Annotated in this window: 218 protein-coding genes, 1 tRNA gene and 7 pseudogenes (2 of these 226 running past the window's edge); 126 read left to right on the forward strand and 100 right to left on the reverse strand. The window is 62.6% G+C overall.

The window, feature by feature from the left end:
- On the forward strand, nucleotides 1–13 hold the 3' end of the coding sequence (rplI, locus tag BIO17B3_RS16125; protein ID WP_156054792.1) for a 50S ribosomal protein L9. 440 nt of this gene lie to the left of the window's left edge; 13 of the gene's 453 nt are visible here — the last part of the coding sequence; its start codon lies off the left edge, out of view; the stop codon is at nucleotides 11–13.
- Nucleotides 14–151: 138 nt separating this feature from the next.
- Nucleotides 152–1510, forward strand: coding sequence for a replicative DNA helicase (gene dnaB / locus BIO17B3_RS16130; protein ID WP_041608999.1), 1359 nt, complete (start codon nucleotides 152–154; stop codon nucleotides 1508–1510).
- 23 nt (nucleotides 1511–1533) lie between these two features.
- Here dnaB and BIO17B3_RS16135 read toward each other — a convergent pair whose 3' ends face one another.
- From BIO17B3_RS16135 to BIO17B3_RS16145, 3 genes are all read right to left on the reverse strand, one after another.
- Nucleotides 1534–3210, reverse strand: a complete 1677-nt coding sequence (locus BIO17B3_RS16135) for a PhoH family protein (protein ID WP_156054793.1) — start codon at nucleotides 3208–3210, stop codon at nucleotides 1534–1536.
- A gap of 257 nt (nucleotides 3211–3467) precedes the next feature.
- Entirely contained in the window at nucleotides 3468–3932 is a 465-nt protein-coding gene (locus BIO17B3_RS16140; RefSeq protein ID WP_013106365.1) for a peroxiredoxin, read from the reverse strand.
- 153 nt (nucleotides 3933–4085) lie between these two features.
- Nucleotides 4086–4460, reverse strand: a complete 375-nt coding sequence (locus tag BIO17B3_RS16145) for an Mth938-like domain-containing protein (RefSeq protein ID WP_156054794.1) — start codon at nucleotides 4458–4460, stop codon at nucleotides 4086–4088.
- 254 nt (nucleotides 4461–4714) lie between these two features.
- Between BIO17B3_RS16145 and BIO17B3_RS16150 the strand changes: the two genes are divergently transcribed.
- From BIO17B3_RS16150 to BIO17B3_RS16205, 12 genes are all read left to right on the forward strand, one after another.
- Entirely contained in the window at nucleotides 4715–5947 is a 1233-nt protein-coding gene (locus BIO17B3_RS16150) for a pyridoxal phosphate-dependent aminotransferase (RefSeq protein ID WP_013123680.1), read from the forward strand.
- Nucleotides 5948–5973: 26 nt separating this feature from the next.
- The gene (locus BIO17B3_RS16155) at nucleotides 5974–7284 is read left to right on the forward strand and encodes a homoserine dehydrogenase (RefSeq protein ID WP_156054795.1); all 1311 of its coding nucleotides are present in this window, start codon (nucleotides 5974–5976) and stop codon (nucleotides 7282–7284) included.
- On the forward strand, nucleotides 7284–8726 hold the full coding sequence (gene thrC, locus BIO17B3_RS16160) for a threonine synthase (RefSeq protein WP_156054796.1): 1443 nt from the start codon (nucleotides 7284–7286) through the stop codon (nucleotides 8724–8726). Before BIO17B3_RS16155 ends, thrC begins: the two co-directional genes overlap by 1 nt.
- A complete protein-coding gene (gene mobB, locus BIO17B3_RS16165) occupies nucleotides 8726–9247 on the forward strand; it encodes a molybdopterin-guanine dinucleotide biosynthesis protein B (protein ID WP_156054797.1) in 522 nt (173 codons plus the stop codon). The genes thrC and mobB overlap by 1 nt, the downstream gene beginning before the upstream one ends.
- On the forward strand, nucleotides 9244–10479 hold the full coding sequence (gene glp / locus BIO17B3_RS16170; RefSeq protein WP_156054798.1) for a gephyrin-like molybdotransferase Glp: 1236 nt from the start codon (nucleotides 9244–9246) through the stop codon (nucleotides 10477–10479). Before mobB ends, glp begins: the two co-directional genes overlap by 4 nt.
- Nucleotides 10480–10482: 3 nt before the next feature.
- Nucleotides 10483–10740, forward strand: coding sequence for a molybdopterin converting factor subunit 1 (gene moaD / locus BIO17B3_RS16175; protein WP_156054799.1), 258 nt, complete (start codon nucleotides 10483–10485; stop codon nucleotides 10738–10740).
- A 4-nt stretch (nucleotides 10741–10744) separates the two neighbouring features.
- A complete protein-coding gene (gene moaE, locus BIO17B3_RS16180; protein ID WP_156054800.1) occupies nucleotides 10745–11236 on the forward strand; it encodes a molybdopterin synthase catalytic subunit MoaE in 492 nt (163 codons plus the stop codon).
- 90 nt (nucleotides 11237–11326) lie between these two features.
- The gene (locus BIO17B3_RS16185) at nucleotides 11327–11845 is read left to right on the forward strand and encodes a DsrE family protein (RefSeq protein WP_156054801.1); all 519 of its coding nucleotides are present in this window, start codon (nucleotides 11327–11329) and stop codon (nucleotides 11843–11845) included.
- Between the two features lie 197 nt (nucleotides 11846–12042).
- Nucleotides 12043–12255, forward strand: coding sequence for a DUF3311 domain-containing protein (locus BIO17B3_RS16190; RefSeq protein WP_013106355.1), 213 nt, complete (start codon nucleotides 12043–12045; stop codon nucleotides 12253–12255).
- Between the two features lie 4 nt (nucleotides 12256–12259).
- Nucleotides 12260–13798 (forward strand): monocarboxylate uptake permease MctP, encoded by a 1539-nt coding sequence (gene mctP, locus BIO17B3_RS16195; RefSeq protein WP_156054802.1) that lies wholly within the window; start codon nucleotides 12260–12262, stop codon nucleotides 13796–13798.
- Nucleotides 13799–13936: 138 nt separating this feature from the next.
- Nucleotides 13937–14335 (forward strand): MAPEG family protein, encoded by a 399-nt coding sequence (locus BIO17B3_RS16200; RefSeq protein WP_156054803.1) that lies wholly within the window; start codon nucleotides 13937–13939, stop codon nucleotides 14333–14335.
- A complete protein-coding gene (locus BIO17B3_RS16205) occupies nucleotides 14328–15587 on the forward strand; it encodes a CaiB/BaiF CoA-transferase family protein (RefSeq protein ID WP_156054804.1) in 1260 nt (419 codons plus the stop codon). Before BIO17B3_RS16200 ends, BIO17B3_RS16205 begins: the two co-directional genes overlap by 8 nt.
- Nucleotides 15588–15601: 14 nt before the next feature.
- Here the strand turns inward: BIO17B3_RS16205 and BIO17B3_RS16210 are convergent, their stop codons facing one another.
- The gene (locus tag BIO17B3_RS16210; RefSeq protein WP_232054319.1) at nucleotides 15602–17224 is read right to left on the reverse strand and encodes a transglycosylase SLT domain-containing protein; all 1623 of its coding nucleotides are present in this window, start codon (nucleotides 17222–17224) and stop codon (nucleotides 15602–15604) included.
- Nucleotides 17225–17281: 57 nt separating this feature from the next.
- A complete protein-coding gene (gene gloB, locus BIO17B3_RS16215) occupies nucleotides 17282–18100 on the reverse strand; it encodes a hydroxyacylglutathione hydrolase (RefSeq protein WP_156054806.1) in 819 nt (272 codons plus the stop codon).
- A gap of 24 nt (nucleotides 18101–18124) precedes the next feature.
- On the opposite strand from gloB, the gene BIO17B3_RS16220 reads away from it, so the two are divergent.
- Together BIO17B3_RS16220 and rnhA are read left to right on the forward strand one after the other, a co-directional pair.
- Nucleotides 18125–19015, forward strand: a complete 891-nt coding sequence (locus BIO17B3_RS16220) for a class I SAM-dependent methyltransferase (RefSeq protein ID WP_156055316.1) — start codon at nucleotides 18125–18127, stop codon at nucleotides 19013–19015.
- A 5-nt stretch (nucleotides 19016–19020) separates the two neighbouring features.
- Nucleotides 19021–19476 (forward strand): ribonuclease HI, encoded by a 456-nt coding sequence (gene rnhA / locus BIO17B3_RS16225; RefSeq protein ID WP_156054807.1) that lies wholly within the window; start codon nucleotides 19021–19023, stop codon nucleotides 19474–19476.
- Nucleotides 19477–19498: 22 nt separating this feature from the next.
- Here rnhA and BIO17B3_RS16230 read toward each other — a convergent pair whose 3' ends face one another.
- The 12 genes from BIO17B3_RS16230 to BIO17B3_RS16285 form a co-directional block, all read right to left on the reverse strand.
- Entirely contained in the window at nucleotides 19499–20542 is a 1044-nt protein-coding gene (locus tag BIO17B3_RS16230; RefSeq protein ID WP_156054808.1) for a cupin-like domain-containing protein, read from the reverse strand.
- Between the two features lie 50 nt (nucleotides 20543–20592).
- Nucleotides 20593–25545 (reverse strand): non-ribosomal peptide synthetase, encoded by a 4953-nt coding sequence (locus tag BIO17B3_RS16235; RefSeq protein WP_156054809.1) that lies wholly within the window; start codon nucleotides 25543–25545, stop codon nucleotides 20593–20595.
- A 7-nt stretch (nucleotides 25546–25552) separates the two neighbouring features.
- Nucleotides 25553–32392: a polyketide synthase gene (locus BIO17B3_RS16240; protein WP_156054810.1), complete on the reverse strand. Its 6840-nt coding sequence runs from the start codon at nucleotides 32390–32392 to the stop codon at nucleotides 25553–25555.
- Nucleotides 32393–32441: 49 nt separating this feature from the next.
- Nucleotides 32442–33494: an acyltransferase gene (locus BIO17B3_RS16245; protein ID WP_156054811.1), complete on the reverse strand. Its 1053-nt coding sequence runs from the start codon at nucleotides 33492–33494 to the stop codon at nucleotides 32442–32444.
- A 15-nt stretch (nucleotides 33495–33509) separates the two neighbouring features.
- Nucleotides 33510–34349: a cupin-like domain-containing protein gene (locus BIO17B3_RS16250; RefSeq protein ID WP_172978999.1), complete on the reverse strand. Its 840-nt coding sequence runs from the start codon at nucleotides 34347–34349 to the stop codon at nucleotides 33510–33512.
- A gap of 56 nt (nucleotides 34350–34405) precedes the next feature.
- Nucleotides 34406–35356: an XrtA-associated tyrosine autokinase gene (locus BIO17B3_RS16255; RefSeq protein WP_156054813.1), complete on the reverse strand. Its 951-nt coding sequence runs from the start codon at nucleotides 35354–35356 to the stop codon at nucleotides 34406–34408.
- Between the two features lie 9 nt (nucleotides 35357–35365).
- Nucleotides 35366–36973 (reverse strand): XrtA system polysaccharide chain length determinant, encoded by a 1608-nt coding sequence (locus BIO17B3_RS16260; protein ID WP_156054814.1) that lies wholly within the window; start codon nucleotides 36971–36973, stop codon nucleotides 35366–35368.
- Nucleotides 36974–37025: 52 nt separating this feature from the next.
- Nucleotides 37026–39173 (reverse strand): XrtA/PEP-CTERM system-associated ATPase, encoded by a 2148-nt coding sequence (locus tag BIO17B3_RS16265; RefSeq protein ID WP_156054815.1) that lies wholly within the window; start codon nucleotides 39171–39173, stop codon nucleotides 37026–37028.
- A gap of 9 nt (nucleotides 39174–39182) precedes the next feature.
- The gene (locus tag BIO17B3_RS16270; protein WP_156054816.1) at nucleotides 39183–40841 is read right to left on the reverse strand and encodes a TIGR03016 family PEP-CTERM system-associated outer membrane protein; all 1659 of its coding nucleotides are present in this window, start codon (nucleotides 40839–40841) and stop codon (nucleotides 39183–39185) included.
- A 41-nt stretch (nucleotides 40842–40882) separates the two neighbouring features.
- Nucleotides 40883–41500, reverse strand: a complete 618-nt coding sequence (locus tag BIO17B3_RS16275) for an XrtA/PEP-CTERM system exopolysaccharide export protein (protein WP_013106340.1) — start codon at nucleotides 41498–41500, stop codon at nucleotides 40883–40885.
- 294 nt (nucleotides 41501–41794) lie between these two features.
- Nucleotides 41795–42781: a sulfurtransferase gene (locus tag BIO17B3_RS16280; protein WP_013123659.1), complete on the reverse strand. Its 987-nt coding sequence runs from the start codon at nucleotides 42779–42781 to the stop codon at nucleotides 41795–41797.
- A gap of 65 nt (nucleotides 42782–42846) precedes the next feature.
- Nucleotides 42847–43566, reverse strand: coding sequence for a hypothetical protein (locus tag BIO17B3_RS16285; protein ID WP_156054817.1), 720 nt, complete (start codon nucleotides 43564–43566; stop codon nucleotides 42847–42849).
- On the opposite strand from BIO17B3_RS16285, the gene BIO17B3_RS16290 reads away from it, so the two are divergent.
- The gene (locus tag BIO17B3_RS16290; protein WP_172978998.1) at nucleotides 43565–43876 is read left to right on the forward strand and encodes a hypothetical protein; all 312 of its coding nucleotides are present in this window, start codon (nucleotides 43565–43567) and stop codon (nucleotides 43874–43876) included. The two genes, BIO17B3_RS16285 and BIO17B3_RS16290, sit on opposite strands and share 2 nt — an antisense overlap.
- 90 nt (nucleotides 43877–43966) lie before the next feature.
- Here BIO17B3_RS16290 and BIO17B3_RS16295 read toward each other — a convergent pair whose 3' ends face one another.
- Nucleotides 43967–44572, reverse strand: a complete 606-nt coding sequence (locus BIO17B3_RS16295) for a YeeE/YedE thiosulfate transporter family protein (RefSeq protein ID WP_013123657.1) — start codon at nucleotides 44570–44572, stop codon at nucleotides 43967–43969.
- Entirely contained in the window at nucleotides 44569–45078 is a 510-nt protein-coding gene (locus BIO17B3_RS16300; RefSeq protein ID WP_013123656.1) for a YeeE/YedE thiosulfate transporter family protein, read from the reverse strand. Before BIO17B3_RS16300 ends, BIO17B3_RS16295 begins: the two co-directional genes overlap by 4 nt.
- Before the next feature lie 425 nt (nucleotides 45079–45503).
- Between BIO17B3_RS16300 and BIO17B3_RS16305 the strand changes: the two genes are divergently transcribed.
- The 4 genes from BIO17B3_RS16305 (at nucleotide 45504) to BIO17B3_RS16320 (ending at nucleotide 49226) form a co-directional block, all read left to right on the forward strand.
- Nucleotides 45504–46793 carry an NAD(P)/FAD-dependent oxidoreductase gene (locus tag BIO17B3_RS16305; protein ID WP_013106334.1) on the forward strand — a complete coding sequence of 430 codons (1290 nt, stop codon included), beginning with the start codon at nucleotides 45504–45506 and terminating at the stop codon, nucleotides 46791–46793.
- A 138-nt stretch (nucleotides 46794–46931) separates the two neighbouring features.
- Nucleotides 46932–47738, forward strand: a complete 807-nt coding sequence (locus tag BIO17B3_RS16310) for a sulfite exporter TauE/SafE family protein (RefSeq protein WP_156054819.1) — start codon at nucleotides 46932–46934, stop codon at nucleotides 47736–47738.
- 95 nt (nucleotides 47739–47833) lie between these two features.
- Nucleotides 47834–48211 (forward strand): PA2779 family protein, encoded by a 378-nt coding sequence (locus BIO17B3_RS16315; RefSeq protein ID WP_156054820.1) that lies wholly within the window; start codon nucleotides 47834–47836, stop codon nucleotides 48209–48211.
- Between the two features lie 10 nt (nucleotides 48212–48221).
- Nucleotides 48222–49226, forward strand: coding sequence for a PA2778 family cysteine peptidase (locus BIO17B3_RS16320; protein WP_156054821.1), 1005 nt, complete (start codon nucleotides 48222–48224; stop codon nucleotides 49224–49226).
- Between the two features lie 42 nt (nucleotides 49227–49268).
- Here BIO17B3_RS16320 and BIO17B3_RS16325 read toward each other — a convergent pair whose 3' ends face one another.
- The 10 genes from BIO17B3_RS16325 to BIO17B3_RS16370 form a co-directional block, all read right to left on the reverse strand.
- Complete coding sequence (locus BIO17B3_RS16325) at nucleotides 49269–50027, reverse strand: c-type cytochrome (RefSeq protein WP_156054822.1); 759 nt, start codon at nucleotides 50025–50027, stop codon at nucleotides 49269–49271.
- Nucleotides 50024–51361 carry an FCSD flavin-binding domain-containing protein gene (locus BIO17B3_RS16330; RefSeq protein WP_156054823.1) on the reverse strand — a complete coding sequence of 446 codons (1338 nt, stop codon included), beginning with the start codon at nucleotides 51359–51361 and terminating at the stop codon, nucleotides 50024–50026. Before BIO17B3_RS16330 ends, BIO17B3_RS16325 begins: the two co-directional genes overlap by 4 nt.
- Before the next feature lie 10 nt (nucleotides 51362–51371).
- A complete protein-coding gene (locus BIO17B3_RS16335) occupies nucleotides 51372–51761 on the reverse strand; it encodes a c-type cytochrome (RefSeq protein WP_156054824.1) in 390 nt (129 codons plus the stop codon).
- 9 nt (nucleotides 51762–51770) lie between these two features.
- Nucleotides 51771–53006 carry a hypothetical protein gene (locus BIO17B3_RS16340; protein WP_156054825.1) on the reverse strand — a complete coding sequence of 412 codons (1236 nt, stop codon included), beginning with the start codon at nucleotides 53004–53006 and terminating at the stop codon, nucleotides 51771–51773.
- 1 nt (nucleotide 53007) lies between these two features.
- Nucleotides 53008–54441: a cytochrome c gene (locus tag BIO17B3_RS16345; protein WP_156054826.1), complete on the reverse strand. Its 1434-nt coding sequence runs from the start codon at nucleotides 54439–54441 to the stop codon at nucleotides 53008–53010.
- A gap of 317 nt (nucleotides 54442–54758) precedes the next feature.
- On the reverse strand, nucleotides 54759–55874 hold the full coding sequence (locus BIO17B3_RS16350) for an NADH:flavin oxidoreductase/NADH oxidase (protein ID WP_156054827.1): 1116 nt from the start codon (nucleotides 55872–55874) through the stop codon (nucleotides 54759–54761).
- A gap of 114 nt (nucleotides 55875–55988) precedes the next feature.
- A complete protein-coding gene (murI, locus tag BIO17B3_RS16355) occupies nucleotides 55989–56780 on the reverse strand; it encodes a glutamate racemase (RefSeq protein ID WP_156054828.1) in 792 nt (263 codons plus the stop codon).
- Entirely contained in the window at nucleotides 56777–57001 is a 225-nt protein-coding gene (locus tag BIO17B3_RS16360) for a cysteine-rich CWC family protein (RefSeq protein WP_156054829.1), read from the reverse strand. The genes murI and BIO17B3_RS16360 overlap by 4 nt, the downstream gene beginning before the upstream one ends.
- Before the next feature lie 9 nt (nucleotides 57002–57010).
- A complete protein-coding gene (locus tag BIO17B3_RS16365; RefSeq protein WP_156054830.1) occupies nucleotides 57011–58546 on the reverse strand; it encodes a fumarate hydratase in 1536 nt (511 codons plus the stop codon).
- A gap of 58 nt (nucleotides 58547–58604) precedes the next feature.
- On the reverse strand, nucleotides 58605–59255 hold the full coding sequence (locus tag BIO17B3_RS16370) for a YqhA family protein (protein ID WP_013106321.1): 651 nt from the start codon (nucleotides 59253–59255) through the stop codon (nucleotides 58605–58607).
- A gap of 202 nt (nucleotides 59256–59457) precedes the next feature.
- On the opposite strand from BIO17B3_RS16370, the gene acs reads away from it, so the two are divergent.
- Nucleotides 59458–61437: an acetate--CoA ligase gene (gene acs / locus BIO17B3_RS16375; RefSeq protein ID WP_156054831.1), complete on the forward strand. Its 1980-nt coding sequence runs from the start codon at nucleotides 59458–59460 to the stop codon at nucleotides 61435–61437.
- A 51-nt stretch (nucleotides 61438–61488) separates the two neighbouring features.
- A tRNA-Ser gene (locus BIO17B3_RS16380) sits at nucleotides 61489–61579 on the forward strand.
- Nucleotides 61580–61705: 126 nt separating this feature from the next.
- Here BIO17B3_RS16380 and BIO17B3_RS16385 read toward each other — a convergent pair.
- The 9 genes from BIO17B3_RS16385 to BIO17B3_RS16425 form a co-directional block, all read right to left on the reverse strand.
- A complete protein-coding gene (locus tag BIO17B3_RS16385) occupies nucleotides 61706–62395 on the reverse strand; it encodes a hypothetical protein (protein WP_156054832.1) in 690 nt (229 codons plus the stop codon).
- 97 nt (nucleotides 62396–62492) lie between these two features.
- Nucleotides 62493–62735 carry a hypothetical protein gene (locus BIO17B3_RS16390; protein ID WP_156054833.1) on the reverse strand — a complete coding sequence of 81 codons (243 nt, stop codon included), beginning with the start codon at nucleotides 62733–62735 and terminating at the stop codon, nucleotides 62493–62495.
- Between the two features lie 372 nt (nucleotides 62736–63107).
- Nucleotides 63108–65861, reverse strand: coding sequence for a DUF927 domain-containing protein (locus tag BIO17B3_RS16395; protein WP_172978997.1), 2754 nt, complete (start codon nucleotides 65859–65861; stop codon nucleotides 63108–63110).
- 11 nt (nucleotides 65862–65872) lie between these two features.
- A complete protein-coding gene (locus tag BIO17B3_RS16400) occupies nucleotides 65873–66181 on the reverse strand; it encodes a hypothetical protein (RefSeq protein WP_156054835.1) in 309 nt (102 codons plus the stop codon).
- Entirely contained in the window at nucleotides 66178–66453 is a 276-nt protein-coding gene (locus tag BIO17B3_RS16405; RefSeq protein ID WP_232054321.1) for an AlpA family transcriptional regulator, read from the reverse strand. The genes BIO17B3_RS16400 and BIO17B3_RS16405 overlap by 4 nt, the downstream gene beginning before the upstream one ends.
- A gap of 43 nt (nucleotides 66454–66496) precedes the next feature.
- Entirely contained in the window at nucleotides 66497–67033 is a 537-nt protein-coding gene (locus BIO17B3_RS16410; protein WP_156054836.1) for a hypothetical protein, read from the reverse strand.
- A 94-nt stretch (nucleotides 67034–67127) separates the two neighbouring features.
- Entirely contained in the window at nucleotides 67128–67292 is a 165-nt protein-coding gene (locus BIO17B3_RS16415) for a hypothetical protein (protein WP_156054837.1), read from the reverse strand.
- 15 nt (nucleotides 67293–67307) lie between these two features.
- A complete protein-coding gene (locus BIO17B3_RS16420) occupies nucleotides 67308–67505 on the reverse strand; it encodes a hypothetical protein (RefSeq protein WP_156054838.1) in 198 nt (65 codons plus the stop codon).
- A 262-nt stretch (nucleotides 67506–67767) separates the two neighbouring features.
- A complete protein-coding gene (locus tag BIO17B3_RS16425; RefSeq protein WP_156054839.1) occupies nucleotides 67768–68979 on the reverse strand; it encodes a site-specific integrase in 1212 nt (403 codons plus the stop codon).
- Between the two features lie 339 nt (nucleotides 68980–69318).
- Here BIO17B3_RS16425 and BIO17B3_RS16430 point away from each other — a divergent pair, with 339 nt between their 5' ends.
- The gene (locus BIO17B3_RS16430) at nucleotides 69319–70488 is read left to right on the forward strand and encodes an integrase arm-type DNA-binding domain-containing protein (protein WP_156054840.1); all 1170 of its coding nucleotides are present in this window, start codon (nucleotides 69319–69321) and stop codon (nucleotides 70486–70488) included.
- A 57-nt stretch (nucleotides 70489–70545) separates the two neighbouring features.
- Here BIO17B3_RS16430 and BIO17B3_RS16435 read toward each other — a convergent pair whose 3' ends face one another.
- From BIO17B3_RS16435 to BIO17B3_RS16480, 10 genes are all read right to left on the reverse strand, one after another.
- Nucleotides 70546–71076, reverse strand: a complete 531-nt coding sequence (locus BIO17B3_RS16435) for a nucleoside 2-deoxyribosyltransferase (RefSeq protein ID WP_156054841.1) — start codon at nucleotides 71074–71076, stop codon at nucleotides 70546–70548.
- Complete coding sequence (locus BIO17B3_RS16440; RefSeq protein WP_156055613.1) at nucleotides 71073–71246, reverse strand: hypothetical protein; 174 nt, start codon at nucleotides 71244–71246, stop codon at nucleotides 71073–71075. Before BIO17B3_RS16440 ends, BIO17B3_RS16435 begins: the two co-directional genes overlap by 4 nt.
- Nucleotides 71246–71524, reverse strand: coding sequence for a hypothetical protein (locus tag BIO17B3_RS16445; RefSeq protein WP_013106297.1), 279 nt, complete (start codon nucleotides 71522–71524; stop codon nucleotides 71246–71248). Before BIO17B3_RS16445 ends, BIO17B3_RS16440 begins: the two co-directional genes overlap by 1 nt.
- Before the next feature lie 19 nt (nucleotides 71525–71543).
- Nucleotides 71544–71750, reverse strand: a complete 207-nt coding sequence (locus BIO17B3_RS16450) for a hypothetical protein (protein ID WP_156054843.1) — start codon at nucleotides 71748–71750, stop codon at nucleotides 71544–71546.
- A gap of 17 nt (nucleotides 71751–71767) precedes the next feature.
- Nucleotides 71768–72058 carry a hypothetical protein gene (locus tag BIO17B3_RS16455; RefSeq protein WP_232054322.1) on the reverse strand — a complete coding sequence of 97 codons (291 nt, stop codon included), beginning with the start codon at nucleotides 72056–72058 and terminating at the stop codon, nucleotides 71768–71770.
- A 30-nt stretch (nucleotides 72059–72088) separates the two neighbouring features.
- Nucleotides 72089–72901 carry a hypothetical protein gene (locus BIO17B3_RS16460; protein WP_156054845.1) on the reverse strand — a complete coding sequence of 271 codons (813 nt, stop codon included), beginning with the start codon at nucleotides 72899–72901 and terminating at the stop codon, nucleotides 72089–72091.
- A complete protein-coding gene (locus BIO17B3_RS16465; RefSeq protein WP_156054846.1) occupies nucleotides 72898–73104 on the reverse strand; it encodes a hypothetical protein in 207 nt (68 codons plus the stop codon). Before BIO17B3_RS16465 ends, BIO17B3_RS16460 begins: the two co-directional genes overlap by 4 nt.
- Nucleotides 73101–73526, reverse strand: coding sequence for a single-stranded DNA-binding protein (locus BIO17B3_RS16470; protein ID WP_156054847.1), 426 nt, complete (start codon nucleotides 73524–73526; stop codon nucleotides 73101–73103). The genes BIO17B3_RS16465 and BIO17B3_RS16470 overlap by 4 nt, the downstream gene beginning before the upstream one ends.
- A 476-nt stretch (nucleotides 73527–74002) precedes the next feature.
- Nucleotides 74003–75442: an ATP-binding protein gene (locus tag BIO17B3_RS16475; RefSeq protein ID WP_156053738.1), complete on the reverse strand. Its 1440-nt coding sequence runs from the start codon at nucleotides 75440–75442 to the stop codon at nucleotides 74003–74005.
- Entirely contained in the window at nucleotides 75439–76161 is a 723-nt protein-coding gene (locus tag BIO17B3_RS16480) for a response regulator (RefSeq protein ID WP_013104782.1), read from the reverse strand. The genes BIO17B3_RS16475 and BIO17B3_RS16480 overlap by 4 nt, the downstream gene beginning before the upstream one ends.
- A 219-nt stretch (nucleotides 76162–76380) precedes the next feature.
- Between BIO17B3_RS16480 and BIO17B3_RS16485 the strand changes: the two genes are divergently transcribed.
- The 5 genes from BIO17B3_RS16485 (at nucleotide 76381) to BIO17B3_RS16505 (ending at nucleotide 79789) form a co-directional block, all read left to right on the forward strand.
- Nucleotides 76381–76902, forward strand: coding sequence for a Spy/CpxP family protein refolding chaperone (locus BIO17B3_RS16485; protein WP_156053737.1), 522 nt, complete (start codon nucleotides 76381–76383; stop codon nucleotides 76900–76902).
- A 105-nt stretch (nucleotides 76903–77007) separates the two neighbouring features.
- Nucleotides 77008–77241 (forward strand): SHOCT domain-containing protein, encoded by a 234-nt coding sequence (locus tag BIO17B3_RS16490; RefSeq protein WP_013104784.1) that lies wholly within the window; start codon nucleotides 77008–77010, stop codon nucleotides 77239–77241.
- Nucleotides 77238–78968, forward strand: coding sequence for a multicopper oxidase family protein (locus BIO17B3_RS16495; protein ID WP_156054848.1), 1731 nt, complete (start codon nucleotides 77238–77240; stop codon nucleotides 78966–78968). The genes BIO17B3_RS16490 and BIO17B3_RS16495 overlap by 4 nt, the downstream gene beginning before the upstream one ends.
- Nucleotides 78969–79205: 237 nt before the next feature.
- Complete coding sequence (locus BIO17B3_RS16500; protein ID WP_156054849.1) at nucleotides 79206–79478, forward strand: YlcI/YnfO family protein; 273 nt, start codon at nucleotides 79206–79208, stop codon at nucleotides 79476–79478.
- Complete coding sequence (locus tag BIO17B3_RS16505; RefSeq protein WP_156054850.1) at nucleotides 79475–79789, forward strand: type II toxin-antitoxin system RelE/ParE family toxin; 315 nt, start codon at nucleotides 79475–79477, stop codon at nucleotides 79787–79789. Before BIO17B3_RS16500 ends, BIO17B3_RS16505 begins: the two co-directional genes overlap by 4 nt.
- 107 nt (nucleotides 79790–79896) lie before the next feature.
- On the opposite strand, the gene BIO17B3_RS16510 is transcribed toward BIO17B3_RS16505, so the two are convergent.
- On the reverse strand, nucleotides 79897–80523 hold the full coding sequence (locus BIO17B3_RS16510; RefSeq protein ID WP_156054851.1) for a tyrosine-type recombinase/integrase: 627 nt from the start codon (nucleotides 80521–80523) through the stop codon (nucleotides 79897–79899).
- 558 nt (nucleotides 80524–81081) lie between these two features.
- Between BIO17B3_RS16510 and merR the strand changes: the two genes are divergently transcribed.
- The 4 genes from merR (at nucleotide 81082) to merA (ending at nucleotide 84059) form a co-directional block, all read left to right on the forward strand.
- Entirely contained in the window at nucleotides 81082–81501 is a 420-nt protein-coding gene (gene merR, locus BIO17B3_RS16515; protein ID WP_156054228.1) for an Hg(II)-responsive transcriptional regulator, read from the forward strand.
- Between the two features lie 139 nt (nucleotides 81502–81640).
- Nucleotides 81641–82006: a mercuric ion transporter MerT gene (gene merT / locus BIO17B3_RS16520; RefSeq protein ID WP_156054229.1), complete on the forward strand. Its 366-nt coding sequence runs from the start codon at nucleotides 81641–81643 to the stop codon at nucleotides 82004–82006.
- 16 nt (nucleotides 82007–82022) lie between these two features.
- Entirely contained in the window at nucleotides 82023–82301 is a 279-nt protein-coding gene (gene merP, locus BIO17B3_RS16525) for a mercury resistance system periplasmic binding protein MerP (protein WP_156054230.1), read from the forward strand.
- 120 nt (nucleotides 82302–82421) lie between these two features.
- Nucleotides 82422–84059: a mercury(II) reductase gene (merA, locus tag BIO17B3_RS16530; RefSeq protein WP_370512647.1), complete on the forward strand. Its 1638-nt coding sequence runs from the start codon at nucleotides 82422–82424 to the stop codon at nucleotides 84057–84059.
- A 21-nt stretch (nucleotides 84060–84080) separates the two neighbouring features.
- Here merA and BIO17B3_RS16535 read toward each other — a convergent pair whose 3' ends face one another.
- Entirely contained in the window at nucleotides 84081–84275 is a 195-nt protein-coding gene (locus tag BIO17B3_RS16535; protein ID WP_156054232.1) for a DUF2892 domain-containing protein, read from the reverse strand.
- A 173-nt stretch (nucleotides 84276–84448) separates the two neighbouring features.
- On the opposite strand from BIO17B3_RS16535, the gene BIO17B3_RS16540 reads away from it, so the two are divergent.
- The 6 genes and pseudogenes from BIO17B3_RS16540 (at nucleotide 84449) to BIO17B3_RS16565 (ending at nucleotide 93951) form a co-directional block, all read left to right on the forward strand.
- Entirely contained in the window at nucleotides 84449–85465 is a 1017-nt protein-coding gene (locus BIO17B3_RS16540) for a trans-aconitate 2-methyltransferase (protein ID WP_156054233.1), read from the forward strand.
- A gap of 317 nt (nucleotides 85466–85782) precedes the next feature.
- Nucleotides 85783–85926 (forward strand): annotated as a pseudogene (locus BIO17B3_RS16545) (IS5/IS1182 family transposase); the annotation flags it as partial.
- Between the two features lie 255 nt (nucleotides 85927–86181).
- Complete coding sequence (locus BIO17B3_RS16550; RefSeq protein ID WP_156054234.1) at nucleotides 86182–86982, forward strand: hypothetical protein; 801 nt, start codon at nucleotides 86182–86184, stop codon at nucleotides 86980–86982.
- Between the two features lie 935 nt (nucleotides 86983–87917).
- Nucleotides 87918–89225 (forward strand): TolC family protein, encoded by a 1308-nt coding sequence (locus BIO17B3_RS16555; protein ID WP_156054235.1) that lies wholly within the window; start codon nucleotides 87918–87920, stop codon nucleotides 89223–89225.
- Nucleotides 89222–90817, forward strand: coding sequence for an efflux RND transporter periplasmic adaptor subunit (locus tag BIO17B3_RS16560; protein ID WP_156054236.1), 1596 nt, complete (start codon nucleotides 89222–89224; stop codon nucleotides 90815–90817). The genes BIO17B3_RS16555 and BIO17B3_RS16560 overlap by 4 nt, the downstream gene beginning before the upstream one ends.
- Nucleotides 90814–93951 carry an efflux RND transporter permease subunit gene (locus BIO17B3_RS16565; protein ID WP_156054237.1) on the forward strand — a complete coding sequence of 1046 codons (3138 nt, stop codon included), beginning with the start codon at nucleotides 90814–90816 and terminating at the stop codon, nucleotides 93949–93951. The genes BIO17B3_RS16560 and BIO17B3_RS16565 overlap by 4 nt, the downstream gene beginning before the upstream one ends.
- 184 nt (nucleotides 93952–94135) lie before the next feature.
- Here the strand turns inward: BIO17B3_RS16565 and BIO17B3_RS19375 are convergent, their stop codons facing one another.
- The gene (locus tag BIO17B3_RS19375) at nucleotides 94136–94267 is read right to left on the reverse strand and encodes a hypothetical protein (protein ID WP_255421402.1); all 132 of its coding nucleotides are present in this window, start codon (nucleotides 94265–94267) and stop codon (nucleotides 94136–94138) included.
- Between the two features lie 53 nt (nucleotides 94268–94320).
- Here BIO17B3_RS19375 and BIO17B3_RS16570 point away from each other — a divergent pair, with 53 nt between their 5' ends.
- Nucleotides 94321–94863, forward strand: a complete 543-nt coding sequence (locus tag BIO17B3_RS16570) for a hypothetical protein (RefSeq protein WP_156054238.1) — start codon at nucleotides 94321–94323, stop codon at nucleotides 94861–94863.
- Nucleotides 94864–94981: 118 nt separating this feature from the next.
- Here BIO17B3_RS16570 and BIO17B3_RS16575 read toward each other — a convergent pair whose 3' ends face one another.
- Nucleotides 94982–95119 carry a hypothetical protein gene (locus tag BIO17B3_RS16575; RefSeq protein ID WP_156054239.1) on the reverse strand — a complete coding sequence of 46 codons (138 nt, stop codon included), beginning with the start codon at nucleotides 95117–95119 and terminating at the stop codon, nucleotides 94982–94984.
- A gap of 536 nt (nucleotides 95120–95655) precedes the next feature.
- Here BIO17B3_RS16575 and BIO17B3_RS16580 point away from each other — a divergent pair.
- Nucleotides 95656–95895, forward strand: a complete 240-nt coding sequence (locus tag BIO17B3_RS16580; RefSeq protein WP_156054240.1) for a hypothetical protein — start codon at nucleotides 95656–95658, stop codon at nucleotides 95893–95895.
- Complete coding sequence (gene trbB, locus BIO17B3_RS16585) at nucleotides 95892–96845, forward strand: P-type conjugative transfer ATPase TrbB (protein ID WP_156054241.1); 954 nt, start codon at nucleotides 95892–95894, stop codon at nucleotides 96843–96845. Before BIO17B3_RS16580 ends, trbB (BIO17B3_RS16585) begins: the two co-directional genes overlap by 4 nt.
- A 12-nt stretch (nucleotides 96846–96857) precedes the next feature.
- Here trbB (BIO17B3_RS16585) and BIO17B3_RS16590 read toward each other — a convergent pair whose 3' ends face one another.
- Together BIO17B3_RS16590 and BIO17B3_RS16595 are read right to left on the reverse strand one after the other, a co-directional pair.
- The gene (locus BIO17B3_RS16590) at nucleotides 96858–97169 is read right to left on the reverse strand and encodes an addiction module antidote protein (protein ID WP_156054242.1); all 312 of its coding nucleotides are present in this window, start codon (nucleotides 97167–97169) and stop codon (nucleotides 96858–96860) included.
- Nucleotides 97166–97489: a type II toxin-antitoxin system RelE/ParE family toxin gene (locus tag BIO17B3_RS16595; protein ID WP_156054243.1), complete on the reverse strand. Its 324-nt coding sequence runs from the start codon at nucleotides 97487–97489 to the stop codon at nucleotides 97166–97168. Before BIO17B3_RS16595 ends, BIO17B3_RS16590 begins: the two co-directional genes overlap by 4 nt.
- 725 nt (nucleotides 97490–98214) lie before the next feature.
- On the opposite strand from BIO17B3_RS16595, the pseudogene BIO17B3_RS19270 reads away from it, so the two are divergent.
- Nucleotides 98215–98505, forward strand: a pseudogene (locus tag BIO17B3_RS19270) (toprim domain-containing protein); the annotation flags it as partial.
- Nucleotides 98506–99252: 747 nt separating this feature from the next.
- On the opposite strand, the pseudogene BIO17B3_RS16605 reads toward BIO17B3_RS19270, so the two are convergent.
- Nucleotides 99253–100302 (reverse strand): annotated as a pseudogene (locus BIO17B3_RS16605) (IS1182 family transposase); the annotation flags it as partial.
- A gap of 128 nt (nucleotides 100303–100430) precedes the next feature.
- Here BIO17B3_RS16605 and BIO17B3_RS16610 point away from each other — a divergent pair.
- Genes BIO17B3_RS16610 through BIO17B3_RS16630 form a run of 5 tightly spaced genes read left to right on the forward strand, consistent with a single transcriptional unit; the run spans nucleotide 100431 to nucleotide 103979 of the window.
- A complete protein-coding gene (locus tag BIO17B3_RS16610; RefSeq protein WP_232054323.1) occupies nucleotides 100431–101660 on the forward strand; it encodes a DUF1376 domain-containing protein in 1230 nt (409 codons plus the stop codon).
- Between the two features lie 35 nt (nucleotides 101661–101695).
- A complete protein-coding gene (locus BIO17B3_RS16615; RefSeq protein WP_156054852.1) occupies nucleotides 101696–102631 on the forward strand; it encodes a ParB N-terminal domain-containing protein in 936 nt (311 codons plus the stop codon).
- Nucleotides 102624–103187, forward strand: a complete 564-nt coding sequence (locus tag BIO17B3_RS16620; protein ID WP_156054853.1) for a hypothetical protein — start codon at nucleotides 102624–102626, stop codon at nucleotides 103185–103187. The genes BIO17B3_RS16615 and BIO17B3_RS16620 overlap by 8 nt, the downstream gene beginning before the upstream one ends.
- Before the next feature lie 8 nt (nucleotides 103188–103195).
- Complete coding sequence (locus tag BIO17B3_RS16625) at nucleotides 103196–103423, forward strand: hypothetical protein (RefSeq protein ID WP_156054854.1); 228 nt, start codon at nucleotides 103196–103198, stop codon at nucleotides 103421–103423.
- A complete protein-coding gene (locus tag BIO17B3_RS16630; RefSeq protein ID WP_156054855.1) occupies nucleotides 103413–103979 on the forward strand; it encodes a hypothetical protein in 567 nt (188 codons plus the stop codon). The genes BIO17B3_RS16625 and BIO17B3_RS16630 overlap by 11 nt, the downstream gene beginning before the upstream one ends.
- 2 nt (nucleotides 103980–103981) lie before the next feature.
- Here the strand turns inward: BIO17B3_RS16630 and BIO17B3_RS16635 are convergent, their stop codons facing one another.
- Nucleotides 103982–104548: a lytic transglycosylase domain-containing protein gene (locus BIO17B3_RS16635; protein ID WP_156054856.1), complete on the reverse strand. Its 567-nt coding sequence runs from the start codon at nucleotides 104546–104548 to the stop codon at nucleotides 103982–103984.
- Nucleotides 104549–104680: 132 nt separating this feature from the next.
- On the opposite strand from BIO17B3_RS16635, the gene BIO17B3_RS16640 reads away from it, so the two are divergent.
- Nucleotides 104681–106837, forward strand: a complete 2157-nt coding sequence (locus BIO17B3_RS16640; protein WP_156054857.1) for a DNA topoisomerase 3 — start codon at nucleotides 104681–104683, stop codon at nucleotides 106835–106837.
- A 119-nt stretch (nucleotides 106838–106956) separates the two neighbouring features.
- Here BIO17B3_RS16640 and BIO17B3_RS16645 read toward each other — a convergent pair whose 3' ends face one another.
- The 11 genes from BIO17B3_RS16645 to BIO17B3_RS16695 form a co-directional block, all read right to left on the reverse strand.
- Nucleotides 106957–108426 carry an ATP-dependent endonuclease gene (locus BIO17B3_RS16645; RefSeq protein WP_156054858.1) on the reverse strand — a complete coding sequence of 490 codons (1470 nt, stop codon included), beginning with the start codon at nucleotides 108424–108426 and terminating at the stop codon, nucleotides 106957–106959.
- Between the two features lie 127 nt (nucleotides 108427–108553).
- Complete coding sequence (locus tag BIO17B3_RS16650) at nucleotides 108554–108967, reverse strand: GFA family protein (RefSeq protein ID WP_156054859.1); 414 nt, start codon at nucleotides 108965–108967, stop codon at nucleotides 108554–108556.
- Between the two features lie 422 nt (nucleotides 108968–109389).
- The gene (locus tag BIO17B3_RS16655; protein ID WP_156054860.1) at nucleotides 109390–110574 is read right to left on the reverse strand and encodes a GIY-YIG nuclease family protein; all 1185 of its coding nucleotides are present in this window, start codon (nucleotides 110572–110574) and stop codon (nucleotides 109390–109392) included.
- Entirely contained in the window at nucleotides 110567–112645 is a 2079-nt protein-coding gene (locus tag BIO17B3_RS16660; RefSeq protein ID WP_156054861.1) for a DEAD/DEAH box helicase, read from the reverse strand. Before BIO17B3_RS16660 ends, BIO17B3_RS16655 begins: the two co-directional genes overlap by 8 nt.
- Nucleotides 112646–113044, reverse strand: coding sequence for a type II toxin-antitoxin system VapC family toxin (locus BIO17B3_RS16665; protein ID WP_156054862.1), 399 nt, complete (start codon nucleotides 113042–113044; stop codon nucleotides 112646–112648).
- Complete coding sequence (locus BIO17B3_RS16670) at nucleotides 113044–113256, reverse strand: AbrB/MazE/SpoVT family DNA-binding domain-containing protein (RefSeq protein WP_156054863.1); 213 nt, start codon at nucleotides 113254–113256, stop codon at nucleotides 113044–113046. Before BIO17B3_RS16670 ends, BIO17B3_RS16665 begins: the two co-directional genes overlap by 1 nt.
- A gap of 71 nt (nucleotides 113257–113327) precedes the next feature.
- A complete protein-coding gene (locus BIO17B3_RS16675; protein ID WP_156054864.1) occupies nucleotides 113328–116141 on the reverse strand; it encodes a DNA methyltransferase in 2814 nt (937 codons plus the stop codon).
- Between the two features lie 208 nt (nucleotides 116142–116349).
- Nucleotides 116350–117573 (reverse strand): conjugal transfer protein TraB, encoded by a 1224-nt coding sequence (locus BIO17B3_RS16680; protein WP_197737910.1) that lies wholly within the window; start codon nucleotides 117571–117573, stop codon nucleotides 116350–116352.
- A complete protein-coding gene (locus BIO17B3_RS16685) occupies nucleotides 117551–118084 on the reverse strand; it encodes a hypothetical protein (RefSeq protein WP_156054865.1) in 534 nt (177 codons plus the stop codon). The genes BIO17B3_RS16680 and BIO17B3_RS16685 overlap by 23 nt, the downstream gene beginning before the upstream one ends.
- On the reverse strand, nucleotides 118084–118842 hold the full coding sequence (locus tag BIO17B3_RS16690) for a hypothetical protein (protein WP_156054866.1): 759 nt from the start codon (nucleotides 118840–118842) through the stop codon (nucleotides 118084–118086). The genes BIO17B3_RS16685 and BIO17B3_RS16690 overlap by 1 nt, the downstream gene beginning before the upstream one ends.
- Before the next feature lie 74 nt (nucleotides 118843–118916).
- Nucleotides 118917–119540: a hypothetical protein gene (locus tag BIO17B3_RS16695; RefSeq protein ID WP_156054867.1), complete on the reverse strand. Its 624-nt coding sequence runs from the start codon at nucleotides 119538–119540 to the stop codon at nucleotides 118917–118919.
- A gap of 363 nt (nucleotides 119541–119903) precedes the next feature.
- Here BIO17B3_RS16695 and BIO17B3_RS16700 point away from each other — a divergent pair, with 363 nt between their 5' ends.
- From BIO17B3_RS16700 to trbB (BIO17B3_RS16725), 5 genes are all read left to right on the forward strand, one after another.
- On the forward strand, nucleotides 119904–120215 hold the full coding sequence (locus BIO17B3_RS16700) for a Mobilization protein mobB (RefSeq protein WP_156054868.1): 312 nt from the start codon (nucleotides 119904–119906) through the stop codon (nucleotides 120213–120215).
- On the forward strand, nucleotides 120215–122359 hold the full coding sequence (traI, locus tag BIO17B3_RS16705) for a TraI/MobA(P) family conjugative relaxase (RefSeq protein ID WP_156054869.1): 2145 nt from the start codon (nucleotides 120215–120217) through the stop codon (nucleotides 122357–122359). The genes BIO17B3_RS16700 and traI overlap by 1 nt, the downstream gene beginning before the upstream one ends.
- A gap of 505 nt (nucleotides 122360–122864) precedes the next feature.
- Entirely contained in the window at nucleotides 122865–123512 is a 648-nt protein-coding gene (locus tag BIO17B3_RS16715) for a DUF6036 family nucleotidyltransferase (protein WP_156054870.1), read from the forward strand.
- Nucleotides 123513–123647: 135 nt separating this feature from the next.
- A complete protein-coding gene (locus tag BIO17B3_RS16720) occupies nucleotides 123648–123887 on the forward strand; it encodes a hypothetical protein (protein WP_156054871.1) in 240 nt (79 codons plus the stop codon).
- Nucleotides 123884–124831, forward strand: coding sequence for a P-type conjugative transfer ATPase TrbB (trbB, locus tag BIO17B3_RS16725; protein WP_156054872.1), 948 nt, complete (start codon nucleotides 123884–123886; stop codon nucleotides 124829–124831). Before BIO17B3_RS16720 ends, trbB (BIO17B3_RS16725) begins: the two co-directional genes overlap by 4 nt.
- A 170-nt stretch (nucleotides 124832–125001) precedes the next feature.
- On the opposite strand, the gene panD is transcribed toward trbB (BIO17B3_RS16725), so the two are convergent.
- Entirely contained in the window at nucleotides 125002–125349 is a 348-nt protein-coding gene (gene panD / locus BIO17B3_RS16730) for an aspartate 1-decarboxylase (protein WP_013106289.1), read from the reverse strand.
- Nucleotides 125350–125464: 115 nt separating this feature from the next.
- Complete coding sequence (locus BIO17B3_RS16735; protein ID WP_232054325.1) at nucleotides 125465–126256, reverse strand: hypothetical protein; 792 nt, start codon at nucleotides 126254–126256, stop codon at nucleotides 125465–125467.
- A 190-nt stretch (nucleotides 126257–126446) separates the two neighbouring features.
- Between BIO17B3_RS16735 and BIO17B3_RS16740 the strand changes: the two are divergent.
- From BIO17B3_RS16740 to BIO17B3_RS16770, 7 genes and pseudogenes are all read left to right on the forward strand, one after another.
- Nucleotides 126447–126845, forward strand: a pseudogene (locus tag BIO17B3_RS16740) (IS5/IS1182 family transposase); the annotation flags it as partial.
- Between the two features lie 155 nt (nucleotides 126846–127000).
- Entirely contained in the window at nucleotides 127001–128383 is a 1383-nt protein-coding gene (bioA, locus tag BIO17B3_RS16745) for an adenosylmethionine--8-amino-7-oxononanoate transaminase (RefSeq protein ID WP_156054874.1), read from the forward strand.
- A complete protein-coding gene (gene bioF / locus BIO17B3_RS16750) occupies nucleotides 128349–129578 on the forward strand; it encodes an 8-amino-7-oxononanoate synthase (protein WP_156054875.1) in 1230 nt (409 codons plus the stop codon). The genes bioA and bioF overlap by 35 nt, the downstream gene beginning before the upstream one ends.
- Complete coding sequence (gene bioD / locus BIO17B3_RS16755; protein WP_156054876.1) at nucleotides 129575–130294, forward strand: dethiobiotin synthase; 720 nt, start codon at nucleotides 129575–129577, stop codon at nucleotides 130292–130294. Before bioF ends, bioD begins: the two co-directional genes overlap by 4 nt.
- 31 nt (nucleotides 130295–130325) lie before the next feature.
- Nucleotides 130326–131363 (forward strand): biotin synthase BioB, encoded by a 1038-nt coding sequence (gene bioB, locus BIO17B3_RS16760; RefSeq protein ID WP_156054877.1) that lies wholly within the window; start codon nucleotides 130326–130328, stop codon nucleotides 131361–131363.
- Nucleotides 131356–132597, forward strand: coding sequence for a cytochrome P450 (locus tag BIO17B3_RS16765; RefSeq protein WP_156054878.1), 1242 nt, complete (start codon nucleotides 131356–131358; stop codon nucleotides 132595–132597). Before bioB ends, BIO17B3_RS16765 begins: the two co-directional genes overlap by 8 nt.
- A gap of 238 nt (nucleotides 132598–132835) precedes the next feature.
- Nucleotides 132836–133021: pseudogene (locus BIO17B3_RS16770) on the forward strand (IS21 family transposase); the annotation flags it as partial.
- A gap of 242 nt (nucleotides 133022–133263) precedes the next feature.
- On the opposite strand, the pseudogene istB (BIO17B3_RS16775) reads toward BIO17B3_RS16770, so the two are convergent.
- Nucleotides 133264–133806, reverse strand: a pseudogene (gene istB, locus BIO17B3_RS16775) (IS21-like element helper ATPase IstB); the annotation flags it as partial.
- 402 nt (nucleotides 133807–134208) lie between these two features.
- The gene (locus BIO17B3_RS16780) at nucleotides 134209–134412 is read right to left on the reverse strand and encodes a hypothetical protein (protein ID WP_013106281.1); all 204 of its coding nucleotides are present in this window, start codon (nucleotides 134410–134412) and stop codon (nucleotides 134209–134211) included.
- A gap of 131 nt (nucleotides 134413–134543) precedes the next feature.
- On the opposite strand from BIO17B3_RS16780, the gene BIO17B3_RS16785 reads away from it, so the two are divergent.
- From BIO17B3_RS16785 to BIO17B3_RS16815, 8 genes and pseudogenes are all read left to right on the forward strand, one after another.
- Nucleotides 134544–136472, forward strand: coding sequence for a bifunctional diguanylate cyclase/phosphodiesterase (locus tag BIO17B3_RS16785; protein ID WP_172978995.1), 1929 nt, complete (start codon nucleotides 134544–134546; stop codon nucleotides 136470–136472).
- Nucleotides 136473–136503: 31 nt separating this feature from the next.
- On the forward strand, nucleotides 136504–136947 hold the full coding sequence (locus BIO17B3_RS16790) for a YeeE/YedE family protein (RefSeq protein WP_156054880.1): 444 nt from the start codon (nucleotides 136504–136506) through the stop codon (nucleotides 136945–136947).
- A gap of 10 nt (nucleotides 136948–136957) precedes the next feature.
- Nucleotides 136958–137734 (forward strand): YeeE/YedE family protein, encoded by a 777-nt coding sequence (locus tag BIO17B3_RS19380; RefSeq protein WP_013106278.1) that lies wholly within the window; start codon nucleotides 136958–136960, stop codon nucleotides 137732–137734.
- A 563-nt stretch (nucleotides 137735–138297) separates the two neighbouring features.
- Nucleotides 138298–138504 (forward strand): annotated as a pseudogene (locus BIO17B3_RS19500) (methyl-accepting chemotaxis protein); the annotation flags it as partial.
- 66 nt (nucleotides 138505–138570) lie between these two features.
- On the forward strand, nucleotides 138571–138948 hold the full coding sequence (locus BIO17B3_RS19505; protein ID WP_232054367.1) for a CZB domain-containing protein: 378 nt from the start codon (nucleotides 138571–138573) through the stop codon (nucleotides 138946–138948).
- Nucleotides 138949–139124: 176 nt separating this feature from the next.
- Nucleotides 139125–139532 (forward strand): chemotaxis protein CheW, encoded by a 408-nt coding sequence (locus tag BIO17B3_RS16805; RefSeq protein ID WP_156054882.1) that lies wholly within the window; start codon nucleotides 139125–139127, stop codon nucleotides 139530–139532.
- A 228-nt stretch (nucleotides 139533–139760) separates the two neighbouring features.
- Complete coding sequence (locus BIO17B3_RS16810; protein WP_156054883.1) at nucleotides 139761–141155, forward strand: HDOD domain-containing protein; 1395 nt, start codon at nucleotides 139761–139763, stop codon at nucleotides 141153–141155.
- Between the two features lie 261 nt (nucleotides 141156–141416).
- Nucleotides 141417–145757, forward strand: a complete 4341-nt coding sequence (locus BIO17B3_RS16815) for an EAL domain-containing protein (RefSeq protein WP_156054884.1) — start codon at nucleotides 141417–141419, stop codon at nucleotides 145755–145757.
- Between the two features lie 408 nt (nucleotides 145758–146165).
- On the opposite strand, the gene BIO17B3_RS16820 is transcribed toward BIO17B3_RS16815, so the two are convergent.
- A complete protein-coding gene (locus BIO17B3_RS16820) occupies nucleotides 146166–146738 on the reverse strand; it encodes a TMEM165/GDT1 family protein (RefSeq protein ID WP_013106274.1) in 573 nt (190 codons plus the stop codon).
- A gap of 43 nt (nucleotides 146739–146781) precedes the next feature.
- On the opposite strand from BIO17B3_RS16820, the gene BIO17B3_RS16825 reads away from it, so the two are divergent.
- From BIO17B3_RS16825 to BIO17B3_RS16835, 3 genes are all read left to right on the forward strand, one after another.
- The gene (locus tag BIO17B3_RS16825) at nucleotides 146782–147060 is read left to right on the forward strand and encodes a metal/formaldehyde-sensitive transcriptional repressor (RefSeq protein ID WP_041608988.1); all 279 of its coding nucleotides are present in this window, start codon (nucleotides 146782–146784) and stop codon (nucleotides 147058–147060) included.
- The gene (gene dmeF / locus BIO17B3_RS16830) at nucleotides 147057–148325 is read left to right on the forward strand and encodes a CDF family Co(II)/Ni(II) efflux transporter DmeF (RefSeq protein WP_156054885.1); all 1269 of its coding nucleotides are present in this window, start codon (nucleotides 147057–147059) and stop codon (nucleotides 148323–148325) included. Before BIO17B3_RS16825 ends, dmeF begins: the two co-directional genes overlap by 4 nt.
- A 421-nt stretch (nucleotides 148326–148746) precedes the next feature.
- On the forward strand, nucleotides 148747–150195 hold the full coding sequence (locus BIO17B3_RS16835) for a toprim domain-containing protein (RefSeq protein ID WP_232054326.1): 1449 nt from the start codon (nucleotides 148747–148749) through the stop codon (nucleotides 150193–150195).
- Here the strand turns inward: BIO17B3_RS16835 and istB (BIO17B3_RS16840) are convergent, their stop codons facing one another.
- Nucleotides 150196–150963 carry an IS21-like element helper ATPase IstB gene (gene istB, locus BIO17B3_RS16840; protein ID WP_156053323.1) on the reverse strand — a complete coding sequence of 256 codons (768 nt, stop codon included), beginning with the start codon at nucleotides 150961–150963 and terminating at the stop codon, nucleotides 150196–150198. It lies immediately after the preceding gene.
- Nucleotides 150950–152542 (reverse strand): IS21 family transposase, encoded by a 1593-nt coding sequence (gene istA / locus BIO17B3_RS16845; RefSeq protein WP_156053322.1) that lies wholly within the window; start codon nucleotides 152540–152542, stop codon nucleotides 150950–150952. The genes istB (BIO17B3_RS16840) and istA overlap by 14 nt, the downstream gene beginning before the upstream one ends.
- Nucleotides 152543–152682: 140 nt before the next feature.
- On the opposite strand from istA, the gene BIO17B3_RS16850 reads away from it, so the two are divergent.
- From BIO17B3_RS16850 to BIO17B3_RS16910, 13 genes are all read left to right on the forward strand, one after another.
- Nucleotides 152683–153840 carry an LPD7 domain-containing protein gene (locus tag BIO17B3_RS16850; protein ID WP_232054327.1) on the forward strand — a complete coding sequence of 386 codons (1158 nt, stop codon included), beginning with the start codon at nucleotides 152683–152685 and terminating at the stop codon, nucleotides 153838–153840.
- 73 nt (nucleotides 153841–153913) lie between these two features.
- Entirely contained in the window at nucleotides 153914–154057 is a 144-nt protein-coding gene (locus BIO17B3_RS16855; protein WP_156054887.1) for a hypothetical protein, read from the forward strand.
- Entirely contained in the window at nucleotides 154050–156428 is a 2379-nt protein-coding gene (locus tag BIO17B3_RS16860) for an ArdC family protein (protein ID WP_156054888.1), read from the forward strand. Before BIO17B3_RS16855 ends, BIO17B3_RS16860 begins: the two co-directional genes overlap by 8 nt.
- Nucleotides 156429–156572: 144 nt before the next feature.
- Nucleotides 156573–158507 (forward strand): type IV secretory system conjugative DNA transfer family protein, encoded by a 1935-nt coding sequence (locus BIO17B3_RS16865; RefSeq protein WP_156054889.1) that lies wholly within the window; start codon nucleotides 156573–156575, stop codon nucleotides 158505–158507.
- Nucleotides 158504–159085 carry a S26 family signal peptidase gene (locus BIO17B3_RS16870; RefSeq protein ID WP_156054890.1) on the forward strand — a complete coding sequence of 194 codons (582 nt, stop codon included), beginning with the start codon at nucleotides 158504–158506 and terminating at the stop codon, nucleotides 159083–159085. The genes BIO17B3_RS16865 and BIO17B3_RS16870 overlap by 4 nt, the downstream gene beginning before the upstream one ends.
- A gap of 79 nt (nucleotides 159086–159164) precedes the next feature.
- Nucleotides 159165–159518 (forward strand): TrbC/VirB2 family protein, encoded by a 354-nt coding sequence (locus tag BIO17B3_RS16875; protein WP_156054891.1) that lies wholly within the window; start codon nucleotides 159165–159167, stop codon nucleotides 159516–159518.
- Between the two features lie 5 nt (nucleotides 159519–159523).
- Entirely contained in the window at nucleotides 159524–159718 is a 195-nt protein-coding gene (locus tag BIO17B3_RS16880) for a hypothetical protein (protein WP_156054892.1), read from the forward strand.
- Entirely contained in the window at nucleotides 159715–160014 is a 300-nt protein-coding gene (trbD, locus tag BIO17B3_RS16885) for a conjugal transfer protein TrbD (RefSeq protein ID WP_156054893.1), read from the forward strand. Before BIO17B3_RS16880 ends, trbD begins: the two co-directional genes overlap by 4 nt.
- Nucleotides 160011–162461: a helicase HerA domain-containing protein gene (locus tag BIO17B3_RS16890; protein WP_156054894.1), complete on the forward strand. Its 2451-nt coding sequence runs from the start codon at nucleotides 160011–160013 to the stop codon at nucleotides 162459–162461. Before trbD ends, BIO17B3_RS16890 begins: the two co-directional genes overlap by 4 nt.
- Nucleotides 162458–163972 carry a hypothetical protein gene (locus BIO17B3_RS16895; RefSeq protein WP_156054895.1) on the forward strand — a complete coding sequence of 505 codons (1515 nt, stop codon included), beginning with the start codon at nucleotides 162458–162460 and terminating at the stop codon, nucleotides 163970–163972. Before BIO17B3_RS16890 ends, BIO17B3_RS16895 begins: the two co-directional genes overlap by 4 nt.
- Before the next feature lie 11 nt (nucleotides 163973–163983).
- On the forward strand, nucleotides 163984–164691 hold the full coding sequence (gene trbJ / locus BIO17B3_RS16900) for a P-type conjugative transfer protein TrbJ (protein WP_156054896.1): 708 nt from the start codon (nucleotides 163984–163986) through the stop codon (nucleotides 164689–164691).
- Between the two features lie 9 nt (nucleotides 164692–164700).
- Nucleotides 164701–166353 carry a P-type conjugative transfer protein TrbL gene (gene trbL, locus BIO17B3_RS16905; protein ID WP_172978994.1) on the forward strand — a complete coding sequence of 551 codons (1653 nt, stop codon included), beginning with the start codon at nucleotides 164701–164703 and terminating at the stop codon, nucleotides 166351–166353.
- Nucleotide 166354: 1 nt separating this feature from the next.
- The gene (locus BIO17B3_RS16910) at nucleotides 166355–166597 is read left to right on the forward strand and encodes a hypothetical protein (RefSeq protein WP_156054898.1); all 243 of its coding nucleotides are present in this window, start codon (nucleotides 166355–166357) and stop codon (nucleotides 166595–166597) included.
- A 48-nt stretch (nucleotides 166598–166645) separates the two neighbouring features.
- Here BIO17B3_RS16910 and BIO17B3_RS16915 read toward each other — a convergent pair whose 3' ends face one another.
- Both BIO17B3_RS16915 and BIO17B3_RS16920 read right to left on the reverse strand, forming a co-directional pair.
- Nucleotides 166646–167014, reverse strand: a complete 369-nt coding sequence (locus BIO17B3_RS16915) for a helix-turn-helix domain-containing protein (RefSeq protein ID WP_156054899.1) — start codon at nucleotides 167012–167014, stop codon at nucleotides 166646–166648.
- On the reverse strand, nucleotides 167011–167268 hold the full coding sequence (locus tag BIO17B3_RS16920) for a type II toxin-antitoxin system RelE/ParE family toxin (RefSeq protein WP_156054900.1): 258 nt from the start codon (nucleotides 167266–167268) through the stop codon (nucleotides 167011–167013). Before BIO17B3_RS16920 ends, BIO17B3_RS16915 begins: the two co-directional genes overlap by 4 nt.
- A gap of 216 nt (nucleotides 167269–167484) precedes the next feature.
- Here BIO17B3_RS16920 and BIO17B3_RS16925 point away from each other — a divergent pair, with 216 nt between their 5' ends.
- The 14 genes from BIO17B3_RS16925 (at nucleotide 167485) to BIO17B3_RS16990 (ending at nucleotide 177629) form a co-directional block, all read left to right on the forward strand.
- Nucleotides 167485–168135 (forward strand): VirB8/TrbF family protein, encoded by a 651-nt coding sequence (locus BIO17B3_RS16925; RefSeq protein ID WP_156054901.1) that lies wholly within the window; start codon nucleotides 167485–167487, stop codon nucleotides 168133–168135.
- Nucleotides 168132–168425, forward strand: coding sequence for a hypothetical protein (locus BIO17B3_RS16930; protein WP_156054902.1), 294 nt, complete (start codon nucleotides 168132–168134; stop codon nucleotides 168423–168425). The genes BIO17B3_RS16925 and BIO17B3_RS16930 overlap by 4 nt, the downstream gene beginning before the upstream one ends.
- Entirely contained in the window at nucleotides 168422–169405 is a 984-nt protein-coding gene (locus tag BIO17B3_RS16935; protein ID WP_156054903.1) for a TrbG/VirB9 family P-type conjugative transfer protein, read from the forward strand. Before BIO17B3_RS16930 ends, BIO17B3_RS16935 begins: the two co-directional genes overlap by 4 nt.
- Nucleotides 169406–169417: 12 nt before the next feature.
- A complete protein-coding gene (locus BIO17B3_RS16940) occupies nucleotides 169418–170800 on the forward strand; it encodes a TrbI/VirB10 family protein (protein ID WP_156054904.1) in 1383 nt (460 codons plus the stop codon).
- Nucleotides 170801–170840: 40 nt separating this feature from the next.
- A complete protein-coding gene (locus BIO17B3_RS16945; protein ID WP_232054368.1) occupies nucleotides 170841–171629 on the forward strand; it encodes a DUF5131 family protein in 789 nt (262 codons plus the stop codon).
- Nucleotides 171630–171637: 8 nt separating this feature from the next.
- Nucleotides 171638–172912: a three-Cys-motif partner protein TcmP gene (locus tag BIO17B3_RS16950; RefSeq protein WP_156054906.1), complete on the forward strand. Its 1275-nt coding sequence runs from the start codon at nucleotides 171638–171640 to the stop codon at nucleotides 172910–172912.
- Complete coding sequence (locus BIO17B3_RS16955; RefSeq protein ID WP_156054907.1) at nucleotides 172913–173422, forward strand: hypothetical protein; 510 nt, start codon at nucleotides 172913–172915, stop codon at nucleotides 173420–173422.
- Between the two features lie 586 nt (nucleotides 173423–174008).
- Nucleotides 174009–174203 (forward strand): helix-turn-helix domain-containing protein, encoded by a 195-nt coding sequence (locus tag BIO17B3_RS16960; RefSeq protein WP_156054908.1) that lies wholly within the window; start codon nucleotides 174009–174011, stop codon nucleotides 174201–174203.
- Nucleotides 174200–174643 carry a hypothetical protein gene (locus BIO17B3_RS16965; RefSeq protein ID WP_156054909.1) on the forward strand — a complete coding sequence of 148 codons (444 nt, stop codon included), beginning with the start codon at nucleotides 174200–174202 and terminating at the stop codon, nucleotides 174641–174643. Before BIO17B3_RS16960 ends, BIO17B3_RS16965 begins: the two co-directional genes overlap by 4 nt.
- Nucleotides 174640–175359, forward strand: a complete 720-nt coding sequence (locus tag BIO17B3_RS16970) for a hypothetical protein (RefSeq protein ID WP_156054910.1) — start codon at nucleotides 174640–174642, stop codon at nucleotides 175357–175359. The genes BIO17B3_RS16965 and BIO17B3_RS16970 overlap by 4 nt, the downstream gene beginning before the upstream one ends.
- Nucleotides 175347–175847: a hypothetical protein gene (locus BIO17B3_RS16975; protein WP_156054911.1), complete on the forward strand. Its 501-nt coding sequence runs from the start codon at nucleotides 175347–175349 to the stop codon at nucleotides 175845–175847. The genes BIO17B3_RS16970 and BIO17B3_RS16975 overlap by 13 nt, the downstream gene beginning before the upstream one ends.
- 338 nt (nucleotides 175848–176185) lie before the next feature.
- Nucleotides 176186–176389, forward strand: coding sequence for a hypothetical protein (locus BIO17B3_RS16980; protein WP_156054912.1), 204 nt, complete (start codon nucleotides 176186–176188; stop codon nucleotides 176387–176389).
- Nucleotides 176386–176742 (forward strand): hypothetical protein, encoded by a 357-nt coding sequence (locus tag BIO17B3_RS16985; RefSeq protein WP_156054913.1) that lies wholly within the window; start codon nucleotides 176386–176388, stop codon nucleotides 176740–176742. The genes BIO17B3_RS16980 and BIO17B3_RS16985 overlap by 4 nt, the downstream gene beginning before the upstream one ends.
- Nucleotides 176739–177629 (forward strand): hypothetical protein, encoded by an 891-nt coding sequence (locus tag BIO17B3_RS16990; RefSeq protein ID WP_156054914.1) that lies wholly within the window; start codon nucleotides 176739–176741, stop codon nucleotides 177627–177629. Before BIO17B3_RS16985 ends, BIO17B3_RS16990 begins: the two co-directional genes overlap by 4 nt.
- Here the strand turns inward: BIO17B3_RS16990 and BIO17B3_RS16995 are convergent.
- Nucleotides 177622–177777: a hypothetical protein gene (locus tag BIO17B3_RS16995; protein WP_156054915.1), complete on the reverse strand. Its 156-nt coding sequence runs from the start codon at nucleotides 177775–177777 to the stop codon at nucleotides 177622–177624. The genes BIO17B3_RS16990 and BIO17B3_RS16995 overlap by 8 nt on opposite strands.
- Here BIO17B3_RS16995 and BIO17B3_RS17000 point away from each other — a divergent pair.
- The 14 genes from BIO17B3_RS17000 to BIO17B3_RS17060 all read left to right on the forward strand — a co-directional run bounded on the left by BIO17B3_RS17000 (nucleotide 177776) and on the right by BIO17B3_RS17060 (nucleotide 188223).
- Nucleotides 177776–178342 (forward strand): hypothetical protein, encoded by a 567-nt coding sequence (locus BIO17B3_RS17000; protein ID WP_156054916.1) that lies wholly within the window; start codon nucleotides 177776–177778, stop codon nucleotides 178340–178342. The two genes, BIO17B3_RS16995 and BIO17B3_RS17000, sit on opposite strands and share 2 nt — an antisense overlap.
- Complete coding sequence (locus BIO17B3_RS17005; RefSeq protein ID WP_156054917.1) at nucleotides 178339–178548, forward strand: hypothetical protein; 210 nt, start codon at nucleotides 178339–178341, stop codon at nucleotides 178546–178548. The genes BIO17B3_RS17000 and BIO17B3_RS17005 overlap by 4 nt, the downstream gene beginning before the upstream one ends.
- 31 nt (nucleotides 178549–178579) lie before the next feature.
- The gene (locus BIO17B3_RS17010) at nucleotides 178580–178729 is read left to right on the forward strand and encodes a hypothetical protein (protein ID WP_156054918.1); all 150 of its coding nucleotides are present in this window, start codon (nucleotides 178580–178582) and stop codon (nucleotides 178727–178729) included.
- Between the two features lie 114 nt (nucleotides 178730–178843).
- Nucleotides 178844–179059: a hypothetical protein gene (locus tag BIO17B3_RS17015; RefSeq protein WP_156054919.1), complete on the forward strand. Its 216-nt coding sequence runs from the start codon at nucleotides 178844–178846 to the stop codon at nucleotides 179057–179059.
- Entirely contained in the window at nucleotides 179056–179793 is a 738-nt protein-coding gene (locus BIO17B3_RS17020; RefSeq protein WP_156054920.1) for a hypothetical protein, read from the forward strand. Before BIO17B3_RS17015 ends, BIO17B3_RS17020 begins: the two co-directional genes overlap by 4 nt.
- A complete protein-coding gene (locus BIO17B3_RS17025; protein WP_156054921.1) occupies nucleotides 179790–180062 on the forward strand; it encodes a hypothetical protein in 273 nt (90 codons plus the stop codon). The genes BIO17B3_RS17020 and BIO17B3_RS17025 overlap by 4 nt, the downstream gene beginning before the upstream one ends.
- 941 nt (nucleotides 180063–181003) lie before the next feature.
- Nucleotides 181004–182749 carry a type IV secretory system conjugative DNA transfer family protein gene (locus BIO17B3_RS17030; protein ID WP_172981007.1) on the forward strand — a complete coding sequence of 582 codons (1746 nt, stop codon included), beginning with the start codon at nucleotides 181004–181006 and terminating at the stop codon, nucleotides 182747–182749.
- Between the two features lie 520 nt (nucleotides 182750–183269).
- Nucleotides 183270–183791 carry a DUF6573 family protein gene (locus tag BIO17B3_RS17035; RefSeq protein WP_232054328.1) on the forward strand — a complete coding sequence of 174 codons (522 nt, stop codon included), beginning with the start codon at nucleotides 183270–183272 and terminating at the stop codon, nucleotides 183789–183791.
- Nucleotides 183792–183871: 80 nt separating this feature from the next.
- On the forward strand, nucleotides 183872–184285 hold the full coding sequence (locus BIO17B3_RS17040) for a hypothetical protein (protein WP_156054923.1): 414 nt from the start codon (nucleotides 183872–183874) through the stop codon (nucleotides 184283–184285).
- The gene (locus tag BIO17B3_RS19290; protein WP_156055355.1) at nucleotides 184282–184605 is read left to right on the forward strand and encodes a hypothetical protein; all 324 of its coding nucleotides are present in this window, start codon (nucleotides 184282–184284) and stop codon (nucleotides 184603–184605) included. Before BIO17B3_RS17040 ends, BIO17B3_RS19290 begins: the two co-directional genes overlap by 4 nt.
- Entirely contained in the window at nucleotides 184602–185636 is a 1035-nt protein-coding gene (locus BIO17B3_RS17045) for a hypothetical protein (RefSeq protein ID WP_156054924.1), read from the forward strand. Before BIO17B3_RS19290 ends, BIO17B3_RS17045 begins: the two co-directional genes overlap by 4 nt.
- The gene (locus tag BIO17B3_RS17050; protein WP_156054925.1) at nucleotides 185597–186265 is read left to right on the forward strand and encodes a hypothetical protein; all 669 of its coding nucleotides are present in this window, start codon (nucleotides 185597–185599) and stop codon (nucleotides 186263–186265) included. The genes BIO17B3_RS17045 and BIO17B3_RS17050 overlap by 40 nt, the downstream gene beginning before the upstream one ends.
- A 251-nt stretch (nucleotides 186266–186516) precedes the next feature.
- Nucleotides 186517–187230 (forward strand): hypothetical protein, encoded by a 714-nt coding sequence (locus BIO17B3_RS17055; protein WP_156054926.1) that lies wholly within the window; start codon nucleotides 186517–186519, stop codon nucleotides 187228–187230.
- Nucleotides 187231–187245: 15 nt separating this feature from the next.
- Entirely contained in the window at nucleotides 187246–188223 is a 978-nt protein-coding gene (locus tag BIO17B3_RS17060) for a hypothetical protein (RefSeq protein WP_156054927.1), read from the forward strand.
- A 34-nt stretch (nucleotides 188224–188257) separates the two neighbouring features.
- Here BIO17B3_RS17060 and BIO17B3_RS17065 read toward each other — a convergent pair whose 3' ends face one another.
- Complete coding sequence (locus BIO17B3_RS17065) at nucleotides 188258–189481, reverse strand: site-specific integrase (protein ID WP_156054928.1); 1224 nt, start codon at nucleotides 189479–189481, stop codon at nucleotides 188258–188260.
- A 336-nt stretch (nucleotides 189482–189817) separates the two neighbouring features.
- On the opposite strand from BIO17B3_RS17065, the gene BIO17B3_RS17070 reads away from it, so the two are divergent.
- The 4 genes from BIO17B3_RS17070 to BIO17B3_RS17085 all read left to right on the forward strand — a co-directional run bounded on the left by BIO17B3_RS17070 (nucleotide 189818) and on the right by BIO17B3_RS17085 (nucleotide 195152).
- Nucleotides 189818–190996: an integrase arm-type DNA-binding domain-containing protein gene (locus BIO17B3_RS17070; protein WP_156054929.1), complete on the forward strand. Its 1179-nt coding sequence runs from the start codon at nucleotides 189818–189820 to the stop codon at nucleotides 190994–190996.
- A 412-nt stretch (nucleotides 190997–191408) separates the two neighbouring features.
- Nucleotides 191409–193448 carry a hypothetical protein gene (locus BIO17B3_RS17075; RefSeq protein WP_156054930.1) on the forward strand — a complete coding sequence of 680 codons (2040 nt, stop codon included), beginning with the start codon at nucleotides 191409–191411 and terminating at the stop codon, nucleotides 193446–193448.
- Nucleotides 193435–194085, forward strand: a complete 651-nt coding sequence (locus BIO17B3_RS17080; RefSeq protein ID WP_156054931.1) for a hypothetical protein — start codon at nucleotides 193435–193437, stop codon at nucleotides 194083–194085. Before BIO17B3_RS17075 ends, BIO17B3_RS17080 begins: the two co-directional genes overlap by 14 nt.
- A gap of 74 nt (nucleotides 194086–194159) precedes the next feature.
- Entirely contained in the window at nucleotides 194160–195152 is a 993-nt protein-coding gene (locus BIO17B3_RS17085) for a hypothetical protein (protein WP_156054932.1), read from the forward strand.
- 2 nt (nucleotides 195153–195154) lie between these two features.
- Here BIO17B3_RS17085 and BIO17B3_RS17090 read toward each other — a convergent pair whose 3' ends face one another.
- The 12 genes from BIO17B3_RS17090 to BIO17B3_RS17140 all read right to left on the reverse strand — a co-directional run bounded on the left by BIO17B3_RS17090 (nucleotide 195155) and on the right by BIO17B3_RS17140 (nucleotide 203801).
- Nucleotides 195155–196405, reverse strand: coding sequence for a hypothetical protein (locus tag BIO17B3_RS17090; protein ID WP_156054933.1), 1251 nt, complete (start codon nucleotides 196403–196405; stop codon nucleotides 195155–195157).
- A 502-nt stretch (nucleotides 196406–196907) separates the two neighbouring features.
- On the reverse strand, nucleotides 196908–197147 hold the full coding sequence (locus BIO17B3_RS17095; protein ID WP_172978992.1) for a nicotinamide mononucleotide transporter: 240 nt from the start codon (nucleotides 197145–197147) through the stop codon (nucleotides 196908–196910).
- 1 nt (nucleotide 197148) lies between these two features.
- The gene (locus BIO17B3_RS17100; protein ID WP_156055320.1) at nucleotides 197149–197850 is read right to left on the reverse strand and encodes a hypothetical protein; all 702 of its coding nucleotides are present in this window, start codon (nucleotides 197848–197850) and stop codon (nucleotides 197149–197151) included.
- Between the two features lie 20 nt (nucleotides 197851–197870).
- Nucleotides 197871–198158: a hypothetical protein gene (locus BIO17B3_RS17105; protein WP_156054935.1), complete on the reverse strand. Its 288-nt coding sequence runs from the start codon at nucleotides 198156–198158 to the stop codon at nucleotides 197871–197873.
- Complete coding sequence (locus tag BIO17B3_RS17110) at nucleotides 198158–198358, reverse strand: YqaE/Pmp3 family membrane protein (protein ID WP_156054936.1); 201 nt, start codon at nucleotides 198356–198358, stop codon at nucleotides 198158–198160. Before BIO17B3_RS17110 ends, BIO17B3_RS17105 begins: the two co-directional genes overlap by 1 nt.
- 47 nt (nucleotides 198359–198405) lie before the next feature.
- Nucleotides 198406–198888 (reverse strand): hypothetical protein, encoded by a 483-nt coding sequence (locus tag BIO17B3_RS17115; RefSeq protein ID WP_156054937.1) that lies wholly within the window; start codon nucleotides 198886–198888, stop codon nucleotides 198406–198408.
- Nucleotides 198889–198945: 57 nt separating this feature from the next.
- Complete coding sequence (locus BIO17B3_RS17120; RefSeq protein WP_156054938.1) at nucleotides 198946–199545, reverse strand: HD domain-containing protein; 600 nt, start codon at nucleotides 199543–199545, stop codon at nucleotides 198946–198948.
- Complete coding sequence (locus tag BIO17B3_RS17125; RefSeq protein WP_156054939.1) at nucleotides 199542–199751, reverse strand: hypothetical protein; 210 nt, start codon at nucleotides 199749–199751, stop codon at nucleotides 199542–199544. Before BIO17B3_RS17125 ends, BIO17B3_RS17120 begins: the two co-directional genes overlap by 4 nt.
- Before the next feature lie 9 nt (nucleotides 199752–199760).
- Entirely contained in the window at nucleotides 199761–200222 is a 462-nt protein-coding gene (locus BIO17B3_RS17130) for a single-stranded DNA-binding protein (RefSeq protein WP_156054940.1), read from the reverse strand.
- 74 nt (nucleotides 200223–200296) lie between these two features.
- On the reverse strand, nucleotides 200297–200419 hold the full coding sequence (locus BIO17B3_RS19385) for a hypothetical protein (protein WP_255421406.1): 123 nt from the start codon (nucleotides 200417–200419) through the stop codon (nucleotides 200297–200299).
- Between the two features lie 219 nt (nucleotides 200420–200638).
- Nucleotides 200639–202792 carry an endonuclease gene (locus BIO17B3_RS17135; RefSeq protein ID WP_156054941.1) on the reverse strand — a complete coding sequence of 718 codons (2154 nt, stop codon included), beginning with the start codon at nucleotides 202790–202792 and terminating at the stop codon, nucleotides 200639–200641.
- Between the two features lie 334 nt (nucleotides 202793–203126).
- Entirely contained in the window at nucleotides 203127–203801 is a 675-nt protein-coding gene (locus BIO17B3_RS17140; RefSeq protein ID WP_156054942.1) for a S24 family peptidase, read from the reverse strand.
- A 74-nt stretch (nucleotides 203802–203875) separates the two neighbouring features.
- On the opposite strand from BIO17B3_RS17140, the gene BIO17B3_RS17145 reads away from it, so the two are divergent.
- From BIO17B3_RS17145 to BIO17B3_RS17170, 6 genes are all read left to right on the forward strand, one after another.
- Nucleotides 203876–204157 carry a YdaS family helix-turn-helix protein gene (locus BIO17B3_RS17145; RefSeq protein ID WP_156054943.1) on the forward strand — a complete coding sequence of 94 codons (282 nt, stop codon included), beginning with the start codon at nucleotides 203876–203878 and terminating at the stop codon, nucleotides 204155–204157.
- Nucleotides 204154–204528, forward strand: a complete 375-nt coding sequence (locus BIO17B3_RS17150; protein ID WP_197737911.1) for a single-stranded DNA-binding protein — start codon at nucleotides 204154–204156, stop codon at nucleotides 204526–204528. Before BIO17B3_RS17145 ends, BIO17B3_RS17150 begins: the two co-directional genes overlap by 4 nt.
- A complete protein-coding gene (locus BIO17B3_RS17155) occupies nucleotides 204528–204743 on the forward strand; it encodes an AlpA family transcriptional regulator (RefSeq protein WP_232054329.1) in 216 nt (71 codons plus the stop codon). Before BIO17B3_RS17150 ends, BIO17B3_RS17155 begins: the two co-directional genes overlap by 1 nt.
- Before the next feature lie 135 nt (nucleotides 204744–204878).
- On the forward strand, nucleotides 204879–206162 hold the full coding sequence (locus BIO17B3_RS17160) for a DUF1376 domain-containing protein (protein WP_156054944.1): 1284 nt from the start codon (nucleotides 204879–204881) through the stop codon (nucleotides 206160–206162).
- Nucleotides 206159–207196, forward strand: coding sequence for a ParB/RepB/Spo0J family partition protein (locus BIO17B3_RS17165; protein WP_156054945.1), 1038 nt, complete (start codon nucleotides 206159–206161; stop codon nucleotides 207194–207196). Before BIO17B3_RS17160 ends, BIO17B3_RS17165 begins: the two co-directional genes overlap by 4 nt.
- Nucleotides 207193–207741: a hypothetical protein gene (locus BIO17B3_RS17170; RefSeq protein WP_156054946.1), complete on the forward strand. Its 549-nt coding sequence runs from the start codon at nucleotides 207193–207195 to the stop codon at nucleotides 207739–207741. The genes BIO17B3_RS17165 and BIO17B3_RS17170 overlap by 4 nt, the downstream gene beginning before the upstream one ends.
- 47 nt (nucleotides 207742–207788) lie before the next feature.
- Here the strand turns inward: BIO17B3_RS17170 and BIO17B3_RS17175 are convergent, their stop codons facing one another.
- From BIO17B3_RS17175 to BIO17B3_RS17200, 6 genes are all read right to left on the reverse strand, one after another.
- Nucleotides 207789–211136 carry a VPA1262 family protein gene (locus BIO17B3_RS17175; protein WP_232054330.1) on the reverse strand — a complete coding sequence of 1116 codons (3348 nt, stop codon included), beginning with the start codon at nucleotides 211134–211136 and terminating at the stop codon, nucleotides 207789–207791.
- 147 nt (nucleotides 211137–211283) lie between these two features.
- Complete coding sequence (locus BIO17B3_RS17180) at nucleotides 211284–212333, reverse strand: hypothetical protein (RefSeq protein ID WP_156054948.1); 1050 nt, start codon at nucleotides 212331–212333, stop codon at nucleotides 211284–211286.
- A 527-nt stretch (nucleotides 212334–212860) separates the two neighbouring features.
- On the reverse strand, nucleotides 212861–213187 hold the full coding sequence (locus tag BIO17B3_RS17185; protein ID WP_013107026.1) for a hypothetical protein: 327 nt from the start codon (nucleotides 213185–213187) through the stop codon (nucleotides 212861–212863).
- 286 nt (nucleotides 213188–213473) lie between these two features.
- Nucleotides 213474–214829 (reverse strand): IS1182 family transposase, encoded by a 1356-nt coding sequence (locus BIO17B3_RS17190; RefSeq protein ID WP_094161998.1) that lies wholly within the window; start codon nucleotides 214827–214829, stop codon nucleotides 213474–213476.
- 823 nt (nucleotides 214830–215652) lie between these two features.
- The gene (locus tag BIO17B3_RS17195; protein ID WP_156054949.1) at nucleotides 215653–216696 is read right to left on the reverse strand and encodes a ParM/StbA family protein; all 1044 of its coding nucleotides are present in this window, start codon (nucleotides 216694–216696) and stop codon (nucleotides 215653–215655) included.
- Nucleotides 216697–216738: 42 nt separating this feature from the next.
- Nucleotides 216739–217014 (reverse strand): hypothetical protein, encoded by a 276-nt coding sequence (locus BIO17B3_RS17200; protein WP_094161275.1) that lies wholly within the window; start codon nucleotides 217012–217014, stop codon nucleotides 216739–216741.
- Between the two features lie 95 nt (nucleotides 217015–217109).
- On the opposite strand from BIO17B3_RS17200, the gene BIO17B3_RS17205 reads away from it, so the two are divergent.
- Both BIO17B3_RS17205 and BIO17B3_RS17210 read left to right on the forward strand, forming a co-directional pair.
- Nucleotides 217110–217256, forward strand: coding sequence for a hypothetical protein (locus BIO17B3_RS17205; protein WP_156054950.1), 147 nt, complete (start codon nucleotides 217110–217112; stop codon nucleotides 217254–217256).
- 848 nt (nucleotides 217257–218104) lie between these two features.
- Nucleotides 218105–219346 (forward strand): Bro-N domain-containing protein, encoded by a 1242-nt coding sequence (locus BIO17B3_RS17210; protein WP_094161276.1) that lies wholly within the window; start codon nucleotides 218105–218107, stop codon nucleotides 219344–219346.
- Here BIO17B3_RS17210 and BIO17B3_RS17215 read toward each other — a convergent pair.
- From BIO17B3_RS17215 to BIO17B3_RS17230, 4 genes are all read right to left on the reverse strand, one after another.
- Entirely contained in the window at nucleotides 219301–219561 is a 261-nt protein-coding gene (locus BIO17B3_RS17215; RefSeq protein ID WP_141130618.1) for a hypothetical protein, read from the reverse strand. The genes BIO17B3_RS17210 and BIO17B3_RS17215 overlap by 46 nt on opposite strands.
- A 5-nt stretch (nucleotides 219562–219566) precedes the next feature.
- On the reverse strand, nucleotides 219567–220907 hold the full coding sequence (locus BIO17B3_RS17220) for a sigma-54 dependent transcriptional regulator (RefSeq protein WP_013107020.1): 1341 nt from the start codon (nucleotides 220905–220907) through the stop codon (nucleotides 219567–219569).
- Between the two features lie 71 nt (nucleotides 220908–220978).
- Nucleotides 220979–222475 carry a HAMP domain-containing sensor histidine kinase gene (locus BIO17B3_RS17225; protein ID WP_013107019.1) on the reverse strand — a complete coding sequence of 499 codons (1497 nt, stop codon included), beginning with the start codon at nucleotides 222473–222475 and terminating at the stop codon, nucleotides 220979–220981.
- Nucleotides 222472–223362 (reverse strand): PhnD/SsuA/transferrin family substrate-binding protein, encoded by an 891-nt coding sequence (locus BIO17B3_RS17230; protein ID WP_013107018.1) that lies wholly within the window; start codon nucleotides 223360–223362, stop codon nucleotides 222472–222474. Before BIO17B3_RS17230 ends, BIO17B3_RS17225 begins: the two co-directional genes overlap by 4 nt.
- A gap of 203 nt (nucleotides 223363–223565) precedes the next feature.
- Between BIO17B3_RS17230 and BIO17B3_RS17235 the strand changes: the two genes are divergently transcribed.
- Nucleotides 223566–223654 carry the 5' end (the start) of an arsenate reductase (azurin) small subunit gene (locus BIO17B3_RS17235; protein ID WP_013107017.1) on the forward strand. Its footprint extends 451 nt past the window's final position, so the window shows 89 of its 540 coding nt (coding positions 1–89); it begins with the start codon at nucleotides 223566–223568; its stop codon lies off the right edge, out of view.

Genomic DNA, 223654 nt, shown 5'->3' on the forward strand with positions numbered 1-223654 from the left:
CGAAGCGATGTAATCGCGGGGTTTTCGCGCTGGACACAAGGGCCGCGAATGCGGCCCTTGTTGTCTCTGCTTCGTTTCTGGTTTGTGCCGCTGCGTGCGGCACAATGCCAAGTCGCTTTTTATTTTTGGATGGCATTTGCCGCCCACCGCCATGCAAGACCAAGCCCTAGACGCCATTCGCACGCCGCCGCACTCCATCGAGGCAGAGCAGTCGGTGCTGGGCGGGCTGTTGCTCGACAACCAGGCCTTCGACAAGGTCGCCGATCTGCTGGTGGCGGCGCAGTTTTATCGGTTCGAGCACCGGGCGATTTTCCAGGCCATCGCCGACCTGATCAATCTGAGCAAACCGGCTGACGTGATCACCGTGCTGGAGGCGCTGCAATCCATCGGCAAGCACGAGGAATGCGGCGGGCTGCCCTACCTGAATTCGCTGGCGCAGTGCGTGCCCAGCGCTGCGAACATTCGCCGATATGCCGAGATCGTGCGCGAGCGCGCGGTGCTGCGCCAACTGGTGACCATCAGCGACGAGATTGCACAGAACGCGCTCAACCCGCAAGGGCGGGGCGTGCAGCAAATTCTCGACGAGGCCGAGTCGCGTATTTTCGCCATCTCGGAGGAGGGGGCCAAATCCGCCGCGGGCTTCCAGTCGATGAAGGGCCTGCTGGGTGAGTTGCTCAAGCGGGTGAGCGAGTTGGCCGAGCGCGGCGGCGCTGATACCACCGGGGTGCCCACGGGTTTTGCCGATCTGGACCGGATGACCGCGGGTTTGCAGCCTGGTGATCTGGTCATCGTTGCCGGCCGTCCTTCCATGGGCAAGACGGCGTTTTCGCTGAACATTGCCGAACATGTGGCGATCAATGAGCAACTGCCGGTGGCGGTGTTCAGTATGGAAATGGGCGCGTCGCAGCTGGTGTTGCGCGTGGTGGGTTCGATGGGGCGGATCGACCAGAGCCATCTGCGTACCGGCCAACTCTCCGAAGACGAGTGGACGCGTTTGCCCGAAACCATTGAGCGCTTGCAAGACGTGCACATGCACATCGACGAAACCCCGGCGCTCAATCCGCTGGAACTGCGGGCGCGTTCGCGACGTCTGGCCCGTCAGTTCGGCGGGCGGCTGGGCTTGATCGTGGTCGATTACCTGCAGCTCATGTCGTCGTCGCGAGACGGCGAGAACCGCGCCACTGAAATCTCCGAGATTTCACGCTCGCTCAAGGCTCTGGCCAAGGAACTGCATTGCCCGGTGATCGCGCTGTCGCAGCTCAATCGCGACCTCGAAAAGCGCACCGACAAACGCCCGGTGATGAGCGATCTGCGTGAATCGGGCGCCATCGAGCAGGATGCCGACGTGATCCTGTTCATCTACCGCGACGAGGTCTACAACAAAGACTCGAAAGACGCCGGGGTGGCTGAAGTCATTATCGGCAAACAGCGTAACGGGCCGATCGGCGTGGTGCATCTCGCCTTCCTCAAGCCGCTGACGCGGTTTGAAAATCTGACGCGCGAATTCTGATCGCGCGCCAGCTTCTCCCGCGCTTACAGCACTTCGCTGGCGTAGTCGGCCAGGCGGCTGCGTTCGCCTCTGGCCAGAGTGACGTGACCACTGTGGCCCCAGCCCTTGAAACGGTCCACCACAAAAGTCATGCCTGAGCTGCCTTCGGTGAGGTAGGGCGTGTCGATCTGCGCGATATTGCCCATGCATACCAGTTTGGTGCCGGGGCCCGCGCGGGTGATCAGGGTTTTCATTTGCTTGGGCGTGAGGTTCTGAGCTTCGTCGATGATGACGTATTTGTTGAGAAACGTGCGGCCCCGCATGAAGTTCATGCTCTTGATCTTGATCTTGGAGCGGATGAGGTCTTGCGTGGCGGCCCGGCCCCACTCGCCGCCGGTGTTGCCCCCTTCGCTCTGATTGAGCACTTCGAGGTTGTCGTCGAGCGCGCCCATCCAAGGGCCCATCTTTTCTTCTTCGGTGCCCGGTAAGTAGCCGATGTCTTCGCCCACGGGAACGGTCACGCGGGTCACGATGATTTCGTTGTACCGCCGGGCGTCCAGCACCTGAGACAGGCCCGCGGCGAGCGCGAGCAGGGTCTTGCCGGTACCGGCCTGTCCCGCCAATGTGACGAAATCCACATCCGGGTCCATCAGCAGGTTGAGGGCGAAGTTCTGTTCGCGGTTGCGCGCCGTGACGCCCCAGATGGCGTTTTTCTGGTGCGTGTGGTCGCGCATGACCTGCAGCACGGCGGTGTTCGAGCGGATTTCCTTCACCCGCGCGTAGAGCGGCGGGGCGCTGCCGCTCTCCCAATAAACGGCCTGATTGACCAGCATCTGTGCGACGAACTTGCCCTGCACCCGGTAAAAGGTGTTGCCGCCCTGCTGCCAGCTTTCCACCGACTTGGCCTGCCGATCCCAGAAATCGGGCGGTAGCACCATCATGCCGGTGTAGAGCAGATCGGCGTCGTCTAGCGTCTTGTCGTTGGCGTAATCCTCGGCATGCAGCCCCAGGGCGCGGGCTTTCACGCGCATATTGATGTCCTTGGACACCAGCACCACAGGCCGCTCGGTATGAATGTGCGTGAGATCCTGCAGCACCGCCAGGATCTGGTTGTCTGCCTTGCCCTGAGGCAGTGCGATGGGCAGTTCGACATCGTGCGCGCGGGTCTGGAAGAACAGGCGTCCCTTGGCCTCCGCATGGCCGGTGCGATTCAGTGCGATGCCCTGGTCGATGCCGCTGCCGGTATCGGCCACCAAAGCATCAAGCTCGCGGCTGACCTGGCGGCCATTGCGCGCCACTTCCGACAGGCCCTTTTTGTGCGCGTCCAGTTCTTCCAGCGTGACCATCGGCAGATAGATGTCGTGCTCTTCAAAGCGGTAGAGCGACATCGGGTCGTGCAGCAGCACATTGGTGTCGAGGACGAACAGCTTGGCGGGTTGCTGGGCAATGGGCGCCCGCTTGGGCTGCACCGCCTTCTGGGCGGGACGATCAGCCGCAGTGGGGTCAGCCTCACGCGATATCGGCTGGCGTGTTTGGCGCGTAGATGCCGCGGGCTGCGTCGCCGCCGACACAACTGCGACCGCTGGCGCGGTCTCCTGAGGTATTGGGCCGGCCTTGTCGAGCGCCGTGGTTTTTCGCGAAGCGGAGGGCGTCTGTGTGATCGACGGAGCAGCTTGGGTCAGCAGGCTGCCCATGGACTTGGGTGGGGGAGGCAGGGGCATGAGGCGTATGGATAGGCTTGCAGACGTGGGAAGGGGATGGAGTAGGAGATGCTGATTCAGGGGCGGCTAGACCAGCAAACCGCAACAAAAAACCGCTGACCATCGCAAGACGGTACAGCGGCTTTCACATAGTTGGCCACCTCAGGATGAGATGGGCGCCTGCTGTCGATGCAGAGCATGCGCAACCCGCGATGAGTGCCCAGGGTGCTGCGGAGTCTGAGGTTCAAAACAAAGCGCCGCGTCGGGGTGATTGGGGCTCAGAGTTTCTGGATGACGTCGAGTACTTCGTCAACGTGTCCAGCGACTTTGATCCCGCGCCATTCCTGCCGCAGGACGCCATCAGCATCGATGACGAAGGTGCTGCGCTCGATGCCCTTGACCTTCTTGCCGTACATGATCTTGTTCTTCACCACGCCGAACATGTGGCAGAGCTTTTCTTCCGTATCAGCGATCAGGTCGAACGGCAGTTCGAGGTGCTCCTTGAACTTTTCGTGCGACAGCAGGTTGTCGCGCGAGATGCCGAAAATCACGGCATTGGCCTGCTCAAATGCTTCGAAGTTGTCGCGAAAGTGCATGGACTCGGTGGTGCAACCGGGCGTCATGTCCTTGGGGTAGAAGTAGAGAACAATTTTTTTGCCCAGATAGTTTTTCGGGCTGAACTGCACGCCACTGGTGGCGGCGGCTTCGAAATCGGGAACCACTTTATTCAAGACCAAAGCCATGAAGTCTCCTGCTGGGCTGCTGCATCGTTTCTCCTCGTTCTGATCAGTTATGAATACTGCTGAGGGAAACGGAAGGACGTAAAACCTTATTTTATCTTGCCGCGCGAACCAGAGCCGGTTCACGCTGTTTTGCCTCGGTTCGCGCCGGTCCGATCATTCGATCATCAGCGCGGCCAGCACATGACGGCCTTCGCCCGCCAGAATGTTGTAGGTGCGACAGGCGGCGGCGGTGTCCATGACTTCCCAGCCGATGCGGCGCGAGATGAGCTGGCGCATCAAGGCGGCGGGCAGCAGATGCTGCTCGCGGCCCGTGCCAATCAGCACCACCTCGGGCAGCGGATCGAGCAGCAGGGCGTCGATGTGCGCGGGCAACAGCGCGCCGACGTGCTCGGCACCCCAGGGCTTAGGCGACTGCTGCGGGGCGAACACGCAGGCGCTGGTGTGGCGCACGCCATTGACTTCGACATAACCCGGCCCGTAGGCGGAGACCATCTGCGTATCGGGGGAGAAGTCGGGCTGGAGTTTCATGACTGGACGGGTGCTGGCCGCTACATCTGGCTCGCGCAGGGGCGGGCGTGGGGGAAAGACGGCGCAAACCGAGGGAAATGCAGGGGTTGAAGGTGCAGATCAAGGTAAATTATAGGGTTCGCCTTCCGTATGGCGGGCGCGGATCTGAATCCCCTACCCTGAAGAGATGCGCTCAGGATGGGGATGAGTGGCCAGGGTGGCAGCACGCACGGTGTTTGTGCGGACGTTTTTTGTAGGCAGAGAGTGAGGTGGTTGTGCGCGAATTCCGGAAGTCCGACAAATTGGCCGATGTCTGCTATGACATCCGAGGTCCCGTGCTCGACAAGGCGCGGCAGATGGAAGAGGAGGGGCAGCGGATCATCAAGCTCAACATCGGCAATCTGGCTGTGTTCGGCTTCGAGCCGCCCGATGAGATCGTGCAGGACATGATCCACAACCTGCCCAGTGCGGCGGGTTACACCGATTCCAAGGGCCTGTTCGCGCCGCGCAAGTCCATCGTGCATTACACGCAGGAAAAGGGCATTGCGGGGGTGAGCATCGACGATGTGTTCATCGGCAACGGCGCCTCCGAGCTCATCAATATGAGCATGAACGCGCTGCTCAACAATGGCGACGAGGTGCTGATTCCCGCGCCGGATTACCCGCTCTACACCGCGTCGGTGGCACTTTCGGGCGGCAAGCCGGTGCACTACATCTGCGACGAACAGTCGGACTGGTATCCGGACATTGCCGACATCCGTAGCAAGATCACGCCCAACACCCGGGCCATCGTGGTGATCAACCCCAACAACCCGACCGGGGCGCTGTACCCGCGCGAGTTGCTCGAAGAGATCGTGCAAGTGGCGCGTGAGCACGAACTCATCGTGTTCGCCGACGAGATTTACGACAAGACGCTGTACGACGGCAACACCCACACCAGCATCGCCTCGCTGGCCGACGATGTGCTGTTCATCACCTTCAACGGCCTGTCGAAAAACTACCGCTCCTGCGGCTACCGCTCGGGCTGGATGGTGGTGTCGGGCAACAAACGGTGTGCGCGCGACTACATCGAGGGGCTGACCATGCTGGCCTCGATGCGCCTGTGCGCCAATACGCCGGGGCAGTTGGCGATTCAGACCGCGCTGGGCGGTTATCAGAGCATCAAGGATCTGGTCGCGCCGCAGGGGCGCCTGACCAAGCAGCGCGATCTGGCTTACGACCTGCTCACGCAGATTCCGGGCGTCAGCGTGGTGAAACCGAAGGCGGCGCTGTATATGTTCCCGCGGCTCGATCCCGAGATTTACCCCATCGCCGACGATCAACAGTTCGCCTACGACCTGCTGGCGCAGGAAAAAGTGCTGATCGTGCAGGGTACCGGCTTCAACTGGCCGCAGCCCGACCATTTCCGGCTCGTTTTTCTGCCCAATGCCGACGATCTGACGGAAGCCATCGGCCGCATCGCGCGCTTTCTTGAAACCCTCCGCAAGCGCAGCCGCGCGGCGGCCTGACTGCCTGACTTCCACTCCCGTCCTCTATGAAACCTTTACAGATTGCCCTTCTCGGCGCGGGCACCGTTGCCAGCGGCGTGGTCAAGGTGCTGGCGCGCAACCAGGAAGAGCTGCAGCGCCGCGCCGGGCGTGGCATTGCCCTCGCGGCGATTGCCGCGCGCAACCCCGACAAGGCGCGCGCCGCTTTAGGGGACGCTCTGCCCATCACCACGGATTTCATGGCGTTGGCGACCCGGCCCGACATCGACATCGTGGTCGAACTCATGGGGGGCATCAGCCCGGCGCGCGAGTTGGTGCTGGCGGCCATCGCTGCGGGCAAGCATGTGGTCACCGCGAACAAGGCCTTGCTGGCCATGCACGGCAACGAAATCTTCGCCGCGGCACAGGCCAAGGGCGTGATCGTGGCCTTCGAGGCGGCTGTGGCCGGCGGAATTCCCATCATCAAGGCGGTGCGCGAAGGGCTGGCGGGCAACCGCATCGAATGGATCGCGGGCATCATTAACGGCACCACCAATTTCATCCTGTCCGAGATGCGCGACAAGGGGCTGGATTTCGCCACCGTGCTCAAGCAGGCGCAGGCGCTGGGCTATGCCGAGGCCGATCCGACCTTCGACATCGAGGGCGTGGACGCGGCGCATAAAGCGACCATTCTCTGCGCCATCGCGTTCGGCGTGCCGGTGCAATTCGACAAAGCCTATGTCGAAGGCATTACCGCGCTGCAGGCCGCCGACATTCGTTACGCCGAGCAACTCGGCTACCGCATCAAGCTGCTGGGCATCACCAAAAACACCGGTGAGGGCATCGAGTTGCGCGTGCATCCCACTCTGATACCGGCCACACGTCTGATCGCCAATGTCGAAGGCGCGATGAATGCGGTGGTGGTGCAGGGCGACGCGGTCGGCCCGACGCTGTATTACGGCAAGGGCGCGGGCTCCGAGCCCACGGCCTCCGCCGTCATCGCCGACCTGGTGGACGTGACCCGGCTGCACACCGCCGATCCCGAGCACCGCGTACCGCATCTGGCCTTCCAGCCCGATGCGATGAGCGACTTGCCCATCCTGCCGATGGATCGGGTGGTCACCGCCTACTACCTGCGCCTGCGCGTGGCCGATCAGACCGGGGTGCTGGCCGATCTCACGCGCATCCTGGCCGATGAGGGTATTTCCATCGACGGTCTCATTCAGCGCGAGGCCGGGGAGGGCGAGCATCAGACCGATCTCATCATTCTCACGCATGACACCGTCGAGGCGCGCATGAATGCGGCCATCGGCCGCATGCAGACCCTGCCCAGCGTGCACGCGCCCATCGTGCGCATTCGTAAAGAGGAGTTGCGCTGATGCGTTATCTGAGCACCCGCGGCGAGTCCGCGACCCGAGGTTTTTCCGACATCCTGCTCGAAGGGCTGGCGCCCGATGGCGGGCTCTATCTGCCCGAACACTACCCGCAGATCGATCGCGCCACGCTGGCGCAATGGCGCGGGCTGTCTTACGCCGATCTGGCTTTTGAGATTCTGTCGCGTTTTATCACCGACATGCCGGCGGACGATCTGCGCGCGCTGATCGCCAAGACCTACACGCCCGAGGTGTTCGGCGGCCATGCCGAGATCGTGCCGCTCAAACCGCTGAAAGGCGATCCGGGTATGGCGCTGCTGGGCTTGTCCGAAGGGCCCACGCTGGCGTTCAAGGACATGGCCATGCAGTTGCTCGGTAATCTGTTCGAGTACGCGCTGGCCCGCCAGCACAGCGAACTCAATATTTTCGGCGCGACCTCGGGCGATACCGGCAGCGCGGCCGAATATGCCATGCGCGGCAAGCGCGGTATTCGCGTGTTCATGCTTTCGCCCTTCGGCAAGATGAGCGCGTTCCAGACCGCGCAGATGTATTCGCTGGCCGACGCCAACATCCACAACATTGCGGTGCAGGGCGTGTTCGACGATGCGCAGGACATGGTCAAGGCCGTGTCCAACGACCTCGACTTCAAGCGCCGCTGGCGCATCGGCACGGTCAACTCCATCAACTGGGCGCGGCTTGCGGCGCAGGTCGTCTATTACTTTGCCGGTTACTTCCAGGCCACGCGCAGCAACGACGAGCAGGTGAGCTTCACCGTCCCGTCGGGCAACTTCGGCAACATCTGCGCCGGGCATGTGGCGCGCATGATGGGTCTGCCGATCCGCAAGCTGGTGCTGGCCACGAACGAAAACAACGTGCTCGACGAGTTCTTCCGCACCGGCGTCTATCGTCCGCGCAAATCGGCGGAAACACACCACACCTCCAGCCCGTCGATGGACATCTCCAAGGCCTCGAACTTCGAGCGCTTCATCTTCGATCTGCTCGGGCGCGACGCCTCGCGCGTCCATTCGCTGTTCGCAGGCGAACTGCCGAGCAAGGGCTTTTTCGACCTCTCGGCCGATCCGGCGTTTGCCAGGATTGCGGCCGACTACGGTTTCGCCTCGGGCGGCAGCACCCATGCCGACCGGCTCGCCACCATCCGCAGCGTGTGGCAGGGCAGCGAACGGCTGATCGACACCCATACCGCCGACGGCGTGAAGGTGGCGCGCGAGCACCTGGAGCCGGGCGTGCCCATGCTGGTGCTCGAAACGGCGCTGGCCGCCAAGTTCCCCGAAACGATTCAGGAAGCCGTGGGTACCTGCCCGCAGCGCCCGGCCGGACTCGAAGACCTCGAACGCCGCCCGCAGCGTTTTGCCGTCATGCCGGTCGAGGTGGAGGCGGTGAAGTCCTATATTGCGATGCACTGCGGCGCGGGGCTGGCGGGCTCCTGATGAAGGTCGTCGGATTTGCCGGGTTTTCCGGCAGCGGCAAGACCACTTTGGTCGAGGCGCTGGTCAAGCGGTTCGTGCAACAGGGGTTGCGGGTGTCGGTGCTCAAACACGCGCATCACCGCTTCGAGTTCGATCATCCGGGTAAAGACACCTGGCGGCACCGCGAGGCCGGCGCGTTTGAGGTGCTGGCCGCGTCCGACCGCCTGATCACGCTGCAGCGCCGTCTGCCAGAGCCGCGAGAGCTTGGGGCGCCCGAGCTTTTGCCCATGCTCGATCCAGCCGCTGACTGGGTGTTTGTCGAAGGCTTCAAGCAGGCCCGGCTTCCCAAGGTTGAAGTGTGGCGCGCCAGCACCGGGCGCCCTCTGTGCTACCCCGAGGATGCGCAGGTTCTCGCTATCGCCACCGACTCGTCGCAGCAACTCCCGCAGCCCGCCCCTGCCGCCGTCCTCGACATCAACGCCCCGGCTGCCGTGGCCGACTGGTTGACGGACAATGCCCCCAAATTCGAGTACCTGCCATGACTTCGCCAGCTTCACCTCTGATCGATCCCGATGTCGCTTTGCAGCGTCTGCTGGCCGCTGCGAGCCCGATTAGCGAGACCGAGACGCTGCCGCTCTCATCCGCTCTTGGTCGGGTGTTGGCGCAAGAGGTGCGTTCCACCATCGACGTGCCCCCCGCTGACAACACCGCGATGGACGGCTACGCCTTGCGCAGCGCCGATGTGTCTGCCGCGGGCACCTGCCTGCCGGTGAGCCAGCGCATTCCGGCCGGCGCCGTGCCGCAGCCCCTGCAGCCGGGAACGGCGGCGCGCATTTTTACTGGCGGGCTCATTCCACCGGGCGCGGACGCCGTGGTGATGCAGGAACAATGCGCCGCCGAGGGTGATGCGGTGCGCATCAACGCGCAGCCCAAGGTCGGCGATTGGGTAAGGCGGCGCGGCCTGGATGTGGCGGCTGGCAGCGTGGTGCTCGCAGCCGGTCAACGCCTGCGACCGCAGGGTCTCGGGCTGGCCGCTTCCGTGGGAGTGGCCTCGCTACGAGTGCGTCGCAAGCCGCGTGTGGCGATTTTGTTCACCGGCGACGAACTTGCCATGCCCGGCGAGCCGCTACGCCCCGGCGCCATTTACAACTCCAACCGCTTTGTCATCCGCGCCCTGCTGGAAACCGCGGGATGCGAGGTGACCGATTTCGGCATCGTGCCCGATCAGCTCGAGGCTACCCGCGCCGTGCTGCGCCAAGCCGCGCTGGGCCACGACCTCGTGGTGTCCACCGGGGGCATGTCGGTGGGCGAGGAAGACCACGTCAAACCCGCGGTGCAGGCCGAAGGCGCGCTCGATCTGTGGCAGATCGCCATGAAGCCTGGCAAGCCGCTGGCCTTCGGCCATCTGCGCCGCAGCGAAGAACAGGGCGAAGCCGCCTTCATCGGTCTGCCCGGCAATCCGGTGTCGAGCTTCGTGACCTTTCTCCTTTTTGTGCGGCCCTTTTTGCTCGCCTTGCAGGGCGCAGGGCAAACCGCCGTGCAGACGCTGCCGGTGCGCGCCGCGTTCGATTGGCCCAAGCCGGACAGGCGCCGCGAATATCTGCGCGTTCGGCTCAACGCGCAAGGCGAGGCCGAGCTGTTTGCCTCGCAGAATTCCGCGGTGCTCACCTCGACCGTCTGGGCCGACGGCCTGGTGGACAACCCGCCGCAGCAGCCCATCGCCCGTGGCGATGTGCTGCGCTACCTTCCGTTTTCATCCTTGCTGCAGGGCTGACCCATGCTCGTTCAGATTCGGTATTTCGCCAGCGTGCGCGAAATCGTCGGTGTGCCTCAAGAAACGCACGACCTGCCCGAAGCGGTGCTCACCGTGGGGCAGGCGCGCGACTGGCTGCGGGCGCAGGGCGGGCGCTACGCCCTGGCGCTGGCGGCTGAAAAACCGCTGCGCATGGCGTGCAATCAGCTCATGTGCGACGGCGACACAGCGCTGCAGCCCGGCTGCGAAGTCGCGTTTTTTCCGCCCGTCACCGGGGGCTGAACGCATGGAGCCGATCACCATTCGCATCCAGACCGAGCCGTTCGACCTGGGTGCAGAAATGCAGGCGCTGCGGGCTGGGCGGCTGGATGTGGGCGCGATCGCCAGTTTTGTCGGGCTTTGCCGCGATCATCATCCGGGCGTTTGCGACCCCGGCCATGTGCAGGCGATGGAACTGGAGCATTACCCTGGCATGACCGAGCGCGCCATTGCCGACATGGTGCACGAGGCACAGGCGCGCTGGCCCTTGCTGGGTGTCACGGTGATTCACCGCGTGGGCCGCCTGCTGCCGGGCGACGACATCGTGCTGGTGCTGGTGGCCAGCGCCCACCGCGCCGCGGCCTTTGCCGCCTGCGAATTTTTGATGGATTACCTCAAAACCCAGGCGCCGTTCTGGAAGAAGGAAACCACGCCCGAGGGCGGTCAGTGGGTCGATGCCCGCGAATCCGACGACGCCGCTCTGCGCCGTTGGGGCGTCGAGTCCGGCAACGCCGGCTAAGCATCCCTGGGTTGCCCTCGGGTTGACCCGCTAGGCGCTCGATGTCCCATCGATTACACCCGGATACATCTGGGTTCGCGAGGGGATGTCATGCAAGCCACAAGACGACAGGTATTGATCGCAGCGCTCTGCGCGGTGTCCAGCAGCGCAGCAAACGCCGCTGCACAGCTGGTGCAAACGCCCTACAAGGCGCCGATGAAAGTGGTGTTCGAGTTTTACCTCGACGACCCCGCAACCCTTTCCAATGCGCTGTTCTGGGTGCGCTCGGTGTTCAACACGGTGCAGGCCTCGCCCTATGACTTCTCGCCCGAAGATGTGCAGGCCGTCGTGGTGTTGCACGGCACCGAGATTGCCGCCACCGTTATCCGCAATCAGGACCGTTATCGTGAAGCCGTCGAGCGCATGCGCTATTACGCGCAGATGGGCGTGAAGTTCAAGGTGTGCGGACAGGCGGCGCACGATTTCGGCTACACCCCGGCGGATTTTCTGGACTTCATCGAAATAGTGCCCAACGCCATGACCGAGTTGATCTATTGGCAGCAGCAGGGTTATGCCCTGATCATTCCGCGCATCCTGATCAAGCGGGAATCGACCGATCACATCCGCTGATTTTTTGCGCTCTCTCAGTAAAAACCCCTACGAACGCTCGTTCGTTTTCTCCTGCTTGCGAATGACACATTCGGATACCCGAATTTGTAAACGGCTGGGCTAATCTCCGACACGTCAGCGCACCGGCGATGGATGCCGGTGAAAAAACCGAAGGTTGGCCGCCCCTGGCGCGTCAGCCGAGCCTGGAGACCCGTTCCATGTCCACACCCAAAAAACTGGGGCCGCTGCAGTTCATTCTGCTGGCGATTCCCTGCGTTGCCGTGCTCGCCATTCCCTACTTCAACAAGCTGGAACCCAGCGTGTTCGGCATTCCCTTCTTCTACTGGTGGCAACTCGTCTGGGTGCCGCTGTCCGGGGTGTTCATCGCCATCGTCTACAAGATGGTCGTGCCGTCTGGAAGCGGAGACTGACGCCATGAATGTCGTTGCCACCGTTGTTTTTGTCGCGTTGTTTGTCGGTATCGCGGTTCTGGGATTCGCCTCGGCGCATTGGCGCAAGGGGGATATGAATCATCTGCATGAGTGGGGTCTGGGCGGGCGACGCTTCGGCACTTGGATCACCTGGTTCCTCATCGGGGGTGACCTTTACACCGCTTACACCTTCGTGGCCGTGCCCGCGCTGGTGTTCGGTGCCGGGGCGCTGGGTTTCTTTGCGCTGCCTTACACCGTGCTGGTGTATCCCATGGTGTTCGCCATCTTGCCGCGTCTGTGGATCGTCGCGAAAAAGCACAACTACATCACCGCGTCCGATTTCGTCGCCGGACGCTACGGCAGCCCGGCGCTGGCGCTGGCGATCGCGGTGACCGGCATCGTCGCCACCATGCCCTATATCGCGCTGCAGCTCGTGGGCATTCAGGTGGTGATCGGCGGGCTGGGTTTTTCCACACAGGGGCTGATGGGGGATGTGCCTCTGGTCATCGCCTTTGTCATTCTGGCTGCGTTCACCTATACCAGCGGGCTGCGCGCCCCAGCGTCCATTGCGGTGGTCAAGGATCTGCTGGTCTACATCACGGTGATCGCGCTCATCATCGTGGTGCCGTACAAGCTCGGCGGCTTCGGCAACATTTTCGCCGCCATTCCGAAGGGGCATCTGCTGCTGCCGCCGGTGAAAGACGGCAACCTGGGCCTGCAGACGTTCTATCCGACTTTGGCTTTTGGTTCGGCGCTGGCGCTGATGCTGTATCCGCACGCCACCACGGCCGTGCTCTCGGCCAAGGGGCCCAACACCCTGCGCCGCAACTGGGTGTTCCTGCCCGCATACTCCTTCATGCTCGGCCTCATCGCGCTGCTCGGTTATATGGCCTATGCCTCGGGCATTGCCAAGCTGCCTGATCTGGCGCCTTACTTCAAGCAGTACGGCCCGCAGTTCGCCATGCCGGGTCTGCTGCTGCACTACTTCCCGAGCTGGTTTGTCGGGGTGGGTTTTGCGGCGGTGGCGATTGGTGCGCTGGTGCCCGCGGCCATCATGTCGATCGCAGCGGCCAACCTGTTCACCCGCAATATCTACAAGCCCTATATCAATCCGAACTGCAGCACGCGCAAGGAAACCGAGATGGCCAAGCTGGTATCGTTGCTGGTCAAGTTCGGTGCGCTGCTGTTTATCGTGTTCCTGCCGCTGACCTACGCCATTCAGCTCCAACTGCTGGGCGGTATTCTGATTTTGCAGACCCTGCCGGCCATCGTCTCAGGCATCTACACCCGCTGGTTCGACGCCAAGGCGCTGCTGCTGGGTTGGGCGGCGGGTCTGGTCTGGGGCGTCTGGGCGGCGTCGCTCAGCGGCTTCAAGGCCTCGGGCTATGGGCTGCACATTGCGGGCATGGTGATTCCGGCTTACATCGGCTTGTACGCGCTGGTGATCAACTTCGTGGTCGCCATCGTCGCCACCCTGGTCATCGGTGCCTTGGGCATGGCCAACAAGCAGGATGCAACCGTGGCCGCAGACTACGCGGGCTAACGACATAAGACAAGTTTCTGCTCCCTGAAGATCGCGCGCCGGAGGTTTGACTCCGGCCGAACGCGACGGTAGTGCCAAGGGCCGACAGCAGTCGGCCCTTGGTTTTTGTATGCTGCGCACTCACCCCGGAGATCCCCCATGCTGCTCACCGCCATCCTGCTGCTCATTGCCTCGCAACTGCCCATCGTCGCGGCGGGCAAGGCCAAGTCGGGCACGTTTCGCTCCAAGGAAAACCGCTACGACAACAACGAGCCCCGGCTCTGGATGGAGCGGCAGACCGACCCACGCAGACGCCGTGCCAACGCGGCGCAGGCCAACAGCTTCGAGGCCTTGCCGTTTCTGTTTGCGGCGGCCTTGTTTGCCCTGTATCTGAAAGCGCCGCTGGAACTGATCAACGGCCTGCTGGTCGCTTGGCTGGTGTTGCGTGCGGTTTATCTCTGGTGCTACCTCAACGACCGCGCCTCGTTGCGCTCGGCGGTGTGGGGGCTTGCGCTGCTGGTCAACATCGCCCTGTTGTTTGCCCCGTTCTATGGATAAGCAGGTCGCTTCAACACAGCCTGCGCGCAGTGCGCTCGACGGCCTGCGCGTGCTCGAACTCGGCAGCCTGATTGCCGGGCCGTTTGCCACCCGGCTGATGGCCGAGTTCGGCGCGGACGTGATCAAGATCGAGTCGCCCGCACGCGGCGATGATCCGGGCGGCGATCCGCTGCGCAGTTGGCGCAAGCTGCACAAAGGCGAGTCGCTGTGGTGGACCGCGCAGGCGCGCAACAAACGCTGCATCACAGTCAATCTCAAACACCCGCAGGGTCGCGACATCGTGCTGCGGCTCGCGGCGCGGGCCGATGTGGTGGTGGAGAACATGCGTCCCGGCGCACTCGAAAAGCTCGGCCTGGGTTGGGACGACCTGCGTGCCGTCAACCCCAGTCTGGTGATGGTGCGCATTTCCGGCTTCGGCCAGACCGGGCCGATGCGCCTGCAGCCGGGTTTTGGCGCCATTGCCGAGGCCATGGGCGGCATGCGCTATGTCACCGGCGACCCGGATCGCCCGCCCATGCGCGCCAATCTGTCGCTGGGCGACTCCATCGCGGCGTTGCACGCCACCATGGGCGCGCTCATGGCGCTGCGCCACCGCGACGCCACCGGCGGGCGGTGGAACGGGGAGCAGGGCGGCGAAGGGCAGTTGGTCGATGTGGCGCTGACCGAGAGCGTGTTCAATCTGCTGGAAAGCACGCTGATGGAATACAGCTACGACGGCACGGTGCGGCAGCGCACGGGAACGAGCATTCCGGGCATCACGCCGTCCAACGTCTATCGCAGCAAGGGCGGCGAGTGGGTGCAGATTTCGGGCAATGGCGATGCGATTTTCAAGCGGCTGATGCTGGCCATCGGCCGCGCCGATATGGCCGAGGATGCCGGGCTGGCGCGCAATCCAGGCCGCATGGCGCGCGCCGACGAGATCGACGCGGCCATACAGCAATGGGCTGCGGGACAAGAGCCCGAAGCCATCGTGCAGGCCATGCGTGCGGCCGAGGTGCCCGCCACCCGCATCTACAGCATTGCCGATGTGGCGGCCGATGCCCAGTTTCGCTCGCGCGGCATGATCGAGCCGCACGCTCTGGCCGACGGCACGCCGGTCGATTTGCCCGCGCCCGCGCCCCGCTTGTCAGCCACGCCAGGAGCCACGCGCTGGCTCGGCCCGGCGCTGGGGGCGCACACCGATGAGGTGTTGGCCGAACTGGGTCTGGACGCCGGGCAGATCGCCGCGTTGCAGCAAGACGGCGCGGTCTGAACGCGTGATCGCGCTTACTGCTGCGCGACGTCGATCAGTTTTTTGTCCCGCGTCTGCACGCTGTAGTGCAGTTCTTTGCGCTGACGCTCGGCAACCTTGACAGGCTGGCGCACGATGTTGCGGCGCTTGACCTGCGGTTTGCGTTCGGCCACTACGCGCCGTTTGACCACCTTACGCTCGGCCACGATGCGCCGCTCGTCCGCCTGGCGCTCAGCCACGAAAATGCGCGGGGTGTGCGTGACGTAAATGGTCACGAACTGACCCTTACGGAAAATGCCGCGCTCGGTCGTGCGGTTCCACTGCGCCACTTGCAACGGGCTGAGGTGATAGCGGTGCGCTACGCCCTGCACCGAGTCGCCATATCGGCCGACGCGCAGCACCATGCGACGCCCCGGCGGGGCTTCGGGCGCAAAGGCCAGCACCGCGTTTTCGGCGACGGCTGCGCTGACGTTTTTATTGCTGCCGTCATCCGCCTTGGGAATCAGCACGGTCGAACCGGCCCGGATGAGCTGCCGCGCCGGAATGTCATTGGTCTCGCGCAGCACGGCTTCGCTGACCTTGAGGTCGCTCGCCAGTTGCATCGGCGACTGAGTAGCTTTGACGGTGTAGGCCGTCCAGGTGGACAGCGGGCCGTTGTAAGCCTGCAGCGCTTGCGCAAAGTGCGTGGCGTTGTCGTAGGGCAAGAGAATGCGCGGGTTCGTCGCCCCCAGGATCACCGGCTTGGTGTAGGAGGGGTTGAGCGAGCGGAACTCGTCGGGCGTCAGGCCGGCCAGTTTGGCAGCCAGCGACACGTCGATATCGCGCGTGATGGTGACCGCCTTGAAGTAGGGATGATCGGGAATGTCGGGCAGGGTGATGCCGTACTTGCTCGGATCGGAAATGATGTCTTTCACCGCCTGCAGCTTGGGGTAGTAGTTGCGGGTTTCGTTGGGCATGCGCAGGTCTTGGTAATCGACCGGCAGGTTGTGCGCCTTGTTGTAGGCAATGGCGCGTTGCACACTGCCTTCGCCCCAGTTGTAGGCCGCCAGGGCGAGCTGCCAGTTGCCGAACATGTTGTAGAGGTTCTGCAGATAGTCGAGCGCGGCGTTGGTCGAGGCCAGCACGCTGCGGCGATCATCCTGGAACATGTTCTGCTTGAGGTTGTAGTGCTTGCCGGTGGACGGAATGAACTGCCACATGCCCACAGCGTGGGCCACCGAGCGCGCGTCGGGGTTGTAGGCGCTCTCGATAAAAGGCAGTAGCGCCAGCTCGGTGGGCATGCCGCGCTTTTGCACTTCCTGCACGGTGTAGTAGAGGTATTTGCGCGCGCGCTCGGTCATGCGGGCGACATAGTCGGGCCGGGTGGTGTACCACTGCGCGGCCTGCGCCACCAGCGGGCTGTCCATATTGGGAATGGCGAAACCGGCGCGGATGCGTTGCCAGATGTCGTTGTACTGAGGGGTGATGTCCTTGGTGTCGTCTTGCAGCGCCGTTTGCTCCGCGGGAGTGATGGCGCTGTTGCCGACCACCTCGGCCTTGAGCGGTGTGCCGGGTTCAGCGGCTGCGGAAGCGGCGGCGGTAGAACTGCTGGGCGGTGGGGTTAGAGATGAGGCGGCGGTTTTTTCGGAGGGAGGGACGGCGGCGCATCCGGCGGCCATTGCGACCATTGCACCCAAAGCCCAAAATCGCAGTCGTCTCAGTTGCCGCATCGGTTCTCACCCCTTGAAATCGTTTTTCCACTCTCGCAGCCAGGCCAGCGCCTGCACCGCGTCCCCGGGCTTTTGGCCCTTGTGCTGCTCCAGCGCCTGCAGCACGCCGGGCTGGTCGGTGCGCAGGAACGGGTTGATCTGCTTCTCCAGGCCGATATGGCTCGGCAAGGTGGGCAGCCCTTTGGCGCGCAAGGCCAGGCACCGTTTCTGGTGCGCCACCACCGCCTCGTTCAGGGGATCTGCAGCCCGTGCGAATTGTAGATTAGAGAGGGTGTACTCGTGGGCACAATTTACTGTCGTATTTTCAGGGAGTTGCGACAGTTTGTTTAAAGAATGGTGCATCTGGGCCGGAGTTCCTTCAAACAGACGACCGCAGCCTGCGGAAAACAGCGTGTCGCCGCAGAACAGCGAAGGCGGCTCCTCGCCCTGCAGCGCGGTGGCCACATAGGCGATATGCCCCAGGGTGTGGCCCGGCACTTCCAGCACCTCCAAACGCAGGGGCCAGCCCGTCGGCGAGAACTCATCGCCCTGGCGCATGGCCTGCGTGCGTGCGGGAATGGCCTCGGCGGCTGGCCCCCAGACGGGCGGCTCATCGGCGGGGTGCTTCGCCTGCCACCACTGCAGCAACTCGCGAATGCCGCCCACATGGTCGCTGTGATGGTGGGTGACTAGAATGCCGCGCAGTTCCAGGCCGCCCCGTTCCAGGGCGCCAATCACCGACGCGGCGTCGCCCGGGTCGACCACCAAAGTGCGCGGATCGTTCGCGTCGGGCCTAATCAACCAGATGTAGTTATCGCGAAAGGCAGCAAGCGCTTCTGTATGCATGGTGACTCCGATCTGTGGCCGTTGATGAGCCTGCAGCACTGGTTGCAGACACCTCCTGGTCGCTACGCCCTGGCTTGGGAACAGAGCCAGATCGACCGCGTGGTGACCGACATTTTCGGCTATCACGCGCTGCAACTCGGCAATCCGGCTTTGCAGGGGCTGGCGCACAACCGCATGCCGCATCGCTGGCTGGCGCTCGACGGCGCCGAGTCGGCCCAGCCCGATCTGCCCGGCGTGCGCCCAGCCTGCCTGCTGCCCGAGCATTACGGCGGCGAGCCGGTCTATGCCGAGCCCGGCCTGGTGGACGCCGTGGGCGTGGCGGCGGAAAACGCACAGCTTCCCCCCGAGCCGCAGCCTGCCGACGCCCACGCCATTCATACCGAGCATCTGCAATGCGACTTCACCGCGCTGCCGTTTCCCGCCCAATCGCTTGATCTGGTCGTGCTGCCGCACACCCTGGAGTGGGTGGACGATCCGCACGCCTGCCTGCGCGAAGTGGACCGCGTGCTGGTGCCCGGCGGGCAGATCGTCATCAGCGGCTTCAACACCTGGAGCCTGTGGGGCGTGCGACAACTGGTCGGGCGCGTGGGCGGCGGCTGGTATCTGCCACAGCACGGCGAATTTCTCGCCCCCCGCCGCGTGCGCGACTGGCTGCGGCTGCTCAGCTTTGAAGTCACCCAAGGCCGCTTCGGCTGCTACCGCCCCGCGCTGTGCTCGCCGCTGTGGCTGCACCGCTGGCGCTTTATGGACCAGGCGGGAGACCGCTGGTGGCCCGTGTTCGGCGCGGTGTATTTTCTTGCGGCGATCAAGCGCGTGCCCGCCATGCGTCTGGTCGGCAAGGTGGAAATGCGCACCCAGCGTCGCGCCGTGGCGCTGCGACCCATCGCGCAGCGCCAGGCGAAAACAAAAATCTGAACCCTATGACCAGCGAATCCGACAACGAGATCATTATCTACACCGACGGCGCCTGCAAAGGCAACCCCGGCCCCGGCGGCTGGGGCGTGGTGCTGCGCAGCGGCGCCCATGAAAAAACCCTGCACGGTGGCGAGCCGCAAACCACCAACAACCGCATGGAACTGATGGCCGCCATCATGGCGCTCGAAGCCCTCAAGCGCCCCAGCGTCGTGCTGCTGCACACCGATTCGCAATACGTGCTCAAGGGTATGACGGAATGGATCGTCGGCTGGAAGCGGCGCGGATGGACCACCGCCGACAAAAAGCCGGTGAAAAACGTCGATCTGTGGCAACGCCTGGAAAAAGCCGCCGCGCCCCATACCCTGCGCTGGGTGTGGGTGCGAGGCCACACCGGCGACCCCGGTAACGAACAGGCCGACGCCCTGGCGAACCAGGGCGTGGAGGCGGCGGGACGGGGGTAGGTCACTGCGCCGCAACGCCCATTCACTCGACTGAAAGTCGGAACTTCATCGGCGTCTCTGAGGGGTCTTTGGTGAAGTCCGGGGATGCCGGTGAAAGGGCCGACGGGAATTTGAGGCGCTTTGCCAGTAGCGGTGTTGCCGTCTGCAGGTTCTCCATGACTTGCATGACGCTGCCCGCACCTGTGAGATAGAAACGCTTGAGCGCCGTCTTGGCCGCCGAGTTCTTGGATCGGTCGCAGACGTCCTCCACAAAACCGGGCCAGTTGGAGCGATCCATCAAGACCGTACAGACCGAGATGGAAATGGACAATGGCCGGGCTGCATGCCACCACAGCATGGGAATGAAAATAGTCTGCCCGGGCTTGAGCACCGCGCGGTAGGCCGTGGCTTCGGCCATGCGCGGAAAGCGGCTCAGATCCGGCGTGGCCGGGTTGTCCACCTGTGACCAGTTTTTCTGGCCGGGGCGTGGGTAGAGCTTGTCGCCGTCCTCGGGTGGAAAGAGATAGAACTCCTTGTCGCCGTAGATTTCGGTGATCTGCGCGTGGGCGTGCTCCAAATCGTAATGCATCACCGGAAACTTGCTGCCCACACCCCCCATGAGCAGTTTGAGAAAGCCGTCGGGACGGCGCCAGCGCTCGGGCATCAGCGGGCTCGCATGGCGACCCGCAAAGGCGTAGGCATTTTGCGGACGGAGATCGGCCAGCAGTTGCGGCAGGTGATCGTGGATGAACAGGCGATAGAGGTAAGGTCCCGGCGCATCGACGGTCGATGCCTCGACGGCATCGACGAAGTCGCGCATCGCCATGCGTTTGGTGTAGGACACCTGCACGGTTTGGTCGCCGAACTTGTCGCGGAAATATCCGGGCGTCCATCGGCTCAGCGCCGGCCACTCACGCACCGAGGCGTCAATGACCACGGGCCGATTCTTGCGAACGTACTCGTGCAGGAACTCGTTGTAGGGCAGGTCCTGTGCCCGCACCACGTCGATGGCGAGGGGCGGGCGGGTTTGCAGTGGCTGGGCGCGTGCGCGATCAGGTCCACCTCCAATCGGTGTGGCTTGCTGCATGGTTTGAACTCCAGGAAATGTGCATGATGGGCAGCCTTCTTTGGGCGGCGTCAGTTTGCTGAGTGTGTCGAACTGCTGGTCACTTTCCCGAACAGGCGCTGGAAGAGACTCTTTTTGCCACTGGGTGCGGCTTGTTCTGTTTTGTCGTATTCGAGGGCGATCTGCCGCAATGAATCGAATACGTAATGACGGGGGCCGAGGCGTTTTCCCGTTAATTTCTCCATGCGCGAGACGGCCTGCATGACCAGCAGCGAGTGGCCGCCCAGATCAAAGAAGTTGTCGTCGGGCTCGATATGCGGGGTGGCGAGTAGCTCGGCCCAGAGGGCGGCGAGCTGTCGCTCCGTCTCGGTTTGCAGGCGGTCTGCAGCAGGTGCGGCTGCGGCGGGCGCCCTTGGCGAAGCGACGGGCGATGCGGTCGAAGCCGGGCTGCTGACACTCACCGTGCCCCGCAAGGCGGGCAAATCCGCGAGCGCGGTCTCGGGGTGCGCCATGGCGTCGACGAGCAACTGGCTGTACTGCGCCATCCACGCCGCCACGCGAAGGGCCTCGAACACGTCGGTGTTGTAGGTCAACCCACCCATCACGCCGCTGGGGGTGTTGAGGAACCACAGGCGAACGTCCTCGGCTGCGGCAGGTTGATAGACCTTGAGATTCTCCTGCTCCAGGGTTCCCCAGTGGGTGTTTCGCTGTCGCACATCCTGATACGAGAAGAAGGCCTGATAGATCGGTGTGCGACTGTCGTCTCGCGGCGGACTAACTAAGCGCAATAGCTGCTCGAACGGTACGTCAGGAGCAGCATAGGAGCTCAGCATCACCTCGCGCACTTGCCGTACCAAGGAAGCAAACGATTGCGTCGGATCTGGGCGTATCCGCAGCGGCAAGGCGTTGACGAAAAAGCCCATGACCCTCTCCAGATCCACCGTGGGCCGCCCGCGTACCGGCGTGCCGATGACCAGATCGGTCTGGCCCGATTGCCGCCACAGCAGCGCCGCGAAGGCGCTGAGCAACACCATGTAGGGCGTGGCGTTTTGCTGCAATGCGAATTGGCGCAGGCTGGCAAACCAATCGGCCGGGTGGCTGAACCAGAAGGTGTCGCCGCCACCGGTCATGCGCTTGGGGCGGGGGCGGTCTGCGGGCAGATTCAGCGGCGCGGGCAACGGGGTGAGTTGATCGCGCCAGTAGCCGAGCTGGCGCTGAAGATCGGGCGTTTCGAGCCATCGCCGTTGCCAGGCGGCGTAGTCGCCATAGGTGACGGGAAGCGGCGCCAGATCGGGCGCGCGGCCTTCTGCAAAGGCGGGGTAGAGCGCCGCCATTTCGTCGTAAATGAGATCGAACGACCAACCGTCCCAGATGATGTGGTGCGGCATGAAAAACAGCACATGGTCGTCTTCCGCCAGACGGTAGAGCCCCAGTTTGAACAGCGGCAGTTCGCTCAGATCGAAGACCTCGGCGCTGCGGGCCTGCAGCCTTTTCATCAATTCGACCTCGCGGTCGGCAGGGGGCAGGGCGGAGAGGTCGTGAATCTCGCCCAGTTGCACGGTCAGTTCGGGAGCGACGATCTGCAGCGGCGCGCCGTCTTGCTCCACGATCACTGTGCGTAGGCTGGCTTGGCGTGCCACCATGGCGTTGAGCGCGCGTTCGAGTGCGACGATATCCAACGCCCCACGCAGGCGATGCGCGGAAGGGGTGTTGTAGGTTGGCAGCCCAGGGTCGAGCTGTTCGAGGAACCAGATGCGCCCCTGCTGCAGCGAGGCGGGCGCGACGGTCTGCTCGCTGCGGTGCGCAATGGCTTCGACCTTGGCGCTATCGTCCTGGGCGTGGGTGTCGATCCAGCGCGACAGACCGTCGATGCTGGGCGCATCGAAGACGGTGCGCATTTGCACATCCAGACCGGTTTGCTCACGCAGTCGTGCGGCGAGCTGCGCCGCCAGCAGCGAATGCCCGCCAAGGGAGAAAAAGTCGTCGTCGAGTGCCATGCCGGGCAGGCGCAGCACCTGCTCCATCACTTCGGCCACCCGCTTTTGCGTGGGCGTCTGCGGAAGTCTGCGCTCGGCCTTGACCGGCCCGCCGCCGCTGATAGGCGATGGCAGGCGCTTACGGTCGATCTTGCCGTTGGGCAAGAGTGGAAGCGTCTGCAGCGCAACGATGTGCTGCGGAATCATGTAGGCGGGCAGGTCTTGCTGCAGATGCTTGCGCAACTGCGCGGGGTCCAACTCCACCTGTGCGGATCGCGGAACCACATAGGCCACCAGCCGGGCATCGCCCGGGGTGTCTTCGCGCACCATCGCCACCGCCTGCGCGACTTCGGGGTGATGGGTGAGGTGGGTTTCAATGTCGCCCAGCTCGATGCGAAAGCCGCGCAGCTTCACCTGGAAGTCGAGCCGCCCGAGGTGTTCGAGCTGGCCGTCGTTGCGCCAGCGGCCACGGTCGCCAGTGCGGTATAGGCGGGTGCCGGGTTCGGTGGAAAACGGGTCGGACACGAAACGATCCGCCGTGAGCGCCTCACGTTGCCAATAGCCCAGGGCGACGCTGGCCCCGCCGATGTGGATTTCGCCGGGCACGCCAATCGGGCAAAGATTGCCGCGAGGGTCGAGCACCCACACCTGGGTGTTGGCCAGCGGCGTGCCGATGGCGATGCCTGCGGCGCCGTCTTGCACCCGCCAGCAAGTGGACCACACGGTGGTTTCCGTCGGGCCGTACATATTCCACACCGCGCCGCAACTGCGCTGCAACTGCGCGGCGAGGTCGGCAGGCAGGGGTTCGCCGCCGACCAGGGCTTTGAGCTTGCTATGGCCCGCCCAGTCTGCGCTGAACAGCAAGCGCCAAGTGCTCGGCGTGGCTTGCAGGGCCGTGACCGGGTGGGTTTGCAGCAGGTCGCGCAGGGCGAAGCCATCGGCGGCTTGTTCGCGGCTGGACAGCAGCACGGTGGCGCCGACGGCGAGCGGCAGCAGGAGTTCGAGTACGGCAATGTCGAACGACAGCGTGGTGACGGCCAGCAGCATGTCGCCGGACGTCAGGCCAGGGCGTTGGGCGACCGCGAGCAGAAAGTTCACTACGGCGCGATGCGGCAGCATGACGCCCTTGGGTTTGCCGGTGGAGCCCGAGGTGTAAATCATGTAGGCCAGCGAGTCGGGCGTGGCGTCGCGCGCGGCATCTGCGGCTGGCGGGGTGTCGGGCTGGGCGGCGATTTCAGCGGCATCGCCGTCGAGCCACAGACTTTGCGCGCGCGGCCAGGGCAGGGCGTCGGCTGAGGTGGACTTGGCGATCAGCAGGGCGAGGTCGGCGTCTTCGGCCATGTCGGCCAGGCGCGAGGTGGGAAAGCTCGGGTCCAGCGGCACATAGCCTGCACCGGCGACCAGAACACCCAGCAAAGCGGGCAGCATGTCGGCGTCGCGGGGCAGGCACAGGCCGACGCGCGAGCCGCGCTGCACGCCGCGTGCGCGCAGCGTGTGGGCGATGCGATGCGCCTGCGCCCAGAGTTGGGCGTAGGACATCGGGCTAGCGCCGCAGATTTGCGCGGTGGCGTCGGGCGTGCGCGTGGCCTGCGCATGTAGCAGCTGGTGCAGCAGCAGGCCGGGAGGCAGCGGCGACGACGTGGCATTGAGCTGCGCCAGTTGCTGCCGGTCGGCGTCGGTGACGATGTCGATGGCGCCGAGCGCCGCATCGGGCGCGGCACAGAGATGCGTCAGCAAGGCTTGGTAGCTCGCCAGCCAGCGGCGCACGGTGGCTTCGTCGAACAGCGCGGTGGCGTATTGGCACTCGAGCCGAAGGCCGCCGTTGACCACGGGGACGGCATTGATGGACAGTTCGAAGTTCTCGGCCTGCCGCGGGTTGTAAACCGTACTGACTTGCAGATGGCCAAAGCTGCGCAGATCGATGGCCTGGTCGAGATTGAACATGACCGGGGCGAGCGGCACCCGCGATGGATCGCGTTCGATCAACAGTTTTTGCAGCAGGGTGCCGAAGGTGTAATGCTGGTGCTCGAAGGCATCGAGCACGGCCGATTGCACGGCGGGCAGCGACTGCGCCAGCGGGGCGGCGGCGTCGGGCATCAGCCGCAAAGGCAGCAGATTGACGCCGTGGCCGACGACGGTTTCGAAACCCGGCAGCGTTTGCCCCGCAGCGGGTACGCCGACCACCACTTCATCATTGCCCGAAAGACGCTGCAGCAACGCACCGAAGCTGCACAGCAGGGTGGAAAACAAGCTGGCGCCGGACTTGGCGCCGAGTTGACGCACCGCGCTCACCAAGTTTGCGGGCAGCACATGGTCGATGCGCTTGGAGTCGAAAGCACGCGTGGCGGGCCGGGGGTGGTCGCAAGGCAGCTCCAGCACCGCAGGAATGCTGGCGTAGCGGTTCAGCCAGTACGCCTCATCGGCCTGATGTTCGGCGCTGCCTTGTCGCGCGGAAAGCGCTTGCGCAAACGAAGCGAAGCTCGCGGGCGCCTCGGGCTCAGGGGCTTCGCCCTTGCGGGCCGAATAAAGCGCACCGATTTCGTCCACCAGGACGCCGAACGACCAGCCGTCGCAGACGATGTGGTGCGCGCTGAGCAGCAGGGCGATGTGATCGTCGGCCAGGCGCAGCAGGCGTGCGCGAAACATCGGCCCTTGTTGCAGATCGAAAGGCATGGCGACGGCCTGCGCGGCGGCTTGCTTCAGGGCGCTATCGCCTTGCTCGGCGGTGAGGCCGCGCAGATCGTCCAGCGGGATGTCGAGGTTCAAGTGCTCGGCGATGAGCAACTGTTCCCCATCGGCGCTGAGGGTGGCGCGCAGCGCGTCGTGGCGATCCGGCAGGGCGCGCACCGCGGCGGTAAGCGCTGGCAGATCGATCGCGCCGCACAGATGCAGGGTGATGGATTCGTTGTACGCCAGCGTGGCGCCGCCGCCGAGCTGGCAGGCCAGCCAGATTTCGCGCTGGGCTTCAGTGGTGGGAGCGACGCGGGCGACGGGCGCGGCGTCGGCGAAGGGGTCGTAATCGACCGCGGTGGCGGTGGAAGTGTCCATGGCTTTTTCAGGCGTCGAGGCGCAGGTACTTGCCGGGCTGCTCGGGGTTGGGGACGAACCAGGCGGGGTTGCCGCCGGGGTCTTTGCCGATGCGTGCGCCGGGCACGGGCGGGTGGCTGGCGTCGAAAGACGCCGATGCCGATGATTTGCGCTGCGGCAGGAATTCCGCCTCCTGCAATTCGCGCACCGAGTCCTTGAACGCTTCTACGATCAGGCGGATGTCGGTTTCGCTGTGCGCCGTAGTCAGAAAGCAGGGGAAGTTGTCGAGGATGTGTACGCCGCGGCTGCGCATCATGGCAAACAGCAGGTCTTGCAGCGGGTGATCTTCCAGCCAGCCCACGCGCCAAAGCGAGGCGAAATGACGGATTTCCAGCGGCGCACCGACTTGACGGCAGAACGCAGTCAGCTCGTCGGCCATTTGCGCGGTCTTGGCGTTGAGCGTGCCTTGCAGCGCCGGTCCTTGCGCTTTGAGGTGCAGCAGGCTGGCATGCGCGGCGGCCAGCGCCAAGGGGTGGCGCACGAAGGTGCCGGCGAAGTAGGTCACGCCGATAGTGGGAATTGAGTCATCGCCGTATTGCCAGGCGCCGCCGTCGAGCGCATCGATGAACTCACGCCTGCCCGCAACGACGCCAATGGGCATGCCTCCGCCGATGACCTTGCCGTAAGTGGCCAGATCTGCGCGGATGCCGAAGAGCTGCTGGGTTCCCCCCAGGGCGGATCTGAATCCGGTGATGACTTCGTCGAAAATCAGGCAAGCGCCGCTGCGTTCGGTGATAGCGCGGATTTCCTTGAGGAATTCGACGGGTTGGAATTCGGGTCGGCGGCTTTGCACGGGTTCGACCAATACGGCGGCGAGTTCATCGGCATGCGCGCGGATGAACTCCAGCGATTCGGGCGTGCCGTAATCGAGCACGCGCACATCGCCGAACATGCCCCGCATGATGCCCGGCGCGCCCGGTATGCCTTTGCCGCCTTTGCCCGGACGCACGACGACCTCGTCGAAGGTGCCGTGATAAGAGCCTGAGAACAGCACCACGGTGTTGCGGCCAGTGACGGTGCGGGCAATGCGCACGGCAGCCATGACCGCCTCGGAACCGGTGTTGCACAGACCGGCACGGTCAAAGCCGGTGAGTTCGCAAATCAAATCGGCCACGGGGCCGGCCAGCGGGTGTTGCGGGCCGATGTCGTAACCGTCGTCGAGCTGGCGGCGCACGGCGTCGAGCACGAAGTCGGGCTGCCAGCCGAACAAGTTCATGCCGAAACCGTTGAGCGCATCGACGTATTCATTGCCGTCCAGATCCCAAAGGCGCGCGCCCTTGCTGCGATTGACCACGATTTGATAGGTGATCTCCTTGGTCATCGGACGAAAGCCGTTGACCACCCGCGGGTCGGCCAGATGGTCGCGGTATTGCACGGTGTAGGCGCGACTCTTGGCCGTGCGTTCGACGTAGCGGCGCATGAAGGTGGCAAGGCGCACCTTTTGACGTTCGGTCAGCGGGCTGGACTGAGTGTGGATGCGGGCGATGGCGCCAAAGGCTTTTTTGACGTCGTAGCGCAATGGCGCGCTGTCTTCGCCGTTTGCATCGGGCGCTGCGGGCAGGGGCTGCGCAGGGCTGGCGTTTGCTGCAGGTGGAGGCGCCGTTTCGGGCGCCCGCGTGGGCGTTCGCATGGGCATAGGCGGCGGCGTTTGAGGGGCGATCATCGTCTGCCCGCCTAGCAAGGCCAGTTGCTGGGACATGAGCTGCATTTGCTGCTGGATGAGCCACTGCACCGCGTCGGCCGGCGCGTGCTGCGGCAGCACGGCGAAATGAGGGGGTGTAGCAGCGAGCGGCGCGGACAGAGATACCGAAAGAGGCGCCGAAAGCGGCGCCGAAAGAGGTGACGGACTCGGCGCAGGCATCGCGGCTGGCTCGGGCTCCAGTTGGGCGTCGAGGTAATCGGCCAGCAGATCGAAACTGCGCAGGTTTTCCATCAGCTGACGGAAGGTGACCGGCACACCAAACTGCTTTTTGATTTGCAGCGCGGCTTGGGTGAGGGTGAGCGAATCGAGGCCGAGTTCGACAAAGGCCATGCCCGGGTCGGCGCCGCTTGCCTCATGGCCTGAGACATCCTCGAACAAATCGCGCAACTGGGCGATCAGGCGGTTTTTGCGCAGAGGGGCTGTGGGAATGGGCTGGGCGATGGACATGGCGGGTACTGGCTCGATTGACGTGGACGTCAGCGTTTGCGCGGCTGGTGCGATGGAACTCGTTGCGGCAGGACGATCCGAGGCCGGTGTTGTGGCGGGACGGGAAGGGTGCTGCGCTACGGCCTCGATCCAGTAACGTTGGCGCTCGAAGGGATAGGTGGGCAGGCTGATCCGGTGGCGATTCGTGGGCGGATGGGCGGCTGAAACTGGCAAGGCGATGCCTGCGGTCCAGAGTGCGCCTGCCGCCAGCAACATGCAGGCAGTTTCCTGCTCGGGCGCATCGGCTAGTGACGGGATGGCCACGACCGAGGCGCCATCGGCGGGGGCATGCTGACGCACCAGTGTGGAGAGCGCACGACGCGGGCCGATTTCCAGAAAAACGGCGTTGGCATGACGGTCCAGCGCGTCGCGTACGGCGGCGGAGAAGCGAACCGGCTCCCGCAGATGGCGCACCCAGTATTCGGCATCGACGGCCTCTGCCGGGGTCAACCAACGGCCTGTGAGGGTCGAGACGATGGGCAGGCGCGCAGGCGCCAAGGCGACATTAGCCACTTCGGAGCGAAAGGCTGCGAGCGCGGGCTCCATCATGGCGGAGTGAAAAGCATGGGAGGTTTGCAGCAACCGGGTTTGCACGCCTTGCGCCTGCAGAGCGGCGTCGAAGCTGCTGATCGCTGCAGTCGGCCCGGCGATGACACAGGACGTCGGGCCGTTGATGGCGGCAAGCGAGATGTCGTCCGGCAGCTGGATGCGTAAATCGTCTGCTGACAATCGCACCGACAACATGCTTCCGGGCGTGAGCGCTTGCATCAGCGCGCCGCGCCGTGCGATCAGCCGGGCCGCGTCGGCCAACGACAGAACGCCGACCAGAACGGCCGCAGCGAATTCGCCGATGCTGTGGCCGATCAGGGCGATGGGCTTGGCGCCGCGCGCCAGCCAGGTTTGCGCCAGTGCGTATTCAATACAGAAAGTGGCGGGCTGCGTGGTTTGCGTGCTGGCCAGCGCATCTGGGTCAGCGCTGAACAGGCGTGCCCGCAAATCAAAACTCAGGTGCGGGGCGCAGGCGGCGATGGCGTCGTCGAGCGCTGCGCGGAAGTCACTTTCTGCAGCGTAGAGACCGCTTCCCATGCCGGGGTACTGTGCACCCTGGCCCGGGAAAAGCCAGATTTGAGGGGGTGGATCACCGCGCGCTGTGCGTTGTGAACGCAGGGGCCAGGCTGGTTCCGACAAGGCTCGTATCGCCTGCTCTGGTGTTTCGCAGACGAGGCAAAGACGCTGTGCAAAAGGGCTGCGGCCCACCTGCAAGGTGTAGGCCACATCGGCCAGATTGACATCGGGGTGTTCGCGCAAATGCGCGGTGAGGCGGCTGACCTGGGCGTCGAGCGCGCTTGGGCTGCGGGCCGACAGCATCAGCAGTTGCGGCCCGCTCGCTGGGCTGGATGTTGGCGTCGCGGGCGCTTCTTCGAGAATGATGTGGGCATTGGTGCCTCCCACCCCAAAGGAGCTGACCCCGGCGCGGCGCGGCTGCTCGCCGCTCGCCCATGTCGTGAGCGCATCGTTGACGATGAAGGGGCTGGACGCGAAATCGATCTTGGGGTTGGGCGTGGTGTAGTGGATCGATGGCGGGATGCACTCTTCGGCCAAAGCCAGCGCGGTTTTGATGACGCCGGTGACGCCCGCAGCAGTCAAGGTATGGCCGATGTTGCTTTTAGCGGAACCCAGTCGGCAAAAGCCGATGTCTGCGGTTTGCCTGCGGAAGGCGCGGGTGAGCGCCTCGACCTCGACGGGGTCGCCCAAAGGCGTGGCGGTGCCATGGCATTCGACATAGCTCACGCTGCGCGGGCTGACGCCGGCGTCAGCCAGTGCGGCGGTGATGACGGCGGCCTGACCGTCCAGACTTGGCGCCGTGAAGCTGGCTTTGTCGCGTCCGTCGTTGTTGATGGCCACGCCGCGAATGACCGCGTAGATCGTGTCGCCATCGTCCTGGGCGTCGCTCAGTCGCTTGAGCAACACCACGGCAGCGCCATCGGAAAACACCGTGCCCTGTGCCTGGGCATCGAAGGTACGGGTGACGCCATCGGGCGAAAGCATGGCGCCCTCTTGGTAGAGATAGCCGCTGTTGGGCGGGCAAGTCACGGCAACGCCGCCAGCCAGTGCCATGTCGCATTGACCTGCGCGCAAACTCGTGACGGCCTGCGCAACCGCCACCAACGATGTGGAACACGCGGTATGCACGCTGACTGCGGGGCCGGTGAGGTTCAAGCGGTTGGCAATTCGGGTGGCGATGTAGTCCTTTTCGTTGGCCAGCATGACGGCAAAGTCGCCGATTTTGTCGATCAGATCGGGGCGGTGCTGAACATGGTGCAGAAAATAGCTGGCGTTGTGCATGCCCGCAAAAACGCCGACGGGAGCCTGGCTGAGGTCGGGGGCATGCCCAGCATGCTCAAGACATTCCCAGCACAGTTCCAGAAAGATGCGTTGCTGCGGGTCCATCAACAGGGCTTCTCGCGGGGAGATACCGAAAAAGGCGGGATCGAAGCTGTCCACGTCGTCGATCAGCCCGCGTGCTTTGACATAGAGCGGGTCGTTAGTGAGTTCTGACGGCAAGCTGGGATCGAGTTCGTCATCACGCAAGTGTTTGATGCCGTCGGCGCCAGCCAGCAGCATGTCCCAGAAATCCTGCACGTTTTTCGGGCCGGGAAAGCGGCCCGCCATGCCGACGATGGCGATCGGCACGGAGGCGCCGGCGCGCGCAGCGCGATGATCTTGGGGGTTTGCTCCACGCGGCATGCGGCGGGCTTCGTCCCACGATGTGTCTTGGCCGCGATCCAACTGTTCGGCCAGCGCCGCGGGGGTTGGGTTGCTGAAAAACGCGCTGGCGCTCAGCGTCACGCCGTCCGCTTCGAGCAAAGAGAGAACGCGCATGACGAGCAGCGAATTGCCGCCGATATCGAAAAAATTGTCAGTGGGGGTGACGCTGCCCAAACCGAGTACGCGGGTAAATGCCGCGCGGATGCGATCTTGCGTGCTTGTGGAGGCGACGCTGTCGTTCGCTGCGGTTTTTTGCGGCCCGAATTCCGGCATGGGCAGTGCCCGCCGATCGAGCTTGCCGTTGACGCTGATCGGCATGTGCTTCAGCCAGTTGTAAACGGCTGGCAGCATGTATTGGGGCAGCGTTTGCGCCAACCAGGCGCGAATGTCGGTCGGGTTTGGAACGTGGCCTGGATGCCGCGCGGTCAAATAGGCGACCAAGCCTGAGCCGAAGGGCAGATCGTTGCGCAGTGTCACGGCGGCATCGGCGATGTCGGCATGTTCTCGCAGGCGTGTTTCGATTTCACCGAGTTCGACACGATGACCGAGCACTTTCACTTGGTCGTCCGCGCGCCCGAGGCAGCGAATGTCTCCTTCGGCGTCGATGAAGCCCAGATCTCCCGTCAGGTAAACCCTTCCCACTGCAGGCAAGTCTTTGAATCGCTGTTCCGTCAGCTCGGGGCGGTTGAGATAACCGCGTGCGATGACTGGACCCGCTATCGCGATTTCGCCTTCCGCGCCTGCGGTAAGCACCTCGCCCTGGGCATTCAAAATGAGGATGTGCGCCTCTCCGATGGCTCGCCCAATACTGGGAAGCGCGGGCCAGGAGGTCGGGTCATCGGGAAGCGTCTTGACCGTCACGACATGGGATTCGCTCGGGCCGTAGTGGTTGTGCAGACGACATTGCGGGTGCCGGGAAAAGAACGATTTGATCGCGGCGTCAGCGCGCAAGGGCTCCCCCGCGGTGATGACATGCTTCAGGGATGGCAGGTCGATTCGATGCTGCTCGCAGTAATCGACCAGATGCGCCAGGGCGATGAAGGGTAGAAATAGGCGCTCGATGCGGTGGTGTTGGATCAATTGCACCAATTTCTGCACATCACGCCGCTGTTCGCGGGTCGCCAATACGAGTGAGCCTCCGCTGGCCAGCGTGGAGAACAGTTCTTGAAACGCGACGTCGAAGGCGGGGGCGGAAAACTGCAAGGTGCGCAAACCGGATTGCTCGGGCGCGCAGCGCAGATGCCAGTTGATGAGATGAAGGAGCGGCCCTTGCGGCATGACCACCCCTTTGGGGGCGCCAGTCGAGCCGGAGGTGTAAATCAAATAACCCAGTGAGGCGCTCGTCAGGCCAAGTTCACGTGGACGCAGCGCAGCGGCAGGCTGCGAGGCCCAGTTCTGCAGCACAGCGGGGTCGTCGATGGCGAGGGTTTGCACGCGGCAGTCTTCGAGTGCTGCGGCGGTGTCGGCCGTTGTGATCAGCAGCAGAGGTTGCGCATCGCCTAGCAGGCTCTCCAGCCTGGCGGTGGGCTGATTCGGGTCAAGCGGCAAGTAGCCGCAGCCGCATTTCAAGGTCGCCAAAATTGCTTCAACCAAGAGCGCGCCACTATCCAGGATGATCGCAACAAGGGCGTCTGGCCTCGCGCCCTGTTCACTCAACAGATGGGCGAGTCGGTTGGTGCGCTGATCGAGTTCGTCGTAAGTGAATGAGGCCTCCGAGCTGACCAAGGCAATGGCTTGCGGGCTGACTATGGCCTGCCGTTCAAAAAGCTCGTGCAGCAGAAAATCGGCTCTTTGAGACGGCGAATCTGGCTCGCGCGTCTGTGCGTTTTCTGGAGGATGAGGTTCCATCATCTGCCCTTGCTGGTAAGGCCGTGAAGAGGGGATGCATCAGCGAAATGGTTCATGGCAGACCCTCAAGCCATTGACGTATGGCCGTGTCCACAGGCAGGAAGGCCCAAGCCAGCGTGAGGGCGAGACATGCCATCGTCGCCAGATGCGCTCTGGGTGACAGCAGGACAACGAAGCGGTTTGACGACGCGATTCGATAGAGGGGATAGTGCACAAGATAGAGCGGATAAGACAGCTTTCCGGCCAAGCTGGCTGTTTTGTGAAAAAAACGGCTCAAGGACAGACTTGCTGCGAGGGCGACTGTAAGGGGGGCGATCAAGAGGGCATCGAAAAAATTGATCCAGGGGTGAGCGCTGAACATGGCCCCAAAAAACAGCACGGCGGCGCCTACCGCCAGCAAGCTATGAGGACGCCAGGTCTGAGGGCGCAGTTGGTAAAGCCAGGCCCCCAAAAAAAATTCTGCGATGACACGCGGAAAACCCAGCCAGAAATTGGAAGTTCCCCAGCCTGGGTTGAAAACGTGCATCTTGGCGGTGAGCACGATGAAGACGATGCATGCCAAGGCCGAGAGAACGGATGCGCTCAGACGTCGCGCATATTTCAGCCAGGCAAAAAACAGCACATTCACCACGGCCTCGAAGAACAAAGACCACGCGGGGACTTCAAGTGGGAACAAAGGGCCGGTCAGATGCCCATGCCCGAACGGCCAGACCCCATGATTGAAAAAGGGCAGACCGAGAACGCCAAATACTGAGGCGGCTACGAGCTGATGAATCCCCGGAACCGGTGGGGTCTGCGTCTGGGCGAGCATCACGGCGGAAATGATGCCGAGGAGCGATCCCATGACGTACATGGGCCCCAGACGCGTCAGCCGTACCCTGACAAACCGACTGAAACGCATACCGGTCAAAATACGCTCGCCATAGCTGTGCATCAACACGAAGCCAGACAAGACGAAGAACAGATCAACCGCCACCCAGGCGCCTGGCAGAAAATCGTTGAGCGAGCTGTGCTCGGTGTAGTGCAAAACCGCCACCGCAAAAGCGGCCAGCCCCCGTAAGGCGTCTAGGGCATCAAAGTGGCGGGCATGGGACTGTGGGCTCAACTGCCGCTCCCGTGCTCATCTCTCTGCAAGCGTCCGCCGACGCTCGATGGCGCGCATCATCGCCGCCTTGGTGCCATCCAAGACACGAGAGCGCCCTACTTTGCTCAAGCCAGGCGGGATTGCGCCGATTCGCTTGCGCACCTCGTAATTTAAGGCCAACGCCCGTCGCCAGCGGATGCTCTGTTCTGTATTGAAGATGATCGACATGGAAATCGACACATCATCGGGACCATTGCGCACGTGGTGCCCCGCAATGAACGGGATGTGTAAGGTTTCCCCAGGCGAAAAATGAAACGAATGTCCGAGTGCATCGATTTCGGCAGACCAAGGCAGCTTTGTACGCGCGTAGGCGACGTAGGCCTCCCGATCAATTTGGCTCACGACACGATCATCCCACTGCTCGTAGACATGAACCGTCTTTGAGCCGCGAAATTGCATCAGTAATGTGGAGTAGCGATCAATATGAAATGGAGTGATGCTGTTCGGTGAAGCGATAAACAAATAGAGGTGGGGATCGATAGGCTCACTTCCGAGTCCGTGGCTGCGCAGAATTCCGCGCAGGTCGTCAACCAAGGCGTTACGCAGATCTTTGAATGAATCATCCGTCTCGGGACGGCTGACCATGATGTAGGCATTCGAGGTGCGAATTTGCTCTATCGTCTCATCAATACTGACTTCTTTGGGGCGTTTGCGGAAAGTGGCTTCAAAATCGTCACCGTTTTGCAGCTTCGAGTTGGAAAACATCACCTGTCGTTTGGGCAGTTTCGGTAAGACGGCGCCCAGGTTCTCCAAGGTCAACGCCGGGTGGCCGAGGAGTTTGTGAGATAGCTTGAAGGGCGCGCGGTCCAGCAGCATGGCTTCCAGCTCAGCGTCGAAACATTGCATAACCACGATGTTTTCCTGCGCTTGATTTAGTAGGCGTAGTAGCCGTAGGGCGACCCGGCCTTCGGCCCGCGGCTCTGGTTGAGCAGGGTGAAGACCATGGGATGATCTTGCAGCAGGCTGAGTGACTGCTGCACCGTGCCTTGATGGGTGCGCCCGGCTTGTACGACGAAAAGAATCTGCCCGGCGTGCAAAGACAGCGCGCGTGCTTCGGCGGAGGGCAGCAGCGGTGGTGCGTCGAGAATGATGACGCGGTCGCGGTAGCGGTGCGCCATTTCTTCGAGCAGCAGGTCCATGGTGGCGCTGGCAAACAGCTCGGTGGCTTGCGCGTTGGGTGTGCCCACGGGCAGCACGGCGAGCTTGGGGACGTTGGTCGCGAGGATGAGATCGGACAGGTCTAGTTCGGGGTTGAGCAGTTTGTCGATCAAACCCTGCGCCGGGGCGATGCCCAGGCGTTCGAGCAGACTGCTGCGCGAAGGATCGGCGTCGACCAGCAGCACCGTGTGGTTCAGCTCGGCGGCGATGCTCATGGCGAGGTTGGCCGCCACGAAGGTCTTGCCTTCGCCCGGCAGCGAGCTGGTGACCATGATGAGATTGGGCCGGTCGATCTTGGCCGAGGCGGCCCCGGTGACGTTGGCAAGCAGCGGCCGCTTGACCACGCGGAACTCATCGACCAGCAGCGAGCGGGTGGCGTGCGGCACGATATAGCCCTGAGCCGCCAGCTTGTTCAAGTCGATCTCGACCTGCTTCGAGCGCGTGCCCATGTCTTGAGGCTTCGCCGTGTGTTTAGCGGCCTCGGTCGGCTGGGTTGGGGCGGTATGGGGTTGCGTACTCGCGGCGCCAGCGGGCGCGGTTGCGAAAGGTGAGGGCGAGGGCGCAGTTGGGGCGACTTCAGCGGCGGATTCGGGCTTCCAGAGGACATCGACTCCGGCGGTGCGGAGTTCCTCGAGACGCTTGACGGCTTGTTCAATGGTGCTCATGGTGTTTCCTTAAACGCCGGGCTGCCGCGTGAAATGGGCCCAGATGGCCCAGAGCAGCCCGATCAGCACGAGGCCGACGATACCGAGCGCGAGATTGATATTGTTCCGTTTGTCGTGGCTGAGAATTTCGGGCGAGTTCAGCAGGGAGATGCTGCCGAGCACGGGGCGGTCGATGGTTTCGCGCAGGTGGCGCGGGCTGTGATAGGTCGGCATGATCTGCGAGACGATGAAACTTGTCGCCACTCCGCAGGCCAGCGCAAAAAACACCAGCAGAGCGATGAGCATGGGCTTGCTCGGGAACAGCGGACGCTGCTCCACACGCGGGGGATCGACCACGCGGAACACGGCAAGCTGCGAAGAAGCATCGACGCTTTGCGTCAGCCCGGCAGACTGACGTCGCGCAACCAGATCGTCGTAGCTCTTGCGAATCACGTCGTAGCCGCGCATGAGTTCGGCATATTGCTGGTCGAGCGCGGGCATTTTGTTGGCCTGACTGCGCAGCTCGGCCAACCGTGCCTGAGCCTCGCCCACCTGGGCTTGAAGCGAGGCCACGTTGGCGTCGGCCTGTGCGACCTGCACGCGCAGCTGCTGGTAGGCCGGGTTGGCGGTGCTGATGGTGTTGGCGCCGATAGACGCTGGTTCAGCGGCTTGCGCGGGATGTTCCGCGGCGGCCTTCAAGCGCGATTTTCTTTCCGCTTCCAGGCGGGCCAGGGTCTGGCGCGCAGAAATGACATCGGGATAGTCGTTGGTGTAGCGCTGCAGCAGATCGTCGAGCCGCGCGCGCTGCTCCTGAATGCGCCGATCCACATCGAGTACGGACGCAGGAACACCGGGCGCCGCGGGGCCAGCGGCGGCAGCCATATAGGGCGATGTCACGCTGATGGTGGGAGATTCGCCGCGCATCTGGCCGCTGATGGCATTGCGCGCGGCAATCGCGGCGCTGAGCTGACCCTGGAGCTGGGAGAGTTGGTCGGAGGCCTGGTTGACGCGGGTGTAGTAGTCGACATTCGCCGCACCAGAATAGCCGGGATGCTGGGTCTTGAAGTCTTTGAGCTTTTGTTCGGCGGCACTGAGCTGGCGGCCATAGTCGGCGACCTGGGCATCGAGAAAGTTGAGCGCCTGCTGGGTGTCTTGCTGCTTGCCGCCAATACCCGAGGTGAGGAACATGTTCACCAGATCTTTGACGACGCCGAGCGCAACCTGCGGATCGCTGTTGACGTAGCTGACGCTGTAGAGATTCTCCCGCGCGTTGATGCCGAGCTTGATGCTCTTGAGCAGTTGATCGACGGTGCGGTTGACCGATTCGGGCTGACCATCATCGACCGCGAGATGCTTTTCACGCACCAGCCGCTCCAGATTGGGGCGGGCGAGCAAGGTGCGGGCCACCATGGCGACCTGTTCGTCGATATTGGGCTGCACGGTCAGGCCTTGCATCAGCGGTTTGAGCAGGGTTTGCGTGTCCACATAAACGCGCGCAGACGCCATATAGCGCTCGTGGAACATGGCCACGCCGATACCGCCCAGCGCCATGATGACCCACGCGGTGAGCAGTCCGATCCAGCGCCTGTCCCACATGCCGGGCAGGAGGTTGAACAAGGGACGTAGTAAATCGTTCATGATGTGGCTTTTCAGAGTGAAGTGCGGCTGTGGACTCGTGGCGTTATGTGCATCATGCCTGGGTCTCCAGGGTTTCGAGCACCTGGTTTTCCCACTGAGTCATCAGCCAGGTTTCAAGCGCCTGAGCGATGCGCTCGGAGGCTTTGCCATCGTCCTCGAATGGGTTGGGACGGGCTTTTTTGTCGCCTTCCAGAATGTCACCCATGGCCTGGAAGATGCGACGAAAATCTCGTCCGACGAGCTGGTTGCTGCCCTGCTTGAGGGTTTGGGTACGCGCGCAGTAGTCTTTCAGGGTGAGGCAGGGGATGGCGAGATAGGAGCTGGCATCCTGCAGATTGGCGCGGTCTGTCAATAGGCAGGTGGCCTTACTGAGCAGGGCTAGCGTCTGCCCGAAGGGCAGTTCGGGCACGCAGGCCACGCGCGAACCTCGCAGGGAGTTGCTCAAACCGTATTGCAGCAGGCGGCTGTGCAGGGCGGTCGGCATCGGCCAGATGACAGGAAGAATGCGGCTCAGGCGCTTGGCGTTGGCCAGCATGTCGATCATCTTGTCGCGCGAAGTGGCCCATTCAGCGTCTTCGAGCAGCAGCAGCGCATAGCCCTGGGGGTTGGAGAGATAGGTCTTGGGCACCCCGATTTCCGTGGCGAACAGCTTGGGGTCTGGTGCATTGGCCAGGCCCTGCACGACGGCATCGATCCGCAGGTTGCCCACCACGCGGATGGATGCGGGAGGGATGCCGTCATGCGTCAGCGTATCGGCGCAGCCCGTCCCCAGGGTCAGATGCAGATCGGTCAGTTGATCAATGACGATGCGGTCGATTTCTTGCGTATCGGCACGCTGACCATGACGCAGGCCAGACTCGATATGCGCGTGCGAGATCTTTTGGCGCTGGGCCATCAGGCCGGCCGCAAGGGCGGCATCGCTGTCTGCGAACGTGAGCACCGCGGCGGGTCGGTAGGTGGTGAAAATCTGATCGAGCCAGTTCACCCAGACCGCAAGACTGGGCCGCTCATCCTGCGCGTCAGGCAGCAGGGCGAGGTCGATTTCGGCCAGTGCCGGGTCGTTGGCGATGGCGGAGGAAGACAGTTGTTCCAGCCCGACCAGCACGGGTTGGGGCAAGCCGGAATAGGCCCGCATTTTTTGCATCAGCGGGTGCAGGGCGATGCGATCTTCCAGGGTTTGGGCGATGCAGAGCAGCGGGCCGGGCTCGCCCGGTTTGGGTGGCGCAGGTGCGCGGGTGAGGGCTTCGGCGACATCGCGCAAAACGGGCAGGCTCGAAGCGGTGTCCGTCTGGGCGTGCGGCTCAGGTGCGGCGGGGGCGACTCGCTGAACCGGCGCGGTGATGGTGGGGGACTGCGGCTCGGTTGGATCGGCAGGGCGCAGCAGACCGCCGATCTCCTCGCGAATTTCGCGGGCCACGGTGTCGACGCGCGCAGCGTCGATCTGGTCGGTGTTGTCGAGAAAGGCCGAGAGCAGCAGACGATTGCACAACATATTGATGCGCCGCGGCAGCCCGCCCGTCCAGTCGTGCACCGAAGCGAAAGCGGCATCATCGAATTGCGGGCGCCCCGTCCAGCCGACTCGCTTGAGGCGGTGGATGATGTAGGCGCGGGTTTCGTCCGAGTCCATCGGGCCGATATGACAACTGGCGATGATGCGCTGACGCAGTTGCTCCAGATTGGGTGCGCGCAGCACCTCGCGCAGTTCAGGTTGCCCGACGAGATAGCTTTGCAGCAGCGCGCGGTTGCCATACTGGAAGTTGGACAACATGCGCAATTCCTCAATGGCCGCCGCATTCAGGTTCTGCGCTTCGTCGATGACCAGCAGGGCACGACGGTTCTGCAGCATCAGGGTGGTGAAATGCGCTTCGAGCGCGGCCAGCAACTCGGCCTTGGACGCATTTTTGGACGGCACGCCAAAGGCGTTGGCCACCGCGCGCAGCAAATCTTCGGCTTCGAGTTGGGTGCTGACGATCTGGGCCGCGGCGACCTTGGTTGGATCAAGCTCATTGAGGAGAGCGCGCACCAGGGTGGTTTTGCCCGCGCCGATTTCTCCCGTGACGATGATGAACCCTTCGCCCTGCATCGCTCCAAAGCGCAGATATTGGTGGGCGTAGTTGTGTCCCTTGCTCTCGAACAGAAAGCTGGGGTCTGGGTTGAGCTGGAAGGGGGGGGCGCTCAGGCCGAAGTGCGCTGCGTACATGAGCCTGATTCAAAACTGATGGGTGACACCGGCATAAACCGCCGATTCGTTTGCGCTGAGGATGCCGCTATTGGCGGTATCGAGCAGTTGCCTGCGTGCGCCGAGAACCAGGATGGTCTGCGGGGAAAGGCGCCGACTGAGTTGCACGATGAATGTGGTCTGGCGGGTGCTGACCCCTTCATTGGGACCAAACCCTGTGCTCAAAGCACGCAGCAGGCCGACGTTCAGACTCATCACCGGGGTGAGGCGCCGTCCGTAGCTCAGGCCGATACCGTTTTGAACATAGTCAGCCGAGGCGAGCAGCAGATTGTTCAAAGGGGGTGAGCCGGGCAGGATCAGGTCTTGCGTTTTCGTGTGAAACACCGAGACGGTATAACTGTTGCGCTGCGCGAGCAAGACCCCGGTCAAGGTCAGGGTGTCTTGCAGGGTGGCAGACTGGGTGTAATAGTTGACAGCGTTGGGCAGGTTGGCGGGCAGACCGGTGACGGCCAGCAGGTTTTGTACCGCCTGCGCACGAGCGGCAGGGTCGGGGTACTGCGAGGCGAGCATGCCACCCAGAAGGGTGGACAAACTCACCCCCGACGGAATGGTCTGCAGCGAAGCGAGGTAGGACGAGGGCGCCCGGTTCCAGTTCAGGCGCAGACTCAGGCGCTGAATCTGCTGCGAGGCGCTGATATCCCAGCCCGTGCCGAAAAACCGCCGCTCCACCACGCCGTCGAGGCGGGTGAAGACATTGGGTCGCCAGTTGAGCTGCACGCCGTAGATGCTGTGGCCCAAGCTGGCATAGCCCGTGGAGTAATGCTCATAGCCGCCAATCAGTCCGCCTTCGAAATGCGGCGTGAAGGCATAAAGAACCCGGGCACGCGCGATTTCGTCACGCACGGCAAGCGATCCGCTGTTGGTGTAAACCGTTTCCTCTTGCTTGGCATCGAGGCCCCAGCCCAGGGGGGTGGGACGTCGATCCAGGCGGATGCTCTGCTTCCCATAGCGACCGTTGCTCAAAGCGGCGCCGGTTTGATTGCCGCTGATGCGGGTCCAGACGTTTTCGCTGCGCGCCCGCAACCGGAGGTCATCGTTGAAACGATGGTCGATGTATGGGCTGAGGCTGTATTGGGTGGTGGTGTAGGTCGCGGTGCCGGTGGATTGGGCCGGGATGGTGAGCAACGCGTTTTGTTGCGAGTTGATGCCGGCATCGAAATACAGCCATTGATCGACCAGCCTAGCGTTCAAGCCCAAAGTGCCGGAAGGCAGGACCGTGTTGCTGTAGCTACTGCGAGCGTAATACTGGGCATTGAGCGCAAAGTTGCCGTAAGTGCGCAAGTCGGGCCCGAGGGTTTGAAACGCAATGCCCGGGGTGATGCTGAAGATGGTGTCGGAGCGCGCGGGGTTGTTCGAGCCGAAATAGACATTGCTGGTCTGCACGACCGACATGCCCACAGAGGGCTGGACGAAGTTGCCGCGCGCTGGGAGCGGTGCACTGGCCGTTCCCAGCGGTGTCAGCAGCCCACCCTGCGTTTCGCCGCCTTCGAGCTGCTGAGGCAGCGCCACGCCGCCGGGTGCGGCGAGATTGAGCCCGGGAATGGCTTGCGCACAAGCCGATCCCGCCTGCAGAAGACAGAAGGCCAGCGGGGTCAGCGCGAACAAGACTTTGCGGCTAGAGGTCTGCATGGGGCGGGATTCGGATGGGGTGAATGAAAGGACAGGCAAGGTCAGAACATGCTCTGCGGGATGATGATGACATCGCCCGGCTCCACCGGGACATTGGCCGACATTTCACCGCGCTTGAGCAGGTTGCCCAGCTTGATGCTGTAGGTTTTGCCATGGCGCTCCAGCACAGCGGCATTGCCATCGGCAAACTCGGTCAGGCCACCGGCGGCGATCATTACGTCGAGCAAGGTCATGTTTTCGCGGTAGGGAATGGCGATGGGGCGCACGGCCTGACCGACGATACGGATCTGCTGGCTGTACGGTCCATGAAACCCGGTCACGACCACGGACACCACCGGATCGCGGACATACTTCGACAGCCGTGCCTCGATTTCCTGGCCGATTTCGCCCGGCGTCTTGCCGGCCGCCTGAACGTCAGGCGCCAGCGGAGTGGAGATTTTGCCGTCCGGACGGACCTGGATGGACATAGACAAATCCGGGTTACGCCAGACGTTGATGTTGAGCGTGTCGCCAGCGCCCACCTTGTAGTGATAGGCGCCCTGGGTGATTTTTTCCGGCGCGGGCGGGTAGTTGTTCGCGGCGCAGGCGCCAAGCAGGAGGGCTGCCATAGAGGCGGCGGCCATGCGCCAAAGACTGAATCGGGAATTGCGGATCAACATGCTCGACCTCTGTAATGTCGGAGAAAGGATGAAAACGACGGAATTGTGGATGGGCAGTGTAGGAGGTTCAAGTCCTCATTTGATCGGTTTTGTGGTGAGTTTGCCTGTGAAATATCTCACGTCTGCCTCGGGAATCACGGGCATCCCCCTCGAATGGGCGCACTGCGCTGAGAGGCGGGCGAATCCACCAAGCTGTTTATCCCGCCCGAACGCGGGGGATTAAAACGACGACGCCCGGGGCAGGCCCGGGCGTCGTCATGACAGCCGCACAGGGCGGCTGGCTGCTGCTTTGCTTTACTGTGGCAGGCCGACCGTCGGATTGCCGAGGTTGGTCCACTCGATCATCGAGCCGGTGTAGAGCTTGGAGTTCTTGTTGCCCAGAATCTCGTGGGAGACGAACCAGGCACCAGAGGCCAGGTGGCCGGTGTTGCAGTAGGTGATGGTCTGCGCGTCGGGCTGGATATTGAACTCGGCGTAGATCTTCTTGTAATCGTCGGCGCTCATGAATTCATGCGCGGCGCCAACCGGCTTAACGATGGCGTCAGTCGGGAAGGAGCGCGCACCCGGCAGGTGACCGGCGGTCTTGTTGATCGGCTTTTTCACAATGCCCAGGAACTGGGCAGTCGGGCGGGCATCGATGAACTGATCCTTGCCCCCTTGCAGACCTTCCTTGACTTGCTGCATCGAGGCCAGAATGGCCTTGTCTTCAGCGCCGGCGGCCCAGTCGCCCTTGGTCGGCGTTACCTTGTCGGTCGAGACGGGATAGCCGGCCTGAATCCAGGCGTTGACCCCGCCGTTGAGGATGGCGAGTTTGTCGCGCGGCTCACCGAAGTAGCGCAGCTGGAAGTACAGGCGGGTGGCCATGTCCATGGAGTCGACGCTCTCGCCGGTGGGCACGATCACGATGGGCTTGTCGGTCTTGTTCAGGCCCGAGTCGTCCATGACCTTGGTGAAGTACTCGGCGGTCGGCAGCTGGGCCTTGATCTTGACGCCGTCCACCGTGCGTTCCTGACGAATCTTGCCGAAGTCCACCGGAATGGCGCCTTCGATGTGCCCGCCCGTTTTCACCAGGGTCTTGACCTTGGTCTTGGGGTCGACCTCGAATTTCGGCGCTTCGGTGAAGGTCTTGGGCTCGTCACGGATGTCGATAATGGTGACCGCGTCTTTATTGGCATTCAGCCATTGGGGGGTGACCAGCGGGCCGGGCAGCGTGGCTGCACCGGCGGTTTGCGCCGCGGCTACAGCGATGATGCTCATGCCGATCAGGTGTTTCAGTTTCATGTTGGCTCCTCGTTTGGATTGGTGTAACTGCATTTCAGGGCGTGTACCCGCCCGACTCTACCTACTCAGGGCGCATCTGCGCCCAACTCCTCCAACGCAAAAATCTGCGTCGAAAAATCAATACGGCACTGGCTCAGGATATGCGTGCGTCGGTCTTCGAGCAACTGGGTGCGCCCCCGCGCCTGCAGCGCCTTGACGCGCGCGTCGCGCATGTGGGCGATCAGATCGATCTGCGGTCGAAAAAAGGCGAACACGGCATCCAGCCACTGCCCGACCCTGTGCGGCTTGGCATCTTTGAGCGTGGTCTGGCGCGCCAGGGTGCAGACGCGCTCGGCATCTTCCCAGCATTCGGCTGTGACCCATTGGTTGGTCGTGAATACGCGCAATGGCATGCCACGCGCATCGACCGACAAGCCCGCGATATGTGTGTAGCGCTGGTCGGACGGGCACTCGGCACGGTCGTTGGGTGCAAAGACATGGAAGTGACCATGCTCTGCCGACATTCGTTGGCTCGCTGCATGGGCGTGGTAATAAAACAAAGCCCCGGTGCGGCTTTTTGCATCGCGCTGCGGATAGTGCTCCCACTCGACATACGCGGCATTCCCAATGATTTCGGAGATCACCGTTTTGCCCTGTTGCAGCAGCGACTGCGTGGCTTCAAGCGCCTTGAGACCGTAGGCATACAGATCGCTTCGCTCTTGCGGAGGCAATGCGCGCAAAAGATCGGCGGTAAAGCGTCGACCTTTGGGCGCGTGGCCAGACAACAGGGAAGAGGACTGGAGCATGGATAAACATGACGCAGTGCAGAGACTGCGCCATGTGTTCAAGTCAGCTTATTTGGACGGAGCGCAAGGATTGCTACTCTTGGAAGGAGCGCAAGGATTGCTGCTCTTCTTTTCCATTTTTTTGTCCATCTTCTTGGACGGAGCGCAAGGATTGCTTGGTGCGCAGGGATTGCTCGCAGCCTGCGCAATGCCGGTGGCGGACAGGCTAGACAGGGCCTGCGGCATGGGCGCGATTACAGCCGCAGCAAGGGCCAGGGCGGGAAGAGCTTGCGAGAGTTTGATGCGGGCTTTAGCCATGTGGAACTCCTGATGAGTGGTTGAAAAAATCCAGGGCAACTGCTTGCGGCCCTGCGCACTATCAACGTGCGTGCAGGGCCATGCGCTGACAGCGCAATGCGATTTAGCTGTTTTGCGGTGCAAACGAGCCGGAAGATTTGTTGCTGGTCTTGCGCGCAGAGGCATTGGTTCGGGTGAGGTAGCCCACAACTACGAGCACGGCGAACAGCAGACCCCAGACAGCCCAGGCAGGAAGGTGCAGTAACTGCGGCAAGGTCAGTCCATCTGGGCCGACCTGCTTCCAGGCCCAGCCCTCGATAGAACTGAACACGGAGTTGAAACCCAGGGTGCCGATGCCGATGCCCAGCAGAAAAATCAAGCCGTCCAGCTTGCCGGAGAACAAGGCCACAATGGATGTGCCTGGACAGTAACCACCGACGGCCATGCCGACGCCAATCAGCACGCCGCCCAGCGAACTGCCCCAGAGGAAGACCGAGGGCACGAACATATTGTCAACAGCAATCACGCCTAGGCCTTGCAACAGATAAAGGCCGCCAGCCGACACGAGAATGGCGGTGAACATAACCTTGAACACGGCCCAGTCCTTGAAGCGCAACTGGGCGGTGAGTTTGCAACCGCTGCCGAAGCCGGCGTTTTCAAGGATGTAGCCGAAAATCAGGCCGAGGATGATGCCCGATACGGGGCCGGTGTATCCAAGAGGGAAGCTCATTTCCAGAGTCCTTTCGTGAGTTGGCCGAACACGGCGCCAGCAATGAAAAATCCGATCAGGAACAAGAAGCCCGCAGCGGCCAGCGTTGCGGAGCCCGAGAGTCCCATGCCGCTGGTGCACCCCAAGGCGAGACGAGCGCCAAAACCTGCTGCGATGCCGCCAATGACTGCGAGGACGAGTCGCAGGCTGCGCCCTGCTTGAGTGGGGCCGTCGATTTGCAGCTTGAAGCGGCCCGCCAATACGCTGCCAATCAAGCCGCCGATGGCCAAGCCAACGACTTCCCAGACTACCCAGCGATCCAGACCGACTTCAAACAGGTTGTGGAGATAGGTGTGGGCGGCAACGGTATTGGGATCGATCTTGCCCGCTACGGCTGCAGTCGCCAGGGTGGTTGCACCGGTCACGCCATAACCATTTCCGGTGACAAGAAATGTGGCCAGTAGGCCCAAACCCAACAAAACCCCGGCAACGTAGGGGTTCCAGAGTGGACGAGGTGTATTGCGCATGAGTAGGCTTCCTCCAGGGGTGATGCGGCGACATCTGTGCGTGTGGCCGCGTGCTGATCGAACGATCAGCTTGTCTCAAATCAAGTATAGGAAAGATTTCATTATGCTTCCGGGAGTATTAGGGTTTTTCCAGACTAGGACTAACACTGATGCGGCCTCATTGAATTTGCGTTTAATCAAGCTTTTTTGGTGGGCGTGACAGGAATCCCCGAGATGAAAGGGGCTGTATAGATATGCTTGAATAACTAGGCAAAGACTCGCTGGCGAAGCGGTGACGTTCAGTACCGCTGCGGGTTCTCATCCTCAACCAACAGGCTGACTGTTTTGCAGGAGTCGAACCCTCGCTTGCCGCTGAATGGGGCCGAATTTGTTGAACGCCGCCCGAGCGCATTCGGGCACTCACTTGCACATCAGGAGACCAGGGTATGGCACATATCGTTGTATTGGGCGCCGGCATTGGCGGCATGCCCGCCGCCTATGAAGCGCGTGAAGCGCTCGGCAAAGCACACAAGATCACGGTCATCAATGCCGTGGACTATTTCCAGTTTGTGCCCTCCAACCCCTGGGTGGCCGTGGGCTGGCGCAGTCGAGACGAGGTGATCTTTGCGATCAAGCCGTATCTGGAGCGAAAGGGGATCGACTTCATCGCCAAGTCGGTAACCAAGATCGAGCCGGAGAGCAATACCTTGACCCTGCAGGATGGTGCCAAGGTCAATTACGACTATCTCATCATCACCACCGGGCCGAAGCTGTCTTTCGAGGAGGTGCCGGGTTCCGGCCCGCACGGCGGGTATACCAACTCGATCTGCAGTATCGACCATGCGGAAAAGTGCTATGCCGACTATGAAAAGCTGGTGGCCAATCCGGGGCCGGTGATTGTAGGCGCAATGCCGGGAGCGAGCTGCTTCGGCCCGGCCTACGAATACACCATGGTGCTCGACACCGCGCTGCGCAAGAAAAAGATCCGCAACAAGGTGCCCATCACTTATGTGACTTCCGAGCCCTACATCGGCCATCTGGGGTTGGATGGCGTGGGCGACTCCAAGGGCATCATGGAAAGCGCCTTCCGCAGCCATGACATCCGCTGGATCACCAATGCCAAGACCACCAAGGTGGAAGACGGCAAGATGTTCGTGGATGAACTCGACATGCAGGGCAATCTGGTCAAACAGCATGAACTGCCGTTCAAGCATTCCATGATGTTGCCTGCGTTCAAGGGTGTGGACGCGGTGGCTGCGGTGGAGGGACTGTGCAACCCGCGCGGCTTTGTCATCGTCGATCAACATCAGCGCAGCCCGAAATACAAGAACATCTACTCCGCTGGCGTCTGCATCGCCATTCCACCGACCGGCCCGACGCCGGTTGCCTGCGGCGTGCCCAAAACGGGTTACATGATCGAGTCGATGGTCACGGCCATCGTGCACAACCTTGAGGAGGAACTCGCGGGCAAACAACCCTCGCACCGCGGCACCTGGCAGGCCATTTGCCTGGCCGACTTCGGCAATACCGGCGCGGCGTTCGTGGCCATTCCGCAGATTCCGCCGCGCAACGTCAACTGGTTCGGCGAAGGCAAGTGGGTGCACCTGGCGAAGATTGCGTTTGAAAAATACTTCATCCGCAAGATGAAGAAGGGCAACTCCGAGCCGATTTACGAAAAATACATGATGAAGCTCATCGGCATGGAGCGCCTGCTGCATCCAGAGCGCAAAGACTGATCCCTCTTGCATCATTCGAGCCCGCAGGCTGTACGGTCTGCGGGCTTTTTTGTGGGGATTATGGCGGTCGCTTCGCGGCAGAACCCGGCCTGAGCAGTTAGGCTGCCAGGGGTTATTGGCGCTCGAAGAGAAATGATGATGTGGCTTTCCATTGCAATTTTTTTGTTGGCCGGAGCCTCTGCGGGTTTTCTGGGCGGATTGCTGGGCATCGGGGGCGGTTTGCTGCTGGTGGCTGCGCTCAGCTTTGCGCTGCCCGCCTTGGGCATTCCGGCCGATGAGGTCATTCATGTGGCCGTGGCGACGTCGATGGCCAGTATCGTGCTCACCTTTATTTCCTCTGCCACGGCGCATATCCGACGCGGCGGCGTGCTGTGGCCGAGTTGGCGCTGGCTGGCGCCAGGTATGGTGGTCGGGGGTTTCATCGGGGCGCATTTGGCGCAGATGCTCAGCGGCCCAGTCCTGCGCTATGTCATTGCCGGGTTCTGTGCCGTTATGGCGGTACAGATGGCAGCTGGTAAACGCAAAAAGACAGTGCCAGGTCAGGAGCACATTCCGCGTTCACCCTGGTTGTTGCCGGCAGGTGTGGGCATCGGGGCTGTGTCCTCCGTCGTGGGGATCGGTGGCGGGTCGATGACGGTGCCCTTGTTGGTGGCTCTGGGCGTTCAGCCGGTCAAGGCGGTGGCGACGAGTACGGTTTGCGGCTTGGTCATCGCCCTGTCCAGCGCGCTGAGTTACATGCTCTCGGTTCATGCGCCCGCCCATCCCCTTCCGCCAGGGGCGTTCGGCTACGTTTTTTTGCCCGCTGCTGCGGTGACCGCTGTCGCTTCGATGGCACTGGCGCCGTATGGGGTGCGCGTGGCGCATCGCATTTCGGGCGACGCGCTCAAACGGGTGTTCTCGATTTTTCTGGTTTTTATCGGCGTATTGATTGCGTTCGGTGGGTAATCGACCCGGAGGCGATTAAACTCGATCGCCTGCCAACATTCCCAGTTTCCGGGCGGTTGAGTCTGGAAAAATTCACTTATTGAAAGGGCCGACGAATGTTTCCTTCTCGTATTTCCCGTCAATTCCTGGTGGCTGCATTGGGCGTGAGCCTGATGGCCGCTGCACCCGCCGCGCGTGCCGAACTGATTGGTACGCAGCAGCTCACCCAGCCGCAGTCCGGCCAGAACGCGGCTACGCTGGCCGCGGATCGGTCGACGCTTGACCATTTCATGGCGCGGGCCGATGTGCAGGCCAAGCTGGAGCAAATGGGGTTGAGCCAAGAGGTGACGCAGCAACGCCTGGCGGCGCTGAGCAATGCCGAAGTGGCGCAGCTGGCTGGCAGGATCAACAGCATGCCGGCCGCAGGCGCGCTCGGTTTTCAGGAAATGGTGATCATTCTGCTGGTGGCGATTCTGGTCGTGCTGGCGCTTTGATGGGGTGTGCATGACGGGTCGTCGCCTGCGCGTCGCATCGCAACTGACTCTTGCGCTCAGTCTGTTGCTGGGCGGTTGCGCCGCCTTGCCGCCTGGGGTCTTTTCGACGGCGCCGCTGCAATTTCAGCAGGGGCGTTTGGTGGATGAGCCCGCTGGCTTGCCAGCCTCTGCGAATGTGGCTGGAGTGCCGTTTTTTTCGGATGACAGTCACTACTGCGGACCGGCTTCGCTGGCCTCTGTGCTGGTCTTCAGCGGGGTGCGCACCACGCCGAAGCAGTTGATCCCGCAGGTGTTCACGCCGGGTCTGGAAGGAAGCCTGCAATTCGATCTGCTCGGGGCGTCGCGCCGGGCAGGGCGCATTCCTGTGGTTCTGCCTCCCAAGCTCGGCGCTGTGTTCGAGCAGGTGGCTGCCGGGTCTCCAGTGGTGGTGCTGCAGAAGGTCGGGCTGGGTGCGCGCGATTGGCACTATGCCGTGCTGGTGGCGTATGACTTGCCGGGCGATCGCGTGACTCTGCGTTCCAGTACGGCCCGTGATCTGCAGCTTTCCATCGAGCAGTTTGATCGGTCTTGGGCTGCAGGCGGGAGATGGGCGTTCATTGCCGTCGAGCCGGGGCAGTTTCCGCCTGGAATTGATGAATTGACGTATTTGCGCGCCGTGGCCCCGCTCGAAGGCGTGGCGCCTGAGGCGGCACGCACCGCTTACGAGGCGGCGCTCAAGCGCTGGCCCAAGGCGTGGATTGCCATGATGGGACTGGGCAATCTGGCTTATGCGCGCAAGGACTATCCGCGGGCCGCGATTCATTTCGCCGAGGCAGCAAGAGCGAACCCCTCGGACGGCGATCCCATGAACAATCTCGCGCAAGCTTTGCTTGCCGCAGGAGACTGGAAGGCTGCGCAGGGCGCAATCGAGGTCGCGCTGCGCCTCGGCCAGCCGCACCCCGAGGCGTACCGCAGCACGGCAGCTGAAATCGCCAAGGCGCGCATCGCGGCCCTGGACCCTACCCAGGCGCCGTGAATCGGCGGCGGCCTAAGCGGTATTACCTGCTCAGTCCGCCCGTCAATCCGCTTTCGCGGTTTGGCTTTGCCCCTGGCTCGCGTAGTAGCGCGCAATGAGCAAGGTATCGGCGTCGCTCAGGCGCTGGCTGAACTGGCTCATGCCTTTGTACACATCGTTTTGGCGCTCGCCGTTGTGATACAGGCGCATGGTGCGGATGAAGTAGTCGGTCGTCTGACCGGCGATGGCAGGCGTCGTGCCCTTGCCTTCGCCGTGCAGGCCGTGGCACGACGCGCAGGCGGTGATGAGGCGGTTGGCGTCGCCTTTGCGCACGAGTTGCTCCACCCGCTTGTGCTCTGCGGCGTTTAACGGCGCGGCGAGGGCGGCCTGGGCCTGCGGCGCCACGGGCTTGGGCAGGCTGGCGTAGTAGGCGGAGACATCCGCGATCTGTTGCGGGGTCATCAGGCGGGCGATGCTGGTCATCAGCCCCGCGCGTTCATCCTCAGAGCGCAGGCCGCTGCGATAGTCGAGCAGCATCTTGGCGGTGTAGTTGTAGCGCTGGCCGGCGACGCTGGGCCAGTTCATCGTTTCGGCGTTGCCTGCGGGGCCGTGGCAGGAGGCGCACATCATGGAATCGTGCACGGCCTTGCCCGCGGCGGCATTGCCTTTGGGCAGATCGCCCAACGCGGTGTGCAGGGTGACGGGGCTCCAGGGCTTGGGTGCGGGTTTGTTGTGTTCGCTGGCTTGCGCAATGGAACTGGCGAGAAGCGCGGCGGCCAGGGTGAGTGTGCGCCACGCAGTGGGGAATGCGGCGGTGATCATGCGAAGATGTCCTGAGTGAAGGCCTGAATCCAGGCTTGCTGATAGACGGCGGACAGGCGGATTTGCGCGGGCGTGGCGTCGAGCGGCAGGTAACGCGCTTTGTTGACCCGGCCGATCTTGCCGTCTTCCTTGATCTTGAATACGTCGGCGACGAACAGGCCGTAGTCTTTGCCGGCCAGGGCGTAGCAAGTGTTCTCCCAGACCGGCGTGCCGGGGTCTCGTCCCGCCAGACCGTCGGTAATGACCCGGGCCACCCATTTGGCCTGGGTGTTGGCCGAGAAGCCCGACTTGGGCATGACATCGGCGATGCTGGAATCGCCGATCACGTACACGTCTTTGTGCAAGGTCGATTCAAACGTGGTGCGGTGCACCGGGCAAAAGCCGCTGTCGTTGGTGAGGCCGAAGTCGAAGGCGATCTGCCCGGCGACCATGGCCGGGATGATGTTGATCACGTCGGCTTTGATGGCGCCGCCCGCGGTGTGCAGGGTCATGGTCTTGGCGTCCAGACGCTGCGGGGTGCCGCCGGCCTTGGCCTGAATCCACTCCAGCGCGCAGGGTTGGGTGGAGGGCTGGAGTTTGGCCGCGAGCTTGGTGCGGTACTCCTGCGGCGGCTGGAAACCATAGAGCCGGTTCCAGCCGAGCAAGGCGGTTTCGTCGGTGACGAAGCTGTCCTTCGGGTCGGCGATGATGACCTTGGCGCGCGGGTTGTGTTTGCTGAACCACTCCGTCATCAGCGCGGCGCGCTCGTAGGGGCCGGGCGGGCAGCGGTAGGGGTTGGGCGGTGCGGCCAGCACGAAGGTGCCGCCGTCGCGCATGCTCTGCAACTGCTTGGCCAGCAGGGCGGTCTGCGCCCCGGCAATCCAGCCGCTGGGCACTAGGCTGTCGGCCAACTGTTCGCTGTAGCCGGGCAGGCTGTCGTAGCGCAGCTTGATGCCGGGCGAGACGATGAGTTTGTCGTAGCCCAAAACCTTGCCGCCGGCCGTGGTGACGGTCTTGTTCACCGGGTCGAGACTTTTGGCGGCATCGAACACGAAGGCCACGCCATGCTTGTGCCGCAGCACGTCATAGCTCACCCGCAGGTCTTGCATCGTGACGTGCGCGTTGAGCACTTCGCTCGATCCGTAAGGGCGGATATAGACCGGGTTTTTTTCGATCACCGTGACCTGCAGGCTGGGATCGGCCAGCTTGAGGTATTTGGCCGCCGTGGCGCCACCCACGCCACCGCCGACGATGACGATGCGAGCAGACGCCTGACCGGCGCGGGCGATGGCGGGGAAGGCAACAGCGCCCAATGCCGTGGCACTGGCGAGCAGAAATTGACGACGAGAGTTCATGGAGTGCCTCTTATTCGGGTTTGACGGCGGCGAAGTAGCTCGCCATGGCGTCGATTTCGCCATTGCTGAAGCCCTGCGCCACATGGCCCATCAGCGTGGAGGGGCGCTTGCCATCGCGGAAATCGCGCATGGCCTGCGCCAACTGCGCTTTGGGCATGCCAGCCAGGGGCATGAAGGCGGCGGCGTGTAGCCGTCCGTCCGTGCCGTGGCAGCCGGCGCAGGTTTGCGCCATGGCGGCGCCTGCGGGCGGCGCTTTGGGGCCGGGTGGCAATGGTGCGGCGGCTGGTGTGCCGACCGCTGCGGGTGCGGCTGGCGCGGCAAACACGGGAGCATTCGCGCCCAGCAGGCCGATGGCGAACACGAGCCCGATCAAGGTGAGGGTGAGGTGATGGAGTCGCATACGAAATCCTTATTGCGCCCAGACGACGAAACCGACCACGAAGAACTGGACGATCCAGAGGCCGACCAGCCACATTGAAACCGTGCCGATGCGGTCGATGGCGGCCGATGGGGTGTAGATCTGGCCCTTGGGCGTCTGCCCCACCTTCCAGGCAATGGTGAGGAAGTAAGCCAGGGTGCTGCCGCCAATGAGGGCGAAGGTAGAGAAGAACAGCACGTTGCTGTACCAATCGATATGCACGGGATAGGTGAACACGTCATAGCCGTGTATGCCCTTGAGCACCGTCCAGCGCAGCACTTCGCGCAGCGCGGCCACGGCAATCAGCGCCACTGCGCCGAGGGCGAAGGGGGCGTAGCCGAGCGAGGTGTGTAGCGTGCGCTGGCCCAGCACCGTGGGCAGCGCCACGGTGAGCAGCAGCAACGCCACGCTGAGCAGCACGATGGGCGAGGTGGCAAACCCGGCGATGTTGGCAGGCAGGGTGGCCATCCAGCCGCCGAGAAACACCAGGGCGATCACCCCGCCGATATTGAGCATCTTGCTGGCGAGGGCGCCGACCCACTGGAGGTAGTTCGCCTCGGCCAGTTGCCCCGCGCTGAGGTAGCGGCGATAGGCGAACAACCAAGCCCCCGTCACCGGTGCGGCCAGGGCGATGAAAAAGCCGAAGCGCCACAGGTTGTAGTCGTGCAGCGTGCGGCCGCGCGGCTCAATCACCCCGCCAGGTGCGTACCAGCTCATCCACTTTTCGGGGCTGAGCATTTGCTGGGTGAGCACATGCATGATGAAGCCCACGACCAGAAACAGCGCCAGCGCGGCCACCAGGCTCCAGCCCGAGCGCGTGTCGTGCTGAGGGTCGTTGAGGTGATGATTGCGACTGTAGAAAAAGTACAGCGCCATATAGCCGACAATGAGCAGCACGATAAAGCCCACCACCCACCAGGCCGACAGCACATTGCTGGTGTACCAGAACGGGTCATAGGTCACCTGCACGAACAGCAGCGGTGCCACGCCGAGCACCACGGCCACCGAGACGGCGATCTTGGCGGTGGTGGTCATGGCCGCGGCCAGGCGGCGGCGCATGGGGTTGCGGCTGAAGGCGTTGGCGAGCACCAGCGCCGTGCCGCCGAGCATGACCTGTACCGCTGCGATGTGCAGCGCAAAGGTCAGCACGCCCAGCACCAGAAAGACGATGGGGTGAGACGGAACCCCGGCGACGTCGCGCAGGGCATAGAGCATTTCAGAATTCATGTCAGCGCACCTCTTGGGTCAGGGTTGCGGGCAGCGCAGCGGCTTGGTCGGCCTGCGCCAGTGCCGCCTTGTGCTGGATGTGGGCGATGGCGGCCTGCGGCTGCTTCATGTTGACGATGAATACCGCAAGCGCCTCGGCTTCTTCGGGCTTGAGCGGAATCATCGGCATATACAGCGTGGCCCCGGTGGAGAGCGCGCCGCGCAGGTAGTTTTCCACCTCGGTCACGTTGGTCGTGCCGCCGAAGTAGCGATGCAGCGGTCGCATGCCGGTATCGCTCAGCGAATGGCAGTTGGAGCAGGTCGTCAGCGCCAGCGACTCGCCGACTTTGAGCATGTTGTCCGGCGTGACCACGCGCAGCTCGTTGGGAACGAACACCTGCGTCTTGAGAAAGCCGTGCGTCTCCAGCAGCGGAATCTCGCTCTTGATGTTCATGCCTGGCACATCGCGGCCGACGACCTGGTTGGAATAGATGTACTGCCCGGCCACCCAGGGCTTGCGGATGGACTCGCGCGCCACTTCCTCCGGCCACAGCCCGAACAGCAAAATGCTCACGGTGGCCACCGACGCCCCCCACACCACCAGGGTGCGCGAGGAAATCAGCGTCATCACGAAGTAAGCCAGAATGCCCAGCAGCACGGTGATGATGGCGGGCTGGAAGTAGGACGGCAGGCGGTTGTCCATCACCAGATGCGCGGTTTCTGGCAGGGTGCGGATATACCACTGGAACAGCGCCGCGCCGGTGATCGACGACACGATGCCCAGCCAGGCCAGCTTGCGCGAAATCTCACGCTTGAACGCCGGATCGGTGATGCGCGCCGCGACGATGCCGCCGACCACCGCCGTCATAGTGAACATGAACGCGGTGCGCATGGCGAGCTGGGCGAAGGTGTTGCTGCCGTAGAAGCCGTTGAGGTAGCCCCCCTCAGTGAACCAGACCTCCTTGCCCGGCACCATCATGAACGACAGGATGCCCAGGATGATGAGCATGGTGGTGTAAGACGCCATGCCGAAGATCACGGCGATGCGCATATGCGTGCGCTGATCGACCCGGCCGACCAAGTAGATCACCAGATAGACGCCGACCACCTCGATGACGAAAAACACCCATTCGGTGGCCCATTTCCACACAAAGCTGTGGATCAACGCCGAAATGCCGCGCGGACTGGCCACAGTGGTGGTGAACCAGATGCCCGGCCCGGTGATCGAGCCGATGACATATGAGAACACCAGCAGGAACATGCCGTATTTGCGGATGTAATCCAGCAACTGCGGCTGATTGCGCCGGTAGGCGAGCACCGCCAGATAGGCAAACAAAATGGCCGCGCCCACCGAAGTGTGCGAAGCCAGCACATGAATGGTGGCCATGATGCCGACGACCCAGCCACTGCCCACACCCGGTTCATACCAAGTGGGATAAAGCCCGACCCAATCCATCTCGACTCCTAGTCTCGGTGCGACCTGCACCGCAATGTTGCAAAAGACAACACTTTGTTACTGGTAGGAGTATCGAGAGAGGAGCTCAGTAGGGATTTGATCTACCGCAAATTGCAAATTGAGACTTGCAGATTTATCTATGTGTGAGTGACTGGGGTCACAAACGGCCCGCAAGGCGCAGAAATTCAGGGTTTACGCGGATTGCGTTCGCTGGGGCGGACCGTTGATCCGCGCCGGGGTCTGTGTCTGTCGGCGCGGTTTCATTTGATTTGACGCAGATTGGCCGCCGTTGCGGGCGCCGGAGGCAAGGCCGCTGCTCAGCGCTGGCCGATGGCGGCGTTGGCAAACACGCCGCGGGCGTCCCGCGACTCGCTGCGCCAGTATTGCGGCGGTACCTTGACCTGCGCGCCCAAGGCGGCTGCGGCGTGCCAGGGCCAATGCGGATTCCACAGCAGGGCGCGGGCCAGCGCGACCAGATCGGCCCGGCCTTCAGCCACGATGGCTTCGGCCTGTTGCGCTTCGGTAATCAGGCCAACGGCCATCGTGGGCAGCCCGGTCGCCTCTCGCACCGCCTGAGCCAATGGCACCTGATAGCCGGGGCCGATGGGGATTTGCTGCTTGGGGGACAAACCGCCGGAAGACACATCGATCCAGTCGCAACCTCGCGCCTTGAGCGCTTGCGCGAAGGCAAGGGTTTGCTCCAGATCCCAGCCGCCCTCCACCCAGTCGGTTGCCGAGACCCGCACGCCCAGCGGAATGCTCGCGGGCAAGGCGGCGCGCACGGCATCGAACACTTCCAGCGGATAGCGCATGCGCTGGGTCAGGCTGCCGCCGTAGCCGTCGTCGCGCTGATTGGACAGCGGCGACAAAAACTGGTGCAGCAGATAGCCGTGCGCGCAGTGCAGCTCCACCGCTTGCAGGCCCAGGCTGGCGGCGTGTCGCGCGGCTTGGACGAAGGCGTTGCGGATGCGCGCCAGGCCGCTGGCGTCCAGCGCTTGCGGTGCAGCCTCCTGTGCGCCATGTGGCACCGCGGAAGGGGCCACGGTGGGCCAGCCGCCTTGCGAAGCCGGTAGGAGTTGACCGCCGTCCCAGGGCCGCGCGCTCGATGCCTTGCGCCCCGCGTGCCCGAGTTGAATGCCGATGGGCATGTCGCTAAAGCTGCGCACATCGTCAAGCACGGCGCGCAGCGCCGCCACGTTGTCGGCTGAATACAGCCCCAGACAGCCGGGGGTGATGCGGCCGATGGCTTCGACCGCGGTGGCCTCGATGAACAGCAGGCCGGCGCCGCTTTGCGCCAGCTGGCCAAGATGCACGCGGTGCCAGGGCATGGCATTACCCTCCACGGCGCTGTATTGGCACATCGGACTGACCACGATGCGGTTGCGCAGGCTGAGGGCGCCGAGTGAAAACGGGGAGAAGAGTTGAGACGACATAGGCAATGAACGAAAGAATCTGACAAGCAGCTGCAACGGGCGGCTGGCGTGGAATAAAACATCTCGTTCCATTGTCCCCGCGTCAGCCGTTTTCTGCAGGGCAGGGCGGTGCGATCAAGCGGCGACTTCGTTCCAGCGATGGATGGCGGCGTCTTGCAGCCCGCAAAGATCCGCCATGCGACGCAGCACGGCGAGATCGCCATTGGTGTAGATCTGCGGCAGTTCGGGCCTCTGTGCGCTTGTTTGTTGCCAGAGACGCGCGGCTTGCCGCGCCACTGGCTCGGCGGTGTCGAGCAGGTGCACTTGGGGGCCGAGTTCGGCCTGAATCTGCTCGGCCAGCAGGGGGTAATGCGTGCAACCCAGCACCACGGTGTCGCAACCGGCAGTGCGCAGCGGCGCGCAGAACTGACGGATCAACTGCTGCACTTGCGGCGCCTGCAGATCGCCACGCTCCACCGCATCGGCCAGACCGGGGCAGGGCTGCAGCACCGGCTCGGCAGCGCCGGCATGGGTGTGTAACAACGCGCGGAACTTGGCGCTGCGCAGGGTGGACGGGGTGGCCAGCACGCCGACGCGCCGCGCGTCGCTGCGGGCCAGCGCGGGCTTGATGCCGGGCTCGATGCCCACGAAGGGCAGATCGAATTCCGCGCGCAAAGCGGCGATGGCTGCCGCGGTGGCGGTGTTGCAGGCCACGACGATGAGGCGCGCGCCTTGCCCGATCAGAAAGCGGGTGATCTGGCGTGCTCGTTGCTGCAGAAAATCGTCAGGTCGGTCGCCGTAGGGCGCGTGGGCCGAGTCGGCGACGTAGATCAGGCTGGCTTGCGGCAACTGCGCCCGCAGCGCGCGCAGCACGGTGAGGCCGCCCACGCCGGAATCGAAGACGCCGATCTTCGGGGTTGGGCTCATGCGCGACGGCTTGGCTGAGCGGGCTCGGCATCCGCGCATTGCGGGCAGATACAGGCCAAGTCGATGCACGCGGGCGGAATGCGTGCCAGGGTTTGCGGCGCAAAGCGCACGCTGACGCACCAGCAAGTGGCCGATTCATCCCCCGCGGCCCGCGTGCACGCATTGGGCTGACCGCACAGCGGACAGCGCGCGGGGTCGCAGGCGGGGCGGTCAGCGGACATCGAGGGCGTTCAGGCGGCAGTGATGGGAATTTGCGGCATTTGCGCGATGCGCGCTTTCCACTGTGCCGGGCCGGTCTGATGCACCGAGATGCCCTGCGCGTCCACCGCCACGGTCACGGGCATGTCCTGCACGGTGAAGGCATAGATCGCCTCCATGCCCAGGTCTTCAAACGCCACGACGCGCGCCGCCTTGATGGCTTTGGCCACCAGATACGCTGCGCCGCCCACGGCCATGAGCGAGGCGCTGCGGTGCTTTTTGATCGCCTCGATCGCCACCGGGCCGCGTTCGCCCTTGCCGATCATGGCGATCAGCCCGGTCTGTGCGAGCATGGTCTCGGTGAATTTGTCCATGCGGGTGGCGGTGGTCGGGCCGGCCGGGCCCATGACTTCGTCGCGCACCGGGTCGACCGGGCCGACGTAGTAGATCACCCGGTTGGTGAAATCGACAGGCAGTGTTTCGCCACGCGCCAGCATGTCGGCAATGCGCTTGTGCGCGGCATCGCGCCCGGTGAGCAGTTCGCCCGAGAGCAACAGGGTGTCGCCCGGCTTCCAGCTCGCCACTTCTTCTCGGGTCAGGGTGTCGAGATTGACGCGGCGGCTGCGTGCGGCATCGGGCTGCCAGTGCACTTGGGGCCAGAGGTCGAGACTGGGCGGATCGAGAAAGGCCGGGCCGCTGCCATCGAGTACGAAGTGGGCATGGCGGGTGGCGGCGCAGTTGGGGATCATGGCCACCGGCTTGCTGGCCGCGTGGCACGGGTAGGTCTTGATCTTCACGTCCAGCACGGTGGACAGGCCGCCGAGACCCTGAGCGCCGATGCCTAGCGCGTTGACCTTTTCAAACAACTCGATGCGCAGTTCTTCCAGCTTGTTTTGCGGGCCGCGTGCCAGCAGATCGGACATGTCGATATCGTCCATCAACGCTTCCTTGGCCATGAGCATGGCCTTCTCGGCCGTGCCACCAACCCCGATGCCCAGCATGCCCGGCGGGCACCAACCGGCGCCCATGGTCGGCAGGGTGGCGAGCACCCAATCGACCAGGTTGTCGCTGGGGTTCATCATGATGAACTTGCTCTTGTTCTCGCTGCCGCCGCCTTTGGCAGCGACCTTCACCGACACGGTATTGCCGGGCACGAGGTTGACGTTGATGACGGCCGGAGTGTTGTCGCGCGTGTTCTTGCGGGCGAAAATCGGATCGTCCACGATCGAGGCGCGCAGCACGTTTTCGGGGTCGAGATACCCCTGCCGTACCCCGGCGTTGATCACTGCATCGAGGCCGTCGTCGAAGCCTTCCAGGCGTACGTTCAGGCCGATGTCGAGAAAGACATTGACGATGCCCGTGTCCTGACAGATCGGGCGATGCCCTTCGGCGCACATGCGGCTATTGGTCAGAATCTGCGCCATGGCGTCCTTGGCCGCAGGCGATCGCTCGCGCTCATACGCTCTAGCCAGGTGGCTGATGTAGTCGGCCGGGTGGTAGTAACTGATGAACTGCAGCGCTGCGGCGATGCTGTCGCGCAAATCGGCGGCGCGGATAACGGTGGTCATGGTGTGAACGGTTTGTTGTGGATGAAACAGGTAGTGCCGGGATTGACAGGCGGCGGGCCTAATGAGCCTCGTCCGCCTTGACATGGCCCAGCAGCATGGTGCGGGTCATCATGCGGTCGGTGTAGGCGATCGCCATGGCCGAAAGCAGGAACACGACATGGATAGTGGTCTGCGCCACCAATGCTTTCACGCTATAGGCGTCGGCGTTGATGAAGGTGCGCAGCAGGTGGATGGACGAAATGCCGATGATGGCCATCGCCAGCTTGACCTTGAGCACCGAGGCGTTGACATGCGACAGCCATTCCGGCTGATCGGGATGGTCTTCGAGGTACATGCGCGACACGAAAGTTTCGTATCCGCCCACGATCACCATGATGAGCAGATTGGCGATCATCACGACGTCGATCAGGCTGAGCACCACCAGCATGATGGTCGTCTCGGTGAGTTTGGGCGCGGCGCCATGCGCCAGAGCCTGCGCATCCTCCACGGGCAGAGGATTGCGCACGGCGATGGCTTCGAGCAAGTGTGCCAGCGAGGCCTGATTGCCGAATGCCGCGCCGACCAGATCGGTGAGTTCCACCCAGAAGTGAAAGACATACACCCCGAGTGCCAGGATCAGCCCCACATAAAGCGGCAACTGCAACCAGCGGCTCATAAACAGCAGGCGGGGGATGAAGGGGACGTGCGGCAGGTCGGGCGGACGAGGCATGGCGGTTCCGGTGACGGGGATTGAATCGCGATTCTAGAAGGGCACCGTCTCGCTCCAATTCATCCCCACGCCAGCGCTGCGCACTATGCTCGAGGTGCAGCGTCAGGGCTGCCGTCAGGGCTACGTAAGGGCGCAAAATTCAGATAGCAATGTTTTTTCCTGCGCCTTTGCGCTGAGATTTCACAAAACGAAGGAGACTGTCATGAGCGACACCGCCACACACCCGCACGAACGCAAGGTTTATTACCCCTCCCAGCAAGCCGTGCAGTCCGCCCGCATTTCCGGTATGGACGCCTATCGCGCCCTCTGCGCCGAGGCCGAGGCCGATTACACCGGCTTCTGGGCGCGCATGGCGCGGGAAAACCTGCAATGGCAGCATCCCTTTACCCACGCACTCGACGACAGCCAGGCCCCGTTCTACAAATGGTTCGACGATGGTCGGCTCAATGTGTCCTTCAACTGCCTGGATGTGCACGTGCAGGCCGGCAAGGGCGACAAGACTGCGATCGTGTTCGAGACCGATGACGGCGCCGTCACCCGCGTGAGCTACGCCGAATTGCTCGACAAGGTGGGCCGCTTTGCCAACGCACTCAAATCGCTCGGGGTGAAAAAGGGCGACCGCGTGGTGATCTACATGCCCATGTCGGTTGAGGGCGTGGTGGCCATGCAGGCCTGCGCCCGAATCGGGGCCACGCACTCGGTCGTGTTCGGCGGCTTTTCGGCGCAGTCGCTGCGCGACCGTATCGAAGACGCGGGCGCCGTGCTGGTGATCACCGCCGACGAACAGCGACGCGGCGGCAAATCGCTGCCGCTCAAAGCCATCGTCGACGAGGCCCTGGCGCTCGGCGGCTGCGACACCATCCGACATGTCGTGGTCTATCAGCGAACCGGCGGCAACGTGGCCTTCACCGCCCCCCGCGATCTCTGGATGCACGAACTGTCCGCAGCCCAGAGCCCGGATTGCCCGCCGGTTTGGGTCGAGGCAGAACATCCCCTGTTTCTGCTCTACACCTCCGGCTCCACCGGCAAACCCAAGGGCGTGCAGCATTCCAGCGCGGGTTATCTGCTCTGGGCCAAGCTGACCATGCTCTGGACTTTCGACATCCGCCCGGACGACCTGTTTTGGTGTACCGCCGACATCGGCTGGGTGACCGGGCACAGCTACATCGCCTATGGTCCGCTGGCTTGCGGCGCCACCGAAATCATGTTCGAGGGTGTGCCGACCTTTCCAGACGCCGGACGCTTCTGGAAAATGATCGAGCAACACAAGGTCACCATTTTCTACACCGCGCCCACGGCCATCCGCTCACTCATCAAGGCGGCAGAGACCAACCCCGCCGTGCACCCGCGCAACTACAAGCTCGACAGCCTGCGCTTGCTCGGCACCGTCGGCGAACCCATCAACCCCGCGGCCTGGGAGTGGTATTACGAGCACATCGGCGGCGGTCGCTGCCCTATTGTCGACACCTGGTGGCAGACCGAGACCGGCGGCCACATGATTACCCCGTTGCCCGGCGCGACGCCCATGGTGCCCGGTTCCTGCACTCTGCCACTGCCCGGCATCACCGCCGAAGTGGTGGACGAAACCGGCCACGATGTGCCTTGGGGCACCGGTGGCATTCTGGTCATCAAAAAGCCCTGGCCAGCCATGATCCGCAACATCTGGGGCGATCCCGAACGCTTCAAGAAAAGCTATTACCCAGAAGAACTGGGCGGCTACTACCTGGCAGGCGATGGCGCCATTCGCGACGCCAATGACGGCTACTTCACCATCACCGGCCGCATCGACGACGTGCTCAACGTCTCCGGCCACCGCATGGGCACGATGGAGATCGAATCCGCCCTGGTTTCGCACCCGCTGGTGGCCGAAGCCGCCGTGGTCGGCCGTCCGGATGACATCACTGGCGAAGCCATCTGCGCGTTCGTCGTGCTCAAACGCCCCCGGCCTGAGGGCGAGGAAGCCCTGAAAATCGCGGCCGAACTGCGCAACCATGTGGGCGTGGAAATCGGCCCCATTGCCAAGCCGAAGGACATTCGCTTCGGCGACAACCTGCCCAAGACGCGCTCCGGCAAGATCATGCGTCGCCTCTTGCGTTCTCTGGCCAAGGGAGAGGCTGTCACCCAGGATACCTCTACGCTCGAAAATCCCGCCATCCTCGACCAACTCGGCAAAACGCATTGACCCTGAAGCCCCCAAGCCGGGAGCCCTCGTCTGCTATAGTCGCGGGTTACCGGAGAGATGGATGAGCGGTTTAAGTCGCACGCCTGGAAAGCGTGTAAGGGTTAATAGCCCTTCGGGGGTTCGAATCCCCCTCTCTCCGCCAATGCACTGAACTAAGCCCTTGATTTAACGGGCTTTTTTCTTTTCTGGCTCTGCTCGGTCTTACCGTAGGTCTTACCCGCGTGCAAGGATTGAACGAAAAAGCCCGGCAGAAGCCGGGCTTTTGTTTCTAGCGGAAGCTTGGTTTTTCGGGCGTCCGCAGGTGCGTCAAGGTGCGATTTATGAGGTTCGCGGTGTAACGCTGCAGGTCGAGCGGGATAACCCGTTCTCCGCCCACAACCCGTTCGAGACTCTCGGCTAACTCCCTCGGCAAGTGTGCTCCGCTCCATCCGTCCGTGGCCTCGCTCAGATCGAACCCCTTGTCGGCGATGCGCTCAGCCAATTCGAACCCGGCGCGGTGGACTTCGAGCAGATTTAGGGCCGCATTCACCAGCGCTTCGCGGGCCTGCGCAAAGTCGGGCTGCGCCTTCCGATGTTCTGTTGCCCGGCTGATTTCGCGGTCGATCTTGGTCAAGAGTTTCTGCTGCGCAGATTTCAGAAGCTCCTCTTCGTTGACAAGTTGGCGATATTCACGCCCTAACTCTTCGGGTGCGGGACTTCCGGCCCCAGAGCGAGACGCGGTGGTGTCGCCAGACAGCAGGCGTCGAGTGCGCGCCAAGACGCCGGATTCTTCGTCAGGCGCGCGGGCTCCCATGCATAGCAGATTCCAAGTCTCGTTCCTGCGGGCGGTGGTCTTGGCCAGGCGCGCGCCGATGGCGGCGAGCTCTTCGCGGGCCTCGCGTACGGCAAGGTAATCGCCCACGTTCACATCGAACGAGTTCAGGTCGGTTTCAGGCTGTTTCAAACGAGTTGCTGACATGTTTTTTCTCCAGTGTGTTGCAAAAAAGGCAATACCCCCCCCTCAAAACTCAGCACCATAAAAATCTGACTAGGCGCACGGTCTTGGGGGGAAGGCTTCAAACTTTTGACACCCCCAGGGGGGGGCGGAGCTGTGCAGCCACATGCGGGGGCAGCGTGCTGCCGCCCCGCATCGCCTGAGCGATAAGCCGGGCTTGTTGGTTCACCAAATCGGCAGGCGCACCTCGCGCGGCCAAGCCTTGCAGGTAGGTGCGGGCTTGCGCTTTGGTCGGCTGCGCAAAGCCCCAGGGGGAGTCGGGTTGATGCACTTTCAGGTAACGCATGGCTGCTGCTCGGTTCATGGTTTGCTCCAAATGGCGGGGAAATGGTGCCCCGGAAACCGGCCCGCCGCCGGTTCTCGGAGTGGTGAAAATGAGGACGAAACGCCTAGCCCTTTCGGCTTCTGTGCAAAAAAAAGTGAGGACACTGAGGACAACCGGAAAAACGCTTCTAACTTGTTGATGTTCAAAGGGTTTTCTGTCCTCAGTCGGACTGAGGACAAACCGAAAAAAGCTGAGGACACTGAGGACAAATCTGTCCGCTGACGTTCGCAGAAGAAAAAGCGCCGGGCTTGTGTTGTTACTGGATCAGTGTTTTGGCCTGCCGTTTGCAGCGCGAAAAAAGCTCTGCCGCGCGCCCCGCCGCGCCCGGCGCATCGGCCTGTCGGCTGGGCTTCAATCGTCCTCATATTCAAAAATCGACGGCTTGATGCAATACACCGTCGCCTTGCCAAGACCGGGCAGGCGCGGCCTGCAATCGAACGGGCGGCCCTTGTCCGGTGCCAGGTGCCCGACCTCACGCAGCACTCGCAGCACAGCCCGCACATCGAACCCGGCGCAGACCTCGGTCTTGAAGGTCTCAGGCAAAACGTAATAAGTCCAGCTCTCCACATCGCCCGTGACATCCTTGCTGGCCTTGCGAAACCCGGCCCGGCTCAGGGTGCGCGGAGCGTGGGCGTCATCGGCTCGGTTCCAGTCGGTAAACCGCCCTTCACCGTGCAGCTCAAGGAAGCGGCGCACTTGTGAAAGCATCTGGCGATCTTCGGAATTGCCCAGCCCGCCGCGCGATGCAAGCCAGTTCTGAAAGCACCGCCGGGCGGCGCGTTCGGCCTCGCCTTCAGGCCAGCCGGTCAAGCCCGCTGTGGTCGCCAGTTCGCCCGCAGCGCCCACCACGGCAAAGCGGCGTGCAACCCGGTGAACCTGACCGCTTGCAGCTTCTGGAATCCATTCCACAGCCAGGCGATCCACAGCACTGCGCATGTGCTCGCGCAGGGTGTCAGCGCGGCTGACGATGTGTTCAAGGAAGGCGCGGCCTGCGGTGCCGTGGCAAGCATCGGCGGCTTTGCCAAGGTACAACGCCAGCGCCTGCGGGCTGTCCTTGTCGTGCAGGCGCTCGAATAGCCCCATGCCCACGCCCGCATCGGCGGGCAGATCGACTAGGCGCAATTCCTGCCCGGCTCGCGCGGTTTTGTTCACCGATGCCATGTGCTGCGCAATGCCGACTTCCCCAGCACTCAGCAGCATCAAAAGCCATTGCAAGCGCGGGCGCGGTTGCCCGGTGCGGCTGGCGCGGGCCTTGCCCATGCCATTGCTGAGCATGTAGGAACATTCGCCCACCTCGCGGGCGTCGATCTGCGCAATTTCGTCGAGGATCAGCGTGCGGTCGCAATGCGCCGCCGATGTGCCCTCAATCGCGTTGGACGTGCTGCGCCAGTTCTGCGCATAGGCGGCAGGGCCGTACACCGAAGCGGCAATGCGCAGGGCGGTGGACTTTCCAGAGGACGAAGCGCCCACCAGGTGAAACCCGCCGCCGCCCTCGCCAGAAGGGCGCAGCACCATGCCCGCAAAAGCCGCGCTGATGGCGAACGTCAAGCGGCTGTTGCCCACGGCATAAGACGCCACGCGCTTGCGCCACTGGTCGAGCGTGCCCCGCTGGCGCAAGGTGTTCTCGGTCGCAACTTCGGCTTGAAAAATCAGGCGCTCGCTGGCGTGCCCAATCACTTCATCCGGCAGCACATAGACCCCGCCGGGGTGCCAGCCCACGCGATCCACACAGCGCGCCAGGGCTTCGGGCTGGCGCGTCTGCACATAGGTCGCCAGCAGTTGCCGGGCGCGGGGCGCTGTGCTGATGCGCAGCCCTAATGAGAGCAACACCCCCCTGAATTCCGCGCCGTCTGCGGCGAGCATCTTTGCGGGCGCGGCCCATTGCCGATGATTGCCCGCCGGATCGTCAAACTCCAGCAGAAAGCCCCATTCGCGGCTATCCGCATCACGGGTCTGAGCCGTGACTTCAAGGGGGCTGCAGACCCATAGCGGCGGCTTCGGGCGGCCTTCGCCGTCGAGTTCGGTAAACCATACGCCCGCGCTATCGAGGCGGAAGCGGTCATGCTCAGGGGCTGCTGCTTTGCGGCTCTGCGCCGGGGGTTCGGCTGCGGGCTGCGCCAGCGCCTGCGGAATGGCGGCTTCGATACGGGACTTCACCGCGTCAAGCCCAGCGCTTGCGGCCCAATCGTTGAAGTCCACATTCTGGCCTTCGGGCGCATCGGGCAGCGCCACAAAACCGCCCACTTTGCGCGCGGTGGCCTCTGCGGCGATTCGGCCCGGATTCTTGCCGGTGCGGGCCTCGGTTCCTCGGTCGTTGTCGGCTGCGATCAGCAGCAGCACGCCCGGCCCATAGTGACTGCGCAGGGCGCGCGCCACATGGGCTAGGTTTGAAGTGTCGAAGCAGCAGGCCACAGGCCGCGCGGTGGCCTCATAGACCGTTGCCGCTGTGGCGTAGCCCTCGCACAGCAGCAGCGCCTGCGCGCCTTCGGGGTTGCCAATCCAGTGCAGCAGGCCGGTTTTCTGCCCGCCGGTCAGATAGCGCTTTGTTCCTTCCGACTTGATGGTCTGCAGGTTGCGCAGCTCGCCCTGCAGGCTGCGCATGGGAACCTGCAGCGCCCCGTCTGCCGCAAAGCGCACGCCATGCGCGCCCACGGCCTTGCGGTCGAGGTAGGCGCTGCTGCCGCTCTCGCTGGCCTCGCTGAATCGGCGCTGTGCCGTTCGCGCTGCCTTGGTCTGTGCGGCTTCGCGGGCGGCCTGCTCTTGCTGGTCGCGTTCGGCCCGTTCTGCGGCTTGCGCCTTGAGGGCTTCGGGGCTTGGCGGCGCGGCAGGCTCAGAGCGCTTGAAACCGTGCTGCTGCGCCAAATGGAACAGCGTGCCGATGGTCACGCGGCCCGCAGCTTTGATGCTGCGCCAAGTGTCCCGGGCGGCGGCGGCGTCGTAGCTTTCGCCGGTTGCGCTCCAGGCGTCGAACAGATCGAACCCGGCTGCGCCTAACTCGGACTTCAGCGACATGGCTATCCTGGCCCATTCATCGCGCGGCAGGTCGGGCGGAATGCAGTCCAGGGCCGCGCGGATTTGTTCAGGGGAAGCGCTTCCTCCTCGCATGGCGGCCTTCATCAATGGCCTGGCTTGAATCCAAGCCAGCGTAAACTTTCCGTCTCCAGTCGAAGTAGCGGCCGCGCGCTCGCTGGGTCCTTATGTATTCCAAGGTCAAGGCGTTTCAACTTGCTCCGTAGCCTGTATGTGCGGCCGTCGTGCTCGAATCTGTCCGGAATACTCTTTTCGATGGCGGCGATGGCTGATTCAATCAGCGCGGCCGCATTTGGATAGTTGACGAAATTGTCCCCATCGGCCCAGGAATTTGATTGCAGCGACTCGCACTCGGCTTCGAGTAAATCGCTCGGGTCTTGGCGGCTGCTGCTCATGCGCTTCCCCGGCGTGAGAGGCGGATTCGGTCAGCGATCCAAGCTTGAATTTCCGATTCAGGCCAGGCAGCCGCACGCGGGCCGAGTTTTACGCAGGGCGGAAATTCGCCGGTTTTCAGCCGGGCATAGATGGCCGACTTGCGCAGACCGACAAGGCTTTCAACCTCGGGCAGACGAAGCAAGCGGTCTGCGGACGCTGTAGGGATTTCATGCATTTCAATGATCTCCATGCGGTTGCGATGGAAACCATTGGAGCGACGGCGGCGCACCATGAATAGGGAAAAGAGTTTGCGTTAAATCGTCAGAGACTTTTCCCTAGACAACGCGCCCTAGATCGTTCAGGAAGGCGCTCAGTTCGTCAGAAGGACAGTGAGGATCGAACGCCTTGACGGCTTTGCTCAGGGCTTTGCGTATCGATGCGTCCGAGCGCAGCAGCCCGGCTTCTTCGCAAAGTGCGGACAGTTCCGCAACGCCTGGCCCGGTGTCGGTCAAGGGCGGCGGGCCGTTCATCTCGAATGACTTGAAGTGCACCCAGGCGGCCGCTGCAAAAGCCAGCGCAGGGCGGCCTTGTGCGGGCGGTAGTTGCTCTTCGGCCCGGCGGGCGGATTCGGCCAAGGCGTACAGGTGCCACATCGCCACTTCGTAAGCTTGCGGGCCGTGCGCTTGCTCATGCGCTTCCTCAAGCGCCCACGCTTGCGGGCTGGCCTCTATCTGGCGCTGAAGGTCTTCTATCGCGCTTGCGAGTCTCTTAAGCTCGTCACGGTCTTTCGGCACCCATTCGATCAGACCCCGCGACGATGTGTCGATTTCTCGGATGCGCTGCACCAGTAGATTTCGGGTTGGTTTGTCCATCGCATCCCACATGCGCGCCCTGTCATGGGTGCCCGGCCAATCTGCCCAGGGGCGGCAGACTTTCGGCGGCCAAACCTAGGCCGGGCAAAACTTGTCAGCGCGGCGATGCAGGCCAGTCCGAGAGGTAGTGCAGCAGGTCGTCGTCGCTGAATCGGTCAGACCAGGGCGCTTCTGGATCATCGGGGCGGCTGCCCTCCCAGGCGGTCGAGGTGTAGCCTGCGGCAAAGGCGATCAGTTCGGGCGGTGTAGTGCTTTGCATGGCGGCTCTCTCGATTCAAACGGGCTGATCTTCCGGGCAGGTCTGCGCTTCGGCGGCGTCTTCGGCGGCGTCCATCGCTTTGTTTATCACAACTTCCAGAATGTGGAGGGCTGAAGATAGGCCCGATTCCTCGTGCGATTCAATCAGCATCCGTGCGCCGTCGATCAGGCTTGCAAGCTCTTCAAAGCGCCGTTGTACTTCGACCATGTTCATGACAATTCCCTTCTCTGATGCGCGCCGGGGCCGGGCGCGCGCGGCAGAAACTCTTTCGCGCGGTTGATTCCAGAGAAGCACAGGCAGCAAGGACAGTGCAGAGGATAGATAGATTTGTCCTCAGTGTCCTCACTTTGTCCTCACTTTGTCCTCACTTTGTCCTCAGTTCTCTGAACCCGCCAAAACCCAGCATTCATGCGGCTTGCAGCGGTTTTTTCATTTTGTCCTCAGTGTCCTCAGTCTTTTTTGCTCGCCAAGCCGTTCAGGCCGCGCTTGTCAGCCTGACGATGTTCCCCTTGCCGGTGGTGAAGTCTGCCCAGGCGCGCATCAACTCCCGGCGGCGGTCGAACAGGTCAGAGCGCTGATAGGCGGCCTCCACCTTATCCGCGTTGACGTGCGCCAGCGCCGCCTCGGTCACGCTGCGGGGGTAACTGGTCTGCTCTTCGCACCAGGTGCGGAAGGCGCTGCGGAAGCCGTGCACGGTCACACCCGGCGCGATGGCGTGCAAGGTCTTGTTCACAGCCACATCGGACAGAAGCCCATCGCGTCCGCCGGGAAACACCAGGTCAACGCCGGGCCTGCGCAGCGGCAGCAGGGCCTTGAGAATCGCCACGGCGGGCGCTGACAAGGGAACCCGGTGCGGGCGGGCCGCCTTCATGCGCCGGGCGGGAATCGTCCAGGTTGCCGCGTCGAGGTCGATTTCATCCCACAGTGCACCGCGCGCCTCGCCTGAGCGTGCGCCGGTCAGGATGGTGAACCGCAGGTTCAATGCTGAGATATGCGCCTTGCCTGCAAGCACGGCCATGATGCGGGGCACGTCGGCATATTCGGCAGCGGCGTGATGTTCGCGCGCCGTCACCTTGCGCGGGGCGGGCAGCACCTTGTCAAGCGTGCCCTTCCAGCGTGCCGGGTTGCGTGTGCCGTCGCATAGGCCATGCACGGCGGCATAGTCGAGCACCGCTTCTATGCGGCCTCGCAAGCGCTGCGCCGTCTCGGTCTTGGTGGCCCATATCGGCAGCAGCACGGCCTTGATGTCGGCAAGGGTCACATCAGCGGGCAGCTTCTTGCCGATGGCGGGAAAGGCGTAGTCGCGCAGGGTGTTCGCCCATTGCTGCGCGTGTTTGGCGTTCTTCCAGCCTGCGCGCTTGGCGTCGATCATGTCCAGCGCGCAGTGCTCGAATGTCTTGGTCTGTTCTTCCGGCTCAGGCTGCGCCCGGATCACATCGGCAGGATCAGCGCCAGCAGCCACGGCCTTGCGCATGGCCTCAGCCACTTGGCGGGCTTCGGCAAGGCTGCGGGTGTGCAGCGGCCCTAGCCCGATCTCACGCACCTTGCCTGCGGCCTTGTACCGGAACACCCAGGCGCGTGAATTCGAATCCCTGACGCGCAAGTAAAGGTTGCCGCCGTCGCTGTGGAAACCCGGTGCAGCCGTCTCTACCTTGCGTGGTGCAAGCCGGTTCAATGTCGTCGCCATCTCACTATCTCCGCCAACTTCGCCGGTCTTACCGGCAGTCTTACCCGTTGACGTGGATTTTAGAATACTTCTGCGGATGGTGGCGAACTATGAACTCTGCAAGTGCCTGATTAACAAAGGGAAAAGTGGACTAGTGCGGATGCTGGTGAACGTCAGTTCGGATTTCCCTCTCTCCGCCAGAATTGATCCAAAGTAGTCCCCAAGAGCCCCGCGCAGTTTCTGTGACGGGGCTTTTTCATAGGAGAGCGCGTCCATAATCGTCCCGTTGCATCCGGGGCGATACCACGCCAGCCAGCCGCCAATCGTGGTATCGTCCATGGCATCCAGAAGGGCGATACCATGAGTCTCACCGTGAAGGCTGTCGAGGCAGCCAAGCCGCAGGAGCGGCCCTACAAACTCACCGACGGCGGCGGCCTGTACCTCTTTGTGGCGCCGACCGGGCTGAAGAGCTGGCGCGCCAACTATGCGCAGACCGGCAAACAACGCACGCGGACCTATGGCCGCTACCCGACCATGTCTCTGGCGCAGGCCCGCGTTGCGCATGCGCAAGCCAAGAGTGCGCCGACCGACGCAGCGACCGCCCCGCCACCCGCGAAGGTCGCACCGACGTTCAAGGCGATCGCTGAGCAGTGGCTCAAGATCAAACTTCCCTCCCTCTCCAACGGCAAGCATCAGGGGCAGGTCGCCGGGACGCTGGAGCGCTTCGCGTTCCCCGCGATTGGTTCACTGCCGATCGACCAGATCCCGCGCACGAAGCTCGTCGAGGTGGTGCAGGCCGTGCAGAAAGGTGGCCGTGTGGAAACCGCGCACCGAGTGGCCGGGCGCATCGCCGCGGTGTTCGACTACGCTCAGGACGTGGGCTACATCGAGAGCCACGGTGCTGCCGGTCTGGTGCGGGTGCTGCAGCCGCGCAAGGTGAAAAAGCCGATGGCCAGTATCCCGCCAGGCGAGGCCGGTGCGCTGCTCGCGGCGATCGACGGCTATGAGGAACCGGTTACCCGACTGGGGTTGCAGTTGCTGGCTTTGACCTTCGTGCGCGTCGGCGAGATGCGCGGCATGCGGTGGGCTGAGCTGCGCGAGGACGGCGCGGTCTGGGTGGTTCCTGAGGACCGCATGAAGGCGGGATTGCCGCACGTCGTGCCGCTGTCACAGCAGGCGCGCGCGGTGCTCGAACAACTCCGGGTGTTTACCGGTGACCGCGATCTGGTGCTGGATTCGCCCCTGCGCCCGGGTCATCCGCTTTCTGAGAACACCTTCCTGTTCGCGCTTTACCGACTGGGCTATCGCGGCCGGATGACGGCGCATGGATTCCGGGCGCTGGCGTCCACCGTGCTCAATGAGCAGTCTGGCTTCGCGCATGATGTCATCGAACGCCAGCTCGCGCACCGTGAGACTGACGCGGTTCGCGCGGCGTACAACCGAGCGCAGTATCTCGATCAGCGCAGGGATCTGATGCAGTGGTGGGCGGATTGGTTGGATCGACAGTGGGAATCCGATAAGCCAACCTAAAGTGCTTGAGGTCGCCGAGCCGCACGGGCTGCGGCAGCGTGCCGGGCGCAGCTCATTTCAGACCCCTTCCATAACCGGCAAAACCATGAGCAGCCGTTCGATCGCTTGCCATGGCGCAGGCGAGACGGAAAAACTACAAGCCAACATCAAATTGGTAGGCAGTCCAAAGTCCTCCACCAGTCCGCCGTCGAGCTTGTCGCGCACCCGGCCATCCGCATCACGCCAGACTTTGCGCAGCACGGCAGAGCGTTCTTGGGTGTTCCAGTGGTCACCGATCCAGGCGGCCACGGGCTTGCCGATAGCGGTGGCGAAAGCCGCCTCAAAGACAGACCCGCTATCCGGTTCCACACCCCGGAATGGGCTGAGATTCACCAGCATCCCGTCGCAATCGCGCAGCAGATGCAAGTTGTGCTGATAAATCTGCTCGGCCACCGAAAGCGGCCCTTCCGTATGCACTTCGAGGCCGTCAGTCGGAGCCACCGCTTCCAGCCCCGCATCTGCACAAGCCGCCCGCAGGTGCGCATAGCGCGCATCACGATCCTCAAAGAACAAGTCTGGCCCAGCCAGATAGATCCGTGGTTTTGTCATCGCCGCTTCCCTCCAAACATTCTTGCTGCCAGCCACAGGCCAGCGATCACCACAACCGCCAGCCCAGTCGTCTGCATGACCGTCAGATTCCGCGTGGCCTTGAAAATCACGTCGTAGACCAGCCCATGCACCAGAGAGCTGACGGCCATGTGTCCGATGTCCAGGTGCATCACGTTTCCTCCACCGACTCACCGAGGACCATCACAGCGCCCAGGCTCGACACCGCAGAAATGCAGACATCCCGATGCGGCAGGTGCCCCCAGCGCAAAGAGGCCAGCGCAGCACGGGCGGGGTGCAACGCGACCGCGCTCTGTCCGGCGCTGCGCATGCTGTTCTGCGCCTGATCGAGGCAGCGGATCGCCGCCTCAATGTCAGCAGGAGAAGTCCGCAGGCCGATGCGCGCGAACGCGATCACCCGTTGGGGAAGTTCGAGCAAATCGTTGAGCACGGGGCATCCTCCTGTTCAATCACAGACGCTGAGAGCGCGTGGCCATGCGACGGCGTTTGATCTCCCAGCCCAGCCGCTTGTAGACCGCCCACAACAGACGCCCCAGCGACCAGAGGAGGTGAGACAAGACGATCAGTTTGGCCCAGATCGGCGCCATCCAGAACAGGTGGAAGAGGGCGTAGAGAACAATCATCGCGATGATGAACGTCATTCCGGCGGATTGCATCTGAGTGACCTCGATGGTTAGAACGCGCCCGGCTGGGTTTTCGCATTCATCATTCGCTTGTAGTAAGCGCTGGCGGCTACGTCGCACGCCGGGTCATAGGTTTTGGCCTGTTCTTTGACTGTTGGGTTGAGGTAGCCGTTGTTTGTTTTGCACCAGACGTTTTCGGTCTCGTTTTCTTTCGGGTGCGCAATGAACCAGGCCTCATCGCGGCCGCTAAACGGGCTAGGGCCTGCGGCAGTCGAGGCCGCGGTGATTGGGGAGGACTTCCCACACCCCGCCAAGACCCCCGCGCACAGCAGCACAGCCAACAGCACAGATCGTTTCATCGAAAAACCCCTTCAAGTTGAGATGCAAGTACGAGCCTCGCAAGCCTCCTGAAGCCGCGCAAATCGCTCCAGAAAGGCCTCGGCCCAATGGCGACAGTCGCCCCATGCGCCCGCCGTTTGTTGCGGAAACGGTTCGACCCCGTGGAGTATCGGCCACGGCAGGTTGGTTTTCATGTCAAAAGTCAACAAATCCCGCCGTTCCGTCGCCAGCGCAATACGATCTGCATGTTTCACAAGGTCGTGCCAGTCATTCATCGAATTGCGCAGTCCGAAAGCATCCAGTACGGCAGACTCCGCCTGGTGTTCCAGATCGTTCCAGGATGTGCCCAGCATCGCTTTGATTGGCGTCGGCACGTCGCCAACATAAGCTTCGTGCGCGTCATGCAGCAGCCCGCAGAGCAGGGCTTCTGGCGGTGCTTCCATCGCCTCCAGAATGCGCACGACCAACAGACTGTGCTGCGCGACCGAGTAATGCTCGGCGCTGTGTCCCCCGAAGCGGCAGATCAGCGATAGAGCATGCGCAATGTCCTCAATCCGCACGTCCTGCACCCGCAACGCTCCTGGCGCATAGTCGATGCCCGAACAGGTCAACATATGCGCCATGGCTGCTGCGGCCTCTTTGGGTCGGCTGTCTAGCCAGGCCGAGGCGTCGGCCAAGGCGTCTTCATAGGCGAAGAGGACGGCTTCATCTGCATTTTCTGTGGCGTACTCCGCCAGCGGAAACACCCCGCCGCCAACTTCCCGCTCGTCCTCCAGCAGCCGCAGCCGCCAGCCGCCGCCAAGGTCGGCAGGCCGAGGAACGATTTCATAGTGATAGCGCGTCACAGCCGCACCTCTGCTGTTGGGCTCACAATCACCGTCTGCTGCAGCGCACCCTGTGCGATGCGCTCGGCGCGCGTCAGCAACCCTTGCGCATAGCCGCGCCGGTAGGCTTCACGTCGCCACAAAGCAGCATCCGGCGCGCGCCCGGCGAACCCATCGCGCTCACCGACAAAAACGTAGTCCACAGGGAAGCGGTTGAACATCATGGCGCATCCCCGGCCTGCGCCGCATCCAGATCAGGCCATGCCAGCCCGGCGTCAACCGACGACGCCTGAGCGGTCGCAGGTTTTTCCATCTCCCGCTTGCTCAGCAACAGCAACTCATCGGCAACGACCTCGGTCGTGTACCTTTCCACCCCATCTTTATCGGCCCATTTGCGCGTGCGCAACTGACCCTCGACATAGGCCTGTGTGCCCTTGGAAAGAAAGTCCGCGGCAATCTCGGCAAGCCGTCCAAACAGCACGACCCGCGTCCATTCGGTTTCCTCACGGCGCTCGCCGCCCTTGTCTTTCCAGGTGCGGGACGTAGCAAGTGCGAGGGTGGCAACGGCCACTCCGTCCGCGGTATAGCGCACCTCGGGGTGGCGTCCGAGGTGGCCGATCAGTTGAACCTTGTTGAGAGAGGACATGCTTCACTCCATCGAGGGGATGGAGTGAATAGTAGGCAATGCCTGCTTTCATGTAAATAGGCATTGCCTACTTTTTACAACAGGGTGGCTTGTGGGCCACTCCATACCGAGGCGACATCACGACAAGGCGAAGGGCGTGCCACGGCTCGGCAGGCCGATCGGCAGCTCTCGACCCATTGCAGCCGGTCGTCCCAGCGACCGCTCAACGGCGGGTGCCGGAGTGAACCAGTCGCTCAAAGAAATCCGTCATCGACAGAAGCTCGGCCATAGCAGGCATTGGGCAGAACTCCAAGTGGGGGGCTGCAATCCTGTAATCAGCGGTCATTGGCAGCATCGGCCTCGTGAACGGCGGCTTTGTGCGTCAGCGAATTGGCGATTTAATTCCTGGGACTGTCCAACACCCCGGAGTATCCGGCTTTTGATCGGCGCCAAAAAACGAAGGGAAAACGGATTTTGAATTTTGCTGGGCCGACGACTTATGCCGGACTATGTGGAAGTTCCAAGATCGCCTCCATTCCGCCATCGCGGCGATTCTGCAACGTCAACCGTCCCCCCGCCGCACGCGCGATGTCGCGTGCGATACCGAGGCCAAGGCCGGTGCCGCCGGTTTGACGGCTGCGCGACGCTTCGAGCCGATAGAACGGCTCAAACACCTTTTCCAGTTCTTCCTCCGGAATGCCGGGGCCCTGATCCTGAATGCGCAGTGTCAGGGAGGTAGCGCTATCGTCGACGACGATGAGGGCCCGTTCGCCATATAAAACGGCATTGTCGAGCAGATTCGCTAAGCAACGCTTTATTCGAGCTGGATCCCCAACGAAGGGCTTGTTGGTACGCCCTTGAATCTGCACTTCACGCCCCATCTCTTCTGCGTCGGCCTGCAGACTTTCAAGCAAGGACATGATGTCAATGGGCTGAATATGTTGTGGCTGGTCGAGACCGCGCATGAAATCCAGCGTGTACTTCACCATCTGCTCCATCTCCAGCAGATCCTTCTCGAACCGCGCGCGCACATCGTCATCATCCAGCAGTTCTGCGCGCAAACGCATGCGGGTGATCGGCGTTTTCAGATCGTGCGACATGGCCGAAAAAATGCGCGTCCGATCCGTAATAAATCGAATCAGTTGAGCCTGCATGGTGTTGAACGCGTGTGCAGCGCGCCGTACCTCGGCAGGTCCAGCTTCCGGCAGTGGAGGACGATGGATGTCTTCACCAAGTGATTCAGCGGCCGAGGCCAGGACCGCCAGCGGCCGCGTCATCCACCGCACGGCAACAAAGGAGAGGAACAACACTGACGCCAAGAGTACGAGCAAGGTCAGCAGCAAATGCCAGGGGGGCGCCTGGGCGCCTTGGTGAAGCTGGGTTGTAAAGGCCACCCAGTTTCCATCGTGCAGTTGCACCTGGATCAGGAAGCCGAGTTTTTCCGCCATGAAGGCTTGCATGGAAGACCGGGATGCCTGTGTCATACCCGACATATAGGCCGCCATCGAGGCCATGCCAGGTAGGGGTCGCCGGTGCATGTCGGGGAATCCATTGGCCTCAGAAGGGTTTGCACTGGCCGAGACGATCAGCGGTCTTTCATCCCCGAGTGCGGAATGAAGCGCCTGTGAAAACATCATGGTTTGTGCGCTGCGCATTGCGGCAGCCGTTGTCTTGATGGGTGAGGGCTCCAAGTCCACGACCTGGGGCGGCACGCTCAAGACTTTTGCGATACGGAGCCGCTCCTGATGCGGCATCGAATCCAGAAGTTTGACCACGTCAGCAATGCGTTGCGCAGACTGCATGCCGCTGTTGCGCAGCACCGCTCGGTCGCGCTCGGCGAAGTTAATTGAGGCGCTCAGGAGTTGCGCCAAAATCAAGCCGCTCGAGAGGACGAGCATCATGCGGCCGAACAGCGACGCCGGCAGCAACCGTTTCACGGCTTTCCTTCAACGGGCACTGACAACACATAGCCCATGCCGCGCACCGTCTTGATCAGTACCGGGTCGCGCGGATCATCTCCAAGACGTTGACGCAAGCGACTGACCTGGACATCAATGCTGCGATCGAGCGGGTCGGCCTCCCGGCCTTGCGTGAGATCCACTAGCTGGTCGCGGTTGAGAACCCGGTTGGGATGGCTCAGAAAAATGCGCAACAAGCGGTATTCCGCGCCACTCAGCGTCACGACCACGCCTGCGGGAGAAATCAGATGGCGATGCAGGGTGTTGAGCGTCCAGCCTGCAAAATGGGCCTCGCGCAAATCTTCGGGCTGCAAATTGACGGGCAGGCTGCGAGCGCGTCGCAAGATGACCTTGATGCGGGCGAGCAACTCGCGCGCGCTGAAGGGCTTGGTCAGATAGTCGTCGGCGCCCATCTCCAGCCCGACGACACGATCGGTCTCGTCGCTGCGGGCGGTGAGCATCAACACAGGGATGTCGGATTTGGCGCGGAGCTGGCGACAGAGCGTCAGACCGTCGTCGCCCGGAAGCATTAGATCGAGCACGATCAAGTCGATGCGTGCGGCGACGAGGGCGCGCTCCATGGCCTTGCCGTCGCCCACCGCGGTGACGCGCAGCCCGTTCTTTTGCAAATAGGCGCTCAGCAGATTACGGATCTCGCCATCGTCGTCAACGATCAGGATGTGGTCAGGTGTGTCCATGCCGTGATTTTCAGCGGTCTGCGGCGCGCCTCGTCAAAAACAATGTAACGCAGCATGTCAGCCACAGGTTCGCAGATCATGCGATACAAAACAGCCGCTTTTTGACACGGCCTGCTTACACGTCAGCGTTGAAATGGCTTCCATTGCGATGGCGGTCTATCAGATGTCGCTGCGGGAACGTCCCGCCAACCGTCTACGCATTTTGATCGGAGATCAATCATGAAATGCAACCATAGAACACTGGGTCTTGCCGCCGTCCTCTCACTCGCCGCGATTGGCACCGCCTACGCACAATCCCCTGCCCAACCGCAGCAATACGGCTGCATGCAGGGGGCCGGGCCGGGCATGGGCATGATGGGCGGCCGCGGCATGGCTGCGGGCATGATGGGGCGCGGTGATCCGGCTGCCAGGATGGAAAATCGTCTCGGCGCGATGAAGGCGCAATTGCAGATCACGCCGCAGCAAGAGCCTGCTTGGGACGCCTTTGCGGCACAAGCCAAGAAGCAGTCCGATGCGATGCAGTCCATGCGGACCACCCTGTTTGAGGCAAAGGGCAATGCTCCGGAACGCATGGAGCAACGCACCCAGTCGATGCAAGCGCGCGTGGCAGGCATGGAGACCATGACCGCTGCGATGAAAACGCTCTACGCCGAACTGAGCCCGGCGCAGCAAACCATACTGAATCAGCAGTTTGGCGCGATGCGCGGAACCCGTCGCGGAGCGCCTGCGGGCGCGCAGTAAACCGGAGCCGGACGAGCGCGCGCGATCGCACGGATACAACTCGCCGATTGCGCGTGCAATGCACTGCGGCATGCAGTCGGCGCCAAACACAAAGGAGTACGCATCATGATGGGGTATTGGGGTTGGGGCGCAGGCCCTTGGTTCGGGATGTGGATCATTCCAGTCCTTGTGCTGGGTCTGATTCTCTGGATGATTTTCAGAGGAGGACACGGCGTGTCGCATTGCGGGGACCGGCATTCCAGGCAAGAGTCGGCGCGTGAGGCGCTTGACCGGCGCTATGCGAACGGTGAAATCAGTCGCGAGGACTATCAGCGCATGAAACAGGAGATCAAGTCATGACGTCAACGAAATCGAACCGCATGCCGGGTTCGGCGGATCACCACAAGCCGCCCGATTGGAAGGACGGCAAACTCAGCCGACGCCAGATCATTGTTGGTGCCGTGGCGGGCAGCTCTCTCTGGTTGGCGGGCCGCACGCATGCTCAGGGCATGGGCGGCATGATGATGGGGTCGATGCCGGGCATGGGCCAGGGCGGCATGGCCGGCATGGGTGCAAACACCGCGCGCGGCGCGACAGTGCGGACCGGCGTGTTCACCCGCCCCATGCCCATCCCTGGGCAACTCGGCGGACCGGCTCAGGCGGATGGTAGTCTGGCGTATGCATTGCGGATCGCCCCCGGAACCAGCACCTTGCTCGCGGGTGTGCAGACCCCTACCTGGGGCTATAACGGGGCTTATCTGGGCCCGACGCTGCGCATCCCGCGCGGCAAACGGGTGCGGATCCAGGTTCGCAATGCGCTGAACCAGCCAACAACCACCCATTGGCACGGCGCCCATGTGCCCGGCACGATGGATGGCGGCCCGCAAAGCCTCATCGCGCCGGGGCACTCCATGGATTACGCCTACACCCTGGATCAACCGGGTGCCACGCTTTGGTATCACCCCCACCCGGATGGGCTGACAGGTCCTCACGTCTACGCCGGTATGGCAGGGCTGCTGCTGGTCGATGATGGCGTGGACCGCGCCCTCGGGTTGCCGCATACCTGGGGCGTGGATGACTTTCCCGTGATCGTGCAAGATCGGCGCTTTGGGGCTGATGGCACGCTGCGCTATATGAACAGCATGATGGACCGCATGGGCATGAAGGGCGACCGGTTTTTGGTGAACGGTTGTGAACAGCCCTATGTCAACGTTCCTGCGCAATGGGTGCGGCTGCGTCTGGTCAACGGATCGAATGCGCGCCTCTATAACTTTGCTTTCGCCAGCGGACAGAGTTTTTATGTGGTTGCCAGCGATGCCGGACTTCTGGCTCATCCTGTGGAGAGGCGCAGTTTGCTTCTCGCAGCAGCGGAGCGTGCGGAGATCCTGGTGGATTTGCGCAAACTCCAAGGAAGCACTCTGGTGTTGCGCAGTGACTCGGGCTCCGTTGTTCCAGGGCTGAGCAGCATGCCCATGGACGCTGATCGATTTGATCGCCAGGGGTTCGATCTGCTGCAGCTTCGGGTTGGCGCTCCTGCCGGAAAATCGGGGCGGCTTCCTGATCATCTGGTGGCCATCCCGTCGCTACGCATCGACGCGCCCCAGCGACTGTTCAGCTTGCAGGGAATGCAAGGGATGCAGGGCGCCATGGGAGGCGGGGCAATGGGCGCGATGGGGGGCATGTCGGGGGATCAGGGCATGGGCGCAAACACCGGCCCTGGCGGCATGAGTATGGGCGTGGGCATGGAAAAACTGTTTTCTATCAACCACCAGTTCATGGAGATGTCGGTGATCAATCAGCGCGTGCGCCTGGGCAGCACCGAGGTCTGGCAAGTGAGGAACGAGGGCCATATGGCGCATACCTTCCATGTCCATGGCACGTCGTTTCAGATTCGCGCGCGCGATGGCGTGGCTCCGCCGGAGCATGAGCGAGGCTGGAAAGACGTCGTTCTCGTGCGGCGCAACCAAACGGTCCGCCTGGTTGCCCGATTCGATCAGCCCGCTGGCAAAGACCATCCCTTCATGTACCACTGCCACATCCTGGAGCATGAGGACAATGGCATGATGGGGCAGTTCACAGTGGCATGACATGGGGGACAGATGCAGGTCAGCCTGATTGTGCACAGTCATCGGCAACAACTGGGGCCTGAGCGTCGCTTTCCGGTGCCCGCGAACTGGTGCCCCCGCCCCCTGCAGCCGACCGCTGGGACGATACGTGCAGCCCGAAAGCTGTCCTTCATCCTCTCGGCCGTAGGCGAGTTGGCGCACGCAGGTGCTGACATTTGGCGTCTTGCGCCCGCAACGCAAACGCAATACATTATGAATATGAAGTCCGCCGTTATTCCCCAGATCCGTGTCGAGCCCGAGCTCCGAGCCGAACTCGAGTCCGTGCTCAAACCAGGCGAAACACTAACCGACTTCGTTGAAGCGACCGTGCGAAGTGCCATCGCGTTCAGGCGTGTTCAAACCGCCTTCCACGAGCGCGCTCAGGCTGCGTCGGAGGAGTACCACCGCTCTGGCGTCGCGACGCCGGTCGAGGCAGTCCTTGAGCGGCTGCAAGGCAAGCTTGATGCGAAGCGGACGAAGCTCGGTCGATGAGCTTTGACGTTCAGCTGACGCCGACCGCCGAATCGGACCTGGAGCGTCTCTTCGATTATCTGCTCGAGCGGGCGGAAACCACCGAAGATCTCGACCGCGCACAAGCGGCGATCGATGCGATCAGGGCTGTGATGCAGCGGCAACTTGCACTCACGCCCTACAGTTTTCGCAAGGCAGCCCAGAGTCCAGCCCAGCGGGAGCTGATCATCCCGTTTGGAGGCACTGGGTACGTCGCGCTGTACGAGATCGTCAGTCCTTCGACCGTCGCGGTACTGGCGGTGCGTCATCAGCGCGAAGAGGACTATCACTGATTCGTCAGTGGCCTGCCCATTCGGCGCTTGACGCTCGGAAGCTATCCCTGGCAAACGGCCGGTCATGGCCGACTCCATCCGACGGCGAAGTCGGCCCGAAGAAAGTATCAGATTTCGGTCTGCTCCGCGATGTCGAGCGCATCTTCTACCTCGATACCCAGGTAGCGGACTGTGCTCTCCAGCTTGGTGTGCCCGAGCAGGAGTTGGACAGCGCGCAGATTCTTCGTCTTGCGATAGATGAGCGTTGCCTTGGTGCGCCTCATCGAGTGCGTGCCATAGCTGTGGCCATCGAGGCCGATTTCATTCACCCACCCGTGAACGATACGGGCGTATTGCCGAGTTCCAAGGTGTGGAGATGCATGCATTCGACTCGGGAAGATGTAGTCGTCGCCTCGCAGCTCGGCCATCTTGATCCAAGCTCCGACGGCTTCGCGCGTAGCAGCGGTGATCTCGAACTGCACAGGGTTGCCGGTCTTGTGCTGGACGACGATCGCTCGATTAGCTACAGCGTCGCCGTGGCAGACGTCACGGACGCGTAGGGCGACGAGGTCACTGCCTCGGAGCTTGCTGTCCAAGCCAAGATTGAACAAGGCAAGCTCGCGCGTGCGATGCTCCAGTTGCAGGCGGACCCGGATGGCCCAGATGTCCTTCAATTTGAGCGGTGCCTTCTGCCCGACAACCTTCCCCTTGTTCCATGGGGTGAAGCTCCGAGGGGCTGAATCGTTCGTGTTCATAGCGGTCTCCTGAAAGAACGCCGCCGGCCACAGGCTGGCAGCGCGACCCGACGAGGGTCGCGCGCGCACTTTGCGCCGAAACTCCCAGGACTGCAGTCGGCCACATGCAACCGCTCGGCGACGCGACCACGGGGACGTTCGAACGACCGATGAGCCCTCAAAGCAGCCCCAGGGCCAACGCGTGCTTCTCGGCCTGAGCGGGCACTGGCCCCCGCTTGTAGCAATGGCAGCCAAGGCGTGAACAGCGGTCGCTGAGGTCGTCAGTGTCCTGCGCTGTCGGCGCGGATGCCGATTTGAGCCATGCGCCGTGTTTGCAGTGGGTCGGTTGAGGCGCGCTGAAATTCAAGGTTGACGCCACGCGCATCTCGTTTGCCATGGCTCATTCGCCGATCGGCATGTGGCTCAAATCGGCATCGGTGCCAACACGGATGTCCTCATCAGTCGCGCTAGCTGCGCTAACCTGATGGCAGGAGGGGGTTCTCGATCGAGATGCTTGGCGCCGATCGGCAGTTCGTCCCATCGCGCAGGGATTTGCGGTCCTGAATCGGAGCCAAGACGATGCAACTCAATTCAAATGGTTTGACCATCGGCACCGTCGCCAAGGCGGTCGGTGTCAACGTCGAAACCGTCCGGTTCTACCAGCGCAAGGGCTTGCTGGGCGAACCCGAGCGACCCCAGGGAAGCTTCCGCCATTACGGGCCCGGTGACGTTGCCCGCCTGCGATTCATCAAATCTGCCCAAGGGCTGGGGTTCAGCCTCGACGAGATTGCCGGCCTGCTGCAGCTCGATGACGGCATGCACTGCGATCAGGCGCGTGAGCTCGGTGAACGCAAGCTCCGTGACGTGCGCACCAAGCTCGCCAACCTCAGGCGCATTGAATCGGCGCTGGCCGAGATGATTCGCGCCTGCGCCTGCAGCGATGGCTCCATGTCCTGCCCCCTGATCGACGCACTCCACGGCGAGGTTCACGATCCCTGACCAGTCAGGTTCATGCGGCCGTACGTCGGCTGAACGGCAAAGGCCATGCCGCCTTGTCAACCAAGGCGCGACGCCGCTTGACTCCGTACTTTGGTACGGTTCTACAGTGCCGACATCGTCCATCTCATGGAGTTTCGGCATGTCGCAACCCAGACCCCCTCACTCGCCCGCCGGGCGCGGCGCGCTGTTCGCCGGCGGGCTCGCGGCCATTCTGGCCTCGACCTGCTGCCTGGGCCCGCTGATCCTGCTGTCGCTGGGCATCAGCGGCGCGTGGATCGGCAATCTGACCCTGCTCGAACCGTATCGGCCGATCTTCATCGGCGCCGCCCTCATCGCCCTGTTCTTCGCCTGGCGCCGCCTGTTCAGAGCGCCTGCGGCCTGCAAACCGGGCGAGGTCTGCGCCATTCCCCAGATCAACGCCACCTACCGGCTGCTGTTCTGGATCGTCGCCGCGCTGATTGTCGTGGCGCTGGCTTTTCCCTATGTCGCTCCCCTGTTTTATTGAATCGAAAGGAATCCTCATGAACAAGCTCCTGACTGCTATTGCCGCCGCCTGCGTTTTCAGCGCCCCTGCCTGGGCTGCCGAGCAGACCGTGACCCTCGCCGTGCCGGGCATGACCTGCGGGGTCTGCCCGATCACCGTGCACAAAGCGCTCACCGCCGTTCCTGGCGTGGAAAAAGTGAGTGTGAATGAGGTCAAGAAAGACGCCGTGGTCACCTTCGACGATGCCAAGACCACCGTCAAAACCCTGATCAAAGCCACCACCGATGCGGGCTATCCCTCGACGGTCGTGCAATAAGCCGACCGTGATGAGCCGATCGTGCTTTGCTGTGGCCGGAGCGCGCACGCGACCCAGCCGATCTGAACCAGCCCCCTCCAACCCGAAGAGAAGCCCATGGAAATCCTGAGCATCAGCGGCATGACCTGCAACGCCTGCGCCACCCACGTCAAGGACGTCCTGGAAAAGCTGCCTGGCGTGAAATCCGCGCAGGTCTCGTATCCGCAGGGGACGGCCCAGGTCGTCGCCGATGCCTGCATCTCGTTCGACGCGATGGCTGCAGCCGTGGCCAAGGCCGGCTACGCGGCGAAACAGGCGGTCTACTCTTCCACGACATCGGACGGCGCAGCCGACTCGACCCATCCTGCCCGCGGTGACGCGAGCGGTCTGCACATTGCCGTCATCGGCAGCGGCGGCGCGGCGATGGCGGCGGCGATCAAGGCGGCCGACAGCGGCGCGCAGGTCACGCTGATCGAGCGCGGGGTGATCGGCGGCACCTGCGTCAACGTCGGCTGCGTACCGTCCAAAATCATGATCCGCGCCGCGCACATCGCCCATCTGCGGCGCCACAGCCCGTTCGACGCGGGCATCCAGCCTTGCACGCCCACCATCCTGCGCGACAAGCTGCTCGCGCAGCAGCAGGCGCGCGTGGATGAGCTGCGCCACGCCAAGTATGAAAGCATTCTCGAAGGCCAGCCGGCCATCACCACCCTGCGCGGCGCGGCTCGGTTCAAAGACGCCCGAACGCTGGTCGTGACGCTGCACGACGGCAGCGAACGCAGGGTGGGCTTTGACCGCTGCCTGATCGCCACCGGCGCCAGCCCGTCCATTCCCCCCATTGCTGGTCTGAAGGCCACGCCGTACTGGACGTCGACCGAGGCGCTGGAAAGTGACACGATTCCGCCGCGCCTGGCGGTCATCGGTTCTTCTGTTGTGGCGCTGGAACTGGCCCAGGCCTACTCCCGCCTGGGCAGCCAGGTCACCCTCCTGGCGCGCAACACCCTGCTGTCGCGCGAAGACCCGGACATCGGTGAGGCCCTCACCGCCGCGCTGCGCGAAGAGGGCCTCACCGTGCTGACCCACACCCAGGTCAGCGCGGTGGCCTACGCCGACGGCTGCTTCGCGCTGACCACGAACCAGGGCGAGATTCGGGCCGAGCGCCTGCTGGTGGCCACGGGCCGCGCGCCCAACACCGCGGCGCTCGATCTGCACGCTGCCGGCGTGCAATGCGATGCGCGCGGCGCCATCGTGGTCGATGACCACTTGCGCACCACTGTGCCGCAAATTTACGCCGCAGGCGACTGCACCGATCAGCCGCAATTCGTCTATGTGGCCGCAGCCGGGGGCACGCGAGCCGCCGTCAACATGACCGGTGGCGAGGCGACGCTCGACCTCTCCGCCATGCCGGCCGTGGTGTTCACCGACCCGCAAGTGGCCACGGTGGGACTGAGCGAGGCGCAGGCGCAGCGACAAGGCATACAAACCGACAGCCGCACACTGAGCCTGGACAACGTCCCCCGCGCCCTGGCCAACTTCGACACGCGCGGCTTCATCAAGCTGGTCGCCGAAGCTGGCTCCGGACGCCTGCTCGGCGTCCAGGCGGTGGCCGCCGAGGCCGGCGAACTCATCCAGACGGCAACACTCGCCATTCGCAACCGCATGACGGTGCAGCAACTTGCCGACCAACTCTTCCCCTACCTGACCATGGTCGAAGGCCTGAAGCTGGCCGCCCAGACCTTCACCAAGGATGTGACGCAACTGTCATGCTGCGCGGGGTGAGCTGAGAAGCAGTCCCGCAAATCACCTCCTGCGCATCGGGCAGGTGCGAATCCCGAGCACCATGTAGAGTGGACAAATACCCACTGCCCCCGCGACCAAAGGCACAACGCCAATCCAGCCCCAGAGGCCAATCACATGGGTCAGCGTCAGGGCGATAAGCACCAGACCAACAATCACGCGAAGAGCGCGGTCCAAGGTTCCTTCATTGACCGTCATGAGTGTGTTTCTCCAGTTGAATTGAGCGAGTACGCCAAGCTGATCGGTTTCGACTCTAGCAGCATCCTGATACATCAGGGCCTATCGGAAGTCCGTACGCTGCGCATCCATACTGAAGCATGCTGCAGGGCATGGCCTCATCACCAGAATCTTTCCTCGTTCCACGTTTTCTCATGACGGTAGACGACCTCAAAACCCAATTTCGCCAGCAATCCCAGGCTGCACTCAGCCTGAACATCGCTTACATCGGCGTCGTCAATGGCATCTTCAGCACGCTGCATCGCCTGGGCACGGCGTCTGCCGCCACCTTGGCCGAAGCGGCTGGGCTCGATTCTGCCTATGTGCTGCGCTGGTGCGACACTGCGTATGCATTCGACTATCTGGATGCAGAGGGCGACATCTTCCGTCTTACGACGACAGGCGAGGCCATGCGCCCCGAGGCGCCGGGCACCCTCATGCCGATGGCTGTGCAATCCGTCCTGTCGGCGCATCTGGCTGAGCGCGCGGCAGGACTGATGCGCACTGGGGAGCGCCCGGGCGAGCAGGTTTTGGCCGAGCGCGACACCGTGTTGCCCTGGTTCGGGCCGATGCTCGAAGCGAATTTCGCATCAATGTTCGAGGAAACGATTTGTCCGGCAGTGCCCGCTTTTGCCGACGTGGATGCCCGCGGAGGTCTTGCCGTCGACCTGGGCTGCGGCAATGGCTGGTATTTGCGCGCACTGGCGCGGCGCTGTGGCAAGCTGCGGGGGTTGGGCATCGACGGCTTCCAGGAGAACATCTCCCAGGCCCAAGACATGGCACGGAAGCAGGGCCTGGCCGACAGGCTGCGCTTCATCCAGGGGGACATCCACGCGCTCACGCTGGAAGAACCTGCCGATCTGATAGCGATGAACCGTGCCTTGCACCATGTGTGGGAGAAAGACACCCACACGCTGTTCACGTGGCTGCGCGGCAATCTCAAGCCGGGCGGTTATGTGGTCATTTGGGAGCCGGCCTGGCCGGCAGACCGCACCGCCTTGCGCCAACCCAGCCGTAAGGGGCTGGCGTTCCAGAATCTCAGCGAGCATGTGCAAGGCAACCATCTCCTGCGGCCAGACGACATCCAGGCGGCCTTTGCCCAGGCTGGTCTGCAGTCGCAGGTACATCTTTTCGCACAGGGCAACGAGGCTGTGGTCTTGGCTCAGAGATGAAGCCATAGAGAATCTGCGCCGTTGATCCCCTTGCTTGCCAGCCCAGCCGCGAGGGCTCTTTAGTTGAACCGTGGGCGCGGACTGCGGACAGTGCCCGCTTCGGCCGAGATGAGGTTGTTGGAGCGGCGTCGGCTCGTCGGCCAGTACAGCCATTGGGTCGCTTCTTGGCAACGTCAGCCATGCGGCCGGCATCGGACGTTGACCGTGTCAGGTTACGCCGCTGCTCGTGCGTTGTTTCCGGTGGGTCATCGAATAGTCGGCGCGCTCGCTCAATCGGGCGTCGACGCCAGCTGTTCATTCTGTTTGCGCAGCGCAAGTTGCGGATGCTGGCGGCAGGCAACTTTCCCGAGCACCGCACGATTCGGGACTTCCGTGCGCTGCACCTCAAGGAGTTCTCGGACCTGTTCGTGCAGGTGGTGCGTCTGGCGCGCGAGATGGGCCTGGTCAATCTGGGCGCGGTGATCTCCCCTTGCGCCAGAGTCATGACCCGACTGGCCGCCCGATGGAAGTCTGCGTGAATGGCGCGCCATTGTTGATAGCCCTCGATCCCGGCGAACTGTTGGGCACCAACTCCATGGCCACGCTGCTCCGAGATCGGCGGTTGGGGATGGTGCGAGGATCTGGACACGCATGTCCTGAATCGCCATGCATCACGACATTGACAGGCTGATATATTTAAATAACAATGATTCGCATTGCTTGCGTGGAGGTGAAGAATGCGAATCAAGCGATGGATCCGGGCCTTGGCATGGATGGGTGGCTTGATGATCGGAGCGCAGGCGCAGGCTCAGTCATGGCCAGTGCAGCCTTGCGATGTGGACGACTACATCACCAAAGCCATCGGCATCGAGGAACCCTGGCTGGAAAACGCGGCCTATCTCTTTGCCCAGGCCAACACCAATGGCTCGCCAGGGTCGTTGACGCTTTCCCCCGAGATCGAGGGCCAGTTCAGTGAGCGGGTGGGCATGGAGCTTGACCTCCCCGCGTATACCGCCAACACGCCTCTCGGGAGTGGCCAGAGTGCCTTTGGCCCCGTCGCGGCTGGGCTGAAGTTGGCTGCTTTGCATACTTGTGATCTGACTGAAGGTCGCGCCAGCCTGCTGACGGCAGAGGTGGAAGGCCAGTATTGGGCCAACCCGCGCCCGAGCGTGCTGCCAGGCCAAGGCAATGCGGTTACTGCACAGGTGATGTGGGCGCAACTCTGGTATCCCTGGTTCACGCAGGGGGAGGCTGGATATACCCAACGCATCGGGACGGGCATCACCAGCGGCTGGTTCGTCAATACGAGCGTAGGACATGCCATAGGGGCGACCTATGCTGCGCAACTCGAGGTGGAAGTCGACGACCAGTTGATGCTGGACAACGGGCAGCGGGGATTGGAGGGGAGTGTGATGCCTCAGTTTGCCTACCACCTCACGCAACAGTGGTTGCTGGCCATCGGTGAGCAGGCGTCTTTCCAGCAAGTCACATCGCATCCGAATTGGTCAACTTGGTTGATGAGCGAACGGGATTTCTAACGCGCATTGAGCCCGCGCGACTGGCGACTGTTGACCGCTACCGCCGGACCTCATCCTCGAAAAGTTACATCGACTTTGTGAACGAATCAGTGAAGTAGGGCATTGACGTGTCGCTGCGACATAGCGGACGTAGCAATGCGCATCGTCGCCATACGGTGTAAACCCAACCTGGGAGTCGGCACTGAGAAATTGCTCAAGTTGCGCGCTCGTGCTCAGTCGCGAGTTGTCCATATTGATCGCCATCCAGAAGATGATCACGCGCTGAAAATCCAGCCCCCCAAAACACGTTCAGGCTCATTCCTCAGTGGAATGACGCGCTTCGTTCAGGCTCATTCCACGTTGGACAAGGCTCCTAATTGACAAGCTCAGAACTTTGGCTACGATCCCTGTGCACAAATCGCTGTACATCTCTTACATTCAAACTCATGCGCTCCTTTCGAACTTTCTCCCGCTATTGGGCGTTCGTCTGCGCATTGGTTCTCTTGCCCTGGATGCAAGCCACGGCAGCCCCGATACGGGTCGTGCCTGCCTCGTGCTGCGCAGGCATGGCGGCCATGCCGATGGTTGGCGCCGGCCATCAAGCGAATCTCGCTGGTCATGACGATTCGCGAGTCGAGCGTGCGTTTTGCCAAGCTGCCTGCCATGACCTGGGCGCGGCCGCCGTTTCCAGCACGTCCAACGCCGCATCATTTCCTCACGCGGCATTGATCCAACGCTTGGTGCCCGTCCACCAAGCTCAGCCTGAGCAAGCTGCCTTGCCCATCGGGCGCATCGATCCGCCGCCTCCCTCCAAGCCGCCTTTCCTCGCGGCTCGCCTCCAAGTTTGACCCCTTCGGCAGCACCCGTCCCAGTGATGCTTCACCGGGCGATGTTCGTGTTCGCCTTGCGATTAGCGCTGCGGCCTTGCAGCGTTCCATCCGCCGAAGAGGAAAGCGATGTCCCTCATCCTGCAGTGCCGCCGTGCGCAAGCCCGGCGCTTGTCATCCGTCTGGTCTGAACGCCCGGCGGCCATCCCCGCTCTCATCACGCTTCTGCTGCTCGCCAGCCTGGCCGCGCCCGCCCAAGCCGCGCCCCTGACCCTCGGTGCCGCCGAGGCGCAACTGGCGCGGAGCAATCCCAGTCTGGCCGCAGCCGCGCAGCGCATCCGCGCCATCCAGCACCAGGCCGCGGCGGCCACGCAGTTGCCCGACCCGCATGTGTCGTTCGACGCGGTCAACCTGCCCACCAACAGCTTCTCGCTGACGCAGCAGGGCATGACCATGCTCAGCGTCGGCGTCAGCCAGAGCTTTCCGCCGATCGGCAAGCTGGCCCTAGAAGGCGACAAGCTGCAGGCGCAAGCCTCGGAGCAGCACTTTAGCCGCGAAGCCAAACGCGCGCAGCTGGTTCTCGCCTTGCGACGCGCCTGGCTTGCGGCGGTGTACGCGGGCCAGGCCATGGCGACGGTGCAGCGGCAGCAGGCGCTGGCGCGTGAGAACGTCGACGCGGCCATGGCCAGCTACCGCGCGGGCAACGGACCGCAGAGCGATGTGTTGCGCGCCCGTCTCGCCGAAGACGAACTGCGCAACGACCAAAGCGCGCTCGCCGCGGATGAAGCGGCGTCCCTGGCCGACATTGCCCAGGCACTTGGCAGCAATCAAACGCCCGAGATCGATCCTGACTGGCCGAGCTTGTCGCCAGGCGCGACGGCTCCCGAGCAAGCGCCCCCGACCCAACCGCTGCTGCGCATGGCCCAGGCCAAAGTGCAGATCGCCCAGGCGGGCGTGCGGGTGGCCAAGAAGGATTTCCTGCCGGAGATCACGGTTGGAGCCTCCTACGGCAAGAGCTTTTTTCCGGGCTCTCCCAACTTTATCTCCGCCGGGGTTTCGATGAACTTGCCGATCTTCTCCAACCATCGGCTGGATCAGGAACTCGACAGCGCCCGCGCCCAGGTGATGGAAGCCCGCTACGACGAGCAGGACCAGCGGTTGGCCTTGCAGCAGCAGATCCGCACCGCCACGGCGCGCATGCGCAGCCAGCAGGAGAAGTGGCAGCGCATGCGCGCGCACATGCTGCCGCTGGCGCATGCGGCGTACGACTCCACCCTCACCGCCTATAGCAACGGCCGCGCCAGCATGAGCGACGTGCTGAAGGCGCAGCAAGCCGTTTTTGCCCTTGAACTCCAGACTCTGCAACAGCGTCGGGATCTGCTGGCGACCCTGGCCGAACTCAACTACCTGACAACGCCTTCGGAGCAGCAGCCATGAATTTGCGAACCTTCACTCTCGGCCTCGGCCTATTGCTGGTCGGCATCAGTGCGGGCCTCTGGACCAGTCGCTGGCTGCCGCACGGCGCCTCGGACCCCGCGACGCCGAACGCCGCCGCGGCCCCGGCTTCCGCAACAGCATCCGCAGCAGCGCCGGCAAGCCGCCGGGTGCTGTACTGGGCCAACCCGATGAACGCCGCCATCCACTCCGACCACCCGATGAAAGACAACATGGGGATGGACTATGTCCCGGTCTACGCCCCGGCTGCGGCGCCGCAGCGCCGGGTGCTGTACTGGGTCAGCCCGATGAATCCGGCGATCCATTCGGACCGTCCGATGAAGGACAACATGGGCATGGATTACGTGCCGGTCTACGCCCAGGCCGAAGTCGGCGCCAACGACAGCGGGCTGCGCATCGACCCGCGCCTGACGCAAAACCTGGGCGTGCGCCTGACGACCGCACAGATGCGTCCCATGGGCCAGGCGATCCAGACCGTGGGCACCGTGGCCGTGGACCAGAACCGCGTCACCACCGTCACCCCGCGCTTCTCCGGCTGGGTCGTGCATCTCAAGGTGCGTGCCGTGGGCGACCCGGTGGCGCGCGGTCAGGTGCTGGCGGAGATTTACTCGCCCGAGCTGTACAGCGCGCAGCAGGAATACAGCATTGCGCGCCAGCAGGCCGGCGCGGCCGACGGTCATGCCGACAGCCAGGGCTTGCTGGCCGCGGCCAAACAGCGCCTGCTGCTGCTGGGCCTGCCCGAGGCCGCGCTCAAGCAGTTGGAGGCCTCGGGCCAGCCGATGCGCGACGTTCCCATCCTGGCACCGGAGAGCGGGGTGGTGACGGCGCTCAATATTCGCCAGGGCAGCTATGTCTCGTCGCAAAACAGCCTGTTCGAGATCGCCAATCTGGATCGGGTCTGGGTCAATGTGGCGCTGTACGACTACCAGATGCCGTGGGTGCGCCTGGGCGACGGCGTGCAGCTCCAGCTTCCGGCCTACCCCGGCAGGAATTGGGATGGGCGCCTGAACTTTCTCTACCCCACGCTGGACCCGCAAACCCGCACCATCACCGCGCGCCTGAGCTTCGCCAACCCCGGCGGCATTCTGCGCCCCGGCATGTTTGCCAACGCCATGGTGCAGGCCCAGGCGCAAACCGCTCTGGCGCTGCCGAGCAGCGCGGTGCTGCGCACGCAAGATGGCGATTACGCCATGCTGGCGCAGACGGGCGGCCACTTCCTGCCGGTGCAAGTTGCGCTTGGGCCCGAGGCGAACGGCTGGGTGGTCATCGTCCGAGGGCTCAAGCCGGGTGACCAGGTGGTGGAAAGCGCCCAGTTCCTGCTGTACTCCGAATCGCAGTTCCAGTCGGTCAAGGCGCGCATGCTCGGTGGTCATGCCGGCACGAGCGGCGCGAGTGGCATACCCGCCACGGGAGCGATGCCAGGCATGCCGCCTGCGAGCGACCCGCAAGCCGGCGCTGCGGGGCCAACGACCCCACCGACGGTCACACCATCCGCCATGCCGGCAGCCGCGCCCCCACCCGCCGCCGGGTCGATGGCCGGGATGAACATGGCCCCTGGCCGGAGCGCCCCATGATCCGGCGGCTCATGGAGTGGTGCTTCGAGAACCGCAGCCTGACGGTGATCGGCGCGCTGATGCTGCTGGCCGCGGGCATCCTGGCGGTGCGCAACACGCCGCTGGAGGCTATCCCCGACATCTCCCCCACCCAAGTCATCATCAAGACCTCCTACCCCGGGCAGGCGCCGCAGGTGGTACAGGACCAGGTGACCTATCCGCTGGAGACCACCCTGCAGTCGGTGCCCGGCGCGCGCGCGGTGCGCGGCTATTCGATGTTCGGCGACTCCTTCGTCTACGTCATCTTCAAGGATGGCACCAACATCTACCAGGCGCGCAACCTGGTGCTGCAGTATCTCAGCCAGGTGCAATCCAGGCTGCCGCCGGGGGTGACGCCGGCGCTGGGACCTGACAGTTCGGGGGTGGACTGGGTTTACATGTACGCCCTGACCGATACCGGCGGCACGCAGGACCTGAGCCAGCTCACCACCCTGCAGAATTGGTTCCTCAAGTACCAATTGCAGGGCATTCCGGGGGTGGCCGAGGTCGCCACGGTCGGCGGCATGGTGAAGGAATACCAGGTGGTGGTGAACCCGCAGGCCCTGCTGGCCTACAACCTCACCCTGCCGCAGGTGGAAGATGCCATCCGCGCCGCCAACGGCGAGACCAGCGGCTCGGTGGTCGATCTCGGCGAAGCCAGCTATATGGTGCGCACCACCGGCTATATCCGCTCCTTGCGGGATCTGGAGAACGCGCCGCTGGCGGCGCGCGGCGGGGTGCCGCTGACGCTCAAGGATGTCGCCCGCGTCCAATTCGGCCCGGAACTGCCCAACAGCGCCGCCGACCTCAACGGCGAGGGCGCGGTGGTGGGGGGCATCGTGATGATGAACCAGGGCTCGAACGCCGATGCCATAATCCGCCGGGTCGAGGACAAGATCCGCAGCATCCAGCCCTCGCTGCCGCCCGGGGTGAAGATCGTCACCATCTACAGCCAGGCGCCGCTGATCCAGCGTGCCATCCACACCCTGACCGAGAAACTGCTGGAGGAGTCGCTGATCGTCGCCCTGGTGTCGTTCCTGTTCCTGCTGCGCGCGCGCTCGGCGCTGGTGGCCATCGTGTCGCTGCCGCTGGGCATCCTCGCCGCCTTCCTGGTGATGTGGGCGCAGGGCATTCCGGCCAACATCATGTCCCTAGGGGGCATCGCCATTGCCATCGGCGCGATGACCGACGCCGCGATCGTGATGATCGAGAACATGCACAAGCATATGGAGCAGGATCCCGGCGCCGATCCCTGGATGAAGGCGCGGATGGCGGCATCGGAAGTCGGTCCGGCGCTGTTTTTTTCGCTGCTGATCATCGCGGTGTCGTTCCTGCCGGTGTTCGCGCTCGGCGGCGAGGAGGGCAAGTTGTTTCGGCCCCTGGCCTTCACCAAGACCTATGCCATGGCCGCAGCCGCCGTCCTGTCCATCACCCTGGTGCCGCTGCTGATGGCCTGGTTCATCCGCGGGCCTATCCGCCCCGAGGGGAAGAACCCCTTGAACCGGCTGCTCACCTGGCTCTACCGGCCGCTGATCCACGGCGTGCTGCGGGCACCATGGCTAGTCATCGTGCTGGCCCTTGCCGCCGTGGCCAGCCTGTACTTTCCCTGGAAGCATCTCGGCTCGGAGTTCATGCCGCCCCTGAACGAAGGTACCCTGCTGTACATGCCGGTGTCGCAGGATCCGTCGATCTCCATCGGTCAATCGGCCGCGATCCTGCAACTGAGCGACCGCATCATCAAGACCTTCCCCGAAGTGGAGAGCGTGTTCGGCAAGGCGGGCCGGGCGCAGACCGCGACCGACCCGACGCCGATCTCGATGTTCATGACGGTCGTGAACCTGAAGGACCGCAGCACCTGGCCGGCCGGCATGACCACCGCCAAGCTGATCGAGAAGATGAATCAGGCGCTGCAGATTCCTGGCGTATCGAACACCTGGACCCAGCCGATCAAGGGCCAGGTGGACATGCTGACCACAGGCCTGCAAACGCCGCTCGGCATCAAAGTCACCGGCAGCAATCTCGACACGCTGAACCGGCTGGGGCAGGAGATCCAGGCGGCGCTGCAAACCGTTCCGGGGACCCAGAACGCCTATGCGGCGCGGGCCACCGGCGGGCGCTACATTGTGGTCGACACCAACCGGCTGGCGGCTGCGCGCTACGGCCTTTCGGTGGCGGATGTGAACCGCCTGGTCGAGACCGCTATCGGTGGACAGATGCTGTCCACCGCCGTCAACGGCCTGGAGCGCTTCCCCATCAGCCTGCGCTACCCGCGCGAACTGCGCCAGTCGCTGTCCACGCTGATGGAAAGCCGCATCGCCACGCCCGAGGGCAGCCAGATTCCGTTAGCGCAGGTGGCCACGCTGCGCATCGAGGGCGGCCCACCCATGCTCACCAGCGACAACAGCCGCCTGAATTCCTGGGTGTACATCGACCTCAAACCCGGAACCAGCATCGGCGGGTACGTGGCTGCAGCGCAAGCGGCCCTGGCACAGAAGGTTCATCTGCAGCCCGGTTTCACGCTTGACTGGGTTGGGCAGTACCAGTCGCTGGAGCAGGCCGTGCAGCGTCTGAAGGTCGTCGTGCCGGCGGTGATCGGCCTGATCGCGCTCCTGCTGTATTTCAACTTCAAGAACATCACCGAGGTCGCCATCATCCTGCTGACCTTGCCGCTGTCGCTGGTGGGCGGATTCTGGTACGTCGACTGGCTGGGCTACAAGCTCTCGGTTGCGGTGGGTGTGGGCTTCATCGCCACCGCCGGGGTGGCCTCCGAGTTCGGCGTGGTCATGCTGCTGTATCTCGACGCGGCGCTGGAGCGGCGCAAAATTCACGACCGCCTCAACACCTGGGGCGACCTCAAGCAAACGGTGGTCGAGGGCACCTTGCTGCGGCTGCGGCCCATGGCGATGACCCTCACCATGGTGGTCGGCGGCCTGCTGCCCATCATGTTCAGCGAAGGCGCGGGTGCCGACGTGATGAAGCGCATCGCCGCGCCCATGGTTGGCGGCATGCTGACGGCTGCTTTGCTGGCGCTGCTGGTGATTCCGGCGGTTTACGCCCTTTGGCAGAAGCGGCGCCTGGGGCTGGGCGAGAGTCCCAGGCTGGAGGTGGCTTCATGAGCACTATCAATCAGCCGCAATCAGGCCCTCACAAAGGCCCCAAGGACGTTCGGAAACGGCCCAGTATGTCAGTCCTTGAGCCATGTCAAATCGTGTTGCTGCAGGATTCGGCTGCTCTCAGAACCCTGTCGAGCCAACGCAAGTCTCAGTGTGCAGGGCGCACGTATTTCAGGAGCCTGTTGCGTCAAAACCGTGGGCTGGAGAAGAGGTATTTGATCAGCGCCATCACGCCGAGCGCGATTAAGGCCAGCACCAGCAGTCCGAACAACCCCATGAGGGCCATGCCACCCCCCGACATGCAGACAGAAGTCATCATGATCAGCTTCCTTTCGTCGTTTGTTCCTTGTGTGTTGTAACCAGGAGTTCATTATGCAACGTCGTTCATTTGTGACTGTCCTTGTAGGTTTTGTTGGAACCGTCGTGGGCTATTTGACCGGACACGGCGCACCCTCCGCCAAGGCCCAGGGCACGATGGGTGGAGGGATGATGGGTGGGAGCATGGGCGGCATGATGTCGCCCGAGAACATGAACGGCCCCATGCGCACCGGCATGGAGCTGTTCAAGGTTCACCAGCAGATCCAGCGCAAGGTGATCGAGCTGCCCAATGGGGTGCATGACGTGACCACCTCGGCCGACCCCACGACGGCAGCGCTCATCCAGAAACATGTGGTGGAGATGTATGCACGGCTCGATCAGAACCGCCCCTTCCCCTACCCCATGAGTAATAGCGTGCCGCAGATGTTCGCCAACCCGACCAAGTACCAGCGCAAGCTCGACATCCTGCCCGATGGCGTGGCCGTGACCGAGACCTCCTCCGACCCGGAGATGGTCGCCGTGATCAAAGCCCACGCCCGCGAACTCGACCGCTTCGCCAAGGATGGCATGCCGGCCATGATGCGCGGGATGATGTGATGCGTGATTCGCGGCGCTGTGCAGAGATGTCCGGAACGGTCTGCATGGCGATCCCGGCGAGGCGAAGTCTTCCACGTGGGGTTGCCACAGCAACCAACCCCATGTCTTGGCTGCTATGTCAGCGCTGCTGCATTCCAATCATCTGGAGAATTGCCATGAAAAAACTTTTGATCGTCATCACTGTTCGTGCCGATGCCAAATTGGCCAGGGCACCGACAAAATTTTGACCAGAAGCAATCAGCCAGTCTGCGGGCACTGGATGACATGCTCCCCCGCTCGGAGCAACCACTCCAATGAAGCCAGCGTTCTAGACATCAGGTCAGTCTACGATTACGCAGCTACGCCCGAGCGACGGTTTTGCCGCAACGCGATCAGTACCAGGGGACGTCGCTTCTGAGTCGAGACCGGCATCTGGCCAGCGCTGGAAGAGGGCGCTCAGCATGCTGACGACCTCAGCGACCGCTAAGCCCACCATGGCTGTCGTTGCCACAAGCGGGGGCCAATGGCCGCTCAGGCCGAGGACCGGTCTCCCGGTCGGGCGGATCGGCCCCAAGTCCAGCGTGCCGCGTAGGCCGATCGATACACTGGTGCCAGTGGCGGCTTTGGATCAGAACGACTGGCGGGTTTGATCAGACTACGCAGTCTGGAGGAAAAGTCTGCCTGAGCTACTCCACCCTGTCTGGGAGGCGACCTTGCAGAGACTCGCAACACGCGCGCTGATTCCCCTTCCGTCCCCACCCCGCAGAGTCAGGGCAGGGCGCCAACGTCTGGCGCCGCAACCCTGGAGCAGTCATGGCAACCCCCGGAAAACTCTACGTCGTCGGCTTTGGCGGAAAAGACTATCTCGTGCGCGCATTCACCCTGCGCGGCGCGGCCAAAGGCCTGATCCGATCCCTCACCGAGTCCACCCTTGAACACACCCGCCCGGCCAGCCAGGACGACATCCTGGAGCTGGCCGGCAACGGCGTGCGCCCCATCGACGTGACGGCTACCGAACCCGAAGATCAGCCCGGTGCCGAGGAGCAGGAGTGAGCGCGCAGCAGCTCACCCACGCCCGCCAGTCCGAAGCCCTGCGCCGGGCCATGGGCGCGGACATCCTCACCCCGCTCGAAGATCCCCAGGTCGTCGAAATCATGCTCAACCCCGACGGCACGCTCTGGGTGGATCGACTGGGAGAGGGCATGCAGCAGACCGGCCGTATCGACGCCGTGCGGGCGCTGACCATCGTGAACACGGTGGCGGCCATGCTCGATACCGTGGTGACGCCGCAGCAACCCATCCTCGAATGTGAGCTGCCGCTGGACGGCAGCCGCTTCGAAGCCCTCATCCCCCCGCTCGTCGAGCGCGCCAGCTTCGCCCTGCGCAAGAAGGCGACACTGATCTTCACCCTGTCCGACTACGTGGACAAGGGCATCATGACCTCGGCGCAGAAGCAGGCCATCGAGCAGGCCGTGGCCACCCGGCACAACCTGCTGGTGTGCGGCGGCACCGGCACCGGAAAAACGACCCTTGCCAACGCCATCCTCGATGCCGTGGCCCGGCTCGATGGTGAGCACCGCATCGTCGTCATCGAAGACACCCGCGAGCTGCAGGTCAATGCCGAGAACGTCGTGTTTCTGCGCACCAGCGATAACACCGACATGACCCGGCTGCTGCGCGCCACCATGCGCCTGCGGCCAGACCGCATCGTCGTCGGCGAAGTGCGCGACGGCAGCGCCCTGGCTTTGCTCAAAGCCTGGAACACCGGTCACCCCGGCGGCGTCGGCACGGTGCATGCGAATGACGCCAGCGCGGCGCTCATCCGCATCGGCCAGCTCATCCAGGAGGCTGGCGTTCCCCCCAACCCCGAACTCATCGCCGAAGCGGTGAATGTGGTCGTGCCCATCAAGCGCACCGCCGATGGCCGCAAAGTCGAGGAGGTTGCGGCTGTGCGCGGCTGGTCGGCCAGCGGCGGCGGGTTCCACGTCGAGCGCGTCGCCTGATGCTGCCTCACGTCAATGGTGAGCGTGGTTCGACTTGATCGGCTGCACTGCCAGGCGCAGGCCCATCGTCTTGAGAACCGCTGACAGGCTGCGCAGCTCCGGGTTGCCCTGGGCCGACAGCGTTCGATAGAGCTGATTGGCGTTTAGCTCCGTCTGCTTGGCGATGGCGCGCACGCCACCGCGCGCTTGCGCCATTTGGCGCAGCGCCACCAGCAGATCAGACGGCTCTCCATCCTGGAGAAGCTGGTTCAGATACTCGGCCGCAAAAGCCGGGTCTTCCTTGAACAGCTCGGCCATCGCTTCGTCATGGCTTCGATCCTTCATGCTGATCTCCGTTGCCAGTCTTTCCAATACCCAATGGCGCGCTCGATGTCGGCGTCCTGGGTGCCTTTGTCACCGCCGCACAGCAGCAGCACCACGACCGCCCCGGCCATCGCGTAATAGACGCGGTAGCCGGGGCCTTGGTCGATCCGCAGCTCCCACACACCTTCTCGGCAGGGTTTGTGATCGCCAAAGTTGCCCGCCTCGATCCGGCCCACGCGCTTGACCACCTGGCCTTTTGCAATCGGGTCGCGGAGCTTCTTCAACCACTCCTGAAACGGGTCGCGCTCGTCTTCGGTGAGGTAGTGCCGAACGGTGAACATGATGACATTGTCGTTTATAAACGATAAGGGCACAAGGAAGATCCTGCGCTTTGTCTTGGAGGGCATCTGTCCCCACCCTGCAGAGTCAGGGCATGGACACGACGCAACTTACCCCGTTTCTCGATTTCGCCCGCCTGCACGATGTGCACATCGACCCGCAGCGTCTGCAGGTCGATGGCCGCATCCACCGCGCCGATGTCGGCGACCGACCCAATGGCAGGAACGACGCCGCCTACCTTCTGCGGGACGACGGCACCGGCTGGGTGACGAACTTCAAGGCCGATGGCAAACCCATCGCCTTCCGCCCGGAACTGGCGCGCGAGAGCACGCCCGAAGAACAACAAAAGGCCCAGGCCGAACGCACCGCCTGGCTGCAGCAACAGGCCGAGCGCCAAAAGGCCGCCCTCACCGACAGCCTGACGCGCTGGGAAGCCAGCCACGAGCCGTGCAACTTCCCCTACCTGCAAAACCCCGCACTGCCCACGGCGGGACTGCGGCAGCACAGCGCGCAGCTGCTCGTGCCCATGCTCAAACTCACCGACGGCGAGCCCGAATGGGTCGGCATGCAGCGCATCGCCTGGGCGGCGCCGGGCCAGTCCGCCGACAAGCGCTTCGTCGCCGGCACGCCCACACAGGGCGCCTTTGCCGTCATCCCCATCGACGGCCAGGACGCTGAAGCCCCGCTTCGCGCCTTCGAGACCGCCAAAACCGCCCCCCATATCGTGATGTGCGAGGGCATCGGCACGGCGCTGGCCCTCCATCAGGCCACAGGACTGCCCGTCATCGCCGCCCTCTCGGCGCAGAACCTGCCCGAGGTGGCCCGCACCCTGCACGAGCAGGTGCAGGGCCGCGTGACCCTCTACGCCGACAACGACGGCGAGCGCGCCGCACGCAAAGGGCAAATCAATGCCCTCAAAGCCGCCCGCATCCTCGGCGGCGCGCGCACAACCATCGCCCTTCCAGAAAAACCCAACGGCGTCACGCCCCCCGGCTACGACGCGCGCGACCAACTCCGCGACAGCGGGCCGGAATCGATCCGCAACACCCTGGATCGCGCCGTCCCGCCGTGGACCTTCCAGCGCAGCCATCCCAGCCTCGCGCCACCCACTGGGCAAGGGCGACAGCCCAAGCCCCCCATTCCCCATCTCAAGCAGGAGCAATCGATGGAACCACAAGCCGAAACCGAACCGACGCCGCACATCCCCTCCGATGAACCCGTCCCCGTCCAGCAAGCCGTGACCGCGCAGCGAACGGAGTTCGCCGATCTCAACGCCGCTCTGGAGCGAGTCGAGTCCGAACAGGAGCCGAAGCCACAACCACAGCAAAAGGAGACGGAGGTCAGCGACGCACAAAAAGAAGAAGCCGCGTTGCTGAATGCCTGGCGCGAATCCGCCCAGCCCGCTCGCGAACAGCGCGCCAAGGCCTGGCAGGACTTGAACGCCCAGCAGCAAGCCGCGCGGGAGTCTCTGTTCTCCACCCTGGCCCAGCAACGCGCCGAAACCCTCAAGAGCGGCGGCGACCTCGATGTGCATGCGTTTGAATCCGCCAAGCAGATCGAGCATTTGCAAAAAACCCAGGCGGCGCAGCGCAAAACCCTGGCCAGCAGCCTGCCTCTACCGCCGACCCTGCGTGAGTTCCTGGAACCGCGCGCCGAGCACGACCCCATCGCCGCCCGTCTGCTCGAACAAGAAAAAACCCGCGACCCTTCGCAGGAAAGCATCCGCGGCCGCCGCGTGGCCGCCCTCGAGTCCGAAGTCCTCNTCGATTCCCGCCTGCACGCAGGCGAGCACGTTCGCCTGGCTGCAAAAACCGTTGTCGGCAACGAGGGTCTGCACGTTGCCAAGCGCCCCGGGCAACGCCGCAATCTGCTCGAGCGTGGACACCACTTCGCGCTTGTCATTGCAGGCCTGCGTGACGTGCGCGGTGACCACCATCATCGTCTCGATGTCCACGCCGGCCTGGGCGTTGTAGCTCTGCTCGAAGCCGCCGCCGGACACCGGCATGATGCGCGACTCCTCGTCCGTCAGGTTGACCTGGTCGCTGTCCTGGGGTCCGGCCTGGGGCGGCTCAGGGTCCCGCCCGCGCGGCTTCTTCCCGGCCTCGCGCTGGGCCCGGCGCTTGGCCTCTTTGGTCTCGAACTCCTGCTGCTCCGCTTTGAATCGTTCGGCGGCGCGTTGCGCAATCTTGGCCTTGGCCTGCGCGATGGCGCTCAGGCGGTCCTCGCGGCGCGCGATCTCGGCGGGCACATCCATGCCATCGGGCGCGCTGGATCGATCATCCTTCTCCGCCCGCGCCAACAGGTCCTGGACTTCCTGGCGCAACTGCGCCTCGATCTTGTTGGCGTGACCCCACGACAGCGCCTTGTGCTTGCTCGCGCTGGCTCGGATCTTGGTGCCGTCCAGCGCAATGTGACCGAGCTTGAGCAACTTCATCTCGCGCGCCAGCACCAGCACCTGCACGAACAGCGCCTCGATCTCCTTCAGAAAGCGCCGCCGGAACGCGGCCAGCGTATCGTGGTCCGGATGCGTATTGGCCGCCACAAAGCGGAACGCCACCGAGTCGTAGGTCGCGCGCTCGATCTTGCGGCTCGAATGCACCCCGTTGGCATACCCGTAGATCAGCAGCCCCAGCAGCACCGAAGGGTGATGCGCGGCCGAGCCCCGGCCCGCGTACTGCTTGACCAGATCGTCCAGATCGAGCCGATCAATCACTTCGACCACAAAGCGCGCGAGGTGATCACTGGGCAACCACTCGTCCACCGAAGGCGGCAGAAGGTAGGCCGTGTCTCGATCAACACAAACGAAGCGACTCATCGCGAGGAACTCCTCAATGGACTGTCGCCATTGTCTCGGATTCATCCATCAGGCGTAAGCCTGGAAAGTCCGACAGCCTCCTAGACGGAGCTTGTCTTCGCCGCGACGAGGCCGATGCCGCGCCCCATTTGGCAGACCCGCTGACCCCGCCTGATTGCGATCTGCGCAGCAGTGGCATGGTCTTCATGCCGCTCGACGTCGGCAGGATGATGGACTCCGACCAGTTCGCGATGGCCACAGGCGAAGAGTTCAAGGCTGCCATGGCGCTGTACGCCAAGGCCTGGCTGCAAGTGCCTGCGGCCAGCCTGCCCAACGATGATCGTGTCCTCGCACACTTGGCCGGCGGCTATACGCAGCGCCGCTGGCGCAAAATCAAAGACGTTGCCTTGCGCGGCTGGCTCCTTTGCACCGATGGCCGCCTGTATCACCCGGTGATCGCGGAATTCGCCCACGACGCGTGGGAGAAGAGCAAGCACACCATCAGTGATGCCACCCCGACCCGGCGAGCCAGCAGTCCAGCAGAACGTGCACGCCGGTATCGCGAGCGGCAGCGACTCGCCAAGCTGGCCGGGTCAGCAGACGCGGAGAGTGCCGTCACGGCGCCCGTCACGCGTGACGTCGTCACGCCGACCGTCACGGAAACCGTCACGGCGAGCGTGACGCAAAACGTGACGCCCGTCACGCCTTCTTTTAAAAGTGAAACGAAAAAAGAAGGGGAATGCGTGATGGAGAACGTGACGCGTCACGGCGTATCGACCGTGACGGACGTCACGCGTGACGCCGTGACGGCGCCGCAGCGGCAGCTTCCCATCCTGCAAGCCATGCCTGCGGCTCCAGGCGCTTACGCGCCTTCGCCGCCCCCCCTCTCTCAGACAAAGGACGCGGCGACACCCAGCCCGGCGCCGATGGACGCAAAGGTCAAAGGCAAACACCCGGTGCTGACCCCTGGTGAAAAACACCTCGCCGAGCAACTCTGGCAGAGCTACGCGCAGGCCTTCCAGTCCCGCTACGACGCGCCGCCCCTGCGTGACGGCCGAGCGAACTACCAGCTCGCCAGCCTCACCCGCAGCCTCGGCCAGCAGGCCCCGGCTGTCGCCGTCCACTACCTGCAGAGCAACCACGACTGGTACGTCAAGAAGGGGCACGACCTCGGCACCCTGCTGGCCGACGCCAGCAGGGTGCGAGCCGACTGGATGGCCACCAGTAAACGCGCCGCCCAGCTTGATGCCGTGCGAGCCCGCAACCACCAGCCGCCGCAGTCCACCCCACCCAAGGAGACTCCGCCCGCCCCAGAAACTATTCGAGCCCAGCTCGCCGCCCTTCAAGAGAAATTCACCCGTCGCGCCGCAAGCGCCTGATCCTTTTCAACACATCCACCCTGCAAGCGACCGTCATGACCTCCACTACAGCCCTTCCTTTGGACTTCGGCACCCCTGGCGCCGACCCGCAGCAACTGCGCTCCATTCCGCTCGATGCCCTCCGCATCGACAGTGATTTCCCGGTGCGCAAAAACGATCCAGACGCGCTGGACGCTCTGGCGAAGAGTCTGGAAATCGTCGGCCAGCTCCAACCGATCGGCGTTCGCGCTGCCGGCAAGAACTGGACGCTGGTCTATGGCGAACGGCGCGTGCGCGCCGCACGCCTGCTGGGCAAGTGCACGCTGCTGGCCCGCATCTACTCCCCCATCGGCGCGGCGCCCGTGGTACTGCGTGCCACCGAGAACATGCACCGGCAGGAGTACAGCCTGGAAGATGCGGCTGACACGGTGCTGCGCCTGATCGAAGCCGGCATGGCAGCGCCAAGCATCGCCAAGGCCCTTGCCCGGCGCGAGGCCTGGGTCAACAGCATGCTGTCCTTCTCCCGCAATCCCCTGGCGCGTGAACTGGCCAGCCTGGGGCGGTTGCAGTCGGTTTCTGCCTGGGAGTCCTTTGCAACGCTCGACCAGGCCGAGCAGCGCGTCGTGCTGGACTCTAGCGACGCCATCACCGTGGCGCGTTGCGATGAAGCCCGCCAAGCGTCCCGACAAAAGGAAGCGCGCCGCCAACGGCTTCTGGCACCTGCCGCACCCGAAACGCCCCCCTCTGCGCCGCCCGCGGAGGGTGATGCGGAACAAACCTGCGCGCAGGCCTGCGCATCTGTTGAGCCGGACATCGGCTGGCGAAAAGAAAACCCGGCGACGCCGGACGATTCCATCACCGTCACCCTGCGGCACGGCCAAAAGCAAGCCCTGCAGCGCATCATGGCCGAAGACAACCGCGAGCTGGGTGAGATATTGCAGGAAGCAGTCGATGTCTATCTCACCCATCGGCAGGGAGCCGGCCATGAATGAAGAACAGAGAACGACTTCACAGGTCGCCGAGGCGCTCTTCACGCGTCTTCTCAATGAGAATGCGCAGATGTTTGCGGGCGTCAGCACCCTGAGCATGGACGATGTGCGGCAGAGCCTGTATCTCTTTTGTCTGGAACACGCCGCAGGCCTGGACGCCTTCAATCCCTTGCTGGGCACGTCCAAGAACTACATCATGGGCCGCATGTGGGGCCTGATCGAGCGTTGGCGGCCGATGTCCTCGCTTGATGAGATCGTGGACGGTGACCACGACAAACCTATCTGCCAGAGGCTTCCCGATACCCTGCAGGCGCCGGGGGTGGATGCCGCGCTCATCGCCGACGCGCAGCGTCTGGTCGAAGAGCAGATCAGGGACGATCTCGAACTTTCCAGCCGCAAATCCTTGTACGGCCTGCCGACCACTGTCGCCCTGGTCACCCATTGCAACCGGCCCGTCAGCGAAGTCGCTCGTTTGTATGGCAAGAACAGGGGGCGCTTGCGCCAGGCCGTACGTCAGCAACGCAGCGGCTTGGCGCAGGGCGGAGGTCTCGCGGGATAATGCGGTTTATGAAAACTGTCGGACGCCGGAATCCCTACCCGATCACCCTGCACGCCAGAGCCGGAGCGCTGGAGGAGTTCGGGCGTTTCAACGATACCTTTCACAGCATCGCCCACACACGCATCATCCTTCCCAAAGGAGTGTTCAGACTGTCCCATGAGGAAGCCGACAGGCAGATGACCGAGGGCATTGCCCGCGGCATGGCCCTGCTGGCAGTGGAGCGGAATGGTGGATGAAGACGAATCACAATCGCAGACCAGGGCTGCGACACTCGACGATCTGCGAACCCTCATCCGCGCCCTGAACGAGCGCAACGCGCCCTACCTGCTGATCGGTGGCTATGCGCTGGCGGCTCACGGTTACGTGCGCTCAACGACGGACATCGACATTCTGGTACTCGGCGAGCCCAGCGCGGCGGCCAATGTCATTTCTGCGTTGATGATCCTTCCCGACCAGGCGGCAAAAGACATCGATCCGGCCTGGTTTTCAGAAGGCGAAAACATCCGCGTGAATGACGCCATCACCATTGATGTGATGTTCAACGCGGCTGGGCAGACCTATGAGACGCTGCTGCCCTATGCCGAAGTCGTCATGCTCGGCGATCTGCCCGTGCACACCGTCAACCTGCAAGGGCTGCTGCTGACCAAACAGACTGTGCGTGAAAAGGATCAGATCGACCGCCGTGTTCTTGAACGAGCCATTGAAATCGCGGAGGCCGGAGCCATTCCCCAAGATCGCCCCCGAGCAAGCCAGCCTACCCGCCACCGGAAAGATCACGGCAACGAGCGGTGAGATCACCAGCTGGCCTTTAGCCCATCGCCCTTGGGCGCCAGCGGGCTCGCCTGCGGCGTCCAAGTGATGACCGGGCGGACCGGCGGCAGCGCAGCGCCGACAGTGGCCCATGACGCAATCTGCCCGCCCGGGATGGCTGGCACGACAATGCCAGCTTTCCCGAACACGTTCTCCCCATAAGCCATTCCCACAGGGCTGTGGAGCTGGCCGGTGTTGTACGCCGACAAGGTGGCGCGTAGATCGCCCGAACGCATCCACCCCTCCATCAGAACCGTTTGCGCGGCGTGCAGATTCGCGCAGGGATCGAGAACCTGATCGACGCCCAGCCCCAGCCGGGGCAGATTCCTGCTGTTGATCTGCGCCAGTCCGATGTCTACTGAGTGTCCTCGCGCGATCAGCTCGCGCGCGATGCGCGCAGCTTCCGCCACGCTTGCAGGCCGATAGCTCTTTCCGCTGGTGTTGTCATGCACGGCCAGCGGATTGCCGCCGCTTTCCTGCTGCACGATCGCTGCCAGAGTCACTGGCGCGATCTGGGGTGCGCATTGCTCCATCAAGACGATAGCGTTCATGGCAGCCTCCGGTCAGCGTTGCGACGCCAGATGTTGGCGGTTCACCCTGACTCTGCCGACGTAGGACAAACGCCTCATGACCCCATCCCGCGGAGTCTTCAGAGAACCCTCACCCCTTCCTGGAGACACGATATGCGCCTCATCATTGCCGAAAAACCCTCAGTCGCCCAAGCCATCGCCGGTGTCATCGGTGGGGCCAAGCGCGGCGACGGCTTCATTGACTGCCCGCAGGCCAAGACCCACGTCACCTGGTGCTTCGGCCACCTGCTGGAGCAGGCCAAGCCCGAAGACTATGTTGCGGGCGGCAAGGTGCTGGCGTCGCATCTGCCCGTCATCCCCACGGCCTGGAAGCTGTCGCCGCGCGACGGCGGCGCTGGCAAGCAGATCAAGGTGATCCGCGACCTGCTCAAAGAGGCCACCGAGGTGGTCAACGCTGGCGATGCGGATCGCGAGGGGCAGCTTCTGGTGGACGAGGTGCTACTGTACCTGGGCTGGAAAGGCAAGACGTCGCGTCTGTGGCTGTCCAGCCTGGACGACGAAAGCGTCCAGCGCGCCCTGGTCACCGTCAAGAGCAATGACGCCATGCGTCCGCTCTATGAATCCGCCCTGGCGCGTCAGCGCGCCGACTGGCTCATGGGCATGAACTGCTCCATCGCCTTGAGCCGCAACCTGCAAGCCTGTGGCGTGCAGGGCGCATGGAGTGTCGGCCGGGTGCAGACCCCGACCCTGGCACTGCTGGTCGACCGCAAGCGCGAGATCGACCACTTCAAGGCGCGCGATCACTACCAGGTGGAGGCCGCACTGGATGGCGACACCCGTGCGCTGTGGCAGATCCCTGAGGATTTGCTCATCGATGGCCTGCTCATGGACAAGGCCGCGGCCGAGTCGGTCGCCAAGGCTGTCCAGGGTCAGAAGACGACGGTGGAAAAATTCACCCGCAAGACCGGTGAGCGGGCTGCACCACTGCCGTACACCCTCGGCACCCTGCAGAAGGCGGCCAGCAGTCGCCTGGGCCTGTCTGCCAAGGACACGCTGGCGGCGGCGCAGGAACTCTATGAGGCCAAGGTCGCCACCTACCCTCGCACCGACTGCCCCTACCTGCCGATGGAGATGCATGGTGCAGCGGCAGGCATTCTGAAAGCCATTGGCGGCTCGAACGTTGCGGGGCTCGACCCCGAGCGCAAGCATGCGGCCTGGAACACCGGCAAGGTCGAGGCGCATCACGGCCTCATCCCGACTGGACAAAACCCGGATGCCGCCAGCCTGTCGGCCCATGCCAAACGCGTGTTCGATCTGATCCGCGAGTCTTACATCCGTCTGTTCATGCCGCCCGAGAAATTCGAGGCTCGGGAAGCAATCTTCGTCTTCTCAAGCGGTGAGCGTTTCAAGGCCGCGGCGCGCATCGTGTTGGAGCCGGGCTGGACGAAGCTCGGCGTGCAGGACGAAGGGGAGGGCGAATCAGCCGAAGCGAACGGCAAGCTGCCGATGCTGGCCGAGGGGCAGGTTCTGCGCTGCTCGGCCGCACAGATCCTGTCCAAGCGCACCGCGCCGCCGAAGCCCTACACCGATGGCACGCTCATCGCTGCCATGACGGGCGTGCACAAGCTGGTCACCGACCCGAAGCTCAAGGCGCGACTGAAGGAGTCGTCAGGACTGGGCACCGAGGCGACGCGGGCGTCGATGATCGAGGTGCTCATCACCCGCGAGTACGCCGAGCGCCGCAAGAAGGAAATCCACCCCACCGACCGGGGTGTGCAGCTGATCGACATGCTGCGCAAGGTGGCGCCTGATCTGGCCGATCCAGGCACTACCGCATTGCAGGAGGATGCGCTGGCGGACATCGCGGCAGGGCGTGCAGCGCTGGCCGCGTTCATGCAGGCGCAGGTGGATGCAACGCGGGAGTTTTCGCGGACGCTGCTGGAGGGCAAGCTGACGGACGCGCAGCTGGTCCTACATGCCTGCCCGGCCTGTGGCGGTGCACGCTGCGTGCAGCGCACCAGCAAATCTGGGAGCGCGTACCACCGTTGTCTCGACTGCGAGGTGGCATTCCGGGATGATGGCGGCAAGCCGGGAATGCGGTTCGAGGACAGGCCGGCAGGTGGGGGCGGGCAGAAGACATCGGACGCTGGTGCCACCGGCCCGAAATGCCCGAGCTGCAAGAAGCCGACGTTCAAGAACGAAACCAAGACCGGCAAGGCGTACTACCGGTGCGCCGGATGCAAGGGTGCCTGGTGGCCCGACCGCAAGGATGAAAGCAAACTTGGCACGAAGTGGGCGGACAAGACCTAAAATCAAGACTATGAATCAGGCCCACATCCAAGAGGTCCTGCGGCCTCTTGGACAACTGCGATAGTCGGAGGGCCAAAAGTCATCCGGGGGTTCAACTTCAGCAACCCAACACCGAAGGGTTAGGTTTCAATCAGTACCTTTGCCTTCGCTGCGAGGTCGCTGCAAAACTCGGTGTGTGACCTCACCCAAAGGGCGAAGAATGCGCCTCGAACAATCGCTTCTGGCACGAACCCAATCTTTATTCCAACTTGGTTGAAGAGCAGATGTGGATCGCGGTTTGTTCGAGCGACTTCTTCTATGGAACGTAAAACCTGATCCTGTGCCTCTGGAGCCCGTTGGCACGATACCGTAAGAATCGCAAGATCTTGATCCAGTCGTGCCTTGACGGCTTCAAAGACTGTGAGTTCGGGCTGTGTACCCGGTAAACGAAGAACACCGGCCGCAGCGTCCTCGCGTTGCTGTGAGTCGCCGTCAATGATGCAGAGTGACTCGAAAGTTACAGCTGGATTGGCCTTGTGCCCGCGATGAGTTACGACAGCATTGCCATCGCCATGCACAGCGTGTACTTCGACTTGGTCGTAATCAGCTCCCAGTGTCTCGCGAAGGATTGTGTCAACCCAGGTTTTGGCGAACTCATCTTCCACAAAGACTGCAAGCTTCTTGTCGACACGACCCGACACTGCCCGAAGGGCTTCGACTGAAAGCTTTCCCTGCCGTAGCTTTCCGGCAATGCTTGCCCAAATTGCCTCATTTGGTAAGGGCGAAAGCGCGTAGTCGCTATGGGTAGTGAAGATCGTTTGAATTGACTTTCTTGCTGCCACGTCGATCAAGTACTCGACCATCCGACGTGTTGCGATTGGATGCAGCCCGTTCTCGATCTCTTCAATGAGAATCAAGCTGTTTTGTGGTGCTTGCTCAATTGTGGAGATCATCCGGATGATTGACGACTCGCCGGCGCCAAAGTGGAACTCTGAAAACTGATTGACACATGCGCGACCGACTAGAAATTTGTCGTCAGTTCCGTATCTTGTTACTCGGTAGTCAGCTACCGACTTTCCGAGAATGTGCTCCACCTGCGTTGCAACTGTCGGGTCAAGCGGCTCCAGTGGCGGGCTATGAACGTAAGTGGATCGCATCAACTTCTTGTAGCGAGTCTTTTCGCCCGCCGGAACGGTTCGCTCGATGCCAAAGAACAGGACCTGTCGATCGGCGACATCGGAGCGAACCCATTTTGCTTGTCTAAAGTTTGATGTTCGCTTGACCAGCTGGCGCGCATTGAGCACCTTGTCGATGAGTTCGTACTCGACTCGCCAACCGGACATTGATTCGTCTCCGACCGTGCTCTTTGGAAAGAACATCCCCGGCTTGATCGGTTTGTACGCACAGCCTGCAACGCCTAACACCGAGGACTTGCCGCTGCCGTTTGGTCCGATGAGAGCCGTAACGGGGAAATCGAAGGTAATGTCCTCACCAGTGAAGCCGCGTATCTTCGCGATGCTGGCCTTGAAAAGATACTGTCCATAGTCGTGTCGTCGAACTTTGTCCAGCAATTGGGCCTTCGTCGACTCGCGAATCTCGCTCATTGTCATTGGTGTTTCCCGAAGAATGGTGGAACGCGGAACCGGTGGCTCACTGAACCCTAACGTCTGAATTCGGCGGGCGGGAAAAAGTGCAGAATTTTAACGATCCGCTAGAATGAATTGCTATGCATTGCCATCAGCTTTGTGCTGCCGCTTGCTTTTTAGGTAGTGCTGGGTTCATGAAGTCCCAAGGTGCGGCACTGCCCACATAGAAATCCAACTCTGGAACATAGCTTGATGCGTCATTCAAAGTTCCAGCCTTTATACCCAGCATTTCTGGTATATTACTGAACCGAGAGAACAATTGAGAGCCACAATTAGGGCAGAAACCTCTTTTGTGCATATTACCGCCATCTGCCTGATAATCGAAATATTTTACATCTCCGGAAACAGCGACATCTTGTTTAGGGAAAATCATTGCCGGAATGAATGCGCCGCCTGATGATCTTTGGCAGTCTTTGCAGTGACAATTACCCATAAATACTGGCTCAACGTCCACTGAGTAGCTGATTTTCCCACAAAGACACTGCCCAGAATACTTTGAACTCATAAATGATTCCTAACTGAGGATTGACGCAACGTAATGTATGCTGCGCATTATTCCGGATGATCTGGACGGTTCGTGATATTCTGCCCAAAGAATGCCCCCCATGCGGCTTGTGGAATGGATTGCTGGCGGTCTAGATGGTTAAAAACACTGTTATAAGAGATTCCACAAACCTCGCGCGATGGATATCCACTGCGCTCCAGGTCTGCAATATGGCTGCTGGGGAAGACAATTGACACAGTGCTGGCGGCTCTGTTGCTCAAAAACACCCTCATGTGAGGCTTCGGTCATCTTCTGGCTGTTTCTGAAATCGAGGATAGCGTCAAGTGGGCTTGCAGCGTGCTATGCAGCGTTGATTCGCGCATGGCCTGCACATCGAGCTTCGGTCTGCATAAGCCCTCCCATGCGGCCTCATGCGCAGGCTGCTATGGCTCCACCAACTTCGCGGCACCTGGATCGTAGACGTAATTGGTGATGCTGCCATCCTTGATGCGAGCCACTGCCTCGTCGATCACGAACAGCGGCACGAGAAACCATTCCTCGGGCTGCACGGGGTGGCCGAAGCGGTCGTTGATGGTGATATTCAACCGCGCGGGTGCAAACAGCCTGTGGAACAGGTTCTCCATCCGGGTGCGGTTGATGCCCGCGAGCTTGTAGGTCGCCACCACTTCGACCTTGGCCAGCAGAAAGGTCGCTTCGTTCTCGGCATTGGCGATGCGCGTCTCCACCTTGCCACCGGTCACGCCGATCTTGTGGATGAGGTCACGGTGCTGCGCGACATAGGGATGATTAGACAAGGAGCGCAGGACGTAGATCGTGCCGCTTTCGACATCGTCGGCCTCAAAATCGCCGCCGAAGGCAAGTTGCCCACTCTCGGGTGAGGTCAGCCGCCGTGCGGCGGGGTCGTCGTAGAACGCGCGCTGGAGCGAGCGCAGCAGCAGATTGCTTTCAGTACCGTTGGAGAAGATGACGCGCAGGCGACGGTCGACTTCTCCGGCGGTGGTTTTCAGCGGTTCGCCGACCTCGGCCACAAAAAGCGTGAGGCCATCGAGCACGAAAAAATCCCCCGCCTCGATCGCACGGCGACCCGCCTCGATGGGCTGGGACTGGCGCAGGCCCGTCTTGATTTCCGTCGCTACGCGCTCGAACAACGGTTTGAACGTCTCAAAGTCCTCGCACGGCTTGCGATCCGCGATCTCCTCGGCGGCGCGCTTGTCGGCACTGGTGCGGACATGGCGCAAGACCGTGATGTCGTCCGCGCCGGCAACATCCGCTAGTTCGGCAGCCAGGTCGTCGATGTCGATAGTTTCGTCCGCCGATGCGGCAACGGTAGGCGCCCCCGCAAGCAAACCCTGATGATCCAGCGGTTCCAGCAAGGCGCGGCAGTCCGGGAGCGCGCGCAGGCGGTCCAGGCGCACGGCGTACAGGCGCTCGAAGATGTCGCGGTCTTCACCGTGCTGCGGCGCACGCCCGTGCTTTTCTGTGAAGCGTTGAATGTCCTCGAAACCCGCGATGACGCGCTCCTCGCTGGCCGGTCGTCCGCCCTTCTTCTCAGGCGGAGCGAACTCGGCAAGCTCCGCCGCTAGGTCATCAAGGTCGGAGCTACTCATAGCGCCCTTCCGCTCTGAAGCGCATGAACGCGGCCGCGCCTTCGGCAAGGTGCTTTTCCCAGGCATCCTGTGAGGTCACCGATGGAGCACGCCCACGCTCGCGTTTGAAATCAACCGCGCGCTTGGCGATCACTTTGGCCTCGTCAGGTGTGATTGAGGTGCGCTTGGCCGAGATGGCTGCCGCGACCTGCTTCAAGCTGTCCTCGCTCATGGACTTGGCGAGGATGGCATAGGCTTCGCCGAAGGGATTGATGCGGTCGATCAGGTCGATGTCCAATTCGCGCACGTCCATGGCAAAGCGGCGCACGCCGTCGAGCAGGGCAGTATTGGGCGCCCCGTCGCTGCCTCCCTCGCTTTGGCCTTCGGTGACCAGCCGCTTGGCCTGTTGCGTGAGGTTCAGCGCCGCAATGGCGTGCTGGCGCACGGCTTCCTGATCTTCCGTGTCCAGCTCGGGATACTTGTCCTTGATGATCTTGCCCATGCGAACCTGCGTCAGCTCCTCGGGCACCAGTTCCTCATCAAACAGGCCGCGCTCGAGGCTGGGCTTGTCCTGCACGAAGGCCGCGATGACTTCGTTCAGGTCTTCCTGACAGATACGCGCCGCCTCCTTGCTCTTGGGCTCCGCGAGCCCCTTGATCTCGATTTGGTACGCCCCAGTCTGCTCATTGACACCGACATTGCAGCGGCTGGGGTCGTAGCCAGTCTCGCCGTAGTCAAAACCCGGCGTCGGGCCGCTTTCAGGATGCTTGGGCCTGAACTCGAAGCGCGGCGCAAGCACCTGCTCCATCAGCAGGCTGGCCGCAATGGCCTTCAAAGTATCGTTGACGGCCTCGGTCACCGCTTCCTCGGCGGCATCCGGCTCGGCGATCAGGTTGGTGAACCGTGCGCGGGTTTTGCCGGGCGCGTCGCGGGTGGCTCGGCCGATGATCTGCACGATCTCGGTCAGGCTGGCGCGGTAACCGACGGTCAGCGCATGTTCGCACCAAATCCAGTCGAAGCCTTCCTTCGCCATGCCCAGCGCGATGATGATGTCCACATAGTCCCGGTTGTCCTTCTGCGCCGGGTCTTTGAGCGCGGCCGACACGCGGTCGCGCTTGCTGGCATCGTCATCGACCAGATCGGCGATCCGCAGCACGCGGCCCGCGTCTGCACCACCTGGGGGCCGCTTGACAAGCTGGAAGCCGGTCGCCGGGTCGATGCCTTGCCATTCCCCCAGCGCCTCGATGATGTGCTCCACCTCGCGCATTTTGTCCTTCGTGCTCTCGCGCGAATTGACATTGGGGATGTGGATGATGGTCTTCTCTGCCGGGTCGAGCACCTTGAGGATGTCATCGACATAAGGCCCGCTGTAGAAGAAGTAGCCGATGTCGAGCTGCTTCAAGTGCTCGTAGCCGTTGAGCTGTTCGTAGTAGGTGTAGGTGACAGTCTCAAACTTCGACTCGTCCTGCGGGGCCAGCACGGCTTCGGCGTCGCCCCGGAAGTAGGAGCCGGTCATGGCGACGATGTGCGTCTTGCCCCGCGCGAAGAACTGCCCGAGGTGCAGACCGAGCTTGTTGTCCGGGTTGCTTGAGACATGGTGGAACTCATCGATCGCGATCAGGCGGTCGTCGAATGCCTCCACGCCGTAGGCATCGACCGCGAAGCGGAAAGTGGCATGGGTGCAGACCAGCACCTTGTCGCCACTTTCGAGGAACGCGCCCAGCGCCTTGACCTTGCCGCCGTTATCGTTGCCCGGCGCGTTGCACAGGTTCCACTTGGGCTCGACCTGCCAGTCAGCCCAGAAGCCGTACTTCGACAACGGCTCGTCGTTGAAGCTAGCGCCGATGGCCTTTTCTGGCACGACGATGATGGCCTGCTTGATGCCCTGATTCGCCAGTTTGTCGAGCGCGATGAACATCAGCGCGCGGCTTTTGCCCGATGCGGGCGGCGACTTGATGAGCAGGTATTGCTCGCCCCGCTTCTCATACGCCCGCTCCTGCATCGGGCGCATCCCCAGCGCATTGGCTTTGGTCGATACGCCGCTGCGGGCGTAGGTGACGGAGACGGAGGGGACGGATTTTCCCAGGTTCATTCAATTTTTCTCATCGGTCTTGGCGAACAGCGTCACGCCGGGTAGCCCATCGAAATGCGCATCGCAGGTGATCAGGGTCGCGCTCTGCCTCCGCGCCGTCGCATACACAATGGCATCGGCCGTGGCCAGTTTGTATTCGCGGTGCAGATCGGCCGCGAGCAGCGCGATCACGGTGTCCAGCGGCACAACGACGCATTTCTGCGTATAGGCGATCACCTGGTCGGCCTGCTCCTCGCCGACTTCACGCACCAGCCACTTCGACAGTTCGAGCTGCACGATGGTCGGCACGATGCACTGCTGCCGATCTGGAAACTCCTTTCCCAGCCGCCTGCCCAGCGCGGTATCGGCGAGCCATTCGATCCATGCCGAGGTATCGACCACACACGGCGTTGCCGCCATCAGTAGCGATCCTCGCGATCACGAAAGTCGGTGGTCGCAGCGCCCTTGGCAATGCCGACCAACTCCGCCCGCTCGGGCACCGGCACGACCAGCACGCCCTTGCCCTTGGGAATGAACACGAACTCCTGCCCGGCCTCCCAGTGCTGCTCTTCGCGCACGGCCTTGGGGATGGAAATCTGGAATTTGCTCGACAAGGTGGCTGTCGCGGTCATGGTTCGCACTCCTGTGGAATCGATGCGGATTTGGTAAGAATACCTGAGCCCAGCCCGGGCTGCCAGACAAATCACAGACCAAGTGTTGACTCTGTGGGTTTCGCGTCCGCCTTGCGCTTGCTGCCCTTGCCCGGCGCCGCCGCAGCGGTCATCTTGGTGTAGAGGTCGAACAGTTTTTCCAGCCGCTCGGTGTCGTTCTTGAAGCGACGGCCGATGTAGATGCGCTCCAGCACTTCGTCGTTGCGCTCATGCGCCGCGCGCAGATCGGCGGGCATGGTTTCGGGGTCGTAGAGGTCGGCAATGGTCGCCGGGAAGTGATGCTCCCGCGCCAGCAGGATGTCCTCGGCGCAGCGGGTGAGATCGGCCTTGTTTTTCTCGGACAACTCCGGAAGTGGAAAGGCATTCCAACCAATTGTGTTGGAGTACGAGTAGCGCAATTCAAAGCGCGCGCACACCGCTGAGAGCCATGCAAGATGCATCCGAGACGACGCGATGGCGAAATTCCACAGAGGTGCGTCGTAGATCGCAAAATTGCGATTGGAATGTATGGTCTGTGCGTCAGTGAGACCGACGGTAAAGTAGGCTCGATTTTCCGAAGACACGGCTGGCAGTGCGATCGCATGGGTCGAGGCAATAGCTTGAATCTGCCTGAAGCGATGTGGAAATGCCGCAGCGGGGCGTGTTTCTGCTGCCTTGCTTGAGGCGCGAAATGCTGCCACCTGCACTAAGCGAGCCGCGATAGGCGGAATGAGCAACGCCTCATCTCGGCCGTCGTCATCTATCCAGAGGCAATAGCGATACAGGCCCTGAATCATCTCCTTGGATCCCAGAAAGGTCTTGATGAACTTCCGCGCAGCCGGATACTCGCGGATAAGAGACGCGGCTTCTGACCTTTCGAGAATCAAGTTGCCACCGTCAGTTGGTTTATTGCCCCAGTACATTTTTGACTGTGGACCGAGAGGCGCCGACAGCCCCTTGACAATGATGTTGCGACCGGGTGTGAGATAGGCATTGATACGCTCAACGACCTTGACAATGACAGCACCATGCTCATCCTCGAAGTACAAGCGGCGCAGTCGGTTGGGTTGATTCGAGAGGCCAACAATTACAACGGTCACACCAGCATTGTGGCTGGCCAAGTTAGCCCACTTGAAGGATGTGTGGGCGAAGGCAATCTCATGTCCTGTGGCAAAAACGAGGGGCCACAATATCGAGACCTGCTCACCCTGCGAGATGGAGTTTGTGGCAACAAAGGCAGAAGTTGCGCTGGTCCTTGTGCCGTAGTCAGCAGCCTTCATGAACCAGCTTGCGACGTAGTCAAGCGATTTCCAAGACTTCGTACGCCCTTCAAAGATTGTCCGCAGGTCTGATTTCTGCTCGTCTGACTGCCACGTGAAACCGAGATATGGCGGATTCCCGCAGATGTACGTCTCGCCGCCCTCGTTCTCGAAGTCGATCTCGGCCTGGTCGAGCGGCGTGCCGAACAAGTCATCGGCCTGCACCTTCACGCCGGTGCCAGTTGGCGGGCAAATGCTCAGCCAGTCGAGCCGCAGCGCGTTGCCGCAGGTGATCCAGTTCTCGTTGCGCAGCGGCAGGAACTCGGCCAGGGCCAGCTTCTGCCCCCGGTACAGCACATCGCACTGATACTCGGCAATGACCAGCGCAAGGCGGGCGATTTCCGCCGGGAAGTCGCGCAGCTCGATGCCGCGAAAGTTGGTGACCGGGATGTCCGATGCGCGATCCGGCTCGCCGCGCCGCTGGTTGATTTCGGCCTCGATGGCGCGCATTTCCTTGTAGGCGATGACCAGGAAATTGCCCGAACCGCAGGCCGGGTCGAACACCCGGATCTTGGCGATGCGCTTGCGCAGGTTGAGCAAGGTGCGCGGGTTGTCGCCCGCATCAATCAACTTCGCCCGCAGGTCGTCGAGGAACAGCGGATTCAGCACTTTGAGGATGTTGGGGACGCTGGTGTAGTGCATCCCCAGTTCGCCGCGCTCCTCGTCCTCGGCAACGGCTTGGATCATCGAGCCGAAGATGTCCGGGTTGATCTTGGTCCAGTCGAGGCCACCAACATGCAGCAGGTAGGAGCGGGCGATCTTGCTGAACTTCGGCACATCCATGCTGCCGGAGAACAGACCGCCGTTGACATAGGGGAAGTCGTCGCTGTCGGCCCAGCGGGGAAGATGGGCCGCTGCCCGTTCCTCCCGCGGGGTGTTCATGGCACGGAACAGCGTGCTGATGACCTCGTGCGTGTTAGACGAATCGCGCGCGCTCATCTGCGCGATGGTGTCGGTGAACTTGCCTTTGCCGCCGAAGATGTCGGTGTCCTCGGCAAAGAAGCAGAAGATCAGCCGTGCCATGAAGTGATTCATGTCGTGGCGGCGTTCAGCCTTACCCCAATCGGGGTTGTCTTTCAGCAGTTCGAGGTAGAGGCGATTGAGGCGGCTGGTCGCCCGGATGTCGAAGGCGTTCTCGCTGATCTGGCGGACGGTGCTGATGCCCGCCAGTGGCAGGAAGAAGCCGAAGTGGTCGGGAAAGTCCTTGAAGGCACAGGCGATGGTCTCGCCGCTGGTCAGGTCTTCGGCCTCGAAGTCCGCGCCGTCGGTGGCGAGGATGAACTTCGCTTTGGCCCGGGCGGTCGCCGGGCTGGCCTTGAGCGCGGCCAGCGTCTGCGTCACCCGCCCAGCGTCGCAGGTCAGGATGTGGATGTTGCTGGTCTGGAGGACGCCGCCCAGATCGGACTTGTTCGACGCCCCCGCGCGCAGGCGCTTGAGGGTCGTCGCCTTGTTGCCGAAGGCTTCAAGGAAGGCGTAGGGGAACTCTGCGCGGTCGAAGGGCTGCTCCGCGAGGTCGGTGATGGCTTGTTCGATTTCTACGGCGTTCATGCGGCATCTTGCCTAAGTGACTTTTCCTGCTCGCGTCTGACTGAGGCTCACTGTCCGACGCAGCAATGCGGGTCGCCTGCAAAGCCTTGTCCGAAAAACGCGGAGCCCTCCGCCGTCGACAGGGAATGATTTCCCACTCGGCATGACACAAAAATGTTGCGCCTATTCTAGGGATCGAGCTGCGCTCAGGAGGTCCGATGCTCTGACTTCAGAATGTTGTAAAGCGTTGGGCGCGGCAGGGTGGGGTGGGCTTCGCTCGCCCAACGACATCAATCGAGGCAATCCGATTCACCGCCGTCACCACTTTCACCCCCATCAACCGCGCCCAAGCCCGCGTGCTCGCATCCTGAATGCCGGGTGCTGCGCTCCCTGGCGCAGCCCACCACGCATTGGATTGCGCCAAAATCACCGTAGGGCGCTGCCACAGGGCCTCAAGCCACGTCCAAGGCTGTACCTGCTCCACGCAAATCGCGGCCCATACGCGTTGCCCGTCAAGCGCAAACACGCGCTGCCACCAGGCAGGACGCAAGGTGTGTGGGTTCCAGAGCTGCCAGTCGCCGCCCAGCAGCAGGCCAGCAGCCTGTGCCACGGGAACCGGATCGGCGTCTCCTTGTTTGACCCGCACCACGGCATCGCGCCCATTCGTCTGCACGCCGAGCAGCCAGACCTGCCCGGGCGGCACCGCCGCGGCGAACTGCGACCTGGTGCCGTCGTACCAGTCCGGCAGAACCGCCTCGGGAAACACCACGACCCGCGCGCCGACGCCTTGCCGTAGCCCTGCTTCGATGATGCGCTGGCTGTTCTGAATCGACGCGAGGATATTTCCATCTCCTGGGCGCAGATGCGTCTGCACGCCGACCCAGTTTTGGGGCATGAGTGCGGGCGGGGAAACCACGGCCAGCAGATTCATGACGATACTGCCTGCCAACACACCCACGATGGCGATCCGCGCGCCCGCAAGGCCATTCACTGCCGCAGGCCAGAGTACGACGAGCAGCAGCAGGCCGATCACCCCCACCCATCCGCCACCAGGGAACAGCACACCCGCTGCATTCATCGGGGAGAGCCAGCCGATCACGCCCAGCGGTGGCAGGGCCGTGAGCAGCAGCGCGGCAAGCAACCCGCCGCGTCCAGGTGGCAGAGCCCACGGCAAAGACAACGCCGCGGCTGATGCTGCCCATGCCGCCCAAGCCATCACGGCGTAATGTTCCCCCCAGTAGCCCAACACCGCCGAAACGATGGGCCAGCAGCCCACCGCGTAATAGGCCAGCGCAACGCAGAACCGTCGCCGCGCCGTGCCGCGGCCTGCTATGAGCAAGGGAAGCCCGAGCGATGCAAGCGGCCCAAGGAGGCTGGAACCGCCCGACAGCCAGGCGCTGCCGGCAACAGCCGCGACGGGGATGGGCCATTCACTTGCCAGAACGCGACGCATGGTCAGGAGCCGTCAGCTTCTGAATCATCTGCTGCTGCATCTGAACCGTGGGTGCCAACTGGCGGTTGCCCCACCAGGAACCGACAAAAAAAGCGACCGCGATGACGACGCCCAGGATCGCCATCGACGCCAGTGAAATCGGCTCACGCAAGGCACGCGCTACCGCCTCGCTGACTATCCCCTCATCGATTTTCACAGTGACCGGGCGCGCCGCAGCGATCTGCAAACCCTGCGCCGCACTCAACACCGGCGTCAAATCCGGCGACGGCGTGCCGGCCGTGCCCAACTCCATCACCGCCGCCTTCACCGCCGCCAGCACATCTGCTCTAGGCGTGCTGCGCGCCCAGCCCCAGGCAAACAGCGTGACGTGCGGCGCATTGCTCGGGTCATCTACGGAAAACCCCGCACGCTGCAGGATGCCAAGCAGGGAACGAATCTCCTTCCACTCGTCCTCGGCGGGCAGTCGCCCAAGCACATCCATGAACACCTGTTCCGAATTGCTGTAGGCCATCACACCACCCCCGCCTCGATGGCCTCGATCGGCTCCAGCGCGGCGCCCGCTCGTTTGAGCCAGGACTGCAGCGCCAGGCGATAGCCATAAGGAAGCGGCCGACCGTCAATCCCGGTCGCCAGCACGTCATGGAACGGGCGGCGCCCGATCATCACGGCGAGCTGATCGTTCATCTCCGGCAGTTCAGCTTCGAGCCAGGCGCCTTCGTCCACCAGACGCTGCCGCAGTTCATCCGACTGCCAGAGTAAGAACTTGTCCGCCGAGCCGAAGAACAGGTTCTTCACCACAATCCCCGCCTCATAGCGCGCAGGCATTTGGCGCAGGCGGTAATTGAGCGCCCGGATGCTCTCTTGCGTGCGGCTGAACAGCCAGACCGGAATCGCATTGGCCTCGCGCAGCACCTCACTCACGATGTGGATCGACCCGTCGAACGCCCGTGTACCGATCTGCGCCGGCATATTGATGATGATGCGGTATTCCGCAGTCTGGGCGGCAGCGCTGAGCATGGCCAGCTTCGTGCCCAGATCGATCCAGCCGCTCTCGGTGGAAAGATCGAGCAGCGCCGTGCCGACGATGCCGCCCCCAGGTCGCAGACCGCCTTCGCCGCACACGTCCGGGTTGGAGAGATCGGCGTCATAGACCACCAGACGGGGACGCTGCTCCTCCTCTTGGGACAAGAAGTGATGAACCAGGGCGCGGGCGGCCAGGCTCTTGCCTACGCCGCCTTTGTCGCCGTCGATGATGAACGTCTTGAGCATGATGGAAAACCTTTCTGTAAGGATCGAAAAAAGACCGGGCAGCGCCCCGGCGGCGTCCGGCGGCAGCCGGGGAATCAGGCGTTGTGCTCGCCGATGAACTTGCGCCGCGCCTCGGGCGGACCTTCAATGTTCTTGCGCAGGATGTAGTCCGCCTCGGATTCCTCCGGCAGGCGGTCAGAGCCGTCCGCCCAGGGTGGCAGCTCCAGACCTTCCAGTCCGGGTGCGGCCGACGGGGTGCTTGCTGCGGGCGGTGTTTTCAAGGCGGGTCGCTTGTTTGTGGGAGGGGCCGATGGGGGGCTTGCCTGTGCCGGTTTGGCTTTGGGTGTCGCAGGCGCAACCGACGGTGCACGCAGGTCAAACCGTCCCCGTCGTTTCCGAACCGCGTCCAGAGCATGTCGCAGGTCGTCCGGCGGGATGCTCGGCATGCACTTCTTCAGGTAAGCCAGAATCTCGGCGGGCTTCTCGTCGCTGTCGAACAGGGCAAACAGTTCATCCTCGATCGCCATCAGACTATTGAGCGCGAACTGCCGTGGGTTGCTGGCTTCTTCGGCACGGGCACGCGCCTGTGCGGTCTGTCGCTTCCGCCGTGCGATTTCCCTCAATTCGGCTTGCGTCTGCTCCAGTTGCCGTAGGGCCGTGTCGCGGTCGAATGCATCAGCGTCGTCAGGCGCGTCTGGCCTGTCCTCGTTTTGCATCATCGTGAGTCCTTTTGTGCGCGCCTTTCATCGGCGCCCTACCCGGACTCTGCGAGACGGGGCCAGGGTGCGACAAGGGAACCGCGGAGAACCGTCATCGGCGTCCGCGCTGCGGCGGGAGTTGTCCAAGAGGGTGTCGGGGCGCAGCCCTGACCAAGCGTTTCGTGTGACATGGCGCCGCCAGGCGTCGGCATGCCGCGTCCAGCGGCGTCCGAAATGTCCCACGAAACATTACCTTGCAAGGTTTTTACGCATCGGACGTTTGATCAGCTCCGACACACGCTCGGATCAAATCGCCTCACGCCTGATCAGAGACACGACACGCCTTGGACAGACCGTGCAGTCCCCGCTTCACAGAGTCACGGCATGGACTCTCAAGATCGCAAACCCCACACCGTGCGCGTGCGCCTCACCACCGCACAGCTCAACGACCTGCGCAGCCAGGCACAGGCCGCCCACAAAAGCGTGTCGGAACTCATCCGTCTGCGCGCCACGCTTCAACCCGTGATCAGCCGCGCCGACGACACCACCGCGCAGCGCATCGACCATCTCGGACGCCTGCTCAAACATCTTTACCCCAAAGACAAAGGTTGGGCCACGGGAGACGACCGCCGCCGCTGGTGGCAACTGGTCGAAGAACTCCAGCGCACCGCCGCCATGCTGAGAAGGACGCCCTGATGCTTGCCAAAGTCATCACGCTCAAACCGGGCGCGCCCAGCAAGGGATTCGCTCACGTCATGCGCTACGTCATGCGCGGCAATGAAGAATTGCCGCCTGGACAGACCCTGGACGGCGGCCACTTCAACATCGACGACGATCAGATCTACTGGACGCTTGGCGAACACCGTCTGGCCTACGCCGAAGACCTTGCCGGCGTCTGCGACGGCGTCGTCCGAGACTGCGAACGCAAAGGCCGGTTCAAAGGCAACCCCGTCTATCACGTCGCCATAACCTGGCAGGAGGGCGAACACCCCACGGCGCAGCAGGCCGAACACGCCTGCAAGCACGTCATGGATGCGCTCGGCTTCCGTGCGCACCAGGCCGCCTGGGCCACCCACCGAGATACCGACAACGATCATGTGCACCTGGTCATCAACCGCGTTCATCCCGAAAAACTGATCGCTGTGCAGCCGCCGTTCAAGAAGGACTATTTCATCCTCGACCGCTGCATGCGCGAACTCGAACTCGAATTCGGCTATGCCCGTGCCAATGGCCCCTACATCACCCTGGATACCGACCAGGGGCCGACCATCGTGCGCATGAGCCGTGCGGAACGACGCGCGCGAGGGCTGCTGAAGGAGGAGGGCAAGCCACGTTTGACGCGTGGGGCCGCCGCCGCCGAATACCGTCTCGGCGCCGACTCCTTCCAGTCCTGGGTTGCCGGCCAGCCCGCCCAAGACCTGCGCTCCGCCGTGCAGACCTCTGGCGCCACCTGGGCCGACGCCCATCAGGCCCTGGCGCAGCACGGCGTCACCCTTCAGTCCAAAGGCTCCGGTCTGGTCGTCACCACCCAGCTCGACGATGGCCGCATCCTGGCCGCCAAGGCCTCCCAGCTGGGCCGCTGGGCCAGCAAGGCCGAACTGGAAAAGCGCCTCGGCCCCTTCGTTGCCGCCCTGCAATCTGAAACAGCACCGTCACGCGCCTATGCGGAGTACGTCAAGACAAGCCGCAGCCAAAGCGATAAACCGGACCGCCTGTCCGCAAAAAACTCAACCCGCGACCCCGACCTCCGCGCCCTGCGCAGACAAGCCCGGGCCGACGCCCGCGTCGCACTCGCCGCCCGCTTCGAAGCCGAACAGGCTGCAGGGCGCGCACAGCGACCCCAGCAGCGCGCCGAACTGCGCAGCCAACACCAGCGCGAACGGCAGGAACTCGCCGTGCAAATACGCCATGACCGCAAGGCTTTGACCGCGCAGGCCCGGCAGCAGGGCCAGCCGCAGGCCGTGCTTCAGTCCTTGTGGGCGCTCAAGGCCGCGCAGCAGCGCGAAGCTCTGCAGAAGCGGCAGGCCGCGCAGCGCAAGGCGCTCTCGGCCAAGCTGCCCAAACAGGACGTGTGGCGCAAGTGGCTTGAGCGCGAAGCGGCACAGGGCGACGAGGCGGCGCAGGCCGCGCTGCGAGGTATCCGCTACCGCGAGCAGCGCAACAAGAGCAAGCAGGTGGACGGCATTGAGGGCGAAGAACTCGACCCGCTGCGCAAGCTCACGCTGGCCGGACTGGATGCGCAGATCGACCACAAGCGGCAACTCGTGCTGTACCGTGATGCACAGGGGCGGGACAAGTTCACTGACACCGGCCCGCGTATCGTGATGCACGACAAGAGCGATGACAGTCTGGAAGCCGCCTTGCGTATGGCCTCGCAGAAGTACGGCGGCAAGGTGGACATCACCGGCAGCAGTGAGTTCCGGGAACGGGCGGCGCGGCAGGCGGTGCGGCTGGGCATCGAAGTCGTGGACGCCGACTTGCAGGCCATCGTGCAGGACGAGCAGCAGCGCAGGCAGCGCCCGCCCCAGTTGTCCCCAACGGCTGTGGAGAAGTCGGCCCCCGATGCGGCCAAGTCCTTGAAACCGCAGGACACCGCTGCGCTGCCCGAAATGCGGGCAGTCGATGCGGCGCTGACGGCATGGCAACAGGCCCAGACCGACGCCGCGCGCACCCGCGCTGTGCAGGACTGGATGCACGGCATGGCGCGCGTCGAGAAATTGGGCGGGGATGTCGCCGCAGCGAACGCGCACACCCGCAAGGCGCTGGGCGAGCGCTATGCCGGCTTCATGCGGGAAGTGGGCGGGTTGGCGAGGCAGCGGGACATAGGGCATGACCGGTGAATCGTGATCGTCGCGCAACCACGATTGATCACTGATCAACCGTCGGCTGCATAGTCATTTCTGTACGGGATAACATGCGTTCGTTTCAATCCGCGCCCGGACTGTCCGGGCGAAACAACACGGAAGAGGGTACGCCTCTCCCAAGTTCAATTGCCTCCCTGAAGGGGGGCCAACCGGAGCTTGTTTTCGATGAGGGCGATCAACAGCCATGCGCGAAACGACAGGTTCAGCCTCCTGTTGCATCGAGAGGCAGCGGGGGCAGTCGCTCGCGATGAGGCGTTGTTGGTCCGTGCCGAGGCAATTCTGCGGAGCTGGAAGCAGTCCAACGGCATTAACGCGTGCCGTGACTGGGACGAGTGGTTGTCGTTGATTGCCCGTGGTCCATCTGTGGTCGTGCAGGTCATGGTGTCTGAAGACGAATACGCCACACGTTTGCGGCAAAGCTCTCCCTTTTCCGTGCTGGTTCCGCCTCGCAAGAGGTGGGCGCTCTTGAAGGAAGCGAAACATGAACAGGGAGCAGCTTGAGCACATTCTTCGTGCCGCATCGGCGATCACCAAGCAAGGCCGATTCATCGTCGTCGGCTCCCAATCGATCGTCGGCGCCCTGTCCGACCCGCCCGGGGTCTTGGGGTACTCCGCGGAAGCCGACATCTACCCACTGGATGCGCCCGAACTCGCTGACTTGATCGACGGATCAATCGGAGAAGGATCCCCGTTCCACGAGACGTTTGGATACTACGCACAAGGGGTCGGGCCAGAGACCGCTGTGTTGCCTGACGGGTGGCAATACCGTCTCAATCAGGTGCGCGATCCCATCACGCTTGCAGACGGCTTCTGTTTGGACCCGACAGACATGGCAGTTTCCAAGCTTGTTGCATGGAGAGAGAAGGACAAGGAATTTCTGGGCGTGATGCTGGAGAGCAAACTGATTCATCGCGATGAGCTGGAACGCCGAGCATCGCAGGTTCCTCAGAGCCGACTGTCTGAATACGGGCTCAAGCCCGAAGATTTGACGCGGCGAATCAGCTTGCTCGGGCAGACGATCTCCGAACGTCCACTTCCCGAGCTAGCCAAAGGCAACGAGCCCTCGACCATTGAGGGCATGCGTCGGGCCTTGCCGCTGCGCAAGAAATCCAAGGGATTGGATCGCTGATCAGATCGGCCGCCTCGATCAGAATATGGGTCGTGTCAACACCGCCGCCGCGGTGAAACGCTTCACCCCTTCCGTCCCCACCCCGCAGAGTCAGGGCAGGGCGCCAACGTCTGGTGCCGCAACCCTGGAGCATTCATGGCAACCCCCGGAAAACTCTATGTCGTCTGCTTTGGCGGGAAAGACTATCTCGTGCGCGCGTTCACACAGCGCGGCGCTGCCAAAGGTCTGATCAGATCCCTCACCGAGTCCGCCCTTGAAAACACGCGTCCGGCCAGCCAGGACGACATCCTGGAGTTGGCCGGCAATGGCGTGCGCCCCATCGACGTGACGGTAACCGAGCTCGAGGATCAACCCGGCACCGGGGAGCGAGAGTGAATGCACAGCTCACCCATGCCCGCCAATCCGAAGCCCTGCGCCGGGCGATGGGTACGGAAATCCTTACCCCGCTCGAGGACCCCAAGATTGTCGAAATCATGCTCAACCCGGACGGCACCTTGTGGGTGGATCGACTGGGGGAAGGCATGCAACAGACCGGCCGTATCGACGCCGTGCGGGCGCTGACCATTGTCAACACAGTAGCGGCCATGCTCGATACCGTGGTGACGCCGCAGCAACCCATCCTCGAATGCGAGTTGCCGCTGGACGGCAGTCGCTTTGAAGCCCTGATTCCGCCGCTGGTCGAGCGTGCGAGCTTTGCGATGCGGAAGAAGGCGACGCTGGTCTTTACCCTGGATGACTATGTCGCCAAGGGCATCATGACGCAGGCCCAGCGCCAGGCGCTCGAAGATGCGGTCGCTGGCCGGTTGAACGTGCTGGTTAGCGGCGGCACCGGCACAGGCAAGACCACCTTGGCCAACGCCATCCTCGACGCCGTGGCCCGGCTCGACGGCGAACATCGCATCCTGGTGATCGAAGACACGCGCGAACTGCAGGTCAATGCCGAGAACGTCGTGTTCCTGCGCACCAGCGACAACACCGACATGACCCGGCTGCTGCGCGCCACCATGCGGCTGCGGCCAGACAGAATCGTGGTCGGCGAAGTGCGCGACGGCAGCGCCCTGGCCTTGCTCAAGGCGTGGAACACCGGGCATCCTGGCGGTGTCGGAACTGTGCATGCGAACGACGCCAGCGCGGCGCTGATCCGCATCGGTCAACTCATCCAGGAGGCCGGCGTGCCACCGAACCCCGAACTCATCGCCGAAGCGGTGAATGTGGTCGTCTCGATCAAGCGCACTGCAGATGGCCGCCGGGTAGAAGAAGTGGCTGCAGTGCGTGGCTGGTCGTCCAGCGGCGGGTTCCACGTCGAGCGCCTCGCCTGATGCCACCTTTGCGTATTCCGGCGAGAAACCGCCACCCGTCCTGATCCAAAGCCGCCACTGGTGCCGAGATGTCGGTAGCCCTATGCAACTCACCGTTCATCCGTTAAAACAATCACCGTGGCAACGCGCCATCGCTTTGCAATGTAAACCGAGGTACTGTCGCCTTTGCCTCATACCTTCATCGACGCGATGCCGTTGCGGGCATCCAGCAGGGCGATGCGCGGGCGAAATTTACGCGCTGTGGTATCGGCCATCGGGCTATAGGTGCAGATGATGAGCAGGTCACCTATGGCGGCATGGCGCGCGGCTGATCCATTCAAGGTTATGTTGCCGCTGCCTTTTGGCTCTGCTATGGCATAGGTGCTCAGACGCGCTCCGTTGGTCACGTTGTAAATCTCGATCTGCTCGCCGGCAATGATGTCGCAGGCATCAAGCAGCGCCTGGTCGATGCCGCAAGAGCCTTCGTAATGCAAGTCTGCGCCGGTGAGTGTGGCGCGATGAATCTTGGCTCGCAGCATCACACGGGCGGGTGCGGAGTTTGACGGCGTGGTGTCTGGCATGTTGGCGGGTGGGCAAAGTTGCGGGCGGCAAGTGCTATCGAGGTGACGCATCAAACTGACATCGTAGAACGCTTTAAAAGTCACGCTCGGCCATCACCCAGGTCGACCACTTTGGCTGCGAACTGCTTTGCTGAAACGATGCCTGCTCACCGACGGCCAGTAGCCAAACGGGGGTGACGTGATAGGCGACCTGCGGCATTACCGAGCCTTCCATGCCGCGTCTGCCGTCATCCAGGATCAATTGATTGTCCACCTCGACCTCCAACTGGGCGGCGTAAGCGGTACTGATTGATCTGCCCAGGCTGGTGTTGACAAACCAGCCGCTGGAGATCCCCAAGCCGATCCGCTGGGTATAGCCCGCCTCGCCCTGGGTGAACCAGGGATACCAGAGTTGCGCCCACATCACCTGCGCGGACACTGCATTGCCTTGGCCCGGCAGCACTGAGCGGCGCGGATCGGCCCAGTATTGTCCTTCAATCTCGAACGTGAGCAGCGTGGCCATGCCCCGACCCATATTGCACGTATGCAGGGTTGCCAACTTGAGCCCGGCCGCGGCAGGGCCGAAGGTTGCAGGGGCGCTTCCAATGGGAGTGTTCGCGGTGTAGGTCGGCAGATCGAGTTCCATGCCGACATGATCGTTCAGCTTCGCTTCGACCTCGGGTGCCAGCGTCAGTGAGCCGGGTTGCGCGTTCGTGACCTGTGAGAACAGATAGCCGGCGTTTTCCAGCCAAGGCTCTTCGATGCCGATGGCCTTGGTGATGTAGTCGTCCACATCACAGTTCCATTCCTGTGCGGATGCCTGCTGAGCCCAGCCCAAACCGATCAGGGTGAAGAGAAAAATGACGCGAAAATACCTATTGCACATGGAACAGACTCCAAAAATAAGAATCATTCTTATTGTTATTGTCTGTGGTGTCAATTTTTGGCTTTGCACCTGCCTAAAACATTCGGACTTGCGTTCGAACATTCCATGCCTATGTTTGTACCGCCGCTTCGCTGTTCACTTCAACTCGGGCCGGGGTCGTCCCGCGCTCTCGCCCCGATTGGTGGCTGGGCTGGCCGAGCCGCTGGAGCAGGTGGGTGTCCTCGCCGACGTCCAGCCGGAGATCGCCGTCGTCGACAAGGGCTACCGCGGCGTCGAGATCGACGGGGTGCGCATCCTGCTCTCCGGACAGAAGCGCGGACTGACGCGAACCCTGCACGCGATGCTCAAGCGGCGCAGCGCCATCGAGCCGAGCATCGGCCACATGAAGGCCGACGGGCGCCTGGGCCGCAATCCGCTCAAAGGCGTTCTCGGCGATGCGCTGCATGCGGTACTGTGCGGCGCTGGGCACAACATTGGCCTGCTGCTGAAGAAGCTGCGGCTTCTTTGTGCCCAAATCTTGGCCTCATTGCAGGACTGGTTGGTGGCGTCCGCCGCCGCACCGGTCATTCAAACGCCACGGGTCGTCTGACGGTCGCATTGTTCAGGACGGATTCTGTACCCTGGGATGGACTACAGTACGCGGTTTTCTTGAGCGCTGTCTCTTTTGGCTCTGCCGGATCCGGGTCGCCACGACCGCCATGACGGCTGGCGCATGGCAGTGCGCGACCTCCTTACTACTGCTGAATGTCCGTGGATCTTGCCCATCGAAGTCTTCGTGCTGTCTGGCATCCCTGCACGCAGATGCAGCGTGCTGCGCAATATCCTCCGCTTGGAATCCTGAGTGGCCAGGGCCCCTGGCTGTTTGACGAATCTGGTCACCGTTACTTCGATGCAAACAGTTCCTGGTGGGTCAATCTGTTCGGTCATGCCGACGCAAGGATCAACGCAGCGCTCAAGGACCAACTCGACCGACTGCCGCACGTCATGCTGGCAGGCTGCACACACGCGCCTGCCGTTGAACTTGCTGAACGCCTGTCGACGCTGACAGGTGGCGTGCTGGGCCACTGCTTCTTCGGTAGTGACGGCGCGTCAGCAGTAGAAATTGCGTTGAAGATGAGTTTTCATTTCTGGCGCAATAGCGGCCACCCCGCGAAGCAGGAGTTCGTTTGTTTGCGCCAGAGCTACCACGGCGAAACACTGGGGGCGCTGGCCGTTACCGATGTGGCTGTGTTTCGCGATGTCTACGACCCATTGCTTATGCGTGCCCATCAAGTCATGTCGCCGGATGCGCGACAGGCAGCGCCAGGCGAGTCGCCTACCGACGTGGCGCTGCGTGCTGCGCAGGAATTGAAGATCCTCTTGGAAACACGCCACAACCGGATTGCTGCCCTAATCCTGGAGCCTCTGGTACAAGGCGCCACCGGCATGGCAATGCACGATCCAGCCTACCTTCGCGCTGCGCGCGCGCTGTGTGACGAGTATCAGGTGCACCTGATCGCTGATGAAATTGCGGTGGGATACGGGCGGACCGGGACGTTTTTCGCGTTTGAGCAGGCCGCATTGCCGGGCGACATGCCCATTTGGCCCGACTTGCTGTGCTTGTCCAAGGGCATTAGCGGTGGCTACCTGCCTCTGTCTCTGGTGCTCTCGCGAGATGCTGTCTATGGCGCGTTTCTCGACGACGATGTGGCGCGCGGTTTCTTGCATTCGCACTCCTATACGGGCAACGCCCTGGCGTGTCGGGCAGCGCTGGCAGTGCTTGACCGCTTCGAAGAAGACCAAGTGCTGCAGGCCAATCGCCAGCGTGCCACCATACTCTCGGACGCCCTGACACCGCTTCGTGACGATCCACGCATCCAACATTTTCGTCAAACCGGGATGATCTGGGCGTTTGACGTGCGCGAGGCTTTCGCCGGGTCGCGATTTGCTGAGCGCTTCCACCTGGCAGGCCGCGCTCGAGAACTGCTGATCCGGCCGATCGGTCGCACCGTCTACCTGATGCCGCCCTATCTCCTTGACGCCAGTATGTCGGCCTGGCTGGCAAAGCAGGTAAGCAGCACGCTGGACGACGTTCTTCAAGGACCCCTTCTCGATGTTGATCGACCATCTGAACCAGCAACTGCATGACCGTGTTTCACGCGGGCTGCGCCGCCAGCGCCGAACGGCGGAAACGCCCTGCGAGCCCCGGCAGCAAGTCAGTGTTGGGCATCGAACAGATGGCACTAACGCGCGGGAGTTGCTGGGATTCTGTAGCAATGACTACCTTGGACTAGCAAATCATCCAGTGCTGATTGAATCGTTGGCCGAGGGTGCACGCCTTTTTGGTGCAGGCAGCGGCGCCTCTCACTTGGTCAGCGGTCATTCGCGCGCGCATGCTGCGCTCGAGGATGACCTCGCAGCCTGGTTAGCACCGCATATCCCGGGAGCGCGCGCCCTGACGTTCTGCACGGGCTACATGGCGAACCTGGCATTGCTCACCGCGCTAGCAGATGCGCAGACCACCATCTTCTCCGACAAGCTGAATCATGCTTCCCTGATCGATGGTGCGCTGCTGTCGAAAGCGCCTTTGCGTCGTTTCGCGCACCGTGACCTCACAGTCCTCTCGCAACAACTCGAAGCATGTCGCACCCCCATCAAACTGATCGTCACGGATGCGGTCTTCAGCATGGACGGTGATGTGGCCGATCTACCGGGGATGTTGACGTTAGCTGAGCAACACGACGCTTATCTGATTGTGGACGATGCGCACGGTTTTGGCGTATTGGGTCCTTATGGTCAAGGTACTCTCGCGCACTTCGACCTCTACAGCGAACGCATCATCTACATGGGGACTATGGGAAAGGCCGCGGGTATGGGGGGTGCTTTTGTCGCTGCGCATCCCACCATCATCAATTGGCTCATACAAGCGGCACGCACCTATATCTACAGCACGGCGACGCCTCCGGCTCTTGCGCATGCGTTGCGCGAGAGCCTGCGGCTGATCCGTAGTGAGGAAGGGGAAAAACGCCGTGCGCATCTGCAGCAGCGCATCGCGCAATTGCGTGTTGCGCTGTCCGCGTTGATCGAAGGGCACTCTGAGCTCGGCTGGAAGTTGGGCGTCTCAGAAACCGCAATCCAGCCACTGATCGTAGGCGACAACGCTGCGGCGCTTTCGCTGGCCGCTGCTCTCGACGCGAAGAGCCTGTGGGTGCCGGCGATCCGTCCGCCCACCGTACCTGTCGGCACGGCTCGGCTTCGCATCACGCTCAGGGCAACGCATAGTGTGGATGACGTGCAGTGCCTGATTACGGGTTTGAGTCAAGCGGCGAAGGCGTTGGCATGATGCGTTCGCCACCATTGCGAGGCTGCTTCGTCACTGGAACCGACACCGAGGTCGGCAAAACCTGTGTCAGCACAGCGTTGCTGCATTGGTGCGCCCAGCAGGGCTGGCGCAGTGCCGGCCTCAAGCCGGTGGCAGCGGGGACCGAGCTGATCAACGGAGCGCACATCAACGCAGATGTGCGTGCACTGCGCGAAGCCAGCTCGATCCCGTTGACCGACGACGAGGTCGGTCCGTATCAGTTCGAGTCGGCGTGTGCACCGCAGGTTGCGGCCTCAATGGAGGGCCGCGCCATTGAGCGCACGGTGATTTTGCGAGCAGCGAACGATTTAGCAGCGCGTGCCGAGGTATTGATTGTGGAGGGTGTCGGGGGATTCAGGGTACCGCTCGGACCGGATTGGGATACTGCCGACTTGGCCGTGGAACTTGGTCTGCCCGTGATCCTGGTGGTGGGCCTACGCCTAGGCTGCATCAACCACGCACTGCTTACTGCCGACGTGGTGCGCTCGCGCGGCCTTCGACTGGCTGGCTGGGTCGGCAATGCTATCGACCCCGCCATGCTCTGGGCTGATGCCACCATTGCCAGCCTGCGCGAGCGCCTGTGGCAGCAGCATCAAGCGAACTGCGTCGGCATCGTGCCGTGGCTGGGCGATCTCAGTGCCGCCGCTGTAGTGGCCCACCTGAGCGACGCTGAATTGCAACGGGTGTTCCCTATCTGAACCGACTGCCCTTGTTTCCAAAGGACCTGACATGACCACCATAACCGCCATCAACGTCTCAGGTTTGCGCGCTCCCGCTGCCGTCGAACCCAGTCCTTCGACTCGCTGGAGTGTCGCGCAGGTCGACGCGCTGTTCGCCATGCCTTTCATGGATCTGCTTTACCGTGCGCAGCAGGTGCATCGGGAGAACTTCGACCCAAATATGATTCAACTGTCCACCCTGTTGTCCATTAAGACCGGCGGTTGCGGCGAAGACTGCGGCTACTGTCCGCAATCGGCGCACCACGAAGCGGGGGTGCAAGCCAGCAAATTAATGCCCTTGGACGAGGTCCTGGAGGCGGCAAGAGCGGCAAAGGCAGAAGGAGCCACACGCTTCTGCATGGGTGCCGCGTGGCGTAGTCCGAAAGAGCGTGACATGGAAAGTTTGACCGAGATGGTGCGTGAAGTGCGCGCGCTCGGACTTGAAACCTGTATGACTCTGGGCATGCTTGATGCCGAACAGGCGAGCGAGCTAAAGGATGCGGGCCTTGACTACTACAACCATAATCTAGACAGTGCGCCGGAATTTTATGGCAGCATCATCAGCACGCGAACCTACCAAGACCGACTCGATACGCTAGTCAACGTGCGCGAAGCTGGTATCAACGTCTGCTGCGGCGGTATCGTTGGCATGGGCGAAAGCCGGATACAACGCGCTGGATTGATTGCACAACTGGCCAACTTGGAGCCCTACCCCGAATCGGTGCCGATCAACAACTTGGTGGCCGTGAAAGGAACGCCATTGGAGGGGGCTGCGCCACTCGATCCATTCGAGTTTGTGCGCACCATTGCCGTGGCGCGCGTCACCATGCCGCGTACCCAAGTTCGTCTGTCCGCAGGGCGCGAGCAGATGGACGACGCACTCCAAGCTCTGTGCTTTGCTGCTGGTGCCAACTCCATTTTCTATGGTGACCGCCTGCTCACCACGTGCAATCCACAGACCCAGCGTGACCGCTCGCTGCTGGCACGCCTCGGATTGCGCGTACAGAGCGAACATCCGGCGCAATGTGAGAGCCGATCGGATGAATGAAGTATCCATTCGGCCGCCGTGCGTACTAGGGCGCTCGATCGTCGACCGCGCGTTCCTCGCGGATCCGTATCCGACCTATCGGGCGTTACGCGAGGCCGGTCCGCTGCATTGGAGTGAGGAATTTTTCGGCGGAGCGTGGCTCCTCACACGTCATCAAGACGTCGAGACGGTACTGCGCGACGCACGTTTTTCGGCAAAACGCACCGGCGGCTGGGTCAATGACTTGGAGCACGAGCGCGGTGAACTGAGTCGCTTCCAGCGGCTGTTTGGGCGCGCCCTTCTTTTTCTTGATTCGCCGGATCACTCACGCCTGCGCAACTTGATGCAATCTGCCTTTCGCCCCGATGCGCTGACGCGCTTGCGGCCCGAGATCGAGCGCATCGCAGATGAACTTCTGGACTCTCTGAATGGCGTAGGGCCCTTCGATTTCATCGCTCAGGTGGCGCGCCCGCTCCCCGTGCGGGTAATCTCGCACATTCTCGGTATTGTTGGAGCGGACACCGAAGAGGTCATGATATGGTCGGATGACTTGGCCGACTTCATCGGTGCGCCAACACCAACACGAGAGCAGGCATGCCGTGCTCAGTCAAGCCTGTTGGCGATGACGCGCTTTCTTCAGGATCAACTGGAGACCAAGCGCACGGCCCGTGGCGATGACTTACTGAGCGCGTTACTGCTGCAGCGAGAACGCGGCACGCTTCATGACGATGCTGAACTACTGGCTCAGTGCGCCATGTTGTTGTTCGCCGGACATGAGACTACGCGAAACCTCCTTGGCAATGGCATGCAGGCGCTGCTGAGCCACGCCGAACAATGGCAGCTTCTGGTGAAGGATCCAAATCTGGTGCCAGATGCGGTCCGTGAAATTCTTCGATACGACAGCCCGGTGCAGTACACGGGGAGGCGCGTAATCTCGGATCTTTTGTTCCATGGACAGTTGCTGCGCCGCGGAGAACTGGTTCTGCCCCTCATCGGTGCGGCCAATCGTGACCCGGCGCGCCATGCTGATCCAGAGGAACTGGATGTCAGGCGCACCGACCGGGGCACGCTATCTTTCGGCTCCGGTCCCCATGTCTGCCTCGGCGCCGCGTTAACTCGCATTGAGGCAGACGTGGTATTCCGCCAAATGCTTGCCCGGTGGCCCGATCTACGCCTAGCAAGCGCCGAGCCACAGTGGTTTGCAAACCCAGCCTATCGCGGGTTGAAAACTCTATCGCTGCGACCTGCCATGTAGGTATTGTGTTGGCGCCGGTGCCGATTTGAGCCATGCGCCGGGTTTGCCATAAGCCGGTTGGAACGCGCCGAAATTCAAGCCTGACGCCACACGAAGCGTGTTTTCGATGGCGCAGTCGCCGATCTGTTCGTGCCGAACGAAAATTGCCCCCCTTTTGAAGGTTATGCCGACGCAAAATTGACCCGGGTGTTCCACCTACCCTGCTGCTTTTTTAGGCATGGGGGCAGGAGTGATCACCATGGACATGATTGGCAAGATTCAGCGAATGCATTTCCGCCAGCACAAATCCGTTCGAGAGATTGCCCGCAGTACGGGGCTGTCGCGCGACACGCTGCGTACCTGGCTACGCCAGCCTAGCGATGTCGTACCGCAGTACGCGGCGCGGCGAACACAACCCTCACTGCGCATTTCAGTGATCGTGGACGCCTGTTTCAGTCTGATCGTGGACGGCGTTTCAGCGTGATCGTGGACGCGCCGGGGTGCGCGCAAGCGATGGGTTTCAATGTATCTCAATCGTCCACGATCCGTCTGAAACGGTTGTCGCGAAGCGGTCGGTGAGGGGCTGCTGCGCAGCCTTATCCACGGCGGCGGACGGCGCTTGCGACGGACCGGCCGCCGCGGTGGATAAGGCGTGTTCGGCGCGGCGGTGGCGGCGGTTCTGGGGGATCATTGGTCTTTGTCCTTCTCGCGCAGCGAGGGGCCTTTGAGCTCGATCTTGTGGCTGCTGTGCACGATGCGGTCGAGGATGGCGTCGGCCAGGGTGGGGTCGTCGAGGTAGGCATGCCACGCCTTGACCGGAAGCTGGCTGGTGATCAGCGTAGAGCGGCTGCCCACGCGGTCGTCGAGCAGTTCGAGCAGATCGTTGCGCTCGGCAGCGCCCATGGGCGCGATGGCGAAGTCGTCAATGAGCAGCAAATCCAGCTTGGCCAGTTGCGTCATGCGCCGCGCATAGCTGCCGTCGCCGTGGGCGACCTGCAGTTCGCCGAACAGGCGCGCCGAGCGCGTGTAGAGCACCGAGAAACCTGAACGCGCGGCCTGATGCGCCAGGGCGCAACCCAGCCAAGTCTTGCCGCACCCAGTGGCGCCGGTGATGAGCACGTTGTGCGCCTGGCGCAGCCAGTCGCCGCCGGCCAGGTTGGCGACAAGGTGACGGTCGAGGCCGCGGCTGGCGCGCCAGTTGATGTCCTCCACGCAGGCTGCCGCGGCTCGTTCACCAGCGTCAAGTAACTCGTGTGGCGCATCGACCACTTCGTCGCTGCCGACAACACAACCTGCCAGACCTTCAAGTTAACCGCAACGGTCGATTTGATCCTTGAAAAATTGCATCGCCATTGTCCACCTGTTACTGAGACAACACACTAGCAGCGAAGCGAATAACACCGAGGAAGTTGCGGGCGTTCTTGCCGTAGATGGTGGCAACGCTGCGATATTGCTTGAGCTTGCTGAAGAATTGCATAACCAGATACCGTGTCCGGTACAGCCGACCTTGGGGCGCTCAAGTGGTACTCGTCCTGAGATCAACAGCGCCCCTGAAGCAACGTGGGCATGACCGTCGCATGCGACAAGACATCGACTGCGGGCGCTGATGCACGCCAATCCCAATCTGTCAAATCAAGCACCACCGTGAACAATTTCACGGGGTTTGTAGAAATCTATTGCCCCACGGGACAAATACCCTTGCCCTGTATCTTGAAGCAGCGATAGATTGATTGAAATTTGACGAAAATACAATTCGTAATAACTTATTAGGTTGTTATTTTGATAATTCTCAATGAAAAAAGATCCCTTCAGCAGCAAACCATGGTGTTCGTTCATTGGGGGTATCGTGCGAAAAGTGACAAGGCGGCGGCGCCCAATCACCAAGTATGCCCGGGCATATCCGTCACTCCCTCGCGCCGCTTCTGGCCGCGGGGCGACATCAAGGAGATCCTGAGAGTCGAGCAGCCATGACGAAACAATTGCAGCCGCTTTTTGCGGAACCCATCCGTCTCGTGCCAATTGCCGGCGAGCTTGATGAGGCATTCACCTGGCAGGTACTGGCTCTCCCATGCGAACACACGCAGGGCATTCAGGCGGCAGCGCCAGAACGCGAACTCCTACTCGTGGCGCTGGCTGGAGCGCTCGGCGGCTTGATCGATTCCAGCGAGCGTGATCACGTCATGCAACGCCTCATCCAAGACTTCGTCCATGTGTCGAGTCATATTGCGCTGGCCTGGGTATGGATCGGCCCAACCGACGCCAACAGTATTACCCCGCTATTCGTGGCGGGTCGGGCCCGCGCATTCGGAGAGACCTTGCAACTCTCGCGTTCCCGGCTCACCGCACATTGCCCGGTGTTCCAGTGCCTGCAGACGCGCCGCACGACCTATATGTGGATTTCGCCTCGCAGTCCATACAAACCCTGGCGTCGTGCCGCTGCGGACTATGGATTTGAGGAGATGCTGGCTGTCCCGTTCGACCTCGGTACGGAAAGCCAGCAAGGCATAGCCGTTTTTTATTCCAATGCCCGGGGTTACTTCAAAGACATCGGCATGCAACCGTTTGTCGCGTTGGCCAAGCTTGGGCAGGTCGCTGCGCATCAAACCACGCTGATTTCACGATTGCAACTGCAAAATATGTTAGATCCGCTGAGCGGCGCGCTCAACCGACATGCGACGGAGCTGGCGCTGCAGGACGAATTTATTCGCGCCCGCGCCAGCATGGATGGGTTTGGCCTGATTCTGCTTGATCTGGATCGATTCAAACTCATCAACGATTCCTATGGGCACCCGGCTGGCGACCGGGTGTTGCAAGAAACAGCTCGCCTGCTCCGTCGTCATGTGCGAGAGACAGATCGGGTCGGACGTTGGGGAGGCGAGGAATTCCTCATCATTTTGCCGCATCAGACCATCGATCAGGTCTTTTCTACTGCCGAACGTCTGCGCTTTGAGATCGAGTCGGCCTATGTCAAGCACGAGGGGCGCCGCATCCAGTTCACTGCCAGCTTTGGCATCATCACCTGGGCTGGCCAGAGTTGCACCCCGGACCGGTTGATCTCTCGGCTGGATTCGTTTTTGTATGACGCTAAACGCATGGGGCGCAACCAGGTACGTGGAGCCGATGGTCGCGGCAGCGAAACGTTGTCATTGGGGGCGCAGATTCAAGAGGCGCTGGAGACCCAGCAGATCCGAGCCGCATACCAGCCGTTGATTGACCTACGTAGCGGTGAAGTGGTTGCGCAGGAGGCGCTGGCTCGCTTGGTTAAGGCCGATGGTACGGTCATGGCGGCGGGGGAGTTCATTGGCGCCGCGCATCGTCTGCGGATGGAATGGCGTATCGATGAAGCCGTCTCACGCCAGGCTCTGGCACATTGCCTGGCACGCGCCCACCAGGGCCAGTCCCTGCAGCGCCATCTCATCAATTGCTCCGCAGACTTTCTCGGCCGTGCGGGTTGCATCGAGACCCTGCTCGAGACTGCACAGCGCAGTTGTGCAGGCTGCGGTGATGTGATGCACGGCAAGAGCAAGCCGGTGATTATTGAGGTCACCGAACGCCAGCTGCTGGGCGATCCGAAAAAAACACGGCAGTTGCTGCAGCCCTTGCTCGACTTCGGTTTTGAGCTTGCTGTGGACGATTTTGGTAGCGGCTATTCATCCTTCCTGTATCTGCTTGATCTTCCGGTGCGCTATCTCAAGATCGAAGGCGAACTGGTTCGTCGGGCCGTGGATGATGTTCGCGCACGCGCCATGGTCGAGTCCATCCAAGCCATGGCTTTCCGGCTGGGCATTTGCACTATTGCAGAAGGCATCGAAAACCAGGTCACCAGCGATTTGATGCGCGATCTTGGCATCGACTGGGGACAAGGTTATCTGTGGGGGCGGCCAGAGATTGCCTGACTCCATACCAACACACAAACAGGAGGAGAAGATGTTTCAAATCGATCATGCATTGTTCGCACCCTGGCCCGCACTGGGCGGTGGAGTGCTGATCGGAGCGGCTGCTGGCATCATGGCGCTCGTGGGTGGCAAGATCATGGGCTGCAGTGGCATTGCCGGCGGCAACTTGCACGATCTGATCGAGGGTGTGCCCACACAGAGATGGCGTTGGGCCTTTCTGCTGGGGGTGTTGTTGGGCACAGTGGGATGGATCGGCCTACGCGGCCCTATAGCCGGAGCCGACCAGCCCATGCCGTGGCTTGGTTACACATTCGGTGGCCTGGCCGTCGGCTTTGGTACCCGCCTGGGTTCTGGCTGTACCAGTGGGCATGGGGTGTGCGGTATTCCGCGCCTGTCCCGGCGCTCACTGGCGGCGGTTGCGCTGTTTTTCGGTACGGCCATGCTCACAGTCTTCATTACACATCACATCATCTGAGGTACCTGCCATGATGAATCTGATTGCCATGGTTTGCGGTGTGCTTTTCAGTTTTGGCCTGCTTATTTCGGGCATGGTTGATCCGGAGAAGGTCATCGGATTCTTGAATATTGCAGGCTCCTGGGACCCGAGTCTGGCCTTTGTGATGCTCGGTGCAATTGTCGTTAACACGATTCCGATGCGCTTGGCCATGCGGCGCAAAGACTCGGTGTTGCTGCATTGCCCGATGGAGCTGCCCAAGGCCTCTCAGATCACATTACGCCTGGTCCTTGGCAGCATGATCTTTGGCATCGGCTGGGGTCTAAGTGGCATCTGCCCGGGGCCGGCACTGGTGAACCTGGGGACTGCTCAGCCCGATCGCTTGGTTTTTTTCATGTTCATGCTCGCGGGGATGGGCGCTTATGAAATCTGGAATCGGTACATGTCGAATCAACGCACCCGCACGCCGCAGCCAGAGCGGGTACTTGATCTCCTGCCCCTGGGGCAGGAGGGACAACGCCCTTTGCGTGCTCAGCTCGTTGGGCAAGGTCCCGATCATCAGATCACAGTGCTCATCGATACGCCGTTGCAAGTGGGAGATCGATGCTGGGTGATGCAGCCCGGCCAATCATTACAGCAGGCGCGCGGCTATATCGTTAAACATTTCCGCCCAGGAATCCGCGAAGGCGATGCAGCGCACGCTATTTTGGTCGCCTATCTCGGCTTGGACATGCCCCCGGTAGGCCAGATCGTTGCGTTGCGAGATAGAGAGATACAGACTCGACTAACCCAGAAGGAACACGCCTGATGAACGCATTGTCCCCGCCTCGTATCCATGAATCAGTACCGCCCGATCTGTCGCTCTGGGTGCTGCCCACCTTTTTACTGGAACCTATTGAAGGCGGGGGCTGGCGTATAAGCGACCAAAACGCCGCCGCTGCAGACTTTGCCGCCTTAGCTGGGATCGATCTGTCCCGGAATCGTCAAGATTGGCTTGCCGAAACAGATGCTCCCGGAACAAAAGGTGATCCATTGGGAGAGCAGACGCGCGTGGCTGTGAGCACCGAACTGACGATCGGTTCGCGCGCCTGCCGCGTGCACGTCATGCCTTGGCCCAGCGCGCCACACCTGCGTTTGATGCAGATTGTTGATCTAACCACGCGCCGATTTGCAGAGACTGTTACCCGGGACGTTATCAATATCGTCAACGGATCGGGTCGTGTGCTAGGGCAAACGGCAGATCAGATCTTTGCAATCATCGAGGGCGTCGAGCAGGGCTTGCGCACCACAGAAACGAGTGAAATTGACAACAGAAACCACGTGGGTTCGCTGGTTGATAACGTCAAATCCATTTCGTCACTTGCCCAGAATATCCGTGCCATCGCTGCGCAGACCAATCTGCTTGCCTTGAACGCCGCCATCGAGGCAGCGCGCGCTGGGGAGGCTGGGCGAGGTTTTGCGGTCGTGGCCGATGAAGTCAAGGGGTTATCACAGCGAGTACAAGCTGCGACACAAAGTATCACCGAACTTGTTGCCGGAATTCGGGATGTATCAAGCGGAATTGCCTCGGCCTGCCATGCCTCGATGCAGTCGGTCGAGTCGTCACATGTTCTCTTGGAACATTCCACCGCTAATGTCATGCAGATGAGACGCGTGTCGCATGTTTCGAGCCTACGTGCCGCAAAAAGCGGGCATCAACTCTTTGTTTTCAGGGTACAGGGCGATTTGGAGCGCCAGCAGCCGACGATTAAACCCGAAGGTCTGACCACGCACCATAGCTGCGGTTTAGGCGAATGGTATGAAGCCAATCGTTTGACGAGTCTTGGCCAAATGCCCAGTTTCCGAGCGCTGGAAGCGCCGCACGCCCGCCTGCACGACCTCGTGCGCGAGTTTGCTTCGCTACTGCATGGCGACGACCGACGCCGGGCGTTAGGGTTGATGCAAAACATCGACCGTGAGCTGGCAGCCACGCTCGAGGCTATCGATGTGCTGGTGCGCGACATTGAGGCCGCGCTAGCATAAAGCGGTGGCTGCGACGCCCCCGACTCTTCGTGACTGCAGAGCTCAGAAATCGGCCGTCGGAATCCTGGCCGCCCGGGCGGCCGGTCAGGATGAGAACGCTGGTTCGCGGGCTCTGGAAGCCGACGGTCAATAACCAGTTGTTGCCGATGGAAACTCAGGGGCAGCAAGACGCGTAATTGATCGGTGTCCTGGTAGATGCCGTCAACGCAGTATTGGAACTCGAGGCAGCGGAAATCGAACCCTCTCCAAAATTCGGAGCGGCAGTGCATTCAGACTTCATTCTCGGCATGGCCAAACTGGACAAAGTGGGCTTTGTCACTTTGCTGGATCCAGGACGTGTTTTCTCATCAGAGGAAATGGCTGCGCTGGAGCAAGCGGAAAAGCCGCGTCAGATTGAATGGTCAGCGCCGAGCAGCGAGATCAGCCATGTACGCCCGGTAGCTTCTGATGAAGGCGTCAGCACAGACCTTCTCAAGTTTTCACCCAACGTGCCGATATTCAAAAGACGAGACGCGTCGTTTCGAATCACTGCGCTTGCAGGAAATGGAAGAGACAGATGGATAACTTGGACAACTCAGTGCTGAGCCGTAGGACCTTTTTGTTGAGCCTTGGAGTGTCTAACAATCTTGCAGCATGCAGCCTTACGACGAAGTCTGCAACCAGAACCCGTCCATCGGTCTGACAGGGGCCACCTCGGTCACGATTGCGCTCGGCAAGTTCTTCAGTTGAAACGGACTCAATCCATCGATTGCACTTTCAGGTTTGCCATTCAACCTGGGGGGCATCCCTATTACGGTTCAAGTTAGCCATCCATGCCCGCAGCTCCAACCTTACCCAGCCAGCGCCTGATCCGATCCATCGCAGAAAAAGATCTTCCTGCTTTTGGTTTGACCTTGCAAGAAGTCTTGACGGCAGCGGACAGCGATGTCTTGTCAGGCCACCAGATGGCCGAAGTGATTCTGCGAGATCCGGCATTGACCTCGCGGGTGCTGCGCGCCGCCAACGCAGCGCACCTTGGCCATAGCGGCCATGCCAAGGTCGTCACGGTCAGCCGGGCGGTTGTCATTCTGGGGGTCAATGCGATTCGCTCACTCTGCATTTCTGCATTGACGGTTGAAACACTCTCCGCTGCAACCCAGTACGGACACCGGGTTCAAGAGGCGCTGGGCCGATCACTGCATGCCGCGGTGCAGGCACGCGACCTGGGCAGACGCCAGCAGATGAACAAGGACGCCGTGGAGCGTTTGTTCGTCGAAGCCTTGCTGAGCGGCATTGGTGAAATGGCGTTCTGGTGTTTCGGAAACGAGATGGCCGATCAGCTCGAGCGTGAACTGCAATCAGGCACAGCACCGGCCAAAGCCGAATTGAAGGTTTTGGGGATCACCCTGACGCAATTGGGGCGCGAGCTTTTGCAAAACTGGAGCCTGGCATCGGTGCTTCAGGATTCCCCAGAAGTCGCTTTGGCACGCCAACTCAGCCTGGCTTCTCCTCAGGGCTGGTTGATCTCAGCGACGCGGCAAACAACGCGCGACATCGCTGTGCTGCTCAAAACCCCGGACGCCGAAATGCTGGAATTCCTGCAAGCCAATGCGACGGAAGCCGCCGCGTTGGCGACCGCACTCGGAGCTCGCCAAGCGGCTCAAGTGATTCCTGCAGAGCTACAGCACAGCGAGGAGATTCTGGACACACTCGCCCCAGATGAGAAAGGCTATTTCCACATGCCCGTCATCCACCAACAGTTGCGGGTACTCACCGAAATGGGCCATGTCGCCACGTCGCGAAAGGACCTTCCCATATTGCTGGAAACCTGTCTGGAAGGGTTGTACCGGGCGGTCGGTCTCGATCGCTGCGTGTTTTGCCTCTTGTCTCCAGATCGGACCCGACTTCAAGCCAGGATGGCCACTGGACCCGCAACAGACAGCCTGCGGCAGCGCTTCCAATGGGAATGGGGGGCTGAGATGGAATCCTGGCTGAAACCCCAGATGGTTATCTGGCATGACGTCAACACGCCAAGTCCGGATTTTTTGACCCGTGCCAGTGAAACCCTGGACTGTTTCACAGGGACGTTCTCCATTGACCAGAAAGCGGTTGGCTTTTTTTATGCCGACCGAAAACCTTCTGGCCGTCCCCTGACTCCCGAGGGTTTTGAGGGCTTTAGCAGCCTGGTTGCTCAGGCCGAATTGGTCATGCGGGCGCTTCCAAGATGAAATGACGGTGGTTGCCGGGTCAAGGAGCATCGCCCCAAAGACGGCGCCACCGCAAATTCATCACAAGAGTGACATCTTCAAGATCACGGCCTGTGTAGGATTGTGTGATCGACTTTACAAACTTCGGCGTACCTCCCGTCAAGACAACTCGGTAGCCCCTGCAGGGCATTCCTTCATTTCATCCATGCAGCGCATTCTCATTTCCGGCCGACGAACTGGCCTGCATTCATTCAGCGCGGGGATCACGTGCAGCAACCCCCGATGAACGCTTCCCTGCGCAAAACCGCGGTTCGCGTGCTGCTCTGGCTGCCCGTCGTATTCACGGTGATCTGGTTTATCAACCAGGAGCGGCTGGATTTCGAGGAAGCGCGTGAGGTGGTGAGCGAGCAAGCCCGGCATGCCGCTTTGGCCGAGGGACAGGTGATCCAACTGCGGCTGATGCAGCAATTTCAACAATTGGCCTTTGTCGCCAAGGCCATTGTGGGCGAACAAGCGCCCGAAGCGCTGGACTCCCGGGCGCAGGCTCTGCTTCGACGCTATGTTGCAAATCACCCTGAGATCCTCGCGATCAATGTTCTGACACCCGATGGCGAACGTATCGCCTGGTCGAGTTACACGCAATCCACTAAGCCGATCTTTCGCCCGGAGGATTTCACGGCATTGCCTGGTCGGCCCGATGAGTTTCTGGGACAAGACCATTATGCCAAGCGCTTTCATGCCGACGTGGTGTCGATGCGCTATCGCATGCGAGATGCGCACGGCCAGACCTTGTATTTCATTGGCACGCCCTATCGCATGGATGCCCTGCTCGCTGAGTTATCCCCCCAGGGCTGGACGATGAGCGTGCTGGATCAGCGCGATGGTCGTCTGATGAAAAGTCCGACGACAGGGCCTGTACCGCAGTCAGCCCACTCGAGCGATCTCAGTGTCGTGGAACCCATCAACGGGTTGCCCCTTTCAGTGAGGGTGGCCTGGCCCAGAGCAAAGGTTTGGCAGCTCTATCGCCAAGGGCTGGCGTTGCGTTTGTTTGGGCGCCTTATTGTTCTCGGCCTTTTCGTTCTTGCGGCGTTTGCCATCAGCCGCCTGTTGCGCAGCAGAGAGCGTCTTTTGGAGAAGAATGCTCGCTTTGCGAGGTTCAACGCCTTATTGGCGCACATCAATCAAGCAATCGCACAGGCCAGTGATGTGTCCGATCTGCTGGAAAGAGCCTGTCGTCTCGCGGTACGCGATGCTGGCATTGCACTGGCCTGGATTGGTCGCCCCGATTCACAGGGCCGCTTCGTTTTTTTGGCCAAGGCCGGTGCGGCAGTCGATTACGTTAACGATCTCATTCTCAGCTCCGATGCCTCGGTGCCGGAGGGGCAGGGGAGTGCGGGTGTGGCCTGGCGCGAAGATCGGGCGATTTTCACGAGTGACGCACAGCACGCGGCTTCTCTGAGCCCTTGGCGTGAACGCCTGCAACGCTTCGGCCTGAATGCCGGAGCCGCGCTGCCCTTGCGCCGCAGCAAAACCGTATGGGCGGTGTTGCACCTTTACTTCGTGGATTCCGCGGCAGTCACTCCCGATCTGCAGCGGATCTTGCTGGATTTGGCCGACGATCTGTCTAACGGTCTCGATCGACTTGATCTGCGCGATAGCCAGATCAGGCTGCAGCGGCAACACGCCTGTCTGCTGGGCAATACGGTCGCGGGTGTGGTGATGGTCCGTTATCCGGGGGCCATCATTGCCGAGGCGAACGAGGCCGTCGCCCGCATTTTCGGCGCCCCCAGTGTTCGAGAGCTATTGGGGCGCAAAGTGGGGGATGTCGTCCCCTCTTTGCTGGACGACCGCATGGTTCAGGCGACAAGGGTGGCACTCAAGGAGGGGCAAGTCACCCTGGATGCGCTCGATATTTTGCGGCTCGATGGTCAGCAGGCTTGCATTGCAATCTCCGGTCGGCGACTTGAATCGGACCCTGGGGGCTCAACCCTGGTGGTTTGGACGGTGGTTGATGTCACAGAACGCCAGCACCTGGTGCGGCAACTGGAACAACTCAGTCGCGCAGATCCGCTAACCGGCTTGCCCAACCGGCGAGCGCTGGAACAACATCTGGATCGCGCGATCGACCGCGCGTCGCGATTGGGCTGTGCCGTTGCGGTCGGCCTGATCGATTTGGATGACTTCAAGGCCGTCAACGACCGCTATGGTCATGAGACGGGGGATGTTCTGCTCAAACAACTCGGCGAGCGCCTTCTGGCGTGCACGCGGGGTTCGGACTTGATTGCCCGGCTGGGCGGCGACGAGTTTGTGCTCGTGATCGAAGATATCGATCCTGAAGACGCCATGATGCAGTTGAGCGTCATTTTTGGGCGACTCCATCAAACCGTCGAGACGCCATTCGACCTTGGGGAGGAACGCTCTGCCAGTGTCGGTATGAGTATGGGGGTGGCCCTGGCGCCAAAAGACAGTGGCAACGCCGACTCGCTCCTGCGCCTGGCGGACGCTGCGATGTATCGCATCAAAGCCCGCAAATCCTCGCGCACCCAGTGGTGGGGACTTGTGAGTCTGGAGCATTTGGATGAAGCGCCGGAGCCGCCATTTGACCCCTTTGGCTCCGACGCGCAGATGCTGCTTGACCCGATCCACGATCTGCTGGAGTTGGTCGAGCGAGAGTTTGTGGAGACTTTCTATGTCGAACTCGCGCAACGCGCCGAGACGGCGGCCATTTTTTCCGCGCTGAACGACCAAGAGTTGGCGCGGCTGAAGTCCCGGCAGGCGGCACACTTGCGTTTCCTGCTGGACTCAGCGACGACGGCTGCGCAGATTCAGGAGCGCGGAAGGCATCTCGGCACTGTCCATGCGTTGGTTGGCGTTGCATCGTCTTGGTTGAGTGTTTCGATGCAGCTCTATCGCGACCTGCTGCATTGGCACTTGGACGCCAGCGACAGAGGTGCGCGGGAGCGCGGCCGATTGCAGCGGATCTTTGATGCCCGCATCCAAATCGACCTGCAGAGCCAGCTCGATGCCATGCTGGTCGTACAGAACGCCTACAACGCTTATCTGGCCCGCCCGTTGCCCCGCCCGGGTCAGGCATGGTTTGACGTGATTGAAGGCAAGCTTCAAGCCCTGGGGGCCCTACCAGGTTTGCGTGGATGCACCCTGTTGCGTCCAGATGCGATGGGGAAGTTTCAGGTGCAGGGCAGTGCAGGAGAGGCTGCCGATTCAATCGTCGACGTCCTCTCTACGCCCAGGTTGCAACCATCGTTGGACGCGAACAGTCAGACGGGTATGGGATTGGCCGCGCAAGCATGGCGTAACGAATCGATCCTGACGGCCAGAAACTACGAAAGCAGCTTGGGCTTGGCGCCCTGGGTTGAGTATGCAGCGCGTTTGAATATTCGCAGTATGGCGGCGATTCCGTTGATGCGCGCTGGACAGACCGACTCGGTACTGGTCCTTTACGGCGCCTATCCAAACCAGTTCGATACGCAGCAGGGCCACACCTTTCTTGCCGCACTACAAAACCGCTGGAATCTGGTTGACGATCTGCTGCGCAAACGGTCGCCTGTTGTCGGGCAACGTGAAGCCGCTCAGTACCGCCAATGGCTTTACGCGGATGGTTTGAGGATGTTTGTGCAACCCGTGGTTGATCTGATCGACGGTCGTTTGCGCAAGGTCGAGGCGCTGGCTCGGCTGGTTTCGCCTGAGGGAAAGGTCATCGCTCCGGGGCAGTTTCTGCCTGCGCTGCGCGAAGCTGACTTGGACGCGCTGTTTCGCATGGGGCTGTCTCAGAGTTTGGAGCGGCTGGCGCATTGGCGGGCCCAAGGTATGGACATCGATCTGTCCATCAACCTGCCCCCTTCCACGCTTTTGCACCCGGACTGTACGCAATGGATCCAGCAATCTTTGCGTGAGCACGCCATCGCGCCGCATCATCTCGTCTTGGAACTGCTGGAATCGCAAGAGGTCGATGAGATTTTGCGTGACGAAGCGATATCCAGGCTGGGGCAGTTGGGCGTTCAGTTTGCCATTGATGACCTTGGATCTGGTTTCAGCAGCCTAAAACGGCTGGCCAGCCTTCCATTTGATGTCATCAAGGTCGATCAGGGCATCATTCTCGACATCGAGCGCGACCCGGTGAAAGCACTGACTTTGGTGCGCACCGTGGTGCAGATCGGGCGAGATTTTGAGAAGGAAGTTGTGGTCGAGGGCGTCGAGAATGACGGGATCATCGAGGCCGTGACGGTGCTGGGCGCTAAATTCGGTCAAGGCTACGGCATCGCACGCCCCATGCCGAGTGAGCAGTTGCAGGACTGGGCGGTACAACACGCCATGCACAGGAGAACGAACAGCTCGGATCCCGCACCATTGCAGTTTTCCACGCCATTGGGCGCATTGGCTTACCACTGGATGGACGCCCACGGAGCCTTTCCGAACCAAATGCATCGATCAGAACCGTGCCCCCTCAATGCCTATCTGAGCCGCCTCGGTGCTGAGGCAGCAGAGGCTGAGTCCTATCACGCCATCATCCATGAAGCACAAGACGAAGAAGTGCGAAAGGCAGCCAGCAAGAAACTCACGGCCTGGCTTGTCGAGAAGGTGCGTTTGCACCACAAACAATGAATTCGTCGAGGTACAAATCGGAGCTGGCGCTCGTCAGGGCACAGAACATCGACATCTCGAATTTCGAGGAACAAGCAACAGATTGACCGTATCGGGCCGACACCGGCCATGCGCCGGACTTGATCCCGTGGGTGTCCGCAAATCGGCCAGAGCCTCCTATCAGTCAGACCATTGCACCGATACGTCTGCTCAGGTCACACATAGGTGACATTCGTGTTGTGCACGCTTCGAATTTCCACCATCGTTTCTAGCGTAGAGGTGCTGTCGATCCACGCTGGCCTATTGGGCAGTTCGTGTTTCACCTGCAAGTATTTACGTAAAGTGAACGTCCAGCGCTCTGACCGATAAAGCGCACCTTGGTCAAAGCGGATCGTCGGCCAGTAGAGTCGAGAGTCAGCTTGCTGCTACTTACTGGGCCTGTAATGCCGTACGCAACGCGAGTGCACCTAGAACGATGAACATGACGGCCGCGACGGCATGGATCCAACGGCTCGGCAGCCGATCCGCAAATCGGTGTCCGAACAGCACTGCCGGCACGTTCGCCAGCAGCATGCCCAGCGTCGTACCAGCCACCACTGGAATCCATTCGCTGAAGCGCGCAGCCAGCGCGACGGTCGCCACCTGGGTCTTGTCGCCCATCTCGGCGAGGAAAAATGACAGCGCGGCCGTCAGGAAGATGCCGCGCGCGCTGCGTTTGGACAGGTTCTCCTCATCCAGTTTGTCAGGGACCAGTATCCACAGCCCCATGACGACGAAGGACAGGACGACGGCCCAGTTCAGAACCGACGGTTTCAAGGTGTGGGCGAGCATGTCACCCACACCGGCGGCGATCCCATGGTTCGCCAGGGTCGCGATCAAAATACCCAGGATGATGGGAATGGGCGCGCGATAGCGGGCCGCCAGCAGCAGGGACAAGAGTTGTGTCTTGTCACCGATCTCAGCTAGGGCGACCAGAACGGTTGATGTGAGGAAAGGGTGCATGCGTTAAACATTATCGGATAGGGGGGTAGGCTATCATAGGGATATGAGCCATACCATCCGCCAGAAAGCCAAGCTGCTGAACCGGGTGCGTCGTATCCGGGGGCAGGTCGACGCCATCGAGCGCGCACTTGAGTCGGAAGCCGGGTGCGAGCAAGTGCTGCATGTCGTCGCCGGTTGCCGCGGCGCTCTCAATGGACTGCTCGGCGAGGTTGTCCAGGAACATATCCAGAGCCATCTTGTCGAGCCGCTGAAGGGCAAGAATCCGATGGCTGCCGACGCGGCCGAGGAGCTTGCTGACGTGTTCAGGAGCTATTTCAAATGAACGCCATTCCACAACTTGCCGTACCAGACCACGAGCATGTTTTCCTGGGCGAGGGCCACGACCGAAACGCACACAAAACCTGGTGGGTGATCGCCCTGTGCAGCGTCGTGATGGTGGTTGAGATCGTCGGTGGCTTGCACTTCGGCTCCCTCGCCCTGATCGCCGACGGCCTGCACATGAGCACCCACGCAGCAGCGATGCTCATTGCGGCCGTGGCCTACACCTATGCGCGACGGCATGCGCGCGACACGCGTTTCAGCTTTGGCACGGGCAAGGTCGGCGACCTCGCGGGTTTTTCCAGCGCGATTATCCTGGCGATGATCGCGCTGCTAATTGGCTATGAGGCCGTCGACCGCCTGCTCCATCCTGTGCGCATTGGTTTCAACGAGGCTATCGCGATCGCCTTCCTCGGACTGATAGTAAACATTGTCAGCGCCTGGATGCTCAGTGGCGGCGACCATGGTCACCACCACGGCAATGGCCATGCGCACGACCACTCCGGTCATGCACATGACGACGAGCCGAAGGTTATTGACACCCCGGCCGGACGCCTGCAGTTGAGCATCTTCGAGGATGGGGTTCCTCCGCGCTTCCGGGTGCGCTCTCTCCAAGAGCCAGGGAGTGCGCAGCCCCTTTGGGCGGCTGATGTCATGCTAACCACGGTGCGCACCGGCGGGGAAGAGCAGCGCTTTGCCTTGCGTGACGTAGGTGACTGCTGGGAGTCAGTCGAGGAGATTCCCGAGCCACACGATTTCAGCCTGCACGTGAAGCTCGGGGCGCGCTTCGAGTCGTTCGGCGCCACGCTGCATTACGAAGAACCCATACCCCATACACATGGCGGGCACCACCGAGACCACAACATGCGTGCAGCGTTTGTGCATGTTGCGGCGGATGCGGCAGTCTCCGTCCTTGCGATCCTGGGCTTGGCCGCAGGCAAATTCTTCGGCTTGAATTTCATGGATCCGGTCATGGGCATCGTCGGGGCATTGGTGATCGCCAATTGGTCATTCGGCCTAGTCCGCGACACGGGTGCGATTCTGCTCGACATGAATCCAGACCGTCGGCTTAGCCATGACATCGCGACGCTGGTGAAGGCGCAGGGTGACAGCATCCGCGATCTGCACCTCTGGCGCCTGGGCCCGGGCCACTTGGGCGCGATCCTCGCCGTGCAAAATCATGACGGCGAAAGGGATTGTGTTCATTACCAGCGCCTGCTCGCCCGCTTTTCCGATCTTTCCCACGTGACCGTTCAAGTCACGCGCTAGATGTTCCGGGTGTTCATGGGAAGAGGCCCTTTCCCTTGCGCGCCTAGATGGGAATTAGCGCCGACGCCGATTTGAGCCATGCGCCGGGTTTGCCGTGAGCCGATTGGAAAGCGCCGAAATTCAAGCCTGCCGCTGCACGCAGTTCGTTTGCCATGGTCAGATGGCGGCTCACCAGAATCATCGAACGGCATTAGATGGCCGACAGCGGCCTTTCTTTCGCTCGGCCCGACCGAGCGCTAAGGCCGATCAGCAGTCCCCCAAAGAGTCGGTTCGACCCCGAACGCCAGCGCGCCGCCTCGTCCGATCGACACGCCGCCGCCGGTGGCGGCTTTCGATTGAAATCGACGACGGGTTGAAGCGGGAAATACGGCGGGTCTGATCAGACGCCGCACCATCCGTCCCCACCCTGCAGAGTCAGGGCATGGACACGACCCAGCTCACCCAGTTTCTCGACTTCGCCCGTCTGCAGGATGTGCACATCGACCCGCAGCGTCTGCAGGTCGATGGCCGTATTCACCGCGCCGACGTGGGCGACCGCCCGAATGGCAGGAACGACGCAGCCTATCTGCTGCGCGAGGACGGCACCGGCTGGGTGACCAACTTCAAGGCCGAGGGCAAACCCATCGCCTTTCGCCCGGAGCTGGCGCGGGAACGCACGCCTGTAGAACAACAAAAGGTTGAAGCCGAACGCGTCGCCTGGCTGCGGCAACAAGCTGAGCGACAAATGGCCGCAATCTCCGACAGCCTGGCGCGCTGGGAGGCCAGCCATGAGCCGCAGAACTTTCCCTATCTTCAAAACCCCGCACTGCCCACAGCTGGGCTGCGGCAGCACAGTGCGCAATTGCTCGTGCCCATGCTCAAGCTCACCGAGGGCGAGCCCGGCTGGGTCGGCGCACAGCGCATCGCCTGGACCGAACCGGGCCAGTCTGCCGACAAACGCTTCGTCGCGGGTACGCCGACACAGGGCGCCTTCGCCGTCATCCCCATCGACGGCCAGGACGCCGAAGCGCCACTGCGCGCCTTCGAGACCGCCAAAACCGCCCCGCATGTCGTGATGTGCGAGGGCATCGGCACCGCGCTGGCCCTCCATCAGGCCACAGGACTGCCCGTCATCGCCGCGCTCTCGGCGCAGAACCTTCCTGACGTGGCTCGCGCCCTGCATGACGAAATGCAGGGCCGCATGACCCTCTACGCCGACAACGACGGCGAGCGTGCCGCCCACAAAGGACAGATCAATGCCCTCAAAGCCGCCCGCATCCTCGGCAGCGCCCGCACCGCTATCGCCCTTCCCGAAAAAACCTCCGGCGTCACACCCCCCGGCTACGACGCCCGCGACCAACTCCGCGACAGCGGCCCGGACGCGATCCGCGCCACCCTGGATCGCGCGGTCCCGCCGTGGATTTTCCAGCGCAGCCATCCGGGCCTCGCGCCATCCGCCGGGCAGGGGCGTCAGCCCTTGTCCCCCACTCCCCATCTCAAGCAGGAGAAACCGATGGAACCACAAGCCGAAATCGAACCGCAGCAGAAACCCGCCCCCGATGAACCCGCCCCCGTCCAGCAAGCTGTGAACTTGAAGCGAACGGAGTTCGCCGACCTCAACGCGGCCCTGGAGCAAGTCGAATCCGAACAGGAGCCGAAGCCAGAGCAAAAAGTGGCGGAAGTCAGCGACGCAGAGAAAGAAGCCGCCTTGTTGAATGCCTGGCGCGAAGCGGCTCAGCCCACCCGCGAAATTCGCGCCAAGGCCTGGCACGACCTGAACGCGCAGCATCAAGCCGAGCGGGAATCCCTGTTCTCCGGTCTGGCCCCTGATGGCCACTTCAAATTCCCCCATCTGTGGCCACCCAAACTCCCCCAGTGCAGGACGGGTTAATTATGCGTCGGCGGTGGTGTTGAGGGCGATGCGAGCGGCGGCCTCCTTGAGCCTGTAGCTCTTGCCGTCGAACTCGAGCATGGCGGCGCGGTGCATGAGGCGGTCGAGGATGGTGGTGGCCATGGTGGCGTCGCCGAGGTATTTGCCCCAGTCCTGCACGACGCGGTTGGAGGTGACGACGATGGAGCGACGATGCTTGTAGCGCTGGTGCACGACGGTCTGCAGCAGTTCGGCTGCAGCGTCGCCGATGCGGCGTGCCAGGAACAGGTCGTCGAGGACGAGCAGATCGGGCGCGACGTAGCCGCGCAGCAGTGCGGCCTGCTCGGCGGCGCTGCCCAGTGCGAACTTGGCGAACTCGGTGTCGGCCTCGACGTAGCGCACATCAAAGCCCTGCAGCGTGGCCTGATAGGCCACGGCCTTCGCGACATGGCTTTTTCCGGTGCCGGGCCTGCCGATGATCATGGCGTTGGCTCCCTCGCTGATGAACTTCAGGGTGTGCAACTCGAAGCAGGCCTGGCGCGGCAGCTTGGGGTTGAAGCGCCAATCGAAGTCGGCCAGACTCAGGCGCTCGTCGAGTCGCGAGTGCTTGAAGCGGCGCTCGGTCAGGCGCGAGCGGCGCCGGTCGAGTTCGTCCTGCAGCATCGAGGCGAAGGTTTCCAGGAACGGTTCCTGGGTGCTCTGGGCCTGCATGAGGCGGGTGCTCAGCGTGTCGGCAATGCCCGACAGACGCAACTCGCGCAGCGCGCGATCGATCTCATTCATGGTCATGCGTGAATCTCCTCGGGGTGGTGGGTTCGGGTGCCTGCGCGGCGCTGCGCGCGAACAGTTCGGCGTAGTCGTCACCGGGGCGAATCAGGGCGTGTTCCTGGGTCAGGGCCAGTTCGGCCTGCGGCGGCACGTCCAGCGCCGCCAGCGCGTCGGCGACGAGTTTCTCGGTCAGCGCCTTGACGTGGCGGTAGCTGTGCAGGCCGTCGCTGATGGCGGTCGCGCATGCGGTGTCGATGAGGCGCCGGGGATAGCGCTGCGCCAGACCGACGATGCCCCAGAGCTTGCGCTGGCCAACGCGGCCTTCGATGGCGAACAGCATCTCGCACAGCCGCGACGTGTCGGGGCCGATGTCCTTGGCCTGCGCCAGGATGCGGCGTGTCTCGCGCGAGGGGTTGAACACGCGCTCGTCCTGCGGCAGCACAACGGTGCCTGGGCGTTCGGCCTTGGTGTGGCTGCGCAGCAGCGCCTGGGTGGCGAGGTCGCGGATCTCGATGCGCCGGGCAAAGATGCGCACCAGAACCTTGGAGCCGATCGGCGCCGGGCGCGCGGCGTAGCTGCAGTGCTCGACGCGCACGCAGGAGTCGTCATAGACGGTGCGCTCCTCGTCCTTGAAGGACTGCATGCCCAGGACCGGCAGCGGCTGCAGCAGCGGGCGTTCCTCCTCGAACATGGCCTTCACCTGGCGGCGCTCGGTGCCGTGGATGCGCGTGGCCGCCCACTTGCGCTCCCAGTGGTCGAGGAAGGTGTTCTGCTCCTCGATCGAGGCGAAGCGGCGCCCCTTGAGCGCGGTGGCCTGGGTGTGTTGAATAGCGTTCTCCACCGTGCCCTTGCGGTTCGGGTCACGGACCCGCGCCGGGTCGGCGACGACGCCGTAATGGGCGAGCGTGGCCGCGTACACCGGGTTGAGCCGGGGCTCGTACAGGTCGGGCTTGAGCACCCCCTCCTTCAGGTTGTCGAGCACGACGTAATGGCACGATCCGCCAAAGTACCTCCACGCCTGCTCGTGCAGTTCGGCCCAGACCTGCTGGCTGGACTTCCACACCACGCGCCGGAAGCTGGCCCGCGAGTAGCGCAGGGTGGCCACGAACAGCCTTGGCTTGCGATAGCGGTCGGTGCCGGGCACGAGCGTCAACGCGCCCTCGCCGTAGTCGACCTGCATCTCCTCGCCCGGCACGAAACTCAGACGGTCGAACTGCTCGGGCTGCTTCTTCCTGAGGCGGGCGACGAAGCGCTTGACCGAGTTGTAGGCGCCGGTGAACGCGTACTGGTCGACCAGATCCTGATAGATCGCCATGGCGTTGCGCTGCAGCCGCAACTGCGCCTCGACGAACGCGCGGTGCGGCTCGCACGCCGACACCGAGGTGGTCGTCGGAGTCGGTGGCCGGGGTGGAGCAGTTTGCGCTGGCGAGTCGGTGGCCACCCCGGGGGAGTTTGCCGGTTCGGCGGCGGCAAAACGCTTCGCGTAGGCGCGGATCGTCTTGCGATCGATCCCCGTCACGCGTGCGATCTCGTGCTGGCTGGTGTCGTTCCTCAGCAGCGTCCAGATCGTTGTTTGCAAATGCGGCTTCAAGACGTTCACTCCTTGCCCCCCTGCGGTGAGAGGGAGAAAGTAACGTCCTGCCAGACCTCAGGCCGCCGGCGAAATCGCCGGCTTCAGCACCTCATCGCGCCGTGGCCAGGGTGGGGGAGTTTGAGGTGGCCACAGATGGGGGAATTAGGGTGGCCATCGGGGGTCTGGCCCAGCAACGCGCAGAAACCGTCAAGAACGGGGGCGATCCCGATGTGCAGACGTTCGAGGCCGCCAAGCAAATCGAGCATCTGCAGAAACAGCAGGCCGCCGAGCGCAAGACCCTGGCCAGCAGCCTGCCTCTTGTTCCGACCCTGCGCGAGTTTCTGGAACCTCGCGCCGAACACGACCCCGTGGCCGCCCGCCTGCTCGAACAGGAAAAACGCCGCGATCCCGCGCAGCAAAGCATCCGGGGCCGGCGCACCGCCGCGATGGAACCCGAAGTGCTCGATGGCCTGACCCACGACATCGAGGACGGACCGCCGAAGTGCGTTCACTATGCGCGCGATGGCGAGCGGGTGATGACAGACCGCGGCGAGCGGGTCGATCTCTACCACGTCGATGACCGCGAGATCGAGGCCGCCCTGCGTCTTGCCGAGCAGAAGTACGACATGGACAAAGGGCTGCAACTCAACGGCAGCCGCGAATTCCAGCAGCGCGCTGCCGAGATTGCCGGTCGCATGGGACTGAAAGTGCAGAACCCCGAACTGCAACAGACCTGGCAGCTCGGCCGCCTGCAAACCCTGCAGAGCGAAGAACTCGGTGCAGACACAAGACTCACCGCGCCAGCAGTCGGCAAGGGCAGCGTCGAAGCGGCCCGTGCAGATCATGGCGGCGACAGGCGCGCCTACACCGTCGATGCACAAGCCATGCAGGCCGAAGCCTTGCTCGGCAAGCTCGACATCCGCGGCTTCGACGCCCTCGACCGCGCCTCGCGCGATCAGCCACTCACGCCAGAGCAGCGCATCCAACTGCAGGGCCATGACGATCAGACCCGCCTGATCGACGACCAGGATCGCCTCACTCCGCTGGGCGAGCGCGTGACCGAGCGCATGTGGGCCAAGATCGAGACCGAACGGGAACAGCTTCAGCAACAACTACGCACCCGCAACATCGACGAAGAGCTGAAAAAACGCGAAGCGCAGGAACAAAAGCAAGAGCGCACCGAAGAAAAGGCGCAGGAAAAGATCGTCGAACGCGAGATCGCCACCCATGAGCGCGCCGAAGAACGCGAGGTCGAAGCGCCGCAGCGCGCGCCTGTCCGTTCCCGACCGCGGCAACCCAGCCGCGACATGAGCCTGGGCGGCTGAGCCTCCTGTCCCCACTCCACAGAGTCTTTCCGTGGCGCGTCGTGCGCCACGGCCTATCTCACAGGAGCCCGTCATGCAAAACCCCGAAACCCCAGCCGTCGTCCCTGCGGACGGCGCCCCCGAGTTTGAGTCCATCTTCGTCTCTGACCGCGCCACGGCCGAAGCGCTCGGCGCGGACTTCGAAGATGACACGCAAACGGAGGCTGATCATGGCTGAGAACATCAAACCCGATCACCCCGTCAAACCGCCGCGCGACCTGCGCCAGGAACTGACCGACAAACTCGTTCAGACCTTGGAGCAGGGACAGATTCCCTGGGACAAGCCCTTTGCCGCGTTGCGGGCAGGTCTGCCGCGCAATATGGAAACCGGCCGGGAATACCGTGGCGGCAACCGCCTCATGCTGATGCTGGAGCAAGCCGATCGAGGTTACACCGATCCGCGCTATGGCACCGTCAAGCAGATCAACGCCCTGGGCGGGCGCATCAAAAAGGGCGAACACGGCCTGCCCGTCGAGCTGTGGAAAGAGCAACCCTTTTATGCCCGAAAGGACATCAGCGTCACGCTCAACGGCATGCGGGTGAAGGTGTTCAGCGAGAAGAACGGCCGGGCAGAGGTCGGCATGCCGACGGACAAGGACGCCACCCTGCACGTCAAGACCACCGATCTGCGCGTGCAGCGCCGCACCGAACAAGGCCCGCAACATCTGAGCTGGGACAAGGCGCGCGAGCTCGACACCTGGACTTCTCGCGTCCACACCGTGTTCAACGTCGCACAATGCGAGGGGCTGAAACTGGAGCCCCTGGCACCCGCGCCGACCTTCGACCCGGTGACGCGTGGCGAGTCGATCAAGGAGGCCATGGCGCGCGATGCACTCAGCTACGGCGAGCATCCCGAGCACGCCTTCTATTCGCCCAAGCGTGACCAGGTGGTTCTCCCTCCACGCGGCGCCTTCAATTCCGAGCTGGGCAAGGAGGAGGGCGCAGCGCGCTACTACGGCACGCTGCTGCACGAGATCGGCCATGCCACCGGCGCAGCGCACCGTCTGAATCGTGAAGGCATCACCGGCGGTCACCGCTTCGGCTCCGAGGGCTACGCCAAGGAAGAGCTACGCGCCGAGATGTTCAGCCTGTTCGCCGCCGCCCAGACCGGCATTCCGCATGACGCCGAACGTCACGCCGCCTACGTTCAGGATTGGGCCAAGGTGCTCAAGAACGACAAGAACGAAATCTTCCGGGCTGCAGCAGAAGCGGGCAAGGCGGTGGACTATGTGCTCGCCAAAGAGCAGGCCTTGCAGGTCACGCAGGAGCGGCAGACTACGGCGGAGGTGGCGGAACGGGCGGCAGACTCTGCGCCGCAACCCGAACTGGCGCAAGGCAAGCTCAAGACCGTCGAGATCGACGCCCCCGCGCATTGGGGCAGCGCTCTGGTCAACCGCGATGAAAGCGGACTGGGCGACAGCGAAGCCGCCTGCGTCAAGGACTGGGTCGGAAAGAAAGGCGTCGGCTGGCCGGTCTCCATGTCCGAGCCCTTCATGGGTCGGCATGAAGGCTTGCTCACCGAGATGGCAACCTATTCCTTCCTGGTGCGAGAAAAAGACATCGGCCCGAGCGTGGACGGCGGGCTGAATCCAGATGCAGGCAAACCCACTGGAAAACCGCCAACCCTGCACGAAGCCCTGGAAGCCAGCGGCTGGAAATCCACCCCGCATGGGTCTTATGAAAAGACCTTCCTGCTGGACAAGGACAAGAGCAAAGGCGGCGAGTTCACGCACGGCAAGGGAACCGTCGAAAAAATCCTGAACGTCAATACCCGGTCCAGTGGCTTTGTGATCGCACAGGGATGGGACGACATTCCCGTCCCCGTCAAGGACGGCTTGTCGCCCACGGAGCGCGTCGCGGAACTCGACCGGGCGGCCAAACAGCTTCTGATGGCTGAGCATGGAAAAAGTCTGGGCTTGACGGCCATTCGCGGCAAGGGCGAACCCGAGGTTCAACCCGCGCCCCCGGCGCACGACAGGATGCAGGAGGCACTTCTGCGTGAAAATGAATTGCTGTCCAAGCAGCCTCACGAACTGACCTTTGCCGAGTTCGCCACCGTTGCCACGGCGCAGAAACTCGGCCCTAACCATGGGCGGGAATGGGCCGTGTTCAACGGCAGCGCGCAGCGCGGCGAACTGATGGGCTACGCCGAGGGCCCGACCGCGAACGATGCGCTGCGCATGATGCACAAAAACCGGGTCAACAACGCGCTGTACGACAACATGCCTGATGCGGTTCATCCGCCGGGCATGGAACCAAAGAGCATGCCGCCTCAGCAGGTACTTGACGAATACCCCGATCTGAAAGAGAAGTTCGCGCCGGCAATCGAAGAGCATCGTCAGATGCTCGCCAAGGAAGACCGCAAGGCAGCCGAGTATCAGGTGATGAAGCAGGCTGAGCAGGGAGCAGGCAAGGACAAGTCCAGCGCGCCCGATCGATCCGCCGAGAAATCCTCCGAAGCGCCCGAGGCTGACAAACCCGAGCGCCCAGCCCGTCCCCATCCCCGTCTGCGCCAGTCGAACCGCAAGGCCGCGGCGATGGAACGCTGAACCCAGCACGCCCAGCGGCCGGTGGCGCAAAACCGCCGCAGCGCGCGACCGGATTCCTTCCCCCCTGTTGGCGATCCTTGCCGGGGCGCACGCCGACTGGCCCACGTCACGGGCCGCCCCCAAACCTTTCCAGGCAGCACGACCATGAGCACCGCATCCGAAGCCATCTACCACATCCCCAAGGCGCAGAAAGACATCACCCGCTTCGTCTGGACGGGTCTGGGCCTGTTCATCATGATCGTGCTGCTGTCCACCTGGGCGGCCACCGAATACGCCGCCTGGGCCTTCGGTTTCACCCCGGCACTGGGTGCGCCCATGATCCCGCCGTGGCTCTATGCCCCCTACGACATCCTGATCTGGACCTTCAAATACAACCGCATCGAATACGGCCAGGCCGTGCTGGACATCCTGGAACGCGCCCACCTCATCATGGGCGTCGGCGGCTTCCTCTCCCTGGTGCTACCTGTGGGCATCGCCTACCGCCGCTCACGCAAGGCCGACGCCGAACGCAACGATCTACATGGCTCGGCGCACTGGGCCGCCGCCCCGGAAGTCGCCGCCGCAGCCATCCTGCCCGACGACAAAAACAAGGGCGGGGTGCTGTTTGGCGCCTGGAACGACGGCCCGCAGGTGCGCTATCTGCGTCACAAGGGGCCGGAACACATGATGGTGTTCGCGCCCACCCGCTCCGGCAAGGGCGTGGGCATCGTCATCCCCACCTTGCTGAACTGGGATCAATCCGTCCTGGTGCATGACATCAAGGGCGAGAACTGGGCGCTGACCAGCGGCTTTCGCGAGAAAGTGCTGGGGCAGCGTGCCATCAAGTTCGACCCGACCTCTCCCGACTCCGCCCGCTTCAACCCCTTGCAGGAAATCCGCATGGACGGCAACCTGGTCAAAGATGTGCAGAACATCGCCACCATGATCGTCGATCCTGACGGCAAGGGCCTGAACGACCACTGGGCCAAGACCGGCTTCGACCTCATGACCGGGGTGGTGCTGTTTGTCTTGCTCTACTGGGACGGCAAAGGCCCCGACGCGCGCCTGCGTTGCCTGCATACCGTGCAGGCCATCCTCTCGGACGGCGGCCCGATCCGCGACATCGCCCGGGAAGCGGCCGAGCGCAATCAAGGTGAGGACGCCGAGCCGATGGAAGGCTCGCAGGCCGTGATGACCTACATCCGCGATGTCGCCCTGGAGAAAGGCGCACAGACCGACGATCCCCATGCACGTACCGGCTGGGCCGCTGTGGCGCAGGCCAGCCAGTCCTTCCTGAACAAGGCGCCGAACGAAGCCTCGGGCGTGCTGTCCACCGCGCTGTCCTTTCTCTCCCTCTACCGCGACCCCATCGTCGCCGACAACACCCGCGTCTCCGATTTCACCCTGGAAAGCATCATGGGCGGCGCTGATGTGGACGGCAAGCCGGAACCCAGGAAGACGGCGCTGTATCTGGTGGTGCCGCCCAGCGACAAGGATCGCCTCAAGCCCCTGCTGCGCCTGGTCATCAATCAGGTCGTGCGGCGACTGACTGAGGGCATGGACTTCGATGCCGGCGGGGCGAGCAAGAGTCGCTACCCCCATCGTCTCCTGCTGCTGCTCGACGAATTCCCCAGTCTGGGCAAGCTCGACATCTTCCAGGAGGCGCTTGCCTTCATAGCCGGCTACGGACTCAAGGCCCTGTTGATCGTGCAGGACTTGAGCCAGCTCTTTGCCGCCTATGGCAAGGATGAATCCATCATCAGCAACTGCCACATCCGCGTGGCCTATGCGCCGAACAAGATCGAGACGGCCGAGCTGCTGAGCAAGATGGCCGGTCAGGCCACCGTCAGCCACACCCAGCGGCAATACAGCGGCAACCGGCTTGCGGTGGTGCTGCAGAACGTCAACACCAATGAGCAGATCGTGCAGCGCCCGCTGTTGACCCCCGACGAGTGCATGCGCCTGCCGCCCGACGACGAGCTGGTCTTCGTCGCAGGTCACGCCCCCGTTTACTGCCAGAAAATCAAGTATTACCAGGACGCAGCGCTGGTCGAGCGCATCAAGCTCGGCGCGGCGGCATCAACGGGGAGACTGGCATGAGCATTCCCTACGCCCTCGAACAGGCGATCTCATGCCGCAGTCGGCCGCACTGGCATCGCCTCCTCATCCCCATCGCGGCGCTGGCAACGACCGCCCTGGCCATCAACCTCCTTGGGTGGCTCGGCTGGCGGGTCAACTGGACCGAGAGCGAGCCTCTCGGCCTGTATCGCCTGCTGCCCGTCACGGCAAATTCCCGCATCGTCCGCGCCGAACGCGCCGAGTTCTGCCCCCCGGCCTCGGTGACGCCGCAGGCCTTCCCCTTTTATATGAAAGGCGACTGCCCGGGCGGCGGCATGCCGATGTTCAAGCAGATCGTCGGTCTGCCCGGCGACCGCATCACCGTCACTCCTCAGGCCGTGACCATTAACGGCAAGACCCTCCCTCACAGCGGCCAGCTTCCCGACTCCCCGAGCTTTCCAGAGGTGCATCTGCCTCACCAGCACGGCGTGTTCACCCTCGGCCCCGATCAGTTCTGGGTATATGGCAGCGGCGCCCGTCCAGCGCTGGCCGCCCAGAGTTTCGACAGCCGCTACTGGGGGCCGATCACCCGAAATGACATTCGCCGCATCACCCGCTGATGCAGTTGTCCCCAGCCCGCAGAGTCCGGGCAGGGCGCCAACGTCAGGTGTCCCGTTCCCCATTCTGAAAGGCCTCATCATGAAACGTCTCAAAACGCTTTCCATCCACCACCGCCTGCGCGCCGCTGTCGTGCGTCGCCTGGTTCTGACCTCCGCCGTATTCGCCGCCACCATGGCCAACGCCTTCGCCACCGGCGCAGGCGGCTTGCCGTGGGACAGCGCGGTCAGCACCCTGCAGAACGACCTGACCGGCCCGGTGGCCACGGCCATCAGCGTCATCGCCTTTCTGGCTGCGGGTGCCGCCCTGGTGTTCGGCGAAGAACTCGGGGGCATTGCCAAGAAAGCCTTGTACGTCGTACTCGGCGTGGCCTTCATCGTCCTGGGCAACAAGTTCCTCCAGGTGCTCGGACTGACCGGCGCCCTGGTGTTCTGAACCCCATGATTCGCCCCTCCAACACCGATGCCGTGCGCGGCGGGGAGGCGACTCCCTGCCCCCAACTGCCCGAAGTCCTGATCGCCGTCGTGCAGGCCCTGGTCGAGCAGGGCTGGGAGTTGCCGCAGATCGTGGCGGCGCTGCGCCACACGGCCGACCTCACTGAATTCACTGACCGCGTGACCGGAGTTCCGCAATGAACGACACCAAAACCCCGATTCATGACTCGCTCAATCGTCCCATCCTGATGATGGGCGGTGAACGCCAACTGGTTCTGCTGCTGACCATCGTGGCGGGCATTTTCATCTTCTCGCTGGCCAAGCTTTGGGCCGCTGTCATCGGCGTCACGCTGTGGATGGTCGGCCAGTGGGCGCTCTCCCGCGCGGCCGCCTACGACCCCATCCTGTCAAAAACCGGCGGACGCTTGCTCAAATATCGCCGCTACTACCCGGCGAAGGCCAGCCCCTTCGCCAAGGATCGCGAGGTGCGGTCATGATGGCGTTCAAGGAGTTCCGCTCTGCCGCCTACAGCCTGCCCGACCTGCTGCCCTGGGCGGCGCTGGTGGACAACGGCGTCGTGCTGACCAAGAGCGGGGGCCTGATGGCCGCCTGGGAGTACCACGGCCCTGATCTGGACTCTTCCACGCAGGAAGAACTCGGGGCGATGGCTGCCCGCGTCAACGCGGCCTTGAAACTGGGTGACGGCTGGGTTCTGCACTGCGACGCGGTGCGCGCGCCCGCACCGGGCTACGCCCCGCCCGGCGCGTTCCCCGACCGCACCACACGACTGATCGACGACGTCCGCCGCAACAGCCACGAGCGCAGCTTCGTGGGCTACCGCAGCCGGTTCATTCTCACCGTCACCTGGTTCCCCATGCCCGACGCAGCGAGCAAAACGGCCGATCTGTTTGTCGAGGGCCGGGTCAAAGCCACGGCCAGCCGCAATCTTGAACGCTTCAAGGAGCAGATCCGGGAACTGGAATCCCGCCTCTCGACCCTGCTGGAGATCCACCGTCTCAAAGACAACTTCGACCCTCGCACCGGCGTCCTCACCAGTCCGTTGCTGGCCCATCTGGAACAGTGCGTGAGCCTGTTGCCGGATCGCCGCCCCTTCCGCATGGCGCAAGTACCCATGTACCTGGACGCCGTGCTCGGCCAGCACGACTTCACCACGGGGTTCATCCCCCGTATCGACCGTCGCAGCCTGTCCTGCATCGCGCTGACCGGTCTGCCGCCTGAGAGTTTCCCCGGCATTCTGGACATGCTCTCACGGCTGCCGGTGTCGTACCGCTGGAGCAGCCGCTTCATCTATCTCGATCCCGGCCAGGCCGAGAAGACGCTCAACAAATACCGCAGCAAGTGGGCACAAAAGCGCAAGAGCATGATGAACCTGCTGCGTGAAAACGCCGGCGGCCAGGCCACCCACATCAACGCCGACGCCGATCGCATGGCGAACGACGCGGTGCAGGCGCTGGCCGAAGCGTCCAGCGGCATGGTGCTGTTCGGCTACTACACCAGTGTCCTGCTGCTCTCGCACGAAGACCCGGAAATCCTGGACGAGTCCACGCGCGAGATGGTCAAGCTCATCGAAAACCGCGGCTTCGGCGCCCGCGTGGAAGACGTGAACGCGGTCGAGGCCTATCTGGGCACGTTGCCGGGCAACACCGCCGCCAATGTGCGCCGCCCCATCATTCACACTCTCAACCTGGCCCACCTGCTGCCGCTGACCGCCGTCTGGGCCGGGCCGGAGCACAACCCGTGTCCGTTCTACCCGCCAAACAGCCCGCCGCTGCTGCAGGCCAAGACCGACGGGGGCACGCCCTTCACCCTCAGCCTGCACGCGAGCGATCTTGGTCACAGTGCCATCCTCGGTCCGACCGGCGCTGGAAAGAGCACGCTGCTGGCCCTCGTGGCGGCGCAGCAATTTCGTTATCCGGGCGCACAGGTCTTCGTCTTCGACAAGGGGTATTCGATGCTGCCGCTGTGCTGGGCGGTCGGCGGCGAGCACTACGACATCGCGGGCGAGCAGGGTGATCTGGCCTTTTGTCCACTGGGCCGGGTCGATGAGCCTGCTGAGCGTGTGTGGGCCGCCGAATGGCTGGAACAACTGTGCGAGCTGCAGGGCGTCAAGATGTTGCCTCACCATCGCCAGGAGCTGTTCCGCGCGATCACCCAGCTCGGTGCCTCGACCGAGAAGATGGCGCAGCGCACCCTGACCAACTTCCTGGTGCTGCTGCAGGATCAGAGCCTGCGCGAAGCCCTGCAGGCCTACACCCTGCGCGGCATGGCCGGCCACCTGCTCGATGCCGAAACCGACAGCCTGGGGCAGGATGTGTTCCAGGTCTTCGAGATGGAGCACCTGATGAACAAGGGCGACAAGCTCGTGCTGCCGGTGCTGACCTATCTGTTCCACCGTATCGAGCAGCGTTTCAATGGGCAGCCCACTCTTTTGATCCTCGATGAAGCCTGGATCATGCTCAGCCATCCCGCGTTTAAGGCCAAGATCAGGGAATGGCTCAAAGTGCTGCGCAAGGCGAATGTGGCCGTGGTGTTCGCCACGCAGTCCCTGACCGACTTGGTGCGATCGGGCATCGCCGATGTGATCTTCGAGTCTTGCCCGACCAAAATTTTTCTGCCCAACCCCGAGGCCGAGACCGAGAACATCCGCCCCCTGTATGAGGGCGTGGGGCTCAACGCCCGGCAAATCCAGATTCTGGCCTTTGCCACTCCGAAGCGACAGTACTACGTCATGCACCCAGACGGGTGCCGTCTGTTCGATCTTGGCCTGACCAGCCCCGAACTGGCCTTCGTCGGGGCCAGCGGCAAAAACGACATCGCTCGCATCCGGCAACTGCGCGAGACCCTTGGCGATGCGTGGCCCGCCCAATGGCTGCGCGAACGCGGCCAAAACCACGCCGCAGAACTTTGGGAGTCGTACGAATGAAAAAGAGCCTTCTCGCCGCCTCGCTTGCGGCCTTGCCGTTGCTGGCCTGGGCCGATGGACAGGCGTCCATCAAGGCCGACAGCCAGACCAACCTCGGATCGACCTACACCGCTGGCACGGCCAGGACGCTTGAGTCCGCCTACAGCAGCGCAGCAGGTGTTGCGGGCGATATTGCGCAGCAGGATCAGCAGAACGCGCAGCAGATGTACGGCGTCTGGCAGACCGATCTGGCGAATGTCGCCTACTACCAGTCACAGGCATCTTCTGCGCAAGCTGCCGCCAACTCGGCTTCGGATCAGACCATGGCGGATCAGTACGCCCAGCAGGCTCAGGACGCGGCCAATCAAGCCACCTACTGGTCGAACCGGGCGCAGCAGGACGGCGACGCCTATCAAGCCTGGCTCGACGCCGCCAATCAGGCGCAGTCCACGAGCAGCCAGCAAACCGCCCTCTCCAATGAGCAGGGCGCGCTGGCCCAGCAGTCCACCCAGTCGCAGCAATCGAGTTACGACACGCTGATGAACAACGACGTGCCGCAGGCGCAGGCCGACACGTCCGCACAGGCCAATCAGTCCAGCCAGACCAGCCAGACCAGCCAGACCAGCCAGACCAGCGCCCAGCAGGGCCTGTCCAGCGTCCAGCAGCAGACCGGCGTGCAGCAAGGGCAGGTGCAGCAAGCCGCGTCCAGCCACAGCGCCGACATCGGCTATCTGGCCGCAGCCGCCGCCCCGCAAGCCGTCATGGCAGGTATGGCGATGGGCGAGCAGACCGCCAACATCACGGCCGCTCATGCCGCACAGGCCGCCGCAGCCTGCTCGGGGTGGAATCCCGGCTGCGCTGCGTACTGGTGGGGCGTCAACGCCGCCGCGCAATCCACGGCCAACAGCCTCTACGCCGCGCAAATGGCGGCAGCACCGGCGCTGGCCGTGACGTACATCGCTGCGAGCACGCAAGCGGCCAAGCAGTCCTTTGACCAGGTGCAGCAGCAGATCGGACAGATGACCGGCGTGCAGCAGCAGACCTCGGCCAGCCTGCCGACTGCGGTCGGCCAGACGCCCTACACCGTCACGAACGACGCCAGCTACCAGTCGGTGGAATCAAGCCAGAACCAGCAGCAAATCCAGCACGCTCAGGAAAACACCGACGCGACCTGGCAAGGCGCGCAGGACTGGTCGTCCGGCCAGATGTATTCCAAGCAGGAACAGGCGGCACGGTCGATCCAGCAGACCGATCTAGCGAACGCCTCCGCAGCACCGAGTTACGGCGCGCAGCAAGCCTGGCAGGGCGCGGCAGATATTGCCGGGCAGGAGGCCGACCAGAACGCGACCTGGGCGTCCTGGTATGGCGACCAGCTGCAACAGGACGAAGACCGCCAGAACCAGTCTGCCGCTGCCGTACAGGCCGACACCACGGGGCAGGCCCAAGCCATGAACGACGCCGCGGCGCAATCTGCCGTCACCTCGTTCAACGCCACGATGCAATCGATCAACGCCGCTGTTGCGGCCCAGTGAGGAAATCCACCATGAAGACAATGAACAAATCCCTGATTGCCATCGCTTTGTCCCTGGCCGGCCTTGCGGCGATGCCCAGCGCCCACGCCTCCGGCGCAATCGCCGGGGCGACCCTGCCTGAGCAAATCGTGCAGGAGGCGACGATGGTCGAGCAGCTCAACAACGCCATTCAGCAGGTGCAGCAAGGTTTCCAGAGCCTGTACAACCAGGCGCTGAATCTCAAGAGCCTGCCGATGCAGATGTGGCCGAACGTGTCCGGGCAGCTTCAGCAGCTTGTGCAGCTCGTCGGACAGGCCAAGGGGCTGAGTTATGCCGCGCAGAACACGGTGGCCGCCGTGCAGCAACAGTTCGGCGCACCCGATAGCGTGCTTGGTAACTACAACGCCAGCCTGCAGAAGTGGACCGGCGATCTCGATAGCCAAATCTCCGGCGTTCTCCAGCAATATGGGCTCAATGCACAGAAGTTCCAGACGACGCAATCAGCGCTCCAGCAGATTCAGGATGCCAGCCAGTCCGCCGCCGGGCGCATGCAGGTCATGCAGGCCGGCAACCAGATCGCCGGGCTGATGGTCAACCAGCTGCAAGGCTTGCAATCCGACATTCAGGCCGGGAATCAGGCCATGCTGAACTACATGGCCATGCAGGCGCATACGCAGGTGAATCAGTCCAACAGCGTGACGCCCATTCTGACCGCGCCCACCGGGCCGGGCGCATTCTGAGGAGCCATGATGCGACCTGCCACCGCCGCAACTTGGCGAATTACCCTTCCGACCCGCACGCAATGGGCCGTTGCGGCCGGGTTGATGCTCCTGCTCGCGGTGGCGGTCAGTGCGCACGCCGCGCCTGCGCCCACCCCGACAGGCGGCCCAGGGGGCCAGGGATACCTTGACACCATCAGCTCCCAGTTTCAAGCCGCGACCACGGGGTGGATGACCACGGCGCAGGGCTACGCCTTCAAGATATTCACGGCGCTGGCCGCCATGGATTTGTCTTGGTGGGGGATCAAGCAGGTTCTCAAGAAAAACGACCTGGCCGACTTCATCGCCGGAGCCACCCTGAAGATCGCCTCCATCGCCTTCTTCTACACCATCGTCAAGCACGCGCCGACGTGGATGCCGCTGATCACGTCGAGCTTCATGGACATGGGTCAAGCCATCGGCGGATCGAGCGCGGCAACCGCATCGCCCTCTGGCGTGATGTCGATGGCGTTCTCCGTGGTGCACCAGCTCTATGAGGTCTACAACAAAGCGCCGGGCGGTCTCCTCAACATTGGCAGCAACCTGTTCCTGGCCATCATCATCGCCATCACCTCGCTGCTGGCCCTGATCGGATTCGGCCTCGTTGCGCTGCAACTGTTGATGACGCTGATCGAGACCTATCTGGTCGGCGGGGCAGGCCTGGTGATGCTGGGCTTCACGGGATCCGGCCTGACCAGCAGCTTCGGCGAGAAATACATCGGCTACCTGGTCAGCGTGGGCATCAAACTGCTGATGATCTATGCCATCATCGGGCTCGGACAGAATCTCATCAACAGCGAACTGGCCTACATCGCCCAATACACCGGGAAGTCGCTTCCGCCGACCGACCTGTTGACTGTCGGCGTCAGCATGCTCATCTACGGGGTCATCGGCATGCAAGCGCCCGGCCTTGCGGGCAGCCTGATGAATGGCTCGCCCAATATGTCGCTGGGCAATGTGGCGGGCGGTGCGGCAGCCATTGCTGGCGGCATGGCCGCAGCAGGCGCGGCAGGTGTTGCGGCCTACGCCAGCGGCGCGAAAGGCCTCGACAAAATGGCCGGGTTGCTTGGCGCCGGTTCGGGCGGCGGCGCCTCGGGCGGCGGCGCCTCGGGCGCGGGCGGTGCCATTGCCGGCGCAGAAAAGCTTGCCGCACTTGGACAGATGACAGGCTCAGGCGGCAAGCCCGCAGGCGGCATGATGGGTTCCATCGGAGGCGGAGCGAAAGGCGGCGGTGCTTCCACGTCAGCCCCAACTTCCGGCACGCCTGCCGGGTCGCTGGCCGGTGCGGGCAGCGTCGGAGCCAATACCGCTCGCATGGGCCAGGCGGCTCAAGCAATGATGGAGGGCAAGGGGATCAGCGGCCCGTCGAGCACACCGTTGCGTCCTTCTGCGACACCCGCACCGGCGCAACCTTCACCAGCACCGAGCGCCCCACCGAAAGGCCCCATCGATGCGCTTGGCGCACCATCCGGCGAGAGCGGGCGGACTGATCTGGACAAGCCGCCAGGCAAATCGGACCGCGACCCGTTCGACGTGCTGAAAGACAACGTCGGCAAGGTTGCGGACACGAAAGACGACATCGCCCGCCACGAGGGCGGGGGTGGCAGCGGCATTCAGATCCGCCTCGGCCATGTGGAGCACTGACATGGCTGACGACAAGAACCGCCTACGCAGGCAGGTCGCCGATGAAATCGGTGCGAGTCTTTCCCGGGCGATTCAACGCGACCGCAAAAGCCTGGTGATCCTGCTGCTGCAGATCGTCAACGCCGTCTGGTTCGCTGTGCTGTGGGAGCATGCCTTCAAGCCGCCCGCAGCCACCGTCATTTGGTCGGTTTTCTTTGCCGCCTCGATGGCCGTGTCGATCACGATCGAGAGACGGCGGCCATAACGCGCGACTATGGCGCGTTCGGGCCGTGGCTGGCCCCTACTGCGGCACTCATGGCTGCAATTCGTTGAGCGTCACGCCTAGCGCCGATGCGAGGGCCTTGAGAGTCTTGGCCACTCCGGTCCGCTTGCCCGTCTCGATCTGGCTGAGATAGGCCTTGCTGATGCCGGCCTTCTCGGCCAAAGTGTCCTGAGTGAATCCGCGGTATTCGCGCCAGGCCTTGACAGGATGGGTCCCGTCCAGGATGGCATGCGCGACCGCGCCCGGCACGCGGAATCCATCGTCGGAAGCTTTCACGGCATCGAACAGGGCAACGTCATCCAGGTTTTCGGCGGCACGCAAGAGCCGCGCAAACAACGCCATCGGAACCACAGCGTATTCCCGCTTCCCGTTGCGTTCGATGAATTGAATCGTGCTCATTGGTACGCACCTCCTCGTGGGGCAACCGCCAGGATCATCACCACCAGTCGGTCATCATGAATTTCGTAAATCACGCGCCAATTGCCGACGCGCAACCGATAGCCAGGGCGCCCCTGCAGCTTCTTCACGTTGTTGTTCGGTCCGTGGGGCGCAGCCGCCAACTGCTCGATTTTTTCGCGCACCGTCGTTACCAGATTGTGTGGCATGGCCTTGAGGCTCTTGAACGCTTCGCGGCTGTATTCAATCGAGTACATGGGACAATATTAGCGGAATGCAAACTATTCTGCAAACTCTAATGCTCGATTGATTCGCTGCGCGAGTTGGCGGCGCAGCGCGCCGTTGGAGTTGCGTCGGCGCAAAGCACGGACGTGGGTTCCCTGACAGACGCATCACCCGCTGATGCAGTTGTCCCCACCGCGCAGAGTCAGGGCAAGGCGCCAATGTCTGGTGCCGCAACCCTGGAGAACGGTATGGCCGAAGCCAACCCCTACCTCAACGCCCGGCGCGAGTGGGATGAGCGTTATGGCGACGCGCTCGCCCGCGCAAAGACCTGGCGTCTCGCCGCCTTCGCCAGCCTGGCCGTCGCGGCGATTGCGGTCGCCGGCATCACCTATGTTGGCGGACAAAGCAAGATCCAGCCCTTCGTCGTCGCCCTCGACAAGATGGGCAACCCGGTGGCGATGGCGCAACCCGCGGGCGGCAACGCCGTCAGCCAGCGCATCATCGAGGCGCAGGTCGCCAACTGGGTGTGGACGGCGCGAAGCGTCATCCCCGATCCCCTTGCGCAGAAAGCGCTCATCGCCAAGGTCTACGCCATGGCCGGGAGCAACGCCGGGTCTTACCTCAACACCTACTACGCCGCCCACCCGCCCTTTGGCGACTTCACGGTCAACGTCACCATCACCAGCGTCCTGCCCGTCAGCAAAGACACCTGGCAGGTCGGTTGGGATGAGCAGCGCTATGAGGGCGGTCAGCCCAAACCGGTTGAACACTGGCGGGCCAACATCACCACCGGCCTCGATCCCAAGCTGGCCGACAACCCCCAGGTCATGCTCGACAACCCGCTGGGTCTGTTCGTCAAGAACGTGACCTGGACGCAGATCGTCGTCGGCGCCAAGTGAGCGATCGACTGGAACAGCGCAAAGCCTCCGCCCGGTGGACCGGGCGGTACATCGTCTGCGCCTTCCTGGAGACGATCGGCCTGGCCCTGATGCTGTGCGTTCCCCTAGAACTGCTCATTCTGCCCCCCGTGCTCGATTTATCGGGTTACCGCTTCAACCCTTTTGTCTACGCCTTCTGGCTCGTAGCGATCGGCCTGCCGACCTGGGCGCTCGGCCTCGTGCTGCGCCCGCGCATCCTGCGACCCGATTTCGTCAATTCCATCTTGCTCTATCAGGAGGATCAAACATGAGTCCCACCAAATCCCTGCTCGTCATGGCCATCCTGGCCACCGCAGCCAGTGCCCACGCCGCGCCACCGGCAGCCTCAGCCTCTCAACCCAAGCCCAACATCAAAACCACGACATCGATCCCGCTGCAAACCAGCCATCAGATCTACGACCTCAAAGCGCCGATTCCGCTGTCCTGGAGAGCCACCTCGGCGGCCGCGCAGACCTGGCTCAACACCGGCAGCGCGCCCAGCATGGTCGGCACCAACGGCATGGTGATGTATGCCTACGGCCAGAGCCAGCCCACCATCACCTGCGCGCCGCTGCACATCTGCGTCATCAACCTGCTGCCTGGCGAACACATCACCAACCTGTCCATTGGCGACAGCGTGCGCTGGCTGGTGCAGACCGCCGATGCTGGCAAGACGCCGGTGGTCGTCGTCAAACCGACCGCCGCTGGCCTGACGACCAATCTGGCCGTCACCACCGATGCGGGCCGGGTGTACTACATGACCCTGGTCAGCGACCAGCACAATTATGTGCCGCAGATCGGGTTCTACGATCCGCAGCAGCGGGTCATCAACATGGAACAGCAGGCCGCTCAGCAGCGGGCGGCCGAAGCGGCGCAGGCTGCCGCCAAGAAGCAGGAAGTCGTTGCCCCGCTGGGTCGGATCGATCCCTCTACCCTGGATTTCAATTACACCTGCAAACTCGACGACGGCCACGCCAACCTGGAGAACGATGATCTGTTGCCGATCCGTGTGTTCTCAGGCGGCGGTCACACCTACCTGCAGATGCCGGGCAAGATGCGCTACACCGACGCGCCCGCCGTGTTCAACGTCACCAGCGACACCACCGAGCTGCTCAACAGCCGTCTGGTGCACGGCTACTTTGTCATTGACGGCCTGCCGCAGAAGTTCAAGCTGGCCGTCGGCGTCGGCAAAGACTCACGCAGCGTCACCTGCCATCACGGGCAGATGAACTCCGGCTGGTGGGCACGCTGATCGGAGACCATGATGACCGACCCTAAACAACCCGACGCCCCAGAGGCCGACAGCCGCTTGCTCGCGCAGGACGTGGACGGAACCACAGCAGGCAAGAAGAAAGGTCTGAGCATCAAGGGCACCCCGCGCGAGGGCGGTGCGCGCCTGAGCAAGAACTTCAAGAAAGTGGCTTTCGTCGCAGGAGGCGTCATTGCTGGCGGCATGATTCTCGGCATCATGACCGCCGGGAACAAGTCGTCCGCCCCCTCTGACGGCAGCGACTCCGGGGCACAGCAGGTCGGCCAGACCAGCCCGGACATCGCAGCCATGCAGCGCGCCGCAACCCAGGCGGCGGCTGCGACGCCAGAGCACGGCGCATCGAACCCGGCCCAACCCCATGCTTCAGCCAGTGCACCAGCCAACCCCTTGCAAACCCCAGGCGCAACCCTGGCTACAACCGGCAACCCACAACAACTCACACCTGCCCAGAAATACCACCAGTGGCTGGAAGAGCAGCATTACAAAGAGCTGGAGGGGGCCGTGCTGGCAGCCCAGAGCGCACACCTCGCCAAGGTCGAGCTGGCAGCGCCTGGAGCATCAAGATTGGCAGTAAGCGACACTGCCGACGCACTGCGCCGCCTCGCCCTCGGCGCAGTGCCCAAGCCCGGCGATCAGGAGCAAACTCTGCAGAAAGCTCTCGCCGCACCCCAAGGCGCAGCAGGGCAGGGTGGCGCAGCCCAGCCATCCCCCCAGCAGCAGAACAAGGGCTTCCTCGATGCCGCCCAGGCGAAGGGTGACAACGGTTATCTCCCTGCCGCTGTGCAACCGCCCCTCGCCCAGCACGAACTCTTCGCGGGCAGCGTGATCCCCGCCGTGATGCTGACTGGGATCGACAGCGACCTGCCGGGCGCCATCAGCGCCCAGGTGCGGCAGACCGTGTACGACAGCTTGAATCCCAGTGTCGTGCTCATCCCCCAGGGCACCCGCCTGATCGGCGAATACAGCAGCCAGATCGCCTATGGCCAAAGCCGCGTGCTGGTGGCCTGGAGCAGGCTGATTTACCCGAATGGCGCCACCATCGACCTGCGCGGCATGGAAGGCACCGATGGCAAGGGCCAGGCCGGCTTCCACGACCAGGTGGACAACCACTACTTCCGCGTCTTCGGCAGCGCCATCCTGATGAGCCTGCTTGGCGTCGGCGCGCAGCTCAGCCAGCCGCAGAACTCCGGGGCACTGAACACCCCTTCCGCGAGCCAACAGGCCGCAGCAGCCACGGCGCAGCAGCTCAACAACGTCGGCACCAACCTGCTCAACCGCAACTTGAACATCCAGCCGACACTCATCATCCGACCCGGCTATGCGTTCAACGTGCTGGTGAATCGGACGATGATCCTGCCGCCGTATGGGGGGAGGTGAGTGCAAACTTGTGAAGTACCGCAATGGCGAGCGAGCAAGGATGTGGTTGAATTCAGATAACGGACATGAATTGGAGGAATCCGTGTCGCAAACTAGCCGAATCGAATGGACCGAAGCCACTTGGAACCCAACCGTAGGGTGTACCAAGATCAGCCCTGGTTGCAAGCACTGCTACGCCGAGTCGATGTCGAAACGTCTGAGGGCGATGGGTACGCCGGGGTATGAGAACGGTTTCAAGCTGACGATTTTGCCCGAACGCCTAGTCGAGCCGCTGGCAAGGAAGAAGCCTACGGTGTACTTCGTCAATTCGATGTCCGACCTTTTTCACAGGGGGGTCGGCGACAACTACATTGAGCAGGTGTTCGACGTAATCCGACGTTGCCCTCAACACACTTTCCAGGTACTGACGAAACGGGCGGATAGGATGGCCTCGTTCTTCCGCAACCGCGAGGTGCCGACGAACGCGTGGCTCGGCGTCTCGGTGGAGGATCGCAAGTATGGAGTGCCGCGTATCGCCGGTCTTCGTCAGGTCGATGCTCGAATTCGGTTTCTCTCAGTGGAGCCGCTGCTGGAGGACGTTGGTGACCTTGATCTGACGGATATACATTGGGTAATTGTTGGCGGCGAATCCGGACCGAAGGCTCGCCCGATGAAGGTTGAGTGGGTCGAAGCCATCCAGCAGCAATGCGAGGAACAGAACGTGCAATTCTTTTTCAAGCAGTGGGGAGGCTGGGGCGCCGATGGCAAGCGCCGATCCAAGAAGGCAAACGGCCGACTGCTAGCTGGCCGCACGTGGGATGACATGCCAGAACTTTCCGCCGTCGCCTGAAGACAAGCATGGCGCTGAAACAGTACAACTGGAAAGACGGCCCGGATCTCATCCAACAGCACAGTGTTGCCAAGCACCGAATCCTTCAGGCATACCTCGCCGCCTATTTCAAGACTCTCGTCAGTTCGCCCACCCAGGAGGAGATGCGCCTAACGCTTGTCGATGGCTTCGCTGGCGGCGGCCTATACGTTCACAGCGACACCAAGGAAACAGTCAAGGGGTCGCCCTTCATCTTCTTGGAGGCTACGCGAGAGGCCGAGTACTTGATCAACAAGGACCGTCGCAAGAAGGTTCATCTGCAGGTGGACTATCACTTCGTCGAGCCCGACAAGCATGCGCACCAGCATCTCGACAAGGTTCTGCGTGAAGCAGGTTACGGTGACCTCATCGGCAACGGCATCTTTCTGCACCACGCAAAGTTTCAGGACGAGGCCGACTCGATCATCGAGTTCATCAAAAAGAAAAGTCCGCGCAATGGTCGATCAATTTTCTCGCTCGATCAGTACGGTTACAAGGACGTGCCCACCAATCTGATCCGCAAGATATTCGCGAGGCTGCCTAGCGCCGAAGTGATCCTGACCTTCGGGGTCGACTCCTTCATCAACTTCGCCAGCGACGGCAAGCTGACCCAGCGTCTACTTGACGGCATCGGCGTTCCGGACGTGTTTCAAGGACGCTCAATCGATGAGATCAAAGAATCAGAACGCGATTGGCGGCTCTTTATCCAGAGTACGCTGTATCGATCACTTGTTGAGAACTGCGGGGCTAGGCACTACACCCCGTTCTTCATCCGAAACCGCAATGGGCACGGCGACTACTGGCTGATTCACCTCTCGCAGCATCACCGCGCTCGTGACGTGATGACCGAGGTCCATTGGGCCAACAACAACTACTTCATCCACTATGGTGGTGCCGGCCTCGACATGTTCCACATGGTCGGCTACGACCCCGTGCATGACGCTGCGCACCGGGGCCAGTCACCGCTGGGCTTCGAGTTCGACGACGTGGCCAGAAGATCGAGCATCGCAGCGCTGAACGAACACATACCGCGCCGGGTCTACGCCAATGACGAAGGCATCAGCTTCGGCGAACTGTTTGCGACGACCTGCAACAGCACGCCAGCATCGGCGCAAATCTACCGGGAATCGATCGGTAGGCTGCTTGATGAGAAGGTAGTACAGATCGTCAGCGCCGATGGCGCGCTGCGCAGGTCAGCGGCGCAAATCAAACCCAGTGATCAGATCGTGCAGCCTCAGCAGCGAACACTTTTTTTGACAGGTTGAATGACACTGGACCAGATGAATCTTTTTGACAAATTGTCTTTCGCTGCTTCGTTGAGCGCGGTCGTCATTTCGCTTTTCAGTTACTTGTCGCAACGCAAAGTACGGCTGCATGTTCTATACGAGCGCGTTCCCGTTTGCGGGAGCGCACTCGACCAAGTGACGCTAAACGTGAGCGCGAGCGCGAGCGCGCCAGTGGCGCTCATTGAGTTGAAATCGACCGGATCTTTCCGACTCACTCCTCGAGAGCTATTCCCTGATTTGTTTGTGCGTCACGATCACGATACGGAACGCTTTGCGCTGCCACTTCAAGGTCTCCCTGTAACCAATGCAGCAGGTCGAGACATTTCGTTCTTCATGGGGGAGCAACATGATCTGAAGTTCACTGTGATTGCTCGGTCTTCGGGTTTTCGACAAACAACAAAGACCACTATTGCCTGCCATCGTATCCTTGGACGGCAGGCCGTCGGATGTGTCGATGTGCAGAGCACCAGCGCGGTATCCAAGGCCTAGCTCTGAAAGTGACGTGACAAGGGTCTTCCATTTCCGCCCCGCCCGGCGGCGTGCTGTGCTTGCTGCGCCTCATTGCACGTCACCCGGACTTGACGCAAGAGCTTGCGGCCTGAAGGCGCAAGGGGGAGCTTGAGGAATGCCATCAGAATCTTCACTTCATGGTTCTGAACATGGTATTAACGCACTAAGTAGTTGATTTTCCATTAAGATAGAATCCCCCTCTCTCCGCCAGAACATGACCCTAAGTGATTGATTCACTTAGGGTTTTTTCATTTTTTGCCCGCGGTGTCAACAAAACTGTCATCAAGTGCATGCGAGCGGCGCGAGGGGTTTTGTCGATCCATTGGGGAGGAGGGGAGTCTTGCTCACCCCAAACGCCGAGAAACACGCAGTAACACAGTGAGAAACGTTTTTTTCAAGAAGTTGTTGTGCGCATTACACCATGAGATGTGGTGCTATATAGCGAATAAAGCTAGATAAAGCGCACTCTACCGCGCCGCACGGGCTTAACTAAGCCGCGCCAAAACACACGCCAACCTAGATCAGGGGTCGGGTCATCGCGGCCTGGAACTGGTTGGAGTGTGCAATGCATCAACAAAATCAGCAGGCGTCGTGCGGCCTCGCCACGGCCGCTGAGGCGGTGGCGTTCCTCAGACTTAGCCGCACCACCCTTTGGCGTCTTGCCCGCACCGGCCACCTGGCGCCCGTGCGGATCGGGCGCGCCGTGCGTTACCGCTGGCTCGACCTGCGCCGCCTGGCGGGCGAAGGGGGTGCGAAATGACCCGCCGCCTAATCGCCGCCCTACCGCCTCGCGCCGCCGCCGCGCTGGCGCTGGCCAGGGGATTCGATCGGGCTTGCGACCCGGCCGCCGCGTGGCTGGCCGCCCGCGAGCGGCCCACCGCCACCCCAGACCAGCTCGCCCGCGCCCTGCGCGCGGAGGCCCGGCGCGACCGCCGGGCTGGCGGGGCACACGGCCCGGCCGCCTTCCACCAGCTGCCTGAGGGCTTCGACGCGGTGGGAGGTGATGACCCTGCAGATCTAGTGGGCGCTGACCAAGAGGTCGGGCAACGCGTCGGCCTGGCCGCAGCCCTGGCCGAACTTGAGCCGGCCAGCGACTCCCGTCGCCTCGCGGCTTCTTGCCGGGTCTCTCAGCGCCGGGCGCAGCAGGTGCTGGCTGCGCGCCGCCGCGCGCTCGATGCGGGGCAGGGGGTGCTGCTATGAACCCCATCCGCGAAACGCACGCGGGCGGCGTGCTGCGCGTGAGCGCCCCGCCCGGCGCATGGGGCAGCGTGCCCTTGGCGCTGATCGAGGACGTCCGCCTGGATTTGGCCGCGCGGGCGGTGGCGATTTGGCTGGCCACCCGCCCGGCGGGCTGGCAAATTTCAGTCGCCCACCTCCTCTCAGCACTGCACCTCGGGCGCGATCGCTGGCGCCGCATCGCGGGGGAATTGCAGTCGGCCGGGTACCTCGCGCGGAGTCCCACCCCCAGCGGCCCAGGCGGGCGCTGGGTCTGGGAAATCGTTTTTTGCGCGATTCCGACCACCGCGGGCGGCGAGTTTCCGGCAAGCGCTCCGGCCCAACTGCAAAAAAAACGGCGCGCGGCGCCCAGCGCCTCGCCCGAGCGGGGAGTGATCGAGATCGATGCGCCCACCGGGATCCAACATGCTCCCCGCAACGCGCGCGACGCCGCCGCCCTGGCGGAGATCCGGAAGTTCCCTCCCCCGGAAATCGACCGGGCGGTCGCTCAGGCGGCTGCCGCAGACGATCTCGGCAGGGCCTTTCCGTCGCGAGTGCTCCGGGCGCTGAGGCAGGGCGCTGCTGCGCCAAACTCGGCCAGAAACCGCCCCGCTTGGATGGCGCGCCGCCAGACTCGAGACGACGATGGCGTTAGCGCTAGCGCCAAAACGATTTTGGGGGTGGCCGAATGGACCGACTGACCGAGCAGGCGCGGCGCGCAAACGCGGCAGGGCGCCTGGAGGTGTTGAACCGCGAGGCCGATGCGCGGGGCCGCCGCGCAGACGGTCCTGCGCTGCAGAGTGCGCTGCGGCTCGTGGAGGAGCGAATTTTGCCCGCGCTGGCGGGCCCATACCCTAACGTCCTGCGCGCGGTGCAGGATCCCGAAATTGCTGATCTGTGGATCCAGGGGTGGGCCGCACAGGTTCTGGCAAACCGACTCACGCCAGCGGAAATCGACACTGGTTTGGCAGGCGTGGCCAGCGTGCTGCAAGCACACGGGAGCCCGCCGCTCTCGTTTGCTCACTTTCTGGAGGCATGCCGTCAAGATGCCCAAAAAATGGGCAGGGACTTGGAGGCCCACAGACCCTGCCCGCCTGCGCTTTGCCGCGATCTGCGACAGGACCGGCAGTGGTGTGCCGCCCGCGATGAAGCCCTAGCAAAACTGCGCAAGCTGGGGTGGGTGCGCTAGGGGCTCCTGAATGGTTTCACCGCAGGCGCGTCCCGCGCCTGCTTTTTGATATCAGCCGCCTTCGTGCGGCTTTTTTCCGTTTGACCGTGGCCGTGTTTTCCGGCGACGGTCGAACCGGCGACGGTAAACCCGTCGATAGAGTCAGATGGAGGCTGAGCAAGATTGAGAACCCCCTTAAAAGAGAGAGGGCGCTTTGCGCCCTCACGCGGGCGCGCAGCGCGCCCGCGGGGCGGAGCCCCCTCTCTTGCTGGGGGCGCTGGTTTATTTCGCTGGGCGGTGAATGGCGGCAGGCATGGGCAATCTCGCCCATACCCCATATACCCCAGGAGACCACCACCATGCTTCCCGTCAACACCCTGCGCCAGATCGCCGAACTGTTCCCCACCCAATCCCAGAATCTCGATGAATGGCAGCGTGGCTTCTGCCAAGATCAGCTCGCGCGCCTCGAAAAATGGGGCGACGACATCCGTCTGTCCGAGAAGCAGGCCGCCGTGCTCGAAAAGGCCCTGTCCGCCATGCAGAAGCAGGGGGGTGAGGCGTGAGCGGCGGCCTCATCGCGCTCGCTCTGGCGAGCGTCACCGGCCTGCTGGCCGTGTGGCTGTGGCTGGGCCAGGCATCCACAGTCAACACCACCGCCGATCTGCAGCGGGCTGAGCAGCGGTGCGAGCAGGCGCGGTTTGACGCGAGATTCGACGCCACGCTGTCCGCCCCCAACCCCGCGCAGGCCGCGTCAGACGCAGCCCGTGTGGCCCGTGCCTGTGGCGAAGCGCAGCAGGCCCGCGTCCAGCAGCGCGCGCAGGCCGCCAGCCAGGCCAAGCAGATGCAGGACTTGCAGCAGTCCCTTTCCAACTCATTCAGCCCCGCATCTCAACCGAAGAAGGAGCAATCCAAATGAAGATCACCATCATCAAACTCTTGCCGCTGTCGCTCGCCATTGCGGCCCTTGCGGGCTGCCACCAAGGCGGGGTGGGGGTGGACTCCGGCGCGAGCCAGAAGGCCGCCACAACCTTGGAAAACGGCTTGCAAAGCGACCGCAGCATTCACTCCAGCACGTCAGCCCAGGCCAGCATCCATATGCCGGCCAGCGCACTTGCCCTGCAGGCCTTCACCAGCTTCGGCAAGCAGGCTTTTCTTCCACCGGCAGGCCCAGCATCCAGCCCTGAGCAAACTCAGCTCGCTTCCATCATCTGGGCCGGATCAATGGAATCCCCCACAAAAATCGACGAGCCGGCCTCTGCGCAGACTATGGGCGCAATTTCCGTCGCCGCGATGGCCTACCCCTGGCAGGGTTGGCCGTATTCATGCTTTGGATGCTCGAAGGAAGCAACGTGGGCGCGCGGCATGGCGCAGCGGGTCGTGTTCAGCAACACCATCCTCAGCCAAATCCTGCCCAAACTCTCTGCCCGGACATTGGCCGATCCAAACGCCGCGCAAGTCGCAATCATCAGTGAATACAAAAAGATTCCGGCGGCGCAATTGGTCGCCGCCTACAACCAGGCGGGACAGCAGGTTCAGGGCGGCATCAATTTTGACTTCTCTGGGTCTCAGCCCGCGCCGGTGCACTTCATGATCGGCAACAACGACTTTCAGGCCAGCCCGACAGGCTGGAAGTGGAGCATGGCTGGCGTGCCTTGGTTCGGCGAGGGCCGAATCAGCGGGAAGGACATGGAGTTGAGCCTCGCATCCGCCATCGACAAGTCGCAGGGCCAGTCCAGCGGCACCGGGTCCAGCACCAGCACCGACACCGAACAGGGAGTAAGCGGCAGCGTCGGAGTCAAGTAACCGCTGCGGCGATCAGCAGCACCACCAGCCCGGCCAGCGCGCCGGGCTTTTTTGTTCCGCGCGTGAGATGCCGTTGCCCGATGCGTTTCGCCGCCAGGTGAATAAGGGTATGGGCGACATGCCCATGCCAAACATCGGAGCACACCATGCGCCTCTCCCGCTTCTTCACCCCAGCCGTCTTCCTCTGCCTCTGCGCGGCAGCGTTGCCGGCCCGTGCCGGCCAGCCCGCTGGCATCAGCGTCAACGACCCCGCAGCCTACGCGCCGGAGTTCGTCACCACCGTCCCCAGGCTGAGCCTCGATACGTCGATCGGCAGCCTGCACTTCCCCTCCGGCCTGGGTGGTGACCACTTCAATGACTTCAACCTCGGGCTGGGCGTGGAGTGGCCGCTGACGCCCACTTACTCCTTGATGACCGGCGTCTATCGCAACAGCTACGACCGCGCGAGCTTCTACTCCGCGCTGGCCGTGACGCCTTTGGCCTGGCGGCTGGAGCCAGGCGCCTGGCGTTGGCTTATGCGGCCGGGATTCATGGTCGGACTGGCGAGCGGCTACGGGCGCGACGAAAACCCCGTCGCGCCGCTGTTCGGCGCGGGGCTGCTGCAAATCCGTGATGTGAGAACCGGCATCGGCATCAACCTGATCGGCGAGCCGCGCATCGATGGCCAGGCCGGGTTCATCGGGTTGCAGCTCGTGACCCCGCTCGCGCCATGAACGACCTGCTCACCCTGCTGCACGCTGCGGACAAGCTTGACTCAGGCCGCTGGCTGATGCGCTGCCCCGCACATCGCGGGGCGCTCGCATCCAGCCTTGAAGTCACCCTCGAAGCTGGCCGCTATCACCTGGTCTGCATGTGCGGTTGCGCGCCAGACCAAATTCTTGAAGCCGCCCGGCGCGCGATTTCGCGGCCGCGTGAATAGACATGTCCGTATCCAAAGAATGGAGTTCAACATGAAGAACCGCAAGACCATCACGCGTGCGGCACTCGCCGCCATCATCTTCGTCGTCGTCGCGCTGGTCGCGTCGCGCATGGTCGGCGACCACGGTGCACTACCCGCACCGCCGCAGCCGCCGCATGCGCATGCGGGGAGCGCGAAATGAAAGCCGTTGGCCGTCATGTCTGGCGGCTGCTGTTCCCACAGCGGCTGCCGACTCTGCGCCGCCCGGCGCGTGTCATCCAACCATTCTTCCCACCAACCCATCAGGAGAAAAGTCATGTCCACCATCAATGCCCTGCTGAAAAAACGCGCCAGGCTCGAAGCGCAAATCGCTGAAGCCCAGCGGCTTGAAAAGCGCAAGGCCGAAGTGCTGGCCCTGCTCGAAAAGGCAGGCGCGTTCAACCTGACCGATGCGCAAATTCTGGCCGCGCTGACCCCCAAGGCAGCGCAGCCGCCATCCACCAGCTACGCCAACACCGGAGCCACGCCGTGATGCTCAAACCGCACAACATCCCCCGCATGGCCCGCTCTGAAATTCTGGCGCGCGCCGAGGCCAAGCAAACCATCGTGCTCGACTTTCTGGCATCAGGCGAGGTCTGGACGACCAGCCCCATCCTGCAAGAGCTGCTGGGCCTGTCGGCACGACGCGTGCACAGCCTAGCGCAGCGGATGGAACGCGACGGCCTGCTGAAGTCCGCCAAAATCGAAGGGTTTGGACGGCTGGAAAATGCGTTTGGCATCACATCAACGGGGATCGCATTTGCCAAGGACGCCGCCCCCGACTGCCCGCGCTTTGAAAGCCTGCCGTCGCCCCCATTCATGGCGCACCACCTCGACACCCAGCGCGCCCGATTGCAGGCAGAAGCCGCAGGCTGGACGTGGGAGCCGGGCAAGCTGCTCTACAACAAGGGCTGGCACAAAGTGCCGGACGCGCTGGCGACCTCACCCGGCGGCGAGCGTGTCGCCGTCGAAATCGAGCGCACGATCAAGACCCCGCTGCGCTATCAACAGATCATCCCGCAAGCATTGCGCGATGTAAAAGCCGAGCGCTACTCGCGCATCGTTTACATCAGCCCGCAGGGCAGGGCCGATGCAGTTTCGCGCGCACTGCACCGCGTCACCGTGGTCAAAGTCGCAGGCGACAGCGTGAAGCTGACCGATGCACACTGGGCGCGGTTCAGCTTCTCAAATCTCGCAGACTGGCCCGAACCGGGAGCGCAGAAATGAAGACCCTGCTGCGCTGGCTGGGCCTCGTATTGACGTTGATCGTCGCCCGCGTATTGCTTGCTCTGGCGATCCTGGGCGGTGTCGTTTTCCTCATCGGCACTGGCCTGCAAAGTGCTGGCTTGCCCATCCCAACCGCTGCGCAGATCGAGCAGCGCATGCAGCCCGCACTGCATCAACTCGCCCCGCTGCTGCAACGCATTCACCCGGTAGGACCAGCAAGCGAGGCAAGCCCGTTTCAACCCCCAACCCCTGCGCAATCCCAACCCTGACCCTCGCGCGTTTCCGCATGGCGGGCCGCCCCCGGCCCGTGCAGTTTCGCGCGATGGCTCAGCGCGAAAACGCGTACCCATCCCGCCGCTTCACGCGCCGCATGCCTAGGATTGCGCTCGGCGCATGACGACGGCGCGACGTGGGGCGCGTCGGTGCGCCAAAGGCACGGGGATGTCAGAGGGTCGGTGAGGCTCGGGCTGAAGCCCTCGGCCCGGCTGGACGCCGGGCAGACCTCACCTGAGCGCTAGGGCGCTCCCCCTCTCACATCCCCGCAAAAGACGGCGACGGCACCCCCCTCAGCTTTGCTGAGGGGGTAGGCGGCAGTAGCCACCGGCTCGCTTCGCTCGGCCCTTCGGGCTGACCTGTCCGCTACGCGGCCAGTTCCCCGGCGTCTACTGCCGCCTACCCCCTCACCTGCGGCTCGGGGGGCTGCGGGATGGGGGAGAGGCAAGTGTCGCGCCAGTTTGTTCGCTGCGCTCACAAAACTGTCACGCCCCTTGCATCTCCCCCTCTCACTCCGTCACTCGCCTTTGGCTCGTTCCGTCGTTCGCCCTTGTCCTCGTCCCGCCTGTCGGCGGTTCTCGGATCGGCCCTCGGTTCGCTGGCGCTCACCTCGCCCGACCTGCGCTCGCACTCGGCATTCGGTCGCTGCGCGCCCTCATGTCCTCGTGTCTTCGCTTGTGCCGTCGGGGCTTCGCCCCCAACGGAACCGGCACGCTGGGGCGTGCCTGCCTCGGGCGGTTCGGGACTCGACTGCGCTGTCGCTTGTCAAGCCCCTCTCCGTCCACTCGGCTTCCGTCGGCCCCCCCAAGCAAGCCGGTCTGGACGACCGGCACCAGGCCAATGCAAGCCGCGCTCGTTGGCGCGGCACCAGGCGAGGGCTTACCGATTTCGCGCGGTCGTGAATGGCTATATCCCTCTCACTTTTTGGAGCATCGTCATGTTCAATCCACAAGCACTCGCCGGTTCCCTTGTCGCTGATTTTTTTCTGTGGCTGATGCACCTGCCCGTGCTGGGTCTGGCGTCGGGCTGGTTTGTGTTCGCGTCGAATGCGCGTCATCAGGGCGATGAAAAAAAGGCGGAACTGTTCACGCTGTTCGGTCTGATCGGCGTGTTTCCCGCGCTCGCCATGATCGTGCTGCCTTTCATCGCGCGTTCGGTTTTTCACAGCGCTTGGCTGCCTGGATTGTGGTATCCGACCGCCTATGCGTTCGCGTTCGCGCTGGGCATCGGCGCCGCGCTGTACTGGCACCGGGTGTGGGTTCCGCGCATGAATTTCATTGCGGCCAAGCTGACCAAAAAGACGGAGCTTGAGCGCAACCGCCGAACCGACGTGCGCGAGATCGGCAAGTTTCTGCCTGCGAAAATCGGCGCGTATGACCCGCAGCAGTATGTCGATTCGCGCAAAGGGCTGCTCATCGGTCTGGACGAAAAGAAGAAGCCGGTCTACATCGATTACAACGATTCCCGGATTCAGCACATGTTGCTGACTGGACGCACGCGCTCGGGTAAAGGCGTGGCCGCACAGATCATCATTTCGCAGCAGATTCAGCGCGGAGAATTCGTCGTCGTGCTCGACCCGAAGGTCGACAAATGGATGCCGCATGCGTTCCGCGATGCGTCCGTCAAGGCCAATGTTCCCTACCATTTTTTGGACCTGCGGCAATCCGCGCCGGCGCAGTGCAACCCGTTTTCCGGGTGTGATGCTGAGACGCTGGAGAACATGCTGGTCGGCGGTTTTTCGCTCACAGAAAAGGGTGAGGCCGCAGACTTCTACCGCCTGTCCGACCGCAAAGCCGCCCGCCAGTGCGCGCAGTGGCTGTCCGTGAATCCCGGCGCCACGGCTCGGGATGCGCTGGCCGCGCTGGGGGAAGACTGGGCCAAGGATGGCGATGCGGAAGCCGTCGCCTTCCATGCTTACATGCAGGAAATGGCCGACCTCGATGCGGTGAATGCGCGCTCGGGCGGCATCGACATTACATCGGGGGAGCGGACCGGCGGGTGTTTGTATGTCGTGGGCGACATGATCAACCCGCGCATCATTCGGATGCAGCGAATGATTCTTTTGCGTTTGCTGTTTCTCGCCAAGAATCGCAAGGTGATCGACGCGGAAGCGCGCCCGATTTTGGTCCTCGCGGATGAATTCAAGGTGCATATTTCCCGCCCCTTCATGACTTCGCTGGGCGCATCGGCGGGCTGGGGACTGCACACCATCCTTGCATTCCAATCCCTGCAAGATTTGGCCGACTGTCCAGCCGACCTGGACAAGGACATGGTGAGGGGTGCGGTGATGGAAAACTGCGCCGTGCAGCTCTCCTACGGGATCAAAGACCCGGACACGGCGCTGTGGCTGTCCACCAGCACCGGCACCATCCTGGTGGATGATGAAACCCGCACTGTCCAGAAGAACGTCGCGCTGACCGAGACAGTGCATGGCGAGCGCCGCATCAGCATGGCCGAGCGGCCATTCATCGACACCAACATGTTCATGAACCTGCCCGAGTCCTGCGGTGTGCTCGCCATGCCCGGAACGCTGGCGAGGTTCGCGTACACCAGCCCGCCGAAAACGACCCGCAGCGAGGCGGCCATCACACCCACCCCAGGGGAGATGACCAAGGCCCCGGCGAGTGGTGCCGGCAGCATTGAGATGCCGGCAAACGACGCGGCGACAAGCATCGACGTGTGATCGCATGTCGCATGCGACAGGATGCGTCACGTCGCATGCGACAAGACGCGACATGCGACATGCGACGCGGCCAGCAAGCCTGGCAGGGGGCGACGTGCATGCCACCGGGCTGCTCGCCTCGCTTCGCGCCCGGCTTGCTCACCAGCCCGCAGGAGCCACGCTGCGCGGTTCCTGCGGGTATCCAGCGGGCCGCAAGCGGCCCGGACGATACGCCCCTGCGGGGCGCTAACAGGGCTTTGCCCCGCATGGCGCGGGTGAGTTCGCCCGCGTGCGAATTCGCCGAGCGGTTCTCAACGATCAGTCGGGCACACCGACTTCTGCGCCTTTTCTCGCCCGGTCGCTGCGCTCCCTGCAAGTCCTGCGCGCCAGCCCCTGCGGGGCCGCAGGAGCCGCTTCGCTGGGCTCCTGCTCTGGCACTTGTCCTTGCAACTCGAAATGCCCCTACGGGGCACCGGCTTGAAGCTCGGTTTGTGAGTGCCCGACCGACCGATGAGAACCTAAACCACCCCGGGGAACAACCATGCACACAGACAACCTCAACACCCCCCGCGCCACGCAGCGCGACGCCCTGTCCACGCAGGCCCTCACTCCCAATGAGGGGGTGAAAGACACCGCCATGACCGAAATCTTCGGCGAACCCATCAGCGTCTACACCCGCGCTCAGGCCATCGAGGACGGGCAACTGATCGATATGTCCGCCACCGCCCGCGAGGCTGGCATCGTCTGGCCCGTGGCGCTGACCGCCGCCGCATGGGCCGACTGCGTGGCCTGGACGGACGCCGACGAGAAGCGCAAGGGCTACACCGGGCAGTCGGAAAGCGGCAGGCTGTGGGATGTGTGCTGGATGCTCTCTCGCGTCGTCCTGCGCGCTGCACGGCACGGCCTGCAAGCCACCCCGGCGCATCCGATGTATGTCGAACTGCTGCGCACCCCGCGCGAAGGGCGCGGCGTCAGGCCCCGCCTGGCGCACCTGAAATTCATCGTCGGGTCGGACGATGGCGGGCGGCCAGTCATCACTGTGATGCTGCCGGGCGAAGACTGAACACCAGCCCGGCATTTCGCCGGGCGGTGAATAGGAGTAACCGGGCGCGGCCCGGCGGCAACCACATCCCGGAGTTCATCATGAAAAAAGCGATTCTTTCCATTTCCCTTGCGGCGGCTGCCGGTCTCGCCGCAGTCCCTTCCGCCATGGCGGCGCAGGCTGGCGACGGTCAGCAGCAGGGCGCCATTGCGAATCTGGGGAGCATGGTGCTCCACCCCATTTTTGCGGCGTACAAGCAAGATTGCCTCTCCGGCGGCGGGAATTGGGTGCCAGCCGAGAAGGGCCTCGCCTGGTCCTGCCGCAACAGCGCTGGGCGGTTCGGGAACATTGGCCTGCCAAAGGGGCAGGCAGGCACGCCCCTGCTATTTGTCGTTGTGGTCAAGGCGGACGAGACGGCCAAGACCCTGGAATACACCGTCTATGTCGGCGGTCACTTTGCGGAAGTGACCGCGGCCATGAAGCCCGCGCCCAGCGACGAAGGGGCGAGCAAGTGAAGCTGCTATTTGCCGCATCCATTCTGTCCGTATTGCTCGGGGGGTGCGCAGCCCCACCCGCCAACGATTTCCTGGTCGGGAATTGCGCACCAACCGCCTGCACGTCCGCTGCCGGGCTGCCGCCCAAAGAGCCAGGCAGCGCATGGTTTGGGGTGAGCGAGCAAAAGCGGGTCGCCGCCTGCCTGCAAACCTGCGCGCCGGATTACGGCGAAATCAACCGCTGGCGAGGCGCGGGGAAATGGGAGACGGCGCGTTCCGATGGGGCCATCCTTGCCCGAGCACTCGACCCCACACTCAACACAAACCGGAAAAAACCATGACACTGACAAAACAAAGGAACGCCCTGATCTTGGCGCTCGCCCTGGGCGTTGCAGCCGTGATGGCCTGCGCGCCCGCCTTCGCGGGAGACGGCCCGGGGTACTCATTCAGCCAGGGCGCGACCGTGAACGGCCGCAAGCAGGAATATTCCTCGAGCATCAACCTCTCCTCGTTTGACCCCAAACAGATTGCGTATCGGATTTTCCAGGTGATGCACATCGCGCAGTTGCAGGTTGGCTGGGGCGAGGGGGTGGATTCGCCGCTAGACCTGCCGCCAGCCATCGTGCGGGTCTGGGCGACCTTCGCTCTTCCACGCCCTCTGCCTGCAGGGTCAAAGGCGCTGGACGCGCCAGACGTGCTCGACCTGTACCGCCGCGCGCTCCGCTTGTATGCCAGCGCACCAGGCGTGAACATGGCAGACGGCGGCTATGGCGGCGATGTCGGCGGGCCGTATTGGGGCGTGCTGCCCGTCATGTGGGCGGTCGATGCCTACCGCGCGGGCATGTTGGACAAAAATACGTACCTGTTCAACTTGGAGATGTGTGAGCGGCGATCCGGCGCGGCGGCGCTCGGCGAGGATATGGGAGGGGTGATGTATGCGACCGAGCCGCTGTCATGCCTGGTCTCGAGCTATCTGACGGCATACGGCGCCGCGCCGACGCGCAGCGGGTTCATTCAGGGCAACCTGCAAGGGCTGGTGCCGCTATGCGAGCTCAGCCAGGGCAACACATGCGGAATCAACGACGGCTGGCTGAAACAGCGGGATGCGTTCGCGCAGGCAGCTGTGAGCGCGGCGCGGGCGTATCGTCAAAACGCGGAGCAGGAGAGGAAGCGCCGCATCGTGGAGATGCACCTCGCGGCGCAGGCGGCCTATACCCGCTTCACAGGCAAGGCGCCCCCCGAGACCGACACCCGGCCCCATCCTTGGGTACCGGCTGGAACGTGGTGCGCTTCGCGCTTGCCGGGCGGCCAGGGCAATCCAGGCTATACGCAGTGCGTCGTGAACCGAATGAATGTGGAGATTCAGAAATGACCGCGCCCGCTCTCCCCGTCTTCGCGCTTGCTCTGCTTGTCGCCGTGCCTGCCTGCGCCGGGGTCATCGGCCACCGCGAGCACGACAACTCCAACGGGCGCACGGCCGGCGTGGAGATTCCCCTGGCGCCCGTGCTGGGCAAGGCCCTGACCCGCGCCGGACTCCCCGAGGCGCAGGCGCTGCAGCCGTGCGCAGCGGGCTGGCCGGTGTCGCCGCTGCTCGACCATGCACAGGCCCGCGCCTGGGTCGCGGGGCAGGTGCGGGCCGCATGCGTGGTGTCGGCGACGGAGACCACCCTTGCGAACCGGCTCACGGGCCGGGTGTGGCCGTCCGCCGATGCGCTGCAGGCGGCGGCCGACCAAGCCGCCCGGACCATCGACCTGGCCGCCATGCGCCGCGCCTGTCCCAGGCCCCGCCTGGACGCGATCACAACCATCTCAGGGGACGCGGTGCAGGCACAGGTCGGGCAGCACGTGGCCTACGCCTGCGGGCCAGATGGCGTCACGATTGCTCGCGATGGCGCAGTGTTCTTCGGCGGCGGCGTCATCGACGGTCGCCAGTACCGCGTTGGGCTGGAACATGGCAGCAGCGACAAGTCGAGCGTGGGAGGGGCGTTTCTCAGCCCATGAGCCGGCCGCGTGGTGTGGTTAAGCTCGCAGCGGAATAATCCGGGCGCCGGTTTCGCGCCGCCCGCATGGCCCGCCTGGTGCTGGCCGCTAGCCCGGGCGACCAGGGCGAGCCAGTCATCGCCGTGATGATGCCCCGTGAGGACTGACCCCATGCGGGCGTCCCGAAGTACCATCGCTGCATCGGTCAGCGTCAAAAAATCCATGGTCGCACCGGCACGGGAAACGGGAATAAGTGTCAACCGGAGTCCATTATGTCCCTGGAGCTAGACATCAACTTGGTAAATCCAAACCTCCATGAGAAGGACTTCATTTACCCGAGAGATTTCGGCGCTGGTCGACCGAACAAGGCAATCTTTAAATTTCGCCACATCGCCGAGTGGCGTGAATATCTGCTGACGCTCCAAATCCGCAGTGACAGGGTGCCGACGATTCACGCGGTGGCTTACCATGCGGCGCTGCACATGCTTCTATTATCGTGGGTTGACGGGTCCGTCACCAAGCCGGCGGAAATGCAGGCGCTACGAAGTCTTGAAGCTGCGTTGATTGGCGTCTACTTTCAGCCGCTTTGCAAGCGAGAGGAGGAGAGGCGCGAGCGTTGGCTAAAGCGGTGCCGGGGATGCGCAGCTTGTGTGGAATGTAGGAAATTCGATCGCGAGAAATTCAGGCCCGGTCTCAATAAGCTACTCGACTACATGGTTGCGCATGATGAGCTCAACCCAGCCTTACACAGCGAAGCGAAGAAAAGAGATCGAAGTGCCATCAATATTATCAGAAACGGTATCGCGCACGGAGATCTCTTTAATGCTCTGCCGTGGGGCGGGCTGTTCGACGTGGTGCGAGAAATTATCGAACACGCCTACAGAAATTACCCAGAATCCGTCGAGTATCCTGCCTATGTTCCTGCGGCCGAACACAATAATGGCGATGCCGGCGAACTGTTCGGACACGTTCGCGCTTTATGGTGAATTTGAGGGCCAATCATGACTTTCTCTGTCCGCCTCTTATTATCGTACTCGCTGCTTGCAGTTGGATCTGTCGCCTACGCCAGCAACATCTCCGGAACTTACGTCGGCTTGTACTCGAATGCCGCCGACTTGCTACAAGTCGTTGAGCGACCCGATGGCTCGATTCTCGGGCACTACGAGCAGGTGATGTTGTCGTCTGCCGGAACCGGGATCAGCAGGATGAATGCCACGGTCACTGGCGCTGTCAGTGGTGACACGCTCGTGCTGACGCTGAAACCCGCAGAGTTCATGGGTACCGCAATCCCCCTTTCCGGGACGATCCGCGGTGACATAGTGCAACTCTCCGGCGGGTCTGGCGGAAACAGCTTTGATGTGGTTATGAGGCCGTCCAGTGAATCCGTGTTCACGCAGCAGGTCCAACGATTGACTGCACAGGCAAACCAGGCTGCGACCGTCGATGCCGCGCAGAGGACTCTGGCACACACGGAAAAGGTAATCGAACACCTGACGGAGTGGATGCGCGATTACTCAAAAAATGCAATCGTGCATCTGCAACGCTTGCCGAAGGCGCCGGCCGCGTGGGCGAAATTCACTGAAAGGATGCAGGCGGCACTGACGAGGGAAATGAGCCTTCCAACCCAGAGTTATGCGAGAAGTCAAGTTGACTACGCGATCGGATCAATGGACTACCAATTCAACAGTTGGCACTATGGCTTGCAGTCTGTCGAATCGTCATTTGGGTACTCCGGTGGAAAGATCGCTATCCCCAAGGAGCAACAAATTGCAAGCGAGCAGGCGCTGGCGTACTGCGGCGTTGCCGGCCATTCTGCCACGCCAATTTGTGAAAAATTCTCCACTACGTACGCCAATTTCCGCACCACGGTGCAGCAATTGGAGCAAGCGTTCACGATAGCGGAAACGGCTTGGAAAGCGGAGCATGCCAAGCAGAAGGCCATCGAGAAGCAGGCCGATGCGCTGAGCAAGGACGGCTGAACCTGCTCGGTTTGAGGAAACCGACGGGCAAACCCTAATTACTTGCCGAGCGCGAAGCTGGCGACGTAAGGTAATCTGCCCACTCAAGCATCAACTTCCGCCGCTTCTCCAGCAAGTCCCCGCGCCGGTACGCCGCCTCGACCTGGTTCTGGATGGTGTGCGCCAGGGCCATCTCCACGACCTCGGCTGGGAAGCTGGAGTTCTCCGCAGCCCAATCCCGGAACGCCGACCGGAACCCGTGGACCGTCAGGCCCGGTCGCATGCCGCGCAAAAGCTCCAGCATCGCCATGTTGCTGACCGGCGCGATCGCGTCGGCCGGCAAGTCGGGCCGAGGCTTGCGCGCCTTGCCACCCCAGAACACCACGTCCGAGCCATCCATGCGGGGCAGGGCGCGCAGCAGCTTCACCGCCTGCGCAGATAGCGGCACCCGATGCTCTCGCTGGGCCTTCATGCGCGATGCCGGGATGATCCACATCGCCGCGTCCAGCTCGAACTCAGGCCAGCGTGCACCGATGACCTCGCCCGTGCGGCACGCCGTCAAGATGGTGAACTGCAAGGCCCAGGCGCTCATGCTCGATCGCTGCTGCAGCTCAGCCATGAATTCGGGCACTTCGGCCCAGGGCATGGCGGCGTGATGCTCGACCCGCCGCCGCTTGCTGATCGTCGGCAGCACCGCGTCCAGATGCCCGCGCCAGGTCGCGACGTTCTCGCCGGTGCGCAGTCCGCGCGCCTTCGCCGCCGACAGCACCGCCTCGATGCGCTGGCGCAGTCGTGTCGCCGTTTCGTGTTTGTCCTTCCAGATCGGCGACAGGGCGCTCAGCACGTCCTCAGTCGTGACTTCGGCCACCGGCTTGCTGCCGAACTTCGGGAAGGCGTAGGCGCGCAGGGTGTTAATCCACTGATCGGCGTGCTTGGGGTTCTTCCAGCCCGGTTTCATCGCCTCCCAAAGCTGGTTTGCCACGCCCTCGAAGGTGTCTAAAGCCGTTTTGATGACAGCGGCCTTGGGGCGGATTTCAACTGCCTCACCGCGCCGGATTCTGGCGCGCAGATCGGCCACCTTGGCGACGGCATCCGCCAGCGACAGATCAGCTTGGGAGCCCAGTGAATACTCGCTTGCGCGGCCGTTGACCATGTGCCGGAAGGTCCAGAGACTCGAACCCCCGCGCACCCGCAGGTACAGTCCCGTGGCGACCCGATGCAGGCCGTCCACCTTCGATAATTTGCGCACTTCCTGCGCTGTTAATTGTCCCTTCGCCACGCACGTACTCCGCCAAGACCTCTGTCCACAAAATTGTCATCAAAAACGTTGGAACTGTCATCAAACTTGGGCAACGACGTGAAACAACGGAAATCCCCAACTGATGGAAAAACAAGAGAAATTGCGACGGCATGGAACGGCGTGAAACGTCAACCATACAGACCCTCTCTCCGCCAGAATTGATCCAAAGTGATCCCTCAAAGCCCCACGCAGTCTCTGCGGCGGGGCTTTTTCATTGGGGGGAGCGTCCATAATCGTCCCGTTGCATCCGGGGCGATACCACGCCAGCCAGCCACCAATCGTGGTATCGTCCATGGCATCCAGAAGGGCGATACCATGAGTCTCACCGTGAAGGCTGTCGAGGCAGCCAAGCCGCAGGAGCGGCCCTACAAACTCACCGACGGCGGCGGCCTGTACCTCTTTGTGGCGCCGACCGGGCTGAAGAGCTGGCGCGCCAACTATGCGCAGACCGGCAAACAGCGCACGCGGACCTATGGCCGCTACCCGACCATGTCTCTGGCGCAGGCCCGCGCTGCGCATGCGCAGGCCAAGAGCGCGTCGACCGACGCAGCGACTGCCACGCCCGCCGCGAAGGTCGCACCGACGTTCAAGGCGATCGCGGAGCAGTGGCTGAAGATCAAACTGCCGTCCCTGTCCAACGGCAAGCACCAGGGGCAGGTTGCCGGGACGCTGGAGCGCTTCGCGTACCCCGCGATTGGTTCGCTCCCGATCGACCAGATCCCGCGCACGAAGCTCGTTGAGGTGGTGCAGGCCGTGCAGAAGGGCGGCCGCGTTGAAACGGCGCATCGGGTGGCCGGGCGCATCGCGGCGGTGTTCGATTACGCGCAGGATGTGGGCTACATCGAGAGCCACGGTGCCGGCGGCTTGGTGCGGGTGCTGCAGCCGCGCAAGGTGAAAAAGCCGATGGCCAGTATCCCGCCAGGCGAGGCCGGTGCGCTGCTCGCGGCGATCGACGGCTATGAGGAGCCGGTCACCCGCCTGGGGCTGCAGTTGCTGGCCTTGACCTTCGTGCGCGTCGGCGAGTTGCGCGGCATGCGGTGGGCTGAGCTGCGCGAGGACGGCGCGGTCTGGGTGGTCCCAGAGGACCGAATGAAAGCGGGACTGCCGCATGTCGTGCCGCTGTCCCAACAGGCGCGGGCTGTGCTCGAACGACTCCGGGTGTTTACTGGCGATCGCGATCTGGTGCTGGATTCACCCCTGCGCCCGGGGCACCCGCTGTCTGAGAACACCTTCCTGTTCGCGCTTTACCGGCTGGGCTATCGAGGCCGAATGACGGCGCATGGATTCCGGGCACTGGCGTCCACGGTGCTCAATGAACAATCTGGCTTTGCGCACGATGTCATTGAACGCCAGCTCGCGCACCGGGAGACTGACGCGGTTCGTGCGGCGTACAACCGGGCCCAATATCTCGATCAGCGTCGAGGGCTGATGCAGTGGTGGGCGGACTGGCTGGATCGTCAGCGCGAGTCGGATCGGCCACCCGCCATCGCGTGAGACCGCCGATCCGCACGGGCTGCGGCCGATGAGCACTCATAGACCGTCCGGCCGGTTTTAGATCTGCGCGGTTGCTCGGAAGGCAGCGTCCGCCACCGGCCGGCTGCTGACCGTCAATGGGGTGGCGCCAATGTCCGCTCTGGGGCTGATCGACGCCACAAGAGGATTGACCTCGCCTCGATAGACCCGTATTCCCGCCGGCGCACGACCCTCACCGAGCCTTCCGAATTAGTCATGGCATGCTTACCCGCTGGCAGTAGGATCGAATTCCGGTTAGATGCCCCAGAGCAAGTCAGTGAGTGCCGCCGCCTTCCTGTCCAAACCGAAGCGGGTACATTTCAGGAAAATCACGAGGTGTGACACCAGTCGCGCCGGGGAGAGTGTTTTGGATGAATCAGTTGTGGAGGCTCCGATGCTTCCAAACATCGCGCTGCCGGTTTTCAGGTCACTGAAGATCGCTGGCTACGAGCTGTTCCCGGGCGCGGGCGACGCCGGGATCGACAGGCCCATCCTGCCTGGCGTCACCGTCATCGCGGGCATCAACGGCCTTGGCAAGACCACGCTGCTCAACGTGATGCTGCGGCTGTTGGTCGGACCGTTCAATCCTCAGAAAGTCAATCCGTTCGAGGTCGGCGCCAAGTCACACGATCTGGTAGGGTGGAAACACGCCCGACGCTTCTTCAGGTCGCGGGTGAGTGATGGCGCGGTACACGCAACTGCGCGCGCGGGGATCTCGATCGGAACGCACGATCTAACGGTCGAGCGGGCACTCAAGGATCTTTCGATCACGTACCTCGAATACGACGGTGCCGAACTTGATCCGACAGAAGCAGAGTATGGGCGGGTCGTCGTGGAGGCCACCAACGTCGCACAGCGCTACGACTTCGACTTCCTCGTCCGATACCTCGTGTTCTTCCTTGAGCACAGGATCCCACTCTTTTGGAACGAGCGGGGCCAAATTGAAGCCTTCCGCATCTTGCTGTGTGAGGCCCAACTGGCCGATGACTTCAGGAAGATGGAAGACGACATCCGGACCAAGGACAGCCTGTACCGGAACCATCGATGGCATGTCAACTCGCTACGGAACAAGCTGCTCAGGGAACGCAGCTTGCTCGCCGGGTCCTCTGGGCAGGCCGCAAAAATCGCCGCACTGAGCGAGGAACTTCAGGCACTGAGGACGCGCGAAACCGACTTAATCAAAGAAATCAACAGCCTCGCGAGCGAGCGGTCAAGCCTTCGATCTTCAATCCTTATTCGCAAGATCGAGCTTGAAGAGGCAACACGTGCTGCTGAAGGGCTTCAGCAGGGCTTCCTTCTCAGCATCTTCCCTGAGATGAGTGACACAGCGCGGCACGTCTTCGGCTCGCTCTTGAGCAGTCGAGGGTGCACCGTCTGCGGCAATAGAAGCGCACGCGGACAGCTTCGCCTTCAACGGCTCCTCGACCATGGTGACTGCCCTGCCTGTGAGAGCCCTCCGGAGGAACAGGAACAGCATGCTCGGCACGACGACCTACCGCGAGACCAGCTTGAGATGGTCGCGGCGACGGTTGCAAGGCTGAGCAAGTCCATCGCTGGTGAGGAGGCCCGAGTGCGAGAACTCGACTCGCAGTTGCGGCAGCTGTTCATTGAAGAGCGAGCGGCCAAGCAAGAAATGGCAGACAGACTGTCAGTCCTCAGGCACGCCTCTGCTGAGTTGCCAGCAACGGCTGAAGAGCTTCAGGCTCTGGAGATTCAAGTCGAAGACGGGGATGCCGACCTTGCTGTGAAGTTGGCTGAACTGAACGCCCTGTACGCGCAATACGAGGATTTGCTGGCAGCAATCACCGCAAGGGTCACGCAGGTGGCAGAGAAGGTGAAGGAGAAGTTCGCCCAGTACTCCAAGGCGTTCCTGTCTGAGTCGTGCTCGTTGGGCCAGCAAACTTATGGCGAGACGCTCGGCGAGTCGCGCAGGTTCACCTACCCTTGCTTCAACGTCTTCATGACGTCAGCCGTTTCCCCGGAGGAAGAGACGGAGCGCACCCACACGGACGACGTCTCCGAGTCGCAGCGTGAGTTCATCGACCTGGCTTTTCGGATGGCTCTGATCGCAGCGGCCACGTCCGAGAACGCTCGGTCCATGCTGGTGATCGAAACGCCTGAGGCCAGCCTGGACACCTACTTCGTCAAGCAGGCCGGACAGATGCTGCGAGAGTTTGCCGCCGGCGAGTCCGCCGATGGCAACGTGGTCATCGTCTCCTCCAACTTGGCATCCCAGAACATGATCCCCGCCCTCCTGGGACTTGATGAGACCATTCCTGAGGATGCTTGGCCCGATGCGTCGCAGGTCAACGCGCGCGTGATCAACCTGCTCGCAGAGGGTGCACCGAATGCCGCTCTCCGAGACCGCCGCCGCTTCTACGAGGAGTTCCTGGAGGTATCCACCAAGGGAAGAATCGCCTATGCCCGCAGCTGAAGCATCCCTTCGCAGCCGGGCCTGGATCCTCGGTCTGGTGGTCATGGCCAATTGGTCCGGCCTGCGGCCCTTATCCAAGTCCCATGCGCACGCGCTGGTGTTTCTCGCCAACAGCCTGGCACCGATCTACGAGGACACCGGATTGGAAACTCGCGTCATCAAGCACGAGCACGGCCCTTTCTATCCGGATGCCCAGTGGGATCTGGATCGTCTAGTTGGCCAAGGTCTGCTGCAGGTATCCGGCGTGACCTTGAGCGACACCGGCGGGCGCTGGTGGATGGATGGCTCCTACGAGGTGAGCGCCAGCGGCAAGGCTGCCTTTAACGAGTGCAGAAACCTTCCACTCCTGCGCCGCTCGTACCGTTTCCTGCTCGAGCTCACCAACGCATTTGCATCGCTGCAGCAGGACGCGCGAAATCGAGCCGCGTTGGTGGATGCGATCTACGCGACCCCAAATCGCGCCAATCGAACGGCCCTTGTGTTCGAAGAGGCCGAGGAAAACTTCTCCAGCCTCACCGCAGTCGCCTTTGACGAGCTGGCCGGTCCGGACATCGTTCTCACACCCAAAGAGCGTCTTCAATTGTACTTCGGCTACCTGGAGGACAACGCCAAAAAGGCTGGGAGCCACGCGTCATGAGTGGCGTCGACAAGCTCCCTCAGCACGTGGACAGATCGGCAATGCAGGTCGTGGTCCGGTCTCGGCTACAAGATATGAACGGCCGCGATTCCGACAGCGGCGAAGCGTTCCTTCTCCGTGTCTCGAAGTGGATGCACGGATGGTCGCAGCAGTGCCTTGCCGAAAAGGGCGTTGCAGGCATGAAGAGTATTGGACCCTTTGCGGTGGTCATGCCGCCGCTGGGAGGGGCAGATCCGTTGGCGGGCTGGTCGGACGCGCCGTTCTTCGAAGAAGAGCCTCCATCGGACCTTGGCGGATGCATCGCAATCACGAGCACTTCGTTCGCTCACGTGCAGACCTTGATGACTGGCTGCACACGCTTGATGGAGCTGGGTGAGCGACTGAGCAGCCTGGGATTGCGAGATCAACCCATGGCAGTGGTGATTCCCAGCAAAGGGTTAGTCCGGCTCTGCCCTGGCGGCGTGTTCGGCGAAAAGATCTCGATCGGACTCGACGCCGCGCCAATGACCGACATCGATGAAGCGACGATGGATCGCGAATTGCAGTCATTTCACGACCTGTGCCTGCGCTACCCGGATGGTGTATCGCATGCCTGGCATGACCGCAAACAGAGGGTGCTGCGCAGGGATGCGGAGGCAATCGTCAGGGATGCTCTCTTCGTCTATCTGAGCTGGAAGGCTTTCAGCTCAAAGATCGTACTGCGAGAGCACCAGACCAGCGTCGGAAGAAGCGACATCTCGCTTTTGGACAACAGCCGTGGCCAGGCCGTCACGTCTTGCATCATGGAGCTGAAGGTTCTTCGCTCACGAGGCATGACCAAGTCCAAAAAGGAAAAGCCGTACAAGCCCGAGACCATGCGACGCCATTGCCTGATGGGCGTGAAGCAGGCCATGAAATACAAGAACGCCGAGAACGCACCGCTTGCATATCTTTGCCTGTATGACGGGCGCGATGCCGACGACGAGGTGCCCGATGCAAAGACCGCGGCCGATGCGGGCGTCATCCTATATCGGCGTTACTTCATGGAGACCAGCACTCGCGACGATCTAGAGCCGGCGGCAGCCTGATTTCAGGCCGGCCGCAGTCGCACCAGGTCTTCGCTCAACTCGCGCTCCCCACCCTGCTGCGCGCTCGTGCGCATGGCGCGAATCGGCGTGACCGCCTCACAGACGTAGCCTGCGCCTTCAGCAAGCTCAGCCAGGATGTCGCCCACGTCCACCAGGACTCCGCTGTAGCGGCTATCGCCAACAGTCATCAGCACGGCCCCATCGGGGTTCATGTTGGGGCGCATGTTGGTCAGGATCTGGTTCAGGTCCGCAAAGTAGGCGCCGACCATGTCCGGCAACTGCGAGTTCCACAACTCGTCCCTCTTGGCATTCAGTGCGGCGACGGTCTTCTGCAGGCGCTTGGACTTCAGCCCTTCCCAGGACATATCGCGATGAATCTGAACGTGAGAGCGCAGCGTGGAGGTACGCAACTGCGTGTTGTCCTCGCGGGACTTGATGTAGCCCAGCACCCACAGCTCCACGTTGTAGATGTCGGTGTAGTCGAAAGAGTTGGGGTACGGCGGGGAGAAAAGGGCGATGTCGATCGAGCGGGCCTTTGAGACCTCGGTACGAGCATCGCCGCGGAACAGCGTGTAGTCGCTCGACTGGCGTTTCCCGTGCAGGGTGATGTCGACCAACGCTGCCTCGAAAGCAGACCCGAACGCCCTCATCACGTCGTCCGGCGCCTTCTGCGTTGCCTCCCAGCAGCCGCGATACCGGCGGCCCTTGCCGCTGATCACGACGTTGCTCATGTCAACGAGAATGCTGCCCAGCAGCACACGCATCAAGCGACGATTGGTCACGCTCGCGGTTTCATCGATTGCCCGGCGCAGACCCAGGAGTTTGCGGAATGTTTCCTTGGGGAAGATCCACCGGTTGTTGAGCCCGGGCTCGACCATCGTTGCCGGCCATTGCTCGTACCGGATGGACCGCAGGTCGATCTTGGTCTCGATCACCCTGTCGATGACCGCTGCGTAGTCATCGACCAGGGATGCGCGGTCGTAAGTCGAAAGCTTCGCCTCAATCAGGTCGGCCAGGAACGGATTGACTTCAACGGTCGTCGGCGCGATGCCGAGGAACTGCGAGGTCAGTGCCGTGGTACCGGAGCCTCCAAAGCAATCCAGACAGGTCGACGGCCAGAAACCCAGGGTCTTGATCGCCTCGACAACCAGCATCGGCGAGAACGCCTCTTTGAAGCGGTACCACCGCTGAAAGGGAAGGTTGTGGCTCGGCACGTTGGACGATATCACGCCACCTTCGACCAGCCCGGACATCCAAGACGCGAAGTTACGCCGACCTTCTGGCCCCAGATCCGGGCAGCTCTCCGCTAGAAAGGTACCGATGTCCAACCCATTCACTATCACTCTCCCAATAGTCGCTGAGTCTACGTCGCGGGGGCATTCGCAGAGCATCGCAGTTTTGCATAGTATTCAAAAGCAAGATGAGGTCCTGCGACCGAAACGACAGTGCATCGCCACTCCCCCGCCGGATCGGTACGAGATGGCGGGTCATCCATGCCGCATGGGCAGCAGTGCTGCTTCCCAAGAAGAGGACGCTTGAGATGAAAGCTCGGCCGGTACGCGCTTCGCGCGGCATGCAACCGGGCGCATACCTCGATCAGCGCCGGGGGCTGCGGTGGTGCTGGGCGGACCGGCTGGGGCGTGAGACTGCCAATCCCTACAGGTTGAGGCCGCACCCGGTGCTGACGCCGGCCAGAAGGTCGATCTGCCCATCGAGAGCATGCGAGCGCGTTCGATGGCGGTCCCGAGAACCTGGTCAGCCATGGACCACCTCCGCGCGCGCCCAGTGCCGAAGCCCCTGGACGCAGGACACGGTGAAGTACACATACAGCAGCGCCGTGATCCACTGATGCTGCAACACGAACGCGGTCAGCCCGAGGCTATTGCCGACCAGCCAGAACCAGTAGCCGCGCCGGTTGCGGCGCTTGATGAATTCATTGCCCACGATTGAGAGGGCAGTGAAGGCGACGTCGAGGGTGGTGATGATCGTGGACATGTCACCCCCCATACCGATGTGAGCGACCTTGATCCGGGCTCGCGCCGACGTACTGCTTGTAGGCCGCAATCCAGTTGGTGGCGATGGCATGCTGGGCCTGCTCGAGGCTGATTCGCCTGCGGCAGACCATGCTGTGCAGCCGGTTCTCCAGTTTGTCCTTGGCGTAGCTTCCCCAGCCACCAATGACGTGGTGCGGCTCGGGCCAGAGGTTCTGCGGACTGTCCGGCGAGCCGCCGAGCTCCAGGCTGATGAGGTGATCCTCTTCGTAGTTGCGCAGCATGAACGCATCCTTGCCCATCTGCTGCGGGTAGCCATATCGGCGAACCCCCTCGCGTTTGAGGTTTTCTGTGTAGTGCTCATCAGGCCGGATCGACCGGGTGTATCCGCCCGGGCGGCAGATGGTTTCGCGCAGATTGGCCTGCGTCACCGCGGAATTGAGCGCGCCCGGGGTCAGCTGCGGGTTTGGCAGCGCATCCGCTTCCGGAAACACCAGACCCATGCGACCAGAATGCTGAATGTCCTTGCCGCCACCAAGCTGTCGTTCGTAGGACTGGCCGCTGGCCCGATGGTCAAGGTAGCGTTCGCTGTCGTGGGCAGCGATGCCACCGAGCGCATAGCCTGCGGCGCGCTCAGCGATGCGGCCGAACGTGGCGGAATCATGTCGCTCGCAGCCAGCCACGAGCGGGGCGGCAAGTGCCAGCATCAACAAGACTGGGCGCCAGGTCACGACTGAGCCTCATCGACGTGCTGCGGTTCGCGCAGCAGCACGGCGGCAATGGATTGCACCGCGGCGATGCACATGCTTTTGTGCGGGCGGTGGCCCAGCGCCAGAACGGACGCCGCGGCTCGGGCGGAATCGAGCTCCAGCGCACTGTGCCCGCTGCGTCTGAGTTCTTCCTGGGCGGCATTGATCGCGGCCAGCGCACGCCCGGAAGCCTCCTGCGTCGGCAGCAGGCCAATGCGTGCCATCGCGATCGCCTGCTGGGCGATGATCAGATCGTTGGTGTGCATCAGATGCTCCGCCGATCGGCCAACGCCTTGGCGATCTTCTGGTCGGTCTTGTATTGGCTCAGTGCGTAGACGGCCCAGATCGTGGCTGGAATCCAGCCGATCAGCGTGAGCTGGAGGATCAGGCACACGATACCCGAGATCGGCTTGCCGATGGTGAAGAACGTCAGCCAGGGAAGGAAGAGGGCGATGAGAAGGCGCATGGTCGTTTCCAGGTCAGGTACTTGTTGGCGGTGTGGGGCGCGAAGGCTCAGAACGGGTTGATCGACACGCCGCGTGCAGCAGCGCAGCTTGCGGAAATCTTGCTGTAGTCCGGCTTCGTGACGTTGAGCCAGCTCATGTCGCGCGTCTTCAGGATGTACTGGGTGGTGCACCACTGGTCTTCGGCGACATAGGCGTTGTCCTTTTGCGTGTTCTTGCCGGCGAAGATCCCGCGTGCCGCCGCCTGGAAATAGGCAGTGGTCTTGCCAGGCCACGGTTCCGGCGCAGTGACGTCGGCGAGCATGGTCGGGCTCTTGGTGATGAGTTCGGCGGCTTGTCCGTTGACGCAGCCTTTGATCAATGCCGGATTGGGCTGCTGACCGCACCAGTTCCACTCGGCGGTGAGTGCCTTCGGATCCTTCAGCATCGTGTGCAGGGACGCATTCGCGGGATCCGTCTTGTGGCCACATCCGGCGAGCAGGGCGCTTGCTGCAACGGCGGCAACGAGCAGGGTTTTGGTGTTCATCTTCATGGGGGTCCTTGGGTTGTTGTGTGATGCCAGCGGAAGTCCGCGGGTAATGGGTGGTGCTCAGGCAGCGTGCGGCAGGCGTGCGGCCTCGCGGGCGCTGCGCAGAGCTTCGTAGCGATCCAGGAAGATATCCGCCCACCATTGGGGTGACCATCCGAGGGCGCCGATATTTTCATGGAATGGCGCTACACCCCCTAGGATTCTCCAGGGGAGGTTGCGGTCAGCATCGAAATGCATCAGATCCCGCCGCTCAGTGGCCAGGGCCACCAGATCGGCATACTTGATCAGGTCCTCCCAGTCATGCGAGGCGAATGTCACGTCGAGTGCCCGACGCACGACGGTCGCCACGTCAGCCTCGACGTCATGCCATGCTGCGCCGAGTGCGCTCTTGATGGGTGTCGGGATGTCGCCGATGTAGGCCTCATGCGCGTCGTGAAGCAGTCCGGCAATCTGGGCGTCGACGGGCGCACCCCGCTCCTCGAGGATTCTGGCCACCAGCAGACTGTGCTGTGCCACCGAATAATGCACTTCGGTGTGGCCGCCGAAGCGGCAGATCAGTGACAGTGCATGGGCAACGTCCTCGATGTCCACGTCCGCAGGCACCATCTGCGTGGGCAGATAGTCGCGGCCGGAGAAGGTCAGCATGTGGAGGGAGTTCATCGGCGTGCCTCCCGGCCCACGGTGGCCTTTGTCGCTGCGCCAACTTGCATGCTCTGCGGCGCCCGGGTCGCGCTGGCCAAGAGGCCGTCGGCATACCCGCGTCGGTAGGACTCCTTGCGCCACAGCTTGGCATCGGCTCTGCGGCCAGAAAATCCGTCGCGCTCACCCACTAGCGCGTAATCGACCTTGAAACGAGAGGGGAACATGGCAGATCCTCAGGCGTGGTCGCCGAAGGGGTCGACGGGTTCGCCCATCAGCGGCTCTTGCGCCGCCACGGCTGCCGCGATGGCGGCCGAAGGCCTTGTGGTTTGACCAGCCGAGGTGGGGCCTTGCTTTTCGCTTCCCGGCTTGCTGCTCAGCAGAATCAGATCCGTGCCGACGACTTCGGTGGTGTAGCGATCGATGCCATCCTTGTCGGCCCACTTCCTGGTGCGTAGGTAGCCTTCGACGTAGCACTGACCGCCCTTTTTGAGGAAGTCGCTGGCGATTTCTGCGCGGCGGTCATAGAAGACCACACGCGTCCACTCAGTGTCTTCCTGGCGCTCACCGTTCTTGTCTTTCCAGACGCGAGCCGTGGCCACCTGCAGGTTGGCGACTGCGTTGCCGTCAGGCGTGTAGCGCACCTCGGGGTCGCGTCCGAGGTGGCCGATCAGTTGAACCTTGTTGAGAGAGGACATGCTTCACTCCATTGAGGGGATGAAGTGAATAGTAGGCAATGCCTGCCTTCATGTAAATAGGCATTGCCTACTTTTTACAGCAGGGTGGCTTGTGGGCCACTCCATACCGAGGCGACATCACGACAAGGCGAAGGGCGTGCCACGGCTCGGCAGCCCTCGACCCATAGCAGCCGGTCGCGCCAAGACGAAGCGGACATTCGGCGCCCTCGGTAGTCTCGGCGGTGCTAGGTCCAGAGGTTTAACCTGATCGGAATCGCTCCCGCACTAATCGGCAGGAGGATGCCGCTTGATGGCGCGGCTAGACGGCATCTCTGGAACGCGACTAGCACCGTCAAAGGCGCCGATTGGAGACGCCAGCGCGCTGTGCTGCCAAGCTGCAGACGCAGTACACCAGGCCGAAGGTCTGACCGCGCCACTCAGTCCGTTGACGAGCGATTGTCGCCACCGTCCCCGCCCTGGAACTGCTCCACCGCTTCCTGCATATCCAAGTGGTAGTTCTGCAGCGTCAGCGTCATATCCTCGATATGCAATCGCCGTTCGAACGGTCGCAGGACGTCGAACTGCTGCTGGATGATGCTCCCGCCTTGAAGGTATTCGACGAGGTCAAGCGCTTGGAAGCTCTCATCGCGCCAGAAGCGGACCTGCCGCTCTGGCCAAAGCCGTACGTGGCCGCCAGCGACCACGTTGATCAGCTCGTGCGCTTGACGTACAGGATGCGCACCCATCGTGTACCCGTTGAATACTCGATTAGCGGTGATGACGCCGGTGTGCACATCGGCTGTGGCGGGAACATCCCAGCTCAGCCACTTGAGCAGCTTTTCCTGATTGGCGGTGACCTTCATCCAACGTAGGCGGATGTCAAGCTGGTCCCGAGCCGTCTTCAGGTGCTCATAGCTTGTTCGCAGTTCGTGCGCCGACACGGGCAGAAACGAGTTCTTGCACTCAAAGACGAAGAGATGCCCCTCCCGCCACGCAATGATGTCGGTCTCTCGCTTGCCTTCGATGTTGAACTCGAAGTTGGCTCTCACCTTGAAGCCGGCTTCTTCGAGCGTCGCCACGACGGCCTCCTGCATCGGGTCCTTGCCACCGAGGAGAACACTGCGCAGATTGTTTGCTGTGACGACATTGCGCACTAGGTTCGACCGCGCAACCATTGCTGGAGCGACAACCAAGTAGTCGGCCGCCTCAATTAGAGGCCGGTACTGGATGTCGATGAACTTCTGGTCTGCTTTCAGGGTGAGGACGTCGACAACCTCTTGCGCTTTGGCGGGCGGCAGAACCTGACCGAGTGTCATCACCATGTCCTTGACGCGTACCAGCGGCAGGACGGACCGCATCCTCAGGCGCTGCTGCCTCTCCTCAGGCTGAATTTCCTGAAGCTTCTGCTGGAAGACGGCACTGAAGAACGCGAACATGCGCTGGACCTTCATGATGTCGCCTGCAGTGAGCGTCTGAGTGACCTGTAATGACAGCGGAGCGCCCTGTCGGAAGTTGTCGATGCCAAGGCCAATCAGCGCAGCGACTTCCTCTGCGAAAAACTGGTCGCCTGCAATGGGCGCGAAGAATTCCGGGTCTTGAATGACCAGGAACACCAGCCGCTCAATTGGCTCGGTGCGCAGCTCGACGAATTCACCCAGACGAGAGTGCTCGAAGGCCGCTTTGATGAAGGCCTCCATGGTGGGGATCGGCTGGTTCCTTTCGTGAAACTGGCGCACAACACCGGCTGCGCGAATTTCCTCTTGCAAGCTGCTCTGGATGTAGCCCAGGCGAATCGACCGCTCAAGGTCTTCGTCAATGGACAGTACCTTGAGCTCTTTGCCGTGCTGCTCCACCTTGTACGGCATGCCGTCCAGCAGCGCCTCCACCTCGAACAGCTCATTGAGACGAGCCGCGTCCATCAGCAGCTCCGCGTAGACACTGTCGTAAGGGGACACCAGCAATTCGTCAACGTGCTGCCAGTCCGTCGGCACGGTCCCAATCTCCTCGCGCATCAGGTGCAGGATGAGGGACAGGCCTTGCGTGATTTCCTCAGTTGACCAATGCTCGAAGATGGAGGAATCCAGGTACCGGTTGCCACCCCTCCAGCCCTGTGCGAAGGCCTCGTTGATGATGACCAGGAGGCTCTTTTGAACGAGTCTTCGCCGGGCTTTCAGGCGCATTACCAAGCGTTGCCGCAGGCGGCGGGCTGCGGGAGCGAGGTTGAGAAGCACCCGAACTGAGCGCAGAAACTCCTGCCGGTCGGCACGTAAAGTGACTGTGGGCAACATTGCCAAGGCGGCGTCTGTCGCCTTAACGATGGCACCTGCTTGGAACTTGTACCGCGAAGCTCGAAGCAAACCGTCGCGCCGCAGGCGTGCGACTGCGCTGTCCGCATCCCACAGCAGCAGGGCCAGCATGACTGCAACTGACCATTGATGGTCGTTGCGCTCTAGATAACCCTTTAGAGCTTCGAGCGCAGCTTTCGCGTCGTCCTTAGATGCCTGCACCGGACCGCTCGCCAATGCAGTTGCGGTGATGGCCGCAATGGTCTTGTGGCCGTGCAACTCTGCGGCCTTTGCCAATACTCCCACTTTGCCTCCTTAAGTCGATTGATGGAGTTGCGGCGAGATTAGCGCCCGAATCTCTCGTTACCGTCGGCCGGTGCGAGCGCACTTCACCCAAACCACGGCTCCGGCAATCAATGCCGTTCGGCAGCCCAGCCGCGGTCGATCAAGTGCTGCGAAGGGCTTGAACGCTAGCATCCTGTCTGAACAGTCAATACGACATGACCGCTTTCAGCGAAAGAGCCAATGACTGCTGCTGGCCGGCAGCCGTTTGTCGCCGTAATGGTTGGAAACCGTGGGATTCCAACCAACTTTTGCAAATAGAATTTTTACAACATGGCGGCTCGTGAGGCGCCCGTTATCAGATTTGCTTGCCGAGCCATGCCCAGATCACGCGGCCGTGAACATGCAGCCCGGTCGCTTCCTCGGGGGAGATCTCCCAGCACTTGTAGAGGCCGTTGTCCGAGTTGATGGACAGAGCCTTCGGCATGCGCTGGATGCGCTTGATGAAGGTCTCGTCACCGAAGGTGAAGAGGTAGACGCCGTCGCGCTCGATGGACTGCACGGATCTGTCAATGACGACGATGTCGCCGTCATTGATGGTTGGCTCCATAGAGTCGCCTGCAACCGTGACGAGGGCAAGCGAGGTTAGCGCCACGCCCGAGTTGCGCAGGATGCGGGAGACGATGTCTTGACATACCTGCACGGCGCCGACGCGCAGTTGTGCTTCCAAGTAACGCCCGGGCCCAGCGGCAGCCTTCAAGTCGAACTGAGGGATCGTGACCATCCCATCAACAGCTCGCGCGGGGACACCGAATCCCCACTCTTCGCGTACCCCCCAATGTTCTGGTCCGACGACGTCTGAGAAGTATTGAAACAGGGCATTGAGGCGAGACTTGGCAACACGACCATGATTGATCCAGTCTTGAACAGACGGCGGCTTGACATCCATAGCTCGCGCTAGGGTGACCTTCGACACCCCCTTCTTCAGTCGCGCCGACTCAATTGCAGCGCCGAGTTCTTTGCCTGTAAGCATTGCCTTATTCGACTTCATAAGCAAGTATAAGGCAATGCATTGCCCGAAAGAATGCATTGCCTTATACTTGCTTCATGAGCGCAATCACTCCTCTGTCTGAAGCGATCGCCGCCAACGGCGGCTTGTCCGCTTGCGCACGCATGGTCGGCGTGAGACCCCCGACCATGCACCAATGGATCAAGGGGCTGCGCCCCGTGCCCCCGAGACGATGCTACGCAATTGAATCAGCGTTGGCAGTTCGTCGCTGGGATCTCCGCCCCGACGACTGGCACCTGATCTGGCCAGAACTCGTGGGCACAGAGGGGGCACCTCCTGCACCAGGCCCTGATTTCCCCTCGACCGGAGAGCAGCCATGATCAGCGCACTCATCCAGGGGACGCTCAAGAGGACCGCATCGCGCCGCATCGGCAAGGTTCCGTTCGTGGTTGCAACCGTTCGAGTGCCGACAGATGGCAATGAGGCGGCATTCGTCGACGTCATTGCTTTTGATGACGCGGTTTGCCAAGCGCTGCTGTCGCTGAGCGCTGGCGAGCCCGTCGCACTGGCCGGCACGCTGACTGCGGGCGTCTGGATCACCAAAGAAGGCGAACCCCGCCCGCAACTCAAGATGATCGTCAACGCTGTGCTGACGATCGCCTCGGCACGACGCAAACGCGGAGCGCCAGGAGCAGTGCAAACAAGAACCGAAGCGCCCGCGAGCCGGGGCAGAAGCAACGGAGTCTTTTGATGAACATGAATGAGCCCCTGAAACTTCTCGTGACCGCCGAGGAAGCAGCCCGCATGCTCTCGATGGGCAGATCGACCTTCTGGCGCAACGTCAGCGCGGGTGTCTTTCCGCAGCCCGTGCGCATCGGCGGCCTCACGCGCTGGCGGGTCGCCGATCTGGTGCGGATGGTGGACGCCGGGGCGCAAGCCATGGCGGAGCAGGGGAGGGCCGCATGAACGTGCGCCCGCCGGCCTTGAATGTCTCCTCACCTCTGCATGGGGCTTACGCCCGCCCGCCGGTTGATGCCGGCCGGTGGGCGTTTCTCTTTTTTGTGTCCCATTTTTTCGTAGGGGGAGAGCGCATCCATGCACATGTCATCACCCGCTGAATTGTCTGCACTCGACGGTGCTTGCTTTCGCTGCGACGAGGCCGATGCCGTGCCCCATTTGGCAGAACCGCTGACCCCGCCTGATTGCGACCTGCGCAGCAGTGGCATGGTCTTCATGCCGCTCGACGTCGGCAGGATGATGGACTCTGACCAGTTCGCGATGGCCACAGGCGAAGAGTTCAAGGCCGCCATGGCGCTGTACGCCAAGGCCTGGCTGCAAGTGCCTGCGGCGAGCCTGCCCAACGATGATCGTGTGCTCGCACACTTGGCCGGCGGTTATACGCCGCGCCGTTGGCGCAAAGTCAAAGACGTTGCCATGCGCGGATGGATCCTGTGCGCCGATGGCCGCCTGTATCACCCGGTGATCGCGGAATTCGCCCACGATGCCTGGGAAAAGAGCAAGCACACCATCAGTGATGCCACCCCAACGCGGCGAGCCAGCAGCCCGGCAGAGCGCGCACGCCGGTATCGCGAGCGGCAGCGACTCGCCAAGCTGGCTGCGTCAGCAGGCGCGGAGGGTACCGTCACGGCGCCCGTCACGCGTGACGCCGTCAGACCGACCGTCACGGAAACCGTCACGGCGAGCGTGACGCAAAACGTGACGCCCGTCACGCCTTCTTTTAAAAGTGAAACGAAAGAAGGAGGGGAAAACGTGACGGCGAGCGTGACGCGTCACGGCGCAACGGCCGTGACGGACGTCACGCGTGACCCCGTTACGGCGCCGCAGCGGCAGCTTCCTGTGCTCTCCACCATGCCTGCGGCTCCAGGCGCTGACGCGCCTTCGCCGCCCCCCTTCGTTGGGACAAAGCCGAACCCCGGAAAACCCGAAGGCAGACACCTGACCGCGGATGAGCAAACGCTTTGCGGGCAGGTCTGGGCGCAGTACGGCTCTGCATACCACGCGCGCTACGGGGCCGATCCCCTTCAGGACGGCAAGGCGCGCAGGCAGGTTGCCGATCTCGTGCGCAGCCTCGGTGCACAGGCGCCAGCCATCGCCGCCTGGTACGTCGGCCATGGGGGGCGCTGGTATGTCGAAAAGGGCCATGACATCGGATCGCTGCTGGCCGATGTAGGCAAGTTGCGCACCGAATTCATCGCGTCTCAGGTCAAGGTCAACGTGCTCTCGCGCGTGCAGGGTTCCGCACCAGGGCCGGCCCGCCCGCCGGTGCCCGCGCCCGAGAAGATCAAAGAGAAGTTGCAGCGTCTTCAGTCCCATTTCACGAGCGGGCGTTTCGCGCCTGCCGCAGCAAAGGAGTCGAACGGATGAATCCGACCGATACAAGCACGGCGCCACTCAACTTCGGCCAAGACGAGTTGAGTCGCACCGAGATTCTGGAAATCTCACTCAGGGCCATCCGACCGGACCCCGATCAGCCGCGACGCTACTTCGATGAGGAGGCGCAGGCCGAGCTGCGCGACAGCATGGCGTTGTATGGGCTCCTGCAGCCCGTAGGCGTGCGGCAATCGGCCGATGGAAGTTGGGAACTGATCTTCGGCGAGCGCCGGTACCGCGCAGCAATCATGTTGGGCTGGAAGACCATCCCCGCACGCGTCTTCCCGGTGGAGGCGCGGCGGATCAAGACTGTGTTGCAGCTCGGTGAAAATGCGCATCGAGCGGACCTGTCCCTTCTGGAATACCTCGGGGGCATCGAGCAGCTGCGCGACCTGGGCGTGCCGGCCGGCGCGATGGCGCGCATGCTGTGCAAGCCCGACGAGTGGGTGGCAGCGATGATGGTCATCAGCCGCGACCCCCTGGCGCGCTCACTGTATGAAGCTGGGGTCATGACGCAGGTTGGCGCCTGGGATGCGTTCTGCCGCCTCCCGGAACATCTGCGCCGCGGGCTGCTGCAAAGTGGCGAGCAGTTGACGATTCAGCGATGCAGGAAGGTGCTGGATGCCCACGAAGCGCAGATGTCCGCACGACAACAGGGGCTGCTGCAGGAACCGACGGCGAGCGCCTTGCTGTCGCCGGAAAGATCCTCTGCGGCCGATGCGGAGAGCAGCGCGCCGGAGAAAACCACCCAGACGGCCGATGATCCGGGCGAGTTCGGTGAGCCGTGCGACGGGCATGAGCCGGGAGTTGCGAGCGCAGATGACCGGGCTGACAACGAGACCATCACGGTGGCGCTACCCCTGTGGCTTGCGCGCGCTCTGGTCCCCGAGAGGGCGGTTCATCTGCAGCAGATCGCCGAGTGGCTGCCCAGCAAGGACGGCTTTCCTGACGCGATTCGCGCTGCTCTGGCCGCGGTCGAGCAAGACCTGATCCACGTCATCACTGGCTTCGCAGGAGGACGGCCATGAGCGCGCAAGGCAGTGACGCCATCGCCCTGTTTCAATCGCTTGACGGAGAAGGCCTGCGGCGGGTTGCAAGGTCCGCCAGGACGGACATCGAGGATGTGCACCAGCAGGCCCTGATGATCTGCGCCGAAATCGCAGCAGGGCAAAGCACCTTCGACCCGCTTCTCGGTACCCTCGAGCAGTTCGTCTTCGGCAAGCTTTGGGGCTTCGCGGAGCGCGAATCCCTGTTCCGCTCTGACAACAGCGTCGATGACGAGGAACCAGAGGGCAGTCACCTTTCAGCGGCTCGCGACGAAAACGCCAACCCTCTGTCGATTCTCTTGGCGCGTGAAGAGGCGCGGGAGGATGAGCAGGTGCGCAGCGCGGCGGTCGCCGCGGCCCGACGATCCGATCCACTGACGGCATTGGAGCTTTGCCTCGCCGCCGGTGCGGCCAGTGGTCAAACCGCTCAGGCTATGGGGCGCCATCGAGCCACTGGCTGGCGCAAGCGTCGGGACGCCCTTGCCGCTACAGCTCGACTGCTCGGAGTGTCGGTCAGGTCCGATTGAGTGCGCATTCCGGGCGAGCTCCGCCAGTCGTTCAGATCAAAGTCGAGCTATTGAGCTTTGTTTTCCGACTCGTCACTTGAGGCTAGGAGCTCCTCCACCTGGCCGAGAAACGCGGCGAGCTCGCCCTGCTTGCCTGGTCCGTTCGCACGCCATTCGTCCATCGGTCTGACCATCGCAAGGCCGCGGGCATCCCGCAGGAGATTCTCAATTTCGCAGTCGTTCATGTCGCGCCCGCGCAGGTAGTACTGACACCACCGAGCAAAGGTCAGGATCCACATCGAGACGACCAGGGCGCCATCCCAACTGGTCCAGTCCGATGTACTGGCGAGGGGCTGCTGCACGATCCGCCGCTGCCGCGTGAGGATCGCGCGCATCGACTGCAGGCTTGCCTTCCGTCGTTCCGTGCTGCTGTGGGCAAAGAGGAACGCTGCGACGTTGGTCGTCTGGCCCTCGCGCGCTCGGTCAAACGCCGGCGATTCGCCCTTTATCTTCGGTTCCAGCATGCTGGCCAGTTCCTGTACCCAGATCTCGCAGGCATCATCGAACTGAGCACGATCGTTTTGCAGCAGGGGAAAGATCACGTCCTGGAACAACCACGGCTCGGTCCAGGTCAATCGCCGCATATGCCCGCGCATGGAGTCGACCAAGCGCCACAGATCGTCCGCGGGGATCGTCTCCGGAAGCGCCTCATGCAACGCAGCGACCAAGCTGTTGTAGATCTCCGTCTTCTTCGGATGCCCTGCCGCGTGATGAACAAGCCATCCCAGGGTGCGTACCCGCTCCGCGTGGGGAAAGCGGCTGATCAATTGCAGCGCTGTAGCGAGATCGCCCGTCTCTTCCAGCTGCCACTTAATTGCGTTCAGTCCCATCCATTGCAGGAGTCCATTGCCGCTGCGGAGGAGCCGGTCCCGTTGCTCCTCGTTCATGTCGAACTGAACCGCCAGCGCAATGTCGCTGACGATCTGGCTCAACAGCGATAACCGCACAGCATCCTCGACTTGAGGCTCCGTCGGCACATCGCGCATCTGGGCTTCAGCGATCTCCAGCAGGGCATCTGGGGCATACCACCACAGAAACTTGATGGCGAAGTACTCCGGCCAGGTCAAGGCGGCGTATTTTGTGGGATGGAACAAGTGATGCGGGTGGTAGGAGCTATATAGCAGGGTCTCGACCGGCCCCCGAAAAATCTGGGCATCCATCACGGCCAACTCCTTGTCCACCACCTCATGAACACAGTCGAACGATGCTTGGAGGAACCGTGCCAAGAATCCCAGAAAGTCACGCTCGGATTCGAGCTCGTGAAAGCGGTAGTCCCCGAAGCGCGAATGTGCGAGCACCTCGCCGAGGACGTCCCATGTCGCGCTGAAATCCGAGAAGGCGCCGGCCTGTTGGTTCAGGCAATTGCGCAGACCTGCCGTTTCTGGCAACGCGAGGGAGCCGTTCTTAAGCAATTCCAGCGCCGCCATCCGGTCCTTCAACGGATCACCGCTCAAGCCTTGCAGCGACGGCTCGCCGATCCATACGCTTAGCACGTCGCCCGCTTGGGTCTTATCGAGTAAGCGTAGTGGTTCGTAGCGTCGCGGCACCGTGGGCGATGCGGTAGAGTCGAAAAGAAGCCGCATGGAGGGATTCCAGCTCTCGGATTCAGGCGGCATTGTTGCTGCCTCTTGCAACAATCCGAACTTGTATCGCTCAACTTGTAGCAGGGTGTCCGCAGGGATCGGGGTGACCAGTAAGGGGTAGTTCTCGGCGGCTTTCTGAAAGGAGTTGGACATGTTGAAGCCTTCGACCGGTAACCCGTCTGGCCCCATGATGAGGATGTAGCGATCGTGCAGCCGACCTTCCTTCAGGCCGTAGATGCGTAGCTTGATGCGGTCCAGTAGGTGACGGTTCTGCCCGCAGTTCGCCAGCAAGTTGTTAATCCGTTTCTGGCCGGATCCGTCGGACTTGCGACGCATGGGTCTGTCGTCAGTGACCGGCTTGGGTAGGGATGTGAAGAGGATGTAGTCCGCCTCGGGTACTGCACAGAGCAACAAAAGCCCCAGGCCTGCGTCCTCGAAATAGGGATCGAAGACGACAATTTGTTGCCGCTGGTGCTTTACCAGAAGAGCTCTGAACCACTCCACAAATTGCAAGCGTCCCTCGCCGTCGCCCTGACCCCAGCGCAGGAAGAAGCGTCCCTCCGACTTCGTCGGATGCAGCCGCGCAAAAAGGGAAGTGAGGTCGCGGTTGGCCGGAACCCAAGGGTCTGCCGCACGCCCGCCAATACGGTTGGTGAATCCCAGATCGCCGCGATTGATCGTCAGGGCTGCTTGCACCCGCGCCGTCGCGGAGGGTCGAGTGGCTTTTTCCAGCCAGTCGAACTTGATCGGGCTGGTCTTGTGGCCCACCACATGACCCTGAAGATGGATCTCCCGAATGTACCCGACTCGCCATCGGCAACACATCGTGCCCTGGCTGGAACGATCCCTATGGAAGCCGAAGATTTCCAGCTCAGTGCTGTCCGTCCTAGCGCGCAGTTGGTCGCCCAAGTCGAACTTGCACTCGAAACTGCCGTCCACATCGCGGGCGGCTGTGTCGATGCTCGAGTAAACGATCTGACCGTCGTTCGCGATGCTCAGGCGGAACTGGAAACCGCTGAAGTGAGGAACCTGCATCGGATTGAATCGGACGATGAGAGCATGGGGTGTGTCGGCCCAAATCACACTCAGCAAGTTGCGCTCCTGGTCATCCAGCGCGGGAAAGACCAGTAACTCAAGATCCCCAAACCGGGCGGAGTCGACATGACCGAAGTCCAGCCCCGTATCCGCGTTGAGGCGGGTGACCACCGATGCAGTCAATGCGATGTCATAGTCCTGACCGATACGGAACAGTGCCCCTTTGTCGACCCGGGTGATCGAAGCGCTGTATGCACCGGCACCGCCATGCGGGCTAGAAGGCGAACGCCGTTCATGCGCGTCGCGGTTGAACAGGTAGGCGATGGGTCGGTAGGCTAAGTCACCGACAGCGAGCGCGGTCGATCCGAAACGAGTCTCAAACCGCGGCGAGAGTCCAAGTTTCAGATCGTCACTGATCTCCGAGATAGTTCGACCAGCGCTCATTTGCCTCAGGAGGTCCGCACAATGGATGCTGCTGACGTAAAGGTTGAGCCGCGTAACCTGTGCCTGGACTTGCCCGAAGGTCAGGAAGTGATCGTCATCGCTTGCGGACCATTGGCCGTTGGAATGGCTGTAGGGGAGTAGGCGACCATAGATCACGCGGTTTTCGACCGCTTGTTCGGACCTAATCTGCAAGACCCACAGTTGCAACGCACAGTGGCGGCCGTGCTCAGAGAACAGTCGAGCCAGCCGGCCGTCACTGAGCAGATCATCCAGTGCAGGAGCCTTTCCTTCCATACGACTACTTTTCCGCATTCCCGCCCCTCGCTTTGCTTGGCGATGCTAATTGCCAAATTTTGCGGCTGATCACCTGCTTCTGCGCAGTCAGAGGCAGCAGCGGCTTCACTGGCCGCACCCCCGGGGTGCTGGCCTAGACACGCCTAGCTACGTTGTACCAAGGCGTGTTGTGCCACCTTCGTTCGGCATCGTCTCGGACGTGAATGGGATGTTGATATATAGGCTCCCGTCGGGCCTGCAGCAGTAGTGAATGCCGCCTTGAGCAAGCAAGTCGTCCACAAGGTCGCCGACGCTCTCGAACACCGCCTTGTCAGTCCACTTGCCATAGTCTTTCGCGATCTCCTTGAGTGCATTTTCCAGGCGCGTGAAATACGGCGCGAACCAGTGCCCTTCCAACGCCTCGGTGGTCCTGGCCATCTCCGACACGTTGCGGCCCAGGCCTCGGAGGTTGCCAAGGTGGTACGCAGCGAACTTCATCAGGTTCTCATATGCGACGTAGATTTCGCCAAGAATCTGATCAATGCTGCGGTGAATCCGGTATGCCATGATGTGATTGTTGACCTGCTGCCTCGTTTCGCGCAGGCACTTCAAGAACGTGTCTTCGTAGTTTTCCGTTGGCGCGGTGCCGAAACCAGCGCTCAGCATGGTCGCTGCGTACTCATCCCAGCACGCGAGAATGGTCTGCCACCGGTATCCGATCCGGGCGTTGGCGTGCGCAGTTCGCAACAGAACACCGGGAAACGCGGTGTCGAACTTGTACGTCACTTCGACGTGAGCGCACTCATGGGCAATCGTGTGCAGGACGAAGCCGAAGTGCTCGTGCTTGACGTCCTCCAACGGAGCTATGTACTCGGCGTTCAGAACAATGTGGCTCTTCAGTGTGCCGTCGCGAATGACTGACGGAGTCATGGCGATGCCCACTACATGCGTGTCAGAAGCTTTAAGACGAAATGTGGTCTCGTAGCCCCGATCGAGGTCAAGCAGAGCTTGAGCGTAGTCATACGCCACGGTCACGCCGTCAAGTCGGCTCAGGTCCAACTGCCTGCTGAGTTCTCGCACGCATGTTCCAAGCAACGCCCCCACTTGCCTAGCCCGATCTTCGCTGTCAAAGGCTCTCGCGTTGACGACGAAGCTGTCTGGCGTGGTCGTCGGTCTCGTCGCTTGTTCGACGGTCTCGGACATTGTCAATTCGTCCATAGAGTTGTCCCTTTAGGCAAGATGCCGACATCGTGCCATAACCCCGACGAGTGCCAAATGGTGCGTCAGAGTCGGGTGCGTAAACGCGACGCCGCTTGATTGAAGGCATGTTGCGCCAATCGACGAGAAACACTGCGCTTCATAGGCGATATGCCAGCCTCACCATTGGACTTTTAACCCTGCGGCGTTCGGGGTCAGCGGGCTGGCCTGGGGCGTCCACGTGATGCGGGGCCGAATCGGTGGAAGGTCAGGGCGTGGGGCGGGAACGCTGTTCGTTGCCCATCGGGCCAGCCGGCCGCCTGGAATGGCGGGGACAACGACGCCGGCCTGCGCGTAGACGCGGGCGCCGTAGCGCGCTCCAGCAATGCCGGTTGCGTTTCCGGTGAAAGGAATCGAAGAGCTAGTATTTATGCTGCTTCCAGGCGGTTTGGTGCAAATTCTGGTGCAAGTTTTCAAGGGTAGGAACGCGAACTCAACTGTAAACAATTCGACAAGGGCTTAAGTCTATCGCTGGAACCAAAGCGGCATCAGCGCGCGGTCCTTGGGCGGCCACCCTTGGACGTTGGCGCGCCCTCGCGATGGCTGGTCGCCCATTCGATCACTTCCGCGGCGCTCCAGCGCGGCGTGCCACGCACTCCGGCTACCGTCGGCAAACGGATCGCTTTGGGAAATCCTGGCATCAACGCGTAGCGCTCGGACACTTGGCGGGAGCCAACCTTGAGGTAGGCAGCGATTTCCTTGGCGCTCCAGAGTTCAACGTCAATGGGGACGGGGCGTGCAATGCGCTGTGCAATCACGGTTGCAAGCGCGTCAAGCTCGGCATTCAGGGCTGGCAATTTGGTTGCTGTAAGCATGGGGCATCTCCTTGCGTCCATTTCACGTCACGCATCCTGAGTTGCAACCTCGAAAAACATGAAAATCACCCCATCATTTGGAGGCGTATAAAGGTGACTGGTGGCTTCTTGGTCAAGCTAGGAGGCCGTCGGACTTGAGTCCGAGCGAAGCCGAATGATTGGTGCGACGCGTTTTTTTGGACGGCGGCGCGCTGATCGAGCGCTCTCGATGATTGACGAGACACTGTGAGGGCGCATGGGGCCGCCTGAGGACTCGGTTTGGGCGTGATCGGGGCGCATTTTGCCCTCACGCCGCGCGCAGTACGTGCATGCGCTTGATGTTCCAGGCCATGGTCACCAAGCTCCATTCGCCTTGTGCCTTGGCCAGCCCGCGCATGCTCATCTGGCGCCAGCCCATCACCCGCTTGATGATGCCGAACACCGGCTCCACCGTCTGCTTGCGCAAGCTGTAGAGGGCTCGCCCGGCCTGTGTGCTCAGCCGGTGCGCCATCTGCACCACCGGGTCCGTCGTCTGGGGTTCGGGCGCATCGGATGCGAAGCGCTCCATCACGGGCGTGTGATGCGACTGCCTCTTGAGCGCCAGCAGCGGCTCGACCCCGGCATCGCCGCAGGCGATCACGTTGGCCTGGCTGAAGAAGCCGTTGTCCGTGATCAGTGACTGCACCTCGCCCAGCACCGCAGGCAACGCCACGATCTGCTCCAGCGTGGGCACGACTTCGCGCTTGTCGTTGGGTGCCTGGCTCACATGCCGGGTGATCACCATCATCGTCTCGGTGTCCACGCCGGCTTGCGCGTTATAGCTTTGCTCGAAGCCCCCACCCGACACGGGCATGATGCGCGACTCCTCATCCGTGAGGTTGACTTGGTCGCTGCTCCGGGGGCCGGCCTGGGGCGGCTCGGGGTCCTTGCCGCGCGGCGTCCGTGCGGCCTCGCGCTGAGACTTGCGCTTGGCCGTCTTCGCCTCGTACTCCTGCTGCTCGCCCAGATGACGCTCGGCCGCGCGCTGCTCGATCCTGGCCTTGGCCTGTGCAATGGCGCTCAATCGGTCTTCACGCCGAGCGATCTCCGCCGGCACGTCCATGCCATCGGGCACCGCCGCGCGATCGCTGTTCTCGGCCAGCGCCAACAGGGTTTGCACTTCCTGGCGCAACTGCGCCTCGATCTTGTTGGCATGCGCCCACGACAAGGCCTTGTGCTTGCTGGCGTTGGCGTCGATCTTGGTGCCGTCCAGCGCGATGTGCCCGAGCTTGAGCAGCTTCATCTCGCGCGCCAGCACCAGCACCTGCACGAACAGCGCCTCCACCTCCCTCAAGAAGCGGCGGCGGAACGTCGCCAGCGTGTCGTGGTCAGGATGCGTGTTGGCCGCCACATAGCGGAACGCCACCGAGTCGTAGGTCGCGCGCTCGATCTTGCGGCTGGAATGCACGCCGTTGGCATAGCCGTCAATCAGCAGGCCCAGCAGCACTGCAGGATGGTGCGCCGCCGAACCCCGCCCCGCGTACTGCCGGGCCAGATCGCTCAGATCGAGCTGCTCGATGACTTCGACCACGAAGCGCGCCAAGTGATCTTTGGGCAGCCATTCGTCCACCGACGGCGGCAACAGATAGGCGGTGTCTCGGTCTACAGGAACGAAGCGGCTCATCGGGGCGGGCTGGGTTGTGCAGCAGCGATTGTCTCGGACAGTCTCAGCATCTGGAACACTGGAAAGCCCGACAAACTCCTAGGCAGGCGCGTCATGGCCGTGCCGCGGATGATCTCCGGAATCGTCCATGCGAAGGCGAAGGCGAAGGGCGACAAACTACCCAGCCCCTTCACATTGATGCCGCTGCGTGAAGGCTCCTAACAACGCACCCGTGAGCGCGTGGTAGCTCCCCATTTAGGCCAACAGCAGATAATCGGGCGCCACGGACAATTGCGCTCACTCCCGCGCGGTGCTCGATGGAAACCAGGATATTCCTGCGAAAAACTCGTCGAGCCCGAAGCACAGACCGATCCAGGCCGCGAAGGCTGATCGGAATGCCCGGCCTTCGCGCCCGGGAGCCATGACAAGCTATACGAAAAATCCGCCGACCGTGAGGCATGCCGTGTAACCCTGGTCGCCGTGGCCGAACGACAGCCCAAGGCACACGCCAAGGATGACGGCCATGAACGCTTGCGCAAGCGCTCACGGCAAGACGGCCCTGTTGTACTTTGATATGGACGCGCCCGATACGATCTTTAGAGGTGTCAGCAAACAAAGTGGACCTTGGCGGAAAACCCGGACCGTTCGCTGGAGTGTTTTGAATCGGATCAAGGACTTGCAAGTGGATGACCTGTTGCGGCGCCCAATTTCTGGGGTGCATCGGGCGCGATGAATGCCAAAGCGGCCGTGCAGGGATAAGACCAGATCGCGCACGCCTGGCTCGAGAACCTCAGGGCGTGCGGTCGGGTCGGCAACACAGATCGTTCGAATGCGCATGAAAGGCTCACGCCATGCGCGTCGCCACCTTCCAGAACCCGCGCGCATTCGCCAGCACGGGCCTGGGCAGCACGCTGAAATCCACCCCGGCGAAGACATCGCGCATGGCATCCTCGAAATACTGCGCGCCGCCTCCAGCCAGGATCAGGTGGTCAACTCGCACCTTGTTCGATTGCTGGCTGCGCTGGAGCATCTCGGCTATACGCTGCGCGATGATCCTGGCGCCCTTGCGCACCGTCTGGCGATACTCCGAGAAATCGATGCTGCCGACGCCGACCAGGGAAATCCTGCCGCGCTCCAGCCCGTCCTCGACCGTCTGGATGTCGACACGCGCATTGGGGTGCTTGCGAGTGATCGCCACAGACACGTCCTTGAGCAACTCCGACACCCCACCGTCGAACGCCCCGGACAGATCCGGGATGATCACGTGGCCGCGCATGGCGAACCAGTCGAACGTCTTGTAGCCCGGGTCGGCCACGATCACCGTATCGCCTTCCGGGGGCGGCACGGTCAGGCGTCCGCGCCAATCCGTCATCGCGCCGACCGGCTGCGGCATGACCTTGATCGCCTTCGCCCGCACGAACACCGTGTCCTTCCCATAGGCGGCACGAAGCTTTGCCGGGACCGGAACCTCAAACCCCTTGCCCATTTCGGCCGCCAGACCCTCCCGGAACTTGCCGAAGCTGTAGACAGGCAGGCCAACGACGAGCGCGTCGACCCACTCGACCACCTCGCCGAGATCCTTGAACGCCATGTGCAGGGCTCCCGCGACCAGCGCGCGGTATTGCGGGGTATGGATGTAGTCGTCGTGCAGCGTGCGGCCATACACCGCAGTGGACGGGCCGACGACATAATGGCGGCCGTCGACCAGCACCAGCACCTCGTCAGTCTGCCCGGCAGAGGACAGGGCGCGGTAATCCTCCAGGTCGCGGATTTCGTGCGCCACCGATGGGATGATGACGTTGTGCTCAGGCCCGGCATCGGTGGACCAGACGCCCTTGGTGTTGCCATAGCCCACGTCCAGGCCGAGGTTGAAACGAATGACTGCCATATTGAAACTCCAGGTTGAAAGGTTGTGCGCCAGTAGGCGCGATTAGCTGAGGTTGCTGAAATCGAGGTCGTCGATGAACGTGTCCACATGCCCGGGATCTGAAACCGATGGTGCGGCCGCCTGATGGGCGGCCAATGAGGCAGGCATGGGTTGTTGCGCGGCGCCTTGCCCATAGAGCATGGCCGTGCCGGTGTAGATGACTTGCTGAATCGCTCGGGCGCGATGCTGCTTCCCGGGGCCATGCGGGAGACGGATCAGGTGCTCATACAATGGCTTCATACCCGGGTCGTCCGGATCGATGGTGAGATTGAAACGCACGGTTTTCCTTCACGATTTGGTGATTGCTGGGAATGACGCCATGGCAGCGCATTCATCCAACGTGGAGCAACTTGGCTACGTGACGCGGACCGAGTTTGAGTCGAAAAAACAAGCCCAACCACGTCAAGGCCATGCAGTTGTTCTACACCGACATCGTGCCTGCGCAAGTCGATGCCGCCCGACTTGAAAACCGATCGATTCGACCGACGATTCCACGTGCACAAACCATCGATTCGGTTTAGGCTGCAACCAGCCCATCATCGGGCACCTTTTCGCAACCCCGCATCAGCGGAATGAGTCTTCGACCGGCATGCCCGGTTTCTTGCGCCGCTCCCGAGGCGCCAAGACAGGGTCTCGTAAGAGACCATCGCACCATGCCGCCGCCAGGCGGTTTTTTTGACGCCCCTCAGCAAAAAAAACAGCAGAACCCTGAGTGAGGCACGAACCGAGTCCACACGCGCCTTAGCGGGCATAAAAGACACCCTACACATTCCAGTAGGGCAGATAAGTAGTCGCTTGAGAAGCTGGGCCAGGCAGCCCGCACCGGCGTTTCGCACTCACCCTTGCGGGTGTAGCGAGCACGGTTGCCGCCATGTATCCCGAGGGAGCATGGCCGCCCGACCAAGGTCGGGTCTCGGAACATTCAAGCGTTGATGCCGCGCGCCGGGTCGCTCCGGCAGCATCCGCATGGCCCCCGTCAGCGGGCCGGTTCCCTCTTTGCGGAGGGAGATCACGTACCGCAAGGGCGTGACTCACAAAAGCCGTGGCGACGGTTGCGTGAGAATTCGGGACTCCTGAAGGTAAATCGCCCCTCGTATACGAGTGCAAGGCAGGACCCGGGGCCTTATCCGTGGCGACGAAGAGCACCGTCTGACGTGCTCACACCACCGCCCGTCTGATGCCGTGCGGGCAGGCTCTTTACCCTGATTGCACGCGCCGGGATGATTGGCGATATGCGCCGCGGCCCTCCCAGGAGAACTGGCGGCTTGCGCCGCGGCGGGAGCAACGAAAGCTCTCCGTGATGGGCTGGTTTTTGCGTCAGCGTGCGCCGCGGCTACCTCTACCTTGACGGTTTCAGGAAGGAGCAGCCATGGCGACAGCCGCAGAAACCAAGCCGATCATCCGCCTCGACTTCGAAGGCAACCCCATTCTGGTGCAGATGGGGGAGGATGGAAGTGTCTGGTACACCGCCAAGCCCTTATGCACGGCGCTTGGTTTTAAGAAGATGGCGGAAGCCATTGAGCGGCACGTCAAGCTAGGCGATCAGCAGTCTCGAGGCGTGCCGACGGGAGGCGGCGTGCAGCAGATGATGCACGTCAACGAAGCCGGGATGCAGGCACTGGTAGCAGCTAGCCATCGGGTTGCCACGAGACGCTTCAAGAAGTGGATCGCTGCTGGCGTGATTCACGCCGCTGTGCGCGCTATGGAAGCTCAAGACGGCGAGGTGCTTGGAGACAGGCTCGATGGAATGACGGAATTCAAGCCGATTGCGAAGACTATTGCAGCCAAAGAATGCAGGCCGGTTGATACAGGGCGACAAGCGTCATGTCAAGCGCCGCACGGGCAGGGAGCACAAATTCAGCCAGCGGCAGATCAGCAGGAACCGGCCATGAGCACACACGATTCAACGAGCGGTCAGATCATCCATTTCGCATTCGGCGGTAAGACCGTACGAGCCGTCCACGACGAATCTGGGGAGCCGTGCTTTGTCGGCAAAGACGTCTGCGACGCGCTGGGTTATGCAGACCACATCAATGCCATAAAGCAGCATTGCCGTGGGGTGGTGAAACGCCACCCCATCATCGACAGCCTGGGACGCACCCAGGAAGTGCGCGTCTTGTCCGAGCCCGATGTGATGCGCCTGATCGTCAGCAGCAAGTTGCCAGCCGCCGAAGCCTTTGAGCGGCTTGTGTTCGAGGAAATCCTGCCGACGATCCGCAAGACAGGTCGCTACAGCGCGGAAAAGGAAGCACCCCCAGCCCTTGGCCCGATCCAGGCCCCCGGCACGCAAGAAAAGCTGCAAGGCGCGATGGACGTCGCCCGGGCATTGATCGGCATCGGCGAAGCGACACTCGGACGAGAAGGACTCAAGGCGCAAATCCCCAATCTCAGCCACCCGGAGGTCGCCCTCGGCCTGGCCGGGCTGGTCCTGAAAAACAAGCGCTTCCTGCTGACGCTAGACGACCTCGAGCATCCGGTGATCCGTCCGCTCGAGAAAAACGAAATGATCATCCAGGCGAGCGGTAGCGAATGGATCGACAAGCTGCTCAGCGTCATGAACCAGGATCAACTCAAGGCCATGGCGCGGTTTGCCATGGCGCGGATCGTTTGAGGCGCTCGACGAGATAAGAAGCCATGATGCACGTAACGAAGATGATTGTTGTCCGGCGCGACTATCGAGGCCAGCCGCTCGTGGTGATGGTTCGCAACGGCCGGCCCTGGTTTGACCTCAAGGCCGTCTGTCTGGCGTTTGCAGGGCGATCGGGCATTGGTGCCGCCGATGTCGGCCAGCAGGCGGGGACAGGACTCAGGCGCGGCGGTGGGCATGGGGGTCAAGTGGCGATTTTGTAGCGCTTGAGCTTTTCCCATAAGGTCTTGCGGCTGATGCCGAGCAGTTCGGCGGTCTCGGCCATCTTGCCGCCGCGCTCGCTCACGGCCTGCGCGAGGTAGTCGCGCTCGGCCTGTGCCAGATAGTCGCCGAGCGGTACCGGCGCTTTGTGTGCATGCGGGGCGTGGCTCGGCGTGTTGCCCGAGCAGGGCAGGCCCGATTGTTCCCAGCGCACCCAGCAATCGGTGGCGAAGTGGTAGGCGCGATCGAGCACGGCGAAGAGTTCGCGCACATTGCCTTCCCAGGGCTGCACCTTGGCCCAGGCGACGAAGCGCGGGTCGAGGCGTTTGGATTGGCCGGTCTTGGCGTTGAGCGCCTCGACATGGCGATGCGCCAGCCAGGCGATGTCGTCGGCTCGCTCGCGCAGGGGCGTGAGGTGGATGGGCACGCCGCTGATGCGAAACAGCAGGTCCTGGCGGAAGGTTCCGGCGTCGACCATCTTGTCCAGCGGCTTGTGCGTGGCACACACCAGGCGCACCGAGACGTGCACGTTTTTTTCGCTGCCGATGCGGCGCACCTGCCCGTCCTGCAGCACGCGCAGCAGCTTGGCCTGTACGGCAAGCGGCATGTCGCCGATTTCGTCGAGGAACAGCACCCCGCCGTCGGCCTGTTCGAACACGCCGATGTGGCGCTTGTGCGCGCCGGTGAATGCGCCGCTCTCGTGACCGAACAGCTCGGATTCGAGCAGCCCGCCGTGAATCGCCGCGCAGTTGACGGCCACCATCGGCAACGCGCGCTTGCCCGCATGGTTGGCTGCCATGCGGGCGTGGATGTGCTGCGCCACCACTTCCTTGCCGGTGCCGGATTCTCCCTGGATCAATACGGGTAGGTCGAGCGCGGCGATGCGGTCGATCAGCCGCTCCAGCGCCTGCGCCGCAGGCGAGATGCCGAACCAGACATCGCTCGTCTGCACGCCGGGGAGCATCCATTCGCGGATGCGCTGCATCAGCGCGTCGACGTCGAAGGGCTTCTGGATGTAGTCCCACGCGCCTTCGCGTACCAAGCGCACGGCCTGCTCGACCGAGCCGTAACCCGTCATGAATACCAGCGGCGGACAGCAGCCGCCATAGCGCTGCATCATGGTGGCGAGCATGCTGCCGCCATCGCCGTCGGGCAGGCGAATGTCACTCAGCACCAGAGGATACAGGCGGGTCTGCAACGCGGCGCACGCCTCGGCGAGGTCGCGCACCCATTCGACGGTGTAATACTCCAGACGCAGGCGCTGCTGCAGCGATTCGCCCATGATGGGGTCGTCCTCGACGACCAGGACGGCGGGATCGGTCACGGCAATCTCCTCGGGTGGCCCTAGTTCATGGCCGGGCGCTATGCGACTATCGTATATCCGGATGTTCGTAATCATCGCCGCAGGGGGATGTCGATGGTCGCGGTGGTGACGCCGCCGGTGTGGGCAAGCTTGAGCGTGCCGCCGACGTCGCTCAGCAGGCGGCGGCTTTCCCACAGGCCGAAACCCGATCCTTCCGGGAAGCTCGTCGGCGCAATGTCCGAGAGCAAGGCGGCGGACGGCGCGGTGCCGCGGTTGCGCACCTGCACGCGCAGGGCATCGCCCAGCATGTCGACCTCGAGTTCGAGGGTCGAGCCGGGCTCGGCGGCGTGGCAGGCGTTGAGCAGGATGTTGAGCGTGGCCTGGCGCACCGGGCCGGCGGCCACGGGGATGCGCACGGGAATGTCGAACCGGGTCTGCAGTTCGATCCCGCGCTCATGCTGGCAAGGGCCGATCAGTTCGACCAGATCATGAAAGTCCTGCCGGGCCAGATCGCGCTCGGCCGGCCGGGTCTGCGCCAGCAGCGCCTGGGCGGTGTTGCGCAATTGCTCCAACCCGCGGTCGAGCAGGTCGAGTGTCTGGCGCGTCGTGTCGTCGTACTGGCCGAAGCGTTGCGCCGTGTGCAGGGCATTGAGCATGCCGCCGAGCGGGTTGTTGATCTCGTGCGCGGTCGCAGCGGCCAGCGCCCCCACGGCGGCGAGTTTTTCCGCGCGCTGGGCGCGTTCTGCTTGCTCCAGCAGCCGTGCGAAGGCTGCGGCGAGCGCGCCCACTTCGTCGCGCCGGGCCGCGAGTTCGGCGCTGATGCGGCGGGTGTCGTCGCCGTTGCGGCGCATCGATTCCTGCAGGCGCACCAGCGGGGCGAGCATGCGACGGGTGAGCATCCACACGATGGGCACGAACACGGCCACGGCCAAGAGGGTGATCGCGGTGATCCAGCGGGTCATCGAGCGCAGGCGCTGGCGGTACAGGGCGTCGCTCACCGCATAGACCAGGGTGCCGACCCCCGCGTCCGAATCGGCGCGCAGGGCACTGACGTAAATGCGCCAGTTGCCGCTTTGGATCGGGGGCGACAGCCCCGGATGGGTGCTTGCCACGCTCAAGGGCGAACTGACCTGCAGCGAACCCGGTGCCCACAGGGGTGTCCACACCGGCGGCCTGGCCGTGGGGAACAGCGTGGGGTCGGAGCTGGCGAACACCCGCCCGCCAGGGCCGATGAGCACCGCTATCGAGGCGCTGTGCGGCGGCGAATCGACCTGGTCGCCGGCGACGGAGGTCAGCGCCTCGTAGGCGGCCCAGACGTTGTCTTGTTGAATCAAGGTTGGCAGACTCTTGTTCCACGCTGCCATGGCCTGGAACGCGCCGGCGTCGACGTCCTCGATTAGATACTGCCGCGTCAGCAGACCCAGCCCCGCGGCCATCAGCAGCGCGGTGAGGGCGACCAGGGTTGCCGCGATCAAGGGCAGGCGCAGTAGCAGGGCGCCTTTCCAGGTGGCGCGCTCCTGCCGAGGCACCGCGTCCGGGCGCTGCGCCGTGTCGAGTGCGATCGCGAGGTCGTGTGATGCCGCGTTCATGCGGTTTCGTAAATGGCGGAAAGGGGAATCGGCGGATGCGTGCCGTCGAGAATCGCCGCGAGCTCGGCGATGCCGCCGAACCAGCTTTCCTGCGGCGCGAGGAAGTCTTCCAGATCCAGACTGCGCAGCAAGGCCCGGCCTTGCGCGTCGTCCTTGGCCGAGAGCAAGGCATGCTGCAGGCGCATGTGTAGCATGGGAACGAGGTTCTTGCGCGTGACGATGGGCGGAAAGCCGTAGCGCTGCGATTTGGCGACGATGCGCGTTTTCAACGCCGCCTGCGATTGGCGCCGGTTGAGCACCTCCCAGATGTAGCCGTCGACCGTGCCCGAATCGGCCAGGCCGCTTCCCACCGCCTCCACCACCTTGTGCAGCGAGTAGGTGTAGAAGGTGCCGCGGAAAAAGCTTTGCGGCGTCTGGCCGAGCGCGCGCAGCGCCACCACCGGCACCAGATAACCCGAGTTGGACAGCGGATCGTCGAACGCAAACACGTCGCCGCGCAGGTCGCGGATCGAGTGCGCCTGGGTGCGCCGCGCCGCAGCGATGAGGTAGCTCTGGTACCAAGGCTGCCCGTGCCAGCCGGGCTGTGCGCACAGCCGCACGAAACCCTTGGCCACGACATAGGGAAATCCGCAAATCCATGCCGCCTCCATTTCGTCCGAGCGCAGCGCTTCCAGGGCTTCCTGGTAGCTCGACTTCTGGATGATCTGCACCGGCCCGCCGAGCTGCACCTGCAGGAACTGCTGCCAGAGGTGGATCGCGCCGTCGTGCAGGAACACGTCGGTCACGCCGAAGCGGAACGGCGGCTTGCCGCTACGCGCAGGACTTTGCCCGAAAGCGCTGGATACGGCGCTGCAGGTCGCGGCGGCGAGAAGGGTTCGGCGGTGCATGGTGGCGTCCTCTGCGTTACGAAAACGAAACGCTCACGAACTGGCGCGTTACCCGGCGGTAACGCCATTGGCGGTGCGCGCCGTCGCCGTGAGACGCAAGTGCTTGATTCGGCACGATCACGGCGCTCGGGTCGAAGCTGGCACGTCCATTGCAAAAGCATGAAGCGCGATTGAGCGTTTCACAACAACCCCGAGGAGGCATCATGACCGAAAAAGTATCGCGTCGCATTTTTCTCAAAGTCGCCGGAACCAGCGTAGCAGGCGTGGGCGCTGCCGTCAGCCCGGTCGGCTC

The sequence above is a fragment of the Thiomonas sp. OC7 genome, assembly GCF_900634595.1.
GTDB lineage: Bacteria > Pseudomonadota > Gammaproteobacteria > Burkholderiales > Burkholderiaceae_C > Thiomonas > Thiomonas arsenitoxydans.

What these genes read in the sequence shown, in the direction of transcription:
- dnaB (WP_041608999.1), top strand. Translation starts at nt 152, where the DNA reads ATGCAAGACCAAGCCCTAGACGCCATTCGCACGCCGCCGCACTCCATC.
- BIO17B3_RS16135 (WP_156054793.1), bottom strand. Translation starts at nt 3,210, where the DNA reads ATGCCCCTGCCTCCCCCACCCAAGTCCATGGGCAGCCTGCTGACCCAA.
- BIO17B3_RS16140 (WP_013106365.1), bottom strand. Translation starts at nt 3,932, where the DNA reads ATGGCTTTGGTCTTGAATAAAGTGGTTCCCGATTTCGAAGCCGCCGCC.
- BIO17B3_RS16145 (WP_156054794.1), bottom strand. Translation starts at nt 4,460, where the DNA reads ATGAAACTCCAGCCCGACTTCTCCCCCGATACGCAGATGGTCTCCGCC.
- BIO17B3_RS16155 (WP_156054795.1), top strand. Translation starts at nt 5,974, where the DNA reads ATGAAACCTTTACAGATTGCCCTTCTCGGCGCGGGCACCGTTGCCAGC.
- thrC (WP_156054796.1), top strand. Translation starts at nt 7,284, where the DNA reads ATGCGTTATCTGAGCACCCGCGGCGAGTCCGCGACCCGAGGTTTTTCC.
- mobB (WP_156054797.1), top strand. Translation starts at nt 8,726, where the DNA reads ATGAAGGTCGTCGGATTTGCCGGGTTTTCCGGCAGCGGCAAGACCACT.
- glp (WP_156054798.1), top strand. Translation starts at nt 9,244, where the DNA reads ATGACTTCGCCAGCTTCACCTCTGATCGATCCCGATGTCGCTTTGCAG.
- moaD (WP_156054799.1), top strand. Translation starts at nt 10,483, where the DNA reads ATGCTCGTTCAGATTCGGTATTTCGCCAGCGTGCGCGAAATCGTCGGT.
- moaE (WP_156054800.1), top strand. Translation starts at nt 10,745, where the DNA reads ATGGAGCCGATCACCATTCGCATCCAGACCGAGCCGTTCGACCTGGGT.
- BIO17B3_RS16185 (WP_156054801.1), top strand. Translation starts at nt 11,327, where the DNA reads ATGCAAGCCACAAGACGACAGGTATTGATCGCAGCGCTCTGCGCGGTG.
- BIO17B3_RS16190 (WP_013106355.1), top strand. Translation starts at nt 12,043, where the DNA reads ATGTCCACACCCAAAAAACTGGGGCCGCTGCAGTTCATTCTGCTGGCG.
- mctP (WP_156054802.1), top strand. Translation starts at nt 12,260, where the DNA reads ATGAATGTCGTTGCCACCGTTGTTTTTGTCGCGTTGTTTGTCGGTATC.
- BIO17B3_RS16200 (WP_156054803.1), top strand. Translation starts at nt 13,937, where the DNA reads ATGCTGCTCACCGCCATCCTGCTGCTCATTGCCTCGCAACTGCCCATC.
- BIO17B3_RS16205 (WP_156054804.1), top strand. Translation starts at nt 14,328, where the DNA reads ATGGATAAGCAGGTCGCTTCAACACAGCCTGCGCGCAGTGCGCTCGAC.
- BIO17B3_RS16210 (WP_232054319.1), bottom strand. Translation starts at nt 17,224, where the DNA reads ATGGCCGCCGGATGCGCCGCCGTCCCTCCCTCCGAAAAAACCGCCGCC.
- gloB (WP_156054806.1), bottom strand. Translation starts at nt 18,100, where the DNA reads ATGCATACAGAAGCGCTTGCTGCCTTTCGCGATAACTACATCTGGTTG.
- BIO17B3_RS16220 (WP_156055316.1), top strand. Translation starts at nt 18,125, where the DNA reads ATGAGCCTGCAGCACTGGTTGCAGACACCTCCTGGTCGCTACGCCCTG.
- rnhA (WP_156054807.1), top strand. Translation starts at nt 19,021, where the DNA reads ATGACCAGCGAATCCGACAACGAGATCATTATCTACACCGACGGCGCC.
- BIO17B3_RS16230 (WP_156054808.1), bottom strand. Translation starts at nt 20,542, where the DNA reads ATGCAGCAAGCCACACCGATTGGAGGTGGACCTGATCGCGCACGCGCC.
- BIO17B3_RS16235 (WP_156054809.1), bottom strand. Translation starts at nt 25,545, where the DNA reads ATGGACACTTCCACCGCCACCGCGGTCGATTACGACCCCTTCGCCGAC.
- BIO17B3_RS16240 (WP_156054810.1), bottom strand. Translation starts at nt 32,392, where the DNA reads ATGATGGAACCTCATCCTCCAGAAAACGCACAGACGCGCGAGCCAGAT.
- BIO17B3_RS16250 (WP_172978999.1), bottom strand. Translation starts at nt 34,349, where the DNA reads ATGCTGCTGGACCGCGCGCCCTTCAAGCTATCTCACAAACTCCTCGGC.
- BIO17B3_RS16255 (WP_156054813.1), bottom strand. Translation starts at nt 35,356, where the DNA reads ATGAGCACCATTGAACAAGCCGTCAAGCGTCTCGAGGAACTCCGCACC.
- BIO17B3_RS16260 (WP_156054814.1), bottom strand. Translation starts at nt 36,973, where the DNA reads ATGAACGATTTACTACGTCCCTTGTTCAACCTCCTGCCCGGCATGTGG.
- BIO17B3_RS16265 (WP_156054815.1), bottom strand. Translation starts at nt 39,173, where the DNA reads ATGTACGCAGCGCACTTCGGCCTGAGCGCCCCCCCCTTCCAGCTCAAC.
- BIO17B3_RS16270 (WP_156054816.1), bottom strand. Translation starts at nt 40,841, where the DNA reads ATGCAGACCTCTAGCCGCAAAGTCTTGTTCGCGCTGACCCCGCTGGCC.
- BIO17B3_RS16275 (WP_013106340.1), bottom strand. Translation starts at nt 41,500, where the DNA reads ATGTTGATCCGCAATTCCCGATTCAGTCTTTGGCGCATGGCCGCCGCC.
- BIO17B3_RS16280 (WP_013123659.1), bottom strand. Translation starts at nt 42,781, where the DNA reads ATGAAACTGAAACACCTGATCGGCATGAGCATCATCGCTGTAGCCGCG.
- BIO17B3_RS16290 (WP_172978998.1), top strand. Translation starts at nt 43,565, where the DNA reads ATGGATAAACATGACGCAGTGCAGAGACTGCGCCATGTGTTCAAGTCA.
- BIO17B3_RS16285 (WP_156054817.1), bottom strand. Translation starts at nt 43,566, where the DNA reads ATGCTCCAGTCCTCTTCCCTGTTGTCTGGCCACGCGCCCAAAGGTCGA.
- BIO17B3_RS16295 (WP_013123657.1), bottom strand. Translation starts at nt 44,572, where the DNA reads ATGAGCTTCCCTCTTGGATACACCGGCCCCGTATCGGGCATCATCCTC.
- BIO17B3_RS16300 (WP_013123656.1), bottom strand. Translation starts at nt 45,078, where the DNA reads ATGCGCAATACACCTCGTCCACTCTGGAACCCCTACGTTGCCGGGGTT.
- BIO17B3_RS16305 (WP_013106334.1), top strand. Translation starts at nt 45,504, where the DNA reads ATGGCACATATCGTTGTATTGGGCGCCGGCATTGGCGGCATGCCCGCC.
- BIO17B3_RS16310 (WP_156054819.1), top strand. Translation starts at nt 46,932, where the DNA reads ATGTGGCTTTCCATTGCAATTTTTTTGTTGGCCGGAGCCTCTGCGGGT.
- BIO17B3_RS16315 (WP_156054820.1), top strand. Translation starts at nt 47,834, where the DNA reads ATGTTTCCTTCTCGTATTTCCCGTCAATTCCTGGTGGCTGCATTGGGC.
- BIO17B3_RS16320 (WP_156054821.1), top strand. Translation starts at nt 48,222, where the DNA reads ATGACGGGTCGTCGCCTGCGCGTCGCATCGCAACTGACTCTTGCGCTC.
- BIO17B3_RS16325 (WP_156054822.1), bottom strand. Translation starts at nt 50,027, where the DNA reads ATGATCACCGCCGCATTCCCCACTGCGTGGCGCACACTCACCCTGGCC.
- BIO17B3_RS16330 (WP_156054823.1), bottom strand. Translation starts at nt 51,361, where the DNA reads ATGAACTCTCGTCGTCAATTTCTGCTCGCCAGTGCCACGGCATTGGGC.
- BIO17B3_RS16335 (WP_156054824.1), bottom strand. Translation starts at nt 51,761, where the DNA reads ATGCGACTCCATCACCTCACCCTCACCTTGATCGGGCTCGTGTTCGCC.
- BIO17B3_RS16340 (WP_156054825.1), bottom strand. Translation starts at nt 53,006, where the DNA reads ATGAATTCTGAAATGCTCTATGCCCTGCGCGACGTCGCCGGGGTTCCG.
- BIO17B3_RS16345 (WP_156054826.1), bottom strand. Translation starts at nt 54,441, where the DNA reads ATGGATTGGGTCGGGCTTTATCCCACTTGGTATGAACCGGGTGTGGGC.
- BIO17B3_RS16350 (WP_156054827.1), bottom strand. Translation starts at nt 55,874, where the DNA reads ATGTCGTCTCAACTCTTCTCCCCGTTTTCACTCGGCGCCCTCAGCCTG.
- murI (WP_156054828.1), bottom strand. Translation starts at nt 56,780, where the DNA reads ATGAGCCCAACCCCGAAGATCGGCGTCTTCGATTCCGGCGTGGGCGGC.
- BIO17B3_RS16360 (WP_156054829.1), bottom strand. Translation starts at nt 57,001, where the DNA reads ATGTCCGCTGACCGCCCCGCCTGCGACCCCGCGCGCTGTCCGCTGTGC.
- BIO17B3_RS16365 (WP_156054830.1), bottom strand. Translation starts at nt 58,546, where the DNA reads ATGACCACCGTTATCCGCGCCGCCGATTTGCGCGACAGCATCGCCGCA.
- BIO17B3_RS16370 (WP_013106321.1), bottom strand. Translation starts at nt 59,255, where the DNA reads ATGCCTCGTCCGCCCGACCTGCCGCACGTCCCCTTCATCCCCCGCCTG.
- acs (WP_156054831.1), top strand. Translation starts at nt 59,458, where the DNA reads ATGAGCGACACCGCCACACACCCGCACGAACGCAAGGTTTATTACCCC.
- BIO17B3_RS16385 (WP_156054832.1), bottom strand. Translation starts at nt 62,395, where the DNA reads ATGTCAGCAACTCGTTTGAAACAGCCTGAAACCGACCTGAACTCGTTC.
- BIO17B3_RS16390 (WP_156054833.1), bottom strand. Translation starts at nt 62,735, where the DNA reads ATGAACCGAGCAGCAGCCATGCGTTACCTGAAAGTGCATCAACCCGAC.
- BIO17B3_RS16395 (WP_172978997.1), bottom strand. Translation starts at nt 65,861, where the DNA reads ATGCGAGGAGGAAGCGCTTCCCCTGAACAAATCCGCGCGGCCCTGGAC.
- BIO17B3_RS16400 (WP_156054835.1), bottom strand. Translation starts at nt 66,181, where the DNA reads ATGAGCAGCAGCCGCCAAGACCCGAGCGATTTACTCGAAGCCGAGTGC.
- BIO17B3_RS16405 (WP_232054321.1), bottom strand. Translation starts at nt 66,453, where the DNA reads ATGGTGCGCCGCCGTCGCTCCAATGGTTTCCATCGCAACCGCATGGAG.
- BIO17B3_RS16410 (WP_156054836.1), bottom strand. Translation starts at nt 67,033, where the DNA reads ATGGACAAACCAACCCGAAATCTACTGGTGCAGCGCATCCGAGAAATC.
- BIO17B3_RS16415 (WP_156054837.1), bottom strand. Translation starts at nt 67,292, where the DNA reads ATGCAAAGCACTACACCGCCCGAACTGATCGCCTTTGCCGCAGGCTAC.
- BIO17B3_RS16420 (WP_156054838.1), bottom strand. Translation starts at nt 67,505, where the DNA reads ATGAACATGGTCGAAGTACAACGGCGCTTTGAAGAGCTTGCAAGCCTG.
- BIO17B3_RS16425 (WP_156054839.1), bottom strand. Translation starts at nt 68,979, where the DNA reads ATGGCGACGACATTGAACCGGCTTGCACCACGCAAGGTAGAGACGGCT.
- BIO17B3_RS16430 (WP_156054840.1), top strand. Translation starts at nt 69,319, where the DNA reads ATGAGTCTCACCGTGAAGGCTGTCGAGGCAGCCAAGCCGCAGGAGCGG.
- BIO17B3_RS16435 (WP_156054841.1), bottom strand. Translation starts at nt 71,076, where the DNA reads ATGACAAAACCACGGATCTATCTGGCTGGGCCAGACTTGTTCTTTGAG.
- BIO17B3_RS16440 (WP_156055613.1), bottom strand. Translation starts at nt 71,246, where the DNA reads ATGCACCTGGACATCGGACACATGGCCGTCAGCTCTCTGGTGCATGGG.
- BIO17B3_RS16450 (WP_156054843.1), bottom strand. Translation starts at nt 71,750, where the DNA reads ATGCAATCCGCCGGAATGACGTTCATCATCGCGATGATTGTTCTCTAC.
- BIO17B3_RS16465 (WP_156054846.1), bottom strand. Translation starts at nt 73,104, where the DNA reads ATGATGTTCAACCGCTTCCCTGTGGACTACGTTTTTGTCGGTGAGCGC.
- BIO17B3_RS16470 (WP_156054847.1), bottom strand. Translation starts at nt 73,526, where the DNA reads ATGTCCTCTCTCAACAAGGTTCAACTGATCGGCCACCTCGGACGCCAC.
- BIO17B3_RS16480 (WP_013104782.1), bottom strand. Translation starts at nt 76,161, where the DNA reads ATGGACACACCTGACCACATCCTGATCGTTGACGACGATGGCGAGATC.
- BIO17B3_RS16485 (WP_156053737.1), top strand. Translation starts at nt 76,381, where the DNA reads ATGAAATGCAACCATAGAACACTGGGTCTTGCCGCCGTCCTCTCACTC.
- BIO17B3_RS16490 (WP_013104784.1), top strand. Translation starts at nt 77,008, where the DNA reads ATGATGGGGTATTGGGGTTGGGGCGCAGGCCCTTGGTTCGGGATGTGG.
- BIO17B3_RS16495 (WP_156054848.1), top strand. Translation starts at nt 77,238, where the DNA reads ATGACGTCAACGAAATCGAACCGCATGCCGGGTTCGGCGGATCACCAC.
- BIO17B3_RS16500 (WP_156054849.1), top strand. Translation starts at nt 79,206, where the DNA reads ATGAAGTCCGCCGTTATTCCCCAGATCCGTGTCGAGCCCGAGCTCCGA.
- BIO17B3_RS16505 (WP_156054850.1), top strand. Translation starts at nt 79,475, where the DNA reads ATGAGCTTTGACGTTCAGCTGACGCCGACCGCCGAATCGGACCTGGAG.
- BIO17B3_RS16510 (WP_156054851.1), bottom strand. Translation starts at nt 80,523, where the DNA reads ATGAACACGAACGATTCAGCCCCTCGGAGCTTCACCCCATGGAACAAG.
- merR (WP_156054228.1), top strand. Translation starts at nt 81,082, where the DNA reads ATGCAACTCAATTCAAATGGTTTGACCATCGGCACCGTCGCCAAGGCG.
- merT (WP_156054229.1), top strand. Translation starts at nt 81,641, where the DNA reads ATGTCGCAACCCAGACCCCCTCACTCGCCCGCCGGGCGCGGCGCGCTG.
- merP (WP_156054230.1), top strand. Translation starts at nt 82,023, where the DNA reads ATGAACAAGCTCCTGACTGCTATTGCCGCCGCCTGCGTTTTCAGCGCC.
- merA (WP_370512647.1), top strand. Translation starts at nt 82,422, where the DNA reads ATGACCTGCAACGCCTGCGCCACCCACGTCAAGGACGTCCTGGAAAAG.
- BIO17B3_RS16535 (WP_156054232.1), bottom strand. Translation starts at nt 84,275, where the DNA reads ATGACGGTCAATGAAGGAACCTTGGACCGCGCTCTTCGCGTGATTGTT.
- BIO17B3_RS16540 (WP_156054233.1), top strand. Translation starts at nt 84,449, where the DNA reads ATGACGGTAGACGACCTCAAAACCCAATTTCGCCAGCAATCCCAGGCT.
- BIO17B3_RS16550 (WP_156054234.1), top strand. Translation starts at nt 86,182, where the DNA reads ATGCGAATCAAGCGATGGATCCGGGCCTTGGCATGGATGGGTGGCTTG.
- BIO17B3_RS16555 (WP_156054235.1), top strand. Translation starts at nt 87,918, where the DNA reads ATGTCCCTCATCCTGCAGTGCCGCCGTGCGCAAGCCCGGCGCTTGTCA.
- BIO17B3_RS16560 (WP_156054236.1), top strand. Translation starts at nt 89,222, where the DNA reads ATGAATTTGCGAACCTTCACTCTCGGCCTCGGCCTATTGCTGGTCGGC.
- BIO17B3_RS16565 (WP_156054237.1), top strand. Translation starts at nt 90,814, where the DNA reads ATGATCCGGCGGCTCATGGAGTGGTGCTTCGAGAACCGCAGCCTGACG.
- BIO17B3_RS19375 (WP_255421402.1), bottom strand. Translation starts at nt 94,267, where the DNA reads ATGATGACTTCTGTCTGCATGTCGGGGGGTGGCATGGCCCTCATGGGG.
- BIO17B3_RS16570 (WP_156054238.1), top strand. Translation starts at nt 94,321, where the DNA reads ATGCAACGTCGTTCATTTGTGACTGTCCTTGTAGGTTTTGTTGGAACC.
- BIO17B3_RS16580 (WP_156054240.1), top strand. Translation starts at nt 95,656, where the DNA reads ATGGCAACCCCCGGAAAACTCTACGTCGTCGGCTTTGGCGGAAAAGAC.
- BIO17B3_RS16590 (WP_156054242.1), bottom strand. Translation starts at nt 97,169, where the DNA reads ATGAAGGATCGAAGCCATGACGAAGCGATGGCCGAGCTGTTCAAGGAA.
- BIO17B3_RS16595 (WP_156054243.1), bottom strand. Translation starts at nt 97,489, where the DNA reads ATGTTCACCGTTCGGCACTACCTCACCGAAGACGAGCGCGACCCGTTT.
- BIO17B3_RS16615 (WP_156054852.1), top strand. Translation starts at nt 101,696, where the DNA reads ATGACCTCCACTACAGCCCTTCCTTTGGACTTCGGCACCCCTGGCGCC.
- BIO17B3_RS16620 (WP_156054853.1), top strand. Translation starts at nt 102,624, where the DNA reads ATGAATGAAGAACAGAGAACGACTTCACAGGTCGCCGAGGCGCTCTTC.
- BIO17B3_RS16625 (WP_156054854.1), top strand. Translation starts at nt 103,196, where the DNA reads ATGAAAACTGTCGGACGCCGGAATCCCTACCCGATCACCCTGCACGCC.
- BIO17B3_RS16630 (WP_156054855.1), top strand. Translation starts at nt 103,413, where the DNA reads ATGGTGGATGAAGACGAATCACAATCGCAGACCAGGGCTGCGACACTC.
- BIO17B3_RS16635 (WP_156054856.1), bottom strand. Translation starts at nt 104,548, where the DNA reads ATGAACGCTATCGTCTTGATGGAGCAATGCGCACCCCAGATCGCGCCA.
- BIO17B3_RS16640 (WP_156054857.1), top strand. Translation starts at nt 104,681, where the DNA reads ATGCGCCTCATCATTGCCGAAAAACCCTCAGTCGCCCAAGCCATCGCC.
- BIO17B3_RS16645 (WP_156054858.1), bottom strand. Translation starts at nt 108,426, where the DNA reads ATGACAATGAGCGAGATTCGCGAGTCGACGAAGGCCCAATTGCTGGAC.
- BIO17B3_RS16650 (WP_156054859.1), bottom strand. Translation starts at nt 108,967, where the DNA reads ATGAGTTCAAAGTATTCTGGGCAGTGTCTTTGTGGGAAAATCAGCTAC.
- BIO17B3_RS16655 (WP_156054860.1), bottom strand. Translation starts at nt 110,574, where the DNA reads ATGAGTAGCTCCGACCTTGATGACCTAGCGGCGGAGCTTGCCGAGTTC.
- BIO17B3_RS16660 (WP_156054861.1), bottom strand. Translation starts at nt 112,645, where the DNA reads ATGAACCTGGGAAAATCCGTCCCCTCCGTCTCCGTCACCTACGCCCGC.
- BIO17B3_RS16665 (WP_156054862.1), bottom strand. Translation starts at nt 113,044, where the DNA reads ATGGCGGCAACGCCGTGTGTGGTCGATACCTCGGCATGGATCGAATGG.
- BIO17B3_RS16670 (WP_156054863.1), bottom strand. Translation starts at nt 113,256, where the DNA reads ATGACCGCGACAGCCACCTTGTCGAGCAAATTCCAGATTTCCATCCCC.
- BIO17B3_RS16675 (WP_156054864.1), bottom strand. Translation starts at nt 116,141, where the DNA reads ATGAACGCCGTAGAAATCGAACAAGCCATCACCGACCTCGCGGAGCAG.
- BIO17B3_RS16680 (WP_197737910.1), bottom strand. Translation starts at nt 117,573, where the DNA reads ATGCGTCGCGTTCTGGCAAGTGAATGGCCCATCCCCGTCGCGGCTGTT.
- BIO17B3_RS16685 (WP_156054865.1), bottom strand. Translation starts at nt 118,084, where the DNA reads ATGGCCTACAGCAATTCGGAACAGGTGTTCATGGATGTGCTTGGGCGA.
- BIO17B3_RS16690 (WP_156054866.1), bottom strand. Translation starts at nt 118,842, where the DNA reads ATGCTCAAGACGTTCATCATCGACGGCGACAAAGGCGGCGTAGGCAAG.
- BIO17B3_RS16695 (WP_156054867.1), bottom strand. Translation starts at nt 119,540, where the DNA reads ATGATGCAAAACGAGGACAGGCCAGACGCGCCTGACGACGCTGATGCA.
- BIO17B3_RS16700 (WP_156054868.1), top strand. Translation starts at nt 119,904, where the DNA reads ATGGACTCTCAAGATCGCAAACCCCACACCGTGCGCGTGCGCCTCACC.
- traI (WP_156054869.1), top strand. Translation starts at nt 120,215, where the DNA reads ATGCTTGCCAAAGTCATCACGCTCAAACCGGGCGCGCCCAGCAAGGGA.
- BIO17B3_RS16715 (WP_156054870.1), top strand. Translation starts at nt 122,865, where the DNA reads ATGAACAGGGAGCAGCTTGAGCACATTCTTCGTGCCGCATCGGCGATC.
- BIO17B3_RS16720 (WP_156054871.1), top strand. Translation starts at nt 123,648, where the DNA reads ATGGCAACCCCCGGAAAACTCTATGTCGTCTGCTTTGGCGGGAAAGAC.
- panD (WP_013106289.1), bottom strand. Translation starts at nt 125,349, where the DNA reads ATGCTGCGAGCCAAGATTCATCGCGCCACACTCACCGGCGCAGACTTG.
- BIO17B3_RS16735 (WP_232054325.1), bottom strand. Translation starts at nt 126,256, where the DNA reads ATGTGCAATAGGTATTTTCGCGTCATTTTTCTCTTCACCCTGATCGGT.
- bioA (WP_156054874.1), top strand. Translation starts at nt 127,001, where the DNA reads ATGTCCGTGGATCTTGCCCATCGAAGTCTTCGTGCTGTCTGGCATCCC.
- bioF (WP_156054875.1), top strand. Translation starts at nt 128,349, where the DNA reads ATGTTGATCGACCATCTGAACCAGCAACTGCATGACCGTGTTTCACGC.
- bioD (WP_156054876.1), top strand. Translation starts at nt 129,575, where the DNA reads ATGATGCGTTCGCCACCATTGCGAGGCTGCTTCGTCACTGGAACCGAC.
- bioB (WP_156054877.1), top strand. Translation starts at nt 130,326, where the DNA reads ATGACCACCATAACCGCCATCAACGTCTCAGGTTTGCGCGCTCCCGCT.
- BIO17B3_RS16765 (WP_156054878.1), top strand. Translation starts at nt 131,356, where the DNA reads ATGAATGAAGTATCCATTCGGCCGCCGTGCGTACTAGGGCGCTCGATC.
- BIO17B3_RS16780 (WP_013106281.1), bottom strand. Translation starts at nt 134,412, where the DNA reads ATGAACGAACACCATGGTTTGCTGCTGAAGGGATCTTTTTTCATTGAG.
- BIO17B3_RS16785 (WP_172978995.1), top strand. Translation starts at nt 134,544, where the DNA reads ATGACGAAACAATTGCAGCCGCTTTTTGCGGAACCCATCCGTCTCGTG.
- BIO17B3_RS16790 (WP_156054880.1), top strand. Translation starts at nt 136,504, where the DNA reads ATGTTTCAAATCGATCATGCATTGTTCGCACCCTGGCCCGCACTGGGC.
- BIO17B3_RS19380 (WP_013106278.1), top strand. Translation starts at nt 136,958, where the DNA reads ATGATGAATCTGATTGCCATGGTTTGCGGTGTGCTTTTCAGTTTTGGC.
- BIO17B3_RS19505 (WP_232054367.1), top strand. Translation starts at nt 138,571, where the DNA reads ATGAGACGCGTGTCGCATGTTTCGAGCCTACGTGCCGCAAAAAGCGGG.
- BIO17B3_RS16810 (WP_156054883.1), top strand. Translation starts at nt 139,761, where the DNA reads ATGCCCGCAGCTCCAACCTTACCCAGCCAGCGCCTGATCCGATCCATC.
- BIO17B3_RS16815 (WP_156054884.1), top strand. Translation starts at nt 141,417, where the DNA reads ATGAACGCTTCCCTGCGCAAAACCGCGGTTCGCGTGCTGCTCTGGCTG.
- BIO17B3_RS16820 (WP_013106274.1), bottom strand. Translation starts at nt 146,738, where the DNA reads ATGCACCCTTTCCTCACATCAACCGTTCTGGTCGCCCTAGCTGAGATC.
- BIO17B3_RS16825 (WP_041608988.1), top strand. Translation starts at nt 146,782, where the DNA reads ATGAGCCATACCATCCGCCAGAAAGCCAAGCTGCTGAACCGGGTGCGT.
- dmeF (WP_156054885.1), top strand. Translation starts at nt 147,057, where the DNA reads ATGAACGCCATTCCACAACTTGCCGTACCAGACCACGAGCATGTTTTC.
- BIO17B3_RS16835 (WP_232054326.1), top strand. Translation starts at nt 148,747, where the DNA reads ATGGACACGACCCAGCTCACCCAGTTTCTCGACTTCGCCCGTCTGCAG.
- istB (WP_156053323.1), bottom strand. Translation starts at nt 150,963, where the DNA reads ATGACCATGAATGAGATCGATCGCGCGCTGCGCGAGTTGCGTCTGTCG.
- BIO17B3_RS16855 (WP_156054887.1), top strand. Translation starts at nt 153,914, where the DNA reads ATGCAAAACCCCGAAACCCCAGCCGTCGTCCCTGCGGACGGCGCCCCC.
- BIO17B3_RS16860 (WP_156054888.1), top strand. Translation starts at nt 154,050, where the DNA reads ATGGCTGAGAACATCAAACCCGATCACCCCGTCAAACCGCCGCGCGAC.
- BIO17B3_RS16865 (WP_156054889.1), top strand. Translation starts at nt 156,573, where the DNA reads ATGAGCACCGCATCCGAAGCCATCTACCACATCCCCAAGGCGCAGAAA.
- BIO17B3_RS16870 (WP_156054890.1), top strand. Translation starts at nt 158,504, where the DNA reads ATGAGCATTCCCTACGCCCTCGAACAGGCGATCTCATGCCGCAGTCGG.
- BIO17B3_RS16875 (WP_156054891.1), top strand. Translation starts at nt 159,165, where the DNA reads ATGAAACGTCTCAAAACGCTTTCCATCCACCACCGCCTGCGCGCCGCT.
- BIO17B3_RS16880 (WP_156054892.1), top strand. Translation starts at nt 159,524, where the DNA reads ATGATTCGCCCCTCCAACACCGATGCCGTGCGCGGCGGGGAGGCGACT.
- trbD (WP_156054893.1), top strand. Translation starts at nt 159,715, where the DNA reads ATGAACGACACCAAAACCCCGATTCATGACTCGCTCAATCGTCCCATC.
- BIO17B3_RS16890 (WP_156054894.1), top strand. Translation starts at nt 160,011, where the DNA reads ATGATGGCGTTCAAGGAGTTCCGCTCTGCCGCCTACAGCCTGCCCGAC.
- BIO17B3_RS16895 (WP_156054895.1), top strand. Translation starts at nt 162,458, where the DNA reads ATGAAAAAGAGCCTTCTCGCCGCCTCGCTTGCGGCCTTGCCGTTGCTG.
- trbJ (WP_156054896.1), top strand. Translation starts at nt 163,984, where the DNA reads ATGAAGACAATGAACAAATCCCTGATTGCCATCGCTTTGTCCCTGGCC.
- trbL (WP_172978994.1), top strand. Translation starts at nt 164,701, where the DNA reads ATGCGACCTGCCACCGCCGCAACTTGGCGAATTACCCTTCCGACCCGC.
- BIO17B3_RS16910 (WP_156054898.1), top strand. Translation starts at nt 166,355, where the DNA reads ATGGCTGACGACAAGAACCGCCTACGCAGGCAGGTCGCCGATGAAATC.
- BIO17B3_RS16915 (WP_156054899.1), bottom strand. Translation starts at nt 167,014, where the DNA reads ATGAGCACGATTCAATTCATCGAACGCAACGGGAAGCGGGAATACGCT.
- BIO17B3_RS16920 (WP_156054900.1), bottom strand. Translation starts at nt 167,268, where the DNA reads ATGTACTCGATTGAATACAGCCGCGAAGCGTTCAAGAGCCTCAAGGCC.
- BIO17B3_RS16925 (WP_156054901.1), top strand. Translation starts at nt 167,485, where the DNA reads ATGGCCGAAGCCAACCCCTACCTCAACGCCCGGCGCGAGTGGGATGAG.
- BIO17B3_RS16935 (WP_156054903.1), top strand. Translation starts at nt 168,422, where the DNA reads ATGAGTCCCACCAAATCCCTGCTCGTCATGGCCATCCTGGCCACCGCA.
- BIO17B3_RS16940 (WP_156054904.1), top strand. Translation starts at nt 169,418, where the DNA reads ATGACCGACCCTAAACAACCCGACGCCCCAGAGGCCGACAGCCGCTTG.
- BIO17B3_RS16945 (WP_232054368.1), top strand. Translation starts at nt 170,841, where the DNA reads ATGTGGTTGAATTCAGATAACGGACATGAATTGGAGGAATCCGTGTCG.
- BIO17B3_RS16950 (WP_156054906.1), top strand. Translation starts at nt 171,638, where the DNA reads ATGGCGCTGAAACAGTACAACTGGAAAGACGGCCCGGATCTCATCCAA.
- BIO17B3_RS16955 (WP_156054907.1), top strand. Translation starts at nt 172,913, where the DNA reads ATGACACTGGACCAGATGAATCTTTTTGACAAATTGTCTTTCGCTGCT.
- BIO17B3_RS16960 (WP_156054908.1), top strand. Translation starts at nt 174,009, where the DNA reads ATGCATCAACAAAATCAGCAGGCGTCGTGCGGCCTCGCCACGGCCGCT.
- BIO17B3_RS16965 (WP_156054909.1), top strand. Translation starts at nt 174,200, where the DNA reads ATGACCCGCCGCCTAATCGCCGCCCTACCGCCTCGCGCCGCCGCCGCG.
- BIO17B3_RS16970 (WP_156054910.1), top strand. Translation starts at nt 174,640, where the DNA reads ATGAACCCCATCCGCGAAACGCACGCGGGCGGCGTGCTGCGCGTGAGC.
- BIO17B3_RS16975 (WP_156054911.1), top strand. Translation starts at nt 175,347, where the DNA reads ATGGACCGACTGACCGAGCAGGCGCGGCGCGCAAACGCGGCAGGGCGC.
- BIO17B3_RS16980 (WP_156054912.1), top strand. Translation starts at nt 176,186, where the DNA reads ATGCTTCCCGTCAACACCCTGCGCCAGATCGCCGAACTGTTCCCCACC.
- BIO17B3_RS16990 (WP_156054914.1), top strand. Translation starts at nt 176,739, where the DNA reads ATGAAGATCACCATCATCAAACTCTTGCCGCTGTCGCTCGCCATTGCG.
- BIO17B3_RS17000 (WP_156054916.1), top strand. Translation starts at nt 177,776, where the DNA reads ATGCGCCTCTCCCGCTTCTTCACCCCAGCCGTCTTCCTCTGCCTCTGC.
- BIO17B3_RS16995 (WP_156054915.1), bottom strand. Translation starts at nt 177,777, where the DNA reads ATGGTGTGCTCCGATGTTTGGCATGGGCATGTCGCCCATACCCTTATT.
- BIO17B3_RS17005 (WP_156054917.1), top strand. Translation starts at nt 178,339, where the DNA reads ATGAACGACCTGCTCACCCTGCTGCACGCTGCGGACAAGCTTGACTCA.
- BIO17B3_RS17010 (WP_156054918.1), top strand. Translation starts at nt 178,580, where the DNA reads ATGAAGAACCGCAAGACCATCACGCGTGCGGCACTCGCCGCCATCATC.
- BIO17B3_RS17015 (WP_156054919.1), top strand. Translation starts at nt 178,844, where the DNA reads ATGTCCACCATCAATGCCCTGCTGAAAAAACGCGCCAGGCTCGAAGCG.
- BIO17B3_RS17025 (WP_156054921.1), top strand. Translation starts at nt 179,790, where the DNA reads ATGAAGACCCTGCTGCGCTGGCTGGGCCTCGTATTGACGTTGATCGTC.
- BIO17B3_RS17030 (WP_172981007.1), top strand. Translation starts at nt 181,004, where the DNA reads ATGTTCAATCCACAAGCACTCGCCGGTTCCCTTGTCGCTGATTTTTTT.
- BIO17B3_RS17035 (WP_232054328.1), top strand. Translation starts at nt 183,270, where the DNA reads ATGCACACAGACAACCTCAACACCCCCCGCGCCACGCAGCGCGACGCC.
- BIO17B3_RS17040 (WP_156054923.1), top strand. Translation starts at nt 183,872, where the DNA reads ATGAAAAAAGCGATTCTTTCCATTTCCCTTGCGGCGGCTGCCGGTCTC.
- BIO17B3_RS17045 (WP_156054924.1), top strand. Translation starts at nt 184,602, where the DNA reads ATGACACTGACAAAACAAAGGAACGCCCTGATCTTGGCGCTCGCCCTG.
- BIO17B3_RS17055 (WP_156054926.1), top strand. Translation starts at nt 186,517, where the DNA reads ATGTCCCTGGAGCTAGACATCAACTTGGTAAATCCAAACCTCCATGAG.
- BIO17B3_RS17060 (WP_156054927.1), top strand. Translation starts at nt 187,246, where the DNA reads ATGACTTTCTCTGTCCGCCTCTTATTATCGTACTCGCTGCTTGCAGTT.
- BIO17B3_RS17070 (WP_156054929.1), top strand. Translation starts at nt 189,818, where the DNA reads ATGAGTCTCACCGTGAAGGCTGTCGAGGCAGCCAAGCCGCAGGAGCGG.
- BIO17B3_RS17075 (WP_156054930.1), top strand. Translation starts at nt 191,409, where the DNA reads ATGCTTCCAAACATCGCGCTGCCGGTTTTCAGGTCACTGAAGATCGCT.
- BIO17B3_RS17080 (WP_156054931.1), top strand. Translation starts at nt 193,435, where the DNA reads ATGCCCGCAGCTGAAGCATCCCTTCGCAGCCGGGCCTGGATCCTCGGT.
- BIO17B3_RS17085 (WP_156054932.1), top strand. Translation starts at nt 194,160, where the DNA reads ATGAACGGCCGCGATTCCGACAGCGGCGAAGCGTTCCTTCTCCGTGTC.
- BIO17B3_RS17090 (WP_156054933.1), bottom strand. Translation starts at nt 196,405, where the DNA reads ATGTCCGGGCTGGTCGAAGGTGGCGTGATATCGTCCAACGTGCCGAGC.
- BIO17B3_RS17095 (WP_172978992.1), bottom strand. Translation starts at nt 197,147, where the DNA reads ATGTCCACGATCATCACCACCCTCGACGTCGCCTTCACTGCCCTCTCA.
- BIO17B3_RS17100 (WP_156055320.1), bottom strand. Translation starts at nt 197,850, where the DNA reads ATGCTGGCACTTGCCGCCCCGCTCGTGGCTGGCTGCGAGCGACATGAT.
- BIO17B3_RS17105 (WP_156054935.1), bottom strand. Translation starts at nt 198,158, where the DNA reads ATGCACACCAACGATCTGATCATCGCCCAGCAGGCGATCGCGATGGCA.
- BIO17B3_RS17110 (WP_156054936.1), bottom strand. Translation starts at nt 198,358, where the DNA reads ATGCGCCTTCTCATCGCCCTCTTCCTTCCCTGGCTGACGTTCTTCACC.
- BIO17B3_RS17115 (WP_156054937.1), bottom strand. Translation starts at nt 198,888, where the DNA reads ATGAAGATGAACACCAAAACCCTGCTCGTTGCCGCCGTTGCAGCAAGC.
- BIO17B3_RS17120 (WP_156054938.1), bottom strand. Translation starts at nt 199,545, where the DNA reads ATGAACTCCCTCCACATGCTGACCTTCTCCGGCCGCGACTATCTGCCC.
- BIO17B3_RS17125 (WP_156054939.1), bottom strand. Translation starts at nt 199,751, where the DNA reads ATGTTCCCCTCTCGTTTCAAGGTCGATTACGCGCTAGTGGGTGAGCGC.
- BIO17B3_RS17130 (WP_156054940.1), bottom strand. Translation starts at nt 200,222, where the DNA reads ATGTCCTCTCTCAACAAGGTTCAACTGATCGGCCACCTCGGACGCGAC.
- BIO17B3_RS19385 (WP_255421406.1), bottom strand. Translation starts at nt 200,419, where the DNA reads ATGTCCGCTTCGTCTTGGCGCGACCGGCTGCTATGGGTCGAGGGCTGC.
- BIO17B3_RS17140 (WP_156054942.1), bottom strand. Translation starts at nt 203,801, where the DNA reads ATGCTTACAGGCAAAGAACTCGGCGCTGCAATTGAGTCGGCGCGACTG.
- BIO17B3_RS17145 (WP_156054943.1), top strand. Translation starts at nt 203,876, where the DNA reads ATGAGCGCAATCACTCCTCTGTCTGAAGCGATCGCCGCCAACGGCGGC.
- BIO17B3_RS17150 (WP_197737911.1), top strand. Translation starts at nt 204,154, where the DNA reads ATGATCAGCGCACTCATCCAGGGGACGCTCAAGAGGACCGCATCGCGC.
- BIO17B3_RS17155 (WP_232054329.1), top strand. Translation starts at nt 204,528, where the DNA reads ATGAACATGAATGAGCCCCTGAAACTTCTCGTGACCGCCGAGGAAGCA.
- BIO17B3_RS17160 (WP_156054944.1), top strand. Translation starts at nt 204,879, where the DNA reads ATGTCATCACCCGCTGAATTGTCTGCACTCGACGGTGCTTGCTTTCGC.
- BIO17B3_RS17165 (WP_156054945.1), top strand. Translation starts at nt 206,159, where the DNA reads ATGAATCCGACCGATACAAGCACGGCGCCACTCAACTTCGGCCAAGAC.
- BIO17B3_RS17170 (WP_156054946.1), top strand. Translation starts at nt 207,193, where the DNA reads ATGAGCGCGCAAGGCAGTGACGCCATCGCCCTGTTTCAATCGCTTGAC.
- BIO17B3_RS17175 (WP_232054330.1), bottom strand. Translation starts at nt 211,136, where the DNA reads ATGGAAGGAAAGGCTCCTGCACTGGATGATCTGCTCAGTGACGGCCGG.
- BIO17B3_RS17180 (WP_156054948.1), bottom strand. Translation starts at nt 212,333, where the DNA reads ATGGACGAATTGACAATGTCCGAGACCGTCGAACAAGCGACGAGACCG.
- BIO17B3_RS17185 (WP_013107026.1), bottom strand. Translation starts at nt 213,187, where the DNA reads ATGCTTACAGCAACCAAATTGCCAGCCCTGAATGCCGAGCTTGACGCG.
- BIO17B3_RS17190 (WP_094161998.1), bottom strand. Translation starts at nt 214,829, where the DNA reads ATGAGCCGCTTCGTTCCTGTAGACCGAGACACCGCCTATCTGTTGCCG.
- BIO17B3_RS17195 (WP_156054949.1), bottom strand. Translation starts at nt 216,696, where the DNA reads ATGGCAGTCATTCGTTTCAACCTCGGCCTGGACGTGGGCTATGGCAAC.
- BIO17B3_RS17210 (WP_094161276.1), top strand. Translation starts at nt 218,105, where the DNA reads ATGGCGACAGCCGCAGAAACCAAGCCGATCATCCGCCTCGACTTCGAA.
- BIO17B3_RS17215 (WP_141130618.1), bottom strand. Translation starts at nt 219,561, where the DNA reads ATGCCCACCGCCGCGCCTGAGTCCTGTCCCCGCCTGCTGGCCGACATC.
- BIO17B3_RS17225 (WP_013107019.1), bottom strand. Translation starts at nt 222,475, where the DNA reads ATGAACGCGGCATCACACGACCTCGCGATCGCACTCGACACGGCGCAG.
- BIO17B3_RS17230 (WP_013107018.1), bottom strand. Translation starts at nt 223,362, where the DNA reads ATGCACCGCCGAACCCTTCTCGCCGCCGCGACCTGCAGCGCCGTATCC.